Source organism: Nocardia sp. NPDC003726 (assembly GCF_053586955.1).
Window position 1 is genome coordinate 337,533 of the sequence record NZ_JBSFNF010000001.1, and the last position, 197,323, is coordinate 534,855.

The 197,323-nt window shown below is 69.2% G+C and carries 161 protein-coding genes, 1 tRNA gene and 6 pseudogenes; 85 read left to right on the forward strand and 83 right to left on the reverse strand.

Annotated elements, in window-relative coordinates; genetic code table 11:
* Positions 1–42: 42 nt before the first annotated feature.
* The 3 genes from ACWDMM_RS01590 to ACWDMM_RS01600 are packed head-to-tail and all read left to right on the forward strand — an operon-like array spanning position 43 to position 2,927.
* Entirely contained in the window at positions 43–1,014 is a 972-nt protein-coding gene (locus ACWDMM_RS01590; RefSeq protein ID WP_449935464.1) for an SDR family oxidoreductase, read from the forward strand.
* Positions 1,015–1,041: 27 nt separating this feature from the next.
* Positions 1,042–1,977, forward strand: a complete 936-nt coding sequence (locus ACWDMM_RS01595) for a dihydrodipicolinate synthase family protein (protein ID WP_357105318.1) — start codon at positions 1,042–1,044, stop codon at positions 1,975–1,977.
* Positions 1,978–2,021: 44 nt separating this feature from the next.
* Positions 2,022–2,927 (forward strand): LysR family transcriptional regulator, encoded by a 906-nt coding sequence (locus ACWDMM_RS01600; RefSeq protein ID WP_357105321.1) that lies wholly within the window; start codon positions 2,022–2,024, stop codon positions 2,925–2,927.
* Positions 2,928–3,110: 183 nt separating this feature from the next.
* On the opposite strand, the gene ACWDMM_RS01605 is transcribed toward ACWDMM_RS01600, so the two are convergent.
* From ACWDMM_RS01605 to ACWDMM_RS01615, 3 genes are all read right to left on the reverse strand, one after another.
* Complete coding sequence (locus ACWDMM_RS01605) at positions 3,111–3,464, reverse strand: DoxX family protein (RefSeq protein ID WP_357105324.1); 354 nt, start codon at positions 3,462–3,464, stop codon at positions 3,111–3,113.
* Between the two features lie 276 nt (positions 3,465–3,740).
* A complete protein-coding gene (locus ACWDMM_RS01610) occupies positions 3,741–4,394 on the reverse strand; it encodes a polysaccharide deacetylase family protein (RefSeq protein ID WP_195081378.1) in 654 nt (217 codons plus the stop codon).
* A 15-nt stretch (positions 4,395–4,409) separates the two neighbouring features.
* Positions 4,410–5,057, reverse strand: a complete 648-nt coding sequence (locus tag ACWDMM_RS01615) for a TetR/AcrR family transcriptional regulator (RefSeq protein WP_195081379.1) — start codon at positions 5,055–5,057, stop codon at positions 4,410–4,412.
* A 95-nt stretch (positions 5,058–5,152) separates the two neighbouring features.
* Here ACWDMM_RS01615 and ACWDMM_RS01620 point away from each other — a divergent pair, with 95 nt between their 5' ends.
* The 3 genes from ACWDMM_RS01620 (at position 5,153) to ACWDMM_RS01630 (ending at position 7,632) form a co-directional block, all read left to right on the forward strand.
* Positions 5,153–5,995 (forward strand): alpha/beta hydrolase, encoded by an 843-nt coding sequence (locus tag ACWDMM_RS01620; protein WP_449935468.1) that lies wholly within the window; start codon positions 5,153–5,155, stop codon positions 5,993–5,995.
* 5 nt (positions 5,996–6,000) lie between these two features.
* Positions 6,001–6,687, forward strand: coding sequence for a VOC family protein (locus tag ACWDMM_RS01625; protein ID WP_323124242.1), 687 nt, complete (start codon positions 6,001–6,003; stop codon positions 6,685–6,687).
* Between the two features lie 84 nt (positions 6,688–6,771).
* Positions 6,772–7,632: a fumarylacetoacetate hydrolase family protein gene (locus tag ACWDMM_RS01630; RefSeq protein WP_357105332.1), complete on the forward strand. Its 861-nt coding sequence runs from the start codon at positions 6,772–6,774 to the stop codon at positions 7,630–7,632.
* Here ACWDMM_RS01630 and ACWDMM_RS01635 read toward each other — a convergent pair.
* From ACWDMM_RS01635 to ACWDMM_RS01685, 11 genes and pseudogenes are all read right to left on the reverse strand, one after another.
* A complete protein-coding gene (locus ACWDMM_RS01635; RefSeq protein ID WP_449935470.1) occupies positions 7,533–8,228 on the reverse strand; it encodes a DUF3556 domain-containing protein in 696 nt (231 codons plus the stop codon). The two genes, ACWDMM_RS01630 and ACWDMM_RS01635, sit on opposite strands and share 100 nt — an antisense overlap.
* Positions 8,225–8,398, reverse strand: a complete 174-nt coding sequence (locus tag ACWDMM_RS01640; protein WP_323124240.1) for a hypothetical protein — start codon at positions 8,396–8,398, stop codon at positions 8,225–8,227. The genes ACWDMM_RS01635 and ACWDMM_RS01640 overlap by 4 nt, the downstream gene beginning before the upstream one ends.
* Positions 8,399–8,572: 174 nt before the next feature.
* Positions 8,573–9,214 (reverse strand): TetR/AcrR family transcriptional regulator, encoded by a 642-nt coding sequence (locus ACWDMM_RS01645; RefSeq protein WP_195081382.1) that lies wholly within the window; start codon positions 9,212–9,214, stop codon positions 8,573–8,575.
* Between the two features lie 15 nt (positions 9,215–9,229).
* Complete coding sequence (locus ACWDMM_RS01650) at positions 9,230–10,231, reverse strand: NADP-dependent oxidoreductase (RefSeq protein ID WP_323124239.1); 1,002 nt, start codon at positions 10,229–10,231, stop codon at positions 9,230–9,232.
* Between the two features lie 75 nt (positions 10,232–10,306).
* On the reverse strand, positions 10,307–11,059 hold the full coding sequence (locus ACWDMM_RS01655; protein WP_449935474.1) for an acyl-CoA dehydrogenase family protein: 753 nt from the start codon (positions 11,057–11,059) through the stop codon (positions 10,307–10,309).
* A gap of 147 nt (positions 11,060–11,206) precedes the next feature.
* The gene (locus ACWDMM_RS01660) at positions 11,207–11,659 is read right to left on the reverse strand and encodes a MaoC family dehydratase (RefSeq protein ID WP_195044898.1); all 453 of its coding nucleotides are present in this window, start codon (positions 11,657–11,659) and stop codon (positions 11,207–11,209) included.
* Between the two features lie 17 nt (positions 11,660–11,676).
* Positions 11,677–12,438 (reverse strand): 3-oxoacyl-ACP reductase FabG, encoded by a 762-nt coding sequence (gene fabG / locus ACWDMM_RS01665; protein WP_357105350.1) that lies wholly within the window; start codon positions 12,436–12,438, stop codon positions 11,677–11,679.
* A 40-nt stretch (positions 12,439–12,478) separates the two neighbouring features.
* A complete protein-coding gene (locus tag ACWDMM_RS01670) occupies positions 12,479–13,462 on the reverse strand; it encodes an NADPH:quinone oxidoreductase family protein (RefSeq protein ID WP_449935612.1) in 984 nt (327 codons plus the stop codon).
* A 10-nt stretch (positions 13,463–13,472) separates the two neighbouring features.
* On the reverse strand, positions 13,473–14,228 hold the full coding sequence (locus ACWDMM_RS01675; RefSeq protein WP_195081387.1) for an SDR family oxidoreductase: 756 nt from the start codon (positions 14,226–14,228) through the stop codon (positions 13,473–13,475).
* A gap of 24 nt (positions 14,229–14,252) precedes the next feature.
* Positions 14,253–15,470 (reverse strand): acetyl-CoA C-acetyltransferase, encoded by a 1,218-nt coding sequence (locus ACWDMM_RS01680; RefSeq protein ID WP_357105353.1) that lies wholly within the window; start codon positions 15,468–15,470, stop codon positions 14,253–14,255.
* A 458-nt stretch (positions 15,471–15,928) separates the two neighbouring features.
* A pseudogene (locus tag ACWDMM_RS01685) lies at positions 15,929–16,439 on the reverse strand (TetR/AcrR family transcriptional regulator).
* A 121-nt stretch (positions 16,440–16,560) separates the two neighbouring features.
* On the opposite strand from ACWDMM_RS01685, the gene ACWDMM_RS01690 reads away from it, so the two are divergent.
* The 11 genes and pseudogenes from ACWDMM_RS01690 (at position 16,561) to ACWDMM_RS01740 (ending at position 23,857) form a co-directional block, all read left to right on the forward strand.
* Positions 16,561–17,694 carry a VOC family protein gene (locus ACWDMM_RS01690; protein WP_357105355.1) on the forward strand — a complete coding sequence of 378 codons (1,134 nt, stop codon included), beginning with the start codon at positions 16,561–16,563 and terminating at the stop codon, positions 17,692–17,694.
* On the forward strand, positions 17,691–18,629 hold the full coding sequence (locus ACWDMM_RS01695) for a fumarylacetoacetate hydrolase family protein (RefSeq protein ID WP_449935477.1): 939 nt from the start codon (positions 17,691–17,693) through the stop codon (positions 18,627–18,629). The genes ACWDMM_RS01690 and ACWDMM_RS01695 overlap by 4 nt, the downstream gene beginning before the upstream one ends.
* A pseudogene (locus ACWDMM_RS01700) lies at positions 18,626–19,264 on the forward strand (AMP-binding protein); the annotation flags it as partial. The gene ACWDMM_RS01695 and the pseudogene ACWDMM_RS01700, both read left to right, overlap by 4 nt.
* 23 nt (positions 19,265–19,287) lie before the next feature.
* Positions 19,288–19,554: a DoxX family protein gene (locus ACWDMM_RS01705; protein WP_357205929.1), complete on the forward strand. Its 267-nt coding sequence runs from the start codon at positions 19,288–19,290 to the stop codon at positions 19,552–19,554.
* Positions 19,551–21,110: a bifunctional 3-(3-hydroxy-phenyl)propionate/3-hydroxycinnamic acid hydroxylase MhpA gene (gene mhpA / locus ACWDMM_RS01710; RefSeq protein WP_449935480.1), complete on the forward strand. Its 1,560-nt coding sequence runs from the start codon at positions 19,551–19,553 to the stop codon at positions 21,108–21,110. The genes ACWDMM_RS01705 and mhpA overlap by 4 nt, the downstream gene beginning before the upstream one ends.
* 162 nt (positions 21,111–21,272) lie before the next feature.
* Positions 21,273–21,425 (forward strand): hypothetical protein, encoded by a 153-nt coding sequence (locus tag ACWDMM_RS01715; RefSeq protein WP_195081393.1) that lies wholly within the window; start codon positions 21,273–21,275, stop codon positions 21,423–21,425.
* A gap of 76 nt (positions 21,426–21,501) precedes the next feature.
* The gene (locus ACWDMM_RS01720; RefSeq protein WP_357105366.1) at positions 21,502–21,648 is read left to right on the forward strand and encodes a hypothetical protein; all 147 of its coding nucleotides are present in this window, start codon (positions 21,502–21,504) and stop codon (positions 21,646–21,648) included.
* A 387-nt stretch (positions 21,649–22,035) separates the two neighbouring features.
* Positions 22,036–22,584 carry a hypothetical protein gene (locus ACWDMM_RS01725; protein ID WP_195081395.1) on the forward strand — a complete coding sequence of 183 codons (549 nt, stop codon included), beginning with the start codon at positions 22,036–22,038 and terminating at the stop codon, positions 22,582–22,584.
* A gap of 89 nt (positions 22,585–22,673) precedes the next feature.
* Positions 22,674–22,826: a hypothetical protein gene (locus tag ACWDMM_RS01730; RefSeq protein WP_357105371.1), complete on the forward strand. Its 153-nt coding sequence runs from the start codon at positions 22,674–22,676 to the stop codon at positions 22,824–22,826.
* Positions 22,816–23,073 (forward strand): RDD family protein, encoded by a 258-nt coding sequence (locus ACWDMM_RS01735; protein ID WP_449935614.1) that lies wholly within the window; start codon positions 22,816–22,818, stop codon positions 23,071–23,073. The genes ACWDMM_RS01730 and ACWDMM_RS01735 overlap by 11 nt, the downstream gene beginning before the upstream one ends.
* A 292-nt stretch (positions 23,074–23,365) precedes the next feature.
* A complete protein-coding gene (locus ACWDMM_RS01740) occupies positions 23,366–23,857 on the forward strand; it encodes an RDD family protein (RefSeq protein WP_357205918.1) in 492 nt (163 codons plus the stop codon).
* Between the two features lie 318 nt (positions 23,858–24,175).
* Here the strand turns inward: ACWDMM_RS01740 and ACWDMM_RS01745 are convergent, their stop codons facing one another.
* Together ACWDMM_RS01745 and ACWDMM_RS01750 are read right to left on the reverse strand one after the other, a co-directional pair.
* Complete coding sequence (locus tag ACWDMM_RS01745) at positions 24,176–24,547, reverse strand: ArsR/SmtB family transcription factor (RefSeq protein WP_195081397.1); 372 nt, start codon at positions 24,545–24,547, stop codon at positions 24,176–24,178.
* 3 nt (positions 24,548–24,550) lie between these two features.
* Positions 24,551–25,795: an MFS transporter gene (locus tag ACWDMM_RS01750; RefSeq protein WP_449935483.1), complete on the reverse strand. Its 1,245-nt coding sequence runs from the start codon at positions 25,793–25,795 to the stop codon at positions 24,551–24,553.
* Positions 25,796–25,983: 188 nt separating this feature from the next.
* Between ACWDMM_RS01750 and ACWDMM_RS01755 the strand changes: the two genes are divergently transcribed.
* Positions 25,984–26,313: an ArsR/SmtB family transcription factor gene (locus ACWDMM_RS01755; RefSeq protein WP_195081398.1), complete on the forward strand. Its 330-nt coding sequence runs from the start codon at positions 25,984–25,986 to the stop codon at positions 26,311–26,313.
* On the forward strand, positions 26,310–26,789 hold the full coding sequence (locus ACWDMM_RS01760) for an SRPBCC family protein (RefSeq protein WP_449935485.1): 480 nt from the start codon (positions 26,310–26,312) through the stop codon (positions 26,787–26,789). Before ACWDMM_RS01755 ends, ACWDMM_RS01760 begins: the two co-directional genes overlap by 4 nt.
* A 61-nt stretch (positions 26,790–26,850) precedes the next feature.
* On the opposite strand, the gene ACWDMM_RS01765 is transcribed toward ACWDMM_RS01760, so the two are convergent.
* Entirely contained in the window at positions 26,851–27,210 is a 360-nt protein-coding gene (locus tag ACWDMM_RS01765; protein ID WP_323124775.1) for an Rv2640c family ArsR-like transcriptional regulator, read from the reverse strand.
* A gap of 98 nt (positions 27,211–27,308) precedes the next feature.
* On the opposite strand from ACWDMM_RS01765, the gene ACWDMM_RS01770 reads away from it, so the two are divergent.
* The 4 genes and pseudogenes from ACWDMM_RS01770 to ACWDMM_RS01785 all read left to right on the forward strand — a co-directional run.
* Positions 27,309–27,839 (forward strand): ArsI/CadI family heavy metal resistance metalloenzyme, encoded by a 531-nt coding sequence (locus ACWDMM_RS01770; RefSeq protein ID WP_449935487.1) that lies wholly within the window; start codon positions 27,309–27,311, stop codon positions 27,837–27,839.
* Positions 27,840–27,916: 77 nt separating this feature from the next.
* The gene (locus tag ACWDMM_RS01775; protein ID WP_195082966.1) at positions 27,917–28,294 is read left to right on the forward strand and encodes an ArsR/SmtB family transcription factor; all 378 of its coding nucleotides are present in this window, start codon (positions 27,917–27,919) and stop codon (positions 28,292–28,294) included.
* Positions 28,291–29,037: an aquaporin gene (locus tag ACWDMM_RS01780; protein WP_449935489.1), complete on the forward strand. Its 747-nt coding sequence runs from the start codon at positions 28,291–28,293 to the stop codon at positions 29,035–29,037. The genes ACWDMM_RS01775 and ACWDMM_RS01780 overlap by 4 nt, the downstream gene beginning before the upstream one ends.
* Before the next feature lie 15 nt (positions 29,038–29,052).
* Positions 29,053–29,178 (forward strand): annotated as a pseudogene (locus tag ACWDMM_RS01785) (arsenate reductase/protein-tyrosine-phosphatase family protein); the annotation flags it as partial.
* 117 nt (positions 29,179–29,295) lie between these two features.
* Here ACWDMM_RS01785 and ACWDMM_RS01790 read toward each other — a convergent pair.
* From ACWDMM_RS01790 to ACWDMM_RS01800, 3 genes are all read right to left on the reverse strand, one after another.
* Positions 29,296–30,249, reverse strand: coding sequence for an NAD(P)-dependent alcohol dehydrogenase (locus ACWDMM_RS01790; RefSeq protein ID WP_195082963.1), 954 nt, complete (start codon positions 30,247–30,249; stop codon positions 29,296–29,298).
* Positions 30,250–30,494: 245 nt separating this feature from the next.
* Complete coding sequence (locus ACWDMM_RS01795) at positions 30,495–30,971, reverse strand: hypothetical protein (RefSeq protein ID WP_449935491.1); 477 nt, start codon at positions 30,969–30,971, stop codon at positions 30,495–30,497.
* Between the two features lie 89 nt (positions 30,972–31,060).
* Positions 31,061–31,240, reverse strand: coding sequence for a hypothetical protein (locus ACWDMM_RS01800; protein ID WP_449935493.1), 180 nt, complete (start codon positions 31,238–31,240; stop codon positions 31,061–31,063).
* A 370-nt stretch (positions 31,241–31,610) separates the two neighbouring features.
* Here ACWDMM_RS01800 and ACWDMM_RS01805 point away from each other — a divergent pair, with 370 nt between their 5' ends.
* Entirely contained in the window at positions 31,611–32,441 is an 831-nt protein-coding gene (locus ACWDMM_RS01805; protein WP_449935494.1) for a phosphotransferase, read from the forward strand.
* A gap of 65 nt (positions 32,442–32,506) precedes the next feature.
* On the opposite strand, the gene ACWDMM_RS01810 is transcribed toward ACWDMM_RS01805, so the two are convergent.
* Together ACWDMM_RS01810 and ACWDMM_RS01815 are read right to left on the reverse strand one after the other, a co-directional pair.
* The gene (locus ACWDMM_RS01810) at positions 32,507–32,755 is read right to left on the reverse strand and encodes a hypothetical protein (protein WP_195082960.1); all 249 of its coding nucleotides are present in this window, start codon (positions 32,753–32,755) and stop codon (positions 32,507–32,509) included.
* Between the two features lie 519 nt (positions 32,756–33,274).
* On the reverse strand, positions 33,275–33,616 hold the full coding sequence (locus ACWDMM_RS01815; RefSeq protein WP_449935497.1) for a hypothetical protein: 342 nt from the start codon (positions 33,614–33,616) through the stop codon (positions 33,275–33,277).
* 366 nt (positions 33,617–33,982) lie between these two features.
* On the opposite strand from ACWDMM_RS01815, the gene ACWDMM_RS01820 reads away from it, so the two are divergent.
* Positions 33,983–34,237: a hypothetical protein gene (locus ACWDMM_RS01820; protein WP_357105404.1), complete on the forward strand. Its 255-nt coding sequence runs from the start codon at positions 33,983–33,985 to the stop codon at positions 34,235–34,237.
* A 6-nt stretch (positions 34,238–34,243) separates the two neighbouring features.
* On the opposite strand, the gene ACWDMM_RS01825 is transcribed toward ACWDMM_RS01820, so the two are convergent.
* The 4 genes from ACWDMM_RS01825 to ACWDMM_RS01840 are packed head-to-tail and all read right to left on the reverse strand — an operon-like array spanning position 34,244 to position 37,842.
* Positions 34,244–34,582 carry a GNAT family N-acetyltransferase gene (locus ACWDMM_RS01825; RefSeq protein WP_357207885.1) on the reverse strand — a complete coding sequence of 113 codons (339 nt, stop codon included), beginning with the start codon at positions 34,580–34,582 and terminating at the stop codon, positions 34,244–34,246.
* Between the two features lie 5 nt (positions 34,583–34,587).
* Positions 34,588–35,208: a transposase gene (locus tag ACWDMM_RS01830; RefSeq protein ID WP_357105410.1), complete on the reverse strand. Its 621-nt coding sequence runs from the start codon at positions 35,206–35,208 to the stop codon at positions 34,588–34,590.
* Positions 35,209–35,241: 33 nt separating this feature from the next.
* Positions 35,242–36,396 carry a glycosyltransferase gene (locus tag ACWDMM_RS01835; protein WP_449935500.1) on the reverse strand — a complete coding sequence of 385 codons (1,155 nt, stop codon included), beginning with the start codon at positions 36,394–36,396 and terminating at the stop codon, positions 35,242–35,244.
* A 33-nt stretch (positions 36,397–36,429) separates the two neighbouring features.
* Positions 36,430–37,842 carry an FAD-binding oxidoreductase gene (locus ACWDMM_RS01840; RefSeq protein WP_195082956.1) on the reverse strand — a complete coding sequence of 471 codons (1,413 nt, stop codon included), beginning with the start codon at positions 37,840–37,842 and terminating at the stop codon, positions 36,430–36,432.
* Positions 37,843–37,965: 123 nt separating this feature from the next.
* On the opposite strand from ACWDMM_RS01840, the gene ACWDMM_RS01845 reads away from it, so the two are divergent.
* Positions 37,966–38,583, forward strand: coding sequence for a TetR/AcrR family transcriptional regulator (locus ACWDMM_RS01845; protein WP_195082955.1), 618 nt, complete (start codon positions 37,966–37,968; stop codon positions 38,581–38,583).
* A 411-nt stretch (positions 38,584–38,994) separates the two neighbouring features.
* Here the strand turns inward: ACWDMM_RS01845 and ACWDMM_RS01850 are convergent, their stop codons facing one another.
* A complete protein-coding gene (locus ACWDMM_RS01850; RefSeq protein WP_449935503.1) occupies positions 38,995–39,120 on the reverse strand; it encodes a hypothetical protein in 126 nt (41 codons plus the stop codon).
* 17 nt (positions 39,121–39,137) lie between these two features.
* Here ACWDMM_RS01850 and ACWDMM_RS01855 point away from each other — a divergent pair.
* Positions 39,138–39,617: pseudogene (locus ACWDMM_RS01855) on the forward strand (IS701 family transposase); the annotation flags it as partial.
* Positions 39,618–39,841: 224 nt separating this feature from the next.
* Here ACWDMM_RS01855 and ACWDMM_RS01860 read toward each other — a convergent pair.
* The 3 genes and pseudogenes from ACWDMM_RS01860 to ACWDMM_RS01870 all read right to left on the reverse strand — a co-directional run bounded on the left by ACWDMM_RS01860 (position 39,842) and on the right by ACWDMM_RS01870 (position 43,611).
* Positions 39,842–41,032: a DUF3558 family protein gene (locus ACWDMM_RS01860; RefSeq protein ID WP_449935505.1), complete on the reverse strand. Its 1,191-nt coding sequence runs from the start codon at positions 41,030–41,032 to the stop codon at positions 39,842–39,844.
* 364 nt (positions 41,033–41,396) lie between these two features.
* Positions 41,397–42,515 (reverse strand): annotated as a pseudogene (locus ACWDMM_RS01865) (IS701 family transposase); the annotation flags it as partial.
* Between the two features lie 766 nt (positions 42,516–43,281).
* Positions 43,282–43,611 carry a hypothetical protein gene (locus ACWDMM_RS01870; protein WP_357105418.1) on the reverse strand — a complete coding sequence of 110 codons (330 nt, stop codon included), beginning with the start codon at positions 43,609–43,611 and terminating at the stop codon, positions 43,282–43,284.
* 101 nt (positions 43,612–43,712) lie between these two features.
* On the opposite strand from ACWDMM_RS01870, the gene ACWDMM_RS01875 reads away from it, so the two are divergent.
* Positions 43,713–44,030, forward strand: a complete 318-nt coding sequence (locus tag ACWDMM_RS01875) for a hypothetical protein (RefSeq protein WP_357105421.1) — start codon at positions 43,713–43,715, stop codon at positions 44,028–44,030.
* Between the two features lie 64 nt (positions 44,031–44,094).
* On the opposite strand, the gene ACWDMM_RS01880 is transcribed toward ACWDMM_RS01875, so the two are convergent.
* Together ACWDMM_RS01880 and ACWDMM_RS01885 are read right to left on the reverse strand one after the other, a co-directional pair.
* Positions 44,095–44,182, reverse strand: a tRNA-Leu gene (locus ACWDMM_RS01880).
* 133 nt (positions 44,183–44,315) lie between these two features.
* Positions 44,316–45,185: an NAD(P)-dependent oxidoreductase gene (locus ACWDMM_RS01885; protein ID WP_195082951.1), complete on the reverse strand. Its 870-nt coding sequence runs from the start codon at positions 45,183–45,185 to the stop codon at positions 44,316–44,318.
* Positions 45,186–45,329: 144 nt separating this feature from the next.
* On the opposite strand from ACWDMM_RS01885, the gene ACWDMM_RS01890 reads away from it, so the two are divergent.
* The 6 genes from ACWDMM_RS01890 (at position 45,330) to ACWDMM_RS01915 (ending at position 82,672) form a co-directional block, all read left to right on the forward strand.
* Positions 45,330–45,680: a winged helix-turn-helix transcriptional regulator gene (locus ACWDMM_RS01890; RefSeq protein WP_449935507.1), complete on the forward strand. Its 351-nt coding sequence runs from the start codon at positions 45,330–45,332 to the stop codon at positions 45,678–45,680.
* Between the two features lie 177 nt (positions 45,681–45,857).
* The gene (locus tag ACWDMM_RS01895; RefSeq protein ID WP_449935508.1) at positions 45,858–67,622 is read left to right on the forward strand and encodes an SDR family NAD(P)-dependent oxidoreductase; all 21,765 of its coding nucleotides are present in this window, start codon (positions 45,858–45,860) and stop codon (positions 67,620–67,622) included.
* Positions 67,619–79,651, forward strand: a complete 12,033-nt coding sequence (locus tag ACWDMM_RS01900) for an SDR family NAD(P)-dependent oxidoreductase (RefSeq protein WP_449935511.1) — start codon at positions 67,619–67,621, stop codon at positions 79,649–79,651. The genes ACWDMM_RS01895 and ACWDMM_RS01900 overlap by 4 nt, the downstream gene beginning before the upstream one ends.
* A complete protein-coding gene (locus ACWDMM_RS01905; protein WP_449935514.1) occupies positions 79,648–81,393 on the forward strand; it encodes a thioesterase domain-containing protein in 1,746 nt (581 codons plus the stop codon). The genes ACWDMM_RS01900 and ACWDMM_RS01905 overlap by 4 nt, the downstream gene beginning before the upstream one ends.
* Before the next feature lie 15 nt (positions 81,394–81,408).
* On the forward strand, positions 81,409–81,825 hold the full coding sequence (locus ACWDMM_RS01910) for a cupin domain-containing protein (protein ID WP_039798180.1): 417 nt from the start codon (positions 81,409–81,411) through the stop codon (positions 81,823–81,825).
* 121 nt (positions 81,826–81,946) lie between these two features.
* The gene (locus ACWDMM_RS01915; protein ID WP_449935516.1) at positions 81,947–82,672 is read left to right on the forward strand and encodes an NAD-dependent epimerase/dehydratase family protein; all 726 of its coding nucleotides are present in this window, start codon (positions 81,947–81,949) and stop codon (positions 82,670–82,672) included.
* Here the strand turns inward: ACWDMM_RS01915 and ACWDMM_RS01920 are convergent.
* The gene (locus ACWDMM_RS01920) at positions 82,650–83,378 is read right to left on the reverse strand and encodes a polyprenol monophosphomannose synthase (protein ID WP_195082944.1); all 729 of its coding nucleotides are present in this window, start codon (positions 83,376–83,378) and stop codon (positions 82,650–82,652) included. The genes ACWDMM_RS01915 and ACWDMM_RS01920 overlap by 23 nt on opposite strands.
* A gap of 116 nt (positions 83,379–83,494) precedes the next feature.
* Between ACWDMM_RS01920 and gmd the strand changes: the two genes are divergently transcribed.
* Genes gmd through ACWDMM_RS01960 form a run of 8 tightly spaced genes read left to right on the forward strand, consistent with a single transcriptional unit; the run spans position 83,495 to position 93,341 of the window.
* Entirely contained in the window at positions 83,495–84,517 is a 1,023-nt protein-coding gene (gene gmd, locus ACWDMM_RS01925; RefSeq protein ID WP_195082943.1) for a GDP-mannose 4,6-dehydratase, read from the forward strand.
* A complete protein-coding gene (locus ACWDMM_RS01930) occupies positions 84,514–85,767 on the forward strand; it encodes a class I SAM-dependent methyltransferase (RefSeq protein WP_449935518.1) in 1,254 nt (417 codons plus the stop codon). The genes gmd and ACWDMM_RS01930 overlap by 4 nt, the downstream gene beginning before the upstream one ends.
* A 1-nt stretch (position 85,768) precedes the next feature.
* A complete protein-coding gene (locus ACWDMM_RS01935) occupies positions 85,769–86,713 on the forward strand; it encodes a GDP-mannose 4,6-dehydratase (RefSeq protein ID WP_449935521.1) in 945 nt (314 codons plus the stop codon).
* Positions 86,714–86,720: 7 nt separating this feature from the next.
* Positions 86,721–87,899 (forward strand): class I SAM-dependent methyltransferase, encoded by a 1,179-nt coding sequence (locus ACWDMM_RS01940; protein ID WP_449935616.1) that lies wholly within the window; start codon positions 86,721–86,723, stop codon positions 87,897–87,899.
* Positions 87,900–87,903: 4 nt separating this feature from the next.
* Positions 87,904–89,082 carry a nucleotide disphospho-sugar-binding domain-containing protein gene (locus ACWDMM_RS01945; protein ID WP_357207914.1) on the forward strand — a complete coding sequence of 393 codons (1,179 nt, stop codon included), beginning with the start codon at positions 87,904–87,906 and terminating at the stop codon, positions 89,080–89,082.
* A 55-nt stretch (positions 89,083–89,137) separates the two neighbouring features.
* Positions 89,138–90,706, forward strand: a complete 1,569-nt coding sequence (locus tag ACWDMM_RS01950; RefSeq protein WP_449935524.1) for a glycosyltransferase family 87 protein — start codon at positions 89,138–89,140, stop codon at positions 90,704–90,706.
* Entirely contained in the window at positions 90,703–91,980 is a 1,278-nt protein-coding gene (locus tag ACWDMM_RS01955; RefSeq protein ID WP_449935527.1) for a flavin-containing monooxygenase, read from the forward strand. The genes ACWDMM_RS01950 and ACWDMM_RS01955 overlap by 4 nt, the downstream gene beginning before the upstream one ends.
* 11 nt (positions 91,981–91,991) lie before the next feature.
* Complete coding sequence (locus ACWDMM_RS01960; RefSeq protein ID WP_449935528.1) at positions 91,992–93,341, forward strand: cytochrome P450; 1,350 nt, start codon at positions 91,992–91,994, stop codon at positions 93,339–93,341.
* A gap of 89 nt (positions 93,342–93,430) precedes the next feature.
* Here ACWDMM_RS01960 and ACWDMM_RS01965 read toward each other — a convergent pair whose 3' ends face one another.
* Both ACWDMM_RS01965 and ACWDMM_RS01970 read right to left on the reverse strand, forming a co-directional pair.
* Positions 93,431–94,627, reverse strand: coding sequence for a macrolide family glycosyltransferase (locus ACWDMM_RS01965; protein WP_449935529.1), 1,197 nt, complete (start codon positions 94,625–94,627; stop codon positions 93,431–93,433).
* A gap of 41 nt (positions 94,628–94,668) precedes the next feature.
* On the reverse strand, positions 94,669–95,322 hold the full coding sequence (locus tag ACWDMM_RS01970; protein WP_195082936.1) for a CatB-related O-acetyltransferase: 654 nt from the start codon (positions 95,320–95,322) through the stop codon (positions 94,669–94,671).
* 100 nt (positions 95,323–95,422) lie between these two features.
* On the opposite strand from ACWDMM_RS01970, the gene ACWDMM_RS01975 reads away from it, so the two are divergent.
* Positions 95,423–96,049 (forward strand): TetR/AcrR family transcriptional regulator, encoded by a 627-nt coding sequence (locus ACWDMM_RS01975; RefSeq protein ID WP_449935532.1) that lies wholly within the window; start codon positions 95,423–95,425, stop codon positions 96,047–96,049.
* Positions 96,050–96,109: 60 nt separating this feature from the next.
* Here the strand turns inward: ACWDMM_RS01975 and ACWDMM_RS01980 are convergent, their stop codons facing one another.
* Positions 96,110–96,454: a helix-turn-helix domain-containing protein gene (locus ACWDMM_RS01980; RefSeq protein WP_435406591.1), complete on the reverse strand. Its 345-nt coding sequence runs from the start codon at positions 96,452–96,454 to the stop codon at positions 96,110–96,112.
* A gap of 14 nt (positions 96,455–96,468) precedes the next feature.
* Between ACWDMM_RS01980 and ACWDMM_RS01985 the strand changes: the two genes are divergently transcribed.
* A complete protein-coding gene (locus tag ACWDMM_RS01985) occupies positions 96,469–96,837 on the forward strand; it encodes a zinc-binding dehydrogenase (RefSeq protein WP_357107361.1) in 369 nt (122 codons plus the stop codon).
* 13 nt (positions 96,838–96,850) lie between these two features.
* Here the strand turns inward: ACWDMM_RS01985 and ACWDMM_RS01990 are convergent, their stop codons facing one another.
* Positions 96,851–98,305 (reverse strand): serine/threonine-protein kinase, encoded by a 1,455-nt coding sequence (locus tag ACWDMM_RS01990; RefSeq protein ID WP_449935536.1) that lies wholly within the window; start codon positions 98,303–98,305, stop codon positions 96,851–96,853.
* Between the two features lie 211 nt (positions 98,306–98,516).
* The gene (locus ACWDMM_RS01995) at positions 98,517–100,895 is read right to left on the reverse strand and encodes a beta-ketoacyl synthase N-terminal-like domain-containing protein (protein WP_449935538.1); all 2,379 of its coding nucleotides are present in this window, start codon (positions 100,893–100,895) and stop codon (positions 98,517–98,519) included.
* 107 nt (positions 100,896–101,002) lie between these two features.
* Here ACWDMM_RS01995 and ACWDMM_RS02000 point away from each other — a divergent pair, with 107 nt between their 5' ends.
* From ACWDMM_RS02000 to ACWDMM_RS02020, 5 genes are all read left to right on the forward strand, one after another.
* Positions 101,003–101,506 carry a GtrA family protein gene (locus ACWDMM_RS02000; protein ID WP_449935541.1) on the forward strand — a complete coding sequence of 168 codons (504 nt, stop codon included), beginning with the start codon at positions 101,003–101,005 and terminating at the stop codon, positions 101,504–101,506.
* Between the two features lie 123 nt (positions 101,507–101,629).
* On the forward strand, positions 101,630–102,991 hold the full coding sequence (locus ACWDMM_RS02005; protein WP_357207927.1) for a M20/M25/M40 family metallo-hydrolase: 1,362 nt from the start codon (positions 101,630–101,632) through the stop codon (positions 102,989–102,991).
* Between the two features lie 22 nt (positions 102,992–103,013).
* Positions 103,014–103,547, forward strand: coding sequence for a YbhB/YbcL family Raf kinase inhibitor-like protein (locus tag ACWDMM_RS02010; RefSeq protein WP_067805376.1), 534 nt, complete (start codon positions 103,014–103,016; stop codon positions 103,545–103,547).
* A 125-nt stretch (positions 103,548–103,672) separates the two neighbouring features.
* A complete protein-coding gene (locus tag ACWDMM_RS02015; protein ID WP_195082929.1) occupies positions 103,673–104,077 on the forward strand; it encodes a hypothetical protein in 405 nt (134 codons plus the stop codon).
* A 124-nt stretch (positions 104,078–104,201) separates the two neighbouring features.
* Positions 104,202–104,621, forward strand: coding sequence for a hypothetical protein (locus ACWDMM_RS02020; protein ID WP_323124567.1), 420 nt, complete (start codon positions 104,202–104,204; stop codon positions 104,619–104,621).
* A gap of 390 nt (positions 104,622–105,011) precedes the next feature.
* On the opposite strand, the gene ACWDMM_RS02025 is transcribed toward ACWDMM_RS02020, so the two are convergent.
* From ACWDMM_RS02025 to ACWDMM_RS02040, 4 genes are all read right to left on the reverse strand, one after another.
* A complete protein-coding gene (locus tag ACWDMM_RS02025; protein ID WP_195082928.1) occupies positions 105,012–106,139 on the reverse strand; it encodes an FAD-dependent oxidoreductase in 1,128 nt (375 codons plus the stop codon).
* Positions 106,140–106,503: 364 nt separating this feature from the next.
* Entirely contained in the window at positions 106,504–108,336 is a 1,833-nt protein-coding gene (locus ACWDMM_RS02030) for an AMP-dependent synthetase/ligase (protein ID WP_357107379.1), read from the reverse strand.
* A 191-nt stretch (positions 108,337–108,527) separates the two neighbouring features.
* Positions 108,528–109,259 carry a GTP cyclohydrolase II gene (locus tag ACWDMM_RS02035; protein WP_357207933.1) on the reverse strand — a complete coding sequence of 244 codons (732 nt, stop codon included), beginning with the start codon at positions 109,257–109,259 and terminating at the stop codon, positions 108,528–108,530.
* Positions 109,256–110,800, reverse strand: a complete 1,545-nt coding sequence (locus ACWDMM_RS02040; protein ID WP_357107382.1) for a carbohydrate kinase family protein — start codon at positions 110,798–110,800, stop codon at positions 109,256–109,258. Before ACWDMM_RS02040 ends, ACWDMM_RS02035 begins: the two co-directional genes overlap by 4 nt.
* Before the next feature lie 685 nt (positions 110,801–111,485).
* Here ACWDMM_RS02040 and ACWDMM_RS02045 point away from each other — a divergent pair.
* Positions 111,486–111,869, forward strand: coding sequence for a hypothetical protein (locus ACWDMM_RS02045; protein WP_357107385.1), 384 nt, complete (start codon positions 111,486–111,488; stop codon positions 111,867–111,869).
* A gap of 10 nt (positions 111,870–111,879) precedes the next feature.
* Here ACWDMM_RS02045 and ACWDMM_RS02050 read toward each other — a convergent pair whose 3' ends face one another.
* Genes ACWDMM_RS02050 through ACWDMM_RS02060 form a run of 3 tightly spaced genes read right to left on the reverse strand, consistent with a single transcriptional unit; the run spans position 111,880 to position 114,273 of the window.
* Complete coding sequence (locus ACWDMM_RS02050) at positions 111,880–112,956, reverse strand: quinone-dependent dihydroorotate dehydrogenase (RefSeq protein WP_195082923.1); 1,077 nt, start codon at positions 112,954–112,956, stop codon at positions 111,880–111,882.
* 4 nt (positions 112,957–112,960) lie between these two features.
* Positions 112,961–113,260, reverse strand: a complete 300-nt coding sequence (locus tag ACWDMM_RS02055; RefSeq protein WP_323124556.1) for a DUF5703 family protein — start codon at positions 113,258–113,260, stop codon at positions 112,961–112,963.
* Entirely contained in the window at positions 113,260–114,273 is a 1,014-nt protein-coding gene (locus ACWDMM_RS02060) for a YncE family protein (RefSeq protein WP_195082922.1), read from the reverse strand. The genes ACWDMM_RS02055 and ACWDMM_RS02060 overlap by 1 nt, the downstream gene beginning before the upstream one ends.
* 154 nt (positions 114,274–114,427) lie before the next feature.
* Between ACWDMM_RS02060 and ACWDMM_RS02065 the strand changes: the two genes are divergently transcribed.
* The 4 genes from ACWDMM_RS02065 to ACWDMM_RS02080 all read left to right on the forward strand — a co-directional run bounded on the left by ACWDMM_RS02065 (position 114,428) and on the right by ACWDMM_RS02080 (position 120,148).
* Positions 114,428–114,784 (forward strand): hypothetical protein, encoded by a 357-nt coding sequence (locus ACWDMM_RS02065; RefSeq protein ID WP_195082921.1) that lies wholly within the window; start codon positions 114,428–114,430, stop codon positions 114,782–114,784.
* Between the two features lie 6 nt (positions 114,785–114,790).
* Positions 114,791–115,324 (forward strand): hypothetical protein, encoded by a 534-nt coding sequence (locus tag ACWDMM_RS02070; protein WP_195082920.1) that lies wholly within the window; start codon positions 114,791–114,793, stop codon positions 115,322–115,324.
* 11 nt (positions 115,325–115,335) lie between these two features.
* Positions 115,336–117,429, forward strand: a complete 2,094-nt coding sequence (locus tag ACWDMM_RS02075; RefSeq protein WP_397070680.1) for an MMPL family transporter — start codon at positions 115,336–115,338, stop codon at positions 117,427–117,429.
* A gap of 268 nt (positions 117,430–117,697) precedes the next feature.
* Positions 117,698–120,148 carry a serine/threonine-protein kinase gene (locus ACWDMM_RS02080; protein ID WP_195082919.1) on the forward strand — a complete coding sequence of 817 codons (2,451 nt, stop codon included), beginning with the start codon at positions 117,698–117,700 and terminating at the stop codon, positions 120,146–120,148.
* On the opposite strand, the gene ACWDMM_RS02085 is transcribed toward ACWDMM_RS02080, so the two are convergent.
* The 4 genes from ACWDMM_RS02085 to ACWDMM_RS02100 all read right to left on the reverse strand — a co-directional run bounded on the left by ACWDMM_RS02085 (position 120,111) and on the right by ACWDMM_RS02100 (position 124,144).
* Positions 120,111–120,929 (reverse strand): heme ABC transporter ATP-binding protein, encoded by an 819-nt coding sequence (locus tag ACWDMM_RS02085; RefSeq protein ID WP_195082970.1) that lies wholly within the window; start codon positions 120,927–120,929, stop codon positions 120,111–120,113. The genes ACWDMM_RS02080 and ACWDMM_RS02085 overlap by 38 nt on opposite strands.
* Positions 120,930–121,023: 94 nt before the next feature.
* A complete protein-coding gene (locus ACWDMM_RS02090; RefSeq protein WP_195082918.1) occupies positions 121,024–122,109 on the reverse strand; it encodes a FecCD family ABC transporter permease in 1,086 nt (361 codons plus the stop codon).
* Positions 122,106–123,164 carry a heme/hemin ABC transporter substrate-binding protein gene (locus tag ACWDMM_RS02095; RefSeq protein WP_357207946.1) on the reverse strand — a complete coding sequence of 353 codons (1,059 nt, stop codon included), beginning with the start codon at positions 123,162–123,164 and terminating at the stop codon, positions 122,106–122,108. Before ACWDMM_RS02095 ends, ACWDMM_RS02090 begins: the two co-directional genes overlap by 4 nt.
* A 20-nt stretch (positions 123,165–123,184) precedes the next feature.
* On the reverse strand, positions 123,185–124,144 hold the full coding sequence (locus ACWDMM_RS02100; RefSeq protein WP_195082916.1) for an aldo/keto reductase: 960 nt from the start codon (positions 124,142–124,144) through the stop codon (positions 123,185–123,187).
* Positions 124,145–124,425: 281 nt separating this feature from the next.
* Between ACWDMM_RS02100 and ACWDMM_RS02105 the strand changes: the two genes are divergently transcribed.
* From ACWDMM_RS02105 to ACWDMM_RS02130, 6 genes are all read left to right on the forward strand, one after another.
* Positions 124,426–125,355 (forward strand): undecaprenyl-diphosphate phosphatase, encoded by a 930-nt coding sequence (locus ACWDMM_RS02105; protein ID WP_195082915.1) that lies wholly within the window; start codon positions 124,426–124,428, stop codon positions 125,353–125,355.
* Between the two features lie 16 nt (positions 125,356–125,371).
* Positions 125,372–126,130, forward strand: coding sequence for a histidine phosphatase family protein (locus ACWDMM_RS02110; RefSeq protein ID WP_195082914.1), 759 nt, complete (start codon positions 125,372–125,374; stop codon positions 126,128–126,130).
* Positions 126,131–126,200: 70 nt separating this feature from the next.
* On the forward strand, positions 126,201–126,785 hold the full coding sequence (locus ACWDMM_RS02115; RefSeq protein WP_039798216.1) for a DUF3090 domain-containing protein: 585 nt from the start codon (positions 126,201–126,203) through the stop codon (positions 126,783–126,785).
* 4 nt (positions 126,786–126,789) lie between these two features.
* Positions 126,790–127,599, forward strand: a complete 810-nt coding sequence (locus tag ACWDMM_RS02120) for an SCO1664 family protein (protein ID WP_195082913.1) — start codon at positions 126,790–126,792, stop codon at positions 127,597–127,599.
* A gap of 174 nt (positions 127,600–127,773) precedes the next feature.
* Positions 127,774–129,012, forward strand: a complete 1,239-nt coding sequence (gene mshC, locus ACWDMM_RS02125) for a cysteine--1-D-myo-inosityl 2-amino-2-deoxy-alpha-D-glucopyranoside ligase (protein WP_195082912.1) — start codon at positions 127,774–127,776, stop codon at positions 129,010–129,012.
* 43 nt (positions 129,013–129,055) lie between these two features.
* Entirely contained in the window at positions 129,056–130,117 is a 1,062-nt protein-coding gene (locus ACWDMM_RS02130; protein WP_195082911.1) for an MBL fold metallo-hydrolase, read from the forward strand.
* A 351-nt stretch (positions 130,118–130,468) separates the two neighbouring features.
* On the opposite strand, the gene ACWDMM_RS02135 is transcribed toward ACWDMM_RS02130, so the two are convergent.
* Both ACWDMM_RS02135 and ACWDMM_RS02140 read right to left on the reverse strand, forming a co-directional pair.
* Entirely contained in the window at positions 130,469–131,122 is a 654-nt protein-coding gene (locus tag ACWDMM_RS02135; RefSeq protein WP_195082910.1) for an enoyl-CoA hydratase-related protein, read from the reverse strand.
* Between the two features lie 34 nt (positions 131,123–131,156).
* Positions 131,157–131,759 carry a TetR family transcriptional regulator gene (locus ACWDMM_RS02140; RefSeq protein ID WP_195082909.1) on the reverse strand — a complete coding sequence of 201 codons (603 nt, stop codon included), beginning with the start codon at positions 131,757–131,759 and terminating at the stop codon, positions 131,157–131,159.
* Positions 131,760–131,948: 189 nt separating this feature from the next.
* Between ACWDMM_RS02140 and ACWDMM_RS02145 the strand changes: the two genes are divergently transcribed.
* Positions 131,949–132,497: a TetR/AcrR family transcriptional regulator gene (locus ACWDMM_RS02145; protein ID WP_195082908.1), complete on the forward strand. Its 549-nt coding sequence runs from the start codon at positions 131,949–131,951 to the stop codon at positions 132,495–132,497.
* Position 132,498: 1 nt separating this feature from the next.
* Here ACWDMM_RS02145 and ACWDMM_RS02150 read toward each other — a convergent pair whose 3' ends face one another.
* Positions 132,499–134,355, reverse strand: a complete 1,857-nt coding sequence (locus ACWDMM_RS02150) for a Na+/H+ antiporter (protein WP_195082907.1) — start codon at positions 134,353–134,355, stop codon at positions 132,499–132,501.
* A gap of 126 nt (positions 134,356–134,481) precedes the next feature.
* On the opposite strand from ACWDMM_RS02150, the gene ACWDMM_RS02155 reads away from it, so the two are divergent.
* Positions 134,482–135,384 (forward strand): alpha/beta fold hydrolase, encoded by a 903-nt coding sequence (locus tag ACWDMM_RS02155; protein ID WP_449935557.1) that lies wholly within the window; start codon positions 134,482–134,484, stop codon positions 135,382–135,384.
* A gap of 157 nt (positions 135,385–135,541) precedes the next feature.
* Positions 135,542–136,513 (forward strand): enoyl-CoA hydratase/isomerase family protein, encoded by a 972-nt coding sequence (locus ACWDMM_RS02160; protein WP_357107416.1) that lies wholly within the window; start codon positions 135,542–135,544, stop codon positions 136,511–136,513.
* Between the two features lie 33 nt (positions 136,514–136,546).
* Here the strand turns inward: ACWDMM_RS02160 and ACWDMM_RS02165 are convergent, their stop codons facing one another.
* On the reverse strand, positions 136,547–137,683 hold the full coding sequence (locus ACWDMM_RS02165) for an FAD-dependent oxidoreductase (RefSeq protein WP_357107419.1): 1,137 nt from the start codon (positions 137,681–137,683) through the stop codon (positions 136,547–136,549).
* A gap of 138 nt (positions 137,684–137,821) precedes the next feature.
* Here ACWDMM_RS02165 and ACWDMM_RS02170 point away from each other — a divergent pair, with 138 nt between their 5' ends.
* Positions 137,822–138,433, forward strand: coding sequence for a TetR/AcrR family transcriptional regulator (locus tag ACWDMM_RS02170; protein ID WP_323124554.1), 612 nt, complete (start codon positions 137,822–137,824; stop codon positions 138,431–138,433).
* Positions 138,434–138,595: 162 nt separating this feature from the next.
* Here ACWDMM_RS02170 and ACWDMM_RS02175 read toward each other — a convergent pair whose 3' ends face one another.
* The 4 genes from ACWDMM_RS02175 to yczE all read right to left on the reverse strand — a co-directional run bounded on the left by ACWDMM_RS02175 (position 138,596) and on the right by yczE (position 142,612).
* Positions 138,596–140,809 (reverse strand): molybdopterin oxidoreductase family protein, encoded by a 2,214-nt coding sequence (locus tag ACWDMM_RS02175; RefSeq protein WP_357107423.1) that lies wholly within the window; start codon positions 140,807–140,809, stop codon positions 138,596–138,598.
* A gap of 66 nt (positions 140,810–140,875) precedes the next feature.
* A complete protein-coding gene (locus ACWDMM_RS02180) occupies positions 140,876–141,625 on the reverse strand; it encodes a GNAT family N-acetyltransferase (protein ID WP_449935561.1) in 750 nt (249 codons plus the stop codon).
* Between the two features lie 161 nt (positions 141,626–141,786).
* Entirely contained in the window at positions 141,787–141,930 is a 144-nt protein-coding gene (locus ACWDMM_RS02185; protein WP_449935564.1) for a hypothetical protein, read from the reverse strand.
* 94 nt (positions 141,931–142,024) lie between these two features.
* On the reverse strand, positions 142,025–142,612 hold the full coding sequence (gene yczE, locus ACWDMM_RS02190; RefSeq protein WP_449935619.1) for a membrane protein YczE: 588 nt from the start codon (positions 142,610–142,612) through the stop codon (positions 142,025–142,027).
* Between the two features lie 401 nt (positions 142,613–143,013).
* Here yczE and ACWDMM_RS02195 point away from each other — a divergent pair, with 401 nt between their 5' ends.
* Both ACWDMM_RS02195 and ACWDMM_RS02200 read left to right on the forward strand, forming a co-directional pair.
* The gene (locus ACWDMM_RS02195) at positions 143,014–143,979 is read left to right on the forward strand and encodes a DUF4231 domain-containing protein (protein ID WP_449935565.1); all 966 of its coding nucleotides are present in this window, start codon (positions 143,014–143,016) and stop codon (positions 143,977–143,979) included.
* 100 nt (positions 143,980–144,079) lie between these two features.
* Positions 144,080–148,375, forward strand: a complete 4,296-nt coding sequence (locus tag ACWDMM_RS02200) for an nSTAND1 domain-containing NTPase (RefSeq protein WP_357107435.1) — start codon at positions 144,080–144,082, stop codon at positions 148,373–148,375.
* Positions 148,376–148,903: 528 nt separating this feature from the next.
* Here the strand turns inward: ACWDMM_RS02200 and ACWDMM_RS02205 are convergent.
* Positions 148,904–149,944, reverse strand: coding sequence for a hypothetical protein (locus ACWDMM_RS02205; protein ID WP_449935568.1), 1,041 nt, complete (start codon positions 149,942–149,944; stop codon positions 148,904–148,906).
* Between the two features lie 790 nt (positions 149,945–150,734).
* Here ACWDMM_RS02205 and ACWDMM_RS02210 point away from each other — a divergent pair.
* The 3 genes from ACWDMM_RS02210 (at position 150,735) to ACWDMM_RS02220 (ending at position 154,011) form a co-directional block, all read left to right on the forward strand.
* Positions 150,735–151,454: a metal-dependent hydrolase gene (locus tag ACWDMM_RS02210; RefSeq protein ID WP_357207964.1), complete on the forward strand. Its 720-nt coding sequence runs from the start codon at positions 150,735–150,737 to the stop codon at positions 151,452–151,454.
* Between the two features lie 274 nt (positions 151,455–151,728).
* A complete protein-coding gene (locus ACWDMM_RS02215) occupies positions 151,729–152,727 on the forward strand; it encodes an SMP-30/gluconolactonase/LRE family protein (RefSeq protein WP_449935570.1) in 999 nt (332 codons plus the stop codon).
* Between the two features lie 36 nt (positions 152,728–152,763).
* A complete protein-coding gene (locus ACWDMM_RS02220; RefSeq protein WP_449935572.1) occupies positions 152,764–154,011 on the forward strand; it encodes an esterase/lipase family protein in 1,248 nt (415 codons plus the stop codon).
* 46 nt (positions 154,012–154,057) lie between these two features.
* On the opposite strand, the gene ACWDMM_RS02225 is transcribed toward ACWDMM_RS02220, so the two are convergent.
* Positions 154,058–155,149 (reverse strand): hypothetical protein, encoded by a 1,092-nt coding sequence (locus tag ACWDMM_RS02225; protein WP_357107445.1) that lies wholly within the window; start codon positions 155,147–155,149, stop codon positions 154,058–154,060.
* A gap of 325 nt (positions 155,150–155,474) precedes the next feature.
* Here ACWDMM_RS02225 and ACWDMM_RS02230 point away from each other — a divergent pair, with 325 nt between their 5' ends.
* Positions 155,475–156,794, forward strand: coding sequence for a family 1 glycosylhydrolase (locus ACWDMM_RS02230; RefSeq protein ID WP_357107448.1), 1,320 nt, complete (start codon positions 155,475–155,477; stop codon positions 156,792–156,794).
* Between the two features lie 552 nt (positions 156,795–157,346).
* Positions 157,347–158,159, forward strand: a complete 813-nt coding sequence (locus tag ACWDMM_RS02235) for a hypothetical protein (RefSeq protein WP_449935574.1) — start codon at positions 157,347–157,349, stop codon at positions 158,157–158,159.
* Here the strand turns inward: ACWDMM_RS02235 and ACWDMM_RS02240 are convergent.
* On the reverse strand, positions 158,149–158,508 hold the full coding sequence (locus ACWDMM_RS02240) for a VOC family protein (protein ID WP_449935576.1): 360 nt from the start codon (positions 158,506–158,508) through the stop codon (positions 158,149–158,151). The two genes, ACWDMM_RS02235 and ACWDMM_RS02240, sit on opposite strands and share 11 nt — an antisense overlap.
* On the opposite strand from ACWDMM_RS02240, the gene ACWDMM_RS02245 reads away from it, so the two are divergent.
* A complete protein-coding gene (locus tag ACWDMM_RS02245; RefSeq protein WP_449935621.1) occupies positions 158,491–158,553 on the forward strand; it encodes a hypothetical protein in 63 nt (20 codons plus the stop codon). The genes ACWDMM_RS02240 and ACWDMM_RS02245 overlap by 18 nt on opposite strands.
* A 10-nt stretch (positions 158,554–158,563) precedes the next feature.
* On the opposite strand, the gene ACWDMM_RS02250 is transcribed toward ACWDMM_RS02245, so the two are convergent.
* On the reverse strand, positions 158,564–159,862 hold the full coding sequence (locus tag ACWDMM_RS02250) for an NtaA/DmoA family FMN-dependent monooxygenase (RefSeq protein ID WP_449935578.1): 1,299 nt from the start codon (positions 159,860–159,862) through the stop codon (positions 158,564–158,566).
* A 111-nt stretch (positions 159,863–159,973) separates the two neighbouring features.
* Complete coding sequence (locus tag ACWDMM_RS02255; RefSeq protein WP_449935580.1) at positions 159,974–160,153, reverse strand: hypothetical protein; 180 nt, start codon at positions 160,151–160,153, stop codon at positions 159,974–159,976.
* Between the two features lie 238 nt (positions 160,154–160,391).
* On the opposite strand from ACWDMM_RS02255, the gene ACWDMM_RS02260 reads away from it, so the two are divergent.
* A complete protein-coding gene (locus ACWDMM_RS02260; RefSeq protein ID WP_195082888.1) occupies positions 160,392–160,631 on the forward strand; it encodes a hypothetical protein in 240 nt (79 codons plus the stop codon).
* A gap of 12 nt (positions 160,632–160,643) precedes the next feature.
* Here ACWDMM_RS02260 and ACWDMM_RS02265 read toward each other — a convergent pair whose 3' ends face one another.
* Entirely contained in the window at positions 160,644–161,282 is a 639-nt protein-coding gene (locus tag ACWDMM_RS02265; protein ID WP_195082887.1) for a TetR family transcriptional regulator, read from the reverse strand.
* A 141-nt stretch (positions 161,283–161,423) separates the two neighbouring features.
* Here ACWDMM_RS02265 and ACWDMM_RS02270 point away from each other — a divergent pair, with 141 nt between their 5' ends.
* Positions 161,424–161,963, forward strand: a complete 540-nt coding sequence (locus tag ACWDMM_RS02270; RefSeq protein ID WP_323124550.1) for a VOC family protein — start codon at positions 161,424–161,426, stop codon at positions 161,961–161,963.
* A gap of 134 nt (positions 161,964–162,097) precedes the next feature.
* Entirely contained in the window at positions 162,098–162,973 is an 876-nt protein-coding gene (locus ACWDMM_RS02275; protein WP_195082885.1) for a TIGR03619 family F420-dependent LLM class oxidoreductase, read from the forward strand.
* A 9-nt stretch (positions 162,974–162,982) separates the two neighbouring features.
* On the opposite strand, the gene ACWDMM_RS02280 is transcribed toward ACWDMM_RS02275, so the two are convergent.
* From ACWDMM_RS02280 to ACWDMM_RS02290, 3 genes are all read right to left on the reverse strand, one after another.
* Positions 162,983–163,837 (reverse strand): fructosamine kinase family protein, encoded by an 855-nt coding sequence (locus ACWDMM_RS02280; protein ID WP_357107458.1) that lies wholly within the window; start codon positions 163,835–163,837, stop codon positions 162,983–162,985.
* Positions 163,834–164,613 carry a helix-turn-helix domain-containing protein gene (locus tag ACWDMM_RS02285; RefSeq protein ID WP_195082883.1) on the reverse strand — a complete coding sequence of 260 codons (780 nt, stop codon included), beginning with the start codon at positions 164,611–164,613 and terminating at the stop codon, positions 163,834–163,836. Before ACWDMM_RS02285 ends, ACWDMM_RS02280 begins: the two co-directional genes overlap by 4 nt.
* A gap of 75 nt (positions 164,614–164,688) precedes the next feature.
* A complete protein-coding gene (locus tag ACWDMM_RS02290; RefSeq protein ID WP_195082882.1) occupies positions 164,689–165,312 on the reverse strand; it encodes a hypothetical protein in 624 nt (207 codons plus the stop codon).
* A gap of 125 nt (positions 165,313–165,437) precedes the next feature.
* Here ACWDMM_RS02290 and ACWDMM_RS02295 point away from each other — a divergent pair, with 125 nt between their 5' ends.
* From ACWDMM_RS02295 to ACWDMM_RS02305, 3 genes are read left to right on the forward strand one after another with little or no spacing between them, the layout of a single operon-like run.
* Positions 165,438–165,818, forward strand: a complete 381-nt coding sequence (locus tag ACWDMM_RS02295) for an inorganic diphosphatase (protein ID WP_195082881.1) — start codon at positions 165,438–165,440, stop codon at positions 165,816–165,818.
* A 59-nt stretch (positions 165,819–165,877) separates the two neighbouring features.
* Positions 165,878–165,994: an LPXTG cell wall anchor domain-containing protein gene (locus ACWDMM_RS02300; RefSeq protein WP_449935585.1), complete on the forward strand. Its 117-nt coding sequence runs from the start codon at positions 165,878–165,880 to the stop codon at positions 165,992–165,994.
* A 9-nt stretch (positions 165,995–166,003) separates the two neighbouring features.
* Positions 166,004–166,234 carry a DUF6480 family protein gene (locus tag ACWDMM_RS02305; RefSeq protein ID WP_195082880.1) on the forward strand — a complete coding sequence of 77 codons (231 nt, stop codon included), beginning with the start codon at positions 166,004–166,006 and terminating at the stop codon, positions 166,232–166,234.
* A 63-nt stretch (positions 166,235–166,297) separates the two neighbouring features.
* Here ACWDMM_RS02305 and ACWDMM_RS02310 read toward each other — a convergent pair whose 3' ends face one another.
* The 4 genes from ACWDMM_RS02310 to ACWDMM_RS02325 form a co-directional block, all read right to left on the reverse strand.
* Entirely contained in the window at positions 166,298–167,137 is an 840-nt protein-coding gene (locus ACWDMM_RS02310) for an SDR family oxidoreductase (RefSeq protein WP_195082879.1), read from the reverse strand.
* 39 nt (positions 167,138–167,176) lie between these two features.
* Complete coding sequence (locus ACWDMM_RS02315; RefSeq protein ID WP_357107465.1) at positions 167,177–167,737, reverse strand: hemerythrin domain-containing protein; 561 nt, start codon at positions 167,735–167,737, stop codon at positions 167,177–167,179.
* Positions 167,738–167,882: 145 nt separating this feature from the next.
* Entirely contained in the window at positions 167,883–172,484 is a 4,602-nt protein-coding gene (locus ACWDMM_RS02320; protein WP_195082877.1) for a cation-translocating P-type ATPase, read from the reverse strand.
* Positions 172,485–172,575: 91 nt separating this feature from the next.
* A complete protein-coding gene (locus tag ACWDMM_RS02325) occupies positions 172,576–173,766 on the reverse strand; it encodes a zinc-dependent alcohol dehydrogenase (protein WP_195082876.1) in 1,191 nt (396 codons plus the stop codon).
* A 180-nt stretch (positions 173,767–173,946) separates the two neighbouring features.
* On the opposite strand from ACWDMM_RS02325, the gene ACWDMM_RS02330 reads away from it, so the two are divergent.
* Both ACWDMM_RS02330 and ACWDMM_RS02335 read left to right on the forward strand, forming a co-directional pair.
* Positions 173,947–175,410: an aminotransferase class I/II-fold pyridoxal phosphate-dependent enzyme gene (locus ACWDMM_RS02330; protein WP_195082875.1), complete on the forward strand. Its 1,464-nt coding sequence runs from the start codon at positions 173,947–173,949 to the stop codon at positions 175,408–175,410.
* Positions 175,411–175,444: 34 nt separating this feature from the next.
* Entirely contained in the window at positions 175,445–176,056 is a 612-nt protein-coding gene (locus tag ACWDMM_RS02335) for a flavodoxin family protein (RefSeq protein ID WP_449935589.1), read from the forward strand.
* A gap of 52 nt (positions 176,057–176,108) precedes the next feature.
* Here ACWDMM_RS02335 and ACWDMM_RS02340 read toward each other — a convergent pair whose 3' ends face one another.
* Positions 176,109–176,609 (reverse strand): hemerythrin domain-containing protein, encoded by a 501-nt coding sequence (locus ACWDMM_RS02340; RefSeq protein WP_357207990.1) that lies wholly within the window; start codon positions 176,607–176,609, stop codon positions 176,109–176,111.
* Positions 176,610–176,747: 138 nt separating this feature from the next.
* Here ACWDMM_RS02340 and ACWDMM_RS02345 point away from each other — a divergent pair, with 138 nt between their 5' ends.
* Entirely contained in the window at positions 176,748–177,236 is a 489-nt protein-coding gene (locus tag ACWDMM_RS02345; protein ID WP_357207993.1) for a CinA family protein, read from the forward strand.
* Positions 177,237–177,245: 9 nt separating this feature from the next.
* Here ACWDMM_RS02345 and ACWDMM_RS02350 read toward each other — a convergent pair whose 3' ends face one another.
* The 5 genes from ACWDMM_RS02350 to ACWDMM_RS02370 all read right to left on the reverse strand — a co-directional run bounded on the left by ACWDMM_RS02350 (position 177,246) and on the right by ACWDMM_RS02370 (position 181,246).
* Positions 177,246–177,419, reverse strand: a complete 174-nt coding sequence (locus ACWDMM_RS02350) for a CDGSH iron-sulfur domain-containing protein (RefSeq protein WP_195082871.1) — start codon at positions 177,417–177,419, stop codon at positions 177,246–177,248.
* 13 nt (positions 177,420–177,432) lie between these two features.
* Positions 177,433–178,086: a HemK2/MTQ2 family protein methyltransferase gene (locus ACWDMM_RS02355; protein ID WP_195082870.1), complete on the reverse strand. Its 654-nt coding sequence runs from the start codon at positions 178,084–178,086 to the stop codon at positions 177,433–177,435.
* A gap of 31 nt (positions 178,087–178,117) precedes the next feature.
* Positions 178,118–179,134, reverse strand: a complete 1,017-nt coding sequence (locus ACWDMM_RS02360) for an iron-containing redox enzyme family protein (protein ID WP_357107477.1) — start codon at positions 179,132–179,134, stop codon at positions 178,118–178,120.
* Positions 179,135–179,243: 109 nt separating this feature from the next.
* Positions 179,244–179,582, reverse strand: coding sequence for a histone-like nucleoid-structuring protein Lsr2 (locus ACWDMM_RS02365; RefSeq protein WP_195082868.1), 339 nt, complete (start codon positions 179,580–179,582; stop codon positions 179,244–179,246).
* 1,019 nt (positions 179,583–180,601) lie between these two features.
* On the reverse strand, positions 180,602–181,246 hold the full coding sequence (locus ACWDMM_RS02370; protein WP_195082867.1) for a TetR/AcrR family transcriptional regulator: 645 nt from the start codon (positions 181,244–181,246) through the stop codon (positions 180,602–180,604).
* 169 nt (positions 181,247–181,415) lie between these two features.
* Between ACWDMM_RS02370 and ACWDMM_RS02375 the strand changes: the two genes are divergently transcribed.
* Together ACWDMM_RS02375 and ACWDMM_RS02380 are read left to right on the forward strand one after the other, a co-directional pair.
* Positions 181,416–182,828 (forward strand): NAD(P)/FAD-dependent oxidoreductase, encoded by a 1,413-nt coding sequence (locus tag ACWDMM_RS02375; RefSeq protein WP_357207996.1) that lies wholly within the window; start codon positions 181,416–181,418, stop codon positions 182,826–182,828.
* Complete coding sequence (locus ACWDMM_RS02380; RefSeq protein WP_357107481.1) at positions 182,821–184,614, forward strand: hydroxysqualene dehydroxylase; 1,794 nt, start codon at positions 182,821–182,823, stop codon at positions 184,612–184,614. The genes ACWDMM_RS02375 and ACWDMM_RS02380 overlap by 8 nt, the downstream gene beginning before the upstream one ends.
* A 57-nt stretch (positions 184,615–184,671) precedes the next feature.
* Here the strand turns inward: ACWDMM_RS02380 and ACWDMM_RS02385 are convergent, their stop codons facing one another.
* Together ACWDMM_RS02385 and ACWDMM_RS02390 are read right to left on the reverse strand one after the other, a co-directional pair.
* Positions 184,672–185,451, reverse strand: a complete 780-nt coding sequence (locus ACWDMM_RS02385) for an alpha/beta fold hydrolase (protein ID WP_195082864.1) — start codon at positions 185,449–185,451, stop codon at positions 184,672–184,674.
* Positions 185,452–185,997: 546 nt separating this feature from the next.
* On the reverse strand, positions 185,998–186,411 hold the full coding sequence (locus tag ACWDMM_RS02390; protein WP_195082863.1) for a DUF7144 family membrane protein: 414 nt from the start codon (positions 186,409–186,411) through the stop codon (positions 185,998–186,000).
* Between the two features lie 221 nt (positions 186,412–186,632).
* Between ACWDMM_RS02390 and ACWDMM_RS02395 the strand changes: the two genes are divergently transcribed.
* Positions 186,633–189,245 carry a LuxR C-terminal-related transcriptional regulator gene (locus ACWDMM_RS02395; RefSeq protein WP_449935596.1) on the forward strand — a complete coding sequence of 871 codons (2,613 nt, stop codon included), beginning with the start codon at positions 186,633–186,635 and terminating at the stop codon, positions 189,243–189,245.
* A gap of 47 nt (positions 189,246–189,292) precedes the next feature.
* Positions 189,293–190,948: an alkaline phosphatase D family protein gene (locus tag ACWDMM_RS02400; RefSeq protein ID WP_449935598.1), complete on the forward strand. Its 1,656-nt coding sequence runs from the start codon at positions 189,293–189,295 to the stop codon at positions 190,946–190,948.
* Positions 190,949–190,964: 16 nt separating this feature from the next.
* Here the strand turns inward: ACWDMM_RS02400 and ACWDMM_RS02405 are convergent, their stop codons facing one another.
* The 5 genes and pseudogenes from ACWDMM_RS02405 to ACWDMM_RS02425 form a co-directional block, all read right to left on the reverse strand.
* A complete protein-coding gene (locus ACWDMM_RS02405; protein ID WP_195082860.1) occupies positions 190,965–192,104 on the reverse strand; it encodes a metallophosphoesterase in 1,140 nt (379 codons plus the stop codon).
* 76 nt (positions 192,105–192,180) lie between these two features.
* Positions 192,181–193,422: a tryptophan synthase subunit beta gene (gene trpB, locus ACWDMM_RS02410; protein ID WP_357107488.1), complete on the reverse strand. Its 1,242-nt coding sequence runs from the start codon at positions 193,420–193,422 to the stop codon at positions 192,181–192,183.
* A 166-nt stretch (positions 193,423–193,588) separates the two neighbouring features.
* On the reverse strand, positions 193,589–194,812 hold the full coding sequence (locus ACWDMM_RS02415) for a serine hydrolase (protein ID WP_449935601.1): 1,224 nt from the start codon (positions 194,810–194,812) through the stop codon (positions 193,589–193,591).
* Between the two features lie 61 nt (positions 194,813–194,873).
* A complete protein-coding gene (locus tag ACWDMM_RS02420; protein ID WP_449935603.1) occupies positions 194,874–196,100 on the reverse strand; it encodes a hypothetical protein in 1,227 nt (408 codons plus the stop codon).
* A 558-nt stretch (positions 196,101–196,658) separates the two neighbouring features.
* Positions 196,659–197,323: pseudogene (locus ACWDMM_RS02425) on the reverse strand (lytic transglycosylase); the annotation flags it as partial.

Here is a 197,323-nt window from a genome sequence, read left to right on the forward strand (position 1 = left end):
CGTTTTGTGGTCCATCGGGAGGCTATGTGAGCGATTTATTTCGTGTCCAACGGCGCGGCGGCGGTCGTCGTTGGACAACCGTTGCCGATCGTGCCGGATGCTGCACGTATAAGTTTTCCCTATAGGGTGTGGCGGATATTCGTATTGGGCACATTCGGTGGCCTGGTGTTACGGTGCGGAATATCTGGAAATGCCGGAATCATCGGCGTTCGTTCGAGGAGTGGACTTTTGGATCTCGAGATTGCCGGTCGAACCGCACTGGTTCTGGGCGCGGGAGGTGGCCTGGGTGGCGCCATCGCGGAGAAATTGGCGGCCGAGGGCGCCGAGGTGGCTGTGGCCGATATCCATCGCGAAGCCGCCGAATCCCGCTGCGAAAAGATTGTCGCGGCCGGCGGCCGGGCCATAGCGGTGGCATGGGACATCGCCGACCTCGATGCCATCGAAGGCAACGTCACACTGATCGAGCGAACCCTCGGCCCGGTGGACATCCTGGTCAACAACACCGGCGGGCCGCCGCCCGCGCCGATCCTGGGCTGGCCATCCGCGATATGGCTCGAACATTTCCGTTCCATGGTGCTTTCGGTGATCGCCATCAGCGACGAACTCGTCCCGGGTATGCGGACGCGCGGATGGGGCCGCGTCATCACGAGCACCAGTTCGGGGGTCATCGCGCCGATTCCCGGTCTCGGCCTGTCGAACAGTCTCCGTGCCGCATTGCTCGGCTGGTCCAAGACGCTGGCGCGGGAAGTCGCCGCGGACGGTGTCACCTGCAACATCGTCGTGCCGGGCCGGATCGGCACCCGTCGCGTCGAGCGTCTCGACCAGATCAAATCCGAAGCGGAGGGCCGAACCGTCGAACAGGTCGTGGCCGACAGCGTCGCCACCATCCCCGTCGGCCGCTACGGCGACCCGGACGAATACGCGGCGACGGTGGCGTTCCTGGCGAGCGTTCCGGCGTCGTACATCACCGGCACGGTGGTGCGCGTCGACGGCGGTCTCATTCCCAGCCTCTGATACTCACTGCGACAAAGGATCTCAACAATGGCCGTGCTCACCCGTGAGGCGAGGGGCGTCTTCGCCATCGCGCCCACCCCCTTCGACGAGGAAGGAGCGGTGGACTTCGACTCGCTGCACCGGTTGGTCGATTTCTACGAATCGGTCGGCGTCACCGGGATCACTTTGCTCGGCCAGATGGGGGAGGCGCCCAAACTGGCTCATGACGAGGCGACCCGAATCGTGCGGCACGTGCTGCGGACGACTCGACTCCCGGTCGTCGTAGGGGTCTCCGCTCCCGGCTACGCCGCGATGCGCGCACTGACCGGTGAGGTCATGTCGGCGGGCGCGGCAGGCGTCATGGTCGCACCGCCCAACATCTTGCGCACCGACGACCAGATCGTCGGCTATTACGAGGGCGTCGCGGCCGCGCTCGGCGACTCGGTTCCCCTCGTCGTGCAGGACTATCCCTTGTCGTTCTCGGTTGTCATGAGCGCACCGGTCATCGCGCGTATCTCCCGCGCCATACCGAACTGCGTCATGCTCAAGCATGAAGACTGGCCGGGTCTGGAGAAGATCAGCGCACTGCGGCAGTTGGAAGCCGAGGGCGAAATGCCGAGGCTGTCGATCCTGTGCGGCAACGGGGGACTCTTCCTCGATTTCGAGACCGCGCGGGGCGCTGACGGCGCCATGACCGGATACTGCTTCCCCGAGATGCTGGTCGATGTGGTCGGTCATACCGCGGCGGGCCGTTGCGAGGAAAGCCATGACATCTTCGACGCGCATCTGCCGTTGCTGCGATACGAACAGCAGCCGGGTGTGGGCCTGGCGGTGCGTAAATACGTCATGCAACGGCGCGGCCTGCTCGCCTCCGACACTCAGCGCGCGCCCCGCAGCGTGCTCTCGAGCCGGGCGCGGTCGGAAGTCGACCATTTGCTTGCCCGGCTCGCTCGCCGGGACAGTCGGGCGAATCGGGTCGCATGACGCGCTCGTTCCGCGTCTGCGGCCAACGGCGGTAACCTCCTCCGATGCGACTGCGCCAGCTGGAGTACTTTCTCGCCGTCTGGGAAAGCGGATCGTTCAGCGCCGCCGCGGCACGGCTGTATGTCTCACAGCCGTCGCTGTCGCAGCAGATGCGTCTATTGGAGAAGGAACTCGGCGCGCAACTGCTCGAACGGGGCCGCCATGGCCTGGCCCTCACGCCCGCGGGACGGGCCTTCCTGCCGCACGCCGAGCGTGTGTTGCGGGCTGTCGGCGAAGCCGCGGATGCCGTGCGCCAAGTAGTCGAGGGGCGAAGCGGCGACGTGCATGTGCTGACCGTCCGGTCGATCGCCTCCGGCATCCTGCCCCCGAGCGCCGTGCGGTGGCACTCCCTGTTCCCGACGGCAGTCCTTCGGGTGCACGACTTCTCGCACCGCCGCGCTCTCGAGGAGGCGGTTCGCAGCGGGCAAGGCGACATCGCGGTCGGACCGCGGCCCGAACTGTGGGAGGGGCCCGTCGTGTCACTCGGTTATGAGGAGATGGTGCTGGTCGGCCCGGCAGGGCGGCACACGGGTTCCTCGGTGGAACTCGACGAACTGGCCGCAGCCGACTGGATTCTCTACGAGCCCGAGCAAGGCATGAGCGAGATAGTGGACCGGACGGCCACCGCCCTCGGATTCACCCCACGCGCCGTCGCGCGTACCGGACAGGTGGCGGCCGCACTGCTCTTCGCCATGGAGGGCTTGGGAGTCGCGCTGGTGCCCAACAACGCCGTACCCGGCGGCTGGATACAGCACGCCAGAAGAATTGGCAACGGGGTCTACCGGGAGATCGTCGCCTACAGCCGCAACACGCCGACGCAACTCGCGCAGCGGTATCGAGACCTGCTCATCGCCCTCGAGTTGCCACTCACCTCGGCCACGGATCTTCCCGCGGGCGCTTTGCGCTGCTAGTAGCCGGGCCATCGTCGGGGTCGGCGCGTTCCCGGAATTGTGACGAAGAGATGAGTCGCCGAACAGCAGCACCGCCTCCCGCGACGACGGCTGCGGTGGGGCGTGCGGGAACACAGGGCATCCTGCCTGGTGTGGCATCTCAGACGTCGGCGAGGACGCCCGAGCGCCTTCGGTGACCAGCGCTCAGCGGGCGAGTGATGCGACGACGAGGTAGGTCACCGCCAACAGGGCGGTGACGATGGCCGGGATCATGTCGGCGAGCTTGTCCTTGGTCCGGACGTGGGTGATGAGCGCCCCTACCATCAGCAGCACGATTGCGACCCCTGCGAGCCGGCCGATCGGATGCCGGCCGATACCGATCAAAAGCCCTGCCGCACCGACCATTTCCAAGGCTCCGAGGACTCGGTAGCCGGACACGGGGATCCCGGCGTGGGCGGCGCGTTCACGCATGGCCTGCACGGCGAGCACCTTCGGCGCTCCCACGGCGATCATCTCGAGCGCCAGCAAGGCGGGCAGAACAATTGATGCGATCGTCATCGATCGCTCCTTTTCTCTCGGAGGTGTTGTAGGCGTTCGTGCCGAGGATCGACGACGCGCCTTCGTTGACATGTCCCAACACCACCTCAAATGTTGACGGCCATCAATATAATGCAATTTATTGATGGCCGTCAACATATAATGGGCCCACGCATCGGGTGCCCATCGCGGGGCATGGCAGCGTGAGCGAGCAGCGCGCGACCACATCGGGATCGAGTGGACGAAGTCATCGGTGAGTGCGCTGGCGCAGGTCGGTCGTGAATCCTGTCCGGATGCTCAGCTGTCGGGCGCGGTGACCAGGTGATCGAGCGATCCCTGCAGGCGACCCCGCCGGATGGGGACGCAGGATTCGGGGAATTCTTGGACGATCTCGACATCGAGGGCATCGAGCCGTTGCAGAAAACGGGGCAGGTGCCGCATGGCGCCGGTGGGCAGGTCGTGCAGGACGACCAAACTCCATGGCCGCGACCTGATGTCGGCCAGGCATCGCTCGACCCAGTCGTCGGGGCGGTCCCAGTCGTGGGGAATGCAGTTCCACAGCACGCACGTGTAGCCGTGTCGGCACAGGTAGCCCACCGCGTTCGGCGAGAAAAGCCTCCGATCGAGGACACCTCCACCGCCGAAGGGCCGAAACAGCTTGTCGGGGTGGGTAAGCCTCCCGATGACCTCCTGCGCGCCCTCGATTTCCCGGATCGGCAGATCGGGGGCGCCCGCGTCGTCGCCGAACTGGATCGAGTGAGTCATGGTGTGATTGCCGATCCAATGTCCCTCGGCCGCAGCACGTTCGGTTGCTCGCCGCGCGCCCGATCGCGCGAGCTCGGCGCCGACGACGAAGAAGGTCGTGCGGATGCCGTGGTCGGCCAGTGCATCGAGCACGGTGGCGGTGGCCGGGCTGGGTCCATTGTCGAAACTGAGCGTCACCTTCGTCACGGTCGCCCTCGCTGGTCAGGCGCCGCGGGCGCGGAGCCCGGCCACGACCATGCCGGCGACGAATTCGGCGTGCCGGCGAACCGCCGCGGGGTCGAGTGGATCGAGTGGGTTCAGCCTCGCCGCCAGAGGGACCAGACTGAACGGCGCGGTAGCGCCGTGCGCAACCAGGAAATGCACGGTGCGAATGTCTTCCTCGGCCAGCACCCCGCGGTCGACGAGCACCTTCAGCGGCGCGGTGATCCGATGATACAACGGTCCGACGTGCGCGTCGAACAGGTACGTCAGCCGAGGCCCCTCGGTGGCGCCTTCTACCGTGACCAGCCGCAGGATCTGTGGGTGGGTGGCGTGCAGTTGAAGGAATTGCACGATCGTCGCGCGTACCGCTTCGAGTAGGTCGCGCTCGGCCAACTCCGCATCCACGCTCATGTGGTCGGCGATCTCGCCGAAAGCCCAGTCGACCGTGGCGTACCACAGCCTCTCCTTGGAGCCGAACCGCTGATGGACGAGGTTGTGGCTCACTCCGAGCTCGCGATTGAGCGCCGCCACCGAGGTGCCGTCGAATCCGTATTCGGCGAACACTCTCAACGCCGCGGCCAGGATGTCGGTCAACGAGGCTGGTGACTGCTCGGCCGGTGGTCGTCCTTTTCGTGTCTGCGTCGCCATCCGCCCAGTTTAGGACAACATGTTGACGACCATCAACTTGTGTGGTTTATTGATTGTCATCAACTTTTATGACGCGGGACACAGGGAGGTGGCCGATGCGCAGAGAAGAACAGATGGTCGGCAACACATTCGCGTATCGATTCGCTGATCCGGCCGCGGATCATGTGCTGCTGGTTCAGCACGGAATCGGCGGCCATGGCGGCATCTACGACAATTTCGCCGCACACTATGCCCGGTTGGGAGCCGAGGTCTGGTGCATGGATGCTCCCGGCCACGGCCGCTCGTGCGTGGACCGACGCGCCGGCCAGTTCGCCATCGAGGAGTGGATCGAGGCGGCACTGCAGCTGACCGACCACATTCGTGCCGCCACCGGACTGCCGGTATTCATCAAGGGCTCCTCGCTCGGCGCGTCCGCCGCCTACGGCGCCTACGCCGCGTCGCAGGATTTCGCGGGCGCGATTTTGATGGGATTCGCCATCCCGTCCTCACCGCTGATCCCGACCGACAACGCCTTCCGCACACAGGCGTTCGATCAGATGGTCGCCCTGTTCGGTCCGGCGCTGCGCTTCGATATCGACCAGTACATCGATTTCGACACCGACTACGGGTTCCGCGGCGCGGGCAAGCAGAAGCATCAGGATCCGCTCAACACCTGGACTTACGACCTGGCCTCATGGGCGTCGATCCTGCGCTACGACCCCGCCGTGCCGTTGTCGGCCAACACCAAACCGATCCTGTTCGCCGTCGGGGAGAAAGATCCGATCTTCCCTCCCGCCGCGGCCCAGGCCGTCGTCGACGCCACCACCGGCCCCGTCGAACTGCACATTCAACCCGAAGGGGTGCACCAGCTGATGTTGTTCCACACCGCCGACTACGCCGATGTCGTGCGGACCTGGTGCCACAAGCAGTTGCTCGACTCCGCCACCGAAAAGGACTGACCATCATGACCGCCACCCAACCCATCGGCGTGAACCACCTGGCCATCGCCACCCGCGACATCAAATCTCAGATCGCGTTCTTCACCGATGTCCTCGGCCTGCCGCTCAAGGCGCTGTACCGCATGCACGGAGCCGAAGGCGCCTGGCACGGGTTCGTCGAACTCAACCCCACCTCCTACATCGCGTTCGTGTACCACCCCGACAACCCCGACACTCGCGAGCTCGGCGTCACCCATGCCGCCGAACCGACCGGACCGGTCGCGCCCGGTGCCATGCAGCATGTCGCACTGCATGTACGCGATCTCGACGAACTGCTGAGTTTGCGCGACCGCATCCGCAGTCGAGGGATCGTCGTGCTCGGCCCGATCGACCACGGGTTCTGCCGGTCGCTCTACCTCGCGGGCCCGGAAGGTCTGCTGGTCGAACTCACCACCGGCGACGCCATCGACGACCGCGCCTGGATCGACCCGGAAGTGGTCGAGATCAACGGCATCAGCGCCGAGGAACTCGAAACCTACAGGCACCCAGCACCATTCACCCGACCGCTCGAGCCGGTGGCCCAACCGGCCTACGACGAGACCAAACCCCATATGGCCTATCCCGACGAGGTCTACCGGCAGATCATCGCCATGCCTGACGAGCTGGTGTGGCAGATGGCCAGCCAGACCGATCCGCCGGTCCGCCTCGACTGATCCCAGCGACCGATGGCCGACCGTGCACCGCACCGTCCCGGCGGTGCACGGCCCACCCGACCGAAAAGGACATCCGCCCCTCTCATGAAGCTCGCCAATCTCGACGGCCGTGCCACGCTCGTCACCGATACCGGCATCATCGACCTCGCCAACGCCTCCGACGGCGTCCTGCCCAGCGATCCCGATCAGGCCGTGGCGCACATACGGCAGATCCGCGCCTGGTTCAGCGGCAATCGGCCCCATGTGGATGCCCGTGTGACGGGCGCGCAGTTGCTCGCCGATCTGACACGGCTCGGTCCGCCGGTGCGTGCGCCACGCCAGATCTTCGCCGTTGGGCTGAACTACGCCGACCACAGTGACGAAACCGGGCTCGCACTGCCCGAAAACCCGCTGGTCTTCACCAAATTCGCCTCCGCGATCACCGGCCCCGGTGACGCGATCCCGTTGCCTACCGGCACCTGTGACTGGGAGGTGGAACTCGTCGCCGTGATCGGTGTCGGCGGACGTCACATCGCTACCGAGCAGGCCATCGACCACGTCGCCGGATTCTGCATCGGTCAGGACATCTCCGAGCGTCGATCACAAATGGCCGGCACCGCACCGCAATTCAGCCTCGCCAAAAGCTACGAGCGGTTCGCGCCGATCGGCCCGTGGCTGACCACTCTCGACGAACTCGACGACCCCAACGATCTGGCCATCGAAGCCGTCCTCGACGGCGAGACCGTGCAATCGGGCCGCACCAAGCGGATGATTTTCGACGTCGCCGCGCTGGTCTCCCACCTGTCGGGCATCTGCGAGTTGTTCCCCGGCGATCTGATCTTCACCGGCACCCCGGCCGGCGTCGGCTACTCACGCACCCCGGCACGGTTCCTCGCCCCGGGCAACATACTGCGCTCGACGATCGAGGGCCTCGGCGAGCTGCGCAACCCCTGCACAGTCGCATAACGACGCGAAGACCTCGACAGACCGGCAACACGGGAGGTAAATGCGGCGTCAAATCGCGCCGCGAACCTGTGAAGCGTCTCCACCTCTCCGTCGCGGATGGCGTAGTCGTCCTCGTTGTCGATCGCGTGACTGATCAGACCGTTGAGCCCCCGGCCGTGGGTATGCATCGTTCGCCAGCCGAGACCGCTCTGGATGAGGATGTCGGCGATCTCGGGGCCGTACAACTTGGTCGACTGGCTGACCGGCAGCCCGGCGCTCATGGTCACACGCTGCTCGGGTTTCAGCTCGGCGCTCTTCGGCCACCACAGTGCCAGCATGACCAGTTTGAATCCGATCATCATGTCGGCGAAGGGGACGAAGAACATCAGCAGCATCACCAGGTAGTGCTCGGGGCGGGCGGCCAGGAATACCGTCTTGTCCCGCAACCCCAGCGCGCAGAGGGCGACGACCAGAGCGACGACGACCTTGGGATCGAGCAGACCTACGTGACCGCCGTCGACCGGGGAACGCCACGACCGGGCGCGAGCAACGCTTGGATTCCGGAGCCTGCACGACCGCGTACAAAGCCACGTCGACGACTCCGCGTTCGTCCTCACGGGTAAAACGGCACTTTGGCCGCGCGCAGCTGGTCGGCGCGCGCGTCGGACCAGACAACCGTGCCCAAGTGGGTTCGGTCTCGCCGATAGCCCAGCGCACGCTCGCTGTCGATCGGGTCGACGTGCTGTCCGGACAGGATCGAGCGCACCCGAGCGGTGCGGGCGGCCATCTGGTTCTGTAGCCACCGGTCCCGCTCGTCCTGCTAGGCGGTCACGACTTGCTGGGAAACGCGATCGATATAGGCGAACGAACGGTCGGTCATCTCGGCCACCGCGGAGGTGATGAGGGCGACGTCGTCAGTCGCCGCGGTGAGCTCGCCTCCGCGGCGTCGCTGTGCATGGGCTCATCCCCGAGATCTTCCCGACCGGGCGGACTCGGCAGAACTCGGCCTCCGACCGCCTACGATCCGCAGCGCGAGGTCCGCGTAATAGTCGCCGATCTCCTCCGGTGACCAGGAACCGCCCTCGTGGTACCAGCGCGCGATATCTATTCCCAGCGAGAGCAGCGCGGTCGCGGCCATATGGGTATTCGAGTTCTCGAACACCCCCGCGGCAGCCCCTCGCTCGATCAAGCTCCTGACCTCTCCTTCGATCGCACGCCGGATTTCCTTGATCTCTTGTTGATGTTCCGGGCTCAAAGCGGCGAGCTCGTAATTGATGATCCGGGCGACGGTGTGGGCGCGGGCGTGATGGATCGTGAACTCTTTCATCACGGCGAGCAGCTGCCCGGCGGGGTCTTGTGCCGAGGCGATGGCGGCGCGGACCCGCTCCAGGGTGTCCAGGTGACCGGCGCGTGAGATCTGATAGAGCAACTCTTCCTTGGAACGGTGGTACACGTAGATCGTCCCGGTGCTCACTCCGGCGATCGATGTGATGTCGCGGGTCGTGGAGCCGTGGAAGCCGCGTTCGGCGAAGGCGACCACCGCCGCGTCGAGCAGCCGCGCTCGGGTCTGGTCCGCGCGCGATCGGTCCTCTGTATCGGTCACCTGGACAGTATGGCGCTACACGGCGAGCACGAGTTTGCCGGTGTTGGCTCCCGTGAACAGCATGTTCAAGGCTTCACCGAAGCGGGCGACACCGCCGTGCACGACATGCTCCCTGCTCTTGATCCTGCCCTCGGCCAGCCAACCGGAGATCTCCGCGATGGCCTCGCCGTAACGATCCGCATAGTCGAAAACGACGAAGCCCGTCATCGACGCCCGGGAGACCAGCAGCGACATGTATCGCGAAGGCCCCGGAGGGAGCTTCTCCGCGTTGTACGCCGAGATCGCGCCACAGAGGACGATGCGGGCGCCGCGCCGGAGATCGGCGAGCGCGGCATCGAGAATGTCACCGCCGACATTGTCGAAATAGACGTCGATTCCCTCCGGAACGACCTCTCGTAGCCGCAGCAGGACGTTCTCACTCCGATAGTCGATGGCCGCGTCGAAGCCGAGTTCCTCGGTCAGCATCCGGCATTTTTCAGCGCCGCCCGCGATCCCGATCACTCTCGCACCTTTGATCTTCGCGATTTGACCGGCGACGCTGCCGACGGCGCCCGCAGCCGCGGAGACCACCACGGTGTCCCCGGCTCGGAGTTGGCCGACCTCGAGCAGCCCGAAATAGGCTGTCATTCCCGGCATTCCGAGCGTACCCAACCAAGTCGGACCGTCCGCCGAAGTCAGATCGACTTTTTGCACTCCCCGGCCGTCATGGATCGCGTACTCGGTCACGCCGAAAGTTCCGCTGACGGCGTCGCCGACGGCGAAGTCGGGATGCGTCGACTCGACAACGGTGGCGATATCCAGTGCACGCATGACTTCCCCGACACCGACCGGCGGGACATATGATCGGACGTCGTTCAGCCAGCCGCGCATGGCCGGATCGAGGGAGATGAAATCGACCTTTACCAGGATCTGCCCGGGGGAGAGCGCGGGAAGGTCCTCGGTCGTCAGGTTCCACGTGTCCGCGTCGGGCAGCCCCGACGGCCGTTTCGCGAGCCGCACCTGCTGGGTAGTTGTCACGGGATCTCCTTTCGTTCGCCGAACAGATCGGGCCGGACAGCGTCGAGTTCCGAGCTGCCGGCCGGAATCGGTCATTCAGCGTTGTTCCAACGGCAGCCCGACGAGGTCCGCCAGCAAGCTCCTATGGTGGCCGGGACTTCCCAGCCCGATCTGGTCGGCCTTGGCTCGCTTGAGGTAGAGGTGCGCCGGGTGTTCCCAGGTCATGCCGATCCCGCCGTGCAATTGGACGGCTTCCTCGGCGGCCCGCACCGCGACATCGCCGCAGTAGGACGCCGCGACGGCGGCGGCGATCACGCTGTCGCGGTCGTCCGCCGCGAATGTTCCCGCCGCGTACCGCGCGGCGGCCGAGGCCGACTCGACCTCGACGTAGAGATCGGCGAGGCGGTGCTCGAGCGCCTGGAATCCGCCGACCACTCGGCCGAACTGGCATCGCAGCTTCAAGTACTCGACGGTCGTCTCCAGGCACCAGGCGGCGACCCCAGCTTGCTCGGACGCCAGGAGTGCCGCGCCGATCGTCAAGCCGGATTGTATGGCTGACCAGCCGAATTCGGCGGCGACGACCACCCGGCTCGGCACGGAGTCGATGACGACGTCGGCCAGCGGACGGGTCATGTCGAGGGAGACCACCGGCTCGATCGCCGCCGCGGCGGCCGCCAAGGCGTGCACCTCCGTACCGTCCGCTGTCTCGACGGCGGCCAGCAGCACATCGGCGTCGAGCGCACCGGCGACGCTGGTGACGCTGGTGACGCTGGTGACGCTGGTGACGCTGGTGACGCTGGTGACGCTGGTGACGCGACCGGATACCCGGCCATCCGCATCAGCCGTCAAAGCCGGGACTCGCGTCGCGAGCGCCGTGGAGAACGGTGTCAGCAGCGCCGCGCTGCGACTTCCGTCGCCTAGTTGACTCGGTGGCAGCCGGATCATACTCTGCGAGTAGGCTTTCCACCCGGTTGCGCAGATCGTCCCGATCGTCCATCACGGCACCAGCACCGCGACCGTCTCGGCCACACACGCGGGTTTGTCGGACCCCTCGAGCTCGACGGTCACTCGGATCACTGCCTGCGACCCGATGCTGCCCGGCACGAGCGAGACCAGCTCGACACCGGCTCGGACCCGGGATCCGGCCGGGACCGGAGTGGGGAATCGCACCTTGTTCGTGCCGTAGTTGACGCCCATGGACAAGCCCCGCACCGCATACACTTCGCCGGCCAGCATCGGCACCATCGACAGGGTGAGAAACCCGTGTGCGACGGTGGTGCCGAATGGTCCGGCGGCGGCTTTCACCGGATCCACGTGGATCCACTGGTGATCCCCGGTCGCTTCGGCGAAGCGATCGATCTGTTCCTGGGTCACCGTGTGCCAATCGCTGTATCCGAGGTGGGTTCCGACCGCGGACTCCAGCTCGGACAGGCCCTGGAATACCTGCACGACTCTCTCTCCTCCGTTCAGTTCCTCGGGCCGCCGGCCACGTAGATGACCTGGCCCGACACGAAGCCGGCGCCCTCGCTCACCAGGAACGACACGGTGTGCGCGATGTCGGCGGGGGTACCGGTGCGGGCGACCGGAATCTGGGCGGCCATAGCGGTCTTCAGCTCGTCGAAGGGAATGTTCATCCGGGCGGCGGTGGCCGCGGTCATCTCCGTCTCGATGAATCCCGGGGCGACCGCGTTGGCGGTGACACCGAATTTGCCGAGTTCGAGGGCGAGGGTCTTGGTGAATCCTTGCAGCCCGGCCTTGGCTGCCGCGTAGTTGGCCTGGCCGCGGTTGCCGAGTGCCGACGTGCTGGACAAGTTCACGATGCGACCCCACTTCTGCTCGATCATGTGCGCCTGCGCCGCCCTGGCCAGCAGGAACGACCCGCGCAGGTGCACATTCAGCACGGCATCCCAGTCGTCGGCACTCATCTTGAACAGCAGATTGTCGCGCAGGATCCCGGCGTTGTTGACCAGCACCGTCGGTGCGCCGAGTTCGGCGGCCACGCGATCGACCGCCTGGGTGACGGCCGCCTCGTCCGCGACATCGACACCGACCGCGAGCGCGCGGCCGCCGGCCGACTCGATCTCGTCGACGACCGTCTTGCAGGCGGCCTCGTCCAGGTCGAGCACGGCTACTGCCATACCGTCAGCGGCCAGCCGCCCGGCGACGGCGGCGCCGATTCCGCGAGCGGCGCCGGTGACGATCGCAGTTCGTTGTGTCGGATCGGTCATGAATACTCCTCGAAGATGTGATTGCGGTGGAAGGCTGGCCTCAGGGCGTGTAGACCACGCGGCCGACGGTCTGGCCGTCCGCGAGTCGCTGCACGGCGTCGGCAACGTCCGCGAGTGCCAGCCGCGCGCTGACCAGGGGACGGATCGCACCGTCAGCGGCAAGTGCGGTCAGCGCGCGGTGACACTCGGCGACGGCGTCCGGGTCCTGGGCGTTGTACAAACCCCAGTGCAGACCGAGGATCGAATAGTTCTTCACCAGCGCGTGATTCAATGCGGCCCTTTGGATCTCGCCGCCGGCGAACCCGACGATCACGATGCGGCCCTCGAAGGCGACGCATTTCGTGGACCGCTGGTACACCTCGCCGCCGACCGGGTCGTAGATCACATCGGCGCCGCGACCGTCGGTGACCTGCTTGACGACGTCGACGAAGTCCCGTTGATGACGATCGATGACCACGTCGGCGCCCAAGGCCTCGGCGTAGGCGGCCTTTTCGGCTCCACCGACGACGCCGATCACTCGAGCGCCCGCGGCCTTGCCGAGCTGGATCGCGGCGCTGCCCACGCCACCCGCCGCGGCGTGCACAAGGAGGGTCTCGCCCGCTGTCAATCCGGCCCGCCGATGCAATCCGAACCAGCCGGTCTGGTAGCCGATGAACAGGGAGGCCGCCTCCGCGTCATCCAATGACGGCGGCGCGCGGAAGGTCTGGGCGGCTTCCAGCACGGCGAATTCCGCGAAACCGCCGTGGGGCAGCGCCGCGCCACCGAGCACCCGGTCACCGACAGCTGTCCCGGCCACCTCGGTGCCGACCGCCACCACCTCGCCGCACAATTCGACGCCGGGCGTGAACGGCAACGGCGGCCGGACCTGATAGAGGCCGCGGCACATCAGCACATCGGGGAAGTTCGCCGCGGCGCCGCGGACCCGCACGACTACCTGCCTCGGGCCGGGCTCCGGGACTTCCACGTCATCGAGCCGGAGCACAGTGCCCGGTTCGCCCAGCTCGTGGACCCGCCATGCCTTCATCCGCGCCACGTCAGACTCCGCCCGTCAGAGTGACGCCGCCGTCCACGACCAGCAACTGACCCGTCAGCCAGCTCGCGTCGTCGGAGAGCAGGAACGCCACCACGCTGCCGATGTCCTCGGGTACGCCGAGCCGCTTCAGCGGGTATGCCGCGGCCACCTCGTCCTCCCTGCCGTCGTAGAGGGCGGTGGCGAATTTCGTCTTCACCACCGCGGGCGCGACGGCGTTGACCCGCAAGTTCGGACCGAGTTCGACCGCGAGTTCCTGGGTGATGTGGGTGAGCATCGCCTTGCTCGAACCGTAGAAGCCGATGCCGGGCGCCGGCTTGAGACCAGCGACCGACGACACGTTCACGATCGCGCCCCCGAAGTCCTTCATCCAGGCGCGATAGGTCTGCTGAACCCAGGACAGCGCGGCCAGACAATTGACCTCGACGATCTTGCGGGCCACCTCCAACGACAGATCGACCATCGGCCCGTACGCCGGGTTGATGCCGGTGTTGTTGACGAGAAGGTCGGCGCCGCCGAATGTGTCGATCGCGCGCGCGACGGTCTCCGCCTGGTGGTCGACGTCATCGGCGCGGCCCGCGACGGCCAGTGCGCGCTCCGGCCCGCCCAGTGTTTCCACCGCTTCGTCGAGGGCGTCCTTTTTGCGGGCGGTGATCACGACTCTCGCCCCCTCGTCCACCAAGCGCCGCGCGATACCGAGCCCGATGCCTCGGCTCGCGCCGGTGACTATCGCGGTCTTGCCTTCGAATCTGTTCATCAATGAGTCCTTCTGCGGAGTCTGCGGTTACGACAGGCGCTCGAGCACCATCGCCATGCCCTGGCCGCCGCCGACGCACATCGTTTCCAAGCCGATCTGCTTGTCATGGAACTGCAGGGAGTTGATCAGGGTGCTGGTGATGCGGGCGCCGGTCATGCCGAACGGGTGACCCACCGCGATGGAGCCGCCGTTGATGTTGAGCTTGTCGTAGTCGACGCCCAGCTCCCGCGCCGAGGGAATCACCTGGGCCGCGAAGGCCTCGTTGATTTCGACCAGGTCGACGTCATCGATCGTCATACCGGCCCGGGCCAGCGCCTGCTTCGACGCCTCCACCGGTCCCAGGCCCATGATCTCGGGCGACAATGCGCTGACTCCGGTCGCCACGATCCGAGCCAGCGGCGTCAGGCCGAGCTCGGCGGCCTTGACATCCGACATGATCACGACCGCGGCGGCGCCGTCGTTGAGCGGGCAGCAGTTGGCGGCCGTCACCGTCCCGTCGGGCCGGAACACCGGCTTCAGTTCGGCGACCTTCTCCAGCGTGACTCCCGGCCGCGGCCCGTCGTCCTTCGAGACGACAGTGCCGTCGGGCAAGGTGATCGCGGTGATGTCGCGCTCCCAGAACCCGTTGGCGAGGGCGGCCTCGGCGAGGTTCTGGCTGCGGACACCGAAAGCGTCCTGTTCGGCACGGCTCACATCGCACAGTTGCGCCACGTTCTCCGCGGTCTGCCCCATCGCGATATAGACGTCGGGCAGCAGATCATCGGTGCGCGGGTCGGTCCAGATCTCGCCTCCCTCGGCGAATTTCGCGGTCCGGCGCACCGCGTCGGCGAACACCGGGTTCTGGGTGCCGGGCAGGCCGTCGGCGTTGCCCTTGACGTAGCGGCTCACGGTTTCGACTCCGGCGGAGATGAAGACGTCGCCCTCGCCCGCTCGGATGGCGTGCAGCGCCATCCGGGTCGTCTGCAAACTCGATGAGCAGTACCGGTTGACCGTTGTGCCGGGCACCCGGTCCAGACCCGCCAGGATCGCCACCACCCGTGCGAGATTGAAGCCCGACTCACCGGCGGGCTGGCCGCACCCGAGCATCAAATCGTCGATCCTGTTCGGATCGAGGGCCGGCACCTTCGCCAGCGCGGCCCGCACGATCTGCGCTCCCAAGTCGTCCGGCCGGAGATCGCGTAACGAACCCTTGCCGGCGCGACCGATCGGTGACCGGGCGACAGAGACGATGACGGCTTCGGGCATGACTGCGACCTTTCAGACATTACTGAGCGCTTGTTAACCTCCGCCACGATGCTCGACGGATTGGCGGTGGTCAATACGTCACAACGAATCCGCCGTGTGACGCAGGACACATTTCGACACGCGACTCCTCGTGGACAGCACCGGAAAAGGCAGCCCCGCCTATGCGGACGACATCGGTCTCAACTGCCCGCTGCCTGGCAACATGGGACGCCGATCCCCGAACTTCGCAAGTCGGTGGCCGAAACCCAGCTGCACCCTCGAATCCCGTCCAGCTCTGTTCGTATGCGAGGGCATCACGACGCCCCGGTCCATTACTGCGATGCCGGCCAGCTGCATGGTCATGTCGGTGTTTCTCGGGGCCGGCGGCGACGTGGATAACGACGCCACGCTGCGCACACACCCGGAACGCCGTGGCGCAGGCGGAAACCGCAGGCTCCCGCCGCTGACGACCGCTGAGTCTATGGATTCGAGCCGACGCGGCAGGTCAATGGCGGTAGCGGGCGTCGGCAGATCTTCGTGGGCTTCCTCGGAGGAGAGCCCGAACATGCGCAGCAGGTCCTCGGCCACCTGGTCGGCGGCCTCGGCGTCGTCGCGTTCGGGATGGTCGTGCGGCAGGCGTCCGACGCACGGGGCAGCGCCGGCGACGATGGTCATCGACAGCTCCGGGTCGCGAATGTCGAAGCGCCCGGCTTCGGCCGCGGCCTCGATGTCGCGGCGTGCGCGGGGCGCGAGCCCGCGGCGCGAGTTCGCCAAACTGAGGCCGTCATTGAGCAAGACCTTGCTGAGGGTGGGATGCAGGCGGTGCAGAACGATCCCATGCCGACGTCGGCGGCCTGGGTGACCTCGAGGATCGGCACGTTGATCTTGCCCCTCGGCCGGCAGTGATTGCGCCGCGCCGACCAGCGCGGCGCGCGTGCGGGCCTTGCGGCGTTCCAGGCGATTGGACTCCGACCCATTGTGCGTGGTCATCGATGCATATCTCCTACTGGACAGGTTCCGCTCGATTCAATTTTGACGGAATCGTCAGAAATATTGACTGACGCTGCTCTCGTGAGTGACGATATCGTCAGTGCTTGGAAGGGAGTGGTCGATGAGCGGCCATCACGATGTACACAGCGGTCTGCACAGCGAGCAGGGGGCGCACGCGGGTGAGCATCCGGGCCGGGCGCGCAATCCCGTGATCAAGGTGCTGGACTTGGCGTGGCTGGAGTTCGAGAAGCCCGACCTGGACGGAGCGGAGGCTTTCGCCCACGCCTTCGGGTTCGAGACCGCCATGCGGACGGCCGACGAGCTGCAGCTGCGCGGGACCGATCCGGGCGCGCCCTGCGTGCTCATCCGGCGTGGCGTCCGCTCGCGCTTCGTCGGTCCCGCCTTTCGTGCCGCCGATTCCGCCGATCTGTTGCGACTGGCCGCCGCGACCGGTGCGCCAGCCATGCCATTGCCGGAATCTGTGGGCGGACTGACCGTCGACCTGGCCGATCCGAGCCGCTTGCGGGTGCGAGTGGTCGCCGAAACCCACGAACTGGAAGCTTTGCCGACGCAGCAGCCTCACATCTTCAACTTCGGGCACGAGGTGGCCCGGGTGAATGCCACACAGCGACCGCTACGTGCACCGGCACGCGTGCGCAGGCTCGGACACGTGGTGATCCAGTCGACGAGATACCGCGAGACCCTCGACTGGTATCTGCGGAATCTGGGCCTGATCGTCAGCGACTTCCTCTATTACCCGGGCCAGCGGGAGCGCGGTCCGGTCATGAGTTTCATTCGCTGCGACCGGGGTTCGGTACCGGTTGACCACCACACGCTCGCTCTGACGCTGGGGCCGTCGAACCGCTATGTGCACTCCGCGTATCAGGTCGCCGACCTGGACGCGCTCGCTGCCGGCGGTGAGTATCTGCGCGAACAGGGTTATCGCCGATCGTGGGGGATAGGTCGCCATATCCAGGGCAGCCAGATCTTCGACTACTGGCGCGATCCCGACGGGTTCATGGTGGAGCACTTCAGTGACGGGGACATGTTCGATTGCACCCTCCAGCCGGGCTGGGCGCCGATGAGCGCCTCCGGTCTGGCGCAGTGGGGCCCGCCCGTGACCAAGGACTTCCTCGGCATCAAGCCCGGAGCCGAATCGCTGCGCGAACTGCGCTCGATCATCGACGCGCTGCGCGAGGACAACGAATTCGATATCCGCCGCCTGCGCGGCCTGTTGAAAGTGGCCGATTCATGAGCACATCCATCCTCCGCACCGCCGACGCCTGGTGGGTGCAGACCCGCGCCGCTGCTGCCCGTATCAATACCACCGCGACGACCACGCGGGAACTGCTCGCCGATCGTGAGGCGATCGCCGCGGCTGCATCCGGCACGGGAACCGTGACAGTGGAGAGCCTTTCGTTGATTTCCCCGGTGACCGCGCCGTGTCGGGTGGTGGCGCAGATGACGAACTTCGCTTCGCACGTGAAGGATGCGGGGATGGACCCGGAGACGGTGCCGCTGACGTTCTTCCGCAAGGCGTCCGGATCGATCAGTGGACCCCATGACGACGTCATCCGGCCCGCGCATGTGCAGCTGCTCGACTACGAGGTGGAGATCGGCCTCGTGTTCGGTCGCGAGATGCCGGTCGGCTCTGAAGTCTCGGCGGAGAACCTCGCGAACTACGTCGCGGGCCTGGTGGTTACCAATGACATCTCGGCGCGCGACGTGCAGCTGCCGAAAACGCAATTCTACGAGGCGAAGTCGTATCCGACCTTCACTCCGGTCGGCCCGGCGCTGGTGCTGCTCGACGCCGATGAGCTGAAGCGGTTCGGAGATCTGCGGCTGCGGCTGTGGGTCAATGGCGGGCTGCGGCAGGACATGACGGTCGCGGACATGATCTACCGGCCGGTCGAGACGCTGCGCGCGCTGACCCGATTCCAGCGCATGGACGCCGGGGATCTGCTGCTCACCGGGACCCCGATCGGCACCGCGCTCAGTGCCCCGCCCAAGCCGGTGGAGATCATCGGCTCGCTGCTGCCGCCGAAGGTCAAGTGGAAGATGTTCTTCCAGGGCCAGGCCAAGAACCCGAAGTACCTGAAGGACGGGGACGTGGTCGAGGCCGCGATCGGCACCGACGACGGCGCCCTCGACCTGGGCCGCCAGCGCACGGTCGTGAGGTACGCCCGATGACCGACAACACAACCCTCGAGACCTCGACCGAGGACTTGCTCTGGCCCCGGTACACCGGCCCGGAGGACCTGGCCGCCATCGAAGCGGTACCGCTCGAGGCGCGCGGCCTGCCCGAATCGACCTACGCCCTGCGCGTCCGCGCGGCGACGCGATGGCCGGAGCGCACCGCGATCACCGTGCTGCCGGATGCGGCGCGATGGCGAGAGCCATCGCAGCGCACCTACTCCGATCTGCTCGCCGACGTGCACAAGTACGCGAACCTGCGGCACGAGCTGGGCGTGCGCCGCGCCGATGCGGTCGCGCTGATCGCACCCAACTGCGCGGAGCTGATCCGGGCCACCCTCGCCGCACAGCTGGTGGGCATCGTCGCACCGATCAATGGCGGCCTGTCGCACGAGTGCGTCGCGGAGCTGCTGCACCGCTCGGGCGCTCGGGTCTTGATCGCCGCAGGTCCGGAACTCGAGCCTGACATCTGGACCGCCGCACGCGAGCTCGCGGCGCGCGGTCTGTTGGATGCCTTGCTGGTGTTGCGTCCGACGGCAGCTCCGGAGCCGCCGCCGACCCTGCCCGGCATCGGTGGCGTCCGGATCGGCTACCTCGATACCCTCGCCGCCGAGTCCTATACCTCGGGACGGCCGAGGTCGCGGCGGTCGCGTCGATGCGCGGGCGTGCGGCGCATCTCGGATACTCCACCACCGCTTGTCGCGGCATCGGCGCGGCCGAACTCCTCGCGGCCGGTGGGGTGCTGCTGGGACCGGTCCGCCCCGCGATCGGCCGGGCTGCCGGGGCCGGGCTGGTGCTGTTGATGACCGGTGCGGTCGCCGGCCATCTCCGAAACGGCGGCACAGTCGAAATCGCGCCCGCAGCCGATGCGGCTCTGGTCGCCGCGGCCTACGTGGCCACGTCGACCGGTGGATCCCGATGACTTCGCCGACAGTTCCGGTGGTGATCGTCGGAGCGGGCCCGTCCGGGCTCACCGCGGCCACGCTGCTCGCCCAATACGGCATCGAATCGCTGGTGCTCGAGCGGTGGGAGGGCGTCTACCCGCAGCCGCGCGCGGTCCATCTCGACGGTGAGATCCGGCGGATCGTGGAACGTCTGGGCATCGGGCCGGGGTTCGACGCGATCACCCGGCCCGCTTCCGGGTTGCGCCTGGTGGATCGGCGGCATCGGGTGCTGGCGCAATTCGACCGCGATCCGGCCGGGGGCCGCAACGGATTCCCCGAAGCCAACCTGTTCGACCAGCCGGAGCTGGAGGCGCTGTTGCGGGCCAATCTGGCACTGCATCCGGCCGTCTCGCTGCGCGGCGGTGTGGAAGTCACCGGGCTGGCGGTCGAGAAGGACTGTGCCCGAGTTGATTGCGAAGACCGAGCGACCGGCGCGTCCTACTCGGTGCGCGCCCGCTACGTGTTGGGTTGCGACGGCGCGAACAGCCTGGTGCGCGCCGCGATCGGCGCGCGCATGCGGGACTTGCGATTCGAGCAGCGCTGGCTGGTCGTCGACCTCGCGACCACGGTCGATCCTGGGCACTGGGGAGGCGTGCATCAGGTATGCGACCCGCGTCGAGCCGCGACATACATGCGCATCGGCGCGACCCGCCACCGCTGGGAATTCCGTTTGCAGCCAGGCGAATCCGCCGACTACTACCGTGACCTGGCTCGACTGTGGCCCCTGCTGGCCCCATGGCTGGCCGACACCGACCGCGAGGGCTTCGAGCTGGTCCGGGTGGCGGAGTACACCTTCCGCGCGCAACTGGCCGACCGATGGCGTGCCGGACGTGTATTCCTGCTCGGCGATGCCGCCCACCTCACCCCGCCGTTCATCGGGCAGGGCATGGGCGCGGGCGTGCGCGATGCCGCCAACCTCAGCTGGAAGCTGGCCGGGGTGCTGCGCGGCGAGCTGCCGGAGTCGATCCTCGGCACCTACGAAACCGAGCGGAAACCGCACGCGCGCACGATGATCCGGCTGGCCAAGCTCACCGGCATGACCATGACCGAGGGCGGCGAACTGGGCAATCGACTGCGCGACCTGCTCGCTCCGCGACTGCACCGGCTGCCCGGGCTGACCCGGACGATCATCAGCGGAGAGTCACCGCCGCTGCACCGCTCCGCGCTGGTGGCCGCACCGCCGCTGCGGCGAGGTCTGGCCGGACGGCTGGTCCCGAACGAACGGATGGCCGACGGGCGCCGGGTCGACGACCTCATCGCCGGCCGCTACGCCATCATCACGACATCCGCCCCATCACCGATGGAGGCGGTGACCGTCGAACAGCGCGGCGGTGTGGTGTTGCGGGCCGTGCCGGGCACCGCGCTGAACCGCTGGCTGCGCGGCGGGCATGCCGACGCCGTGCTCGTCCGCCCCGACGGCACCGTGCAGACCTGCGGGAGAACGCTGTCGGATCTGTACTCGTCACTGCCGAGTTTCGCGCCGAGTGCACGTCCGGCGCAGACCGGCTCGACAACCCCGAAAGCCGCTGATTGATTCGGACACTACTCATGACGATGTCGTCAGAGTCGGTGTAAAGGTAGCGGAATCATGCGTGACGGCTACCGCTAGACCCGCTCGTCGATGTCTGGGTAGGAGGAATCCCATGTCTCGCTATCTGTTCGCTCTGGGCCGATTCGTGGCCGTCGCCGCTGGTGGATGCTGGCCGTCTGGGTCGTCCTGCTGATCGGCGCGATCACGTTCGCCGCGAGCACCGGCGGCAAGACCAACGACAACTTCACCGTCCCCGGCACCGAATATCGCCGCCGCCATGTGCGCAGGCGCACCGCGCGGAGACCGAGGAACAAGTAGCCGTTCGCCGCGACCGATCACTCGCTCTCGGCGACACTGGGCGAACTCGGCGGTCTCGAGGCGTAATGACACCTCAGTGGGGTTTTCGGCGTTCCCTCCGTCCAGCGAAGAGTTGCGGCTGCGCTGGACTCACCAGTACGCCTCGTCGGCCCCGGCGATGACGGCCTTCGCGTTCGTCGCCGTCGGCGCCTACCCCGCGTTCGCGACGTGCGGGTTCGAGTAGGCCCGCCTGGCGGGCCGTCGGCGTGGGAGGCGGCTGTGTGGCCTGTTGCCGTCACTGCCGTCACGATCCAGGCCCTCTACTGTCGGGTGAGGATGACACCCAACAGCTGATCGGAGTGCGTCGGCACCGGCCACGTCGGTGGATGTCGTAAAACCATCGGATCTCGACATCCCGCGGGTTTCATCCGTAAGGGGTGATCCCTGCCCTGGGATGTGCTCATAACCTGTGGTTGAGCGCCGCGTAGAGGTGGATGCCACTGTGCGGGTCTGCCGTGTGCGCTGACCCGTTCGACCGGCTCAGCGCGACACGGCTCGGGAGTCCCTGGCGATCTGGCCGAGTTGGTGTCGTCGACTTCAAGGCCCAGTGCACGATCTTGTTGGAGGGGCAATGACCAGAACCGATCCACAGGAATTCTCCACTCTGCTCGACACCATCGCCCAGCGCCGCAGCGCCGGCGACGGCACAGTTTCGGCGGAGTCCTCCACGCACATCCCCGAGGTCAGAGCGGCGGATGTTCCGCAGGAGGTCGAAGACGCCCTTCAACCCGCCGAGACCGGCATGCTGGAGCAGTTCGGCCACACCGGCGCCGCCGCGTCCACGGATGCTCGGCGTGTCCTGGCCGGTGACATCTCACGCGAACAGTTCGAGGACCTGATCAGTCAACTGATGGACAGCGCCCAAACCCAGTTCACTCAGCTGCAGGGCTCGACCAAGGCAAAACTCCAAAGCCTCGGTCGCCAGCACCCCGACTGGCAAGCGATGATCCTCTCGGTGTTCGAAGCAGTCAGTGATCTGCAGATCGACTTGCTGACAAAGGAATTCGGATTCCTTCAATCGCTGATGTCGAACACGCCCCAGCAGGCAGGCCAGGTGAACGGATTCTTCAGCGACTTGATGCGGCGTCTCGAGGACGGGTGGAGTCAGATCGTGGGGTGATGCCGGCGGCTCGGCATGGGCTCGAGTGCCTGTGCGGGTTCACGCCACCGCTTCGTTGTGTGACGAACGCCCAATCGAAGGATGAGGCAATGACCAAAGCGGAGCAAGCTCTCGAGGTGAAGCGGGACGTGGTGTCCGAAGCCTCGAACTCGGCGGAACGTACCTCGGTCGGCTGGTACAAGCGGTACAACGATCATCCTTCCGGGTGCCGGATTCGGGTTTCTCTATTTCCTGGCCTGTGAAGTCACTACCGGGTCGACGCTTGGTAAGAAGGCCCTGGGGCTGCACGTCAACGGTCGTGCCGGTGCGTCGAAACCGAGTATCAAGGACTCGGCCCTGCGCAACGCGTACATGCCGCTCAACCTCGTTCCCTGCATCGGCGGAGTGCTGTGGTTCTTCGCCGCACTCGCCGCCACCGTCGGCTCGAGCCCCAGCAAGCAGGGCCGGCACGACAACTTCGCCGACGGCACCCAGGTCGTCGAGGTATGACAGTTAGTAATCCGACGCCAGGTGCTCGCAGACCGGAAGGCGCCGGAATCTCACGAGATTCGTGACACGGGCGAGGTCCTGGTCACCGTGCTGTGACGCTGAGGCCGGCCAGAAGGCGGATCAGGCCACCGGCGACTTCGGCGATGGGGTGTCGCCGGGCTCACAGCGCAGTAGTGAGCGAGTTCGGCGAGGCGGTGCCCCCACGCTCGACGCTGTCGTTTGCACAGTTCCGCACGCGGGCCAACCTCCACATCCCTGGGGAGAGCTGCTGGGCTGCGCCACAATACATCGCGTGAACGCAACACGCCCCGGTCCTCACCAGAGCCGATCACCCGCCCAGTCGCCTGATTCCCGGCGGGTCGGCGTCCCGGATGAGGCGGGAGAGAACCGCTTGGCCCTGGCTGCGGTGACCGACGCCTTCGTTGCGCTGGTCGTGGGTTTCGCGTTGTCGCAACGTGTCTTTCATGCTTTCGACGGGGTCGCGGAGTTCCTGGGCGCGTTCATTCCGTGTGTGCTCGCGGTGTCGTTCGCCAATCACGTCCTCGGCACACTGCTGTTGCGGGGCAGTGTCGCGAAGCTGCTGTTCGGAATGCGGGTCCTCCGATGGAAGGACGGCCGACGCCCCCGGTTGTGGCAGACGGTCGCGCGCTGGCTGTTCGGATTCGTGGTGATCGGACTGCAGTACCTGCTCGAAGGCGCGAGCGTGGGCCAGGCCTGCGGGTTGCGCACAGTGCGTCGACGCGACCAGCACCACCCGGTCGGCCAGTCGGCAGCGAATCGCTGAGCGCCTGGTCTGGCGGAGGTCGATGAGGCATTGACCGCCAGCACCTCGGGAGCTCAGGTGACCGTTGGCCACAGTCGTAGGTCTTGTGGTGCCTCCGATCGCGATGCCAGCCAGCGCGGCGAGGAGAGCAGGAAGCCCGAGACCGAACAGGATGCATGGCCACCACGTCGTGGCGGCGACAACGACCTCAACCCTCTCGCCTCCCTGGTACGGAGAGTCTCAGCTTGCATGATGAGTTCGAGTACGACCTCTCGTGTCCAGCTTGATCGGCGAAGGCCATGGCATGGCGTGGTGGGCTCGGCCGTGTGACCGATCGGGTCAGGCGTGCGGTGGTTCGCCGGTGACGATGTGGTCGGCGAGGTTGAGTCCTTCGCGGACCAGTCGGGTGAGGTGGCCGTCGCGGACGCGGTAGATGATGCGGCGGCCTTCTCTTCGGGTGTCGACCAGGCCGGTGAAGCGGAGTTTGGCGAGGTGTTGGCTGACCGCGGTGCGGGAGGCGCCGACTGCTTCGGTGAGGGCGGTGACGTCGGCTTCGCCGTCGGCGAGGATCCACAGGATGTGCAGCCGGGTGGGGTCCGACAGCATGCGGAAGGCGCCGGTCGCGGCGTCCAGACGCGGTTGGTCGGGGGTGATCGGGTGAAGGAGGCTGGGCACGGGAGGGTCAGCGGCCGGATTCGGAGGCCCTGCCATCGTTCACCGCCTTCCTGCTGGCACCGCCTCCGGTTCGGTCGGCGTGGTCGCGGGCCAGACGCGGGCGGCTGTGGTTGCTGCAAGTGTAGCGATGGCGGCCAGGGTCAGTGCGGCGGTGAGCTGGCCCGCTCCGGCGCCGACCCATCCCGCGACGGGGTAGGTGAGCAGGAAGCAGGCATGGGAGAGGGAGAACTGGGCGGTGAAGACCGCTGTGCGGTTCTCCGGTGTCGATTCCGCGCGTAGCAGACGCGCGGACGGTGTGTTGATCATCGAGGTGCCCGCGCCGAGCGCTGTCCACGCCACGACCAGCAGCAGCCAACCCTGCCCGGGGTAAGGATCAACCGCGGTGATCGCGGCCGCGGATAGCAGCCCCACCGGCAGCGCAGCGCTGCCGGTGAGCATCATGCGGTGGTCGCTGAAGCGTGACAGCAGCCGCGGCATGGTGAGAGCGATGAGCATCGAGCCGCCGCCGTAGCAGGCCAGGGCGAAGGCGACACCGGCGGCGGAGCCGTGCAGCAGGTCCTGAACGTAGATCACGGTGTTGACCACGACCAGCGCGGTGGCCGCGGCGACGGCCAGGTTCATGGCCAGCAGGCCGCGTAGCACGGGCCGATCGACCAGAACTCGGGCGCCGCTGGTGATCCGCTCGATCAGCGGCACGGATCGGTCACCGGGTACCAGGCGCGGCAAGGGGGTCCTCACCACCAGCACGGCGGAGGCGACGAACCCGGCGGCGGTGCCGACGAACAGCAGGTTGTAGTCGATCAGCGTCAGCAACGCGGCGGCCATCATCGGGCTCAGCAATGATTCCAGGTCGTAGGCCAGCCGCGACAGCGACAACCCGCGGGTGTAGTCGTCCTCGTCCACCAGCACCGACGGGATCACTGCCTGAAAGGCGGGCGTGAACGTCGCCGAGGCGGCTTGCAGCACGAAGATCAGCAGATAGATCTGCCACACCTCGGTGACGAAAGGCAGCGTCACGGCGATCACCGCCCGGAACGCGTCCGCGGAGACCAGCAGCACCCGGCGTGGCACTCGATCGGTAACCGCCGCAATCACCGGCGCGACGAAGACGTAGGCGACCATCTTGATCGCCAGCGCGGTACCCAGCACCGCCCCGGCATCGCTACCGGCCAAATCGTAGGCCAGCAGCCCCAATGCCACCGTCAGCAAACCGGTCCCGACCAACGCCACCACCTGCGCGGCGAACAAACGCCGGAACCGGCGATGCCGCAATACCTCGATCACCCCTGACCTCCCCGAACTCTCCGACTAAGGGCGACCTTACGCCAATAGGTGCGCAGATGCGAACCTATTGGCGAGTAGGGCGGCGCGGGCGGTCACGCCTGCGGCTGGTGATCACCGAGCGGAAAACCCCGTAAAAATCCGCCTCGCAACCCTTGCGGAACCGTATCTGAAAGCACACGCTTACGTACGTGGCTGCTTTCAGAGATGCGGATCTGACCATCCTCGGCGACCCCATGCGGCAGGCGATCTTCGAACGACTCGCCCGGCGGCCGTCGTCGGTCGGTGAGCTGGCGGAATCGTTGCCGATCACCCGCCAAGCCGTTTCCCAGCATCTGCGGGTGCTCAAGGACGGGGGACTGGTGGTGGCCACACCGCAGGGCACGCGGCGCATCTACCAGATCAATCCGGACGGACTCGCCGCGATCCAGGCGTACTTCCAGCGGATCTGGGACGACGCGCTGACCAGTTTCCAGAAGGCCGTGGACGCCGCGGCCGACCCCGAACAGGAGAGCTCATGACCACGACCCTTCCCACCCTGCAAGGCAAAGCCAGTGTCGCGATGCCGATCGAGAAGGCATTCGCCTTCTTCACGCAATCCTTCGGCAGCTGGTGGCCGGCCGCCTACCACATCGGACAAACCGAAATGGCCGACGCGATCCTCGAACCCGGCGTCGGCGGCCGCTGGTACGAGCGCGGCGTCGACGGCACCGAATGCGACTGGGGCCGCGTACTCACCTGGGAACCACCCCAGCGCCTCGTGGTGACCTGGCAGATCAACGGCCACTGGCAATACGACCCCGACCCCGATCACGCCAGCGAAATCGAAATCCGCTTCACCGCAGAAGGACCCGACCACACCAACGTCGAACTCGAACACCGCCACCTCGACCGCCTCGTGGAGGGCAAAGCCATCCGCGACACCATCGCCGAACAAGGCGGCGGGTGGGGCACCCTGCTGGAGTTGTTCGCCAAAACCGCCGAAGCGCAAGGCTGACCCGATCAACGGTGCGACCCGCCCCGACGCCTCGCTCACCGTGGCGGGCCGCACTTGTCGTTCAGCGGCAGCAGTTGGGGTCCAGCACCACACACAGCGCCGCCAGAGCATCGCGGCGGGCGCGGTGGAAGGTGTTCATACCGCGCCGTTCGGACTCCACGAGCCCGGCCTTGCGCAACTGGCCGAGGTGATGACTGACCGTCGACTCCGACAGACCCACCGCCGTGGCGAGGTCGCCGCCGTTCTCCTCGCCCGCGGCGCTGGTCAGCAGCAGGGACAGCAGCTTCACCCGCACCGGGTCGGCGATCGCCTTCAACCGCAGCGCCACTGCCAGCGCGGCGGCGTCGTCGACCGGCCCCGCCGCGACCGGCGCGCAGCAGACCGGGGCGGACATATCGATCATGGGCAGCGTCTTGGGCATGCGATCGACTCTACCGACTGCATTGACATATGTCGAAAAGGTGGCAGACTCGGCACCGAACCGGTTCTTCGATATATGTCACACAAGTGGAGGTAGTCATGTCCCGCATCCAACTCGCCCTGAACGTCGACGACATCGACCAGGCCGTGGCGTTCTACTCGACCCTGTTCGCGACGGAGCCCGCCAAACGCAAGCCTGGTTACGCCAACTTCGCCGTCACCGATCCACCGCTGAAACTGGTGCTGATCGAGAACCCCGGCCACGGCGGCAGCGTCAACCACCTCGGCGTCGAGGTCGAAACCTCCGAGAAGGTGCACGCCGAGATCGCCCGCCTCTCCGAAGCCGGGTTGTTCACCGAAGAACAGCTCGCCACGACCTGTTGCTTCGCCACCCAGGACAAGGTCTGGATCACCGCACCGGACAAGGAGCGCTGGGAGGTCTACACCGTCCTGGCCGACAGCGAAACCTTCGGTACGGCGCCCGAACTCACCGGCGCGGCCACGCCGTCGGACGCCGAGGCGGTCCAGGCGTGCTGCGGCACCGCCGAGGAAGCCGCGGCCGAGGGCGCGTGCTGCACCCCGGCGGCGAAGAAGGAAGCGATCGCCTCGGGTGCCACCTGCTGCAGCTGATCCTTGGCGCGGCGGCTGCCGGGGAGTTCACCAGGTGTTCGCTTGCCCACGGTTTCGATATTCATCAATATCGATGTGTGTCGAAACCGAAGTTGCCGCTGATCGGCGTGACCTCATCCTCGTGTGAGGTCACGCCCCTGGTCCGCCAGCCACTGACCGCCGAGGCCGCCACCGAGCTGGCCGGCGTCTTCAAGGCATTGTCGGATCCGGTGCGGTTGCGGCTGCTGTCGGTGATCGCCAGCCACGCCGGGCAGGAAGCCTGCGTCTGCGACATCTCCGCAGGCTTCGACGTCGGCCAACCCACCATCTCCCACCACCTGAAAGTCCTGCGTGAGGCCGGGTTGCTCAGCAGTGAGCGGCGCGGGTCGTGGGTCTACTACCGCATCGAACCCGCCGCTCTACGCGAGCTCGCCCAGCTGCTCGACAGCACCGCCCCCGCGGCGGTCACCCGGTGAACGACCGGGCGCGGCGGTTGCTGGCGGAGTTCGTCGGGACCGCGCTGCTGGTCACCGTCGTAGTCGGCTCGGGCATCGCCGCCCAGCAGCTTTCGCCGGGGGATGTCGGGTTGCAGCTGCTGGAGAACTCCACCGCGACCGTGTTCGGGCTCGCGGTGCTGATCCTGGTCTTCGGACCCGTCTCCGGCGCGCACTTCAACCCCGCCGTCTCCGCCGCCGACTGGCTGCTGGGCCGCCACCATGGCACCGGACTGACCGGCCGCGACCTCGGCGGCTACCTCGCCGCCCAAACCATCGGCGCCGTCTTCGGCGCGGCCCTCGCCCACGCCATGTTCGACCAACCCGCCCTACAGATCTCCACCCATCACCGCATCACCAGCGGCCACCTGCTCGGCGAAGTCGTCGCCACCGCCGGACTCATCGCGGTCGTCTTCGCCCTCGCCCGATCCGGCCGCGCCGCGCTCTCGGCCGCGGCGGTCGCCGCCTACATCGGGGCGGCCTACTGGTTCACCAGCTCCACCTCCTTCGCCAACCCCGCCGTCACCATCGGACGCGTGTTCACCGATACCTTCGCCGGAATCGCCCCCACCTCCGCGCCGGGATTCATCACCGCCCAAATCCTCGGCGCGCTCCTGGGCCTGGCGCTGATCGCCGCCCTCTATCCGACCACCGCGACCGCGGCCGGCGCCGACAACGCCGTCGTCCCCCACGACACCACCACCACGCCGACCGTCGCCGACTGAAGGTCCTCTCCGGCAATGCTCCCCACACCCAGCGTGCTGTTCGTCTGCGTCCACAACGCCGGACGCTCACAAATGGCCCAAGCCTTCCTCACCCACCTCGCCGGCGACGCCGTCGAAGTCCGCTTCGCCGGCTCCGCACCACGACGAACCCGCGTCAGCCTAGCGGCAGGCAGAAGGGAACTCGAGTGCGCGCTCATGCGGAATATCGGGCGCCAACGAATTGATCAAACCGGACATCCCTGAAGCAGCACCCGCAAATCAGCGGATCTGGACCACTACTTTGCCGAGGGCGCGTCCCGTACCTACGTGGGACAGCGCTTTGGCGGTCTCGTCGAGTGGGAAGGTGTGGTCGATGTGGATTCCGATCCGTCCTGCGACACATGCCTCCGCGAGGGGTGTGAAGTGCGCGGGCCCTTCCTTCACCGCGAGGACTCCGAGAGAACGCCCGGTCACCAATCCGGCGAGCACGCCGACCGTCGTCATCCGCAGCAACGCGCTTGTGGTGCCGCCGACGCAGCGGTACCGGCCGCCGCGGGCGACCGACCTGCGGTAGGCGAAGACCGACCGGTGGGCGACCAGGTCGAGTACTCGGTCGTATGGTCCGGTTCGGGTGAAGTTCTCGACGCGATAGTCGATGACCTCGTCTGCGCCGAGCGTGCGCATGAACGCCAGCTTGTCGGCGTTGTCGACCGCGGTCACGTGCGCACCGGCGTTCTTGGCCAACTGGATCGCGAACGCTCCGGATCCGCCGCCCGCTCCGTTGATCAACACCGACATTCCGGCAGCGATATCGGCCGTGCCCTGTAGTGCGATCGCCCCGGCTTGGGGCAGGGTCGATGCTTCGGCGAAGCTCAGCGACGCCGGTTTGTGGGCCAGCGCCGATTCAGGAGCCACGGCATATTCAGCGAATCCGCCCTTGAGCATCAGATTGTCGCCGTAGACCTCGTCACCGGGTGCGAACAGGGTGACCTCGGAGCCGACGGCTTCGACCCGTCCGGCGATATCGGATCCGAGAACCGGGCGACCGGGAGTCCGGAGGCCGCCGATGCGCGAATACAGCGGCGTCCCCCGCAGTGTCTCCCAGTCGGAGAGGTTGATCGACGTCGCGTGCACCTGGACCAGAACCTGTTTCGGCGCCGGAGACGGCATTGGGGTATCCGCGATCGACAGCACCTCGGGGCCGCCGTAGCGGTCGTACACGACGGCCCTCATGCGATACCGGCGCGGAGGATCGAGCGACAGCGTGACACGTGAGAAAGTCTAGTCGGCGGGCCGCCCCGCGACCGGCGAACTGTGCGTCGGCATTCGGCGCGAGCGAGATCTTTGCGACATAACGCATCTCATGTTCTCAGGGAGGGCGGCCCGCGTGTTCTCGAAGCCGGCTTCCCCCGAGGACCGGGGCACGGACGGGTGGTGCTTTCCGGCCGGCGACTGCCGCGTATCCATGGGCTACGGATTCATGATCGGGCCCGGAGGCGAATTCGGAATCGACGCCAACCAATGGACACCTCTGCACACCAGCACGCAGCCGCACGGTCAGTCGTCGTTTGGGGGCACTCGAGCCGGTGTTCTGCGGAGGCGATGAGTGAGTTCAGGTAATTCAATGCGCCGGTGGTGGTCTCGGGCTCGCTGAGCAGCGGGTCGCGTTCGTCACGGTCGAGTCCCAGCCGTGTCGTGCGATAGTCGCGGATCAAGATCGGCGCGCCGCTGGGCCCGATGACGGAAACGAACCGGTAGCCACTGCGCCACCGCGACCGGCCCGCGGGGTGCGGGCGGGCACCGTCGAGCAGCGCGGTCCATCCCCCGACACATCCGACAAGGCTGTGGGCGGTGGACCCGATCCACAGGTTCGGGCAGTGCAGGCTCGGGTGCATGGTGAGCAGATCGCGCACTGCGACGGAGAGGCGCAGGGCGGCGGGAGAAGCGATCGGCACAGGGCCTCCTGAATGATGGATCAGCGAAGAATCTGCGGCTGCGACAGGTGGTTTCGCCGTCACAGCAGCCTCTTGCAGCGACAGCGAGCTCAGCGGCACAGCGCAGTGGGAGACAGAGGGTGTGGATCAGTGCGTGGGGTGGTCGGCGGGTCGATCGCGAGGTCGAGATGGTCGGGGTCGGCCACGTCGAGGAAGCTCAAGACCCGATGGTCGGTGCTGGTGACCAGGACACCACCGTCGGTCGCCAGAATCCGGACGCCGTTGCTCAACTCGATGTCGGTGTCGTGCTCGGCAGAGCGGGCCCGAGGCGGATCGAGGTGACCAGCACCGTGGGGCGACCGGCGCGCACCCACACATCCAGTAGAACGGGGACGGCGTCGACGATCTCGGGCAAAGGCTCGCCGGCCAACTGCACACATGCCGTGGTCAGATCCGGTGGAAGCGGCCAGCGAGAGTTCCCATGGACGGCCTGTTCCGAATCCTCACAGGTGGCCAGCTGGCGCGATCCGGCACACTGCTAGCAACGCTCGGCGATGCCCATTGCAGGCCGTCTTTCGGACCGCTCTCCGCGAAGCCCGGCCGGTCACCTGAAACACAAACCACGCGACATCAGGGGTCACCGCCATGACAATCTCCAGCGTGGAAGAGGTCGAAGTTATCGTCGCCCATCACGAGCGCGCGACCCTGCGCGCCGGCGACGTTTTCCTGAAGATCGACGCCGATCAGACACGCACCGACGCAGAGGTCGAAGCGATGGCCAGGGCGCCGATCCCAACCCCAGAGATCCTGTGGCGTAAACCGCCTGTGCTCGCGCTCGCCGCCCTCCCAGGAAGGGCACTCGGCCGCCTCGGCGAGCCGTCGGCCGCGTCGCCGGCGGCATGGGCCGCCGCGGGTGCCGCCATACGGATGCTGCACGACGCACCGCTGCCACCATGGCCCGGCCACAGCGGCCAGGGTCTCGACGACTTGGCGGCGCAGCTTGACATCGAATGCGCCTGGCTCGTCACCAACGACGTCCTTCCCCCCGACCTGGTCGCACGCAACCGCCGAGCCGCCGAAGCCGCGCTCAGGCCGTGGACCCCGGTGTTCACGCACGGCGATCTGCAAGTCAGCCACGTATTCGCCATCGGTGACGAGATCACCGGCGTGATCGATTGGTCGGAGGCGGGCCAGGGCGATGCCCTCTACGACCTCGCCACTTTGACGCTCGGACACGAGGAGCGCCTTGCCGACGTCGTCGCCGGCTACGGCACCGACGTCGACCTCGATGTGATCCGCGCATGGTGGTCGTTGCGAAGCCTGCTGGGGGTCCGCTGGCTAGTCGAGCACGGCTTCGACCCGACCTCGCCAGGCTGCGAAGTCGACGTGCTGAGAACCCAGGCGATGAGAGATCGACGAGAACGCGACATCCGGTCACGCCGCACTCCGTCATCAGACCGGCGCCGCACGATAGCTTCGGTGGTCAGATAGCTTCCCACCAAGTGGCCGCCAGTGGGGATTCTCGACTGGCCACTGACAACCGCGCGCGAGCGCGGTCACGTCGAGATGGCACCGAAGGTGCCGCAGGTCGATACCGATGCGGGGACGGTACCGGCGGCGATGTGGTCGGTGATCTCACGGTGCATCTGTGCTGTGATCTGCGAGATCGCGGGCGCGACGGCTGGGGAGAGTTCATGGTCGAAGCCGATGGGATGATTGAAAAGGGCAGCGTCCGCCGGGATGGTGCAGTCAGGCGGTAGTGGGATGAGCCCTTCGTGGTCGAGCGCTGTGATGAGTGCGTGCACGGCGCGCTGTCAGCACCGCGAGATGATCACCCCGGTACGTCTGTCCGGTGGTGTCGTAGGAACTGCGGGGTGTGCTGTGGCCGTTGCGGGAAGAGGGCACTGTCGAGGGATCTGTTCCGCGGCGATCTCGGCCAGCGACAGCGTGGTGACGTGCGCGTGGGCAGACCAGTTTTCCGTGCATGCCGGGATGACTCCGCCGCTCATTTGCTGCGCGGGTTTCGCGGGGCCAGTGGTGTGGGGCGTCTGCGTCGCGGGATGGGCTGTGGCGGGTTGCGGGGTTGTCGGCTGTGTCGCGGCGCCGGTCGGTCGGGCGGTTCGATGGCGGCCTGATGGTCGTGGCTGGCGGATGGACGCCGGATGGGGCAGGCCGAGTGCCACTGGCGGACTGGCTATTGGAGCGCACGACGCCCCGATCGGTTGTCGAGCTGAACGCCAGACGAGAGGTTGGTGGAACTTCCATGCACGACCCGACAGTGCCGCAGCGAGGCCGCGCCGTGGGCGGGGGTGTGCAGGTTGCGGTCAGGCGTCGAGACTTACATCCGGCGCGTTCTGCGACACGGCGGCGCCGTAGGTGGTTGATGCGCCTGCGGTGGTCTGGACGCCGGAGCGCGGGCTGTGGGTCAGTCCGGCCGCGTCGATCGCGTCGCCGATGTGCGCGCCTGTTGTCTGCGTGCGGATGTTGTCGAGGATGATGGCGAGGTCACGGTGGTTGGTGGGGTTCAGTACTGCGGGGGCGGTGGGGTCGGCGCGCGGGATTGTGATGCGCCGGAAGACCCCGAGCAGGACACGATGGCCGGTCGGCTTGCGCCCGCCGGTGTCACGTGACCACATGCCCGCCCAGTCGACGAGGCTGTAGTCCAATTACCATTGCGCGGCTGCGCTCACGACTGCCCGCACCTGACCGGTCAGCCGGGTGGTGCGCCGCTGGTACCGATCGACCAAGGCATCGTGCCGTCAGACCATCACCTCGAGCCACTGAAAGCGAGCCAAAGCCGTTGTTTCGACAAGACGGCCGCGACGTGGACGGCCTATCCAGCTTCGCTGGAACGAGATTCGTCGCTGTAGGCACAAGTGCGAGCCCAACTCGCCGTACTGGACGGGGGATCTGACCGGTCGATGAGGAGGGGCCGCGGTCGATGATCGTCGAGTCGCCCCTGGAATCGGCGGGTGTTGCCATGCTGCCTGCGCTGATAGAACGGTGTGAGATCCCGCAACGGAAGGAACCTAATGGGGCGAACGATTCCCGCGACTGCCGCGCCGGTACGCCGCACCCTGGTTGTGGCGCTGATTGCCGCCGCGATCGGGGCGCCGAGCGCGGTGGCGGCGACTGCCGAGGCGCCGCCGACTCAGGATGACGGCTTTTGCATCGATGAGAAGACGCGCGTACGCAACGGGTTGCGCATCAGTGACCCCAGTTGCATTCATGACCACAGCCGCTTCCACAATCACGAGCGCTTCCATATTCCGCCGAATCATTCCTGAACCCGGCTACCTCCCGAAGGTTGAGGCTTCATGACCACAGACGCGCACGCGGTGCAAGGTCAGGTGCCCGTGCGTCGCGGCCACCTCGGCAGTCACTTCGAAGCCGAGCCGCCGGTAGAACCGGAGGTTGCGCTCATCCGAGATTTTTAAAAAGTTAGGGACACCGGCCTGCTCGGCGGCTTTCATGCCGGGCAATACGATGGCTTTACCAAACCCCTGCCTTGCGCCGATAGCCGCAGCCCGTTCCGTGTCGGGATGCGTCCACACCGCCACCGCGTCACCATCGTCGGCGACCCATACCCGACCGTGTTTCAACCCGACGTGTCCCACCAACAGCCGCTGCATCGCGCTCACTCGTTCGGATGCCACCACATGACGTGCCGTTTGAGCATCTCGATGCGGTTGACGTGCCCTTCGACTGTTCCGCTGCTCCAGGACATGGTCAGCCCGGCGGTGACCGCGTCCTGGTCGCGGCGCAAGCCTCGGACGAACGAGTGCAGGGCTGGCTGGTCATCGTTGTCGACGGCGGTCATCCACTGTTCGAGATCTCGCCCGCGCCGCTGGGCCATGATCTCGGCGGAATCGCGGACATGCCCGGTCAACGCGGCAAGTTGCGGGCTGGCGGCCAGGATCGCGTCGAGGCGGGCCCGATGCTCGGGAGCGAGGGCGTCGGGGTTGGTCATGATCCAGCTGGCGACTTTCCGGACGGTCGGTGGCTTGGGTGGCAAGACCGGGATGTGCGCAAGGGCGCGGAAGGGCTGCAGGTAGTTGCGCACCATCTTCTCGCTGCCCCGATAGCCGTGTGTCCTGATCTCCTCGAATAGCCGAGTTGCGTTGGCGCAGCCCTCGTTCCACCGTCGATACAGGTCGGGGTTGTATGCCTCGAGCAGGCTGATGCGGTATCCGGTGCGGTTGTGGACCAGCAGCTCATCGGCCGATTCAGCGCGGGCGAAGCGGCACGCACCGGACACCTGTACGTTGCTCTCGTGTGCGCGCCGTGGTGGTCAGCGGGCGTCGAGCACTGCGGCGAGGACGGCGCGCGGGCCGGGCAGGTCCTCGATCTCGGCGGCGATTTTCCTCGCGGCATTCCGATAGGAGTCGTCTCCCAGCACGGCCGCGAGGGCGGTTGTGATCTCCGCGGGATCTTGCACGGTGCGAGCGACACCGCCGGCGGTGGCCCGGGCGGCGGTGATCGTCTGGTCCGCGCCTTGTGGCCACAAGATCATCGGGAGACCGTGCGTGAGGGCGGACAGTACCGTGCCGGAGCCGCCGGCGCTGATAACGATGTCGGTGTCGGGGAGCAAGTTGGCCAGCGGAGTGAACGGGATGCGGTGCACCGACGTGCCCGCCGCGTCGCCGACCGGCTCGCTGCTGACCTCCCGCGCTGCGCGCGCCGGATCGTGGATCGACAATCCCTCGGTCACCACGACATCCACCTGCTGCGGGCGCACCGCCTCGACGACGGCGTCCAGCAGATGCGGTTCGGAGAAGATGGTCCCGAAGGTGACGAGCACGCGCGGGAGTCCGGCGGGCGGCGGATCGAGCCGTACGGTGGCCTCGCCCGGGCGCCGATGCGCTCGGGGGCGCAGCGGTAGCCGGGGAATCGGAGATGTCCAGCCGGGCTCCTGCAGGACGGACGGGCAGGGGTCGATATAGCCGCGGGCGGCGACCGGTTCCAGCCCGCGGGCGGCATGGCGGGTGGCGGCGGTTCGGGCGATCTCGTCGACGATCACGGTGGGCAGAGCTGGACCGAGACCGACCTGATGCCACGGAATGTCCAAGGTCGCGGCGAGCAGGGGACCCACGGTGTCGAAGGCGTCGGCCAGGATGACGTCGGGGCGCCACCGCCGGGCGGCCGACGTCGCGGCGTCGGCGGTCCGATCCAACCGGGTGCCGCCGAACATCTCGCCGATCGTCGCCGGTGTGGGGTGGAAGACGTCCGCGCCGGTGCGTTCCGCCGTCTCCTCCGCGAACTGCAAGGGCATGGGGCCGGCCGCCAGATGCTGCACGCCGCAGGGCAACTCGGCCGCGATCATGTCGGCCATCCCGGCGCTGGTGAGAAGGGCGACGGTGTGGCCGTCGTCGAGCGCTGCGCCCATCAGGGGAGCGAGCGGCAGGAGATGCCCGTAGGCGGGCACGCCGCTGAAGAGAATACGCATGAGAACCCTTGTCTGTCGGATCAATTCGGGCGGCTAGCCTGCGCACACGCGCGTGGCCGATGCTGTGCTGTCCGGGTCGTCTGCGGGCAGGGGAATGGAGTGGAAGAGGGCGTCTGGGTCGTACCGCCGTTTGGCGGCGAGCAACCGGGTGGTGTTCGGGCCGTAGGCGTGGGCGATCCGGGCGGTGTCGCGGGGGCCGAGGAGATTGGGGTAACCGCCCGGCAGTGCGTCCGGCGTCAGAGCGTCCGCCAGGTTCGCCGCCCACGCGCGATGCGCCGGCTCGGCCGCGTCGCCGGGCTCCCACGCGGCGATCACCTCGACCGTCAGATGTGGGTGGCGGTTACCGAAAGCGGTGTCGGTGACCGGGATTCGAGCGGCGGCGCCGTGCAGCGTGTGCAAGGCGACCGCGGACAGCGGTGAGGTCGCCGCGCCACCACCGGCTTGCAGGACGTCGCGTACCGCGGGGCTCAGTTCCGGGACTGTCCGCGTATCGATCTCGATGTGCCTGCCGGGCGGGAACAGCGCGTCGGTGCCTGCCATCAGGTCGGGGAGGGTGACGGGACCGATGTGGACCAGGAGCGGATCACCGAGGCGGGCGAAACTTTCGACCTCGTGCTCGCCCGTCCGGGCTGCGCCGCACCACGTCGGCGCGACGAACACGGCGGGCGAACCGGTCGGCCCGGTCACAAAGCCGCTCTGGACGGTTAGTGCGTCCGGAGTGCAGGCGGGAAGGTACTCGGCGAGCCCGGCCAGCACGGTGCCCGCCTGCTCGGCGGGGTACATGATCATGCCGGACAACAGCGCAGCGACGGCGTGCAGCCGGATCCGCATCCCGGTGACGACGCCGAAATTGCCGCCCCCGCCCCGGACCGCCCAGAACAGTTCCGGCTCCCGCTCGGCGTCCGTCGTCACCAGCGAGCCGTCGGCGAGCACGACGTCGACCGCGAGCACATTGTCCACCGCGAGGCCGAAACGCCCGCTGAGCGGACCGTATCCACCGCCGAGGGACAGGCCGACCATCCCGACCGAGCCCGCCGTGCCGGTGACCGCGACAAGGCCGTACGCGTGCGCGGCTTCGGCGACCTCGGCGCTGCTCGCGCCACCGGACACCCACGCCACCCGTGCGTCCGGGTCGACCCGCACCTGCCGCATGTCCGACAGGTCCAGGGTCAGGCCACCGTCGGTCAGTGCACGTCCGGCCCAGTCGTGGCCGCCGCCGCGAACCGAGAGCGGCACACCATGGTCGCGGGCCGCGCGGACGCCCGCTTGCACGTCAGCGGGCGTCCGGCAGCGCAGCACGACGGCGGGACGATGCCGCACGGCGCCGTTCCAGACGACGCATCCGGCGTCGTAACCGGCGCCCGAGGTAGCGACCTGCCCGGACGTGACCGTGCGGTGCAACGCCTCGAGAAGTGGATCGAGCGGAAACGGAGACGGTGTGATCACGATTCACCTCGAATCTTGCGATGGCCGATGCAGGCTCCAGAGTAAGGACATATTCATCAGAGTCAAGCTCTGATCAATGAGCTACGGCTCGGTTATCTGGGGATGAGCTATGCTGAGGCGACCATGACCGAACCTGCGAAGTCCCGGCGGGCCGAGTACGCCGAAGCGACTCGAGCCGCGATCATCGATGCCGCCCGCGAGTTGTTCGCCCGGCAGGGCTATTTCGCGACCACGGTCGACGAGATCGCCAAGCAGGCCCGCGTCGCTCCCGCCACCGTCTACGCGGTCGGCGGCGGGAAGCAGGGCCTGTTGCGCACGCTGGTGGATCTGTGGAGTGAAGCGCCGGTCGTCGCCGAGACGCTCGAGCGGCAGGAGACGCTGACCGACCCGGGTGAGATCGTGCGGCACGCGGCAGCCACCGTGCGATCGATGCGGGAGAACTACGGGGACATCATGCGGGTGGTGCTCGCCACCGCGCCGCACAATGCCGAAGCGGGCGACGCGCTGCGGATCGCCACCAAGCGATACCGCGACGCCATCGCCGCGCTGGCGCTCCGGCTGAACGACGTGGGCGGCCTGCCGCCGGACACCACGGTCGAACAGGCCACCGACATTCTGTGGTTCTACTTCGGCTACTCCGGCTATTTCACCCTGGTCGACGACAACGACTGGACCTTCGACCGAGCCGAACGCTGGCTCGCCGAGCAGGCGCTGGCCGCGCTCAGGCGCTCAACGGAGTGAGTTCGGATCGAAAACCCGCGGGCAGCCTGCTGATTCCGGTGGCACAGTTGCGGGTTAGCCGACGACCACGCCGGTCAGCTCGTCGTTTGTGTCTCCAGACGTCGTATATTCATGTGCTCCAGCGGTTTCCGGGCTGGGCAGTTGTATCGCTCGGCCCTGTCGTCGCCGAGCGATCTTCATCCTCAGTGATCCGGCCAGCCATTGGGCTCGCTCGTCGGTCTCGGCGACGATAACCGCCACACTGATCGAGATTCGCGGAGCCGGGTACAGCGATGACGGCTGAAGCGTTCGCAGGTAAGTCTGAGCTGCTGCAACGGATTCAGCGGCTTCAGATGATGGGCGGCAACAAACGGGAGCACCAGTCTCCCAGCGATCCGGGCGGTGTGGTCACCGCTGCCGAGCATCCAGATTTCAGGTCTGTGCCCACTGCGGGCACCGCCGCCACTCGCCCACCCCGTTGTCCGCCTCGAACAGCGCGAGCAGTTCCCGTACCTGATCGTCGAATGGTGGGGCCGTGCGTTCCTGCTCGCCGCGCACGCGGTCAGGCTGGTTAGGTGAGTCCGGACGGGATGCAGCGGGGTGTTGCGGTGGGCGGACTGGGACGTCGATGGAGTACGTGACGACGTGGGCTATGTGGCCGAGCGGCTCGGCGACCGGGATGCGGTGTTGATCGCTGATGACACCGGGTTTCTGAAGAAGGGCATCCGCTCGGCCAGGGTGCAGCGCGAGTACTGCGGCACGGCCGGGCGGACAGAGAACTGCCAGATCGGGTGTTCCTCGGCTATGCCTTTCGCCGCGGACATGCCCTGGTGGATCGGGAGTTGTATCTGTCGGAGTCCTGGACCACCGACCGCGACCGCTGCCGCGCCGCCGGCATTCCCGACGAGGTGGAGTTCGCGACCAAGCCGCGTCTGGTGATGGCCATGCTGGAACGGGTGCTGGCAGCGAGGGTGCCGTTCGGGTGGTTCACCGCGGACGAAGCCTACGGTCAGGTCAAATATTTGCGAGTATGGCTCGAACAACACGACATCGCCCGCAATGACGCCGGATCCTCGGTCTGGCCGTAGTCGATGTGCGGGTTGGATGTACCCCAACATGACGTCCATGAATCGGTATGTCTTGCAGTAATGGGTGGCGGTGTTTTCGGGTCATCGGGTGGCGCAGGTGAAGAGCATGTTGTGATTCTGCGACTGCCTGTTCTGTCACAGCTGGTTGCCGATGTTCAGCCGCTGGACCCACGCGCAGTGCGGTGTCCGGGTCAACGGCCGACGGGGAAGTGCTGGGTCAGAGGGACTGCCAGGCGGGTGAGTTCGGTGCACAGGGTGTCTAGGTTGCCCGAGGTTTCGGTCGATGCGCGCACCTCGACGACGCCGGTCTTGATGCCATCCTGTGTGCCCTGGGGGATGTCGAGCAGGAGGGTGCAGGACGCACCGGGTACCTCGCGGGGCACGGCGAGCAAGGCACGCCGATCGCCCACCATGACCGGCCGGTGTTGGGTGAAAACCTCGTAGGCCCAGTCTGTGAACCGACTGTCCCGGGTGAATACGGCCACATCGTACGATGGGCCGGTCCACCGGCACTGTTTCGCCTCCGGGTACGGGATGTCCGTCTTCTTGGACTGTAGATTCAGGCCCGCTGCTGTGACGTCGGCGTCGGGGATCGTACACGGATCCCAGACCGGGCGGGGCGCAGTGGGTGTCGTGGGGTCCGGGGCCGTGGTCACGGCGGAAGCGGAGGTGGTCGCGGACTCGGGCCGAAACGTCTTGCGCGGCAGGCTCGCCGAAAGATTGTGGATGAGTGCGGCCGCGATGGATTCGGCGCCGGAGGCGAGGTCGTTACGCAATCCCGGTGAGTCGCCGGTGGGCGGAGTACCACTTGACCCGGACCAGTTCAGGCCTCGGGTGTGGACGTTGACGGCGAGGTTTCCGAGCCTGGTCCGCACCGCCACCGCAACCTGGTTCTTCCCCAGGGGCAGGGTCATGATGTCGGCGTGATCGCCGATGCCGCGTATGGGTGTCGGGGCTCCACTTGCCGAGGTGGGTTCGGTCTGGGTGGACGTCGTGGTCTGCCCGACCACGGCTGGGGTTGTCCACACCCAGAGATCGATCTTCGCCGTGCGCGAAAGAGGCTCGGGTGTGGACGCCTTGTCGGGGTGGGGAATCGGATCCTCGTAGGTGACCGTGCAGGTGAGCGTCTGCCCGGCCGCGTTGTCGAGCTTGGACGTGGTGACAGGCTGCGCATCCACCGTCGGCAGAGCGCCCGCGAATTGGTGCAGCGCATCGCCCGCCGCGGTGCCGATCTCAGCGCACGATGTGGGTAGTGCCGAGTATCCGGACGGATCCTGCGGCCCGGTCGTACCGCCACACGAGCAACTTACGGCGACTACGGCCCCTATGACCGCGATGCCTCGCTGTGATCGCGATCCGGCCCTCATCAGCTTCTCGAACATGCTGAACCCGCCTCGATATCGATCGTCACCGTAGGCGTGTCATCCCCGGTATCAGCGCACAGTAGCAGCCCTGTCCGGCAACCGAAAACCGATTCAGGCAAAGGCGGACGTGCAATGAGAACCTTTCATACAGAAACAAAACCAATCGTTCCGATGATAAGCACGGCCTTCTAATACTGTGACGGCAGTCAGGTGAGTGGGTGCCCTCGTCGTCGGTAGTGGGATAAGCGGGCTTGGTGTTGTCGTCGTCGGCGCCAGTTCGACCAGGCCCACACGTGGCGGGCGCAGCGAGCGCTGCCCAGGGCCAGAGCGATGGTCAGGCGTCGGATCTCCGGTAGCGTGAGGCCGATCATGCCTTCTTCGCTGGCAGTGGTTCCCCTTTTGCGGCAACGGCTTTCGCCCCGGTGAGCCAGGCCAGGGCGAGCATGGACAGGGTGATGTGGGCATACCAGGCCCGCCAGCTGCGGACCTGGTAGTGGTCCAGCCCGGCTTCGTTCTCGGCCTGCTGGAAACACTCCTCGATCCGCCACCGCGACCCCGCGATCCACGCCAGATCAGCGATCGTGGACCGGCGTGGCCCGTAGCAGACGTAGTAGGCGATCTGGGCGGGGTCGGTAATGCTGCGCCGCGCCAGCAGCCAGTGCCCGCGCCCGGGGTTCCCAGCCGATACGGATCGGCACCCGCGCCCAGTCGTAGTCGCGGGGTCCGTGCGCACCGGCACCGGCGGAGATCCGCTGCCATGCTCGTGCCGGCAGCGCGGCGACCAGCTCATCAGCGCGGACCTCGGTGAACATGCCCGTGACCAGGGTGTCGTTGCGGCGAGTGGCCAGCACCTGGGCGATGTCGTGTTGTTCGAGCCATACCCGCAGGTATTTGACCTGACCATAGGCTTCATCCGCGGTGAACCACCCGAACGGCACCTTCACCGACAACGCCCGTTCCAGCATGGCCATCACCAGCCGCGGCTTGGTCGCGAACTCGACCTCGTCGGGAATCCCGGCGGCGCGGCAGCGGTCGCGGTCGGTGGTCCAGGACTCCGGCAGATACAACTCCCGATCCACCAAGGTGTGGCCGTGGCGGGAGGCATACGCCAGAACACCCCTATCTGGCAGTTCTCCGTGCGTCCGGCCGTGCCGGAGTATCGGCGCTGCACCCTGGCCGAGCGGATGCCCTTCTTCAGAAAGCCGGTGTCATCAGCGATCAGCACCGCATCCTTCTCACCGATCCGCTCGGCCACACACGAGCGCACGTCGTCACGGACACCGTCGATGTCCCAATCCGCCCACCGCAACAACCGCTGCATACCGTCCGGGCTCACCTCACCAGCTTGCTCGGCCAGCGTCCACCCGTTCTTCCGCTCCCGGCGCGCCACCAACCCCGTCACGTACTCCCGCGCCCGGCCCCGCGGCTCCGACCGGGCGAAACGGCCACCGATCCTCGCGTGCAACGAATCCAACTCCGCTGCAACAACATCCACGACCACCCCAGCAAGCTACCGGACTGACTGCCGTTGCAGTACTAGGCCCGGTGTGCGCATCGGAGTTCAAAGTTACTTGCTCCTACCGAACCCAAGGCAAATCCTGCCAATCCAGTCTCCCGGGTGGCAGTGCGGAGTACAGGTTGGCCGGACCTCGCTGACGTTAACTCGGCTTCGGTGCATGTTGCGTGCAGCGTAAGTCACGACTGACGGGAATCTGTGCGCGAGAGGGGACACCCGCAATGGCTTTCTGACTTCTCTGACTGCTATGGGTGTTCGAGTGCAGAGATTCCTGTATCCGATCGCGCCGCCCGGCGTTAGATAGCCTGAAAGGTGGGAGAATCGCGGACGGGTGGTCAGGAGCCTGACATGCCCACGTTCCGTCACAACAGATCACGCGCATCATGACGCCGATCTGTCATTGCTCATCCGCCAATGCGAATCGCGAGGATGATAGACACGGTCTCGGATTGCGGGTGCCAACAGTTCCGACATTCCGTATACGACTTTGGCTCCGACCATTCATTCGCCACACTGCCCGACTGTGCACTGATGGCCGGTTAGTGCTGGCCACTCGTCCGAGAACCGGTACAGCTATGGCGGTTTCGCCCGCTGTACCAGATGTGTTGCGAGTCTTTCGAGTTGGCTCTGGGCATGCTGGACGCCCAGCAATCTTTTGTCCCGCTGGATGCTTCAAGCGCGGGGGAGCCGATTGTGTGCGCTAGCCCCAGCAACCGATGCGTTAACCACGGCAGCGATGGGCCTGGCATCATCAGAGTTGTTTGCCCCGAAAGCCCGAGCTGACAGATGATGCGGCCGCAGGATCGCGGCAACCGTTCCGGCCTGCCAACCGTCCTTGGCGCGATGCCTCGAAGCAGCAACTCGAGTAGCGCTCTGGGCATCCGACGGATTGAAGCTGCGGATCCTTTCCCTCGACGTGTCCGACCCGTATCCGCTGTGCCAGTGAGGCGATGCGTTCGACGACGACTGCCGGTGCCGCGCTGGCCACGCCCGACATTCCGTGGCGCTCGGGTACCCGGTACCGGTGATAGCCGAGGTCGTCGACCAGCTGTGCCAGTTCGACGCTGTTACGCAGCGCCATGCGCGCGTTCGACCGCTGCGTGATGGGAGCCCGCTCGCCAGCCAGCGGTCGATCGGCCCGACGACGACACCCACCCACCGCATCGTTCGATCGCGGCGCTCGTGGCCGCCCAAGACACCGATGACACCGACGTTCAGCGACGCACGCTTCGACAACGGATCACGGACGCCGAGGCCCGACTCGCGCGTCACCTCGCCGCCATCGAGGCCGGAGTCGATCCGCAAGCCCTCGTCACGGCCATGAACGCGGCACAGGCGGACAAAGCGGCAGCTCAAGCCGAGTTGAAGAGCCTGCCCAAGATCAATCGACTCACTGGTATCGAGATCCGAAAGTTGATCGACTCGCTGGGCGATATCCGCGCGGTGCTCGCTGCGGGGGTCCGGCCGAGAAGACTCGGTTGTACCGAGCCCTGGCCTTAGAAGTGCGCTACCAGCACCAACAGCAACTCGCAATCGTTGATGCCGCCCCCTGTGGGGTTAGCACTGGTGTCCGGAGGGGGACTTGAACCCCCACGCCCGATAAAGGGCACTAGCACCTCAAGCTAGCGCGTCTGCCATTCCGCCACCCGGACCGGTGTGCCCAGCAAGATTATCGGATCAACTCCAGATGAACCAAATCGCGGCCTGACCTCGGAAAACTTGAGCGTTCAGCAGAGGGGAGTGCGCGGGCCGCGCCGGGAGGGAGTGGCGCGGCCCGCGGACGATTCAGAGGATTTCTTCGAATGTGCGTTCGAAACCAAGGGCGCCTCGGCCGTCGGCTACCTGGCGGTCGAGGAGGGTTTTCAGGGGTGCGACGAAGTCCGGGGTGACGTGGGCGGCGCGGCTGGCGCGGGTGATCGCGTCGAGGGCGGCTTTGTGGAAGGCGATGGATTGGATGGGGTCGGTGTAGGTGGCGGTGTCGATGACGGCGCCTTGGTGCGGGAGGGACTGGGCCATCGCGCTGACCCAGGCGGCGGCTCGGCGGCCGAAATCGGCGGCGGGGACGCCGACGGAGCGCATCATGGCGGCGCCGTGCAGGAAGCCGCCGAACATGGCGTACATGGCGGCGAGTAGGGCGAAGTCGTAGGTCGAGGCGAGGCCCGCATCGTCGCCGAAATATTCTGCAGCGGCGATTGATTCGAGGATTTCGCGATGCGAGTCGAAGATCGCGCGGGAGCCGCTGTAGAGGATGGAGGCGCCCGGCTGGCCGATCATGGGCGGCACCGCCATGATGCCGCCGTCGAGGTAGTCGCAGTCGTGTTCGGCGGCCCAGGCGGCGAGTTCGCGGGCCTCGTCGGGGGCGGTGCTGGTCAGGTTGAGCAGCTGCCGTCCGGCCAGGCGGTCGGCTACCGGGTCGAGGGTGGCGTGCACCGAAGCGTGGTCGAGCAGCACTGCGATGATGAGACCCTCGGCGTCGATCGCTTCTGCGATCGTTGTTGTGCTGACGGCCCCTGCGGCCAGCAGTTCGGTGTCCTTGCGGGGAGTGCGGTTCCAGACGGTTGTCGGTACGCCCGCCTTCAGGAAGGCCGTGGCCAACGCCCGGCCCATCGCGCCGAGTCCCAGGATGGTCACCGGGGTCTTCATGGTCTCCGCCATTGCGGGTTCAACTCCTCAGAAAATGGAATGGTCCTGGTCAGCGCGCTGCGCTCCAGACTGCTCGGTGACCGGCGCGGAGGCAAGTACCCACTATTTTGTCCGGTACTTACCAATTGGTTTGTGAACAGGTGGAGAGGCTGAAGGATGGGTGCGAAGCGATCGGGGCCGTACTTCTGCGGGATCGACGCGGCGATGGATGTCGTCGGCGGCAAGTGGAAGGCGCTGATCCTCTGGGAGCTGGAGAACCACGGGGTTCGGCGCTTCGGTGAGCTGCGCAAGGGGTTGCCGGGCATCTCGGAGAAGATGCTCATCCAGCAGCTGCGGGAGCTCGAGGAGGACGGCATCGTCGGCAGAACCGTCTACCGCGAAGTGCCGCCGCGCGTGGAGTACCGATTGACCGAGATCGGCACAGCGCTCAACGCCGCGCTCGAGCCGCTGGGGGCATGGGGGCGCGCTCGGATCGATCGGATCAGGGCGGAGCGGGTGCATCAGTAGCCAAAAGTGAATCCTTCAAAAGTGAATGTTTCACCCGGGCAACACCATTGAGCGGAAGATCAAGCTACTAGTTGGTAACTTTAGTTACTTTTGTGCATCCGTCGTGTAATTGACGCCTAACCGGGGCCGTCGTATGTTCCACGTCACAACTTTTGCAAGATGTGGGTGGCTTTGCGGATGTCGGATGATGGGTATGACCTACGGGTCTTGCTGACGCGGGCACTCCGCCGGATTCAGGAGTTGGAGGCGCGGCCGCAGCGCGAGCCGATCGCCATCGTGGGGATGGGCTGCCGCTTTCCCGGCGGCGCGGAATCCCCGCGGCAGTACTGGGATCTGCTGAGCTCGGGCCGCGACGCCATCGTCGATGCGCCGGAAAGCCGGTGGCCCGTAGCGGATTCCGGGCCTCGTCGGGCGCGGCGGCGAGCCGGGCTGCTGGCCGGTCCGATCGACGCCATGGACGCGGAGTTCTTCGGGATCGCGCCGCGCGAAGCGGCGTCGATGGATCCGCAACAGCGGCTGATCCTCGAAGTCGCCTGGGCGGCGATGGAAGACGCCGCTCTGGCGCCGGGCGGTTCGGCCGCTGCCCGCACCGGGGTGTTCCTCGGGGTCAGCTGGCAGGAGTACCAGCGCACGATCACTCCCGACTGGGTGAGTTCGGTGGACGCGCACACGCTCACCGGAACGATGTCGAGCATTGTGGCCGGACGGGTGTCCTACGTGCTCGGACTGCGCGGGCCCGCGGTGGCGATCGACACGGCGTGCTCGTCGTCGCTGGTAGCCGTGCATCAGGCGTGCCGCAGTCTGCGTTCGGGCGAGTGCGACGTCGCCTTGGCGGGCGGAGTGAACCTGCTGCAATCGGAGCTGACATCGGAGGCGCTGGCTCGCATGGGGGCGCTCTCTCCGGACGGGCGCTGTCGCCCCTTCGACGCGCGCGCGAACGGCTATGTGCGCGGCGAGGGCGCGGGGGTCGTTGTGCTGAAGACGCTTTCGCGGGCGATCGCCGACGGCGACGAGATCAGAGCGCTCGTCCGAGGCTCGAGCGTGAACCACGACGGTCGTTCCATGGGGCTGACCGCGCCGAATCCGACAGCACAGCGCGAATTGCTGCGCGCCGCGCTGACCGACGCCGGGTGCGCCGCCGACCGGATCGGCTACGTCGAGGCGCACGGCACGGGCACGCCGCTGGGTGATCCGATCGAGATCGAGGCGCTGTCGCAGGTGCTCGGCGCGACGCGGGCGGACGGGTCCGCGTGCCTGCTGGGTTCGGTGAAGTCGCAGATCGGGCACCTCGAAGCGGCCGCGGGCATCGCCGGGCTGATCAAGGTGGTGCTGCAACTGCAGCACGAACGAATTCCACGTCAGCACGATTTCGCCACCATGAACCCGAAGATCGAGCTGGACGGCACGTCGCTCGCGGTGCCGACCGACGATCTCGCCTGGCCGCGCACCGCGCAGCCGCGAATGGCAGGGGTGAGTTCGTTCGGTTTCGCAGGCACCAACGCGCACGTCGTGCTGGAGCAAGCACCTGAGCCGACGGCGCGTGTGGATCCGAAGGGTCCTGTGTTACTGGCGCTTTCGGCCCGTACTTCCTCAGCCCTCGACACACTGGCCCGCGACTACGCCGAGCAGTTGGGCAGGCAGGAGATGCCGCTCGCCGATGTGGCCGCCACCGCGGCGCTGGGACGCACGCATTTCGCGCACCGGCGGGCGGTCGTGGCCAGGACAGCCGAGGAGGCGGCGCGCGAACTCGCGGCGTCTCCGGGGCGAACGATCGAACCGGGGCCGGGTAAGCCGCTGGTGGCGATGCTGTTCACCGGCCAAGGCGCGCAGTACGCCGGGATGGGCGCGGCGCTGGACGCCAAGTATCCGGCTTTCCGTGCGGCGCTGGACCGCTGCGACGAGTTGCTGGGGCCGCTTCCCGGCGGATTGCGTCTGCGGTCGGTGCTGTTCGCCGCTGACGACGACTTGCTGGCTCGCACCGAGTACGCGCAGCCGGCCGTTTTCGCGCTGGAATGGGCATGCGCCGCGCTGTGGTCGTCGTTCGGCGTTCGCCCCGATGTCGTGCTGGGGCACAGCCTCGGTGAACTGGTCGCGGCGACCGTCGCGGGAGTGTTCGACCTGGCCACCGGCTTGCGTCTGGCCGCGGAACGGGGCCGGCTGATGCAGGCGGTAGCGCAGCGAGGGGCGATGGCGGCGGTGTTCGCCGCGCCCGTCGAGTTCGACGATCTGCTGGACGAGCTCGCGGCGAGTGTGTCGGTGGCCGCGGTCAACAGTCCCGGCCAATTCGTGGTGTCCGGAGCGGTGGACGGGGTGGGTCGAGTTGTGCGGGCTGCCGAGGAACGGTCGATCCGTGCGGTGCGGCTGCCCGGGACGACGGCCTTCCATTCGCCCCTGCTGGATCCGATGCTGGACGACTTCGAGGCCACGGTCGCGGAGTTGGCGCCCGTCCCACGCGCGGCGACGATTCCGCTGGTGTCCAACGTGACCGGCACGCGGGTCGATGGCCCGATGGATGCCGCGTACTGGCGTGCGCATGCGCGCGGCACGGTTCGTTTCGCCGAGGGCGTGCGCGCGGCCGCCGAGTCCGGCGTGCACGTCTACCTCGAGGTGGGACCGCATCCGGTGCTGCTGGAATTCGGGCGGAACACCGACCCCGACGCCTTGTGGGTGCCGAGCATGCGCCGGACATCCACCGACGACGAGGTGCTGTTGACCGGCGTCGGCGCGTTGTATCGCGCGGGCGCCGACATCGACTGGACCGCGGTGATTCCCGGGGACGCGCGCAGGCGCAACGGCCTGCCCACTTACCCCTTCGAACGAGAGCGGGTGTCCGTGCCGATCGGGAGCGCGTCGTCGAGTACCGGATACCTCGCCGAGCATCGGTTCCGCGACCGAGCGGTGGTGCCCGCGGCGGACCTCGCCTTGCGCGCGTTGCGTGCGGCCGGAGGCGCAGGCCACGAGCTGATCGACTTCGTCGCCGCGCGACCGGTGCCGCTGGCGGAATTGGCCGAGCCGCTGGTGACCGATGCGGGCGATCACACCGAAGTGCGGTTCCACGTCGAGAACGGCGATGTCGCCGCGGTGTCCGCCGCGGTTCGACCCGTCTCGGCTCGGCCGCGCGATGCCGGTGAACTGTCCGCGGCACGACGGGTGATGTCCACCGAGGAAGACGTCGAGGACTTCTACCGTCGCTGCGCGGACGCGGGATTGACCTTCGGCCCGCGATTTCGTTGGATAACGCGGCTGCGGTCCGGCGAGCGCGCCCTGCTCGCGGAACTGCGGCGTCCCGCGGAACTGGCCGACGAACCGGACGCCTGGCTGCCGTGTCTGCTCGACGCCGCGATCCAGACCGGTCTGGCGCTGGTGTCCGGAAACGGCGGCGCGGCTCGACTGCCGGTAGGTATCGGCCGACTGCGCTTGTCCGGCCAGGATGCGGGCGAAACGGCGTGGGCGCTGGCCGAGCGCACCGGCCGGACGGTTCGGCTCACGATCTTCGATACCGCGGGCACGGTCGTCTGCGATATCGACGACGTATGGTTCGCCGAGTCCGGGACTCCCGGACAGTCGCAGGATCGGTATCGCATGTCCGGCCTCACCCACCGTCCGGTCTGGGAGCCCGCCGTGGGGTCGCCCACCGCACGGGCGCACGCCGCCGCGCTGGTGATCGGGGTCGGGCAGCAGGCGGACCAGCTTGCCGCCGCGTTGCGCGCCGCGGGCACCGATGCGGTGGCGGTGGCGCGTACTGCAGATCCGGAAGTGTGGCCCGGCGGCGACCGGGCGGTGATCTACCTCGCCGATGCCGAGGCCGATGACAGCGCCGAAACGGCGCAGGTGGAAACGCGATTCGCCCTCGCCGTGGTGCAGCGCATGGCCCGGACGGTGTCCGACGCACCGCTGTATGTCGTGACGATGGGGGCGACGGCGGCCTTGCCCGGTGAACCCGTGCGCCCGGCCGCCGCGGCCCTGTGGGGACTGGGCGCGGTGGTGCGCACCGAACTGCCCGAATTGCGTTGTCGCCTGATCGATCTGCCCGTGGACGCTCGTTGCGACGACCACCGACTGGTGAACGAAATACGTTCCTCCGCAGATCATTCCGTCATAGCTCTGCGCGGGCGTCACCGCTATACGATGCGGATGCAGCCCTCCGACGAAGTGAGCGCGGTGGCCGAGCTGGACCGTGGTGGTGCGTATCTGGTCACCGGCGGACGCGGCGCGCTGGGACTGACGGCCGCTCGGACGCTGGCCGAGGCCGGTGCGGGAACGGTGGTGCTGGCCGGCCGCAGCGGCCCCACCCCGCGAGACGAGCGGGAAATAGCGCGGATCGCCGCACTGGGGGCGCGAGTCGAGACCGTGGTGGCCGATGTCGGAGACCGGGATGCGGTGGAAGGGCTGCTCGCCCGCTTCGGCGTGGATTTGCCGAGGCTGGCCGGGATCGTGCACTGCGCGGGTGTGCTGGACGACGCCGTGTTGTTCGAACAGACCGCAGGACACATCGACCGGGTGTTCGCGGGGAAGGTCGCGGGCGCGTGGCACCTGCACGAGCTCACCGCGGGACGGCCGCTGGATCTGTTCGTGCTGTTCTCGTCGGTCAGCGCCCGGGTGGGCACCGCCGGACAAGGAAATTACGCCGCGGCGAACGCGTATCTCGACGCCCTCGCCCTCCTGCGCACCGCCCGGGGACTGCCCGCCGTCAGCATCGCGTGGGGGCCGTGGGCGGGCACCGGCATGGCCGAAGGACTCAGCGACGCCGCCCGCCGGGCGTGGGTGCGCCACGGCGTCGGCGAGCTGGATGCCGAGGACGGCGCCCGAGCGCTGCGCTCGCTGCTGTCGGCGGAGGGAACCGTCGCGGTCTTCCCCGCCGTCACGGAAGCCACGGCGGAGCGGGACCCGGTCGAAGTCCAGGAACCGGGCGATCCGGCGGAGCTGCTGGAACTGGTACGCACCCATGCCGCGTCCGCACTCGGCCGCACCGCCGCCGTTCCCGATCGCACGCCGCTGCGGGAACTCGGGCTCGATTCGATGATGGCGGTCGAACTGCGCAACGCCCTCTCCGCGGAGCTGGGGGTGCGACTGCCGGCGACCCTGCTGTTCGATCATCCGACGGTCGCCGCGGTGTCGGAGGAGATCGCCCGGCTCGGCGCCACCGGCCGCACGGCGGCGAAACAGGCCGAAAAGCAATCGACCACGCGCGTCCCCGAGCAGCTCACCTCCCCGGTGTACCCGGCGGAACTTCCGGTTACACCTACTACACCGAACGTGTCGCAGTTCACAACGACCGAAACCGGCGCTGCCGCCGACGAATACGCCGACGCGATCGCGATCGTCGGCATCGGCTGCCGCTACCCCGGCGGGGTCCGCGGGCCCGCCGATCTGTGGCGGGTGCTGGCCACCGAAACCGACGCGGTGACCGAGGTGCCCGCACACCGCTGGGACGTGGACGCCTTCTACGATCCCGACCCGGATGCCGACGGCAAGACCTACACGCGCTGGGGCGGTTTCGTCGATGGTGTCGAGGATTTCGATGCCGGATTCTTCGACATCTCCGTCGGTGAGGCGCGGATGCTGGACCCGCAGCAGCGTCTGCTGCTCGAAACCGCCTGGGAAGCGCTCGAACACGCCGGATACCCGGCGAGCCGGCTGGAGGGCAGCCGGACCGGAGTCTTCGTCGGCGTGATGTCCAACGACTACGCCGAACGGATGGCGCGTGCCGATGTCGCGCCTGATGCCTGGTTCGGCACCGGCAATCTCTCCAGCGTCGCGTCCGGTCGGCTGTCGTATTTCCTCGGTGCGCAGGGCCCGAGCCTCACCATCGACACCGCGTGCTCGTCGTCGCTGGTGACCGTGCACACGGCGGTGCGCAGCCTGCGCAGCGGCGAATGCGATCTGGCGCTGGCCGGTGGCGCCACCGTGGTGCTGACGCCCTCGCTCGACATCTATTTCGCGCGGGCGCGCGGCCTGGCCGCCGACGGCCGCTGCAAGAGTTTCGACGCGCGCGCCGACGGTGTGGTCTGGAGCGACGGCGCGGGAATGCTCGTGCTCAAACGACTGGCGGACGCGCGGCGCGACGGCGATCGGATACTGGGCCTGGTTCGTGGGTCCGCGGTCAACTCCGACGGTCGCAGCCAGGGATTGAGCGCACCCAACGGTCCGGCGCAGGAACGGGTCATCCGCGCGGCGCTGGCGGACGCCGCCCTCGACGCGCAGGACATCGATTACGTCGAGACGCACGGCACCGGCACGGCACTCGGTGATCCCATCGAAGTGAACGCACTGGCCGCGGCACTGGGCAAGGGCCGAACCGAGGCGACGCCGCTGTGGATCGGATCGGTGAAGTCGAATCTCGGGCACACCCAGGCGGCGGCGGGCATCGCGAACATCATCAAGGTGATCGAGTCGATGCGGCACGATCGCATTCCCGCTTCGCTGCATTTCCGTTCGGGCAATCCGCACATCGATTGGGACTCGGTCGCGATCCGCGTGGTCGCCGAGGAGCGGCCGTGGCGGCGTTCGCGGCGGCCCCGGCGGGCGGGGGTGAGCGCGTTCGGGATCAGCGGCACGAACGCGCATGTGGTGATCGAAGAACCGCCGCAGATGTCGGAGGCGGATTCCTCCGACGATGCCGGGCCGCATCTGCTGGTTCTGTCGGCGAAGAACGCCGATGCCCTGCGCGAACTGGCGGCCCGCTACCGCGATCTCTTGGCCGCCCGCCCGGAAACCGCGTTGGTGGATCTGTGCGCGAATGCCGCGGTGGGCCGCACACACTTCGGCGAGCGCGTGGCGATCTGCTTCGACACCGCCGCGCAGTTGCGCGCCGCGCTGGAGAACGTCGCCTCCGGGGGCGTCGTGGGCAAGTCGGTTGTCGAGATGTCGAGCGGACTGGTCGATCCGGCTCGGCGGTATGTCGATGGCGGTGACATCGATTGGGATGCGGTCTATGCCGACCGCCGGTGGCGCCATGTCGATTTGCCGACCTATCCGTTCCAGCGCAAACGGCACTGGCTGGAGCTCACACCGCCATCGCGGGAGTCACAGTCGTCGCGTACCTTGCCGCTCACCCCGGAGATGTTCGCCGGCCATCGGTTACGTGGTGTGCCGACGGTGCCCGCGGCGTGGCTGTGCGTTCAGCTGCACGAGATCGCCACGCGACTGCCCGGATCATGGGACGTCGCGGGGCTGCGGCTGATCACGCCGCTGGAGGTCACCGGAGCCGCGGTGCGGGCCGTGGCCGAACCCTCACAGGACGGCCACACAGTGCGCTTCATTCGCTCCGGCGATGGCCAGGCGACATACGCCGAGGCGAAACTTACGCCGTCACAAGCTGATTCGGTGGAATCGCTCGCGGCTGTGACCGGTGATTCCGAGGCGCACGTGTGGCCCGCCTACTACGACGCTCTCGCTCGGCTCGGCCTGGATCTGGGTCCCGATTACCGCTGTGCCCTCGAGTTCCGGCGGATCAGCGACACCGAGGCCGAGACAGTGTTCCGGTCGGCCGGTGGCGGCACCGCGCTCGACGCGGTCCTGCTCGATGCCTGTCTGCACAGCATCGTGGTGACGGCGACCGGGGGCGGGGAGTTGTTCCTGCCCTCGGCGATAGATCGTGTCCGATTCTTCGGCAACCCTGCGATCGAGGATGCGACGGTCCGGTGCCGAGTGCGGGTGACCGAGCGAGGAAAGCGGGTCATCGTCGGTGACGCCACGCTGTACTCGGCGTCCGGGCGCCCGCTCGCGAGTGTGCAAGGCGTGAGCCTCCTGGCTGCGAACGTCGATGCCGCGCCGGAATCCGACTCGACCAGGCTCGCGGATCTGCTGCACCATCTGGAATGGGTTCCGGTCGAGGCCGGTCTGCGCGAGGGACCGGCGGGACGCTGGCTGATCTTCGGTGACGGTCCGGTCGGTGACGCTGTCGCCGCCGGATTGAGCGCGCGCGGCGCGGACATCGTGGTCGTTCCCCCTGAGGACGCGACCGATCCGTTCTCGTTTTCCGACGCCGCGCGTCCGTTTCGCGGCATCGTCTTCGCTTGGACGGCGACGTCCGCCCGGACGCGCGTCGAAGCAGCTCTGCGGTTGACGCGCGCACTGGACTCGGCGGCGCATGGACCGGACGCGTTGTGGTTGGTGACCGTGAACGCCCAGCGCGTCATCCCCACCGACCGCCCCGACCCCGAGCAAGCTCTGCTGTGGGGTTTCGGACGGACGCTGGCCACCGAGCATCCCGAGTTCGGCTGCCGGTTGCTGGACTTGCCCGCGGAATCCGTCGTGGACGGCGCGCTGGTCGCCGAGGAGCTGCTCAGCGGTCGCGCCGCAGGGGAATTCGCCGTGCGCGACGGCGGTTGGCTCACCGCGCGCATTGCCGACGGCCTCGCATCCGCCGACGATTACCGGTTGGTCGCGCACCGTTCCGGCGATTTCGAGCGGATGCGGTTGGAGCCCGGTATCCGGCGCGCGCCGGCGGCAGGGGAGGTCGAGATCGTCGTCGCCGCCACCGGCCTGAACGCCCACGACCTGTGGGTGGCTTCTGGTATTCATCCGGACGGTGCGGAATCGCTGGGTCTGGAATGCACGGGCCGGATCGTCGCGGTCGGCTCCGGAGTGGAGCGGTTCGAGGTCGGTGATCGGGTGGTCGCCTTGGCGGGTGACAGTTTCTCCCGCCACGTGACGGTGGACCAGGACTTGGTGACTCGGCTGCCGGATCATCTGTCCTTCACCGACGGCGCGACCGTGCCGTACGCCTTCACCGCCGCCTGGTACGCGCTGTTCGACCTCGGTGATCTGCGCGCCGGAGACCGGGTGCTCGTCCACGGCTCCGCCGACGGCATCGGCATGGCCGCGATCCAGCTCGCCGCGCAGGCGGGAGCGCAGGTGTACGCGACCGCCGCACTGTGCCGTTGGGCCCGCAACGCCGGGCTGCCGGTCACGCAGATCCAGACCTGGCGTAGCCACGAATTGGGCGAACGGGTCCGAGCGGTGACCGCGGGGCACGGAGTGGACGTCGTGGTGCACGCCTCGGGCGTCGACGTCACCGCGCAGGCCGCCGAAATATTGCGGCCGGGAGGCCGATTCGTCGAGGTCGTGGATTCGGTGCAGACCCGCGTGGCGCGGCGTAGCGCGGATGTCGACCATCGGGCCTTCGATCCGGCCACTGTCGACGCAGGCAGGACGGGCGCGATCCTGCGGGACGTGATGGCGCTGTTCGAGCAGCATGCCTTGACCGCGCCGCCGCACGCGGCATACGGCATCAATCGCGCCGCCGAGGCATTCCGCGCGATGGCCGAACGTGATCATCCGGGCCGGGTCGTCCTGGTCGGCGCAGAGGTCCCGCTCGCCGCGCGCGGTGACCGGTTGCCCGATGGCACCTACCTGGTGACGGGAGGTTTCGGCGGACTCGGCGCCGAGGCCGCACGCTGGCTGGCCCGCCGCGGAGCCCGGCATCTGGTGCTGGTGGGCAGGCGCGCGCCGGATCCGGCGGGGGAGCGGTTGCTGGCATCGCTGCGCGCCGCCGGCGCCCAGGCGACGGCGCGGCAGGCGGATGTCGGTGACCGGGCCGCCGTTGCCGCACTGTTGCGAGGCATTGCGGAATCCGGCTTTCCGCCACTGCGCGGCGTGGTGCACTGCGCGGGAGTTCTCGACGACGGCCTGGTCGGCGAGCAGACCTGGGCGCGGTTCGAGACCGTGCTCGGCCCGAAATATCTCGCGGCCCGGCACCTGGACGAGCTCACCCGCGACCAGCCGCTGGAACTGTTCGTCACCTACTCCTCCGTTGCGGGCGTGCTCGGCACCCCCGGCCAGGCGAATTACGCCGCGGCCAACGCGGCGTTGGACGCGCTGGCCTGGCGGCGGCGTGCGGAGGGACTGCCCGCGCTGAGCATCGGGTGGGGGCCGTTCGCCGATGTGGGCATGGCCGCCGACCGGCCCGAGGTCACCGCACGACTCGTGCGGCGCGGACTGCCTCCGCTGCGCACGGGCGACGCGGTGGCGGCGCTGGATCACCTTGTTCAGCACGACTGCGCGGCGCCGGGCGTCTTCGAATTCGTGCCGGAGCGGTGGTACGCGCAGCGCACGCGGCAGGTCACGACGGCCGCCCCTCCGCCGACCCAACCGAGCACCACCGGTGCGGCGCGAGCGCGGCAGGCGTCCGACGATCTCGCAGGCTGGGAGGCGCTCGTCCAGCGCGTGGCGATGCGGGTGCTCGATCGCGCCGGAGAACTCGATCCGGAACTGCCGTTGCACGACACGGGAGTCGACTCCCTGACGGGTATGGAGCTGCGGGCCGCGCTCGCCGCCGAAGCCGGAATGCCGCTGCCCGCCGGGCTCGTCTTCGACTATCCGACCGTGCGTGAGATGGCGCGGTTCCTGCAACGCAAAGGCGCATCCGCTCCCACTGGAGGCGTGGGCGACATCGCCGAAGGCGTGCGCACCCTCGTGGCGGACGCGGCCCCCCTGGTCGCTGACACAACCCCGCTGGCAGCTGACGTTCACACCTTCGGCCCCGATGCGACCCCGCTGACGGCTGACGTGCCATCGGCTGCGATCGACATGCCTCCAGTCGCCGCAGACGTGTCGTTGGTCGCGACCGACGTGTCCACTGTCGCGCACACACCGCGGTATCCGGTATCGGAGTCGACGGAACAGCCTGCGCAACAGCCCCTTTTGACCGGTACCGACTTCCGGAGCGACCAGCCCGACGACGACCCGATCGTCATCGTCGGCATGAGTTGCCGTTTCCCCGGCGGGGTGCGCACACCGGAGGACTTCTGGGACCTGCTGTGGCAGGGACGCGACGCGATCACCGAGGTGCCGCCGCAGCGCTGGGACATCGACGCCTACTACGACCACGACCCGGCAGCGCTCGGCGCGATGTACACCCGCTGGGGCGGCTTCGTCGACGGCGCAGACGAGTTCGACCCCGCGTTCTTCGGTATCGGCGCGGCGGAGGCACGCGCGATGGACCCGCAGCAACGCCTGTTGTTGGAAACCAGCTGGGAGGCGTTGGAACGCTCGGGGCGCGCGCCCGGCACGCTGGCGGGCAGTCGCACCGGTGTGTTCGTCGGATTGTGCTTCAGCGAGTATCCGGCGACGCCGACGCGAGCCGCCGATCCGACCGCGATCGGCGCCTACTCGGTGATCGGTTCGGCGCCGAGCGTCGCGGCCGGGCGCTTGGCCTATGTGCTCGGGCTGCAAGGCCCGGCGATGACACTGGACACGGCCTGCTCCTCGTCACTGGTGGCGCTGCAGGCGGCCGCGGACGGGTTGCGCGCGGGCCGTTGCGATCTGGCGCTGGTGGGCGGGGTGAACTTGCAGCTGGCTCCGGAGACGACGATCGGTTTCTGCCGTCTGGCCTCGCTGTCGCCCGACGGACGCTCGCGGGCGTTCGACGCCGACGCCAACGGCTACGTCCGTGCCGACGGCTGCGGCGTGCTGGTGCTGACCCGGCTGTCGCGGGCCCGGCGCAACGGCGATCAGGTGCTGGCGATCGTGCGCGGCGTCGCGGTGAATCACGACGGACGATCCAACGGCCTGACCGCGCCCAACGGCCCGGCCCAACAGCGCGTCATCGCCGACGCGCTGGAGCGGGCGGGCTTGCGGCCGGACGCGGTGGACTACGTCGAGACACACGGCACCGGCACCCCGCTCGGCGATCCGATCGAGGCCACCGCGCTGGCCGAGGTGTACGGCGCGGGCCGCACGCAGCCGCTGCTCATCGGGTCGGTCAAAACCAACATCGGGCACACCGAGGCCGCCGCGGGTGCCGCCGGGGTCATCAAAGCCGTGCTCATGTTGCGGCACCGCCGGATCCCGCCGAGCCTGCATTTCCACACGCCGAATCCGCTGATCGACTGGGCCGCGATGCCGGTGGAAGTCGTGGGCGAGGCCCGGGAATGGCCACGCACCGGGCACGAACCGGCCATCGGGATCAGCTCCTTCGGGATGAGCGGCACCAACGCGCACGTCATCCTGACGCCAGGCGATCCGGCGCCCGCACCACGACCGGAAGCACCGGCCGCGCAGGTACTCGTCCTGTCCGCGCGCGACGAGACCGCCCTCGCCGACTTGGCGGGGCGCTGGGCGGACGAAATGGACGCGGGACAGCGGTCTTTGGGCGACCTGGCTTACACGGCCGCGACCGCACGCACCCATTTCGAACAACGACTCGCGGTGGTCGCCGACACCCGCGCCGCCGCGGCGCGAGAGCTGCGTGCGCCGAACCAGATCCGGGGCCGGGTGGAGCGCGCGGCGCGCCCGAAGGTGGCGCTGCTGTTCACCGGGCAGGGGTCGCAGTACCCGGGCATGGCACGGGAATTGTTCGACTCCGAGCCGGTCTTCCGTGACGCGCTGCGGCGCTGCGACGCGGTGCTGGGGCCGATCGCGGACGGGATCGGGCTGGTCGAGGCCGTGTACGGCGATCACGGGCCACAGTTGCTGCGTCGCACGGTGTTCACCCAGCCGGTGTTGTTCGCCGTCGAGTGGGCGCTGTGGGAGTTGTGGCGGTCGTGGGGGATCGCCCCGGCGGCGGTGCTCGGCCACAGCGTCGGGGAATTCGTCGCGGCCTGCGCCGCGGGCGCGATGAGCATGGAGGACGCCCTGCGGCTGGTGGCCGTGCGCGGCCGCCTGATGCAGCGCCTCCCGGACGGTGGCGGGATGATGGCGGTCGACGCTGCCGCCGAGCGGGTCTCCCCGCTGGTCGCACGGTTCGAGCCCGCGGTGTCGATCGCCGGATACAACGGACCGGCGCAGGTGGTGGTCGCCGGACCGCGTGCGGCACTGGATCTGCTGCGCGAGCAGTTGTCGGCCGACGGCATACGGTCGGCTGATCTGACCGTCTCGCATGCGTTCCACTCCGCGGCGATGGACCCGATTCTCGACGACCTCGCCGCGGCGTCGTCCAAGGCGACGATGACCGATCCCACGATTCCGCTGATCTCGAATCTCACCGGTGCCGTGCTGCGCCCGGGAGAACTCGACCCCCGGTACTGGGCCCGCCACGCACGTCAGCCGGTGCGGTTCGCGCAGGGCCTGCGGGCCATGGCCGAGCTCGGCATCGACCGATTCCTCGAGATCGGCCCGCATCCGACGTTGTCCGCCCTCGGCGGCCGAGTGCTGGGCGACTTGGCGCGGTTCGTCGCGTCGCTGCGTCGCGGCCGCGGTGATCGCGAGACGATGATGACGGCACTCGGTCACCTGTATGTCGCCGGCGTGCCGGTGGACTGGGAGCAGGTGCATCGGCCGCACAAACGTCGGCATGTGCTGGCCCCGACCTATCCTTTCCAGCGACAACGGTATTGGGTCGCCTCGCAATCGGAACCCGCTCTTGCGGTTTCGAGCGGCACTGCCGCCCGGTACCCCGATTTCCCGAGACGCTCCAACGGCGCCTTCGAGTCCCGCGCCGCATCGATGCCCGGCGCCGCCTTCGCACCAGCGGCCGTCAGCCCAGCCCTTCCACAGCCTCAGGACGACGCCACGCACTCGTCCGTGTCGATGCCTTCGGGTGACCCGCCAGCGAATCTCGGTGCGCTGCCTGCGCCGGCCGACGTGGAAACCGCAACCTACCCGGCTCTTCCTGCGCAAGGCGGAAATGGAACGGCGCACCGTCCCGCAACGCGCGATTCCGGATATCTACCGGGAGCGTCGGGGGAGTGGTCGCCCGCTACGGGTGACGGCCAGGCGGCGGAACGGCCGCTGAATCCGGTATCACGCGACGGCAAGAGCTGTTTCGACTTGACGCTCGAACCCGATTCGCCGCGCTATCTGGCTGATCATGTCGTGAACGGGGCTGTCGTCGTGCCGGGCGCATGGTTCGTCGCCACGATCGCCGACCTCGCGCGCGGACTGGTCGCCGGTGACGTCGTCGCGATCGATGACCTCGTGATCACCAACGGTCTGCCACTGAACGGCCCGCAGCCGGTGCGAATCGGCTTCGAGCCGGCCACGGACGGGCTGGCGGTTCAGGTCGAGACGGAAACCATGGGCCTGCACGCGCGAGCTCATGTCCGTAGCGGTAGGCGCCAGGTCCCGGACGGGTCCGGCCTGGCGGAGATCCTGGGCCGCTGCCCGGAACACCTCGCCGCAGTGGAGTTCTACCAACGGCTGGCCGGCGCCGGTCTGCCGTACGGACCGGCGTTCCGCCGTGTCGTCGGCCTGCGCCTGGGGCGGCACGAGGCCTTGGCCACGCTGTCGGATCCCGAGACCGATGCCGCCGGGGTGCATCCGGTGCTGCTGGACGCGGCATTTCAAGCCACCTATGCGGCGATGTCGTCAGAGGGGGACGAGCAGACGTGGGTGCCGTTCGCGGTGGACCAGGTGCTCGTTTCGGCTGCGGCGGCCACCGTTCGATTCGGCCATGTGCGCGTGCTCGAGCAGACGCCGCAGTTGTGTGTCGCGGATGTTCGTCTGCTCGATGAGGAGGGTTCTCCGGTGCTGGTCGCGAACGGATTGCGAGTGATACCCGCGCCGATGCCGCAGTCGGCGGGCCAGTCGTCCGCCTCGCAGGCGGTCGCGGATACCTACCGTGTGGACTGGCGGGAGGCCGGACCGGTGGCGCCGGTCTCGGCGACCGGCCGCTGGCTGATCATCGGCGCGCGCGGAAGCCTCGCCGACGAGCTCGCGGGCGAATTGCGGGCGCGCGGCGGGGAATGTGTACTGGCCAGGCCCGGAGCCGGTTTCAGCTTCCGCGCCGAAGACGAGTTCGAGATCGATCTCGGTGTGCCCGCGGCGGTGCGCGCACTGCTCGGCGCGGTGGACGACGGTCGCGCACCGCTGCGCGGGATCGTCTCCGCGATCGCGCTGTCGGACGAGGACGTACCCGCGCCTGTGGCGGCGGAACGCCTGGTGGTGGGTGCGCTGCATCTCGTGCAGGCCGCGGCACTGGCCGGGGAACCGGCGGTGTGGCTGCTCACCCGTCACGGTCAGCGGGTCGAACCTTCCGACCGGGTGGCGCCGCAGCAGGCGGCGCTGTGGGGCTTCGCCCGCGGCGCGCAACTGGAGTACCGCGAAATAGGCTGTCGGGTCATTGATCTCGATCAGTTCACCGGTGCCGGTGTCGTGGTCGACACGCTCGTGACGCCCTCGGCGCCGCGGCAACTCGCACTGCGCGGTGGAGCTCGCCGGGTACCGCGGCTGGTGCCGTTGACGAGCGTGCCCAGCGATCCGACGGCCGCGTCCGGAGCTGCTGGAACGGTGTTGATCACCGGCGGCCTCGGTGGGGTCGGCTTGCGGCTGGCTGGCTGGTTCGTCGAGCGTGGTTGGCGGGACGTGGTGCTCGCCGGGAGATCCGCACCCGATGCGCGAGCGGAGTCCGTCATCGCCGAATTGCGCGGGCGCGGCGCACGGATCGAGGTCCGGCCGCTCGACGTCGCCGACCGGACGGCCGTGGCGGCGACGCTGGATTGGATCGACCGGGAGCTTGCGCCGCTGGCTGGAGTGGCGCACCTGGCCGGGGTGCTCGATGACGGCGTGATCGCCGAGCAGACGGCCGCCCGGGTCGGGCGGGTGTTGGCGCCGAAAACGTTCGGAGCATGGCATCTGCACGAGCTCACGGCGGGCCGGTCCTTGCGCTTCTTCCTGCTGTTCTCCTCGGCCGCGGCGGTGGTCGGCCTGCCCGGTCAGACCGGCTACGCCGCCGCCAACGCCTTCCTCGACGGTGTGGCCGAGTCGCGCGACGCGTCGGGCTCGCCCGCGCTGTCGATCGCGTGGGGCCCGTGGGCGGACACCGGAATGGTCGAGCGGCTCAGTAGCGACGCGGTGCGACGGCTGACCCGCCGCGGCTACGGTCTGCTGCGCCCCGAAGATGCTTTCGACACGCTGGACCGCCTGATCGGAACCGCCACCGCTGCGGTCACCACGATGCCGTTGACCGGGGTGCCGGACGCCGACGTGCCGGATGTGCTGCTGGATTCGGTTGCGCACGCAGTCGAAAAGGTCTCCACGACAGACGATTCCGGCGATCTGGCCGCGCGGATGGAGGCGCTGGTGCGCCGCTGCCTCGGGTTGGCGCCCGACGCTGATCTCGATCGTCCGCTGCACGAACTCGGGCTGGACTCGGTCGCGGCCCTGGAGATCCGCGACGAGCTGTCGCGCTCCAGCGGTCACCGCCTGCCGGCCACTCTGGCGTTCGAGTACCCCACCCCGCGCGCGGTGGTCGGCCTGCTGGTGCGGCTGAGCTCCGTGGCAACGCCGTCCGTGCCGCCGTCGATCGACAACGATGGCGATTCCTCCGATCCGACGGCGGCACGGACACCCGCTCCCACGCGGAACGCCGAAAATGCCACGGGCGTCACCATGCCCACGTCGAACGGTGCAGCGCCCGTGAGGCCGCAGGGAATGGACAGCGCGCCCACCGCCGGCGCCCGGTGGACCGGCGCCAACGGCGCGGCGGCCTCAGCCGACCGGTCGGCCGCGCACGACCGGCAGCCGGTGACTTCATCCGAATCTGCGGACCCGTCCGCGACGTCGACCGTGCCCAGCGCCCGTCACCAGCGCACGCCCGCCGTGCACACCCACAGCACGGGCACGAACGGCGCGGCGGCCTCGGCCGACCGGCAGCCGGTGACTCCGCACGAATCGGCAGACCCAGGCGCGACGACGACCGTGCCCAGCGCCTCTCAGCAGGTGGCTCGGGGGGCGGCGGCCGACCTCGAGACGCCGATCGCCTTCTCCAATGCCGATCGCCACACCGACACGGCGGGTGACATCGCGATCGTGGGTGTGAGCGGACGCTATCCGGGCGCGGACGGGCTGGACGAGTACTGGCGTGTCCTGGTCGAGGGACGTGACTGCGTCACCGAGATCCCCCGCCACCGGTGGGACCACAGCCGCTATTTCGTCCCCGACCGCCACAACCCTTTCACCGCCTACACCAAGTGGGGCGGCTTCCTCGACGACGTCGACTGCTTCGATCCGCTGTTCTTCGCCATCTCCCCGCGCGAGGCGGAGATCCTCGACCCGCAGGAGCGGCTGTTCCTGCAAACCGCCTGGGCCGCACTGGAAGACTCCGGCCATTCCCGGGCCGACCTGGCCCGCGGCGGTCTGCGACCCGAGCAGGCCGGTGTGTTCGTCGGCGTCATGTGGGGCACCTACCAGATGTTCGGGGCCGAGGAATCCCGGCTCGGGCGCGGCACGCTGCCCGGCTCGACGTTCTGGAGCATCCCGAATCGGGTCTCGCACGCCTTGGACTTCCAAGGGCCGAGCATGGCGGTGGACACCGCGTGTTCGTCCTCGCTGACCGCGCTGCACCTGGCCTGCCGGAGCATTCGGACCGGCGAATGCAGGCTGGCGGTGGTCGGCGGCGTCAATCTGTCGCTGCACCCGTACAAATTCGTCGCACTGAGCCAGGGGCAATTCGCCTCCACCGACGGCCGCTGCCGTTCCTTCGGCGCGGGGGGCGACGGGTATGTGGCCGGTGAGGGCGTCGGGGCGCTGGTGCTGCGGCCGCTGGCCGACGCCGAAGCCGACGGCGACACCATCTACGGCGTCATCAAAGGCACCGCGATCAATCACGGCGGCCGGGTCAACGGTTTCACGGTCCCCAATCCCGACGTGCAGGCCGCGGTGATCCGCTCGGCGCTGCGCGCCGGTGACGTGGACCCGGCGTCGGTGTCCTATATCGAGGCGCACGGCACCGGCACCGCGCTGGGTGATCCGATCGAGATCGCCGGTTTGGCGAAGGTATTCGGCCGCTCCGGCGGCACCGAGCTGCCGATCGGTTCGGTGAAGTCGAATGTCGGCCACCTCGAGGCGGCGGCCGGCGTCGCGGCGCTGACGAAAGTGCTGCTGCAACTGCGCCACGGCACCATCGTGCCGTCGCTGCACGCCACGCCACCCAATCCGAACATCGACTTCGCGGCCACACCGTTCCACATCCCGGCCCGGCCGCTGCCGTGGCCCGGCGGAGATCCGGCGCGCCCGCGCCGGGCGGCCGTGAGTTCGTTCGGCGCGGGTGGGGCCAACGCCAATGTGGTGATCGAGGAGTATGTCGACCGCAGGCCGGAGACGCGGTTCAGCGGCGGCCAGGTCGTCCCGGTTTCCGCTCGCGACGGTGAGCGGCTCGCGGAGTATGTCGCCGCGCTGGATCGTTTCCTCGCCGGGCAGCAGCCGAACCTCGCCGATCTGGCCTTCACGATGCAGGTGGGCCGGCAGGCGGGCAGCACGCGGGCAGCGTTCGTCGCGCGCGACATCGGCCAGTTGCGCGCCTCCGTCCGCGCTTGGGTCGACGACGTGCCCGGCGCGCGGTCGTGCCGGGAGGCGGCGGAGGACTCGCGGATCGCGCGCTGGCTCGGCGGTGCGGACATCGATTGGTCCACCGTTCGCGATCCCGGGCCTCGACGCCGTATTCCCGCGCCGACCTATCCGTTCGCCCGGGAGCGGTACTGGATCCCGGACGTCACGCCGGGCGCGCAACCCGTTGCCGGGCCGGGACAGCCGTCCGCATCGAGTTCGCAGGTTGCCTCGCTCACACAGCCTCCGACGACGCCAGCACCCAGCCCGGCCGCGCAACCTGCTCTGAATGGAAGCGCAACGCGAACAGGGGAATCCGGGTCGGAATCGGCATCCGCGCAGTGGCCGACGCCCGATTCGCGGCTCTCGGCGGGGGGCATCGAAACGGAGGCCGGGTCGCTGGAGTCCGCCGAGGCCATGGATCCCACTCCCGCCACGACCCGCCGACTCGCAGCACCGCAACGGCTGCTGGTCCCGCTCTGGCGAGAAGCTCCGTTGCCCGGCGGCGACCTGCGTTCCCGCCGCGCTCTGCTGGTGTACGACACGCGGACCCCGCGGCACCTGGCGGAGGCGCTCGAAGTCGCCGCCGGTGATCCGGGTCGTCTGGTGCGGCTGTCGCAAGCGCCGGGCGATCTGCACCGCGACGACTTCGAAACGGGCGCGGCGCTCGGCCGGGCGATCGCGGCCCGCTACCCGGATACCGAGTGCGTCATCGATCTGTGCGATCTCGTGCCCGCCCCGGCAGGCAGACCGACCGGCGATCTCGGCCGGATGGGCTTCTACCAGGGTGTGATCGAGGGGCGCGCCGGTTCGCTCACGCTGTTGCACGTCGCCGCAGGACACCCCGGCGCGGACGGCCCGGAGTCCGCGCCGCTGGGTGGTCTGGTCGCCGCGCTCGCCGAGGAGATCCGCGATGTGCGCACCCGCAGCGTCCACGTGGCCGACGAGCGCGCACTGGTGTGCGCCGATCCCGGGCGAGTGTTGACGATTCTCGGCGCGGAGTGCGCGGCAACCGAGGACAGCGCGCCGCGGGTGCGGTATCGCGGTGGAATCCGCGAAGCCGTCGAACTGACCGACACGACGGCACGCGACGGCCTGGTGGTGGACCCGTCTCGCACCTACGTGGTGACCGGCGGCACGCGCGGGCTCGGCGCGGCGTTCGCGGCGGCGCTGGTCGAGCGCGGCGCGCGGCGCTTGGCCGTCCTCGGGCGCGAACCGCTGCCGCCGCAATCGGAGTGGGACCGGGTGGCCGCCGGGTCCGGCCCTGAGGCGCAGAAGGTTCGGCGACTGGTGCGGTTGCGCGATCGCGGCGTCGCGGTGCGAACCTACTTCGGCAGCCTCACCGACGAGGGCGCCTTGTCCGGCTTCTTCGGCCAGGTACGCAGCGAGCTGGGCCCGATCGGCGGTGTGCTGCATTGCGCGGGCAGTGTGTCCGGTGAGAGCCCGGCGTTCGTGCGCAAGACCGGCGCGGCCATCGCCACCGTGCTCGCGCCCAAGCTGGCGGGCACCGCCGTCCTCGCCGACGTGCTGGCCGCCGACCGTCCGGACTTCTTCGTGTTGTTCTCGTCGGTGTCGGCCGTGCTGCCCGGCTTGTCGGTGGGCTTGTCGGACTACGCGATGGCCAACGCGCACCTGGACCGCTTCGCCGAGGCCCAGCACGCCCAGGGACGGCCGTGGTTCCGGTCGATCAATTGGCCGTCCTTCCGCGACACCGGTTTCGGTGAGGTGACCAGCGCGGCCTACCGCGCCACCGGCCTGCCGACCCTGAGCGCCGCGGAAGGATTCGAACTGCTCGACGCGGCGCTGGGGACGCCCGCGCCGGTGGTGTTGCCCTACCACGGTGCGGCACTGAGCCTTTCGACGCGCAAGAGCCGACCGGCGGAGGCGGCCACCGCGCCGAGCGCGCAGCCCACCACGGCGAACGGGTCCGCGGCGGCGTATCAGGAATTGCTGCGGATCTTCTCCGACGAACTCAAACTCGCCCCGGCGCGGTTCGAGGGCGACAAACGGTTCGAGGAATACGGCGCGGACTCGGTGCTGATCGCCTCGGCGGTACGCCGGATCGAACAGGTCGTCGAAGCGCCGTTCGATCCGGCGCTGGTGCTGGAGTTCCCGACCCTCGACGCCTTGGCCGGTCTGTTGACCGAGCAGTTCCCGGAACGTTTCGCCCCCGAAGCGCCGCCGGAGCCATCGGCCGACCCGCAACCGGCGCAGGCTGATCGACCGCGCACACCGGAGACCGGAGCGGCCAGACCCGGCGCGGTGACCTGGGCAGCCGACGCCCGCGGCGGACGAGCAGCCGAGCCCATCGCCGTAGTCGGCATCGGTTGCCGCCTGCCCGGCGGCGACACCCCGGACGCGTTCTGGCGCCTGCTGGCCACGGGCGCATCCGGCATCAGAGAAGTCGACCCGGCTCGCTGGGATCCCGCCCGGTTCTACCGCCCTGGCGGCGGCCCCGGTCTGACCAACAGCAAATGGGGCGGTTTCATCGACGGCGTCGATCTGTTCGACCCGGAGTATTTCGGGGTCACCGACGAGCTGGCCTGGCAGATGGACCCGTTGCAGCGACTGCTGCTGGAGACGTCGGTGCTGGCCACCTCCGACGCCGGTTACCGGCGCGAGGAGCTGGCGGGCAAGCGAGTCGGCGTGTACGCGGGCAGCCGGGCGGCGAACTATTTCAACCGGATCCCGGTCGCCGACCGGCACACCATCATCGGCATCGGGCAGAACTTCATCGCCGCGCGCATCTCCGACTACTTCGACTGGCACGCGGGCAATGTCGTGCTCGACAGCGCGTGCTCGTCGTCGCTGCTGTCGGTGCATCTGGCGTGTCAGGCGTTGCGGGCCGGCGAGGTCGACGCCGCGCTGGCCGGTGGCGTGGAAGTGCTGCTGGACGAGATGCTGTTCGTCACGTTGTCGGCGGCGGGTGTGCTGTCGCCGAACGGACGGTGCGCGACGTTCTCCGAGGACGCCGACGGTTTCGTGCCCGGAGAGGGCGCGGCGCTGCTGCTGCTCAAGCGGCTCGACGACGCGCTCGCCGACGGCGACCGGGTCTACGCGGTGCTGCGCGGATCCGCGATCGGCAACGACGGGCACACCATGGGCATCACCACACCGAACATGCGCGCGCAGATCGAAGTGGTCACCGCGGCGCTGGAAGTGGCGGGCATGTCCCCGGACGCGCTGTCGTACCTGGAGGCGCACGGCACCGGCACCATGATCGGCGACCCCATCGAACTGAAGGGGCTGGCCACCGTGCTCGGCGACCGCTCGCGCGCCCAGGAGCCGTGCGCGGTCGGCAGCGTGAAAACCAATATCGGGCATCTGCTCTCGGCGGCGGGCATCGCCGGGGCGGTCAAGACGATCCTGGCCGTGCACCACGCGGCGCTGCCACCGTCGCTGCACTGCGACAACCTCAACCCGCGTTTCAAGTTCGCCGGTTCGCCGCTGCAGGTCAACCGGGAACTGCGCCCGTGGCGGCCGGCCGACGGCAGGCCACGCGCCGCGGGCATCAGCTCGTTCGGCTTCGGCGGGACCAATGCCCATCTCGTCGTCGAACAGGCGCCCGACGGGTACCGGCCGACGCGCCACCCCCTGGATCCACCCGCCTTCCGCAAGAGGAGCTTCATGCTGCCGAAAACGGTTCCCAGCCCATCGACGGAGCCCGCGCCGCGGATCGTGGTACCGATCAGCACGCCCGCACCGTCGTTCCTCCGCGTGGAGCCGCTGCGATGAGCGGGATCGAACTGGACAGCTTCGCCACCACCCTGCGGGCCGAGGACCCGGTGGTGCGCGATCACCGCGTACACGGTGTGCGAATCCTGCCGGGTGTGGTGTATCTCGACATGATCCTGCGCGCGGCGATGTCGGCGGGGTACCGGCCCGGCGAGCTGACGATCCGCGAGGCGTTGTTCCAGCGCCCGGTCGCCCTCGCCGACGACGGTGCGGTGCGCATCGCGTTCCGCGTCGATCGCCCTACCGGCCGGGTCGCCATCGACGTGCAGGGTTTGGACGCGGCGGGCATGCCGGTGGGACCGATCGATCCGGTCGCGGAATGCGTTGTGGTTCGGTCGGATTCGTTGGACGAGCCGGTGCGCATCGATGTGGCGGAGTTCCGGGATGCGGCGCGTGCGCGCGGTATGGCCGAGCTGTACGCCCAGACCGGAAGCCGCGGTATCGACCATCGCGGGTTCATGCGCGCCACCGGTCATTTCGCCCGTCGCGACGACGTGGTCACCGCGACGCTGGGGCTCGGCGCCGAAGCGGCGGCGCACCTGCCCGGTTTCCTGCTGCATCCCACGTTCCTGGATGCCTCCACGATCGTGCCGTTCATCGATCCGCACCGGCTCGGCGTGGACGACGACAGCGCGTTCATCCCGATCTACTTCGGTGACGTGCGCGCCTGGCGGGCCACCCCCGAAGAGGTGTTCGTGCGGGCCGCCGTCCGCGGCGGCGGGCACGGCGGAGACCTGCTCGAAGCCGAGGTCGCGCTCTACGACCGGGACGGGGCGCCGGTGGCGCGGTACCGGCTGACGTCCAAGCGTGTGCGTGGCAGCGCGGATATCCAGCGACTGCTGACGCGGCCGGAGGCGCCATCCCCTCGACAGGCCACGCCACGCTCGTCCGCCCACACGACCGTTCCTTCCGGTGATCCGCGTGCGGTGATCACCGCCGATGTGGCCGCTCTGGTCGCCGGTGAACTCGGCGCCGACGCCGCGGGCATCGCGACCGACGTCGGGTTCTACGAACTCGGTCTGGATTCCGGTCGCCTGCTGCGGCTGACGGCGGAACTGGAAGCCAGGGTCGGGGAACCGCTGTATCCGACGCTGCTGTTCGAGTACCAGACCATCGACGCACTCGCCGGACATCTCGCCGACACCGTCGGCGCGAGCTACCGCCCCGCCGACTTCGCCCAGGCCGATCCCACCGAATCCGCCGTGATCGCGCCACCGCCGGCAACGGCCCCGGTCGAGGCGCCGCCGGTAGCCAACCCGACTGCTACCCCAGAAGCGGCGCACGAACTCGTCGTTTTCGGATTCGACTGGGAGCCCGACACCAGCGTTCATCCGCGTCGGGAACCCAGCAGCCTGCTCGTCTTCGACAGTGTCGAGCACCCTTACCCGCAGGCCGGCACGATCGTCCGCGTCCGGCCCGGTAGCGAATTCCACTCCGGCGCCGATGCCTTCGTGGTCGACCCGGCGGACGCGCGGCATATGGACCTGCTGGTCGCCGAGCTGACGGCCCGGCGGTCACGTTTCGACGCCGCGGTGTACCTGTGGCCCGAAGCGGCGACCGGCAACGACCCGCAGGCGTTGCTCGAGCGGGTGTACCTGCCGGTGCGTGATCTGGTGCGCGCGCTCGGGGGGACAGCCGAGCCGCCGGTGCGCCTGGTGCTGGCTCTCACGCCCGCCACACCGGCGGGTGCGGCGAGCTGCGCCCTACTCGGCGGTGCGGCCCGCACACTGCGGCTCGAGCAGCCGCACCCGGTGCTGCGGGCCGTCCAGCGCGACACCGTACGGCCGCTCGATGACATCGTGGCCACCGAACTGGGCATCGACGAACGCGACTCCGCCACCGAGATCCGCTACCACGGCACGACACGCCAGATCCGCCGGACGCGCACGCTCACCACCGCCGGCGCGGATGCCGGCGGCGCGGTGCTGCGGCAGGGTGCGGTGGTCGTGGTCACCGGAGCGTTCGGCGGGATCGGCCGTCATCTGGCCCGCCGCCTCGCCGCCGGCTACCGCGCCCGGCTGGTGCTGGTATCGCGCCGTCCGCTCGACGCGTCGGCCGCGGGACTGCTTGCCGAACTCGGCGAACTGGGCGCGGAAGCCGTGCACGTGCGCGCCGACGTCTCGGTGGCCGCGGACGCCGAACGCGTCGCCGCGATCGCCCACGCCACCTTCGGGCCGGTCGACGTGCTCTACCACGGGGCGGGACAGTTGCGCGACGGACTGCTGTCCGGCAGCAGCCGCGACGACGCGAGAAATGTTCTGGCACCGAAGATCAACGGTGTCGAGCATATGACGCGTGCGCTGCCGGAGACCCGCCTGACGGTGTTGTTCTCGTCGGTTTCCGCGGTGCTGGGCAATCCCGGGCAGGCCGACTACGCGGCCGCCAACCGCTATCTGGACATCGTGGCCGAACAGCGCGACCGGGCCGGAAGCAGGATCATCAGCATCGGCTGGCCGCTGTGGGCCGAGGGCGGCATGCGTCCGCCTGCCGAACAGATCGAAGCGCTGCGGCGGGCCGGTGTGGGACTGCTGCCCACCGCGACCGGACTGGACCTGCTGCTGTCCTGCGCGAGCCTCGACCGCGCGCAACTGGCAGCGGTATGGGGCGACCCCGACACTCTGCGAGCACGACTACAACCGGCGGCCCCGCAGCCCGACGTCCCGGCCGCCGCACCCGTGCCGGTCCATGAGTCGCGCGCGGCCGTCGAGGAGCCCATCGCGATCGTCGGAATCAGCGGCCGTTACCCCGACGCGGAGAACATCGAGGAGTTCTGGCGCAATCTGCGCGACGGGCACGACGCGGTCGGCCCGGTCCCCGCCGAACGCTGGTGGCTCACCGCCGCCGCAGGCACTCCCGGCGCACCCCCGATGATCGGCGGATTCCTGCGTGACGTCGGCGGTTTCGACCCGCAGTTCTTCCGCATCCCGCCGGTGCAAGCGCCCCTGCTGGACCCGCAGGAGCGGTTGTTCCTCCAGCAGGCGTACGCGGCGCTGGAACACGCCGGCTACCACCACACCGACCCGGCCGTGCGGGATCGCCGCGTGGGTGTGTTCGTCGGCGCCACCTGGAGCGACTACCGGCTGCTCGGCGTCGCGGCCAGCCGGGACGGCGATCCGGTCGCGGTGGCCTCGATCCCGTCGTCCATCGCCAACCGCACCTCCTACACCCTCGGCCTGCGCGGGCCCAGCCTCACCGTGGACACCGCGTGTTCGGCGTCGCTGACCGCGCTGCATCTGGCGCGGCGCAGCCTGCTCGACGGCGAATGCGAGGCGGCCATCGTCGGCGGGGTGAACCTCCTTTTGCACGAGGACAAATTCCTGCTGCTGCACAGCCTGGGCATGATGTCCGAGACCGGCCGGTGCCGCCCCTTCGCCGCGGGCGCCGACGGCTACGTGCCCGGCGAAGGCGTCGGCGCGCTGTATCTGAAGCCGCTGTCGGCCGCCCGCGCCGACGGCGACACCATCCACGGCCTGATCCTCGGCAGCGCGGTGAATCACGGTGGGCAGACCTCCGGATACAGCGTGCCGCATCCCGGGGCGCAAGCCGAGGTGATCGGCGAAGCCCTGCGCTCGGCCGGGGTCGATCCCGCCATGATCGACTACCTCGAAGCGCACGGCACCGGCACACCGCTCGGTGATCCGATCGAAATCTCCGGACTGGCCGCCGCTTTCGGCAGCTCCGGCCGCTCCCACGCACTGGGGTCGACGAAGTCGAACATCGGCCACCTGGAGGCGGCCGCGGGCATCGCGGGCCTGACCCGGGTGCTGTTGCAGCTGCGGCACGGCCGGATCGCACCCACTTTGCATGCGGCGGAGACCAATCCGGCCATCACGTTCGACTCGGTGCCGTTGCGCCTGCCGCGTGAACTGGAGGATTGGCCCCGCCGCACCGTCGACGGCGTCGCGGTGGCACGGCACGCGGGCATCAGCGCCTTCGGGGCCGGCGGCGCGAACGCCCATGTGGTGCTCGCCGAGTTCATCGACGACCGGGTGCCGCCGGCCGCGACCGGTGAACCCGAGGTCTTCGTGCTGTCGGCGCGCACGCCGGAGCGGTTGCGCCGCTACGCGGAACTCATGGCGCGGCACTTCCGTGCCCTCGATCCCGCGGATTTCCGAGACGCGGTGCGCACCTTGCAGGTGGGCAGGCCCGCGCTGGCACACCGTCTCGCGGTGGTCGCGTCCTCGCCGCTCGAGGTGGCCGACGCACTGGATCGGTTCGGCGCTCACGAGCCCGGCCCTGTGGTCACCGGCACGGTCGAGGCGCACACCCGGCCACCGCTGGTCACCCCTGCGGCGGATGACCGAGAACTGGCCCGGCAGTGGGTAGCGGGCGCCGATGTCGACTGGCGTGGGCGCGGCGGCCCGCGGCGGCGAATCCCGTTGCCCGGTTATCCGTTCGAGCGCACCGACTTCTGGATCATCGCACCGCCGCGCTCGGGGTTCGACACCGCCGTGGAGCGGTTCGAAGCGTCCGTCCGGCCCGCGGGCACGGTGGAGCCGGGTAAGGCCGAACTGGGCCGCTACGCGGCGATGCTGTTGCTGGCGACCCTGGCCGGAATGGGGCTCACGCCGGGGGAGTGGACCGCGCAGTCGCTGGACGCGCGCCTGGGTGTGCGTCCGGAATTCGACCGGCTGCGCACCAGCTGCCTGGACATCCTGCGCCGACACGGACTGGTGCGCCGGCACGGCGACCGGATCGAGGTTCCCGGCCCGCCGCCGGGTACCAGCGGGATGCGCGCCGATCTGCTGGCCCGGTTCCCCGAAACGGAGCCGTACGTGGCCTTGCTCGATGCCTGCCTGGCCGCGTACCCGCGCGTCCTGCGCGGGGAGCTGTCCGCGACCGAGGTGCTGTTCCCCGGCGGCGATCTGGACCTGGTCGGCGCGATCTATCGCGGCAACGCCGCCTACGACTTCACCAACGGCCTGCTCGCCGGATTGGTGTCGGCGGTCGCGCAGCGAGAGGGCGCGGGCCGGCCGGTGCGGATCGTGGAAATCGGCGCGGGCACCGGCGGTTCCACGCACGCGGTGCTCGACGCGCTCGCCGAGCGCGGGATCGCGTTCGACTACCACTACACCGACGTCTCGCACAGTTTCGTCGCGCACGGGCGACGCACCTTCGGGGCGCGTGCGCACGTGCGGTTCGGTGTATTGGACATCGAGACGGATCCGGTCGCGCAAGGGTTCCCCGCGCACGAGGCCGATCTGGTGATCTGCGCCAACGTCCTGCACGCGACACGATCGATCGACGTGACGCTGCGCAACATCCGGCGGCTGCTCACGCCCGGCGGGGTGCTCGCCTGCACCGAGGCGACCACCGACCTCGAGGTTCTCGCGCTGACGTTCGGGCTGCTGGAGGGCTGGCACGCCTACCGCGATCCCGGGGCGCGGATCCCGCACTCGCCGTTGCTGTCGGAAGCGCAGTGGCTGGAGGCCATGACCGCCGCGGGTTTCTCCGGCGTCCGCGCGTGGGGTCCCGGCTTGTCGACCGACCCGGAGCCCAGTTTCCGGCTGCTGGCCGCGGTCAGCGCCACCACACCGCCCGAACTCGCGCAACCACCGGCCGACGAGCGGCACCGGCCCGCTGAGCCTTCCTCTACCGGGCAACTCGGCCGCGCGAACACCCGGACACCGGTCCCCGAGGTGGGGCCGGACGCGGAACCGGCCACCGTGGTCGGCGCGGCAGCCTTGGAAGCCGAGCTCGTCGCCCTCGTCGCCGACGGCCTGGGGGTCGGGCGCGGCGAGGTGCGAGCGGAGCTGCCGCTGTCGGACTATGGCGTCGACTCCATTCTCGCGGTCAAGATCATCGACCGGGTCAACGCCCGCTACGGCTTGACGCTGCGGCCAACGGTGGTGTTCGACCATCCGTCGGTGCGGCTGCTCAGCAGGCACATGGCCGAACAAGGTGCCACCGCGAACGGCGGCGCGACCGCCGTCTCCGGCACGCCCGCTCCCAGTCCTCGAACCGCCACAGCGCCCGCACGACCCAGCGAAAGGTCAGCATCGATGGACATCGCCATCATCGGCATGTCCGGGCAGTTCCCGGGCGCGGCGAACCTCCACGAGTTCTGGCGCGATCTCGCCGCGGGACGAGACGCGGTGACCGAGGTTCCCGCCGCGCGCTGGCCGATCGCCGAGCATTTCCAGCCGGGACCGGCGACGCCGGGCACGACCTACTCCAAGTGGGGCGGCTTCCTCGACGGCGTGGACCAGTTCGATCCGGCGTTCTTCGACATGGTGCCCGCCGAAGCCGACTACATGGACCCGCAGCAGCGGCTGTTCCTGGAGCACAGCCGGCTGGCGCTGGACGACGCCGCCATCGATCCGAAGTCGCTGCGACGCAGCAAATGCGGCGTGTTCGCGGGATCGCCGGGGTCGGACTACGCCACCCTGCTGCGCAACCGCGGAACGGTCGGCTCCCATCACCTGTTCACCGGCAACAGTCCGGCCATCCTGCCCGCTCGCGTGGCCTATCACCTGGATCTCACCGGCCCGTGCCTCGGGCTGGACACCGCGTGTTCCTCGGCGCTGGTCGCGTTGCACCAGGCCTGCCGCAGCCTCGCCGCGGGGGAGTCGGACCTGGCGCTGGCCGGAGGCGTCGCGGTGTTCGTGACACCCGAATACCACCTGCTCGCCTCGTCGATGGGCATGCTTTCCCCGCGCGGCCGGTGCGCCAGTTTCGACGCCGACGCCGACGGTTTCGTGATCGCAGAGGGCGTCGGTGTGGTGGCGCTCAAGCCGTTGTCCGCCGCCGAACGCGACGGCGACCCGATCCACGGGGTGATCCGCGGGATCGGCATCAACCACGACGGCCGCACCAACGGCATCACCGCGCCCAGCGTCCGCTCGCAGACCGAACTGGAACTGGCGGTGTATCGCGAGGCCGGGATCGATCCTTCCACCATCGGCTACGTCGAAACCCACGGCACCGGGACGCGATTGGGCGATCCGATCGAGATCGAGGCGCTCACCGCCGCCTTCCGCCGCTACACCGACGCGGTCGGCGTCATCCCGGTGGGATCGGTGAAATCGAACATCGGGCACGCCTCGCATGCCGCGGGGATGGCGAGCCTGTTCAAGGTGCTGCTGGCCATGCGCGCCGGACAGCTGCCGCCGTCGCTGCACGTCGCCGCGGTGAATCCGTTGCTGGGACTGGAGCAGTCGCCGTTCTTCGTCAACACCGAACTGCGCGCGTGGGAGGGCGCGCCACGGCGAGCCGCGATCAGTTCCTTCGGGTTCAGCGGCACGAATGCGCACATGGTGGTCGACGGCGCACCGGTCGTGGCAGCGCGGCGCGCGCCGTCCTGGCAGCCGCAGGTGATCGTGCTCTCGGCGCGCACCGCGACGAGCCTGACCAGAATGGCCCGCACGCTGCGCAGGCATCTGACCGCGCATCCGGACCTGTCGCTCGCCGACGTCGCCCGCACGCTCGCGGTGGGGCGCAGCGGATTCGAACATCGGCTCGCGGTGGTCGGGGATTCGGTGGACGCGGTCGCGGCCCGGCTTGCCGCTTTCGCCGACGGTGACCGGCCCGCCGGGGTCCACACCGGCACGATCGATGTCCCCGACGTGGAGCGCGGCGCGGCCACCGTGCTGGACGATCCGGTGGCGGTGGCACGGCAGTGGGTCGATGGCGGGCACGTCTCGTACGCGGGCTGGGCCGATCCTGCTGCCCGTCGTATTCATCTGCCGGGCTACGAGTTCGACCGGGAACGGTGCTGGGCGCCGGACCTGAGCGCCCCCGCGTCCGAGCACACGGCGCGTCCGCCGCAACGCGACCTCGATCCGGCCGCCGTCGGCGAAGCCCAGGACCTCGCAACACCGCGCGCCGCGACATCATCGACAGACGGGGCGCCACGAGAGATGCGCGCACCTGGCACGGCGGCACAGCTGGCGTCCGTCACACCGCAGGCCGAGCCGAGACCCGACTCCTCTCCGGCTTACCCGCAGCGTTCCGAAGCATCGCCGGTCTCCACGGCCCGGATGGCGACCGTGCCCCGGACCGACAGCGCACTCCGGAACGCTGCGGACGATGGACACGCTGGTCCTGATACCCCGCTTGCGTGGCCGGACTCCGCGCAGCGACGACAGTCCGCCGAGACCTACCTCAAAGGCCTGCTCGCCGAATATTGCCGACTGGACCCGCAGCGGATCCGCACTCGAATCCCCCTGCAGGACTACGGCATCGACTCGGTGCTGATCAGCAAGATGAACGACCGGCTGGAAACCGATTTCGGCCCGCTGCCCAGCACGCTGTTGTTCGAGTACCAGACCGTGCGCGACCTGGCGGGCTATCTCGCCGACGAGCACGGGGCGCGCCTGGCCGACGTCACCGCGGACTCGGCAACCGCACCCGGCGACGCGGCGATTGCACAAGGCGCTCCGACGACCGCACCAGGCGATCCGGCGACGTCACCAACCGGCGCGCCCGCGACGGCGCGCCCGGCCGACGTGGCGCCCGCACCCGTTCCCGCCGAACCTTCCGGCGACGCGCACGATGCCGACGACATCGCCGTCATCGGCATGGCGGGCAAGTTCCCGATGGCGGGGGACATCGAGGAGTTCTGGGCCAACCTGGTCGCAGGCCGAGACTGCATCGTGGAAGTTCCGCCGCAACGCTGGGACCACCGCGAATACCTGTCCGACGACCCCGACGAGCCGGGCACCACCTACGCGCGCTGGGGCGGATTCATCGATGACGTGGACAAGTTCGACGCCCGCTTCTTCGGCATCACCCCCAAAGACGCCGAGGAGATGGATCCGCAGCAGCGGCTGTTCCTGGAAACCTCATGGGCGGCCCTGGAAGACGCGGGCTACTCACCCGATCGGGTGCGCCGCAGCGCCGCGGCCCGCGGTCTGCCCGACGCCGGCGTCTTCGCCGGAGTCGGCTACGCCGAGTACCAGGCGTTCGTCGGCGTCCCGATCTCAGGATATTTCGCGGTGCCGAACCGGGTCTCCTACCACTTCGGCTTCACCGGCCCCTCGCTCGCGGTCGACACCGCCTGCTCTGCGTCGCTGACCGCGCTGCATCTGGCCTGCGAGAGCCTGCGCCGCGGCGAAGCGGCCTACGCGCTGGCCGGCGGGGTGAACGTGTCGATCCACCCCGGCAAGTATCTGCTGCTCGGCTACGGCCGCTGGGCCTCCACCGACGGCCGCTGCCGGTCGTTCGGCGCGGGCGGCGACGGCTACGTGCCGGGCGAAGGCGTGGTCACCCTGGTGCTCAAACCACTGCGGCACGCGCGCGCCGACGGTGACCGCGTCTACGGCGTGATCCGGGGCAGCACGGTCAACCACGGCGGACGCACCAACGGATTCACCGTCCCCAACCCTGCCGCCCAAGCCGACCTCATCGGCCGGGCCCTCACCGCGGCGCGCGTCGACGCGGCCGACATCGGCTATGTGGAAGCCCACGGCACCGGTACCGCGCTGGGCGATCCGATCGAGATCGCGGCGCTCACCAAGGCCTATCGGCGCTCGACGTCCGAGCGTGGCTACTGCGGCATCGGCTCGGCGAAATCCAGTGTCGGCCATCTGGAAGCGGCGGCGGGCGCGGCGGGCGTGGTGAAGGCGCTGCTGCAACTGCGTCACGACACGATCGCGCCGAACCTGCACAGCGATCCGCCGAACCCGGGAATCGATTTCGCGACGACACCGTTCCACGTCGTCGACCGGCCCACTGCATGGCCGCGACCCGATGACGGCACACCGCGCGTCACCGCCGTGAGTTCGTTCGGCGCGGGAGGCTCGAACGCGCACATGATCCTCACCGACGCCGAGGCCGTCGAGGCGACGCCGGAAGACGGGCGGCCGAGGATCGTGGTGTTGTCGGCCCGCGACGCCGACCGGCTGGCGGAGCTGGCCGCCCGCACCGCCGACCACCTGCGCGATCATCCGCTGTCGCTGCCCGATGTCGCGTGGACGCTGGCCGTGGGCCGGGCCGCGTTCGAGCATCGCCTTGCCGTGGTGGCCACCTCGACGGCCGAACTGGTCGAACTGCTCGACAGCGCGGCCGATGCCGGCGCACCCGCGCCGGCCGAGGGGCTGCTGGTCTTCCGCGGCGTGGCTCGCACCCACCGCGATCTCGACGAGTTGCCCGGCGAGTCGGACGTCGACCGCGCCGAAGTGCGCGCGTTGCTGCGGTCGGGCAATCTGCCGCGCGTCGCCGAACTGTGGGCGGGCGGGTGGACCGTGGACTGGGAGCAGGGCTACGAACGCCCGTTCGGGCGGATCGTCGGCCTGCCCGGTTATCCGTTCGCCCGGCGCAGGTACTGGATCGTGCCGGAGGACTACCGCAGACGCGCCCACGTGGTCGCGAAAACCGTGGTCGCGCTGGAGAACGAGCCACCGCGATCAGAGCAGCGCAACGGGCACTCGCCGAACGGCTCAGCGCATCAGACCGTTCCGACCTCATCGGAACCGGCCCAAGCGCACACCGCCGACGTCGCCGGACCGGCCGCCATCACCAGCGACGCCACCACACCGGCCACCATCGCGCCCGCCGACGGAGAATTCGACAGCGAGCTGTGCGACCGGCTCGCCGAGCACATCCGCGACATCTTCGCCGATCTGACCAAGTCCGACCCGGCCGAGCTCGATCTCGACGCGGAGTTCGCCGATTTCGGGTTCGACTCGGTGGCCACGGTGCGGATGCTCAACCGGCTGATGAAGCACTACGACGTGAAGATTCCGGCGGAATCGACCGAACTGCATCCGACGATCGCGTCCCTGTCGCGCTACCTGGTGGCCGAAGGCATCATCAGCGGTGCGGCGCACGATGCCCCGCGCCCCACCGCGGTCGCCGCGGCCTCGACGACCCAGCAGGACATACCCGTGGTGACGATGGACGCCCCGATTCCGGTGCGGTCGGTCTTCATCACCGGCGTGACCGGCGTGCTGGGCGGCAAACTGCTGCACGATCTGCTCACCAAGAGCGACGTGCGGGTGACCTGCCTGGTGCGCGGCAAGACCGTGGCCGCGGCCGAACGCAGGATCAAGCACTTCCTGAGCACCTACGACCCGGAGGCGACCCTCGATGAGGCGTTCGCCGAGCGCGTCAGCACGGTGCTCGGCGACGTCTCGGTCGACCGTTTCGGCTTGGACGAGGTCACCTGGCGGCGGCTCGCCGACGATGTGGACCTGACCATCCATGCCGCGGGCCGGACCACGCTGGTCACCTTCTACGACGCGCTGGCCCCGATCAACGTCGAAGGCACCCGGCGCGCGGTGGAATTCGCGCTGCGCTCCCGCGGCAAGTACCTGGTGTACGTGTCGAGTTTCAGCGCGCTGGGCGATCGGCTGAACTTCAACAATCCGCCGTTCACCGAGCGCGATCTCGAGCTGGGCCAGGGCTATGACCATCTGCCCTACCAGCAGACGAAATACGAGTCCGAGAAGCTGATCCGGGCGGCGAGCGAACGCGGACTGCTGTGGGACATCGTGCGCCCCGGCAACATCATGGGCGACAGCCGCACCGGCCGGTACCCGTTCTCCGAGGTCAGCGTCAAAGGCGCGTACTACGACATCCTCAAGACGATGATCGAGACCGGCGAGACGATGCTGACGCCGGTGCACTGGGACATCAGCCCGGTGGACTACGTCAGCGCCGGGATCGTGCACATCGCCCTGCGCCGGGCCACCTACCGGGAGACCTACCACCTGACCAACCCGGACATCCGGCGTTACTACGACGTGGTCCGCTACGTGCAGCGCGCCGGGTACGAGGTGGCGCTGGTGCCGCTGGAGGAATTCCACCGCAGGGCCACCGAGCGGCAGATCTACCGGCTCGGCACCGACGAGGTCTACGACAGCCAGACCCTGGAGATGTTCAAGTACGGCATCGAGCTGTTCGGCACGATCCACTACGAGGAGAGTTCCTACGCCGATTGCGCCTACACCCGGCGGGTGCTCGGCGCGGCGGGCATCGACTGTCCGCCGACGGAGGAACTGGTGCGGGTGTATCTGGCGCACTGCGCCGAGGTGGGCTACATCCCCGCACCGCGCGGGGCGGAACCGGCCGCGGAGGTGCTGCGGTGAGGTGCACGATCGTCTTCCCAGGACAGGGTGCGCAGCGCACCGGGATGGGGGCGGACTTCTGCGACGAATTCCCCCTCGCCCGCGACACTTTCGCCGAGGCGAGCGACGCGGTGGGCGAGGACCTGCTGCGGATCTGCGTCGAGCGGGACCCGCGGCTGCATCGCACGGAGTACACCCAGCCCTGCGTGCTGACGATGGAGATCGCCGTCTACCGGGTGCTGGTGCGCGAACTGGGTTGGCAACCGGTGGCTTTCGGCGGCCACAGTCTCGGCGAGTACGCCGCGCTGGTGGCGGCGGGCGTCTTCGACCTCGCCGACGGGGTGCGGCTGGTGCGTACGCGCGGCGCGCTGATGCAGCGCGCGGTGCCCGAAGGTGCGGGCGCGATGGCCGCGCTGATCCTGCCCGGCATCGCCGAGGCGGGGGTGGCCGAACTGGTGGCCGAGGCGGGCGCCGAGGTGGCCAACGACAATTCGACCGACCAGCTGGTCATCAGCGGCCACAGCGATGCCGTCGCGGCGGCACGGGTGGCGCTCGGCGAGCGTTTTCCGGAGCTGCGGTTCGTCCCGTTACGGGTGAGCGCGCCGTTCCACTCCCGGTGGATGCGCGGCATCGAGGCCGAGTTCGCCGGACATCTGGCCGAATGCGCCCCACGCATGCGGGCCGAGCGCGCGGCCGCGGTGACCTCGAATTACACCGGTGAGTTCCATCGGCCCGACACCCTCGCCGAGCATCTGGTCCGCCAGATCTCCGCCCCGGTGCGCTGGACGGCGAACATGCGCGCGTTGCTCCGCTCGGGCACACCGCGCTACGAGGTGGGCCCGTCGGCTCCGCTGTCGAAGTTCTTCGCGACGCTGGATGCCCCGGTGACGCGGATCGCGACGGTAGCCGATCTGCGCGCGCTGCCCGCTCCGGAAGACATACCGGCACCCGCTACGACTGTTCCGGTCGCGGTGACATCCTCGACAGCCGCACCGGCAGACCCGGGCCGCGAGCCGGAGCGCCTGACCATCCACCGCAAGAGCGCGGGCACACCGAGACTGCGGTTGTTCTGTTACCCCTTCGCCGGCGGCAAAGCGGCGGCCTACACGCCGTGGCGCGCCCAGCTGCCCGAGTGGGTGGAGCTGTGCGTGCTGGAACTGCCTGCCCGGCAGCGGCATCTGGCGCAGACACCGATCCGCCGTTTCCCCCACCTGGTGGAGGCCGCGCTGGCGCAGGTGCTGCCGCTGACCGATCTTCCGTTCGCGTTCTTCGGCCACAGTCTCGGCGCGCTGGCCGCCTATGAGGTCGCCCGCCGCCTGCCCGAGACGAACGCGCCGCGGGCGTTGTTCCTCTGCGGCGCGGTGGCGCCGCATCTGCCCAGACCGGGACGGTTGTCCGAGCTGCCGGATGACGAGTTCGTCGCGGCGGTGGGACATTACGGCGGCATCCCGCCGGAGGTGCGCGAGACCCCGGAGGTGATGGCGCTGTTCCTGCCCGCGTTGCGCAGCGACTTCGAGATCTTCGACGACTACCGGTTCACCCCCGCCGCCGCGCCGGCGTGCCCGGCCTACCTGTTCGGCGGTCTGGACGACCGGCAGGTCGCGGCCACGCAGCTGGAGGCATGGCGTGACCTGCTGCCGGGCCTGCGCTCCACCGAGCTGCTGCCCGGCGGCCACTTCTTCCTCGTCGAGCAGCGGACGGCGTTGCTCGGCTCACTCGCGGACAAGCTCGCCGCTGTCCGCCCCGACGCGGTACCCGCCTGATGAAGGGATGCAGTAATGAAGGTCGAAGTCCTCACTCCGTCGTGCAACCTCGATACCGTCCGCGACGGGCGCGGCGGCATTTTCACCTGGGTCCCGCCGGAACCCCTGCTCGAGTTCAACCTGATCTACATGCACCCCGGGAAGGTGCGCGGCCTGCACTACCACCCGCATTTCGTCGAGTACCTGCTGTTCGTGGAGGGCAACGGTGTGCTGGTGACCAAGGACGACCACGAGGATCCGGACTGCCCGGAGGAGTTCATCCATGTGGGCAAGGGCATCTGCACGCGCACGCCGATCGGGGTGATGCACACGGTGTACTCGATCACTCCGCTGACGTTCGTCGCCATGCTGACCAAGCCGTGGGACGAGTGCGATCCGCCGATCGTGCAGGTGGCGCCGCTGCCGCACACGTTGGAAGGAAACGGCGCGTGAGCGATGCGACCGGAAGGCCCGGATACCGCCGCGCCGGGTGCCGGGCAACAGCCCACGATGCGTGGGGGTCTGCGCGGAGCCGGGAATCCACCGAGGACGCGTGCGTCGGAAAGGGCGCGCGATGAGCCGATCACGTGTGGCCGTAGTCGGCGCCACCGGATACGTCGGCGCCGCGCTGACCGAAGCGCTCGAGAAGAGCGGACGGTGGGATGTGGTGCCGGTAGGGCGGGCCGATCACGAAACCCACCGCACCGCAGGTCGTTACGACGTGCTGATCAACGCCGCCTGCCCGTCGAAGCGGTTCTGGGCCGAGCAGCATCCCGGCGACGACCGGCGCGAGACGGTGGACAAGACGCGCATGCTGCGCGAGCACTGGCGCTGGGACCGGTTCGTGCAGATCAGTAGCATCTCCGCGCGAACCCAGCTGGACACCGTCTACGGCCGCCATCGCGCGGAGGCCGAGCGGATGTGTTCGGGAGCAAACACGTTCGTCGTCCGGCTCGGCCCGATGTACGGCGGCGACTACCGCAAGGGCGTGCTGGCGGACATGGCCGCCGACCGTCCGGTGTACGCCAGCGGCCGTTCCCGGCAGAGCTTCGCCCCGGTGGACTGGTGCGCCGATTGGATCGCCACCCACCTCGAGGAGACCGGCCTGCGCGAGGTCGGCGCACGCACCACCGTGACACTGGCCGAGGTGCGTGACGCGGTGGGTTCGGCCTCGCAGTTCGCCAAAGACCTTGTCGACGACCAGTTCCCGATCACCGCCACCGCGCCGGACTGGCCGGAGGCGGCGGCGGTGATCGACTGGCTGGCCGAGCGGAGGGTCACCGGTGCGCGGGCGAGCTGATCCGGTGCCTGCGCGGGCGCAGGTACTTCTCCGCGCACAGCACCAGCAGGAAACGCACGCTGGTCGCCACGTCGCGGGTGCGCATCTTGGATGCGCCCGCCGTGCGGTTGAGGACGTGGATCGGCACCTGCTCGATCCGGAAACCATTGGCCGCGAGGATGTAGAGACTTTCGAAGAAGAAGGAGTAACCGGTCGAACGGACGCGATCGAAAGCCGCCACCGGAACCGTGCCCAACCGGTAGTATCGGAACGCGCCGGTGGCATCGTAGGGCATCCGCAGCAATGTCACGGTGAGAAAATGCCCGACCCGGGTGAGGACCTTGCGGAAGGGAGTCCAGTCGGCGAGGCTGTCCTCTTTCAGATAGCGCGATCCGACCACGATGTCGAAACCGTCGGAAGCGGCGCGCAACGCCGGAAGATACGACGGCGGATGCGCGAAATCGGAATCCATCGTGATGAGGTGGGCATATCCCTGCTCGTACGCCCAGCGGATACCGGCCTGGTGCGCGGAGCCGACGCCTTGGCGCCCGGCCCTGTGCAGCACATGGATGCGGGGGGAATGCTGTCGTGCCAGCTCATCGAGCAGATCTCCGGTTCCGTCCGGGGAATTGTCGTCGACGAACAGGACATCGAAATCGGAGCCCTGTTCCAGGATCTGAGCGAGCAACGGGCCCACGTTGCGACGCTCGTTGTACGTCGGAATCATTACCAGAGTTTTTTCGGAGGCCGCGCTCATGCAATCGAATTCTAATACCGGCGGCGACCGAAAGATAGGTATTGCCCGCCATTTGGTGACCCGTTAGTCTCGGGGTTGGAGGTTTGATGAGAAAGGCGCTGATAACCGGCATCACCGGCCAGGACGGGTCTTATCTGACAGAATTCCTGTTGCAGCAAGGATATGAGGTGCACGGGATTGTCAGGCGTGCGTCGAATTTCAATACCGACCGCATAGACCACCTGTATTCCGATACCCATTCCCAACGCCGGCTGTTCCTACACTACGGGGATCTGATGGATTCCAGCAGTCTCAACCGGATCCTGGAGGACGTGCGCCCCGCGGAGATCTACAACCTGGGCGCGCAGTCGCACGTGCACATCTCGTTCCAGATCCCGGAGTTCACCGCGGAGACCAACGCCATCGGCACGCTGCGCATCCTGGACGCCATCCGCAAGACCGGCATCGCGACCCGGTTCTACCAGGCGTCGTCCTCGGAGCTCTACGGCGGCCTGCACGATGTGGCGCTCAGCGAGCGCACACCGTTCCATCCGCGCTCGCCGTACGCGGTGGCGAAGCTCTACGCGTACTGGATCACGGTGAACCACCGCGAGGCCTACGGGATGTACACCGTCAACGGCACCCTGTTCAACCACGAATCACCTAGGCGAGGGGAGGTTTTCGTCACCAGGAAGGTGACCCGCGCCGCGGTGCGCATCGCGCAGGGCAAACAGGACAAGCTGTTCATCGGCAATCTGGACGCCCGCCGCGACTGGGGATACGCCAAGGAGTACGTCGAGGCGATGTGGCTCATGCTGCAACAGCCCGAACCCGACGACTACGTGATCGCCACCGGCGAGACCCACAGCGTGCGCGAGTTGTGCGAGAAGGCCTTCTCGGCCACGGGCGTGGAGTTGGTCTGGGAAGGAAGCGGGTTGGACGAGAAGGGCATCGACCGGCGGACCTCGCGGGTCCTGGTCGAGGTCGATCCGACCTACTTCCGGCCCGCCGAGGTGCATCATCTCACCGGTGACCCGAGCAAGGCGCGCGAGAAGCTCGGGTGGCAGCCGCGCACGAGTTTCACAGAACTCGTCGAGTTGATGGTCGCCCACGATATGGAGAACGCGTGACACAAGCACTTGCGGTGCAAGGCTGCCGGGTGTGCGGGAACACCCGGCTGGAAACGGTCGTCGACCTCGGCACGATGGCGCTGACGGGAGTGTTCCCGGCCACCGACCCGACCGAGGTGCCCCGCTACCCCTTGGAGTTGGTGCGCTGCGTACCCGAAAGCAGCGAGGAGTGCGGGCTGGTGCAGTTGCGCCACACCGCGGACTTCGGCGAAATGTATTCGCCCGGCTACGGATACCGCTCCGGGCTCAACCGATCGATGATCGAGCACCTCGCCCACCGGGTGGCGAGGATCCGGCAACGGGTGGCGCTGTCGCCGGATGACGTGGTGATCGACATCGGCAGCAACGACGCGACGTTGCTGCGCGCCTATCCCGAAGGGTCGGCGACGATCGTGGGCATCGACCCGCTGGGCGAGAAGTTCCGCCGGTTCTACCCGCCGCACGTGCGGCTGGTCACCGGCTACTTCGACCCCGAACTGGCCGAAACGGTGCTCGAAGGGCGGCGAGCGAAGGTGATCACCTCGATCGCCATGTTCTACGACGTCCCACGGCCACTGGAGTTCATGCGCGCGGTGTACGACAGCCTCACCGACGACGGCATCTGGGTGCTCGAACAGAGCTATCTGCCCGCGATGCTGGCCACCACCTCCTACGACACGATCTGTCACGAGCACCTCGAGTACTACACCCTCGACCAGATCGAATGGATGGCGCGGCGGTGCGGGTTCGTGGTGCTCGAGGTGGAACGCAACGCCGTCAACGGCGGTAGCTTCGCGCTCACGCTGGGCAAGCAAGGGGCGGCCTCGCCTGCCGATGCCGCCGCCCTGGATCGGATGCGTCAGGAGGAGTCCGCACTCGGGCTGCACACCCCGCAGCCGTACGCGGATTTCGCCAAACGCGTCGATCAGCACCGCGAGCAGGTGCGGGAGTTCTTCGACCGCTCCCGCAAGTCCGGTTTGCGCACGCTCGGGTACGGGGCCTCCACCAAGGGCAACGTGGTGTTGCAGCACTGCGGGATCGGGCCGGAGGATCTGCCCTGCATCGCGGAGGTCAACGACGACAAGTTCGGCAAGTTCACTCCCGGCAGCGCGATCCCGATCGTGTCCGAGGAGCAGGCGCGCGCGCTGGCGCCCGACCAGTTCTTCGTGCTGCCCTGGCATTTCCGCACCATGATGCTGGAACGGGAGAGCGCCTTCCGCGCGGCGGGCGGGCGGCTGGTGTTCCCGCTGCCGGAACTGGACGTGGTGTGAGATGACCGTCGTCGTCACGGGCGCGGCCGGGCAGGACGGCACGCTGCTGTCGGACCTGCTGGCCGCGCGCGGTGAGCGTGTGCTGCGCGTCGGCCGTGACGGCCCGGTCGACATCACCGACGCCGCCGCGGTCGAGGAACTCGTCGCCGCCGAACGCCCCGAGCAGGTCTACCTGCTGGCGGCGGTGCAGCATTCCTCCCAAGACGACCACGGCGACCCGCACGAGCTCGCGCGCGCCTCGCACCGGGTGAACACGCTGCCGGTGCAGCATTTCGCGGAGGCGATCGACCGCCACCGCACCGGCACCCGCCTGTTCTACGCGGCCTCGTCGCATGTCTTCGGCTCCGGCGCCGCGCTGTGCGACGAGCACAGCGGGCTGCGACCGGACTCGATCTACGCGGTGACCAAAGCGGCGGGCCTGCTGGCCTGCCGCGCCTACCGGGCTCGCGGCGTCTTCGCGGCGGCGGGAATCCTGTTCAACCACGAATCCCCGCTGCGCGCCGAGAAGTTCGTCACCCGCAAGATCGTGCGGGCGGTCGCCCGCATCCAGCGCGGTGAGACCGCCACGGTGGAGGTGGGCAGGCTGGAGGCGGGCGCCGACTGGGGATACGCGCCGGACTACGTCGAGGCGATGACGCGCATCCTGGCTCTCGACGAACCGGACGAATTCGTCATCGCCACCGGCGAACACCACACGGTCGCGCAGTTGTGCGCGGCGGCGTTCGGCATGGCCGGACTGGACTGGCAAGACCATGTCCGCGAACGGTCCTCGGTGCTCACCCGCGGCGGGCGACCGCCGAGCGGTGACGCGAGGAAGTTGCGGGAGCGGACCGGGTGGCGCCCTTCGGTGGATTTCCACGGCATGGTGCGGGCCATGCTCGTGGCCGAGGGCGTGCGCCTGGTGGAGCAATCGAAGCCGGTGCGCACCGGCGGAACGGATGGATGACGTGACCATGAACGACGAGAATGTCCTCGCCGCCCACTTGATCTCCGTCGCCGACGGCGTCGCCGAGGAGACCGCCGCCAGGATCGGCGAGATCGGCACCGAGACCGTCGCCGACGCGGTGCTGAAGGAGATCGCCTGGCGCGCGGGCTACGGCGCCGCGCCCCGACAACCGGTGACCGCGGTGTTCGAGCTGACCCATGACGGCAAACAGCTCGACTACCTGGTCACCTTCGGCGCCGACGACCCAGTGATCGCGCCGGGCACCCTCGAGGACCCGTGGCTGGTGGTGCGCCAGGATCTGGTGGAACTGCTGCGCGCGGTCTACGGCCCGCCCGACGCCGCCCTCGGCACCCGCGCCATCACGATCAAGGACGAGCCGGGGCCGGGCAGTTTCGCACCGGACGACCCGTGGCGGCTGGCCCGCGACGCCGCCGCCGTGGCCGCCGACCGCATCGTCACCGCCTGCCGCCCGCACCACTACGACCTCAACGCGCTGTCGCTGCATTTCGGTTCGGACAAGTGGGGCGGGCACTGGTACACCCAGCACTACGAGCGGCACTTCGCGCCGCTGCGCGACAGCCGCGTCCGCGTCCTCGAACTGGGCATCGGCGGATACACCGCCCCGGACGTCGGCGGCGCGTCGCTGCGGATGTGGAAGCAGTACTTCCGCCGCGGGCTGGTGTTCGGGCTGGACTACTTCGACAAGTCCGGCATCGCCGAGCCGCGCCTGCAACCGTTGCGCGGCGATCAGGGCGATCCGGCGTTCCTCGACGAGCTCGGCGGCTCGCTGGGCCCGTTCGACATCATCATCGACGACGGCAGCCACATCAGCGGCGACGTGATCGCCTCGTTCCGCGCGCTGTTCGCCCACCTACGGCCCGGCGGGCTGTACGTGGTGGAGGACACCCAGACCTCCTACTGGTCGGGCTGGGGCGGAAGCAGCACAGCCACCGACGATCCGGCCACCACCATCGGCTACCTGAAAACTTTGGTGGACGCCCTGCATCACCAGGAATTCGAGAAGGATTCCGGCCGCGCGGCAGGCGATTTCGACGACTGGATCGGGGCGCTGCACTTCTACCACAACATCGTGGTGATCGAAAAACGCCGCAATGCCGAGCAATCGGCTCCATCATGGGTGCCTCGGCACACCAATCCGATGGAGTGGATGAAGCCGAAGGAGTGATCGGATGAAGTTTCTTGTCGTGCCGGTGCCCTCGTCGGGACACCTGCTGGCGATGGTGCCGTTCTGCTGGGCGCTGCGGCTGGCCGGCCACGAAGTGCTGGTCGCCTCGCGCGACGACGTGACGGCGACGGCGCTGCGCGCGGGGCTCAACGCCGTCGAGATGACCGCGCTGAACGTGCCGATGGACCAGCTGCGCACGCAGGTGAACCCGGGCATGTTCCCGCTGCCGCTGTTCGCCGACCGCGATCAGTCCAGCGGCCAGGGCCTGTGGCAGATCGCCGCGCAGAACTGGCACAACCACGCCCGCCAATATCTCGAGCCGTTCGCGCGGGTGGCGACCGACTGGGGCGCGGAAGTGATCCTCACCGATCCGCTGGCCACCATCGGCCGTGCGCTCGGCGCGGAACTGGGTCTGCCGGTGCTGGTGCACCGCTGGGGAATCGACCCCACCGGCGGCCCCTTCACCGAACGCACCGCGGCACTCGCCGACGAGGCCGGCACCCGGCTGGCCGATCCGGTCGCGGTGCTCGACATCTGCCCGCCGCGGTTGCAAGCGCCCGACGCCCCGCCCGGCACCCGGCTGGGCTACGTCCCGTTCAACGGCACCGGCATGCTGCCGCCGTGGCACCGCAACGAAGACGGCCGTAAGCGGATCGCGGTCTGCATGGGCGGCAGCACGCTCGGCCTGACCGGTCCGCGGCCGTTGGCGTCGGTGCTCACGGCGCTGGCCGCCATCGACGACGCCGAGGTCGTCGTCGCGCTGTCGGCGCACGACCGGGCCACCGTCGGCGAGCTGCCCGAGCATGTCCGGGTGGTGGAGGAGGTTCCGTTGAACCTGTTCCTGCCCGGCTGCGATCTGCTGGTGCACCACGGCGGCTCGACCACCGGGCTCACCGCGGGCTGGTTCGGGCTGCCGCAACTGGTGCTGCCGCAGATGTTCGACCAGTTCGACTACGCCAGGGGACTGGTGCGCAGCGGGGCCGGGCTGGCCGCGCAGACCCCTGCCGAGCAAGGCGACGTCGACGCGCTGACCACCTCGGTCCGCACGCTGCTGCGCGAACCGCGTTTCCGCGCCGCCGCCGAACAGATCGGCGCCGACCTGCGCGCCGCGCCCGCACCGGGCGACGTGGTGTCCCAGGTTGTTCCGCTGCTGACCGAGCACGCCGCAGCAGCGACCAGATAGACCGTCCGCGCGGCCCGAACCGGGCGACGCGGGAACCGAAAGCCGTAGGTTGCAGATGATATCCAGGACATGGACCAGGTTCCGTGGTTCGCTCGACTACTACGCCGCGATGTACGCGGTGTTCGTCGTCGGCATTCTCGTCCCCGTCGTCATGATCGCGCTCGCGCTCACCGGCCTGCCGGGTCCGGTGACCGCCGTGCTCGGCGTCGTGTGCGCGGCGGTGTTGTTCGTGCTGTTCGTGCCGAGGGTGCCCGACGAGTGGCGGGAGGTGGTGCGCGGCAAGCCGATCGTGGTGCGGGTGCTGTGGAGTCTGGTCATCGTGCTCGTGGTCGCGGTCCTGGCCCGGTTGACGCAGTTCATCCTCGACGCCGACAACGTCGACGCCTCGCTGTCGGCCGACGACGACTTCCTGGTGAAGAAAACGCACCTGTCGGGCTACATCAGCGGGGCGCTCATGGCCGAACACGACCCGGCCAGCCTCTACGACCGCCACCGCTACGAGTCGCCGCAAGCGGATTCGATCCTGCCCGCGGTGACTCCGCAGGATCGCGACGCCTACCTCTACCCGCCGCCGTTCCTGCTGCTGCCGCGTTTGCTGCTGCTGTTCAGCCATGATTTCGCCACGCTGCGCGCGTTGTACTACTCGCTGTACGTGGCGATCGTGCTGGTGGCGATGTTCGCCATCGCCCGCTGGATCGGCGGCAGGCAGGGCGGGGTGCTGGCGGCGCTGACCCCGGTGGTGTGGATCAGCCTGCCCACGCTGGCCACCTTGCAGATCGGCAACATCCACGTGCTGGTGCTGTATGTCGGTGGCGCGGGCGCCATGGTCTTGTTCCATCTGCGGCGCAACATCCTCGGCGGCGCGGCGCTGGCGTTCGCGATCATCGCCAAGGTGTCCCCGGCGATCCTGCTGGTCTATCTGCTGGTCCAGCGGCGCTGGCGGCCCGCGGTGTGGACCGCGGTGTTCGGTGGCCTGTATTCACTGGCGACGCTGGCGATCTTCGGCTGGGAGCCGTGGCGGCAGTTCCTGTCCGACGGCACCTGGCAGCGGCTGGCCAGCGGGGAGTTCCACCGGTTCGTGCTCGTCGAACGGGCCAATCAGCTGGTCAACTATTCGCCGTTCGGGCTGCCGTACAAGGCGAACATCATGGGCTGGGACATCGGCGATCCGGTCGGGCCCGCCCGCGTGATCACCAACATCTACACCCTGCTGCTGCTGATCCTGGTCGGGGTCACCGCGGTGCGTATCCACCGGCGGTTGTCCGCGGGCGCCGAAGGGCCGCGGGTGCGTGCCGAGCAGCTGGCCATCTGGCTGGCGGTGCTGACGCTGGCGTCCTTCCGCGCGCCGTTCGGGCCGTGGGTCTACATCGCCGTCGGCGCGGTGTGGATGCTGGCGGTGTACGCCGGGCTGATGCGCGGCGGCAAACGCACCGTCGCCCTGCTGACCGTGGCCTGGCTGGTCATCGCGGTTTACAACGAGAACGTCTACTTCACGCTGGTGGCGCAGACGGTCATTTATGTCGCCTGCTTCGTCGTGGCCTGGCGGGCGAGCGCGGGCACCGAGGCGGAACCGACGCCGCCGCAGGAGGACTCCCCGCAGACCGAACGGGTCGGCGCGGCATGAGCACCTATTGTGTGATCGGCGCGGGCGCGGCCGGTCTGGCGACCGCGCGGGAGTTCGCGGCGCACGGTATCGATTTCGAGGTGCTCGAAGCGGCCGACGGTATCGGCGGGATCTGGGATGCCCGCCGCCCGGACTCACCGGTCAGCCGCAACACCCATGTGATCGCTTCGAAAGGGGTGCAGGCGTTTTCGGGTTTCCCGATGCCCGAGGACTACCCCGACTATCCCGGACACGAGCTCGTGCTGCGATATTTGCATTCCTACGCCGACGCCTTCGACCTGTGGCCGCGCATCCGGTTGAACACCGCCGTGCAGCGCGTCGAACCCCGCGATGACGGCTGGTCGGTGACGCTGGCCGACGGGTCGCAGCGACGCTACGCGGGGGTCGTCATCGCCACCGGCCACGACCGCACCCCCCGCCGCATCGATATCCCCGGCTCGGGCACGGTGCCCGTGCTGCATTCGAGCGAGTACCGCGACCCACAGCAGGTGCTCGGCAAGCGGGTGCTGGTGATCGGGGCCGGGCAGTCGGCTGCCGACATCCTGTCCGATTGCGCGGTCAACGCCGCGCTGACCCTGCACAGCAGCAGGCGCGGGTTCTATTGCATGCCCAAATACATGCTGGGCCGCCCGACCGACAGCATGTTGCAGGGCCGGATGTGGCGGCCGCTGCGCAAGCGCGCCTTCGAGCGGTTGTTCTCGTATCTGCGTGGCCGCTCCCGCTCGTTCGGGCTGCCGGTGCCGGATTTCACCGAGGGCATCGTCATCCCGATGCTCGGTGATCAGCTGCACCACTACTACACCCACGGCGACATCACGCCCAAGCCGGACGTCAGCTCGATCGACGACGACCGGGTGACCTTCGCCGACGGCACCGAGGAGAAGGTCGACCTGGTGGTGCTGGCCACCGGGTTCGTGCCGAACTACCCCGTCGTCGACCGATCTCTTCTGAACTGGTCGGAAGGGCATCTGCGACCGGGCTTGTATCTCAACATCTTTCCGCCGCACACCCGCGCTCTGTTCGTGGTCGGGATGGTGCGGCCGATCGGCTCGCACTGGGACGTCTACGAGAAGCAGGCCGAGCTGATCGCCGAATACCTGCGCGCCAAGGCGGCCGATCCTCGGCGGGTGGAGCGTTTCGAGCGCGCCACCCAGGGCCGCCAGCCCGACCTGTACGCCGGGCTGCGGCTCTACCACGCCGACCAGTACCCGCTGGTCGTGGAGAAACAGGACTACGTGAACCAGCTGCGCAAGCACGCCAAGCTGTTGAAGTGAAAGGTCGGACCATGAAAGCACCCGGGCCCGGTCTGGTGGAAACCGGACGCATGCTGCCGAAACTGGCGAAGAACCCGCTGACGACGGTGGGCGCGCTGCTGGAGGGCTACGGCGACGTCGTGCGGGTCAAGGCGGGCCCGATGCTGGTCTACCTCGTCGCGGATCCGGCGATGACCGAGTACGTGCTCAAGGACAACTACACCAACTATCGCAAGAGCCCGATCTACGACGAGTTCAGCATCCTGCTCGGCGACGGCCAGCTGACAACCAACAACCTGGAGTACTGGCGGAAACAGCGCAAACTCATCTCCCCGGCGTTCTCCCACTCGCACGTCAAGGGTTTCGCCGACGACATCACCGACAGCGCGGCCGCGATGCTCGACCAATGGGACAGCGCGGCCGGGCAGTTCCGCGACATCTACGACGACTACGTGAAACTGCTGCTCGCGGTGACCGGCCGCATCCTGTTCAGCATCGACCTGTCCACCGACACCTCCCAGGTGACCGACGCGATGCGCGCGGCGTTCGCGCTCATCATGAAGCGGGTGAACGCGCCGGTGAAGCTGCCGCAGTCGTTCCCGACGCCGGAGGCCCGCCGGGTCGCGCGCAAGGTCGGCGAGCTCGACGACGTGGTGCGACATCTCATCGACGAACGCCGCCGCGGCGGCGACACCAGCGACGTGCTCACCGCGCTGGTGCGCGCCCGCGACGAGGGCGGGCAGGGCATGCGGGAGGAGGACCTGCTCAACGAGATCAAGACGCTGCTGGTGGCCGGGCACGAGTCCCCGGCCAACGCCCTGTCGTGGGCGTGCTACCTGCTGGCCACCCATCCCGGGATCCAAGAGCGACTGGCCGAGGAGGTGCGCGCCGTCATCGGCGACCGCACGCCCAGCTTCGCCGACCTGGGACAGCTCGGCTACTGCCGCATGGTGATCGAGGAGACGATGCGGCTGTATCCGCCCGCCTGGATCGTCGAACGCACGCCGATCGCCGATGACGAGATCGGCGGCTACCACGTGCCCGCCGGCGCGCGGGTCACGTTGTGCATGTACTACATTCACCGCGACAAGCGGCTGTGGGAGGACCCGGAGCAGTTCCGTCCGGAGCGTTTCGCCGACGCCGCGGTGGCCGAACGGCACAAGTTCGCGTTCTTCCCGTTCTCCGGCGGCCCGCGCATCTGCCTGGGCAAGGACATGTCGATGACGGAGATGGTGCTGATCCTGGCCATGACGGTGCAGCGTTTCCGCCTCGAGCTCGACGACACCCATCCGGTGGTGCCGCTGGCGTCGGTGAACCTGCGCCCGGAGTTCGGCATCCGCATCCGCCCGGTCCGCCGCGTCACCGAACCCGTGACGACCTGACGGTGCCGCTGGACGGGGTTCCCGCGCTTGTCCCGCAGCTACCGATCTCGAAGGAGGTCGGCGCCAGCCGGGGAGGGAAGCCGCAGCGCTCACAGCGCGCGACGGTCGGCGGCGGACAGGATGTCCTCGATGAGGTCAGCGGCGCGCGGCGTGCCGCCCTCGGCGCGGACCGCGGCCTGCAACTGCTTGGATCGGCCGATCCGTTCGGGATCCGTGACCAGGTCGTTCAGCGCCGCGCGGAGGGTATCGGCGGTGGCGTCGGCGGTGTCGACGCGGCGGGCGACGCCGAGTTCCACGAGCCGGTCGGCGTTCATGAACTGCTCGGCACCCTGCGGCACGGCGATCATGGGGACGCCGGCGTGCAGCCCTTCGCCGCAGCCGCCCATACCGGCATGGGTGACGAAGGCGTCGGCCTGTTCCAGGATCGCCCGCTGCGGGACCCAGGAGTGCACCTCGACGTTGGGCGGAATGGCGCCGAGTTCCTCAGGGTCGGTGTACTTGCCGATCTGGAGTACGACATGCCAGCCGGGCAGGTCCCCGAAGGCGGCGATGCACTGGCGGTACAACGCCGGCCGGCGTGTGTACGCCGAACCGAGCGAGATCAGCAGCACATGGTCCGCGGCCGCCGGACGGGTCCAGCCGCCGGTGTCGGCTCGGCTGTCGAAGCAGGGGCCGACGAAGGTCACCGTGCCGGTGTCGACTCGATCGGCGTGCGGCTGCATCGCGCGCGGGATGAGGGCGAGGGCGCGGGCGGGCAGGCCGGAGAACGTGTCCACGTCCGTGGTGGCCGCCCCGCAGTCGGCGAGCCACCGCGCGAACCTGTCCCGGTATGTGTCGGCGCCCGGCAGCTTCCACAGATGCGCCGCGACTTCCTCCTGGTAGCCGTCCCAGCCGACGAACGTCGGGGACAGCTGCACGAGGGGACGGCCCTGCGCTTCAGCGAGGGCGCGCGCGGCGTAGGCGCCGATGTCGTAGAGGTACAGGTCGGCCGGATCGTCGTCGTAGGCGGCGCGCAGTTGCGGCAGCGCCTGGACGGCGTCGTCGAGGAAGAGGGCCGCCGCCGCGATGGGATCGGTGGGCCAGTCGTTGTCCGCGACGGGCAGCGTGCAGGTGTAGGCGACCAGTTCCGCGCCGGTGGACTCGATCCGGTCGGCCACGAACGGGTCGTTGGCGTAGGTGACCCGGTGCCCGCGCGCGACCAGCTCGCGGATGAGTGGGAGGCTGGGCAGGACATGGCTGACGATGGGGATGCCGACCATCGCGATATGGGCGCGGCGAGGGGACATGGGTGACACTCGTTTCTGGCGGGACGGGTGCGGGCTCGTTGTCAGGGCCGGTCGATCTCAGCGGCGGCGGCCTCCATGTCGGCGACGGTTCCCGACATGATCGTCCGTATGTGCTTGGTGATGTGCTGCACAGGCCAGTCCCACCACGCCACGGCGACGAGCCGGGCGATGTCCGCGGCGTCGTAGCGGGTGCGGATGAGCCGGGCGGGGTTGCCCGCGACGATGCCGTAGTCGGGGACGTCGCCGGTGACCACGGCGCCGGCGGCGACGATCGCGCCGTGCCCGATGCGCACACCGGGCATGACCGTGACGCCGTGGCCGAACCACACGTCGTTGCCGACGACCGTGTCCCCCCGGCCGGGCAGGTCGGTGATCAGATCGAAGTGCTCTGCCCAGGAGCCACCCATGGTGGGGAACGGAAAGGTGGAAGGGCCGTCCATGCGGTGGTTGGCGCCGTTCATGATGAACCGGGTGCCCGTCCCCAGCGCGCAGTATCTGCCGATGACGAGCCGCTCGGGACCGTAGTGGTACAGGACGTTGCGCGTCTCGAACGCGGTCGGGTCGTCGGGATCATCGTAGTAGGAGAAGTCGCCGACCTCGATCAGCGGCGACTTCACCAACGGCCGGAGCAGGACCACGCGCGGGTGCTCGGGCATCGGGTGCAGCACGGTGGGGTCGGCGGGAACGGGCGGCATCGCGAAGGCGGTTCCTCTCCACTGGATCCTAGAGCGACATCTGTCGCATTAAGATGCTGGCACAGCCATGCCGCCTTGATCAACCGGATACTGATTGCCGATGACAGACTCATGGGACACGACGACCGACCGCCGTCCGGGCGGTCGCACCGCCCGCGTCCGCGCCCAGGTTCTCGATGCGGTGCGCGCCGAACTCGCCGAAGGCGGTCACGAACGACTCACGATGGAGGGTGTCGCGACGCGGGCCGGAGTGCACCGCGCCACGGTCTACCGGCGTTGGCGCGATGTCGGCGGACTGCTCGTGGACGTCATCGACGCCGCCGGCGAAATCGACTGGCAGCCGCCGGACACCGGCTCGCTGCGTGGCGATCTGACGGCCCTCAACCAGGAGATCCTGGATTCCCTCGTCGTACAGCCGTCGCTGGCTGTCGCCTTGATGGCCGCCTCGTTCCATTCCGAACAGGCCGCGCGGGCCCAGACGCGGTTGTGGACCGACCGGTACGCCCAGTGCGAGATCCTCGTCGAGCGCGCCATCGAGCGCGGCGAACTCCCCGCACAGCACACGGACGCGCGGAGCCTGCTGATCGCCGCCACGGCGCCGCTGTACCACGAGATCGTGCTTCTGCGTACCGATCCGGACCCGCAACTCCCGGAACGGGCCGCGCAGGCGGCGGTCCTGGCGGCTGCCGCAGGTGCCTTCTGCGTCCGCCGGGAAGGGAGTGTGTGACGACGCGCCATGTTCGTTCGCCGTCGCTCTACGAGAACAGGGCCCAGATGCGCCGGCCGCTCACGGGGCGGCGCGGCGGTGACCGGTGCGGTAGCGGCCCGGGGTGGTGCCGATGAGCTGGGTGAACGCTGCGATGAAGCTGCTGGGGTTGGCCCAGCCGCAGGCGTGCGCGACATGGGTCGTGTCGTGGCCGTCGGCGAGCAATACCAGTGCGTGGTAGATGCGTAGCTGGGTGCGCCACTCGTAGAAGGTCATGCCGAGCTCGTGGTGGAACAGGCGGCTGAGGGTGCGGGCGCTGGCTCCGATCGCGCGCCCGATGTCGGCCAGCGGCGTGTTGTCGGCGGGGTTGTCGTAGAGCATCCGCGCGACGGCTCGCAGTCGGTCGTCGCGGGGTTGCGGCAGCACGAGTGGCGGCGAGCGTGCACGCGGTCTGGCCCGAGGGGCCGGACTACGTGCTGGATCTCCTCGGAGCTCGCACGGCGACGGACTCGTTGCGCCTGGTCCGCCGCGGCGGGACGGTGTGCGTGGCCGGTTCGCTGAGTGGGTGGCTGATCTCGGACTTCGAACCGATAGCGATGATCCCGTCCGGGACGAAGCTCACGGCCTTCCACAGCGACACCATCAAGGGCAGCGCGGGCGCCACCGTGCTGCAGCGGGTGATCCACGCGGTCGAGGCCGGTGTCTATCGACCCAACCTCGACCGCGTTTTCGCTTTGGACGACATCGTCGCCGCCCACCGGTACATGGAAGACAACCGAGCCACCGGAAAGGTCGTCGTGGCGCCCTGAGCACTCGCCGGGCTCAGGGCCGGTTTCCGGCAGATCTGTCGGCGAGCCAGCGCCTGGTCGCGGGGGACATGGTGCACAGCAACCCCGTGCAGGAGAACAGCAGGACTGTGCCGACGAAGATCAAGTCGCTGGCGCGGTTGTCGCCGGTCAGGCTCGCGCCCAAGCCGACAAGGCAGACGAGCGTGATGATGCCGGTGCCGAGCGCCACGGCGACGCGGCCCGCTCGCCTACGCCGGAACAGTCCGATCGAGCCGCCCATCAGCAACAGCGCCATCGTGGTGGCGAGGGCGATGGGGGGCAGAAGTTCGAGCGCGGTCTCCCGTAGCGTCTGGCGGTGACCGTATTCGATGCGCGGGGTCATCAGCTCATGCACTCCGTTGGCGAGGATCAGGCAGAAGACCAACCCGAACGCGAACGCGATGACGGCGCCGATCCGGGGCACCACGCCGGAGGGCCGGACGGGCTCTCGGATGGGCGTGAGCGGTTGCAGCGGCGGGAGCTGCTCGGCGCGCCACCGGGGCTCCGAAGGCTGGTTCAGCACGGTCGGGGCCGAACGCGGCCACGGGTCGATCGCCGTGGCCGGGTGGGCCGAGCGCTGGTTGACGAAAGTCGGCGCGGGTGCCGGGGCGGCAACCTCACCGCGCAGGGCCGCCGCCGCGGCCGCCGCGAAATCGCCGCAGCCGGCGAAGCGTTCGTCGCGGTGTTTGGCCATCGAGCGGGCGATCACCTCGTCGAGCCGTCGTGGCAGCTCCGGCCGGATGTCGCTGAGTCGCGGCACCGGCTTGGCGATGTGTCCGGCGACGATTTGACCGGGATTGGTCGAGGGGAACGGCGGTTGCCCCGCCAGCATCGTGTAGAGGGTGCAGCCGAGGGAGTATTGATCGGCGCGGTGATCGACCGGCTCACCGGACAGTTGCTCCGGTGAGGCGTAGGCGAGGGTGGCGGTGAACGTTCCGGTGGCCGTCAGTTTGGTGTCGGCGTCCAGCAGTCGCGCGATACCGAAATCGGTGAGTACAGCGCGTGTTTCGCGACCGGCTTCCGGCTCGGCGATCAGGATGTTGGCCGGTTTGATGTCGCGGTGCAGCACGCCTCGGCTGTGGGCGTAGTCCAGCGCCTTCGCCGTGTCGGCGACGATCTGCACGACCTGTTCCGGGCGGGTGGCGCGGGGATCCAGGCGGGCGGCGTCGGTGCCGCGGACGTACTGCATGGAGATCCACAGGTGCCCGTCCTGGGTGCCGCGATCATAGACACCGACGATGCCCGGATGCTCCAGTCGGGCAACGACATTGGCTTCCTGCTCGAATCGTCTGCGCAGCTCCTCGTCCTCGGACACCTCGCGGTTGAGCAGTTTGAGCGCTACCAGCCGCGGCAGACGCGGGTGCCGGGCCAGATAGACGGTGCCCATGCCGCCCTGCCCGAGCACGCCTTCGATCACGTAGCCGGCGAACGACTCGTGCTGCCTCAACACCTCTGGCCCCCTTCTGAACCCGGCCACCCGGACCGCAGGCAGCATAACCCCCGTTCCCGGCCCGAAGAACCACGGCGCTGACCCTGTCTCTCGTGCGACCGGTTCGTCCTGCGTCGAACTTCTCGGCACGCCGACCCGGTCGGCGTTCCTGGCGCGACGAGCCTGGACGACAGAGCCGATCAACCGCTTCCAGCGCCCGCGCGGTTGCGGCTCAGCCGAGCAATTCCCGGCTCAACGCCAGCAATTCAGCGGTCGACAGAACTTCCTCCTCCGCCGGCGGTCGCGGGGCCTCCACCGGCGCCGGGGACTCCGTCGCCGGGCTCGCGGGAGTGAGGCGGACGTCGAGTTCGGCCGCCAGCAGCTCGACGGTGGGGCAGCCCCAGATGATGGCGGCCGGGACGTCGATGCCGAGCCGTGCGCCGAGGCGGGCCGACAGTTCCACGGCGTGCACCGAGCCGATCCCGAGCTGTTCGAAGTTCTGCCGCACGGCCACCCGATCCGGCGCGATGCCGACGACTTCGGCGAGTTCGGCGGTGACCAGCGCGGCGAGCTCGGCGACACCGGGCGCAGAGCTGCTTCGGTGCTCACCGGACCCGGAAGGCGACGCGACCACTGCCGGCCGCTGTCGCGAGGCCGCGACCGTCGCGCCGTGGTCGCCGTCTTCCGCCACGGTCACCGACGCCGCAACCGGCTCCGCCCGGGACCCTGGACCCGATACGTCCTGCGAAACGATCTCGACGAGCGAGGTATCCCATGCGAGCGTCGCGGGTCGGTCGACGCCGATACCGTCCCGGGGCTGCGCGTCCGCCCAGTGCCGTTCGCGTTGGAACGGGTAGGTGGGTAGGGAGATCGGGCGGGCGGGCGGGTTCAGCGCCGCCCAGTCGGGTTCGACGCCGCGCTCGAACAGCGCTCCCGCCGCGCGCAGTAGGTCGCGCTTGGCCACGGCGCCCGGACGCAGCGCCGCGGACAGCACCGCACCCAATACCTCGTTCTCGTCAGCGCCGGTGTCCTTCGCAGTCCCCTCGAGATAGGTGTCGAGGAATTCCACGACTTGGTTCACGTCGTCGGCGACGATCGAAATCCTCTGCTGGAAAACCGTCCTCGTGGCGAGGGTGTGCGCGAGGTCGGCCAGGCGAATATGCGGATCGCGTACGAGACGCGCGCGCAGCCGACGCGCGTGTTCCCGCAGCGCGGCCTCGGTTCGGGCCGACAGCACCACCAGTCGCGCCGAGTCGTCGCTGTCGCCGACCGGATCGGACTCGGGTGTCGCTTCGGCGATGACGTGGGCGTTGGACCCACCGAAACCGAACGCGCTCACCGCGGCGCGCGCGGGGCCGTCGTGTCGCGGCCACGCCATATCCGTGTCGGCCACCCGCACACCCGTCGCGGCGGGATCGAATTCCGGGGGCGCATGATCGAAGTGGAGGCTGCGCGGGATGCGGCGCTGCGACAGAGCGAGCGCGACTTTCACCAATCCGGCCATGCCCGCGGCCGCTTCGGTGTGCCCGATGTTGGTCTTGACCGAGCCGACGATCAGCGGTGCGCCGGGAGCTCTTCCGGCGCCGTAAACGTCGGCCAGGGCGGACAATTCGGCGCGGTCGCCGACGGCGGTGCCGGTACCGTGCGCCTCGACATAGTCGATCGTCGACGGATCCACCCCCGCTCGCGCGCAAGCCCTCCGCAGCAGCTGCCGCTGACCGTCGGCGCTGCTGGCGGGCATGGAGCGGTGCCTGCCGTTGTTGTTGGTGGCGCTGCCCAGCAGGGTGCAGTAGACGCGGTCGCCGTCGCGCAGCGCTTGCCGCAGCGGCTTGAGCACCACGACCGCCCCGCCTTCGCCGCGCACGTAGCCGTCGGCGGAAGCGTCGAAGGTGTGCGAGCGGCCGCGGGCGGACAGCACACCCAGCGCGGACAATCCGATCGTGGTCTCCGGGATCAGGTTCAGTTGCACGCCACCGGCGACGGCCAGTGCGGCGTCACCGGTGCGCAGCGCCTGACAGGCCAGGTGCACCGCGACCAGCGATCCGGCGCAGGAGGCGTTGACGGTCATACTGGGCCCGTCGAAACCCAGGAAGTACGACACCCGGTTGGCGATCACACCCTCGACGTCCCCGGTGCTGGTGAACGGTGTGATGGCGGCGGCGCCCCTGGCGAGTTTGACGGCCCGGTAGTCGTTGAATTTGTTGGCGAAATACACGCCGGTGTGCGGAACCCGCTCGGGCCGGATCGCCGCGTCTTCGAATGCCTCCCAGGCCAATTCCAGCGCCAGGCGTTGCTGCGGATCCATGTCGGCGGCCTCACGCGGCGTGATCCCGAAGAATTCGGCGTCGAAACCGGCGACGTCGGCCACATACCCGCCCGCGACCGAAACCGTCTTGCCCGCCGCGGAGCGATCGCGGGCGCGGTGGTCGCCGGACCAGCGGCCGGGCGGCGGCTCGTCGGCGACGGCGTCGATCTCCTCGATCAGCAACCGCCACAACGCGTCCGGGGAATCGGCACCGCCGGCGAAACGACAGCTCATGCCGATCACGGCGATCGGTTCCGCGCCGTCGCGGTCCGGCTGAGCGCGGGCGTGCCGCTTGGTCTTCTTCACGCTACTCACCTGCCCGCGATCCACCGACCGTGCACTCGCGCAACAGGCGGTGCGGTGAATCTGCCGATCTTGTTGTGGGGTCGGGACATGTGCCGGAGACTTTACCTGTGCTGTTTTCCGAACGCCCCGTTTTCGCTCGGGTGACGTCCGCGCTGGGGGGCGAGGCACGGTGTCGAGAACTCTTCCGTTTCGCTTCTGTCGGTATCGCGGCGTTCACGCTGGACACCGCCATATTCCTGACCTTGAAAAGCACGGTGCTCGAGCCGCACCCGGTCACCGCGAAAGTGGTCGCGGTGCTGGCGGCGATCACGCTGTCGTATGTGCTCAACAAGCAGTGGTCCTTCGACGGGCGCGGCGGTCGGCGCGGCCATCACGAGGCCGCGCTGTTCTACCTGGTCAGTTTCCTGGCCGTCGCGATCAACACCGCGCCGCTGTGGGTGTCGCGGTATGTGCTGCATCTCGAGGTGCCCGAGGTCTCCCGCTTCACCCAGAACGTGGCCGACTTCGTGGCCGCCCAGCTGATCGGCACCGCGCTGGGCATGGTGTTCCGGTTCTGGGCCTTCGTGCGGGTGGTGTTCCCCGACCAGGTCCGGCCGCCCGGCCCGGCGTGAGAGTTCCGCTCACCTTGATGACAACCCTGTCGCGGGTGATCGCGCACCGTGCGGGCCGCATCGCCTCGCCGCGGCACCCTGTCGGGACGTTTGCCTCGCCGCGCGGGTGGTAGGAAAGGGAGCGTGTCCGCAACAGGCGAAGGATTCGACCCGAACAGAAACTCCCGCGCGGTGTCGGAAGTGGTGGAGCTGGTCAGCACGCTGATCCGCTTCGACACCTCCAACACCGGCGACCTGGCCACCACCAAAGGCGAGCGCGAGTGTGCGCAGTGGGTGGCCGACCAACTGCATCAAGCGGGATATGTCACCGAGTACGTCGAGTCCGGCGCGGACGGGCGCGGCAACGTCTTCGCGCGGCTGGAGGGCGCCGACCCCAGCCGCGGCGCGCTGATGATCCACGGCCATCTGGACGTGGTGCCCGCCGAGGCCGCCGACTGGAGCGTGCACCCGTTCTCCGGCGCAGTGCGCGACGGCTACGTGTGGGGTCGCGGCGCGATCGACATGAAGGACATGGTCGGGATGACGCTGGCGGTGGCCCGCCAGTTCAAGCTCGAGGGCACGGTGCCGCCGCGCGACCTGGTGTTCGCCTTCCTCGCCGACGAGGAGAACGGCGGCAAGTGGGGCTCGCAGTGGCTGGTGGACAACCGCCCCGACCTGTTCGACGGCGTCACCGAGGCGGTGGGGGAGGTCGGCGGGTTCTCGCTGACCGTGCCGCGGCCCGACGGCACCGAACGCAGGCTGTATCTGGTGGAGACCGCCGAGAAGGGCCTGGGATGGATGCGTCTGCGCGCCAAGGCGCGCGCGGGCCACGGCTCGTTCCTGCACGAGGACAACGCGGTCACCATCCTCGCCGACGCGGTGGCCCGTCTGGGCAAACACACCTTCCCGCTGGTGCTGTCGGATTCGGTGGCGGCGTTCCTCGCCGCCGTCGCCGAGGAGACGGGTCTGCAGTTCGATCCGGCCGGCCCCGACATCGAGGGCCAGCTGGCGAAGCTGGGCACCATCTCCCGCATCATCGGGGCCACCCTGCGCGACACCGCCAATCCCACCATGCTGCAGGCCGGTTACAAGGCCAACGTGATCCCGCAGACCGCCGAAGCGGTGGTGGACTGCCGTGTGGTGCCCGGACGGCAGGCAGCCTTCGAGCGGGAGGTGGACGAGCTGATCGGCCCCGAGGTCGAACGCGAGTGGATCACCAAGCTCGACTCCTACGAGACGACCTTCGACGGCGATCTGGTCGAGGCGATGAACAACGCCGTGCTGGCCCATGATCCGCGCGGCCGTACCGTGCCCTACATGCTCTCCGGTGGCACCGACGCGAAAGCGTTCGCCCGCTTGGGTATCCGCTGCTTCGGTTTCGCGCCGTTGCAGTTGCCGCCGGAGCTGGACTTCACCGCCCTGTTCCACGGCGTCGACGAGCGGGTTCCGGTGGAGGCCCTCGAATTCGGCACCCGCGTGCTGGAACACTTCCTGTTGCACAGCTGATCCGATCCGGAAGAGAGGTTTCATGACCTACAACCCCTACGACGCGCTTCCGCAGGTGCCGTCGTTCACACTCACCTCCGATGACGTCACCGACGGGCAGCCGTTCAAGAACGAGCAGGTCAGCGGCATTTTCGGGGCGGGAGGCCAGGACATCTCCCCGCAGCTGTCGTGGTCGGGTTTCCCTGCGGAGACCAAGAGCTTCGCGGTGACGGTGTACGACCCCGACGCGCCCACCGCCTCCGGCTTCTGGCACTGGGTCGTCGCCGACATCCCCGTCAGCGCGACCTCCCTGCCCGCGGGCGCGGGAAGCGGCGAAGAGGGCGGCGCGATGCCGACCGGTTCGATCACCCTGCGCAACGACGGCGGCTTCCACGGCTTCGTCGGCGCCGCCCCGCCGCCCGGTCACGGCCCGCACCGCTACTTCATCGTGGTGCACGCCGTCGACGTCGAAAGCCTGGGCATCGACGAGAACGCCAGCCCCGCCTACCTGGGCTTCAACCTGTTCTCCCACACGCTGGCTCGCGCGACCCTGGTCGCCACCTACGAACAGAAGTAGGAATCGCCGCACATCGTGGCCCCGGGCGAAATGCTCGGGGCCACGGTGCTTTCCGCGCAACGCCGCACCTTCGTGGGGCGAGAATTAACAGGCGCTGATCGCCGCGCGGCGTCCACAATCACCTCATGGATTTCTCCGAAGCGGTGCGAGGCGCGCGTCTGCTCGCCGCCGACATAGAAAGGTCCCTCGGCTTCCCGGCGGATGTCGGCACCGAATACCCCGAAGGGTGGCGCCGCTTCCACGAGCTGTCCGGGCGTCCGGCCCCGAAGGCGTGGGTGAGCATTTCGGTGCCGGAGGTCGGCACGACCATCGCCCTCGATCCGAGTGAGCCGGGCAGCGAGACCGCGGAAGGGTTCGCGATGGAGCTGGTGCAGGTCTTGCAGGACGACATCCAGATTCACCTGCGCGAGTCGTGGCCGAAGGATCCCGCCGCGCGCGGCCGCGCCCTGGCGGCGACCGAGCGGGGCTGGCAGAGCACGGTTGATCGCGCCCGTCTGGTTCCGTACGGCGAACTCGGACCCGCGACTTGATCCGACCAGTCGGATTCCCAGCGCTGACTTGTTCTCGGCGCGCCCCGGCCGGTCACGGGCGCTACGCTCGCGCTGAACAACCGCCCAAGTAGGGCGCGCGACCGATGAGGGTAAGAACGTGATCATTCGCACGGAAACGGCCTGGGTACTGTTCTTCGCCGGGCTCATCTTCCTGTGGGCGCTGGTGCTCGGCGTATGGAAGTGGCAGGCGATGACCACCTCGCCGAACGGTCTGGCCCACCCCTATGTCGACATCGCCCACCGAGCCGCACTGCTGTATTCCTTCGCGACCGGGTTGATCGCCTGGTTCGTCGAACTGTCCGGCTGGCCGACCGCGGTCGACGCCATCGCGGCGGGGGCGATCATCCTGCTGTTCGTGGTGACGATCGCCAACTACATCCGGCTCGGACTGCAACGCGAGACCGACAACCAGATGCGCAACCCGCCGCCGTCGATGCGTTTCGTCCTCGCGGCTTTGATCATCGGCGAGATCGGCGGATTCGCCGTGCTGTTGGCCGGATTCGCCGTCGAGCGGCTGGGGTAGGCGGTCCCACCACGCGTTCCGGTGGCGCTGGGCGATCGTTCGCAGCACCTGGGACCAGCGGTGCGGTCATGCCGCGAGCAACGTCCGGGTCCGTTCACCGAAGTCCGCGACCAGAGGATGCGGGCCGAAGGCGACCATCCGCCGGTGTACGTCGCGCACGGCCTCCACGGAACGGGACGACTTGACCTTGCGAGCGAGCTCGAGCGTCCGTACGCCCGCGGCGTGGGCGGCTTCGAGGTCGCGTTGTTGTTGCCGTCGCTCGGTGGATTCCTGCCGTCGGCGGGGGCGCGCGTCGACAGGCTCGGCCGTCCTACCGATCCGGGGCACATCCGCAAGGCCCCCCACGCGCGCCCCGCGACAGGCGCGGACACCCGGCGCAGTGGCTAGGGATCAGCGGATGCGCTGGGGTGCGGTGAACGCGGCGACCAGGCTCTCGGCCGTGCCGTCGTACCGGTCGCCGAACAACTCGGCGGTCTCGGTGGCTACCTTGGTGCTGCGGGCGAACATGTCCTGCTCGTATTCGCTGAGGGCGGTTTCGATATCGCCGGGGTGCGCGGCGAGGGCGTTGCCGAGTTCGGCGCCGTCGAGCAGGGCGAGGTTGGCGCCTTCGCCGTTCGTGGGCATGAGGTGGGCGGCGTCGCCGAGCAGGGTCACCCCCGGTACCCGATCCCACCGGTGCCCGACCGGCAGGGTGTAATGCGGGCGCCAGACCGGCGGGGTGTCGGTCTCGGTGATCAGCGCGGTGAGTTCCGGTGCCCAGCCGCGGAATTCTTGCGCGACCCGTGCGGTGGCCGCGGCGGCGTCGGTGAAGTCGATGGCGGCGAACCAGTCGTGTGGCCTGGCGAGCACGACGTAGGCGTGCAGGGTGTCGCCCTTTTCGCGGTGTGCGTGGATCTCGCGGCCCGGCGAGGGCGCCGACATCGACCCGCCGCCGACCGCTGCCGCGGCGGCGGGGTGGTGGGTGTCGGCGTCGTAGAGGTAGGTCTCGACGAACGACTCGCCGGTGTAGTCGGGTGTCGCGGTGGACAGCAGCGGCCGGACCCGCGACCACGCTCCGTCTGCCCCGACCAGCAGGCTCGTGACGACCGTGCCGCCATCGGCGAAGGTCAGCTCGTGGCGGCCGGAACCGAGTGCGCGAACCGAATCGAGCTTGCGGCCCCACTGGACGGTGCCGGCCGGGAGCGAGTCGAGCAGCAGTTGTCGCAGCTCGCCGCGCTGCACCTCGGGGCGTCCACCGGTGCCGTCGTCGGGTTCGTCGAGCAGAACGGTTCCGTTCGGGTCGAGGATCCGCATCGCCTGGCGGCCTTCCAGGACGAGGCCGCGGAATTCCTCCATCAGTCCGGCCGCCGCGAGGGCGAGTTGGCCGTTGTAGTCGTGGATGTCGAGCATGCCGCCCTGCGAGCGCGCCGTCGGGGCCGGTTCGGCCTCGTACACCGTGGCCGGGATGCCGTGGACGTGCAGGACGCGGGCCAGAGCGAGTCCGCCGAGTCCGGCGCCGATGATCGTTACTGGAGTCATGGTGACGAGGGTGCCGGGCAGGGGTTGCACCGCCCTTGCGCCCGGCTTGCGCCCCTCTTGTGATTGCGGCGAGGCGCCAGGCCTGCATGCCGCCGCCCACGGCGGAGTCGAGCAGTCGACGGAACCGGGCCGGTCGACCTGCCCTCTCGCCACGACCCGGCCACCCTGGCCGCACTCGTGCACACGATCTCCGACGGCATCGCCGTCCAGGCCGCGGCCGGGCGCAGCCGCGAGGAGCTTCGGCGGATCGGCGCCTCGGCGCTGCGCACCCTCATGGACGAAGACCCGTAGACCACGCCGTGCGAGCGCAAAAGCGCCGTGAACCCAGGCCGATCACCTGGGCCACAGCGCTTTTCGCGAGGGCTTACTTGACGCTGATCACCCGGTCGGAAGGTTCCTTGGCATACAGCGCCTCGATCTCGGCCTGGTACTTGGCCGCGATGGGGGCGCGTTTGAGCGACATCTTCGGAGTCAGTTCGTCGCCGCCGGGCTCCCAGACCGCGCCGAGGATGGTGAAGCGTTTGATCTGCTCCACGCGGGAGAGTTTGGCGTTGCCCGCCTGGACCGCGGCGAGTACCTCCTCCACGATCTGCGCGCGGGTGGCCAGGGTGGCGATGTCCTCGCCGGTGGCGTCGAGTTCCTTGGCGCGCAGCGCCGCGACGTCGGGGTCGAGCACGATCAGGGCGGCGATGTAGGGCTTGGCGTCACCGAGGGCGACGACTTGGCCGATCAGCGAGGAAGCCGCCTTCACCGAGTTCTCGATGTTGCTGGGGGCGATGTTCTTGCCCGCTTCGTTGATGATCAGTTCCTTCTTGCGGTCCACGATCCGCAGGTAGCCGTCGGCGTCGAGGGTGCCGATGTCACCGGTGTGCAGCCAGCCGTCGGAGTCGATGGCCTCGGCGGTCTTGTCGGGCATGTTGCGGTAGCCGCGGGTGACGATCGCGCCGCGGATCAGCACCTCGCCGTCGGCGTCCAGTCGCAGCTCGACCCCGTCGACCGGACGCCCGACCGAACCGGGCCGCGGCTTGTCCAGTTCGGTGTAGGTGCCCACGCCGGTGGTCTCCGACATGCCCCACACCTCGCTGACGGTGAAGCCGAGGCCGAGGAAGTATTCCAGGGTCTCCGGCGGGATGGGGGCGGCGCCGGAGGAGGCGACTTTCAGTTGATCCAGGCCCAAAGCGTGGCGCAACTTCGACAGCACCAGCGTCTCGGCGATCTTGTGCTGCGCGCCGAGCAGGGGGCCGCGGCCTTTGCCGGACAGATCGGCGCGCGCGGCGGCGATCCCGGTGCTGATGGCCCAGTTGGCCAGCGCCTTCTTCACCGGGCTCGGTTCTTCGGCGAGTTTGCCCTCGACACCGGCCTTGATCTTCTGCCACACGCGCGGGACGCCGAAGAAGATGGTCGGGCGCGCGTCGGGCAGGGCGGCGGCGACTTCGCGCGGGTCGGGGACGGTGGTGATCTGGATGCCGGTGAGCAGGTTGATCGCGTGCCCGGAGATACGGTCGGCGACGTGCGCGGCGGGCAGGTAGGACACCGCGCGGTCGTCCAGCCCGACCCGCAGCGGGCCGTTGACCAGGGCGATGATCTGGGCGAGCACGTTGCGGTGGGTGATCTCCACGCCCTTGGACGGCCCGGTGGTGCCGGAGGTGTAGATCAGGGTGGCCAGGTCGTCGGGGCCGACGGCCTGCCAGGCGGCGTCGAAATCGAAATCGGCGGCGGGCGCGGCCTCGACCTGTTCGACGGTGACGGTGCCCTCGGCGGGGCCGTCGACCAGGATGATGTGCTCGACCGGCACCCCGGCCGAGGTGATCCGGTCGAGGAAGACCTGCTCGGTGACGACGACTTTGTTGCCCGCGTTGGTGAACAGATGGGCGATCTGCTCGGGGGAGCTGGTGTTGTAGATGGAGAACGGGGTGGCGCCCAGGTGCAGGGCGGCGGTGTCGACGAGATTGAACTCGGGACGGTTGGTCAGCATGATGCCGACGGTGTCGCCGTGGCCGACGCCGAGCCCGGCCAGGCCCGCGGCGATCGAGCGCACCCGTTCGGCGTACTCGCGCCAGGTGTACTGCTGGGTGCCGCCCACCTTGCGCAAGGCGATCTGGTCGGGGCGCAGCCGCGCGGTCTCCTGGAATGCGGCGGGAACGGTGTACACCGTTTTGCCCGACTGATGCGCGTATCCGATTTCTGTTGTCGTCATATCCCTGTTCCCGATAGCGCTGGCGTGAACCGGGCGCGACCTGCGCCGACGCCCGATCCGGGACTCGCATCCCCTGACATGACGCGACGAGCGCGCTGTCAGTCTCTCACGAGCCGGCGCGCCACATGTGGCGCGGCTCACTCATGGTAGCCACATGTGGGAAGCCGGGTGGGGCAAACTTCAACAATCCTTCAGGCACCGATCAGATCCGGCGCGGGGCCGGGACGGGGACGGACGTTGTCACCGGGGGCGAGCCCGACCGCGTCCACCGCGTACGGCCGGCCCCCGTGATCTTCGTTGTGCTCGTCGGACGCCCACGGTGGGGAGTCGGTCGGGATCCAGTGCTTGCGCCGGGTGCGCTTGGCCTCGAGGTAGTCGCGGGCGCGTTCGCTCAGCGCCCGCGTGCGCAACGGCACGGGGGTGACCAGCAGACCTGCCTGCCGCAGGGCCTCGACCTTGGCGGGATTGTTGGTCAACAGCTGCACCGAACGCAGTCCGAGGCCGGCCAGCGCACGGGCGGTGGCCACGTAGGTGCGTCCGTCGGCGGGATAGCCGAGGGCTTCGTAGCTGGTGAAGGTGTCCGCGCCGGAGCGCTCGCTTTCCCGGTAGCCCAGCGCTTTGGCGATCAGGCCCGCGCCGCGGCCCTCCTGTTCCAGATAGACCAGCACCCCGGAACCGGCGGCCTGGATCAGATCCAGCGCCTTGTCCAGTTCCGGTCCGCAGTCGCAGTCCTGCGACCGCAGCGCCTCCCCGTACAGGCAGCGCGAGTGCACCCGCACCAGGCAGCCGTCGGCCACCGCACCGAACAGCAGCAGATGGCCCCGCTCGCCGTCGGCGTCCAACTCCGCTACCCGAACTCGCAGATCTTGCCCGTTGCGACGGAACCGATGCTCGGTGTCGGCAGGATCCACAACGTTGGTCAATGCTCCTCCGTAGCGAGTTTGTAGATTCGCTCGACCTCACTCACCAGTGGCATCGCCGCGGGGACATCCCCGATCGATTGCGTCGCCACCATCGCGGCGGTCGCCCAGACGTAGTCGGTGCGTTCGGCGGGGCGGCGCGTCGAAACGAGACGATATACCAGGGCGGCGGAGAAGGCAGCGTGAGCGCCCACCGAGTCCTGCAACGCCGTCGGGAACGGCTGGAATCTCGCGCTGACCTGGTCGGACCACACTTCGCACCGGAAATCCTGGATCGCGCACACCGCCCCCGCCCCCAGGGCGCGCAGCCGCGTCGCGGTCTGGTGCCCATCCGCGCCCTCGCCCGCCATCGCCAGCGCTCGCAGGTCGCTGTCGCCGCCGACGAGGTAGTCCACCGCCCCCAGATGCTGATACAGGTACTGCGGACGGTCCAGCCGCGGCGCGGGATGCAGCACCACCAGCGGTCGCCGCGGCAGCGCGCGCAACTGTCCCATGATCTGCTCGATGACGCCGGTGGGTTGCTCGAAGGTCAGCAGCACCGCATCCGAGGCCGCGATCGCCGCACGGATGGCCTCGCTGCGCAATTCCTGCGCGCTCAGCCGGATTCGCTCGTCCTTGCAGCCGATCGTGGCGGCCGCGCCGGTGCGGGCCACGATCACCGCGGTCACCGGCGTCGGGGCGTAGGGCACCACTTTGACCAGTTCGGTGTCGACGCGTTCGCTGCGCAGGTAGTCCAGGATGTGATCGCCCGCGTCGTCGTCGCCGACCGCCGAAATCAGCCGCGCCCGCAGCCCCAGCCTGGCCGCCGCGACGGCGCGGGTGAGGCCCTTGCCGCCGGGATGCTCCCGATAGCTGCCGCGCGCGGTGGCCCCGGAGCCGGGGATGCCGTCGACCACATACATGTGGTCGACGACCGCGTCTCCGATCACCGTGACCACACCGCGGTCGTCCACCGGAACCGGTTCCGCCGCAGCATGTTCGGAGGTGTTGCCGAAGTCGACGACATGCGCGCCGTCGAACACCGACGCCGTGGTCAGCTGCGCGGCCAGCTCGGTGAACGCCCGCCGCTCGGGAGCCCCGCGCAGCGAGCGCACCGTCAGCGCGCCGGGAACCGGTTGCGCGCCAAGGGCTTCGTGCAGCCGCGCCCACCGCTCGGCGAGGTATTCGCGCCGCTCACCCAGATCCTGGGCGTAGAGCCGAGCGGGATCCACTCCGGCGGGCGGGTTTTCGCGCAGCAGCCCCAACGAAAGTTCCGCGTCGACGACCAGCCGGTGGGTGGGCTCCAAGCGCAGCGCCAGATCGCGCACCAGCGGCAGCACCGCCTCCTCCTGGTCGATGCCCGCTCGCCGCGCGTACTGACGCACCGCCAGCAGATCCAACAGCGGCAGTACGTCGATTTCGGTGCTGCGCAAGCGATCCGGGCTCAGGCCGGAACGTTTGCACAAGCGGGTGAGGATATTGCGAACGGCAACCATTCCCGAATCCTGCGGGACCATGGCGATGCCACCCTCCTCTATCGGCGCGACACCGGTGGTCGTGCGCATGTTGGCCACGCGAATCGGGTTTAGCCAGCGGGCGAATTGTCAATTACCAAATTACAACGGCAATTGCGCGGGGGGAACGGCAAATGCCACACTGGATGTGGCGATCCCCATCGCACCACCAGGCACATCGGGAGGGCTGGTGATGAAAGTGATTCTGCAGATACGGCAGCCGCGACGGCGGCGGCGACACCGCCCCGCCGGATCCGACACCGACATGGTGCCCGAGCCGGTGAGGGACTGAACGAGCCGCCGAACACTTCCCGCGGCACCACACCGGCCGGCATCCGCCTCGCGGCGGCACACCGGTAGACCCACCACAGGCCGTAGCGGACCCGGCCTCTCGGCGCCCCGGCCGCTACCGACTCCGTCGCCCGGACCCCACAGCCGTGGCACCCACCACCGCGCCGATGCCCCGCACGCCGCGATCGGCGCGCGACGCCGACCGGCTCGCCCGAAGCCGCGGTCACCCCGGCCGTACACCAGCGAGCCGCCCCCTGGACCACCCGGCCCGGCAGCGGACGCCTCCGGCCCAGGGCACCCACCACGCCCGCCGCAGCGGCGGATCACCCACCATGCGGCGCGGCCACCGCGGCGCACCAGCGGATGCACGACAGGAGGCATTCGTGCTCATCGACCTCAGCACCCTGGAGCCGGCCTCACTCCACCCGTCGCACCGGAGACCGCGATGACCATCCACACCACCGAATGGACGATGACCAGTGACATAACCCCCGAATCGGCCTACCGCGACACCGACGCGACCGACAGCTGGCGGCTGAGCTGGCTACCGGACCGGCGGCTGACCCGCGGCCAGGCCATGGCCGGGATGTCCCTGGACGAACTGCTCAGCGACCCACACGCCGTGCACGACCGCGCGACCCAAGCCCGGGCCGAGGCCTACGCCGACGAACTGGGCATCTTGCGCGACCACGCGGTGATCCTGCTCGCCAAGCGCATGGCCGCCCGCCTCGAGCAGGAACTGCGGCCGAAAGGAGATCCGGCGCCGCCGGGGCACACTCCACGGCCCCGGCGCCCCCGCATCCCTGAACCGCCGTTCGTGCACGGCTGACCCGTCTGCTTCAGGCGTGCGCTTTGTGCTCGGCCCCGACGGCCTCACCGAGACTGCGGTAGCCCCCGGCGCGCAACCGCTGCGCCAACCCGCGATGGATTCTGCGCATCCAGAACGGGCCGCCGTAGATGAAACCGGTGTAGCCCTGCAACAGCGTCGCCCCCGCCAGGACACGTTCCCACGCCTGGTCGACGGTTTCGATGCCACCGACCGAGATCAGCACCAGCCGATCACCCACCCGCCGGTACAGCCGCCGCAACACCTCGAGCGAACGGTCGGCGACCGGCGGACCGGACAACCCACCCGCCCCCATGGCCTCCACCTGTGCGGCATCGGTGCGCAGACCGTCACGGCGGATGGTGGTGTTGGTGGCCACGATGCCGGCCAAGCCGAGCTCCACGGCCAGATCGGCGACCGCGTCGATGTCCTCGTCGGACAGATCCGGCGCGATCTTCACCAGCACCGGCACCCGCACACTGTCCAGCACCGCCCGCAGCAGCGGCCGCAGCGACTCCACCGCCTGCAGATCCCGCAGCCCCGGGGTGTTGGGGGAGCTGACGTTGACCACGACGAAATCGGCCAGCGGCCCCAGCAGCGCGGCGCTGGCGGCGTAGTCCGCCGCCGCGGCCTCGGGCGCCACGATCTTGGTCTTGCCGATGTTCGCCCCGATCGGCACCCCGCCGCGGCGCGCCCGCAGCCGTTCGGCGGCCGCGGCGGCGCCGTGGTTGTTGAAACCCATCCGGTTGATCAGAGCGCGGTCGGCGGGCAACCGGAACAGCCGCGGCGCGGGATTGCCCGGCTGCGGCTGCGCGGTCACGGTGCCGATCTCGGCGAAACCGAACCCCAGCGGCGCCCAGGCATCGACACCGTCGGCGTTCTTGTCGAAACCGGCGGCCAGCCCCAGCGGCGCGGTGAACTCGACCCCGAACGCCTCGGTGCGCAGGATCGGATCGCGGGTGACGAGGATCTTGCCCATCGCCCAGCGCAGCGGCGCGCACCAGGCCGCGAACCGCATCGCGGCGAAGACGAGGTGATGGATGCGTTCCGGCGCGACCAGGAACATCAGTCGGAGTAGCAGGGCGTACATCGGCTCACATTCCGGGTTCGGGCTGGGGTAGTAGTGCGGATTTTCGCCGCCGCAGCAGCACCCGCCTGCTGCCGTCGGTGTAGGCGCGCACCCGCGACAGCTCCCAGCCGCCGAACTCCGCCTGGATCGCCAGCCGCATGGACGCGGTCACCCGCGTCACATCCGGCGGCAGCCGCAACGGCACGTACTCGTAGTCGTCGCTGGTGGTCTCCCAGCCCGCGGGCAGCGCGCGCCCGCGCCCGCGATGTGCTGCCGGTTCGGTAGCTGCCGCGGAATCCTCGTCCGCGCGTGGTGTCCGAGCCATCAGTGCCCTCTCTTCCGATCGTCCGCACCGATCCGTTGCAGACCGTCGCCGGTCGCGGACCCCACGAACAGATCACCGGTGCGTTGCTCGACAGCCACCGAGTTCGGTTGCCGGACGGTGGCGTAGCGGCCCACTTCCTTCGGTATACCAGTCGACAGGTCGAATCCGACGACCTCGTTGCGCTGCGTGCACGTCACCCACACGGTGTCCGACCGCTGGTCGTAGGCAAGTGCGTAAGGCGAAGATCCTACCGGGAAACGCTGCCGCAGCACGAGCGGTCCCGCGGTGTAGACCAGCAGTTCACCGCCCGCGGTGTCGGTCACCACGAACCGGCCGCGGGTGTCACCGATCAGCTGCGTGGCCCCGTCCCCGGCGCGCAACGCCAATCCCGGCCGCTGCCTGCCCGCCTCCAGCTCGAAGATCGCCGTCTGCCGCCGGTCCAGGACGGTCAGCTTCCCGTCGGCTTCGGCCAGCACGTCGGCCGACACCAGGCCGGACACCGTGCGGGTCACCGCACCGTCGCCCGCCAGCTCCAGCACCCTGCCGTCGGCGGTACCGACCAGCAACCCGCCGTCGGAGCGTGCGCGCACCGCCCGCACGTCACCGTCCACGGCCACCACGGCCACCGCCCCGGAGGCGAGGTCCACCCGCAGCACCCGGCCCGGCGCGGCCGCCAGCATCTCACCCGGCCTGCCCGGCGCCAGACCGCCGGCACGCTGCGGCAACGTCACGGTGCGCACCACCGGCTCGGCGGCGTCCGGATCGAACACCGTCAGCACCGAACCGTCCAGACCGGCCAGCAACCTGCCGCCGGCATCGGCTTGCAGCTCCGCCAGCGGACCGGCCGCCAGCACCCGCCCCGCCGGCGGCACCGCAGGCGCGGGCGCGACCGCGGGGGTGGCAGGCTCCCTGGTGGGCAGCTCGGAACCGCCGGAGCCGGAGGAGCATCCGGCCAGCAGCACCAGCACCGCCACACCCGCGAACACCGAGACGAGCGAGCCGCGAGGGCGCATCCACCGAACTCCTTACTACCGACGAATCTTCCGCAACCTCACCATCTGACCATGATGCGACACCCGGCCGGCCGACCGGGGTGGCGGCTCGAGCAGAATGTCGGCGGCGGGCGCTACGGTGGAGACCACACAGTCCGATACAGGGAGATCCGGGTTGAAAGCCGACCATACGTCGGGATTCGTCATCGATGACCTCACCGTCGGCCCGTACGCGCACGGCTTCGGGACCACCGCCGACGGCCACCCCTTCGCGTTCCGCACCGTCCGCGCCACCCTGACACTCGAGATCTACCGCCGCGATCTCGGCGACGCCGTCCCCGGCCCGGAGGACGTGCTCGCCAGCGCCCAAGCCACGGTCACCGACATCGACCTCGACGACGAACGCAGTGTCGCCGCCTTCGTGCGGGATATGATCCCCGACACCGCGACGATCGAGGCCGCCGCGGAACGGGACGTCACGACCGTGCGTGCCCTGCTGGGACGGATCAGCTCCGTCATCGAAGGTATGTAGGAAGTGATGACCCACACACGATTCACCCGCGCCGCGCTCACCGCGGCCGGCCTGCTGCTGGCCGCGGCCGCCGCCGCGTGCGACACCGCGACCGACGAGGCCGCCGTCGACGCCGCCCGCTCCTCGGCGAATGCCTCGCTGTCGTCCTCGATCGCCGCGTCCTCCAGCGCCGCCCACCCGCCGCTGCCCACAGCCGCCGACCTCGACGCCCAGATCAAGCGGGCCCTCGACCCAGCGCTGCCCGACAGCGAACGCACCGCCCTCATCGAGGACGGAGACTCCTTCCGCCAGGCCATCCCCGACATGTACAAGGCGCTGCAGGACAACCCGCGCGCCGTCTACGGCGTCACCGACCCGGTGTTCGACAACCACGACGGCACCCTCACCGCCACCATGCGGCTGGACAAGGACGGCACCGGCGCCGCGGTCCGCACCACCGTCGTGCACTTCGTGCTCATCGACGGCAAGTGGAAGATCTCGCGCACCGACCTGTGCGGCATCCTGCGCTCGGCCGACTACCGCACCCCGGCCTGCGGCTGACCCGCGACGCGATGCGCAGTTGCGGATCACTGCGGTGGGGGCGGTGGGTGCACCGCAACCGCTACCTCGTCCTCGCCTTCTTCGTGCTGTTCGTGCTGCTGTCCGGCTGGTACGGCCGCGACCTGGCCGGGCGGCTGACCCAGGAAGGCTGGTTCGACGAGAGCAGCGAATCGGTCGCCGCCGCCGAACTGGCCGACCGCACCTTCGGCCGCGACACCGACAGCGATCTGATCCTGCTCTACACCGCACCCGAGGGCGCCACCGTCGACGACCCGGCCGTCCGCGGCCCGGTCACCCAGCAGCTGGCCGGACTGCTGGCCGCCTACCCCGACCGCATCCAGAAGATCGACAGCTACTGGGACAGCCCGTTCTCCGCCCAGGCCACCGACGCCACCCACACCCACGCCTTCGCCAGCGTCGGCCTGCGCGGTTCGGGCACCGCGACGGTCGAGAACTACGCCGCGATCAAAGACCATCTCGGCGCCGGACGCCCAGGCGGCGGCCCCGGCGGCACCACCGTGCAGCTGGCCGGGTTGCAGCCGATCGTCGAAGGCATCAACACCGGCATGCAACGCGACATCAGGCGCGCGGAGATGATCGCCCTGCCGCTGGTGGCGATCCTGCTGTATTTCGTGTTCGGCGGCGTGATCGGCGCGCTGCTGCCGGTGCTCATCGGCGGCATGACCATCCTCGGCACCCAGGGCGCGCTGCGGGCGCTGACCGACCACCTCGACGTCAACGTCTTCGCCAGCGCCGTGATGACCCTGGTCAGCCTCGGCTTGGCGATCGACTACGGCCTGTTCACCGTCACCCGCTTCCGCGAAGAACTCGCCGCGAGCCACACCGTCGAAGAAGCCACCGCCCGCACCGTCGCCACCGCCGGGCGCACCGTGCTGTTCTCCGCGGCGATCATCGCCCTCAGCCTCGGCGCACTGTTCATCTTCCCCAACGGGGTGCTGCGCTCGGTGCCGCTGGGCGGCATCAGCTCGGTGCTGCTGGCGGCGCTGCTGTCGGTGACCGCCCTGCCCGCGGCGTTGAGCATCGCCGGACGCCGCATCGACTTCCTGGGATGGAAACGCTTCTCCCGCAGCAAAACCGAAGCCCAGATCGACGCGGGTTTCTTTTCGCGGCTGGCGCTGTGGGCGATGCGCCGCCCCGTTGCGGTGGCCGTGCCGATCGTGCTGGCCCTGCTCGCGTTGAGCATCCCCATGCGCCATATCGAATTCGGCGGCCTGAGCGAACGCTATCTGTCCGACGACAACCCGGCCCGGGTCGCGCAGGAACGTTTCGACGCCCTGTTTCCCAGCTTCCGCACCGAACCGCTGAAACTGGTGGTGGTCGGCGCCGACCCGAGGCAACTGAGCGACATCCGCTACGCCGCGAATCAGATCCCCGGCCTCACCGGCCGCTTCGAACCCGCCGCACCCACCAAGGACGGCGTCAACGTGCTCGCGGCCGGGCTGACCGACAAACGCGACGCCGACGCGGTGATCGCCGCGCTGCGCGCCATCCCAGAACCACCCGGCGTTCGGGTGATGGTCGCCGGCGTGCCCGCCCTGGAGCGCGACAGCATCAACGGCCTGCTCGACGGCCTGCCGATGCTGCTGGCCATCCTGGTCGCCGCCGCGCTGGCGCTGATGTACGCGGCGTTCCGCTCGGTGGTGCTCGCGCTGAAAGCCGTGGTGATGAGCGCACTGAGCCTCGTATCCACCCTGGGCATGCTGACCTGGATGTTCGTCGAGGGGCACGGCGCGGGAGTCTTCCACTTCACACCGGGACCGCTGATGTTCGCGGTGCTGGCGCTGATCGTGACGGTGGTGTTCGGACTGTCCACCGACTACGAGGTGTTCCTGCTGTCGCGGGTCTCCGAAGCGCGCGCCGCGGGCGCGGACGCGCCCGAGGCCATCCGCTACGGCATCGCCCACACCGGCGGGGTGATCACCTCCGCCGCCGCGATCCTCATCGTGGTCACCGGCGCGTTCGGCTTCTCGGATCTGGTGCTGATGAAATACATCGCCTACGGCATGATCGCGGCCTTGATCCTGGACGCGACGGTCATCCGCATGCTGCTGACACCCGCGGTGCTCAAACTCATCTGGCGGTGAGCCGGTCTGGCGCGCCGCAACAACAACGGACGCCCCGACGCCTCGGTTGCGGCGGGGCCGGGGCACCGGGCCGCAGGCCACCACCTCGCCATGAGTGTTCCAGCAGGTACGGGCGGGACTCGCCCTGAAGCGTCCGCGGATGTGACACCGGATCCTCCACCGCCGGATAATGGGGTTTGCCGACCAGAACTGAACCGGTGAACGGGCCGACAGATTGTCAGTGCCTTACCACGACGAGCCAGTGTGCGGCGGCTCGACAGGTGCGGATATGAGCGACAGCTCCGACTTCGGGAACGGATTCCGGCGACCGACAGGAACCGCCCCCAACGCCGTGGCCGCTTTCGCCGCGGCGTGGGAAGCCGACGCTCAACCACCTGCCATTGCCGATTACCTGCCCGCCGCACAGCTGGGCGCGCTGCTGGAACTGATCCGGATCGATCTGCGGCACCGGTGGCTACGCCGACCGGCCGGTACCGGCGAACCCACCATCGCGCCCCGCCCCAAGCGACTGCGCGAATACTTCGTCGAGTTCCCCGAACTCACACCGGAGAAGATTCCCGCCGCTCTGGTGTACGAGGAGTTCCTGATCCGCCGCCACAGCGGCGAACCGGTCGATCCGCGCGCATGCCTGCGGGAATATCCCGAACAGGCGGCACAACTGCGCGTGCTGCTCGCCGCGGACGACAACGGTGACCACACCACAGGACCCGGTCCGGAACCTAAGGTCACGCCCTCCTCGATGACCTCCTCGTGGACTACGACCCGACCTGCCACCGGCCTGCTGACATCGCCGGGCACCCCCACCACGGGGGCCACCGGTCTGGACCGCATCGCGGTCGGCGATCGAATCGATGATTTCGACTTGCTCACCGAGCTGGGCAGCGGAGCGTTCGCGCGGGTGTTCCTGGCCCGGCAACGATCGCTGCAACGGCTGGTGGCGGTGAAGATCTCCGCCGACCGCGGCGACGAACCGCAGACACTGGCCCAGCTCGACCACGACTACATCGTGCGCATCTTCGATCAGTGCGTGCTGGACGGGCCGGGTCCCGGCAGCGAGCCGGGCGAACACCGGCTACGGCTGCTGTACATGCAGTTCCTGCCTGGCGGCACCCTGATGAACGTGTTGCGCTGGGTGCGGGCCACCCCACCGGGGCAGCGCGGCGGAGCTCTGCTGCTGGAGGCGGTCGACACCGCGATGGCGGATAAGGGTGAGATCCGGCCGACCGATTCCAGCGTGCGCGCGCAGATCGCGGCACTGTCGTGGCCGGAGACCGTCGCGTGGCTCGGGCGCAGGCTCGCCGAGGCGCTGGCCTACGCGGACGCGCACGGCGTGCTGCACCGCGACGTCAAACCGGCCAATGTGCTGCTCACCGCCGAGGCCGTGCCGAAGCTCGCCGATTTCAACATCAGTTTCAACCGTGATCTCGCCGACGCCGACCCGCTCGCCTATTTCGGCGGTTCGCTGTCGTACATGTCGCCCGAACAGCTCGAGGCCTGCCTGCCTCGCGGTGAGGGCCGCGCCGAGGAGCTCGACACCCGCGCAGACATCTATTCGCTCGGCGTTCTGCTGTGGGAGCTGCTCACCGGCGCCAAGCCCTTCGACGACACCGCCGCGGACGAATCTCTCGCTGGCACGCTCACGGCGATGGTGCGGCGCCGCCGCGCCGGGGTGGACCCGCGCGCGCTCGAGCGGATTCCCGCCGACTGCCCGGCCGCACTGCGCCGGGTCTTGCTGACCTGTCTGCGAGCAGAGCGCGAGCAGCGGTGGGCCGGTGGCGCGGAACTGGCCCAGCAGCTGGAGGTGTGCCTGGACGAGCGGGCCCGCGACCTGGTCGATCCGCCGCCGTCCAGTTGGCGGCTGCGGCTGCGGCCGTGGCTGGTGCCGCTGTTGGCCTTGGCCGTGGTCATCCCGAACGCGGTCGCATCGGCGTACAACATCCAGCACGGGCGAACCCTGATCATCGAACGTCTGAGCGTGTCCTCGCAGCACGTGTGGTGGATCGCCGTAACCGTGGTGAACGGAGTGTCCTTCCCGCTGGGGCTCGGATTGGTGTTGTATCTGTCGCGGTGTGTGCTCATCGTCTCGCGCGGCCTGCGCCGGGGCCGGATCTACGACCCACGGATGCTGGCGCTGGCTCGATCGGATGCTCTTCGGTTCGGTGAACGTACTGTGCTGGTGGCGTTTTCGCTCTGGAGCCTGGCGGCGATCACCTTTCCGATCGCGATCCACTTCACCACCGCGGAATTCACCGGGGAGTTGTTCCTGCATTTCCTGGGCGGAGTGCTGGTCTTCGGCGCGATGGCGGTGGCCTACCCGTTCTTCTTGGTGACGTTCTACCTGGTGCGCTGCATCTATCCGATGTTCCTGCGCCACGGCGACATCGGCTCGGACGAAGCGCTGCGCCTGCGCGGCCTGGCTCGCCGATGCACCGTGTACCTCACGGTGGCAGCGTCGGTACCCCTACTGGCGATCGTCGGGGTGACGTTGCTGCCGCCAGCCGACATTCCGTTGCTGCTCGCGGCCATGCGTGTGTTGTGCGTGGGCGCGATCATCGCCTTCATCGTCGTCTATGTGCTCTTCCGGGCGCTCGAGGCCGATCTACGGGCGCTGGAACGTGTGGTGGCCCCTGTGGGCAGACCGGGACAGCCGAATGCCGCCGGTCGGTCGGGGTGGCTCGGGCTCAGCGGCGCACCGGCAGGACCAGCTGGGCGCCGGTGACCGGGTGGTCGAGCACTTCGACCGGGTGCTGGTAGACACGCGTGAGCAGTTCGGTGGTGAGCACCTCGCGGGGTGGGCCGTCCGCGGCGATGCGACCGGCGTCCAGTACCGCGACGCGGTCGGCGTAGGCGGCCGCGACACCGAGGTCGTGCAGCACGACGACCACCGCCGCGCCGTCGGCGGCACGCTCGGCGGCCAGGCGCAGCACCGCCTCCTGGTGGCCGAGGTCCAAGGCGGCGGTCGGCTCGTCCAGCAGCAGGGTGGCGGTGTCCTGTGCCAGCACCCGCGCCAACGCGACGCGGGCGCGTTCACCGCCGGACAGGGTCGGGAACGAGCGGGTGGCCAGATGCGCGACGTCGGTGGCGGCCATCGCGGCGGCGATCTGTTCCTCGTCGTGTTCGCGGCGTTCGGTGCGCACCCACGGCGCGCGGCCCATCGCCACCACCTCCCGCGCGGTGAACGGGAAGCCGACGGTGTGGGTCTGCGGCAGCACGGCCCGCCGCCGGGCCATGTCCAACGTCGTCCACTGCGCCAACGGTCGCCCGTCCAGTTCCACCGTCCCCGCGCTCGGCGCCAACTCCCCGGCCAGTGCCGCCAGCAGCGTCGACTTACCGGCCCCGTTGGGCCCGACCAGAGCGACGACCTGCCCGGCCACCGCCTGGAAATCCACCTCGTCGAGCACAAGCCGCGCCTGCCCACCCCCGCGCCGCGCCACACTCAACCCCGACGCGCGCACCGTCACATCCCCCTGCCGCGGCCACCCCGGCACCTCGTGCGCCATCCGCACCTTCACCTCACACCTCGCGTCGAGTGGCACACCATCGAGAACTGTTCTCGGCGTTTCCCGCAGCCATGCACCACTGGTGCACACCCGCTCATGCCCAGCCTCCGGCGCGGGCGCGGGTGCGGCGCAGCAGGTAGAAGAAGACGGGCCCGCCGAGCAAAGAGGTGAGCATGCCGAGGGGCAGGTCGGCGTTGTCGACCAGGGAGCGGGCGGTGACGTCGGCGGCCAGCAGCACCACCGCACCGACGACGGCGCTGAGCGGGATCAGGATCCGGTGGGCGGGGCCGACCAGCATCCGCACCAGATGCGGGACGATCAGCCCGACGAACAGGATGATGCCGGTGAAAGCGACACCGGCGGTGGCCAGGATCGCCACCACGACGATCACGTTGCGCCGCAGCCGCTCCACGTCGACGCCCAGATGACGGGCCGCCGACTCCCCGAGCGCCAGCAGATCCAGCCGCGGCGCCAGCAGCACCGCCGCCGCGACACCCACCGCGGTCAGCGGCGCCACCACCCCCACCGACTCCCAGGTGGCGCCGTTGAGCGACCCCAACTGCCAGAACACGATCTGATCCCGCGCCGCGGGGGAGGCCACGAACAGCAGCAGCGCGATCAACCCGCCCGCGAACGCGTTGATCGCGACACCGGTCAGCACCAGCGTGACGACCTCCGTGCGGCCACCCGAGCGCGCCAGCAGATACACCAGCAACGTCGTCGCCAATCCCGCCACGAACGCCGCCGCGGCCACCGACCACGCCGCCACGAACGCCCCACCCACCACGATCACCGTGCCCGCACCGACCGCCGCGCCCGCCGACACCCCGATCACGCCGGGCTCGGCCAGCGGGTTGGCGAACACACCCTGCAACAACGCACCCGCTGTCGCCAGCGCCGCACCGACCAGCATCGCCAGCACCACCCGAGGGAACCGCACCTGCCACAGCGTCACCTCACCGGAGGGATGCGCCGGCATCGGCCCGACCGTCAGCCCGATGCGGTGCAGCACACTGCCGGCGACCTCGGCGGCCGTCGTGGGCACCTGACCGATCGCCGCCGACGCCACCGCCAGCGCCACCAGCCCCGCCACCGCGACCACGAACACCACCAGCACCCGCGACCGTGCGCGCGACTTCGGCAACGGCGGCACCGCCGTTTCCGTCTCCGAAACGCTCATGCGTGCCCGGCGCCGTACACCGCCGCGCTCAACGCCGCGATCACCCGCCCGGTGTTGGGCCCGAAACTCAACAGCACCGCATCCGACATGTCCACCACCCGCCGGTCACGCCCCGCGGGGGTCTGCGCGATCCCCGGCACCTTCTGCAGCCCCTCCACACCGCCGACGGACTTCAACCCGTCCGACATCACCAGCAGCACATCCGGCGCCGCACCGATCATGGCCTCACTGGTGATCGCGGTGAACGGCTCCTTCACCCCGGCCACCGCGCCCGCGTCGCGCGCGTGCAGCGCCGCGATCAACGCGTCCGCACCCGACCCGGGCCCGGCGAGCATCGTGATCGCGGTGGAACGCAGATACAGGAACGCGATGGTCAGCGGCGGATCGGCGGCGGGCACCGCGGCGCTCGCGGCGGCGATCTCGTCGCGGGTGCGCTGCGCCAGCGCCTGCCCCTGCTGCGGCACACCCAGCGCGGCCGCGACCGCCTCGATCTGCGGCACCACCCCGTCCATCGTGCGTTCCGGATCGAAGTAGACGACCGTGACCCCGCCCGCGCGCAACTGCTCACGCACCGCGGGCGCGGCGCTGGTGGTGTCGGTCAGGAACACCGACGGCCGCATCGCCAGCACCGACTCCACGTTCAGCGACCCGTTGCCTCCCGCCACGTTCGGCACGTCCCGCACCGCCGGAAACGACGCCGAGGTGCTGCGGCCCACCAGCTTGGGCCCCAGCCCCAGCGCGTACACGATCTGGGCGAGGGTCCCGTAGCGGTCGACGGCGATGATGCGGGAAGCGTCGGTGACGGTGACCTGCGCGCCGTCGAACGACCGCACCGTCACCGGCAGCGCGGGCGCCGGCTCCGGCCCGATGGGCACCGGATCCAGATCGCTCAGCGTCGCCGTCGCGGGCCCGTGCCCGCCGTGTGAGGACCCGGCATCGCCACCACATCCGGCGACCCCCGCCAGCAAGCTCACCGCGAACAACACCGGCAGGACACGCCGCCATCGGGCTCGGACTCGGTTCCCACGCCCACCCCCGGTCGCTGCAGTGCTCATGCGGGCAAGGCTAATCTGTGTCACTCCGCGCGTGCACTGACGTCGTCCAGGGCCGCGGCGATCGCCCGCGGCAACTCCAGGGTCTCGGCGGCCAGCACGCCGGTGAGCTGCCCGATGTCGCGGGCGCCGACGATCATGCTCGCCACGCCGGGCCGGTCCCGGATCCAGGCCAGCGCCACCGCCAGCGGCGAGGTGCCCAGCCCGTCCGCCGCGGTCACCAGCGCATCCACCACCCGCGTCGCGCGGTCGTCGAGACCATTGCGGATCTCCGCCGCGGTCGCCTCGTCGGCGCCGCGCGAATCGGCCGGAACGCCGTCGCGATACTTGCCGGTCAGGATGCCGCCGGCCAACGGCGCCGAGGCGATCACCCCGACCCCGTGGAACCGCGCCGCGGGCACGACATCGCTCTCCGCACCCCGCGCCAGCAGCGAATACGGTGTCTGCGCCGCGGTCACCGGTGCCACCGCGGCCAAGCTGGCCAGCTGCCAGGCCCCGAACCCGCGCACCCCCGCGTACCGGACCCGCCCCGACCGCACCACCTGCTCCACCGTCGAGGCCACCTCCTCCAGCGGCGTCCGCGGATCCCACACCGCGACATTCCAGATGTCGAGATGATCGGTGCCCAACTCCAGCAGCGTGCGATCCAGCTGCCGCAGCAGCGCCCGCCGCGAGGTGTCCACCGTGACCTGCGCCGCCTCCGGCACACCCGCCGCGGCGAACCCCCACGGCGCGACCCCCGCGCACCCACTGAGCACCAGTTCGTCCCGGGAGACCAGATCACCGAGCAACTCGGCCAGGATCCGCTGCGCCGCCCCGCCCGCGTAGGCGGGGGAGGTGTCCACCAGCGTGCCGCCCGCCTCGACGAACGCCACCAGCTGCCCCGCCGCGTCCTCGGCGTCGGTGTGCGCACCCCAGGTATGGGTCGCCAGGCCCATCCGCGACACCCGCAGGCCGCTGCGGCCCACCGTCCGCTGTTCCATCACCGTGTCCGCGCATTCGTCACGGCGCCAAGCCTAGAGTGTGGATACGCGACTGGGCGGCCACCAGCGCAGTGGGTCGCGCTCGGGTGCGCGGGCAGACCCGCGACCCGCGCGGCGGCAGCGGCCCGGCAGCCGGGCACGCCGCCGCGGCCTCGACACTGTACTGTCGCTGCGTAATTGGGGCCGGTTTCGGGCCGGATGCCACCGGCCACCGCGCCAATGCCCAGGTGAGGACGCGTATTTCACGCGGAAGTGGAGGATGGTTCGTGGTAGGCGAGTCGATGACCTGGGTGCAGGCCTTGGTGCTGGGACTGGTGCAGGGATTGACGGAATTCCTGCCGATCTCCTCCTCGGCGCACCTGCGCATCGTGTCGTCGGTCTTCTTCGGCGACGACGCGGGCGCCTCGTTCACCGCCGTCACCCAGCTGGGCACCGAGGCCGCGGTACTGGTGTACTTCGCCAAGGACATCTGGCGCATCGTGCTGGCCTGGTTCGCCGGGCTGCGCGAGCAGATCGGCGCGCGCGGTCGCCAGCAGCTGCCGCTGCACGATCAGCCCACCACCAGACTCCCGGTCCTCACCGCCGACCACACCCGCGTTTTCGACCAGCAGGCCCAGCGCGAACTCGACTACCGGATCGGCTGGTATGTGATCATCGCCACCATCCCGATCGGCGTGCTGGGGTTCGTGTTCAAAGACGAGATCCGCACCGGCGCGCGCAACCTGTGGCTGGTGTCGTTCATGCTGATCTTCTTCGCCCTGGTCATCGCCGCCGGTGAGCACTTCGGCCGCAAGGAACGCCCGATCGAGCAACTGACCACCCGCGACGGTCTGGCGATGGGTTTCGCACAGTGCCTGGCGCTGATCCCCGGCGTCTCCCGCTCCGGAGCCACCTCCACCGCGGGCCTGTTCCTGGGCTTGGAGCGCGAAGCGGCCGTGCGGTTTTCGTTCCTGCTGGCCATCCCCGCCGTGACCGCATCGGGCCTGTTCAGCCTGCCGGACGCGTTCGAACCCGCCGGTGAGGGCCTCAACGCCAGTGGGCCGCAACTGCTGGTTGCCACCGTGCTGGCGTTCGCGGTCGGCTACGCGTCGGTGGCGTGGCTGCTGCGTTTCGTGGCACGGCATTCGCTGTACTGGTTCGTCGGCTACCGCATCGCGCTCGGGGTGATCCTGCTGGGTCTGCTGGCGGGCGGGGTGATCTCGGCGACATGATCGCTAGGCTGACCGCATGACGGTGATCCTGTTGCGGCACGGTGTGTCGACGTCGAACACCGCCCGCACTCTGGCCGGTCGCAGCACCGGCGTCGAGCTCACCGAGCGCGGCGAGGAGCAGGCGAGGGCCGTGGCCGAACGACTGGCCGGGCTGCCGATCGAACGCATCGTGCACTCCCCGCTGCTGCGCTGTCAGCGCACGGTCGCGCCGCTGGCGGAAAAGTTCGGGCTGGAACCGGTATTCGACGACCGGCTGCTCGAGGTCGACTACGGCGAGTGGACCGGCCGCCCCATCGCCGAACTGCTGGAGGAACCGCTGTGGAAGGTCGTGCAGCGGCACGCCTCCGGCGCGGTGTTCCCCGGCGGGGAAGGGCTGGCGCAGGTGCAGGCGCGCGCGGTCGCCGCCATCCGCGAACACGACCGCGCCCTGGCCGAGCACCACGGCCGCGACGCGCTGTGGGTGGCGTGCACCCACGGTGACGTGATCAAGTCCGTGCTCGCCGACGCCCTCGGTATCCACCTCGACGGCTTCCAGCGCATCGTCGTCGAACCGGCCTCGCTCAGCGTCGTGCGCTACACCGCGACCGCCCCCTACGTGTGGCGGCTCAACGACACCGGCGCCGACCTGTCGGCCCTCGCGGGCGCCGGCGGGCAACGGCAGGCAGCGGCCGGGCCCACGCCGGGAGGCGAGGTCTCCGGACCAGTCCCCGGTGGCGAACTCGGCAACAACGCGAGTGCGGATAATGGGAATGCGGAGCGTCGAGATTCCTTGTAGACAACCCAGCGGTCGTCGTATGGATCCCCGCGCCGCGGGTAGTCGATCAGGGTCATATCAGGAGGTGCATGTGTCACGCGCAATCCATGTATTCCGCACCCCCGATCGTTTCGTCGCCGGGACCGTCGGTGAGCCGGGCGATCGCGCGTTCTACCTGCAGGCCGTGCAGGAACCCCGCGTGGTCAGCGTGCTGCTGGAAAAGCAGCAGGTCAAAGTACTCGCCGACCGGATGGGTCTGCTGCTGGACGAGGTCGCGCGCCGCTTCGGCGCCGAAGTGCCCCCGCAGGCCGAGGACGTCAGCGACAACGCGCCGCTGGTCACCCCGATCGACGCCGAATTCCGGGTCGGCACCATGGGCCTGGGCTGGGACGCCGACGCGGGCGCGGTTGTGGTCGAGCTGCTGGCGATCACCGAGACCGAGGTCGACGAATCGGTGGTGCTCGACGACACCGAGGAGGGCCCCGACGCGGTGCGGGTGTTCCTCACCCCCATCCAGGCCCGCGAATTCGCGCTGCGCTCCACCCGGGTGATCGCCGCGGGCCGCCCGCCGTGCCCGCTGTGCGGTGAGCCGCTGTCGGCGCGCGGGCACATGTGCGTGCGCACCAACGGCTACAAACGCGGTGACATCTTCGGCGCGGCCGAACTAGAGGAGTGATTCGGTGGCCGAGGCCGGGGACGGATTCCACAGCGGCGAACTGACCGTGATCGGGCGGGTGAACACCGCCAGCAACGTCACCCTGGTCTGCGAGGTGAACGACACCGCCACCGGCGCCACACCGTTGCGGGTGGTCTACAAACCCATCCGCGGCGAACGACCGCTGTGGGACTTCCCCGACGGCACCCTCGCCGGACGCGAGGTGGCCTCCTACCTGATCTCCGAGGCGATCGGCTGGGGCGTGATCCCCGAAACCATTCTGCGCGACGGCCCTTTCGGCCCCGGCATGGTGCAGCGCTGGGTGGAAGGCGCCGACAACCACACCGACCGCGGCGACCGCCTCGACCTGATCGATCTGTGCCCGGCCGGCGCGGTGCCCGACGGCTTCCGCGAGGTGCTGCGCGCGCAGGACGACCTGGGCAACGAAGTGTCGCTGATCCACGCCGACGACCCACGGCTGCACCGGGTGGCGGTGCTGGACGTCCTGCTCAACAACGCCGACCGCAAAGGCGGGCACGCGCTGGAAGGGGTGGACGGGCAGGTCTACGGCGTCGATCACGGCATCTGCCTGCACACCGACCACAAACTGCGCACCGTGCTGTGGGGCTGGGCCGGGCAGCCCATCGACGACGGGTTGGTCGCCGACATCACCGCGTTCGCCAAGCAACTGCCGGGCGCGTTCGCCGACACCATCGGCGAGCACATCACCGACGCCGAGATCGACGCGTTGATCGAACGCACCCACCGGCTGCTCGACGACCCGGTGATGCCGCTGCCGCGCACCTCCCGCCCCATTCCGTGGCCCGCCTTCTGACCGTGCGCGACACCGTCCCGGCCCCGCCCGCGGCTGATTCAGCGAAACCGAAATTATTGACATCCGACGATTCGCTGAAAGACGCAGGTCGCGGCGGGCGAGCGCGGCGGGCGGGCGGCATGGGCCACCGGCCCGGGGAACGATGAGCTCCACCACACCTTTACCCTCGTAAGCATGCAGTCCTGGTCCGATACCGCCCTCCCCACCGTCCCCGGAGCAGGACCGCCGTTGCGGTTGTACGACACCGCCGACCGTCTGGTGCGCCCGGTCGCGGCCGGCCCCACCGCCACCATGTACGTCTGCGGCATCACCCCCTACGACGCCACCCACCTCGGGCACGCCGCGACCTACCTGACCTTCGACCTGGTCAACCGGCTGTGGCGCGACGCAGGCCACGACGTGCACTACGTGCAGAACGTCACCGACGTCGACGACCCGCTGTTCGAACGCGCCGCCCGCGACGGCGTGGACTGGCGCGAGCTCGGCGCCGCGGAGACCGACCTGTTCCGCGAGGACATGGCCGCGCTGCGGATCGTGCCGCCCCGCGACTACATCGGCGCCGTCGAATCCGTCGACGAGGTCGTCGAATTCGTGCAGAAACTGCTGGCCTCCGGCGCCGCCTACATCGTCGACGACGCCGAATTTCCCGACATCTACTTCCGCGCCGACGCCACCGAGCAGTTCGGCTACGAATCCGGCTACGACCGCGCCACCATGGAGCGGCTGTTCGCCGAACGCGGCGGCGACCCCGGCCGTCCCGGCAAACGCGACACCATCGACGCTCTGCTGTGGCGCTCGGCGCGTCCGGGCGAGCCGTCCTGGCCCGCCCCGTTCGGCCCTGGACGGCCCGGCTGGCACATCGAGTGTTCGGCGATCGCGTTGAACCGCATCGGCCCGGAATTCGACATCCAGGGCGGCGGCAGTGACCTGATCTACCCCCATCACGAGTACTCCGCCGCGCACGCCGAGTCGCTCATCGCCGGGCGCCGCTTCGCCCGCCACTACGTGCACGCCGGCCTGATCGGGCTGGACGGGGAGAAGATGTCGAAGTCGCGCGGCAACCTCGTGCTGGTGTCCACGCTGCGCCGCGGCGGCGTCGATCCGGCCGCCATCCGTCTCGGCCTGCTGGCCGGCCACTACCGCCAGGACCGGATGTGGACCGACGCGCTGCTCGAGCAGGCGCAGCGGCGCCTGCGACTGTGGCGCGAGGCCGCGGCGTTGCCCGCGGGCCCCGCGGCCACCGATACCGTCGCCCGGCTGCGCCAGCATCTGGCCGACGACCTGGACACCCCCAAGGCACTCGACGCGATCGACAACTGGGCACGTCAGGCGTTGGACTACGGCGGCAAGGACGCCGAAGCGCCCGCGCTGATCGCCACCGCCGTCGACGCACTGCTCGGCATCCGCCTCTAGCCGATCCCTTGCCCGCATTCCCCGCCCGTGATGGGGTAGGGGGGTGTGCAACCTTCCCGGCCTCGGCCTGCTGACCTCCCTGCGCGCCGGCCGGTTGCGGCCGGCGACCGGACCCGCCGATCCGCGGACGATCGCCGCGCGCGCCCGCTTCTTCGGCGCCGACACCGTCGACCCGCGCACGGGCGCCTTGCGCACGGACCGGGTGGTGCTGTCCTGGGTCGGCTGCAGCACCTACGCCCTGGCCATGGGCGGTTCGGTGTTGCTGCTCGACGCGTGGGTGCCGCGGCTGACCAGCACCGGCTACGTTCCGGCCACTCCGCAGGATCTGGTGGACCTGGCCCCGGCGGCGATCTTCATCGGCCACGGTCACTTCGACCACGCCGCCGACGCGGGCCGCATCGCCCGAGCCGGCGGCGCGGTCGTGCACGGCACCGCCGAGCACTGCGCGACCGTCGCCGCACAAGTCGGCGACCCGGCATTTCCCACCGCCACGCACGGTGACGCGGACACCGCGATCGGCACCCGCGAGGACTGCACCGTGGGCACGGTGCAGGTGAGCGTGGTGCGCCACCTGCACTCCGCACGCACCCCGCCCGACCCCGTCGAGGGATCACCCCGATTCTTTCCCCGCCCCGAACCGGGCATCGTGCTCAGCCACCCGCCGACACCCCGCGGCCTGCTGGACGGCCTGCCGCGGCTGCGCGACCCCGAAGGCGGGGTGCTGCTGTACCAGTTCCGGGTGCCCGGCTTCTCCCTGGTGTGGCACGACTCGTCCGGACCGCTCACCGAACGCGCCCCGCAGGTGTTCGACACCCTCGCCGCGCTACCGGCCACCGATGTGCAGATCGGCGCGGTGCAGGGCTACAACCAGATCAGCAACGGCCTGCGCGATCCGCGCACCTACATCCAGGCTCTGCGCCCCGGGCTGTTCGTGCCGAGCCATCACGACAACTGGCTGCCCGGCCTCACCGCCAGCGCGGCGACCTACGACGCACCGCTGCGCGCGGAACTCGAACGCATCCCCGCGCCACGGCGACCGCAACTGCGTGTCATGCACGACCCGGCCGACTACGTGCACCCGCAGCGGCTCACCTTCCGGTTGTGAGACAGCGTCTGTCGGGCGCTGGGTTCGTGCACGCTCGCGGCGCAGCACGTGATCTACTCGGCCGCGAGCGGATCATCGTCCGCCAGTGCCCCGGAAGCCCGGCAGCGCGGTGAACAGCTCGACAGCAACCCGCACGATTGCCGGCTACCCGTCCGGGCCGAGCCTCCGCGTCCGCGTCGGGGTCGGGGTCGATACTTCCGCGCTCACCCTGCCTCGTCTCGCCGGTCGACCGTATCGTGCAGTCGCGACGAGGTCCGCCACCGCAAGCCTCCCCGGATTCCGTCACGACCGGTCGCGGAAACCCTTGCGATACCGCAATTTCCGAGCATCCACCGGACGTGACGATGCCGATCACCCGGCGGTCAGTGCCGCGACGGCGGTGGCGTACATCGTGTTCTTGATGGCGCCGAGGGTGGCGGGGTCCTTGCCGGCGAGCGGGGTCAGCAGCGCCACGGCGGAGTCGGTGACGGCGCCTTCGGCGGCGGTGGCGTCGACGATGTCGTAGGCCTCGGCGTCCGGACCGCCGAAGCGGCGGCCGGTGGTCATCGAGGCGACGGCGCTTTTCGGCGTGAGCTTGGCCTGGATCAACGCGGCCATGCCGGGGGTGAAGGGGATGCGGATGTCGACTTCGGGGAAGCAGAAGTAGCCGCGGTCGGCGCGCATCACCCGGTAGTCGTGCGCGATGGCCAGCATCGCGCCCGCGCCGAAGGCGTGGCCGGGCAGCGCGGCGGCGGTGGGCACGGGAAAGGTGAGCATCCGCGCCAGCAGCGCCTGCACCCGCGCGACATACCACTCGGCGCGATCGGCGTTGGCGGCCAGCCAGTCCAGGTCGAGTCCGTTGGAGTAGAACTTGCCGCCGGCGATGGTGACCAGGCCCTGGGCGCCGTCGGCGAGAGCGGTGTCGAGGTGGGCGCCGATCCGGTCGAGAAAGTCGGGGGAGAAACGATTCTCACCGTCACCGAGATCCAGGACGGCGATCTTGTCGTGGTAGTCGAGGGTGGGCATGGCGGGTCCTTCCGGTAGGGGAGCAGTGCACGGATCAGCGCGGTGGCGGGCCGACGGCCAGCACGGCGCGCACGGCGCTGCGCAGGTAGTCGCGCGCACGGGGGTCGGCCAGCCGGTCGCGGCGCAGCAGCACGGCGGTGGGCAGATCGACCAGGCACAGCGTCATGACGTCGACGGCGTGGCGGTCGCCGCGTCGCCACAGCTGCCGCGACAGCCGCACCAGCAACTCGACCAGCACCGCGTCGGTGGCCGCCAGTTCGGCGGCGAGGGCTTCGGGCATCTCGCCCAGCAGTTCCTCGCGCCGCACGGCCAGCAGCAGCCGTGAGGAGTCGGGATGGCGCTCGGCGAAGATCGCGGGCGCCTCCGCGGCCGCGACCACCGCCTCGACCGCGCTGCGGCCGTCGAGCGCCGTCTCGACCAGCGCGGTCTGCAGGTCCAGGAACCGGCGCGCGGCGCGCAACCAGGTGCGGCCCAGCAGCTCCGCGCGCGATCCGAAGGTGTGGTAGATCGCGCCGTTGGACACGCCGGTGGCGGCGGCGACCGCGCGCGTCGTGACCGCGGCGGGGCCGTGGCGAACGGCCAGCGATTCCGCGGCGTCGAGCACGGTGCCGGGGTCGTGCGTGCGGGGGCGTGGCATGCCGCCACTATAACAGAGCAGTTGCTCTGTTACGTCGCCCCGGCCGGGGCTAGGTATTTCCGCAGGTAACAGGTACCGGAGCGTCTTCTCGGCGTACGCAGCGGTACTTCCCGTGCTCCCTCCAGGCGACCCTACGATGGGGTACTGTTCGGTCCCTCCCCCTGACCGAACGAACAGAACGGCGCCCGCATGTCACGAGTGGTCACCAAGGAGCAGTACTTCGACACCGGCCTGGAAGTGCTCGCCGAACTCGGCTTCAAAGGCCTCAACATCGGCGTCCTGTGCCGCCGCCTCGGCGTCACCAGCGGCTCGTTCTACCACCACTTCGGCAGCTGGCAAGGATTCGTCGACGCCCTGCTCGAGCACTGGGAGAACCGCCAGGTGCGCATCCTGGGCACCATGCCGTTCAACCAGGGCAACCCCGACGACGACATCCGCGCGATGTCCGACCTCGCCGCCGGACTGCACCACGCCGCCGAAGCCGCCATCCGCGCCTGGGCGGCCAACGACGAATCGGTCAACCTCGCACTCAAGCGCGTCGACGAATCCCGCAGGCGCACCGTGCACAAAGCGGTCAAAGGAGTCGTCGGCGACGACGCCACCGCCGCCGTGGTCACCTCACTGGGCATGGCGATGCTCGTCGGCTACCAGCAGATCGCCGCGGGCGGGGAAAACCTCTCCCTGGACCAGCTGCTGGCCGAATACGCGCGCCTGATCTACTCCCACGCCCAACGCTGAGCTACCCCAGCAGCTCGTCCACATAGCACCAGCGCCACGCCTCACCCGGCTCCACACTGCGCATCACCGGATGCCCGCTGCCGGCGTAGTGCTTGCTCGCGTGATTGCCCGGAGAAGAATCGCAGCAGGCCACGTGCCCACAGGCCAGACACATCCGCAGATGCACCCACGCCAGCCCCTCGGCGAGGCATTCGGCGCATTCGTCCGGCCCGCCGTGCGCGCGCACCAGCGGCGCGTCGCGCAGATGCGCGCACGCGTCGTCGGTCCCCGCCGCGGCCAGCGGCTCGACCCGCTCCTCCTCGGTCTCGTCGAAGCGATCGATGATCGACTCCTCCAGATCCAACTGCGCCAGCACATGCTGCAGGATCTCGTAGTCGACCGTGCCGGAATCCCGCACCTCCAACACGGTCGCGCGTTCGGCCTGCAGCATCGCCAACCGCAGCCGCCGGTACTCCGCGGTGGGAGTCACCAACTCCGACTCCGCCCGCCCCAACCGCTCCCAAGCGGCGTTGCTCTTCCACAGCACCCGATCACGCAACGTCTGCACCACTCCCTGCGGCGTGTCCGGCGTGACCTCCCGATCCAGCGCGGCCAGACCGGCCGCGGTGGCCTGCTGCAACACATTGGCCTTCTGCAACGCGTCCTCCGCGCGGCTGGGCGCACGCAACCGCAGCCACCGCACCAGCCACGGTAACGACGTGCCCTGCACCAGCAACGTCCCCGCCACCACCACCAGCGCCAGCAGGCGCAGCACCGCGAGCAACGGCGTGTCCTGCGGCAGCAGCAACACCGCCGCCAACGTCACCACCCCGCGCATCCCCGCCCACGACACCACCACCAGATGACGCACCGGCACCGCCTCGCCGCCACCGAGACTGCGCGACAGCAACGCCGACCCGAACACCCACACCGGACGCGCCAGCATCGTCGCCGCCAGTACCGCCACCGCCGACCACAGCAGCGTCGCGTGGTCGAGCTCGCTGTGCCAGGCGCCTTCCACGATGCCGCGCACCTGCAGCCCGATCAGCACGAACACCGCGCTCTCCAGAATGAACTGGATCGTGCGCCAATTGATGCGCTCGGCGATCCGCGACGCGGCGCTCTGCCACACCGGCGCGTTGTGCCCGAGGATCATCCCGCACACGACCACCGCGATCACCCCCGAGGCGTGAATGCTCTCGGCGGGAAGATACGCCGCGAACGGCGCCAGGAACGACAACGTCGTGTCCATCACCGGATCGGTGATCCGCCGCCGCAGCATCGCCAGCAGATAGGCCACCACCACCCCCACCGCGGCGCCGCCACCGGCCGCCAGCGCGAAATCGGCCCCGGCCGCCCACACCGACACCGTGCCCGCCATCGCCGCCAGCGCCGTCCGCAACGCCACCAGCGCGGTCGCGTCGTTGAACAGCGACTCGTCCTCCAGGATCGTCACGATCCGCCGCGGCATCCCGATCCGCCGCGCCACCGCCGTCGCGGCCACCGCGTCCGGCGGAGCCACCACCGCACCCAACGCCACCGCGACCGCGAACGGCACCGGCAGCAGCCACCACACCACCACCGCCACCGCGAACGTCGTGAACAACACCAAACCGACCGACAACAACCCGATCGTGCGCACATTCGCCCGGAAATCCACCAACGACGTGCGGATCGCGGCGGTATACAGCAAAGGAGGCAGAAAACCGAGCAGAATGATCTCCGGCTCCAAATGGATCTCCGGCAGGAACGGCAGATACGACGCCGCCACCCCGCCCACCGTCAACACCAGCGGTTCGGAGATCCCGAACCGACGCGCCAGCGCCGCCAACGCGGCCGCCGACGCGACGAGAACAACCAGGCCGATCGCGACATGCACGGTGGAATTCTTCCAGAGCGCACGATCGGCTAACGGCCCGCACAGTAGATGACACGTGCACGGCCGACCGAACTACTGTGCCCGGCGCGCACACGCGCCATGCTTGTCGACGACAAGGAGGTAGACATGGAGGAGTTCGCGTCCTGGCGGGCGAACGGACGACGCCACACACATCGCGGCCACCAGATCTTCTGGCGCGACGCAGGCGCAGGCCCCGACGGGACGCTGGTGTGCATCCACGGATTCCCCACCGCGTCCTGGGACTGGCACCGCATCTGGCCCGGCCTGTGCGAACGCTTCGCCCGCGTCATCGCTCCCGACATGATCGGCTTCGGCTGGTCGGCCAAACCCCGCCACTACGACTACCGCATCACCGACCAAGCCGACATCCACGAAAACCTGCTGCGCGAACAAGGCATCAGCCGATTCCACATCCTCGCCCACGACTACGGCGACAGCGTCGCCCAAGAACTGCTGGCCCGTGACGTCGAACGCCGCGCCGCCGGCGACGAATCCCTCACGATCGAATCGGTGTTCCTGCTCAACGGCGGCCTGTTCCCCGAAGCCCACCGCCCCCGCCCGGTGCAGCGGCTGCTGGCCGGTCCGCTGGGCCCGCTCGTGGGCGTGCTCGGCAGCGAACGCACCTTCCACCGCAGCCTGACCGCGGTGTTCGGACCCGACACCAAACCCACCGACGTCGAACTGCACCAGTTCTGGCTGCTGTGGTGCAGCAAACACGGAAAACGCAACGGCCACAAGCTGATCCGCTACATGGCCGAACGACGCAGGCAACGGCAGCGCTGGGTGGGCGCGCTGCGGCAGGCCCGCGTCCCGATCCGGCTGCTCGACGGCCTCACCGACCCGGTCTCCGGCGGCCACATGGTGCGCCGCTACCGCGAACTGATCACCGACCCCGACGTCGTCGAACTGCCGCGCATCGGCCACTACCCGCAACTGGAAGCACCCGAGCAGACCCTCGCGGCACTGCTGGAATTCCACGACACCCGCGTCCACAAGCCCACCGCCTGACCCGCGTTCCGGACCGGCGGGGCAGCCGGTCCGGAACATCGGGACGCTCCCGCGGCACTAGGGTGGAGACCACGCCACGCCAGCGGGCCGCACCGCCGAAACACCGTCGCGCGGAGCCACTCTCACAGCCCGACAACGCGCACCCCAGGAGCCGCCGATGCCCGCCGCAGACCTCTCCCTCGAGACCATCGACCTGAACCAGACCGGGCGCGTACTCACCGCGCGGGTCGTCGCACCCCCGTGGAACTTCGTCACCACCGCGGTCGTCCGCGACCTCGACACCCTCACCGCCGCGGCCGACGCCGACGACAGCGTCGGCGCGGTCGTGCTCACCGGGGGACTACCCGGCCGCTTCCTCACCCACGCCGACCCCGCCGCCCTCGGCGGCATGATCGACAAACCGCGCCCCTTCGTCCCCGCCCGCGCCGCGGCACCCTTCCTGCGCGCCGCCGCGGCCGCCCTGCACGTGCCCGGCGCGACCGACCTGCTCGAACGCCACGGCGGAGGACTCGGCGCTGGCCTGGTCTGGGGCTACCGCTGGAAACGCACCACTCTGCGGATGAACCGCTCCGGCGTCGCCTACCTCGCCGCCATCAACGGACCCGCACTCGGCGGCGGCCACGAAATCGCCCTCGCCTGCGACCTGCGCTACGCCGCCGACGCCGAGCACGTGCGCCTGGGCCAGATCGAGACACTGGCCAACCTCATCCCCGGCGGCGGCGCCACCCAACGCCTCACCCGCCTGCTCGGCGCCGCCAAAGCGATCGAGATCACCCTCGAAGGCACACCCTTCACCGCCCAGGAAGCTCTGCGCCTAGGCTTGCTGCACCGGGTGATCCCCACCCAAGACCTGCTCGCCGAAACCCAGGCCACCGCCGCACGACTGGCCGCACGCAACCCGCTCGTCGTCGCCGAACTCAAACGCGCCGTCTACTTCGGCTCCGACAAATCCCTCTCCCGAGCCCTGGACGCCGAACAAGCCGCATTCGTCTCCGTCGGCACCACGGCCGCCGCCGCACGCACCACGAAAGCGTTCTTCGAAGACCTCGCCCGTCTCGACGACACCCCGTTCCTCGCCGATCCCCAGCCCTGGCTCGACGGCACCCGCGTCGACCAAGTCAGCGGATAGCACGGCCCGAGCCCGCAGCACAGCGTTCAGAAGTCAGCCGCTGGCGACCTCCTCCGAACCGGGTTGGAAGAACGCCAAAATCCTGCGGCTGGCGTCCGGCGCCATCAACATCTCCTGGATGGACGCGCACTCCCGGGCGACAGCGCTGGTGCGTTCGAACATCTCCCGCTCGTATTCCGCGACGGCAGAAGGGAAGTCCTCCGGGCGCGCGGCCAGCGCCAGGCCGAGCAGCGCGCCGTCCAGCAGCGCCATGTTGGCGCCCTCGCCCACCGGCGGCATCAGGTGCGCGGCATCGCCGAGCAGCGTGACCCCCGGCGTCGACGGCCAGGTCAGCCCGACCGGCAAAGTGGTGATCGACCGCGGCACGACCGCGTCGTCGCAGGCCGCGATCAGCGCGAGGAAACGTTCGTCCCAACCGGAGAGCAGATCCATCAGCCGCGCCCGCGCGGCGGCGGGGTCGTCGAACGGGATCCCGCTGGTGGACCACCAGTCCTCGCCGGTGTTGTAGAAACTGAGGCCGATGCGGACGCGGCCGTCACCGTTGCGCTGCGCCGCCAGCGACAGCCCGTCGCCCAGCACCCAGTAGTTGCCGCGCCCGACCATCGCCGCGAGATCGGGGTGGCTGCGGTCGATGTCGGGAATGCCGAGTTCGACGACGTTCTGGCCGATATGCGCCGGGCGGGCGTCGGTGAGCAGCGCGCGAACCCGCGACTGCGCGCCGTCCGCGCCGACCAGCAGCTCACAGGTCGCAGTGCTGCCATCGGCGAAGCGCAGCACACCGTTGTCGGCGGATTCGAACGCCCGCCCCCAGCGCACCACGCCCTCGGGAAGGGAATCCAGCAGCAGGCCGCGCAGATCGGCGCGATCGACCTCGGGTCGCTCGAGCGGGGCGTCGTCGGGGGTGTCCTCCTGCAGCAGCAAGGTGCCGTCCGGCTCCAGAAGGCGCATGTCCTGACCTTCGCCGCGGGCGATCGCGTGGAACCGCTCGATCAGGCCCGCCTCGCGCAGCGCTCGCTGCCCGGTCCCGGAATGGATGTCGAGCATGCCGCCCTGGCCGCGGGCCTCGCGCGAGGGCTCGCGTTCGTACACCACGGCGTCGATGCCGTTGACGTGCAGCACGCGGGCCAGCGCCAGGCCGCCGAGGCCGGCTCCGATGATGGCGATGGACATGATTGCCTCTCTGATACACCGTACTGTTCCGATACAGTGTATCGGGACGGGCGTTGTAGTGTCAGCGGCATGTTGGTGTGGGAAAGACCCGAACCACCGAATCGACCCGTACCGGCTCCCCTGAGCCGGGAACGGATCGTGCGAGCGGCGATCCGGCTGGCCGACGCCGACGGCCTGGAAGCAGTGTCGCTGCGCAAGGTCGCCGCCGCCCTGGATGTCGGGCCGATGCGCCTCTACGGCTACATCGCCACCAAAGACGAGCTGCTCGACCTGATGGTCGACGCCGTCTACGCCGAGATCCGCCCCACCGGAAACAGTCGCCGCGAGGTGCTGCGCTCCGTCGCCGAAACCACCCGGCACGCCGTCCACCAGCACGAATGGCTCGCCGACCTGCTCGGTGGACGGCCCCAGCTAGGACCGCACGCGCTCGCCAGGGGAGAAGCGGTCATCGCCGCACTCGACGGCGTCGACGTGGACCTCGTCATGCCGGTGGTCACCGCGGTGGACGCCTACGTCATCGGCGCGGTGCGCCGCGAGATCGCCGAACGACGCGCCGAGCGGGCCACCGGAATGGACGAAAAGCAGTGGCAAGCCGCCTACGGACCCTATCTGCAGCGCGCCTTCGCCACCGGCCGATACCCCGCCTTGGCCACGGTCATCCGCGACGCCGCCCACCTCGACGCCGACCAAACCTTCCACACCGGCCTCGAGTTCCTCCTCGACGGCATCGAAGCCCGCATCCCGAGCTGACGCACCACCGACACCGGCCGCCCGCGGCCCGGTCGACACGATCCGGCCCCGCAGCCCGATGACATCCGCACCGACGCGCACTACCTCAGCGCCCGTGCGGTCACTCGGCAACACTGCGGCACCCGGACCGCCTTCGCCTCGCGACAGGACTGTTCGCCCTCGTCAAGCCGTCGGCGCGGGCTCACGCTCGCCGGCACCGGCACGTTCCCCGGCCTCGACCGACGCCCGCGTCACCGTCACCCAGGTGTTGTTCACCGCCGCCGTCCCCGAGAACGTGTCCGTCAACGCCGGATCGTGCAGCAGATTCACGTTCGCGCCCGGCAGCGACGCCGCCACCGTCCACCCCACACCCGGCTCCTGATGCCCCCACCCGTGCGGAATCGCCACCGTCCCGGCCCGGATGTCATCGCTCACCTCCAACGGCACCACGATCGACCCGACCCGCGAACGCACCGTCACCGGCTCACCGTCACACAACCCCCGCGCGGCCGCATCCTCCGGATGCATCAACGCGGTGCAACGATCCCGCCCCTTCACCATCGACGGCACATTGTGCAACCACGAGTTGTTGCTGCGCAGATGACGACGACCGATCAACTTCAAGTCGTAGCCGTCCGACGGCGCGGTCACCGCCCTACCCGCTCGCGCGTCCGCCAGCACCTGCCGCGCAGCCGCCACGAAATCCTCCGGCGCCAAATGCACCTTCCGATCCTTCGTCCCCAGCAACGACCGCAACCGCGGCCGCAACGGCCCCAGATCGACACCACCCGCAGCCGCACGCACCTTACCCACCGTCAAACCCTTACGGCCACGCCGCAACACCCCGTACGGACCAGCCGCCACACCCAGCGACGCGATCCGCAGCGGGCTCACCCGATCGAACAACGCGTTCAACGCCCGCGCGGTGAACCGGCGCGCGGGCAACGGCAGCACCTCGGTCACCAACCGCGCCATGATCTGCCAATCCTCCAACCCATCGGCGGGCGGCTCGAACACCCGCGCGTCGAAACGCAGATTGTTGCGCACACTGAACACCGGGAACAGGATGTTGACATCCTCCCGCTCCAACGGCGAAATCGGCGGCAAGATGATGTCGGCATGCCGCGTGGTCTCCGTGACGTACATGTCCACCGCCACATAGAAATCCAGCGAATCCAGCGCCGCCCCCAACCGGCCCCGCTGCGGCGTCGACAACACCGGATTGCCCGCATACGTGATCATCGCGCGAATCCGGCCCGGCCCCTCGGTCAGCATCTCCTCCGCCAGCGCCGCCACCGGCAACTCCGAACGGAACGACTTGTAGGTCCCGGAGCTGTCGGTCCACGCCCCGTACCCCACCGGCAGATACTTCCCGTACCGCACCGCATCGATCGGCGGCGTCGCGAACATCTGACCGCCCGCCCGATCCACATTGCCGGTCACCGCGTTGATCGTGTTCACCAGCCAATGCGTCAACGTGCCCGTCACCTGCTGACACACCCCGATCCGCGCGTACAGCACCGCAGAGGACGCCGCCGCGTGCTCGCGAGCCAGCCCGCGAATCGTCTCCGCGTCCACACCCGCGTACTGCGCCATCGCCTCCGGAGACGCCTCGGCCACCAGCGACCGCAACAGCTCCCAGCCCGTGCTGGACGCCCGAATCGCCTTCTCGTCACACAAATCCTCGGCCACCAGCACGTGCAGCATCGCCAGCAGCAGATACACATCCCCGCCCGGAGCCACCGCCACATGCTGATCGGCCAGCCGCGCCGTCTCCGTCCGCCGCGGGTCGATCACCACGACCTTCCCCCCGCGCCGCCGCACGTCCCGGATCCGCTGCTTCGCATTCGGCATGGTCGTCACCGACCCGTTCGACACCGCCGGATTCGCCCCCAGGATCACCAGGCGATCGGTCCGATCGATATCGGTCACCGGCATCAGCACATTCGAGCCGAACATCCGCCACGCCACGAATTCCTGCGGGAACTGATCGATCGACGACGCCGAGAAGAAATTCCGCGTCAACAACACCGACCGCAGCAACACCGCGTACAGCACCGACGAACTGTGCGCGGCCGGATTCCCCAGATACATGCCCACAGCACTGTTCCCGTGCTCGCGACGCACCTTCCGCAGCCGCCGCCCGATCTCGGCGAACGCCTCGTCCCAGCCGATCGGCTCGAACGACGAACCCACCCGCCGCACCGGCGTCCGCAACCGGTCCGGGTCGTGATGCAACCCGCCCATCGCCGTCGCCTTCGGGCAGATGTAGCCCTTCGACAACACGTCCTGCGGATTGCCCTCGATCCGCGTCACCTGATCACCCTCGACCGTGACGAGAATCCCGCAGTGCGCCTCACACAACGTGCACTGGCGGGCAATGGTGGTAGCACTCATGAAATTTCACCTTCTGCCGGATCGCTTCCCACAGGCTATCTGGGACAGCTCGTTCCGTACAGCTCTCTATGTCGGACCGATGCGGACATGCACGTGCATGTCGTGCCAGCCATCCGCGTGCAACCCCGCGCTGCGCTTCACGCCTTCCGGCGCGAACCCCGCCTTCACCGCCGCCCGGCACGACGGCAGATTACGCACCGAATGCGACACCTCCAGCCGATGAAAACCCACCCCGAACGCCCACCCGGTCACCGTCTCCACCGCGGCGGGCGTCACCCCGCGACCCCGCCACCCCGGAGCCGTCCAGTACGCGATCCCCGCCACCCCGTCCGCCGGCGCCATATGCCGCAACCCGACCCGTGCCGCCACCACATCGCCGACCACGACCGCCCACTGCGGGCCGTCACCACCACGCCAACCCGCCCGCCAGCGCGCGATCAACTCCCGCGCCTCGGCCTCGGAAACAACATCACGAACATGCCAGCGTTGAATATCCGGATCCTGATAGACGGCCCGGATCACCGCCGCATCGTCATTCGTCCACGGCCGCAACAACACACCCTCACCCCGCAGGCTCGGCTGGGATTCGGCGGCGAACACTTCGGCGGCGACCACATCGGGCATCAGAGCGGACACACCCGGATTGTCACCCGACCCACCACCCGCCGCCACGGAATTCGTCGTCGAAGTGCCCGATGACGCCTCGCCGCAAGCGGTTTCGCACGCAACCCGCACCGCCGGCGGTGAGCGCGGAGACGCCATCGGGCGCGGTTCGAGGACCTCGCGCTGCGCATACCGCGAATAGGCCGCGAACATCTCGGTGCCGAATCACCTCGCCGAACAGCCGCCCATTCCCACACGCGCGGCCGCCGACGGGGGACCGGCTTACCGAACACCCCTGTCCGGCCGTGGCCACAGGGCACCCCACGCCACCAACGAGACGGACGTGCTGTCAACCGTCTCAGACCGTGCGGCAGCTACACCGTGCTCGGTTCGACGCGGGCGCTCGGCACCGGCACACCGGAGTCGACCAGAATCGACACCAGCAGCCGACGGGAGCGGGCCGGATCCGAGGCGAGCGCGTCCATCCGGTCGATCTCCGACTTCAGGATCGCCACCACCTCGGCACACGGTTCCAGCCCCGGGAGACCATCGCGGGTGCACGGCAGCAACCGGCCGATGACATCGGTGCTCAGTCCCGCCGCCAGAAGAGCCCTACGCGGCCGGGACTCCCACCGCCGCACCGCCGACGGCAGCCACCGGCTTCGGCGCCGAGAACCCCGGCAGGAACCGGTTCACCGCGGGGATCATCAGATGGATCAGCGGGCCGATCCCGAAGGCGTACACCAGCGTTCCGACGCCGACACTGCCACCGAGGACGAACCCCGTCGTCAACACCGTCAACTCGATCGCCGTGCGCACCACCCACACCGAGCGACCGGTCCGACGAACCAGCCCAGTCATCAGTCCATCCCGCGGACCCGGACCCATGCCCGCCCCGATATACAGCACACTGGCCACAGCGTTCAGCACAACCGCGGCCGCCATGGCGCCCACCCGCACGCCGAGCGCATCCCACGACGGCAACCACGCCAACCCGGCGTCGACCGACACCGCGATCACCACGACATTGCTCACCGTGCCCAGCCCGGGAAACTGCCGCAGCGGAATCCAGACCAACAACACGGCAACACCGGTGAGCGCCGTGACGGCACCGAAACTGATCGGCACATGCCGCGCCACACCCTGATGAAACACATCCCACGGATCCAACCCGAGCCCGGCCCGCACCATCACCGCCATCGAGAACCCGTACAACCACAATCCGACATACAACGCGACCAACCGACGAACCAGCACCACCCCAGCGTGCCCGCAACTGGACACCACAACCAGAGCCAATCACCGATCACTGGACCGTACAACGAAAGCCACGAAACGCGGCAGCGTGAGGACGTCGCACCGTAGTCCCTCATCCAGACGACGCAACAGGATGGGCCGCTAGGCCAGGGGAGTGCGATCTAGAAAAAATCCAAGACTTACCGAATCCCCGCCAGCCGAGTACGCGCCAGGCGCTCGGTTGCGAGGCGATGACGAAGGACGGGCACACGGACCGCGGCGGCTTCCGTCTCAGCCGCGCCGTTCCCTGGAGACGCCGTCCGAGGAGGTGACAATGCGTGGATACCGAGCCGAGGAGAAACCTGGTGACCTACGAAGACGATGCGGTCGCGTCACTGTGGGCGAGGAGGGCTCGCTGGGCCCGCGCCGCCGATGCCGGGAAACGGCGCGCGGACCGCGCTCGCACCGCCGTACTGAATCTCGGCGGCGCCGGGGCCATCGCCGCAGCGATGACCGCGACCATCTTGCGGACCTCCGGCCTGCCACAACTCGTGGTCACCACCATCGGCGCCATCTGCCTTGCCGTGGCGACCTTCCTCACAGCTCACTTCCTCACACCCGCCGAGTTCCGCCGCTGGTCTCGCGCCCGCGCGGTGGCAGAGAGCATCAAGCAAGTGATCTACCGGTTCCGCGCACGAGCGCACCCCTTCCTCGGGGACAGCGCCTTGCCCAACCTGTACCGGGCAATCGCCGAGATCGAGGAGAAAGCCGAGGACCTCCTGCCCTACATGACCGAAAACGCTCCCGACTCCACATCCAGAGGCGACACCCAACGCCCGGATACCCCGGCACCCCCTCCGCTGACCCCCGAAGACTACGTGCACCTCCGAGTGCAGCACCAGATCACGCACTACTACCAGCACAGGGCGCAAAATTACGCCCGACGAGCACGGCGCCTGCGGAGGTGGACCCTCATGCTCGGCCTGGCCGCCACCGTCCTCGCCTCCGTCGCCGCGGTCCTGGCCGGCACCGCGACCGTCTCGACCCCCACCTCCCCGGCCTCCGCACTGACGCCATGGGTAGCGGCGCTCACCACGCTCAGCGCGGGAGTCGCCGGTCATCTGACCGGCCGCCGATACGAGTTCTTGGTGATGACATATTCCGCGACGGCACGTCGCCTGCAACAACTCCTCCAGGAGTGGAGGGCACAGGGATCACCCACCGACGACCAGCGGTGGACAGCCTTCGTCGACAACTGCGAGAACATAATCGCCGCCGAGAACCAGACGTGGGTCGCGAAATGGGCCGAAGAACCACCTGACCACAGATGAAGCGCCGGTCCCGTGCACAGCGGCAGGCCATCTTCGACACCGCAGAACGAGTAGTCCACTACTCGCGCCACCTGTCGCAAACCGCGACAGCATTTCCCTTATGTATCGGGTATTCGTGAGCCATTCCAGCCGCGACAAAACGGCCGCGGTAGCCGTCACCCGATGGCTGACCGAGAACGAACCGAGCCTGAGCGGGGAAATCTTCCTCGATGTCGACCCCCGAACCGGCATCGCACCAGGAACCCGCTGGAAGTCCGAACTCGTCCGGGCAGTCGACCGCTGCGAAGCGGTCATCTGCTTGATTTCCTCCGATTGGGAACGTTCAGCCGAGTGCCTAGCCGAATTCCGTCACGCGGAATCTCTCAACAAACGAATCTTCTGCGCTCGCATCGACCCCGCGGCTCGCGGACAGAAAACCCGCGAGTGGCAATTCTGTGACCTCTTCCCCGACGGGCACAGCCCGGTCACCACCATCACATCGGAAGACGGCGGCGCCCCGACCGTTCTCGCCAGCGACGGCCTCCACAGGATGCTCCGCGGTCTACGCGAAGCCGGAATCGGCGCCGAACACTTTCCGTGGCCACCACCGGGCGACTGCAAGCGTGCCCCCTACCGTGGCTGGCAATCGATGGAGGACGTCGACGCGGCCATCTTCTTCGGCCGTGACCCACAAATCCTGCGCGGCCTCGACGTCCTTCGCGGCATGCGCTCCACGGCTGTCGAGGGCCTGTTCGTCGTACTCGGCCCGTCCGGCGTCGGGAAGTCGTCATTCCTGCGCGCCGGACTTCTTCCCAGGCTGCGCCGCGACCGCGACAACTTCCTGCTCTGCGACATCGTCCGCCCCGAACGCGCCGCGGTAACCGGCGATCAAGGCCTCGCGAACGCCATCCTGCAACTCAGATCCCGCGCCGGCCTGACCCGTCCGGCGCTCGGCGACATCAAAGCCGCCTGCCTGGCAGGCGACACCGGCCAGCTGACGAACTGGCTACGCGAGGCACGGCGTGATCCGCTCGACCCGAGCGCGGCGCCGACGCTGATCCTGCCGATCGATCAAGCCGAGGAATTGTTCACCACCGAGGCCGGGCCGGAGGCAGCCACATGCCTCGGGTTGCTCGGCAAGCTGCTGCACTCCGACGCGATCGCCGAACTGCCCATGATCGCCGTCGTCACCATTCGAGCCGACCGATATGAGGCCCTACAGACAGCGCCGGAACTACTCGGCGTGCACACCAGGGAATTCAGCGACTTGAAACCGATGCCGGTGAGCGAATTCAAAGAAGTGATCACCGGACCGGCCGCTCGCGCCACCACCGCGGGCCTGCGCCTGAGCCTCGCCCCCGCGCTCGTCGCCCAGCTGGTCACCGACGCCACCGGCGGCGCGGACAGCCTGCCGCTGCTCGCGCTGACGCTCTCACGCCTCTACCTCGATTACGGCAGCACCGGCGAACTAACCCTCGCCAACTATCAATCGATGGGCGGCATGCAACATATCGTCCACGCCGAAATCGATACGCTGCTCGCCACCGATCCCGACCTCCGGTCACAGCAACTCGACGTGCTGCACGCGGCGTTCATTCCGTGGCTGGCCACCATCGATCCGAATACCGACCAGCCCTCACGCCGAGTCGCGCGCTGGAGCGAGCTGCCGCCGGCCAGCCACGACCTGATCAATGCCATGGTCGCCCGGCGACTGCTCGTCAAGAACGAGCGCGGCGGCGAGACAGTCATCGAGGTCGCGCTGGAAAGCCTCCTCCGGCAATGGCGCCCACTGACCCGGTGGCTCCAGGAGCAGGCCAAGGACCTCAAGGAGGCTGACAACCTCGATCGCGCGGCTGCGGACTGGAACCGCAACGCACGCAGCCCGGAGTGGCTGATCGAAGGCGCACGACTCGCCACGGCGATGCAGTTGGCGAACTCCCCGATGTTCACCGACCGGGTTCGGCACGCGGCCGAGTTCCTCGAAGCTTCCAAGAAACGCGAAGATGCCGAGGCTGAGGCCGAGCGGCAACGCCGAGAAACAGAATTGCGCAACGCGCAACAACGCCGAGACGAGGCTCAAGCGCACGCGGCCGTGCTGCACAAACGCACGAAGGTCCTGCGTGCGGTGCTCGCCCTGACACTGGCGGTGGCCCTGATCGCGGTGACCGGCTTCGTACTGGCAGTCGCCGCCCGCAACGACGCCAACACGAAACGCCGGGAAGCCGACGACCGCAGCCGTGAGGCACTCGCCGAACGACTGACCTCGCAAGCACAGGCGATGCTCGCAGGAGGCCAACCCGGCAGCGAACTACAGGCAATAACAAAATTGCTGGCCGCGCAGCGTATCTCCGCGAACCCGAACATCGGTGCACTGGTCACCGCGTTGAGCAAAAAGCCCGAACTGCAGAAGATCGTCGACCCCTCCGGTGGCGGTCCCGGGACTCCCGCGCTCAGCGCTGACGGTCAGCGGATCGCAGCGTACACCCCCTCAGGAATTCGACTGTTCGACACCGAGACCGGGCAGCCGATTGGAAAGCCGTTCGCAGACTCCAAGACCACCAGCATCATAAAGCCGAGTTCCGACGGCAGATTCGTCGCGATATACAGCAAGGACAAAAGGATCCGGGTATGGGACTCAGCCGTCCCACAGCCCATCGGTCAGCCGATGACCGGCACTGTGAACAACGCCGGTTTCGTAGCGGTCAGTCCCGACGGGCACCGAGTCGCCGCAGTAGACCTCGTCAGTGCCGGCACCGCGGACACTTTGCGGTTGTGGGACTCGGAGACCGGGCAGCAACTCGGGGGTCCGCTGACAGGACACGTCGGCCGAATCTCCGCTCTGGCGTTCAGCCCAGACGGTCGGCACCTGGCTTCAGCCGGCTGGGACAATACCGTTCGCCTATGGGACGCAAATAACGGGTCGGCCCTTGGTGACCCGTTGCGTGGCGGCAGCGACCCTTACATGGACGACAACGACGCGACCTTGAGCTTGGCATTCAGCCCGGACGGGCATGCCCTGGCCGCAGGCGGCTACACCGTGGGCGTCGGAACATTGCTCAGCGCCGGTTCGCCTCTACGGTTGTGGAACGCCGATACCGGCGAGGCAATCGGCGCATCGGTCTCCGGAAATTACGGAGCAATTCAGTCTGTGGCATTCAGCCCGGACAGCGGCCGGATCGCCACCGGAAGCACCGACAAGACCGTACGACTGTGGGACGCACGCACCGGTCAGCCGATCGGCGATCCGCTCGAGTTCCAGGCGTCGGTGACGGATGTCGCCTTCACCCGGCAAGGAAATCGGATAGTTTCGGTATCCAGCGACACCGTTCAGGTGTCGAACGCCGATACCGACACGACACTCACCACGAAAATGGGTGGCAGCATTGCGGCCATGGAGGCCGAGGGAGGCTACGGGCTGGACAGTACAGCCGATCGCCCGCGCATCCACAACTTCCACGACGACACCTTCCGAAGCTTCGACGCCGATACCGGCGAACCGGTCGGTCCCACCATTGTCACGGAGGCCCTTCGCGGAACTCGAACGTTCGACCTCAGCCGGGACCACCGCTGGCTCGCAGTCGCAACCGGAAAAGAAGTCCATATCGTGGACACCTCCAACGGACAGCCACACGGCGAGCCCATCAGAGGACACGACGACTACGTGAACCATGTGGACTTCGACCCCAGCGGGCAGACAATCGCCACCGCAAGTGACGACAAAACAGTCCGACTCTGGGACTGGCGAAACGGCCGACAGATCGGCAAGCCTATGACCGGACACGAATATGCCGTCCGATATGTCGCCTTCAGCGACGACGGCCACCGCCTGTATTCCCGCAGCAAGGATTCGATTCGGCTCTGGGACACCGCGAGCGGACGAGCGATCGGCCAGCCGATCGCCAGCCCCAGCGCTTTGGGTTTCGCCGATATGACGGTCAGCCCCGACGGTCGGCGCATCGCCGGGGCAAGCGGGGAGACAATCCAGCAATGGGACGCCGAGAGCGGCGAGGCGGTCGGTCCGCCGATGAAAGCCTCCGACCGGCAGGTATACGACATCGCCTACAGTCCCGATGGCCGCCACCTGGTCTCGATCTGCGCGGACAGCACACTGCGATTCTGGGATACCACCACAGGAAGGCAGGTCGGCGAGGCCGTCGACACGACGGCGGTCGGCAAAGCCGACTACGTCAAATTCAGCCACGACGGCCGCCGCATCTTCATCAGCGCCGCGCAAATCTCCCTCGACGGCAAACCGCCATTCGTCGGCGGCGGTATCTGGCAACTGCCGGCGCCCACCGCATGGGTAGAGGCGCTCTGCGACAAGCTGGCCACGAATCCGAGCCATGAGCAGTGGAAAGACTGGATCTCGCCCGACGTGCCTTATCGAGAGCTTTGCCCCGGCAAGCCCAGTCCTTGATGCCACCGTGCTCATCAGCTGGTCGCCGCGGTCCGGCAGTGCCGTCAGATAAGCGCCAACTCGAGCTGCGCTACGTCACTGTGACGAAACCATGCGGAGCGGGGATGAGAGGCGGAAGGACGTGGCAGTCAGACGTCACAGCGGCCAGGCAACGCATGCATAAATATGCATGCGTTGGCGCGTCATTCGACTACACGGAACAGCCATAACCGAAGCCCGGCACGAGCCCGGCAGCTCTTGAGCCTCACCGGATGAACCTGTCCGCACGCCAGATCGAACAGCACGCCACACGTACTCAACCACCCCCACCGACCAGCCCGAAACTTTGCCGATAATCGACATTATGTCAACTAGAGGTTGCGCCCGACTCCCCTCGAGTCGGGCGCCGTCATCCCCTCGACAGCAAGCAGCTCGGCGTCAGCCCTCCACAGCTGTGAGACGTGTCAGTCGCGCTGAGAATCGTGCGGCAACGCCCTGAGCCACTCGCTTGATACCGGACCCGACCCCAAATGACCCGGCGCCGAGGCTTCACAGCCGAGCCAGCATGTCCGCCAGTTCCGCGTGCAGGTCGAACAGTGCGGGAATCTGGTCCGACGGGCGCCGGCCCATCCCGCACTCGGTGGCGATGCCGAATTCGGCGACCGCCGTGCGGGCAGCCTCGATGCGTTCGATCGCGCCGGCGCGGCCGTCGGTGGCGTGCACCAAACCGAGGTACAGGTCCGTCTCCGGCGGCAGAGCGAGATCGGCGAGGGGCTTGAAATAGTCGGCGTCCGCGCGAGAACGCGGCACCGGCAGATGAATCCAGTCGACCGGCCGGCCCAGACCGGCCAGGATGCGGCCCGCGACCGCCGCCAGCTTACTGGTATCGACGGGCTCCGCGAAGTGGCGATGTCCGAAATCCCCGTAACAAAGGTGATAGCCGAGCTCCACCGTTTCGGGCACCGCGGCACCCAGCCGAATCAGTCGTTCCCCCACACCTTCCAGCTGCGCCGGATAGTCGGCACCGAACCAGGACGGGAAGATGCCCTCGAAAATGGCGAACTCGACAGCGGCATCCCATTGCACCGCAAGGTCTTCGGCCGGTATCCCGGCGAGGATGACGGCGAGTTCGTCCAGCAGCCGCGCCTCGTACCTGCGTTCCAACTCCCCCTGCGGGCCCGCGACGAATGCTCCGATCACCGCGATGGGCGTCGGCAAGCTCACCTGGAACCGGGTACCCGCGGGTATGGTGCCGCCTTCGCGCAACTGCCGGAAGACCTGCCAGGATTCCAGAGCCGCCTCCGCGTAACCCAGAGCGCCGAAGTCGATCGACGCCGCCGCCACGCCGGGTTTGGGCTGCACCCGTTCGCTCGGCCCGTATTCCGGACTGGGCGGCGGAACAGTTTCCAGGTCCGGATGTGCCTGCATCTTCGGCAGCTGCCACACCACCCAGTTGTCCCGCTCACCCGTCTCTCCGTCCGGTATGCGCTTCAAGTGCTTCCCGATCCGCCGCGACGCCTCGGAGAAGACCGTCCGCGCATCCGCCAACGGAACACTGCCGCACAGATGGACCCCACGCCATTCACCCACCGCAACCTCCTTCAGGCCGCCCACCGCTGCCAGATATTTGCCGCACATCCAGACAGAAGTCCGACGTGACAGAAAGCAATCGATCAGTTCACGCTATGCGGTGCAGCGTAGGCACAGGTGGCGAACTAAGTTCACCACCCCTGGGAAACTGTCAGCGATCGGTTCACCAGCGGACCGCCTCAACCGGCGGCCTTGCCGGTCCGCCGAAGATCGGTGCGGTTGGCGCATGCCGGGTGAACGCTCGCGCCGCCTGTACCAGGACAACACGCACCTCGCCCATGGCGGTCTGACCGAACCGCACTCTCCCCCTCCGGTCATTCACCGTCGACACCACCGATCCGATCGACCGATCAGACCTACCACGGTGCGGCCGTGGCGATGGTTGCTGTCGGCGACGCCCTCGCCTTCTGGCAACACCTGCGTTTTGACGGAGAGGCCCCCGCGGTGTCTGTGCTGTTGTGTGTTTCGGTTTGGTTGGTGCGTGATTCTGTTTGGGTTGCGATCTATGCATATATACGCACAGGAACGTATCGCAATTTTTAATCGAGTTGTCACACAGTTACGCCGCCGGACCAGCTGCCGACGCCAGAGCTCTGGGCAAGGCAACGCGCACGTGTTCGACGCCGAATCGGACAATCACTGTTCTGCGCAACGTCTTCCGGCCCGTCCCGACTTCCGTCAGCACTCCCCTACCCCATCTCGCAAAACCGGTCGACGAGACGTACTCCTCCCTTGCTCCCGCTCGCGCAGCGGCATTCGCGATCCGATACGAAGCTGAACTAACGTTCGAATGGTGCTTGGACATTCACATGCGACCAGTGGCGCGCTGGCCTGGTCGGCGGCAGCGGCGACGCTGCCGGTCACGATCTTGACGTTTCCGGCTCTGCAGGACGCGACGGGACATCTCGGTACCGTCGATCTGCTGCTGGGGGTCTTCCTCACCGCCGGCGCCGCACTGCTGCCCGATGCGGACCATCCCGACGGAACCATCTCGCATGCCTTGGGCCCGATCACGCACACCGCATGCAAGCTCATCTCGTGGGTTTCCGGAGGTCACCGCGGCGCCACCCACTCTTTGGCGTTCGTCGCGGCCGTGGCCTACGGCACGTGGGCCGGCGAGCACTGGCTCGGCCGCTGGTTCACCCTCGGGCTGGTCTTCTTCCTGCTGGCCCTGGCCGTGCGCGCTCTGCATCTGTGCCCGTCCGGCAACAACTTCAAGGCGTGGGGACCGATCGTCGTACTCGCCTCCGCGGGCACCTTCGCGATGGAACATTGGATCGCCGACAAGCCGGTCTGGCTGCCGTTCGCGGTCGGGCTCGGCGCGCTGGCCCATCTGATCGGCGATTGCCTCACCGAGCGCGGCTGCCGCTTGTTCTGGCCTTTCGATGTTCGAGTCAGTTTTCCCGTCATCGAGCGCACCGGCAACAAGGTCGAAACCTTTCTCGTGGCACCACTGTTCACGGTCGGTACGCTGGCCATCCTCTGGTACACCATCACGCACCAGCCCTGACGTCACCGCTCCGCTCCCCTGGCTTCCGACACCCGGCGAGATGGCGCCCTGATCGGAGGCCTGGGCAGCGGCAGGCGACCACTGATTTCGCATAAACGCTGCCTTCTTGTCCTCTGCGCTTTCTTTGGTTTGTTCGTTTTTGTGTGAGGTAGGTGGAACCAGAGGGAGATACATCGTTTAATGCGCATATCTAAGTATCGACATCTTGTTTTGCAGGCTGCCAACCCGGCACCGTTTTCCAGGAGCTCCGCACTTCCCGGGCTACCCTGATGCGATGCTCGCCTCCGCCATGAAGCCGCAGCGCTGGACTCCGCCGCCCTCCCCAGCCCGAGCACGGCAAACCCGCAGTACCCCGCCTCTTCCCGCGGTGCGGCGTATCGAGCTGCCCGGCGCGGGCCCGGAGGATGTCGTCCTCTCCCCCGACGGCAGGATCATCGCGGGCGTCGAGGGTGGCGCCGTTCTCAGCATCGATCCGGCGACCGGCGAGGTCCGCGAACTCGCGAACACCGGGGGCCGTCCGCTCGGCCTGCACGCCGACGCCGACGGGCGCGTGTTGATCTGCGATTTCGAGCGCGGCTTGCTGGAGCTCGATACCGAGGGCGCGTTGACCGTTCTGGTGGACGAGATCGATGGGGAGCGACTCCGGTTCGCCAGCAACGTGGTGCGCGATACCGACGGCACGATCTACTTCTCCGCCTCGTCGCGCCGATACTCGCTGGATGAGTACATGGGTGACATCCTGGAGCATTCCGGCACCGGTCGCCTGTTCCGCCGGGACCCCGCAGGCGAGGTCGAGACGCTGATCGATGATCTGCAATTCGCCAACGGCGTCGTCCTGGCGCCGGATCGCTCCGGTGTGGTCGTCGCGGAAACCGGCGGTTACCGCCTCACGCGTTATTGGCTGACCGGCCCGAAGGCCGGCACGCAGGAGCGGTTGATCGAGAACCTCCCTGGATTCCCGGACAACCTCGGTCTCGGCAGTGACGGCCTGATCTGGATCACGCTTCCTTCCCCGCGCAATCCGTTGCTGGACCGGCTGCTTCCCCTGCCGGGCGTGCTGCGGCGGATCGTGTGGACACTGCCGACATGGGTGCAGCCGAAGCCGGCGCGGACGGTGTGGGTATTGGCGGTCGATTTCGACGGCAATGTCGTGCACGACCTTCAGGTCGAAGGCACCGACTATTCGATGGTGACCGGCGTGGTGGAGCAGGACGGCGTGTTGTATCTGGGCAGTCTCACCGAGCGGGCCGTGGCTGTGTCGAGGGTGCCGTAGGGTTCACTTTTCAGTGCACACTTGTACACTCGAATGGTGACGAATGGTGTGCCCCAGCGGCAAGCGGAGGTCAGGGCGCTGGCTCGGCTGGCCGGTGACGAGCTCGGCGGCGCGGTCGATGGGATCGCGGCCGTGCACCGGGCGATCGCCCGCCGTGTGTTCGGTGCGGTGCGGTGGGGCGTGGGGCCCGCGGCGGCTCCGGTGCAGCTGATGCACGACGCGATCGCCGAGAGCGTCTACCGCGTGGTCAGCGGTTCCGCGGTGGCGGTGGGTATGGTCGCGGAACGGGCGGCGGATCTGCCCGGTGTCGCGCCGTCGCGCACGGTGTACGGCTCGGGGTTGCTGGCCGCGTTGCAGGGTTTGATCGGTGACGATCTCGAGCGGACGCGGCCGATTCTGGCCGGTCCGATGACGTTTCGCATCGACGGCGCTCCCGTGCCCGCAGAGCTGGTGGGTGCGCGAGTGCGGCGGCCCGGTGGGCATGTCGTGGTGTTCCTGCACGGCTTGGTGGAAACCGAGCACGCGTGGCGTTGGGGCGGCGGGCCGACCTATGGCGAGCGGCTGGAGGCCGATCTGGGATGCACGTCGCTGCAGGTTCGGTACAACTCGGGGCTGCACATTTCGGAGAACGCGGCGCAGTTCAGCGAATTGATGCAGGGACTGATCGACGGGTGGCCGGTGCCGATCGAGCGGGTGTCGCTGGTGGGGCATTCGATGGGCGGGTTGGTCGCCCGTGGCGCGTGTTTCGTGGCGAGTGAAGCCGGGTTGCCGTGGGTGCGGCGGGTGCGTCAGGTGGTGTGCCTGGGTTCGCCGCATCTGGGCGCGCCGCTGGAGCAGGTGGTGCATTACGCGTCGGCGGCGCTGGTGCGGTTGCCGGAGACTCGTCCGTTCGGGCGGCTGTTGCGGCGCCGTAGCGGGGGTATCCGGGATCTTCGGGACGGCTCGCTGGTGGATGAGGATTGGCGTGATCTGGACGCCGACGCACTGCGTCGCCGGGTGGTCCGCGAGGTTCCGTTGTTGCGGGATGTGGACCACTATTTCGTCACCGCGACCGTGACGCGCAGTGCACGGCATCCGCTGGGGCGTGTGATCGGTGACGGGTTGGTGCTGACGCCGAGCGGTTCGGGTCGTGCGCGGGCCCGGCGCATCGGGTTCGATGTCGACAAGGGGATGCATCTGGCGTCGGCGCATCACTTCACGCTGCTCAATCATGCGGCGGTCTATCGCGCGCTGCGTGCCTGGTTGGCCTCGGAAGCGGTGGTGTCGGGCGGAGTTTCGCCGTGAATTCCCTGCGGGCGGGGCAGGGGGTGGCCGTGCCCCGCCGCGGCGTTCAGAGGAGGTCTTCGGGGTCGGCGTCGGCTTCGAGGCGTACGTCTTCGGCGAAGTGGGTTTCGGGGTCGTCGTGCTCGGTGTGGGCGGCGTAGAGCAGCAGGCAGCCGCGGATGCCGTCGAGGAGGTCTTCCAGGAGGTCGAGGGCGGGGCGGGCGGGGTCGAGGCGGCTGATGCGGAAGCCGGTGAGCATTGCTTCGCGGGTGTCGGCGTCGACGCCGAACCGGTGGGCTTGGGCTTCGATCTCGGCGACGCGGGCGACGAGGCTCCATGGGGCCGGGACGCGGCCTTCGTGGACGGCCACCGCTTCGGCGATCAGGTCGAGGACGACTTCGGTGGGGGTGTCGCCCTGGGCGAGTCGTTCGAGGACGAGGGTGGGGGTTTCGACTTGGAGTGCTTCGATGTCGTCGGCTTCGGCGACGACGTCGGTGGTCGGTACGTTCGCGGCCTCGCCCGCGACTTCGGCGGCGGCGTAGAGCCAGTGTGCGGCGGCGACGGAGGCGGAGGCTGGGTCGAGTTCGGTGAACAGTTCGATGCTGCCGAGCGGGTCGGCGCGCAGGAGTGCGTCGGCGGCGTGCACCTGCGCCGGGGAGACGTCGGGGCGGGACAGTTCGACGGCTTGGCGGGCGCGGCCGGAGAGGTCGCCGCGTTCGGCGGATTCGATGGCTTCCTGCTCGATGCGTACTTCGGCGGCGACGGTTTCGAGTAGGGCGGCGTCGTCGATGTCGTGGAGGGTGCGGCCGATGCGGTGGGCGGATTCGACGACGCCGCTGTAGGAGACGAGCAGTCCTTCGTCGGTGGGCAGGTTGGGGCTGCGCAGGCCTGCTTCGACTTCTTTGAAGTTGCGGCGTTCTTCGGCGCGGCGCCATGCTTCGCTGTTGGGGACGTCGGGGTCGCCCGCGGCGCTGGCGGGGTGGGTGTAGGTGCGCCATTGGAACCGCGAGAGGGTGGTGAGGTTCGACGCCAGATCGGTTGCCTGGTCCCTGGTCACCTGCGGGGGCAGGGTGGCCACCGTTTGGGCGAGGTCGCCTCGTCCGGTCGCCCAAGTGGCGACGAGGGCGGCGCGGTCGGCATCGAATGCGTATCTGGTCACCTGGGCAAGTCTGGTCGATCAGCGGCGGATGTGCTCGGTCAATTGATTCACTTGTGTGGTGTGGTGCGGCGTTTCCTGGGACGCGCTGGGCGACTGCGGAGGCCTCCGAGGCCGGTTGTGGGCGTGCCGGCCACTCTGGGTTGGATCCGCGGGTGGTGGGGTCGCGTGGTGTGGCGCGGATCGGGGTGGCTGCGATCGGTGAGTTGGGGGCGGCGATGGTGGCATTGGCTCGGTGGTCCCGGCCGGGGTGATCGTGACCATTGCGGGATCCGCGACACGCTGGTGCGTACCGAAACCTCAGCAATCCTCCAGTTACGCTTCGGCGATGCGTACACGCACTCACCGGCGCGGGTTCGCCGCGTTGTCGGCCGCTGCGGCGATGCTGATGGCCTCGGGGGTTTCGGCTGCTCAACCGGGCCGGGAGTTGCCTGTGTTCGATCGGGACTTCTTGTGGGGTGTGGCGTCGTCGGGATTTCAGTCCGAAGGTCATGCGCCGGACAGCAACTGGTCGCGTTTCATCGAGTCGGGTGGGACCGAGCACCCGTATCTGGATTCGGTGGACTTCGCCCGCCACTATCGCACCGATATCGATCTGGCGGCGCGCCTGGGTGTGCGGGTCTACCGGGTCGGGCTGGAGTGGGCGCGGCTGCAACCGGCGCCGCACGCTTGGGACGAGGCGGCGTTCGGGTTCTACGACGATGTGATCGCCAGGATCGTCGCGGCGGGGATGCGGCCGATGCTGACGTTGGATCATTGGGTGTATCCGGGGTGGGCGGTGGATCGGGGCGGGTGGCGCAACCCTGGCATGGTGGAGGATTGGCTGGCGAATATGCGGGAGGTGGTGCGCCGGTACGCCTCGCAGGATCCGCTGTGGGTGACGTTCAACGAGCCCGTGGCGTATGTCGGTACGGAGTTGCGTACGGGTGGGATCGGTGTCGACGAGGCGCCGGTGATGCTGGATCGGATCGCGCAGGCGCACAACGAGATCTACGACGTCATCCACGGTTATCGGCCGGATGCTCAGGTGACCAGCAATCTGGGGTATGTGGCGGGCGCGGAGACGGAGGTGAATCAGCCGATCGTGGACCGGATTTCGGCGAAGCTGGACTTCATCGGGCTGGATTACTACTTCGCTCCGCTGCCGCAGACCGGGGAGGCGGCGCAGGGCGGTGCGGAGGGCGGGCCGCCGATGTGGGAGCTGCCGGTGCATCCGGAGGGCATCTACTACGCGTTGCGGCATTACGCGCGCCAGTTTCCGGGTCGCCCCCTGTATGTGGTGGAGAACGGGCTTCCGACGGACAACGGGCAGGTGCGACCGGATGGGTATACCCGCGCCGATCATCTGCGCGATACGGTGTATTGGTTGCAGCGGGCGAAGGCCGATGGCATGAATGTGATCGGCTACAACTATTGGAGTCTGACGGACAACTACGAGTGGGGGTCCTACGCGCCGCGGTTCGGGCTCTACACGGTCGATGTGCTGACCGATCCGACGTTGGCGCGCCGTCCGACCGATGGGGTGGATGCGTATGCCCGGTTGATCCGCGCGGGTGGTGTCGCGCCTGCGTATCGGCCGACGCGGGCTCCGGTGCCCTGCGTGCACATCGATGCGGCGGAGACCTGCGTCGGGGAGGATCCGGCCTAGCGCGGTTGTCGCGGACGGTGGCGGGGTTGCGCGAAGCCGTCGGCGTAGGCGCGGATTTCCGGACGTGCCGAGTTCTGACGCCGAGTTTGTGACCGAGGTCCCAGTGCCGACTTGTTAAGCGTGTCACAGCAATCGGGTGTGAAACGCTTCGGCGGCGATGCGGTGAAACTGTGTATGTCGAGTTCAAAGAGGTGCGCGAAAAGTTACTCGCCGGTTGGGTCACTCTGGGCTGATCGGTTCGAGAGCTGCGGTGATGTGTGGGACATCGATCACGCTTGCCTGCTGTGGCGCAGGTGCTTACGGTTATTTCGTCGATGGCCGATGGCGCCCGATCGAATTACATCTCATTGATATGCCGCGATATTCCACCTTCCGGGGCAATTCCGCTGTTATTGCTCTGGAGGGCTGCATTATTCGCGCGGCACCGGCGAAACTGGAGCGATGGTACAACCAACCCCTTGGCAGGTAAGCGAAGCGCGAGACCGTCGGAGCCGCGGCTCCGGGGGTACCGGACGCGGGGCGAGGCCGCCACGGGGTGTGGATTGGGGTTTCTTGTTCGCCGCGGTCGTGAGCGCGGTGGGGTTCGCCTTGTTGTTCCAGCCGTGGCTTTCGGCGTCGGGTGCGGGGGGCGAGGCCCGCTCCGACGCGTTCGGCCGGGTCACCGGCGTCACCAATGGTTTCGACGAGTGGTCGGTGTCGAAGTTCCGTGATGTGAACATCAGCGGCGCGTGGGGTCTGCTGGCCGCGGCGGCGATGCTCGTCACCGTGTTCGCCGCGCTGGCGCAGATCCGGTTGCGCACTCGCGCGCTCGCCGCGCTGGTGATCGGTTCCAGCGTGACCGCGGCGGTCGTGGTGTTGATCACCTTGATGTATCTGGATGCCAGGGGGCCGGAGCTGCGGATCCTGATCGATCCGGGTGAAGGTCTGGGCGCGGGATTGGTGCATCGGTTCCTCGGCGAATTCGGCAGTGCTTCCGGTGCGGGTGAGCGGCGCATGGCCAGCGCTGGGCTGACCGGGATGGCTTCGGCCGCAGGGGTGCTGAGCTGTGCCGCGGCGGTGGCCGCGATCGCGCAGGGCACTCGTCGCTACGGCCTGAGCCCGATGCGGGCACTGTCGTGGCTGGTGACGCCGCTGCCCGCCGAGCAGGCGCAGGAGGGCGAGCCCGCGCGGCCCGCGGCCGCCGCCGAGGCGCCGCGTCCGGTGGTGCAGCCGGCGGCGGAGGCCGCCGAGCGGTTGCTGTGGGACGAACTGGTCTTCGACGACGACTTGGTCGCCAATGTGACGTGGGTGCGGAATACGAATCTCCCGCGAGGCGAATCCGGCGGGCATCGGTCGAAGACCTCGACGCCGGTCCTCACGCGTTAGCGGCGGACGGCCGGTCCGGTCCCAGGACGAGCGCTCGTGTCTCGGGCGACCACTGCACGTATTCCAGTTGGGCTCCGTCGGCGTGCCGGACGTACACGGATGTGCCGGTGGCGCTGGTGAACGGTCCTGCGATCAGCTGCGCCCCGTGTTCGGTCACCGTTCGTAGCAGGGCGTCGAGGTCCTCGACTATCACCGGGCCCACCGTGGTGCGGTACCGCTCGATGTCGTCGGGGCTGCCCGCGATGAGCAGGAAGTCGCCGACGGCGGCGAGTTCGGCGCGTTCGAAGCCAATCCGAGGGTGGAGTATTCGCTGACCGCCGCCGGGGGCGAGCTGTTGCGACTGGTGCACGGCATGTGCGCGTGGTCGCGCGCCTATCTCGCGGAGCTGATGTGACGGCGGCGGGTCAGTCCGGCAGCGGGGGCAGTTCGAGGTTGTCGCGGAAAGTCGCCCCGACGTAGTCGGCGCCGACGATGCCGCGGCCGCGTAGTTCGGGCAGCAGCCCGTTGACGACGAAGTCGCGGGTGCGTTCGTCGGCGAGCCCGCCGAGGGAGATCACGTCGAGCACGCCCGCGTTGTAGCGTTCTTCGATCGCGTCGGCGAGTTGTTCGGGGGTTCCCGCGGCGGCCCAGTGGCCGGTGTCCTTGGCGGCGATGATCAGCTCTCGCAGTGTCTTTCCCGAGCGTGCGAAGTTGTTGAAGATCTCCACGCGGCCGCGTCTGCGGTGCACGGATGCGACGTCGGGCAGCAGGCTTTCCGGCAGTGGCTTGTCCAGTGGCAGGCCGGACAGGTCGACGCCGCCGCCGAGCATGTCGGCGAGGGCGGCGCGGCCTGCCTCGAAGTCGGTCGCTTCGGCCTGTTCGCGCACGATGCGCTCGGTTTCGGCTTCGGTGGCGCCGTAGGTGGCGTGGAAGGAGCTCATGATCAGCGGCAGGCCATCGGCGCGGCCGAGTTCGCTCGCGCGGGCGCGGATGCGTTTGGTGTAGGTGACGGCGTCTTCGAGGGTGGGCAGGGAGGTGAACACGACCTCGGCGAACCGCGCGCCGAGTTCGATGCCGCCCGCGGATTGCCCGGCCTGGAATTGCACGGGTCTGCGTTGTGGCAGGGGCGGTATGTTCAGCGGCCCTCGGACGGTGAAGTACCGGCCCGCGTGGTCGATGGGCCGCACGCGGGTGGCGTCCAGGATCGCGCCGCCGTGCCCGTCGGAGGTCAGGGCGCCGGGCTGCCAGCTGTCGAACAGGGCGTTGACCACTTCGAGGGATTCGGTGGCGCGGGCATACCGGTCTTCGGGGCTGGGCAGTTCCTGGTCGCCGTAGTTCTCCTCCCCCACCGATGAGGTCACCGCGTTCCATGCCGCGCGGCCGTTGCTGATGTGGTCGAGGGTGCCGAAGAGCCGGGCGAGGTTGTAGGGGTGGTGGAAGGTGGTGGTCACCGTCGCGATGAGTCCGACGTGCGAGGTGACGGCACTCAACGCGGACAGGAAGATCAGCGGTTCCTGCGCGCCGATCGCGCCTTGGGCGCCGAAACTGAGCAGGTCGGCGGCGAACAGGGCGTCGAATTTGTGTTGTTCGGCGATTTTCGCGACGTCGATCGATGACGCGATCGTGGTGGCGGACGGATCGATGGCCGCCGCGTAGACGCTGACCGCGCCGCTGACTCCGGTGACGGTCTTCAGCGGCCGTCGTCGCCCACCAGCATTGCCCATTGCGGTGACGCTACCGGCGCGCACCGCCGCGGTAACGGGTTGCGATCAGCGAGATGTTTTCCGGCCGAGCGGGTTTTGGGCTGCCGAGGGTGGGGCCGCGGTGAGGCGTCGCTAGGCGGGTTCCGGACCGTCGGTGCGGTCTTGGGTGCCGGCGCGGCCGATGCGCGACAGTCGTACGACTCCGGTGTCGAGATCGATGTCGAACCGTGGCGTGTGGGTCTGCCCGTCGCTGTCCTCGCTGCCCTCATGGGTCAGCTTCTTGCCCGGAAGCAGCTCCCCGATGACGCCCATGCGATCACCATACGCGTCGACGGCCTCCGCCGGCCCGGGGCGGCGCTTCGGTCCGGGCGGTGTTGGGTCGACGAGCGGGACGGCCGGTCGCCACGTGGTAGCCGGTAGCCGGTTTCATTTCGGCACCCGAGTGAGCGGGGCTCGGTTAGCATCGTGTTCGCTCCGATCGGCTGAGGACCGCGGTACGGGGAGCACTGGGCGACCGACATCGGAATCGAACGACAGATCGGCCCATCGCATGGAACAAGACGCCGACCTCGCCCAGGCCCGGGTCTTCGTGGAGTTGTTGACCCGGCGTGCCCGGATGCTGGTGCGGGACATCGAATCCGCGCAGCGCCGCGATCCCGCCGCGCGGCACGAACTGTTCAGCGAATTGTGTGTGGTGCGCGGCTATATCGACCGGCTGCATCGCAGGTTCCCGCAACTCGCGCATCCGCAGCCGGCCTCGGTGCCCGTGGCCCGGCGGACGCCGGGTTGAGTGGGCGCCGGTTCAGCGTCCCGGCGCGGCGGGGGTGTGCTCGGGGACGGGCACGGTGAGCATGGCGACGATCATGTCGACGATCTCCGCCGCGTCCCCGGGGCGGGCGGTGCGCACGCCCGCTTCCAGGGTGCGCTCGTAGTCGGCGATCAACGCGAACATGACGGTGGCCATGGTTTCCAGGCGTTGTCTGCGCAGGCGCCGTGGCAGGCCGGTGAGGGCGGCGTCGAGGCGGGTGGTGATGATGCGGACCGCGGCGCGGTCGGCCCCGGCGAGGCGGTGCGCGTCCGCGACGACGGGATGGGTGCGCACCACTTCCAGGAACCGGCCCAGATGGGTGACCCGGTCGTGGCCGAGCAGTTCGAGGATGGGTGTGGCGAGCATGGCGACGAGGGCGTGCACGTCGTTGGCGCGGCCGTCGGCTTCGTGGGCGGCGAGCAGTTGCATGCGCCGCTGTTCGAGCCAGTTCATCCGCCGTTCGACGATGGCTTCGATCAGGCCGATGCGCGAGTCGAAGTAGTAGTGCACGGCGGAGTTGTTGCGCTGGCCCGCCGCGGCGGCGATGTCGCGCAGCGGCACGTCGGCGCCGCGTTCGGCGATGAGGCGTTCGGCGGCGTCGAGCAGGGCGGTGCGCGAATCGTCGCTCGGCATAGCAGCACTGTACTGAACATGAGTATTGACGATGTTAAACACAGATGCTTAATTGAACGGCGTGGATGATGTGGCGGAGGTCACCGGCGCCGGACCGTGCCGCCCGCCTGCCGGGCGGGCCGTCGCGCTGGGTTTCTGCCGGTGGTGGCACGGCGGGAGCAGGCCCGGGGGCCGCCGATGATCACCAGCGGTCCGATCTTCCAGCTGTGCTGGGTGGTGGATGATCTGGCGTCGGCCTGCGAGGTCTTCACCAGCCGGTACGGGGTCGGCGAGTGGTTCACCATCCCGGAGGTTCACTTCGGGCCCGATGCCGCGCAGCTGCGCGGCGCACCCGCCGACTACACGATCGGTGTGGCGCTCGGTTATGCGGGCGGCCAGCAGTTGGAGCTGATCGAGCCGCGCGGCGGAGCGAGCTTGTACGCCGAGCATCTGGACCGCGCGGGCGCCGGACTGCATCATGCCGCCTGGGTGCCCGAGGACTACGACGCCGCGCTCGCCGAGGCCGCCGCGGCGGGCATCGAGATCACCGCGCGCGGCCGGTTCGACGGCGTGGGGATGGAGTTCGCCTATCTCGACGGCGGGCCGATCGGTTCGCACATCGAACTGCTGCGGTTGTCCCCGCAGATGAAGGCGTTGTTCGACCATTTGATTCCGGAAGGCTTCACCAACCCATGGCGGTAGGCGGTGAACGCTACGTCGTCCTCGGCGCCGTCGAGGGCGGTTCTGCGCCGTCTGCGGCAGTTCCCATCACGTCACGGCCCTGACCGGCGCCGGGACCCCTGTGGCGCGCTCGGCGCGCCAGGAAGGCGAGCACCATGCGTTTCACCTACGCGGAGACGATGACCGATCCGTCGTACTACCTCGCTCTGGCCAAGGCCGCCGAGGAGGCGGGCTACACCTCCATGGCGGTGGCCGACAGCGTGGCGTATCCGAAGGAATCCGACGCGAAGTACCCCTACACCCCCGACGGCAGCCGGGAGTTCCTGGAGGACAAGCCGTTCGTCGAGGCGTTCGTGCTCAGCGCGGCGATGGCGGCGGTGACCACCACGCTGCGTTTCACGCCGTTCGTGCTGAAGCTGCCGATCCGGCCGCCCGTGCTGGTGGCCAAGCAGGCCGCGTCGGTGGCCGCGCTCAGCGGCAACCGGTTCGGGCTCGGTGTCGGCATCAGCCCGTGGCCGGACGACTTCGAGATCATGGGCGTGCCGTTCGACAAGCGCGGCGCGCGGATGGACGAATGCATCGACATCGTGCGCGGGCTCTCGGCCGGTGGGTACTTCGAATACCACGGGCAGTTCTACGACATCCCGCCGATCAAGATCAGCCCGGTGCCGACCGAACCGGTGCCGATCCTCGTCGGCGGGCACAGCAGGCCCGCGTTGCGCCGGGCCGCGCAGCGCGGCGACGGGTGGATGCACGCCGGTGGCGACGGCGCCGAACTGGACCGGCTGCTGGGCGAGTTGGCCGCGTTGCGCGCGGAGTACGGCACCCGGGAGGGCTTCGAGGTGCACGTCATCTCGCTGGATGGATTCACCGTCGACGGGATCAAACGCCTCGAGGACAAAGGGGTCACCGATGTGATCGTCGGCTTCCGGCTGCCCTACACCACCGAGCAGGACACCGAGCCGCTGGAGACCAAGATCGCCAGCCTGTCCCGCTTCGCGGAGAAGGTCATCGCCAAGGTCGATAGGTGAAGCCGGACGTCAGGATCGCAGTGCGGCGGTGGCCGCGGCGAGGGTCTGCGCGCGGTAGCCCGCGCCGAACAGCGCGACGTGCACCAGCAGTGGATGCAGCTGGTGCAGCGGCGTGCGGGTGCGCCAACCGTCGGCGAGCGGATGGGTTTCGTGGTAGGCGGCGCGGATTCGGTCCAGGTGCGGTGCGCCGAAGAGGGCGAGCATGGCCAGATCGGTTTCGCGGTGGCCCGCGTGCGCGGCGGGGTCGACGAGCATCGCCCGCTCCCGCGTCCACACGATGTTGCCCGACCACAGGTCGCCGTGGAGGCGGGCCGGTGGTTCGGCGGGGCCTGCCAGCTCGTCGATGCGGTCGATGACCCGCTCGATCAGGCCGACGCCGTCGGCGCCGAGCGTGCCGGCCGCCCGGGCGAGGTAGGGCGCGAGGCGCTGTTCGGCGTACCACCGCGACCACGATCCGTCGGTGGGGGCGTTGGGCAGCGGCAGACTCGCGATCCAGCCCTCCCATGGTGCGCCGAACGACTCGGCGCGCGCGGCGTGCAGCGCGGCCAGTTCACGGCCGAAGCGCTCGGCGGCCGCGGGGCCGGGAGCGGTCTCCTCCAGCCAGGGCAGCACCAGTGTGCGGTCGTCGGCGGCCACGACCTCCGGTAGCAGGCACTCGGCCGGGCCGGGCGCGGCACGCAGCCAGCACAGGCCCGCCGCCTCGGCCGCGAATACCGGTGCGGGATCGGCCGAGGCCTTCACGAAAAATGTTCGGCCGTCGGCGGTTTCGGCGCGGTGCAGGGTCCATGCGTGGCTGGCGCCGAGATCGGTCACGGCGCGGACGGGCGCCTCCAGCAGCGCCGACAGCTGGGCCGCGCGGCTCACCCGGTGCCCGCGGTGAGCCGTTTCATGGTGTCCTCGTCGGCAGGGAAGAACGATTCGATGGCCAGTTCGGCGACGGTGACGTTCATCGGGGTGCCGAACACCGTGGTGACGCTGAGGAACGACAACTCGGCGCCGTCGTGGTCGATCCGCAGCGGGACCACCGCCTGGTCGGGTTCGGGGACGGTGAGTTCGACTTCACCGCCGGGGTAGGACCGCAGTTCCTCGAGCAGGTCGGCCAGGTCCCTGGAGCCGGTGACCTCGGCTTGACGGGCCAGGCGGGCGAAGATGTGGCCGCGCCATTCGGGTAGGTTGCGGATGCGCCCCGCCATGCCGTCGGGGTGCAGGCTCAGCCGCAGCGCGTTCACCGGCGGTGTCGTCAGTGCCGGATCGATGCCGGCGATGAGCACGGCGACTCCGCTGTTGGCGTCGATCATCGTCCAGTTCTGGTCGATGGCCAGCGCGGGGTAGGGCTCGTGGCCTGCGAGGATCTGGCGCATGGCGCCGCGCACGGCGTCCATGGCCGGAGTGTCCAGACCGGGTTGCGCATAGGCGGGGGCGTAGCCCGCGGCGAGCAGGACGCGGTTGCGTTCGCGCAACGGGATCTCCAGGTGTTCGGACAAGTGCACGATCATGGTGCGGCTCGGGGTGGCGCGCCCGGTTTCGATGAAGCTCAGGTGCCGCGCCGAGGTGTCGGCCCGTCCGGCCAGCTCCAGCTGGCTCAGCCTGCGTTCCAAGCGCCAATGTCGCAGCAGGTCACCTGCCGTTGGGGTAGTCACGCCCCGATATTACGAACGGCCGAGCGGGACGGCCATTACCTCTCGGGTAATGGCCGCCGATACCCCGCTGCGATGTCAGGCCATTTCGGGAACGCGCAGATGCGCGAACGCCAGGTCGAACTCCCCTACCTCGAGCACGTTGGCGCCCACCCGCTGGGTCGCCGCGCTCCTGATCCGATTGCTGTGCTCGCGGGTGGCGTCCATCGCCTCGCGACTCGACCAGACCATCGCGCCCACCCCGCGGCCGCTGTCCCGGTCGACGAACAGGCTGGCGCTGCAGAATCCGTCGAGCGTCTCGATCTGTGGCAGCACTTCCATCCGGAAGGTGTCGATCAGGCGCTCGACCTGCCCGGGATCGACCTGCACCCAGCTGCACCTGGCACACGCGGTGTCGTCGGCCGGATGGTCCCGGTGCATCACCGCGATGTCCCATTCCTCGACGCGCTCCACCACGCCGCCGAGCTGCCTGGCCAAGCCGTCGCGCAGTTGCTGCGCGCGTCCTCTGCTGGCGTGCAACGCCTGCTGCGACTCCCACGAGGTCGAAGCGATGCAGCGTCCCGTCGACCGGTTCACCAGCAACGACAGTCCGACCCATCCTTCGAGCTGCGGCAGATTCGGCATCACTTCATCGCGCAGGTATGCGATCCCGTCGTCCATCGATGACGGCTGGGCCGCGATTGTGCTGGAACGTGCGTACACGGGCCACCTCCCGCCCTACTCTGGGTGGCGCCCCGGTGGCGCCACCGGACATACTCACCTTCCTCCGGCCTCCGCCCGCACGCAATGCCTCGGTCGCCGCCACCGAACGGCCGTAGCCTGAGACCGTGACCGACCTGGTGAAGCTGGAGGATTCCGCGTCGCTGCGCTTGGCGCGCCTATTCCTCGGCGCTACAGTGGATCTCGTCATCGACCGCCCGTACGGCAGCAGGCACCCGCGCTGCGGCTTCCGCTATCTGCTCAACTACGGCTACGTGCCGCTCACCCGCGCTCCCGACGGCCAGGAACTGGACGGGTACTTCCTCGGCCCCCCCGAACCGTTGGACTTCGCCCGCGGACGATGCGCCGGGATCATTCACCGGTGGTACGACGACGACGACAAACTGCTCGTCGTCCCGAGCGGCGACCCGGCGCCGACCGCCTCGGCGATCGCCGAGGCGGTCGAGTTCCAGGAGACCGCCGGTCACTACGTGATCATCGGCGGATGACCGGCGCGCGCATCGGGCCCGGCTCGATTGGGCGGGCCGATACCGGGTAGGTCCCTGCCATGGAACTGTTGGTGATTCTCGGACTCGCGGTGCTCGTCGGCGCGGTGATCCTGTATCGCAAGAGGTCCGGTAAACGGCCCGGCGCACCCGAGGTCCCCGGAAACGACGGCAAGTAGGGAGCGGCTATGAGCGCGATGGATCCCGATCCCGCGAAAACCCCTGACCTGGAACCCGGCGGCGGCGTCGCCCCCGGCTCCACGCCACCGGACACCCCGCAGACGTCCGGGCTGTCCGCGCCGGAGCCGAGCACCCGGCACCACTTCCCGGTCACCGGCGTGGTGGCGATGCTCATCGGCGCACTGGTGGTCCTGCTGTTCGTGGCCGTCGCGGTCGGGCTCGTGGTGTCGATGCTGTGACCCGCCGCTACCGACGGTCGGCCGATCCAGCAGATCGGCCGACCGTGGGTCATCGCGCGCCGGTCACAGAATCGGCCTGCCGCCGGTGACGGCGATGCGAGCGCCGGAGACGTAGCTGCCGTCGTCGGAGGCCAGCATGACGTAGGTGGGCGCCAGTTCGGCCGGCTGGCCCGCGCGGCCGAGCGGGGTGTCGTCGCCGAACTGGGTGACCTTCTCGACCGGCATGGTGGAGGGGATCAGCGGAGTCCAGATCGGTCCGGGCGCGACGCTGTTGACCCGGATCCCGCGCTCGCCCAGCAGCTGCGCGAGGCTGGCGGAGAAGTTCGCGATGGCGGCTTTGGTCGCCGCGTACGGCGCCAGCGTGGGTGAGGGCATGTCGGAGTTCACCGAGGAGCTGCCGATGATCGACGACCCCGGCGGCATGTGCGGCAGCGCCGCCTTCACCAGGTAGAAGTAGGCGTTGATGTTCAGCTTGACGGTGTGTTCGAACTCCTCGTCGCTGATCTCCTCCAGAGTCTCGTGCGTCATCTGGAAGGCGGCGTTGCTGACCAGGACGTCGATCTTGCCGAATTCCCGCACCGCCCGATCGATGACGGCGCGGCAGTGCGCGGCCTCGGACAGGTCGCCGGGCACGAGCACGGCTTTGCGTCCGGCCTGGGTCACCAGGTCGGCGACTTCCTTCGCGTCCTCGTCCTCGTCGAGGTAGGAGATCAGCACGTCGGCGCCTTCGCGGGCGTAGGCGATCGCCACCGCCCGCCCGATGCCGCTGTCGGCGCCGGTGATGACGGCGGCCTTGCCGGTCAGTTTGCCGGAGCCGCGGTAGCTGTCCTCACCGCAGTCCGGTACCGGATTCATCCTGGCCTGGATGCCGGGGACTTTCTGCTGCTGTTCGGGAAACCCCATGTCGGTCCTCTCCTTCTCCGTGTCGGGGCTGCGGATGGTTCAGGTGTCCTGCCGCAGGCGCCAGTCGCGCACCGCGTCGCGGGCACGGTCGAACAGCGCCAACGGCGGGCCCGCCACCAGATTCGCCAGCGCGGACTCCCCCGCGCGCGGATGCGGCCGGGTGGGCGCCACGGCCTCGGCGGCGCGCAGGGAACCGGCCATCCGCCGCAGCTGGCCGGTGGAGAACTGCGCGCGCAGCAGGGCGAACTCCTCGGCCTCCTCGTGGGCGGCGTGTTCCTGCACGGCGTCGGCGAAGCGGGCGAGCCGTGCGTCGAAGTCGGGATGGTCCACTCCGAGGTCGTAGAGGTCGGCCAACGCGCGCTTGGCCGCGTTCTCCTCCTCGAGCCGCGGCTGCACGATATCGGCGTCGGCGCCGAAACGGGCGCGTCCGGCGACCGGATGCACGACCTCCTCCTCGGCGCTCTCGTGCACCGCCAGCAAGCGCACCAGATCGGTGAACAGCTCCTGTTTCCCGTCGTGCCCGGCCTTCAGTCGCGCCAGCAGGGTGCGAATCTCCTCGTGCTGGGCGGTGAGCAGGTCGACGACATCCTGGTCGGTCATCGCAACACTCGTTTCTGTCGCTGTGAAATGCCTTGCCCGGCTTGATCATTCGTGCGCGAGGCAACCGGCTCCACGTCTCGGGGTCGCCGGGCCCCGCTGGCGGGCGGGTACCCCGGCGGCCGGGCGCCAATCAGCGTGCCCGTCCCTACTCGGCTTCCTGCGGGGGCAGCAGCCGCGGAAGCAGCGCCGCGGCGGCGGTGGCGGTGGTCGCGCAGGTGGTCGCGATCCCCCAGCCGACCGGATCCAGCGGGCGGCAACCGAAGTATCCGCACAGTCCCGGCGTCATCACGATCGCGCCGAGCACCGCGCCGCTGGCGGCCGTGGTCAGCCACACCAGTGGGCTGCGGTAGCCGGAGACCAGCGTCTGGCCCAGCTGCGTGCCGATGAGCGCGACCAGGCCGATGGTGGCGGCGCGCCGCTGCGTGCCGGTCATCCGGCCCAGGGTCCAGGCCACCGAGGCGCTGGTGGCCGTGGCGACACCGCGGACACCGAGCGTGCGCAGCAGATCGGGACCCAGCCGCGCGGGCGGGAGTTCGGCCAGCCGCTCGGCGGCCCGCTGCGCCTGGGCCTGCGGATCGTCGGCGTCGTCCGGATCGACCGCGTCCCCTTCGCGCGAGAGGGCAAGCGCCATCGCGGGGAACATGTCGGTGAGCATGTTCACCAGCAGGAATTGCCGGGTGCCCAGCGGCGCCTGGCCGCTGACGGCGGTGCCGTAGAGCGTGAAGGCCACCTCCCCGGCATTGCCGCCGACCAGCACCCCGACGGCGTCGCCGACGCGCTGCCACATGCCGCGGCCTTCGACGAGGGCGTGCAACAGCACCAGCGGGTCGGGGCGGGTGAGCACCATGTCGGCGGCGTTGCGGGCGGCGACCGAACCCTGTGCGGCCAAACCGATTCCGACGTCGGCGGTGCGGATGGCGGCGGCGTCGTTGCTGCCGTCGCCGGTCATGCCGACCACGTGACCCGCGCGGCGCAGCGCCGCCACGATGCGCACCTTCTGCTCCGGGCTGACGCGGGCGAAGACGGTGCTCTGCTCGATCAGTTCCGCGCGCGCGGTCTCGTCGAGGCGGTCGAGGTCGGCGCCGGTGACCACCTGCCCCGCCTCGATGCCGAGCTGGCGGGCCACCGCCGCCGCGGTCACCGGATGGTCGCCGGTGATCATGCGGACGCTGATGTCGTTGCGCTGCAGCGCGGTCACCAGCGGCACCGTCTGCGGGCGCGGGGCGTCGGCGAGGCCGATGAAGCCGAGCAGGCTGAGTTCGGCGACCGCCGCCTCGACGTCGTCGGGTGCGGCGGACAGGTCGCGGCGCGCCACCACCAGCACCCGCAGGCCCTGCTCGGCGAGATCGCGGACCACCTGCTCGGCGCGCTCGCGCATGCGGCCGTCGAAGGGGAGGTCGGTGTCGTCCATCCGCACGCCGGTGCAGCGCGACAGCACCACTTCGGGCGCGCCCTTGACGATCAGCCGCAGTTTGCGTGCGGTGTGGCCGAGGGTGGCGGCGTAGCCGCGGTTGGATTCGAACGGGATCTCCTCGATCGCATCCCAGTGGCGGGGGTCCTCGCCGAGCGCCTCGGCCGCGGCCTCGACCACCGCGCGGTCGGTGGCGTGCGCGGGTGGGCCCTCGGCGGGATCGGGGCAGGCGCGGGCCGCGGCGCGCAGCAGTCGGCGGGCTTGCTCGCAGTCGGCGTCCGGAGCCCACTGCTCGTCGAGATCGGCGAGGGTGGTCAGGCGCAGCCGCCCTTCGGTGAGGGTGCCGGTCTTGTCGAAGCACAGAGTGTCCACCCGGCCCAGCGCCTCCACGGTGCGGCTGGCGCGCACCAGCACGCCGTGCCGCGACAGCCTGCGGGCGGCCGCGAGCTGCGCGACCGTGGCCACCAGCGGCAGCCCTTCGGGGACCGCGGCGACCGCGACCGCGACGCCGTCGGCGATCGCGGTGCGCAGCGGCCTGCCCCGCAGCATGCCCAGTCCGGTCACGATGCCGCCGCCGCTCAGGGTCAGCGGCAGGGCGCGGTCGGTCAGGCGGCGCAATTGCGCTTGCACACCGGCCTTCTCCGGCGGGATGGCTCCGGCGGCGGCGCGGCCGGCCTGGGTGTCGTCGCCGACCGCCACGACGATCGCTCGCCCGGTGCCGTTGACCACGGTGCTGCCTTCGAAGACCATGCAGGCGCGGTCGGCCAGCGCCCGGCCAGGGGTGGCCGCGACCTGTTTCTCGACGGTGATCGATTCGCCGGTGAGACCGGATTCGTCCATTTCGAGGTCGTCGGCGCGCAGCAGCCTGGCGTCGGCGGGGACGACCTCCCCTGCGCGCAGCACGATCACGTCGCCGAGCGCGAGGACGTCCGCGGGCACATGGTGTTCGCGCGGCTCGGCGGTGTCGAGTTCGGCGCGATCGATCACGCGTGCGCTGAGTTGTTCACCCTCGAACAGGCGGTGCAGCGCGTTCTCCGCGCGCTGGCGCTGCCAGGCGGAGACCAGTGCGTTGACACCGAGCACCGACGACAGCAGCACCGCGTCCGAGGGCGCGCCGAGCACGGCGGTGGCGACCGCGCCGACCCCCAGAATGGGCGTGAGCGGATCGGCGAGTTCGCGGCGCAGCTGGCCGGCGAACGACGCCGCCGACGCGACGACGCGCACGCCGGGGATGCGGGTGACCGCGCCGGGCCGAGCGCGTTCGGTCACCGGGAGCGGGCGCGGCAACCGGCTGAGCACCTCGTCGGGTTCGAGGGCATGCCAGGGCAGCAGCGGGGCGAGCGTGGCGGGCGGGACGGTGCGTCCGCAACGCCATCCGGTGTAGGCGCCGGAGAGCAGGCCGGTGTAGTGGGCGGCGGTCATGGGCGAGGAGCGGCCCGCGCTGTGCGGGGCGATCGCCAGCAGCAGCCCGCCCAGCGCCGCTCCCGACAAGGCCAGCGAACGGCCGCGTTCGCTGACCTGACGAGCCGGAGCGATGGCGGCCAGGACGCGATCGGCCTGCGCGAGGTCGCGGCAGACCGCGTCGGCGGTCCACGGCATCCGCAGCGCCTTGCCTTCCCGCACCGCCAGGCCGATCGCGACATCGGCGTGGGCCAGCGCCTTGTGCGCGCGGGGGCTGAGCACGGCTACGACGTGACCGTCCTTCTGCAGCGCGCGCACCAGCCCGCTCATCGACGTGGACGGGGAGACGAATTCGTCGGCCATGGACCGCAACTCGGCGGCGTCGGCGCCACCGGCGAGAGTCACGCGCAGGCCCGCGCTGCGGGCGCGGCCGAGCAGGGCGTGCGCCCTGCGGTCGAGTTCGCGGCCGATCAGCACGCGTCCGACCGGTGTTCCGTTGTCGTGCAGCTCGCGCCACACCGGGCGCAGCGTCACACCGTCATCGGGTTTTCCGGTCGCGGGGTGCACCAGCCGGCGGTGGCCTCCGGCCGACAAGTAGCGTCCGGTGCCGTCCGGTTGCGCGTCGTCGCCGTCGGCGGTCTCGTGTTCCCACAGCAAGCGCTGGCCTGCGCTCCATACCTGCGCGACCGACCATCTCGGGTCGGTCGCTTCGGCGTCGAGCACCAGACGCCGGGCGGTCAGCAGCGACTCTCCGTCGATGACCAGCGCCGACAAACGGTCCAGCCGCCGCCACACCCGCGGGTGCAACGTCAGCACACCCGCCCGGCCCAGCATCGTGGAGACCAGCGCCCCGTAGGCCTCGCGACTGGCCCGCGCCGCCTTGGGCGCGCCGAGCTCCAGCGCGTCGGCCGCGCCGAACAGGCCGCGTCCGCCCAGGACGGAGGTCACCGCGCCCGCGAGCGCGCCGGCGGCCGTTTCGTCGGCGACCCGTTCGATCGGTCCCTGCGGCATCTCGACCACGCGGTCGGGCGGCGACAGCGGATCGCAGACTTCCGCCGGACGCCGGTCGATCTCGACTTCCCAGTCCTGCCATTGCACATAGCGGGTCAGCGATTCGGTCAGCGTGAAGCCGCGGTGCACCGCATCGATCACCAGATTCGCCGTGCCGGCCGCCGCCGTGTTGCCCAGGGCGTTGCCGATCGCGTTCGCCGTGGTGAGCACCAGGTCGGTCCGGGTGCGGCCGAGCTGCTCCTCCAGCCGTTTGCGCAGGCGCGGCTGGGTGTCGACGAAGGCGGCGGCCGCGCGCAGCACGCGGGCGGGCCCGCGCAACGGCAGCACCGCGCTCACGGCGGACAATCCGATCGCGCACACGTCGCCCGCGACCTGGATTCCGGCCGCCAGCAACGGTTCGCGGTCGCCCGGGTGCTCGCAGCCGCGACTCCAGTCCAGGTCGCCGACCGCGGTGTCGGCCTCGACGGATTCGATGGCCGACACCAGCGCGGGCAGGTCGGCCGCACCGTGTTCCAGGGCGGCCACCACGCGGCCGGTCACCGCGTTCACCCGCCACCAGCGCACATCGCGGCGGCGATCCAGCCTCCGGTGCAGCGCCTCGGTGACGTCCGAGCTCTTGCCTGAGTCCAGTCCGCGCACCTCTACGGTGGCCCGGTCCTCGTACAGCGCCACCCGGCGGCGCGACCGCAGCGCGTGCGGGTCGATCAACGCCGCCAATTCGTCGCGCAGTTCCTCGTCACGGCTGAGGTTCAGCAGCGACGCGCTCGCCCGCGCGCCCGCCGCCACCGCCTGCGCCGGCGCCTGCACGGCTCTGGTTCCCAGATCGACGGCCTTCTCCACGCTCGCGCGGGCCATCTCCGCCGCCACCGACGTCGGCGCCTCGAGCCACCACGGTGAGACGACTCCGCGTAGTAAGAAGCTCATACACGGCAGCTACCCAGGCAAGGACAGAGCAAACCGTCGCGGCCGCGGCGCGTGCGCCGTGGCCGGGCCCTTCGCGGGCCCGCCGCGCCGGTCAGTTCGCGGTCGGGTCCAGCACGATCTTCACCGCGCCGTCGGTCTTCTGCTGGAAGGTGGCGTAGGCCTGCGGCGCATCGGTCAGCGGGAGGCGATGGGTGGCGAAGGTGTCCACGCCCAGCGGGTCGCCGTCGCGCAGCAGCGGCATGATGTCCTCGACCCACCGTTTGACGTTGGCCTGGCCCATCCGCAGCTGGATCTGCTTGTCGAACAGCACCCGCATCGGCATGGGGTCGAGCATGCCGCCGTAGACGCCGATCACCGAGATCGTGCCGCCGCGGCGGACGATGTCGATGGCCGAGCGCAGGGCCGCGAGCCGATCGACGCCCGCGGTGTCCATCACCTTCTTGGCCACCGGATCCGGCAGGAACGCCGCCGAGCGCTGGGCCGCCGAAGCCAGCGGCGAGCCGTGGGCCTCCATGCCCACCGCGTCGATCACCGAGTCGGTGCCCCTGCCGTCGGTCCAGCCGCGGATGATGTCGCCGAGCGGCTCGTCGACGGCGTCCAGGTCGATCACCTCCACGCCGCGTTCGGCCACCCGCGCCAGCCGCTCGGGCACCCGGTCGACGCCGATGACGCGGTAGCCGCGATGCGCGGCGACCCGGCAGGCCATGTCACCGATCGGGCCGAGACCCAGCACGGTCACCGATCCGCCGTCGGGCACCGCGGCGTATTCCACCGCCTGCCACGCGGTGGGCAGCACGTCCGACAGGTACAGGAAGCGGTCGTCGGACGGGCCGTCGGGCACTGTGATGTGGGTGGCGTCCGCGTGCGGCACCCGCAGATACTCCGCTTGGCCGCCCGGCACCTGCCCGTACAGCTTCGAATAGCCGAACAGGGCCGCGCCGCAGCCGTATTCGCGCACCTGCGTCGTCTCGCACTGGGTGGGCAGGCCGGCGCGGCACATGTAGCAGGCGCCGCAGCTGATCTGGAACGGGATGACGACGCGATCGCCGGGCCGCAGCCCGGTGACGGCCGAGCCGGTCTCCACCACCCGTCCGATGGGTTCGTGGCCGAGGACGTCGCCGTTGCTCATGTAGGCGCCGAGCACTTCGTACAGGTGCAGGTCGGATCCGCAGATACCGGTGGAGGTGACCTCGATGATCGCGTCCGTCGGGGCCTCGATCCGAGGATCGGGCACCGTCTCCACAGCGACTTTGCGTCGTCCTTGCCAGGTCACTGCCTTCATCCGCGCGGCTCCTCGGTCGGGGTTCGATACCTGTCCCGGTCCTACCCGGACACTTCGGCCCGAAACGACCGCACCGGGTCGGCCGCCGGCGGCGGCCGGGCAAGACCGCAGGTCACCGGGCGGCGGCGCGGCCCGATACGCCGCAGGTGTGCCGCCGCCCATTCCGGGTAGGCGGTAGCCGTGGACCATTCACGAGCTCCTCTCCTGGAAGCGCTTGCCGACTATCACCGGCTGGGCCGCTACGGCTTCACGCCGCCGGGACACCGGCAAGGCCGCGGTACCGACGAACGCGTCCTGGAGGTGATCGGCCGCGACGCCTTCGCCTCCGATGTCCTGGCCACCGCGGGGCTGGACGACCGGCTCTCCCGCGGCGGCTATCTGTCGCGCGCGGAGGCGCTGATGGCCGACGCGGTGCGGGCGGAATCGGCGTTCTTCTCCACCTGCGGCAGTTCGCTGTCGGTCAAGGCCGCCATGATGACGGTGGCGGGCGGGCAGGACGGCGGCCTGCTCGTGGCCCGCGACAGCCACAAATCGGTGGTCGCCGGGCTGATCTTCTCCGGTGTCCAGCCGCACTGGATCACCCCGCGCTGGGACGCCGAGATGCATTTCGCGCACCCGCCCTCACCGTGGCAGGTGGCCGAGGCATGGGACGCGCACCCCGACGCCGCGGGCGCGTTGATCGTGAGCCCGAGTCCCTACGGCACCTGCGCGGACATCGCGGGCATCGCCGAGGTCTGCCACGAGCGGGGCAAGCCGCTCATCGTCGACGAGGCGTGGGGCGCGCATCTGCCGTTCCACGACGACCTGCCGACCTGGGCGATGGACGCCGGCGCCGACCTGTGCGTGGTCAGCGTGCACAAGATGGGCGCCGGATTCGAACAGGGCTCGGTGTTCCACCTGCAAGGCGACCTGGTGGATCCGATCCGGCTCAGCGAATGCGCCGACCTGCTGATGACCACCAGCCCGAACGTGCTGGTCTACGCCGCGCTCGACGGCTGGCGCAGGCAGATGGTCGAGCGCGGGCAGGAACTGCTCGGTGCGGCGCTGCGCACGGCCGAACAGGCGCGCCGACAGCTGACCGAGATCCCGGGCATCACGGTGCTCGAAGACGAACTGCTCGGCGCCGAGGCCTCGCACGACCTCGACCGTTTACAGGTCCTCATGGACGTCTCCGGCACCGGAGCCAGCGGCTATCAGGCCGCCGACTGGCTGCGCGAGCATCGCCGCCTCGATCTGGGATTGAGCGATCACCGCAGGCTGCTGGCCACGCTGTCGCTGGCCGACGACAAGGACACCATCGACACCCTGATCGACGGCGTCGCCGCCTGGCGCGATCAACTGACCGATCCGCAGCCACCGCGCATCCAGCTGCCCTCGCCCGAGGATCTGCAGCTGGAGTCGGTGATGCTGCCGCGCGACGCGTTCTTCGGCCCGGTGGAGACGGTGGACGCGCGCGACGCCGTCGGCCGGATCGCCGCCGAGCAGCTCACCCCCTACCCGCCGGGCATTCCGGTGGTGGTGCCCGGTGAGCGCATCGACGCCGCCGTCGTCGACTACCTGCGCACCGGGCTCGACGCGGGCATGAACGTACCCGACGCCGCCGACGCCCGGCTGCGCACGATCCGGGTCGTCGCCCGCGAGTGAACCGAAAGACCTTATTTCTCAGGAGGTTTCGAACATGGCCGGACCGACCGCGCTCGCCTTGGTGTGCACGCTGAAGAAGTCGCCCGCCGAATCCAGCAGCGACCTCATCGCCCGCCAGGTGCTCGACGAACTGGCCGGGCACGACGTGCAGGGCACGGCGCTGCGGGTGGTCGACTACGACGTGCTGCCCGGCGTGACCGCCGACGAGGGCCCCGGCGACCAGTGGCCGTCGATCCGCGAGCGGATCGCCGCGGCCGACATCCTGCTGGTCGCGACCCCCACCTGGGTCGGGCACATGTCCTCGGTGGCGCAGCGGGTGCTGGAGCGATTGGACGCCGAGCTGTCGGAGACCGACGACGCGGGCCGCCCCGCGATGGTCGGCAAGGTGGCGACGGTCGCGGTGGTCGGCAACGAGGACGGCGCGCACAAGATCGTCGCCGATCTGTACCAGGGCCTCAACGACATCGGCTTCACCATCCCGGCCCAGGGGTGCACGTACTGGAACGACCAAGCCATGGGCGGCACCGACTACCAGGATCTCGACTCGGTGCCCAAGGCGGTGGCTTCGGCGACCGCCGCGCTCGCACGCAACGCCGCGCATCTGACGCGCGTGCTGCGCGCCCAGCAGTACCCGCCCGCCGCATGAGGTGCGGATGATCGCGCCGGCGCCTTCGCCAGCGCCGGCGCGATCGCCTCGCTCAGGCCAGCACCGCGTCCACGGTCTTCTTCAGCGCCGACGGCTGCGCGGGCGAGGTCGGAGCCTTCTTCCTGAGTTCCTGCATGCGCGCGCCGATCTCCTGAAGCTGTTTGCGCCCCAAGGCTTCCCGTACCTTCGGGAACCACTCGTTCTCCTCCTCGTCGATATGGTGGTCGACGTTCTCGATGAGCACGGTGGTCTTGGCGGTGAAGTGCTCGTCGTCGGGCTTCATCGCCGCCAGCTCGGTGACCAGCACGTCGGCGACGTGGTGCTCCTCGTAGGACTCCAGGATGTCGTCCTCGAGGTCGGGCACGAGTTTGCGCACCTCGGGGTACATGCACTCGTTTTCCAGATAGGTGTGCACGGTGAGCGCCTCGATGATCTTGTTCACCACGTCGGCTTTGGCGCGGGTGGCGTCCTCGCCCGCTTTCTCGAACTCGCGGAACAGCTTCCGGATCGCCTTGTGGTCGTCGCGAAGCAGCACGATCGCGTCGGTGGTCATCGCTTTCTCCTTGCGTCGGGGCCGGTCTGTGCCGGGCATTCCCGGCGCCGCGCCGCCGAAACCGTGGCCTGCGCCCTACAGCCGGATCCCGCGCCGGCCGTATGGTGGTGAGCCGCACCCAGCACAGGAAGGTTCCAGATGCCCCACGCGGACGACTACGCACACGAGGTGGCCGAACTGGCCGGGCAGGCGGAGATCACCGTCGCGGTCGCCGAATCGCTCACCGCGGGCCGGCTGTGCGCCACGCTGGGCGCGGCACCCGACTCCTCCGCCTGGTTCCGCGGGGGCCTCGTCGCCTACAGCACCGAGGTCAAGCGCACCGTTCTCGGCGTGCCCGACGTGCCGGTGGTATCGCGCTCCGCCGCCGAAGCGATGGCGACCGGCGTCCGCGAGTTGCTGAAGGCCGTTGTCGCCGTGTCGGTCACCGGTGCGGGCGGTCCCGACCCGCAGGACGGGCAACCGCCGGGCTCGGTGTGGTTCGCGATCGCCACCGAGAACGACGTGCGTGCCTGGCATCATCAGTTCGACGGGGAACCGAAGGACGTGCTCGACCAGACCGTCGCCTGCGCGTCCGAGGCGCTGTTGGACACCGTGCGCGCCTTGCACGCGCGGCGGTCGCCGAGCTGACCCGCGCGGTCAGGACGAGCGGCGATGCCTGCGGTGGCTGGTGTCGCAGAACGGGTAGTTCTTCGAGCGCTTGCACAGGCACAGCGCCACCATGAACCGGTCGCAGCGCAGCGTCCGGCCGTCCGCGGTGACGAACTCCACCGGCCCCTCGATCAACGCGGGGCCGTCCGCGGTGAGTGTCACTCGCCGCCAGTGCTCATTGCCGGATTCGGTCGGCACGGATCACCACCAGATCTTCCATTCGCTGGCCGGGGCTGATCAGCCCGGCCGCTTCCAGCCAGTCCGCGCGGCGGCGCAGCACCGGCCCGAACGGCACCGTCGCCCGCGCCACCACCGCGGCCTTCAGGCCCCGCTCGCGCAGCTGGTCGAGGGTCGTATCGGGATCCGACAGCGCCGAGTGCACGATCAGCGCGATCCCGCGTGGTTTCAGCAGCGTCGGCAGCGCCGCGCACAACTGATCGAGAATCGCCCTGCCCTGCGTTCCCGCGTCCCACGCGCGGGCGATGCCGCGGCTGTCGGTGCCCGCGGGAGCAGGGACATACGGCGGGTTGGCCAGCACCAGATCGAAACTGCGCCCACCGAGCACGGCGGCGAAATCACCGCGCAGCACCTCGGCTTCGATGCCGCGCAGCCGGCAGTTCAACCAGGCCGACGCGACCGCGGCCCTCGACACGTCCACGGCGGTCACCCGCGCGGCGCCGGTATAGGCGGCGGCGACGGCCAGCGCGCCGGTGCCGGTGCACACATCCACCGCGTGCCCGCCGCGCGGAATGCCCGCCTCGGACAGGGCACGCACGAGCAACCAAGTGTCCAACTGCGGCGGATAGACGCCGGGGGGTCGAATCAACATCACTCTGGCCGGATAGCCAGCTCAGCGCCGCTCAATCAGCCGCGCCCGGCGCGCCCCCGGTCTCCCGCAACGAACTGCGGCCCGCGCGCCAGGCGTCGAGCACATGATCGGCGAATCGGTCCTCGAGCAGATTCGTCACCTGGATGCCGAAGGCCACCGACTCGGTCAGCTCCGGTTCCCGCCGCAGCAGGTCACCGATCACGCCGGTGCGCATGATCTGCTCGTGCACCGCGTCGGCTTCGACGTGCTCGCGGAAGAACAGCACGCACGCCGGGTCGGCGTCCAGCCGTTCCAACGCCTCCACCAGACGCTGCGCACCGGGCGGCGAGGTGATCTCCACCGTGGCGAAATGCCCCACCAGCGCGCCACGCAACGACCGGTGCAGCCCGAACAGCGACATCATGTTCACCAGCGCGAGCATCGGCGCGGGCACCACGTCCAGGTAGTGCAGATAGTCCGGATCCAGCCCCGCGCCCGCCAGCAGATCGGCGTACAGCTGCGCGTGCACGCGCTCGCCGCGCCCACCCCCGAACTCGTCGAACTCCACCGCCACCAGCGACGCCTTCGCTTGGCCGCGCAGCCGCGGAATCACCCAGGCGTACGGGTCGGCCTCTTTGTGGTGGTAGATCGAGCGGTGCACGAAGTACTCGCGCATCTGCCACCACTCGCCCTCGTCGCGCAGGAAACGGCTCAGACCCTCCGGGTCGGCGGGGGTCACCAGCAACCGGTCGAGTTCGGCGTCCAGATCGGCTCCGCCGGGCACGTCCTCGCGCAGCGCCCGCAGGAACCGCTGTTCCAGCGCGGCGCGCAGACCCAGCAGGCCCGGATCCCATTCCCAGCCCGCGTCGACCGTCGTGAAACCGTGATAGTGCAGCTCGTAGCAGGTGTGCAACGCCAGATGCAGGTCCTCGCCGTACGGGTCCGCCGGACCCGGCTCCGGTACCGGATCGCGCCCGGGCGCACCGCGCAACAGCTCCACCACCGCCTCCGACAGCTCGCCGCGTGGGCGCGGCAGATCCTGTTTCGGGGCGCCTATCATCACCGTCATACCGGGCGCTTACCCCGGCCGGGCGCCCTTATCGCGGCGCCGCGCGGAAAGAATGCGGTGGCCGTCCCCACAGTGTGGGGACGGCCACCGACGAGACGGACCTGCGGAGCTACCCGTTCGCCTTCTTGTACGCCTCGACGACCTCCGCGGAGATCCGTCCCCGCGCCGAGACGTCGATGCCGTTCTTGCGCGCCCACTCCCGGATCACCGTGGCCTGTTCCCGATCGGTCGCCGACCGCAGGGCACCGCCGCGGCCGCCGCGGCGCGCGCGACCGATCTTGCGGGCATACGGAACCCATTGTTCGAAGAATCCGCGCAACTGACCGGCATTCTCCGCCGACAAGTCCATCTCGTAGGCCACGCCGTCAACGGCGAAAGACACGGTTTCCTCGGCCTGAGACTTGCCGTCGTAGTCATCGACCAGTGTGACGACGACCTTGCGTGCCATAGAGATAATCCCTTCACGGTTACCGAGCGCGTGCAGTCGAAAAAACAATCGTAGCCAGTAGATAACAGATCGGTTCCACCCCCGGAACACCGGGGTCCCCTGCCGGCGCGCGGGACGCGACGCAGCGGACGATTCGCCGCGGGCGGCCGCTGCGCCATCACATAGTGCACGCGCACGCGGCCGAACGGCAAACGCCGCATCGACCGCGGCACGGCCTACCGCCTGCCGCTGCATCTGGCGAAGCAGGCAGGCGCGCGGCCACTTCCCCACTCCGCACCGGCACGAGACGATCACCGCACGGGCGGGAACAAGGTCTGCGGCGGCCCGCCGCGGGGCGCAACTTTCACTGAATGAACGATTCCGCGAGTCCGACTTCGTGGTTCCCGTCCTGGCCGTTGCGCACACTTCACAGGGGACCGCGGGTGCGGTCGGTGTGCGCGGAGCAGAAAAAAGCGGTGCATGAGCATTCGGTGTTCGATCCGCGGCCGCTCGACGCATCGAAGGCGGACCCGAATCGCGATCAGCTGTTGTCGCCGACGTGATTCGCCGCGCACTCCGCAATTTCTCGTCCCGGCGTCCGGGTTCGCGCGCACCGCACCGGGTCACTCGATCCGGCGTAGCCTTCGCCTGCCCGGAATCGGCGCCATTCGCGCGCCCGGGTTTCTTTTCCGCCGGGCGGCATCACCGTCGCGGGTCGATGCCGCCGGTCGGTCCTCTCGTTCGACGAAATATCGGAGTACCCCTTCCATGAGTATTCCTCGGCCGCTGGGCATGCCGGCCCAGCCCGTGCGCGTCCCCCTCGCCGGAACTGCTAGCTGCGTCCGACCGTCCCGCTGGAACCGCACCACCGGCTACACCGCCGCCGTGCCGTATCGCGCTCCCGCCGGGCTCGAGCCTCCCAGTTTTCGCACGCCGGGGCCGGGCATCGCCCGATGGCACGGCCCGCCCGTCGCGCGGATCGGGCGGATGCGGAGCGACGCCGTGACCACAGGGATCCGCCTGTGGCGCCGGATGATTCGTCAGGACGACGGTGCGTCACCGTACACGGTCAACCAGATGGCCCGCCCCAGCGCCTCCGCGAGTGCGTCGTCGGTGACCCCCGACCCGGAAGAGAAGCTCGCCGCGATCGCCCGCTCCACCATCGAGGTGAGCACGATGGCGGTGGCCTGCGGGTCGATCGCCGGACTGATCCTGCCCTCGGCCCGGTCGGTCTCCAGCCGCGATCGCACCACCCGCACGAACGAGGCGACCCGGCCACGCCAGTACGCGCCGACGTCGCGGTCGTAGGCGGCCACCTCGCTCAGCGCCAGCAGCAGGGATCGGTGCTCGCGGAAGCCGGCGATCATGGTTCGCACGGCCGCGACCACACCGGCCTGCCGCCCGGTGTGCTCGGTGACCCACCAGCGCTCGGCGGCCTCGAACAGATCCGCCGTGGCCAATTCGGCCATCCGGATCAGCAGCCGGCTCTTGTCCGGGAAGTACCGGTAGAACGTCGATCGCGCCGACTGCGAGGCGGCGGCGATCCGGTGCACGGCGATCTCGGTGTAGGGCGTGCCGTCGGCGAGCAGTTCCTCCACCGCGGCCAGGACACGCCGCTCGAACTCCGCGCGCCGGTCGTCGACCGGTTTCCGCGCGTTCCTGGGGACTCGGGTCAGCGAGGGCATCCGGTTCCTCTCCGCGGCGCGACGGCCGTCTCGGTCGGCTGTGCCGGTCGGTTGCGTCCCACCATGGCGTCCATTCTGCCGACACGGCACCGATATTGACATTCGGAGGCGCACCGCTCACCATCGATCGGACACAGTGTCCGAGACTATGTGACCGAGGTGTTCGGGCATGCGCGGATCCCCTTCTCCGGCAATCGAGTACACCGATGTGGTGGTCGTCGGCGCGCGCTGCGCGGGCTCCGCGGCCGCCATCGCGTTCGCCCGCGCGGGCCGGGACGTCGTCGCGCTGGACTCGGCGCGTTTTCCCTCCGACACCCTCTCGACCCATCTGCTGTGGCCCGCAGGCCTGGCCGAACTGCGCCGCGCCGGAGCGCTCGAGCGCGTCCTTCGGCTCGGCGCGCCCGCACTGACCACGGCCTTCGCCGACGGCGACGGCGTCGCGGTCCGCTCGTCGTTCGCGCCGGTGGACGGCATCGACCACGCGATGTGCGTGCGGCGGACCGGACTGGACGCCGCGCTCGTGGCCACCGCGGTCGAGGCCGGAGCGCGGATCCGGGAGGGCGTGCGGGTCACCGATCTGCTGTGGTCCGGCGGGCGCTGCGCCGGTGTCCGCTACAGCGCGGGCGGCGGCGAGCACGAGCTGCGCGCCCGCCTGGTCGTCGGGGCCGACGGCCGCCGCAGCACGGTGGCCAGGCTCGTCGGCGCCACCCGGCCCCGGTTGTCCGCGCCGAGCGGGCGCGACTGCTACTTCGCGTACTGGCACGACGGCGCGGCCGACCAGCGGCACATCGCCGCGCAGTGGCGCCGCGGTCCCGATCTGGGCACCGCGTTCCCCTGCGACGACGGCTTGCTGCTGAGCCTGGTTCAACCACCCGCGCAGCCCGGCGGACCGGGCGCGGGACGCGCCGAACTCCGATACCAGGAAGCCATCGAGCGGCTACCGGGACTGCGGCTGCGGCTGCGCGACTGCCGCAGAGTCGGGCGGGTGCGCGCGGCCACCGGCCTGTCCTCCTACTTCCGGCGCTCGACCGGGCCGGGCTGGGCGCTGGCGGGTGACGCGGGCCATTTCAAGGACCCGGTGACCGCGCAGGGCATCCGCGACGCCTTGCGTTACGGCCGGTTGCTCGGTGAACTCGCCGCGCCGGCCCTCGACGACACCGAGCATCTCGACACCGTCCTGACCGCATGGCAACAGCTGCGCGATCGCGAGTGCCTCGGCGTCTACCAGTGGACCAATCGCCTGGCCAGGGGCACGGCGATGCGCCCGCTGGAAATCGAGCTCTACCGCAGGGCCGCGGGCGACCCGGCATTGGCCGACCGGGTCACCGAAGTCTTCTCCCGCACCGTGGAACCGAAGGACGTCTTCACTCCCGCCCGCGCCGCCCTGTTCGCCGCGGGAGCGCTGCGCGAGTCCTGGCGGGCGCCGTGGCCCGTCCTCGCCGACCTGGCCGGCGAATGCCGCGACGCGGTCTCCGAACTAAGGGAAGCCCGCGCCTTCACGCGCACCGGTTCCGCCGAAGCCATCCCGTCCCGCCCGCCGCGGGACACTCTCGCGGCATCTTCAGGAGATCGACATGCATGACCCGCGTCCCCGGCCGACCATCGACCTCACCCGCCGCGACCTGCTGCGCGGCGCGCTCGCGGCCGGCGTATCCGTCGCCGCCGCCGCGCAGGCACACGCCGCGCCACCGGAAGCCCGCCGAACGCCCGGATTGCGCACCGGCGGGAAGTCGGTCGCGATCCTCGGCGGCGGAGTCGCCGGGCTGTCGGCCGCCCACGAATTGATCGAACGCGGATACGAGGTCACCGTCTACGAACCGGCGTTCCTCGGCGGCAAGGCGCGCAGCATGGGCGTGCCTGGCACCGGCACCGACGGCCGCGCGGACCTGCCAGGGGAGCACGGCTTCCGATTCTTCCCCGGCTGCTACCAGAATCTGCCGGACACCATGCGCCGAATTCCGTTCCCCGGCAATCCCGATGGCGTGGCGGGCAACCTGGTTCGCGTCGAGGGCACGGTCGCGGGTTTCCGCGGCAGGCCGCCGCTGTTCGCGCCGGTCGAATTCGGCGGCCTCGATCAGCTGACACCGCAGCGCATCCAGAACACGCTGATCGGCGCGTTCGGGTTCATCCCCGAGCTGCCCCCGGCCGAACTGGCGTTCTTCGCCAAGCAGATGACCGTGTGGTTCACCTCGTGTACCGAACGGCGGTTCGGGCAGTGGGAATACGTGACGTGGGAGCAGATCCTGCGTGCCGAGGGCAAATCGGCGGCCTATCGCGAATACCTGGTCAGCGCCCTCACCCGGATCACCGTCGCGGCCAAACCCCAGTTGAGTTCGGCCCGCACGATCGGCACCATCGGTGAGGCCCTCGTGCTGGCCGGCACCGGGGCGATCCCGCAATATTCGGCCGGTATCGACCGTATCCTCAACCGCCCCACCAACGAGGCCTGGATCGATCCCTGGGTGACGTATCTGCGGTCGCGGGGCGTGCGATTCGCTCTGGGACAGCGGGCGACGCGGCTGGAGTTGCGGGACGGCCGGATCGCCTCGGCCACAGTGACCGGCACCGACGGCCGCTCCACCGCGGTCACCGCGGACTGGTATCTGTGCGCCATGCCCGTGGACAAGGCGGTCGGGCTGCTGAGCGACGAGATCATCGACGCGGACCCGCATCTGGCGGGAATGCGCGAACTCAGGACCGACTGGATGGTCGGCATCCAGTACTACCTCGCCCGCCCGACCGAACTGCCGGAAGGCCACATCGCCGCGCTGGGCTCGCCCTGGGCGCTCACCGCCCTGCGGCAGGCGCCGATGTGGGTCGGCGACTTCGCCGCGCGATACGGCGACGGCACGGTGCGCGAATGCCTTTCGGTGGACATCTCCGACTGGGACTCCCCCGGCATCCGATTCCACCGGCCCGCCAAGCAGTGCACCGCCGACGAGATCGCCGAAGAGGTCTGGGCCCAGCTGAGCGAATGGCTCAACACCGGCACGGGCTGGCTGCGCCCCGAGGACATCCGCTCCTGGCATCTGGACCCGGGGATCACGTGGACCGCGAGCGGCATCCACAACGAAACCCCGCTGCTGGTCAATACCGTCGGCTCCTACGACCACCGCCCTGAGGCCCGCTGCGCCGTCGCCAACCTGTTCTTCGGCGGCGACCACGTGCGCAACAACATCGACCTCGCCACCATGGAGGGCGCCAACGAGTCCGGGCGCGCCGCCACCAACGCGATCCTCGATGCCGCCGACGACCCCGCGCCCCGCGTCCCGGTCTTCCCCCTGGTATCCCTGCCGGTCTTCGACCCGTTGAAACGCATCGACGCCGACCGCTACCGCGCCGGACTGCCGCATCTGCTCGACGTGTGACCAGGCGGGCGGAGCCGGCCGGATGACCGAGCCGACGCGGCGCGGGAGGCAGCCGGATCAGGACGCCTCGGCGGCGGTCGTGCTCGTGGTGGTCAGAATCGTGTGTGCGACGAGCCGGGGGTCGTCGATCATCGGCACGTGTCCGGTGTCCGGCAGAACGGAGAACGCGGCCTCGGGCAGCCGGGTCCGCGCGATCGGCAAGTGAGTCTGTGCGGGCAGCACACGATCGTGCTCCGACCAGGCCACCGTGACCGGGCACGGCAGCGGGTCCAGCGCGGCGATCTGCTCGTCGGTGCCGAGCAGATCGGCCGTGACGGTGCAGCCGAGCAGGTCACGCAGGAAGGTCATGGCCTGCGCCGCGTCGGCGCGGTCTCCGTGGACGGCGATGTTGCGCAACGCCGCTCGCCGCACCGCCGCGCTGCGCAGGCCCACCGGGGCGAGGAAACCCAGCAGCCGCCCCGTGATCACCTCGCGGGCGATGCGGCGGGTGGCGGCCGTACGGCTTCGGTCTCCGGCTTCCCAGAAACCCGCGGGCGAGAGCGCGCACACGGTCTCGGCTCGGCCGCGCCGGGCCAATTCGATCGCCATCCAGCCGCCCAGCGAATTGCCCGCGACGTGTACCCGCCGCAATCCCAGCGCGTCCAACCGGCGCTCGATGTCGTCCACCAGGTGCTCGACCCGCGCCGGCCGCCGCAGGGCGGGCGGACCACCGCGATGCCCGACCGCGGTCGGGGTGATCACCTCGTGGCGCGCGGCGAGCAAGGGTGTGACGTGATCCCACACCCGTTCGGACATCGTGACTCCGTGCAGCAGAACGAGCGGGGGCTTGCTGGGCATTGGCGTCCCTTCGAATTCGTGGTGCGGTCTCGAAGGTGGATACCACAATCTCGCCTATGGTTGCAGCGGAAACCCCTACTTCACCGCGCGATTGCCGGGGTTTGCTCCCCGGAATGCTGCTTCGCTCCGACGGTGTCGCCACCGCCCCGGTATCCCCCGCACCGACACACCATGAATTCCGCGTGCCGGAGTTGTGAAGCACCACAATGTCTCCGGCGCGCGGAAGCATCGGGCCCGGAGATGTCCCCCACCGAATCCGGCCCGGCCGAGCATGTTCAAGCCCGGTGAACGGATCGTCCGGCAGCGCGGGATGTCCGCCTACCGAGGCGCGCTTCCCGGTCCGGGATACCGACAGCAACCGGGCGCGGTGCCGCGGATCGCAGCACGTGGTTCGCGTCGGCTACCGCGAAGCACGACCCGCGGGGAATGGCGAGACGCTCGAGCACCCGGAGGCCGCCGCGCCGCCGGACAACGGGACGCGGCGCCGCCGGGGTGCTCGAACTGCTCGCGCGCCGCCCCGACCCGGGCGCGAAGTGTCCGCCCGGGTCAGACCGCTTCCGGACGCCAGGTGGCGATCGCCCAGATCACGACGATGTTCAGCGCGATGACCAGGATCGACCATGCCGGGTAGTACGGCAGCCACATGAAGTTCGCCAGGATCGACAGGGCCGCCAGGCAGATCGCCACCACCCGCGCCCAGGTCGCGCCGGTCATCAGGCCCAGCGCCGCGATGACCAGCAGGATGCCGAGCACGATGTGGATCCAACCCCACGTCGTGGTGTCGAACTTGTAGACGTAGTCGGCGCCGACGACGATGAGCTCGTCCTCGGCGACGGCCGAGATCCCCTCGAAGATCGACAGCACCCCCACGGTCAGCAACAGGATCGCGGCCGCGATGGACGTGCCCGCCGCGATGCCACGGCGGACGGGGTGTGACTCCGGTTCGGTCATGTGCGTCATCGGTCGCCCCCTTTCTCGGGAAGTAATAGACGCCTTCCGAATCTCCACCAGTCGCCCCGTCCGGCACTTCACCCGTTTCGGGTGACTCCCATATTCCGCGATCGCGCGAAATGAAAATTCCATAACGACGACACACGATCTGATCGAGCGGAGTTCGTACCGGGTAAGTTCCGCTACCGAGGCGCGGTAGTGATCTGTCAGCACACGGCCCGGGAGGCACGGTGACCACATCGCACGTCCCCGCTCTACGCCGCATCCCGGCCGCGGCGGGATACGCTGCCGAGATACCGGCGTTGCCGTTCACTCCGATACCCCGGCCCGATCTGTACGCCGCCGCCGACAACATGACGGGCACCGGGCACGTGCTGCTGATCCACGCTCCCGCCGGGACCGGGAAATCCGTACTGGCGGCCGCCTGGGCAGCCCGGCAGGCCGCGCGCGGATCCGAGGTCGCCTGGTTGACCGTCACCGAGCAGCTCGACGAGGTGACGTCGCTGTGGGCGGTCCTGCACGCCCGGTTCGACATCGCGGCGATCACCGAGCCCGGCTCACCGACCACGTACGCCGCGGCGCTCGCCGAGACGCTGGCCGCGCGGACGACGCCGACGGTCCTGGTGGTCGACGACGCGCATCTGCTCACCGATCCGGCCGCGCTGGCCGTCGTCGAGAACTTCCTGCTCCACGCGCCGCCCACCGTCACGACGGTGCTGTGCGCCCGCTTCGCCCCGCCGATACGCTGGCACGCCCTCGAACTCCACGCCCGGCTGACCCGCTGGGGGGCAGGCGAACTGGCCTTCACCGCGGACGGGATCGACGCGCTGTGCCGCGACCACGGGTGCCGACTCACCGCCGCTGAGCTCGACGCGCTCGACACCATGACGCGGGGCTGGGCCGCGCTCGTGCGCATCGCCGCGAGCCATATGGCCGCCGCGACCGGCGATCGCACCGCTGCGCTCGCCGCGCTCGCTCGCCCGGCGCGCGCGGTCGCCGATTTCCTGCACGGGGAACTGATCGAGGCACTGCCGCCTGCGCTGCGCCGGTTCCTCACCGACACCAGCGTTCCGATCGCGTTCACCGAGCAGCTCGCCGACGAACTCGTGGGCGGCGGTGCGGGGCAGGCACTGCAGGAACTGGACCGGGCCGGCTTCCCGATCGACGCGGTCGTGCGCGACGGCGACGTGTGGTTCTCCTGTCCTCCGCTGCTGCGCGCGTATTTCCTGGCCGAAGCCCGGCGCCTCGGACCGGATGTCTGCGCGCAACTGCACCGCCGGGCGGCCCGATGGCTGCGGTCCGCGGGGCTGCCCGAGACCGCCCTGCCGCATCAGCTCGCGGGCGCCGACCACGACCAGCTGTGCGAATTCTTGTCGGCGTCTGCGCTGCGCATGGTTCTCGACGGCACGGGCCCGACGCTGTTCGATCAGCTGGCCCGCTCGGCGCCCGCGTTGCTCGACGACCCGTTCCTGTGGTTGGTGCGCGTCGTCGACGCGGTCGTCGCGGGCAGCGCCGCCGCAGCGGTGGCGTGCCTGGACACCGCGGCGGCGCGGCGCGCGGCCAAGGTCTCCTTCGCCGCGCCCGAGCGGCTGGACGCGCTGACCCTCGCCGCGACCATCGACGTCGCGGCGACCACCGGCGCGGTCTTCCCGGAGTTTCCGGAGGACCTCGCGCCGACCGGCGACCCCGATCTCGACGCCTACACCGAGATCCAGATCGCCACCGCCTTCGTCGCGGGCGGCGCCGTCACGCGGGGGGAACAGCTGCTGCATTCCGGACTGGCGCTGGCCGAGCACGCGGGGCGGCCCCGCCTGGTGCTGCGTGCGCTGACCCGGCTGGCGTTCGCCGCCGACGCCGTCGACGCCGCCACCGCGATGCGGGCGCGTGCGGCACGCGCGCTGGCGGTTGCGGAGGAACACGGGCTGCTGGAGAGCACCGACGCCGTCCAGGCGACCGCCGTGGCCGCCTACGGCGCCTACCTGCAAGGTGAGACGCCCGGTGCGGCGCAGGTCGCGTCCGTGCTCACCGAGCGGGTCGATCACGACGGATCCCACGGTCCGGTCGCGGGCCGGCGCGGCCACGTCATCGGCCGCCTGCTCGACCTGGAACAGGCGGAGGAGCAGTCGGCCGCGGTCGACGCGCTGCGCCGCAGCCTGCTGGCCCTGCTGGAGCACACGGCGGTGCCCGCCACCACCGGCAGCCTGATCCTGCCGGTGGTGTGGGCGCTGCTGCGCGTGCACGATGCCAGGACGGCCCAACTGCTGGTCGAACGCGCCCGCGGCATCGTCGGCGAACTGCCCGAGGTGCGGCTGGCCGACGCGGCATTGCACGCGGCCGCCGATCGTCGCAAGGCGACCTGCGCGGTGCTCGAACCACTGCTGGACCGCGCGGGCGATCTGCGCCCGGTCAGCGCGGTCACCGGGTGGCTGCTCTACTCCGCGGCGCAACACGAGTCACGGGCTCCGGCCAGGGCCCTCAACGCGTTGGAGAACGCGTTGGGTTCCGCGACGCCGCACCGGCTGCTGCGGCCGTTTCTCGACGTGCCGGCCGCGATGCCTTTGCTGGACAGCTACGCGGGCCGTCTCGGCCGGGCGGAGAGCTTCGCGGAGGCGATCCGGCGTCATCCCGCGGCGCGCCGCAGACCCGCCTACCCCGCCTTGACCCACACCGAGATGACCGTGCTCAAGCAGTTGCCCTCCGGCCGCACCGCCCAGCAGATCGCCGAGGACCTCGGGGTCTCGGTCAACACCGTGAAGACGCACCTGCGCGGCATCTACGGCAAGCTCGGCACCAATTCCCGGGTCGACGCGCTGCACCACGCGCGCCGCGGCGGCCTGCTCTGACGTCGCGACCGGACTTCCCGCCGCCGGGCGCGGCTCTACGCTGAGGTATGGCCCTCTCACGCCGGGAACTGTTGCGCGTCGGCACCGCCGGGTCGGCCGCGGTCCTGGCCGGCGCCGCGGCGGCGAGCAGCGCCCGTTTTCCCGCCCCGCGCCGGCTCGGCGATCCGTTCTCGCTCGGCGTCGCGTCCGGCGATCCGGCTCCCGACGGTGTGGTGCTGTGGACGCGGCTGGCCCCGGACCCGCTGGCGCCGGACGGCCTCGGCGGCATGCCGGTGGACCCGGTGACGGTCGACTACGAGGTCGCCGAGGACGAGTACTTCCGCCGAGTCGTGGCGCGCGGATCGGCGGTGGCCACCCGCGCGCTCGGCCACAGCGTGCATCCGGAGGTGCACGGACTCGCGCCGGATCGCTGGTATCACTACCGGTTCCGGGCGGGTTCGGCCGTCTCGCCGATCGGGCGCACCCGCACCGCCCCCGCGCCCGGTCGAGCCTTGGCGCGGTTGCGCTTCGCCTTCGCCTCCTGCCAGTCCTGGAGTTCGGGCTACTACACCGCCTACGAGCACATGAGCCGCGAAGACCTGGATCTGGTGGTGCATCTGGGCGACTACATCTACGAGCGAGCCTGGTCACGCGGGCGGGCCGGCGTGGCGATGGGTCCGCATTTCCGCGACGAAGCCGTCGATCTGCCCGGCTACCGGCTGCGCTACGCGCTCTACAAAGCGGAGCCGCCGCTGCGCGCCGCGCACGCCGCGTTTCCGTGGCTGGTCACCATGGACGACCACGAGATCGACAACAACTGGGCCGGCGAGGAGCCCGGCATCGGTCTGGACATCTGGCGGGTGCCCGCGCTGTTCCGAAGGCGCCGCGCCGCCGCCTTCCAGGCCATGTACGAGCACCAGCCGCTGCGCTTGGCGCAGTTGCCGTCCGCGGCGGGCATCCGCCTGCACCGCCGTTTCCGGTTCGGCGACCTCGCGGAGATCACGATGCTCGACACCCGCCAGTACCGCACGCCGCAGGCCTGCGGCGGCGCCGTGGTCAGCGGCTGCGCCGAGCGGTTCTCCCCCGGCCGCACGATTCTCGGTGCGGCACAGCGCGATTGGCTGATCGACGGCCTGACCCGGTCGCCGGCGCGCTGGCAGGTTCTCGGCAATCAGGTGGGCATGAGCCAGAACGACTCCGATCCGGGTCCCGGGGTCAGCGTCTCCACCGACGCCTGGGACGGCTACGTCGCCGACCGCAACGCCGTGCTGGGCGCCGCCGCGGCCCGCGGGGCGGGAAACCTGGTGGTGATCACCGGCGACCGGCACGAGAACCAGGCCGCCGACCTGCGGCGTGACTACTCCGATCCCGGATCACCGGTGGTGGCCGCGGAATTCACCGGGACCTCGATCACCAGCAACGGCGACGGAACCGATCTGAGCGACAAAGGCCGCCGTCTGCTCGCGGCCGATCCGGACGTCAAATTCTTCAACGCCCAGCGCGGGTACGTCCGGGTGGAACTCGACCATCGAGTATGGCGCAACGATTTCCGCGTGGTGCCCTATGTGCGCCATCGCGGCGCGCCGATCCACACCCGCGCCAGTTACGTGGTCCAGGACGGCGTTGCGGGTGTCACCGAGGCGTGGACTCCCGGCCACACCCCCGCCCCGCCGTCGGCGCCCGATGCGGTGAGCCGCGCCGACGCCGAGCACGGCCCGCGCTGACTTCACCCGCCCCGCTTCACCCCGCCGACTCCGCGCGCAAGACCAGCACGGTGATCTCACTCGGCGCGAACACGCGCAACTGCGGCCCCCAGAATCCCGTGCCCCGGCTGGTGTAGAGCTGGGTGCGCTCGCCGTGGCGGCTCAGCCCGGCGACGACGGGCTGCTCGAGGCGGACCAGATAGTGGAACGGCCAGATCTGGCCACCGTGGGTGTGGCCGGAGATCTGCAGCGCCACACCGGCGGCCACCGCCTGCGCGATCTGTCTGGGCTGATGGGCGAGCAACACGACCGGTACGTCCGGGTCCGCGCCCGCGAGCGCTGCGGGCAGGTCGGGGCCGTGCCCGGTCAAGCCGACACCGGTGGGGTCGTCGATGCCTGCGATCACCAGCCGATCGCCGCCGCGGCGCACCACCTCGTGCTGGTTGTGCAACGGCTGCCAGCCGAGCGAGGTCATGTGCTGGATCCAGCCTTCGGCATCGCCGAAATACTCGTGATTGCCGGTGATGTAGAACCGGCCGAGTTCGGCCTCCACCTTGCCGAGCGGGTCGACCTGCGCGCGCCGCTTCGCCACCGATCCGTCGGCGAGGTCGCCGGCGTGACAGGCGATGTCGGGTCGTTGCGCGTTGACCACCTCCACCACGCGTTCCGACCAGCGCAGCCGGTCCAGCGCGGCGTAGTGGGTGTCGGTCACGACGACCATGCGCAGTCCGTCGAGCGCGGAGCCGAGACCGGGAATCGACACCTCCACCGTGCGCACCCTCGGCACCCGGCGCGCCTCGATCACACCCCACACCACCAGCACCGTCGCGACCGCGAGCACGCCGACGGCCACGATCCGGGAGCGAGCCGGGTCGCCGACGCCGGCGACGGTCAATCCCGCGCGCGCCAGATTGCCCAGCACCGACCAGCTGAACAGCACCCACATCACACCGAGCACAGTGTCGCCGACGATCGAGGCCGCGTCCGACTGCGCGGGCCCGTGACCCAGATACATCGCCGCGGGCAGGCCCGCGAACCCGAGCAGGAACAGCGCCGAACCAAGCCAGAACAGCGGACCGGATTCATCGGTGGTCGCGGCCACCAGCGTCCACCAGGGCAGCAGGAACAAGACAGCGGGAATCGCCAGGAACAAGATCAGGCGGGGCACATACTTCAAGAGGGCTCGTCCTCGTGCGCGGGTGTAGCGCGCGGTCCCTCTCCGGCGCCATGGGCGCTTCCGACCATAGCAGCGGTCATGCCACGCCGAGCCGCTCGGCGGCGACGGCGAGATCCTTGTCCCCTCGGCCGGACAGGCACAGCACGATCAGCGAGCCCGCGGGGATCTCACCACGGTCGGCCATCTCCATCAGGTGGCCGACGGCGTGGGCGGATTCCAATGCGGCGAGGATGCCTTCGGTGTGGCTGAGCGCCTGCATGCCCCGCAGGGCGACCGCGTCCGTCGCGGCTCGATAGGTCACCCGGCCGCTGTGCTTCAGATGGCTGAGCTCCGGCCCGACCCCCGGATAGTCCAGTCCCGCCGCGATACTGTGCGTCCGCGCGATCTGGCCGTCCTCGTCCTGCAGCAGATAGCTGTAGGAGCCGTCGATCTCGCCGGGGCTGCCCATGCACAGGGTCGCCGCGTGCTCTCCGGTGTCCACCCCCAATCCGGCCGCTTCGACGCCGATCAGCCGGACCTGCGGGTCGTCGGCGAAGGGATGGAAGACCCCGATCGCGTTGCTGCCGCCGCCCACACAGGCCAGGACGTAATCGGGCAGTCTGCCTTCGACTCGCGCGATCTGGGCCCTGGTCTCGGTGCCGATCACCGTCTGGAAGTCCCGCACGATCCGCGGATACGGCGCGGGCCCGGCCGCGGTCCCGAACAGGTAGTAGGTGGTGTCCACGCTGGCCACCCAGTCGCGCACCGACTCGCTGATCGCCTCCTTCAGCCGTCGCGAGCCGATGTCGACCGGCCGCACCTCGGCGCCGAGCAGCTTCATCCGCATCACGTTCGACGACTGACGGCGCATGTCCTCGGTTCCCATGTACACCACACAGGTCAATCCGAGCATCGCCGCCACCGTCGCCACCGCGACGCCGTGCTGTCCCGCGCCGGTCTCGGCGACGATCCGCTTCTTGCCCATCCGCCGGGCCAGCAACGCCTGCCCGATGGCATTGTTGATCTTGTGGGCGCCGGTGTGGGCCATGTCTTCGCGCTTGAGATACACCCGGACGCCCGGCACGCCCAGCAACCGTCCGAAGCGCCGTACCTGATGCAGCAGCGTCGGCCGACCCACCCGGTCCCGCAACAGCTCTCGGTACTCGGTGACGAAGCCGGGGTCCTCCCGCGCCAGGCGATAGGCGTCCTCCAGGTCCAGCAGGGCGGCCATCAGGCCCTCGGGAACGAATCTGCCTCCGAACACGCCGAACCGGCCACGCTCGTCGGGAAACATCTCGTGCCGGGATGCGCTCACCGCCACGTCAAGGTCAATCCTCATCAACACCAACGCTTTCACCGCCAAAGAGCCGACGGGTCAGTCTGTTCCGCTAGCGCTAGCACAACCCGACAGGTTGGCAACGACCGAGTTAACAGACTAAATCGGTCGGATGGCTAAGGTCTTCTCACTGGTGGAGGCCCTCGGCGCGGGATGCCCTGGCGCGTGGCTACCGGTCGGCAGGCACCGTGGCGGAGATCTGGGCGACCAGCTGCCACGGACGCTTGGTGTCGGTGGTGGCCTTGCCGCTGGTGAGGATGGCCCCGGACAGCCCGCGAGCCGGGTCGGCCCAGCCGTACTGGGTGGTCAATCCGCTACGCCCGAAGTGCGATCCGGTGTCGCGGCCGAATTTCGACCTGCGCCCGCCGAGTTCGAATCCGGCTCGGCTGACGCGTCCGGCGACGCCGGGTATCCAGCGCGCCGGGCGCACCGCCTCGGCCAACGTCTCCGGCCGGATGATGCGCCTGCCGTCCGGTGCGCCGCGGGTGAGGATCTCGTAGAACCGCGACAACTCCGCCGCGGTGGTGACCAGATTGCCCGACGGCAGTTCGGCGGTGAGGAAGGCGTCGGTCGCCGAGCGCGATGCCCGGTCCATTCGCCCGCCGATGGCCTTGCGCGCCAGGTAACTCGCCGTGCGCGACGGCGCCGGACCGGTCTTCACGCTCGGCACGACTTCGCCCACATCCTCCGGATGCACACCGAAATTGGTCCAGCGGAAACCGAACGGCTCCAGCACCTGCTCGGCGAGGTGCTCGCGCAGCCGCTTGCCGGTGGCCCGCTGCACCAGCAGCCGCAGGATCAACCCGATGGTCAGCGCGTGGTACACGCGGAACCGTCCCGGCTTCCAGCTCGGGACCAGATCGGCCAGCCCGCGCACGGCCAATTCCTCGTCGAGCACCAGATCGACGCCTCGGTACGGCGGTGTGACGAACGGGATCCCGGCCGAGTGCGAAAGCACGTCACCGATCGTGATGGCGGCCTTGCCGTTGGCGGCGAACTCCGGGATGTACACGGACACCGGCTCGTCGAGGGCGAACGCGCCCTGTTCGACGAGCATGAACATCAGCGCCGCGGCCACGCCCTTCGCGGTCGAGAAGCCGCAGAACGGCGTCTCCGGAGTGGCCTGCACCTTGACCGCGTCGGGTCCGTCCTCCGGCGCGTTGCCCCAGCCGTGACCGATGGTGCGGTTGAGCACGATCTTCCCGTCACGGCGCAGGCAGACCTGGATCGCCGGGGTGGTGCCGAGGCGGTACCACGCCTGCACCGACGCCCACAGCGATTCCACGTCGGCGCGGCCGATCCCGGTCGCGGTGGGTTCGTCTTCGTGACCTCGGGTCGTCACGGCCTCCAGGTCGTCGACGATCGCCACCGATCCGGCGGTTGGTGCGCTCACCCGGCCAGCTTATCGGCCGGCCGAGGATGTCGCCGCCGCGCGGGCGGGGCGGTCGATGTCATCAGCGGCCGCTCAGCCAGCTCTCCTTCAGCTTCGCGTGGTGGTCCCACCAGGCCTGGACGACGGCAGGGTCGGCATTCCAGGGTGGCGGCGGCGACTCGCCCGGGAACAGGAAGGTGTCGTCGGGGACGGCGGCGGTTGTCGGTTCCGGGTACTCCGTCGAGGTGCGCGGGTGCGGCGGCGGCTGCTGCTCGGCGGGCGGCGGTCCGGGGGGCATTGGTATCGGCGGGGCGGGCAATTGAGCATGCGCGTTCGCGGGAGGCGGCGGCGGCACCGGCGGTTCGGGATACGGCTCGGGAGTGGCGGCCGCCTCCGGCACCACGGAGATGGGCGCCTGCTCGACCGCAGGAGCGGGGGCCGCCTGCGCCGGATTCGGGTCGACCGGCTGGGTGGCGGTGGCGGCCGCCGGTCCACCGATCTCGGCGTCGGCCGGACGGTCGTCCCGTGCCTGCGCGACCGCGATCGCGGCGCCGCCGAGCAGCGCGGCGACGGCGGCCCCGGCCAGGATCACCCGGCCGCCGTGCTTGCGATCGGCCGCTGCCGGTTCCGCCGCCGCGCCCCGGAACGGAGCCGCGACGACCAAGGCCGCACCGTAAGCGGCGGCGTTGGCATGGTCGGGCGCCGTGACGACCGGCGCGTCGAGCCCGGCTCGCAATGCGGAGACGACCTCCGGATCTCCCGCCGACGAGCCGCACAGCACCACGGCGTCGGGCAGTACCCCGGCTGCTTCCAGAGCGGGCCTGATCCGGTCGGCCGCCGAACCCGCGGTCTCCGCGTCGACGACACCGGACGACCAGGATCCGGACAGCAGGATTTCCTCTCGATTCGGCGCGGCCACGAGATACGACGTGTGGTAGCCGACGACCTCCATCACCAGCAGGGTGTCGTCCTCGGCCAGTCCGGGCAGGTCAGCGAGCAGCGCGAGCAGCGCCGTCTTGGTCGACACGAGCGACGACGAACGCCATGAGGCCGACGAGAGTTGCGAGACGATTGCCCGCCGTTCGGCCACAGTGCGGTAGGCGACCGCGACGTCATCGATTCGAGCGCCGGAGCCCGCGGCGGCGGTCAACGCGTCGAGCGCGGCGGCCACCGATGCGGCGGTGGAGTGCTCGACCGGCTGTTCGATCTCCCCCAGCACGGCGGGACGGGTGCCTCGCCGCGCCGTCGACGCGATCATCACCCCACGTACCACCGCCTGCTCCGCTGATATTCCGACTGTGGCCCTCATGAGATCACCTCTGCTCGACCGGTCCCGGTAAAGGTTCGTCACCGCGGTCGCCGGCGACCGGCCCCGGTCGGTGCACCGGGCCACCCATCCGCCGAGCGCCCACCGCACGAAATGGCGTCTTCGAAGACCACTGACAGTGACTGGCCTCTTGGGCGCCGCTGGTAGATGCCACGCGATAGCTAACGACCACAATACGTCGGTTGACGCGGTCCGGATACGCCTTTGCGGCAGGCGTCGCGCGCTCGGGGGCACGGTCGTGGCCGCATCCATCGGCGCCACTCCGGCGGCGGTGTTCGAACCGATCCGATGGCGTGCGGAAGCGGCTGGTATCGCATGGCGATCGGCGGAGAAACACGGTCGGGGCCAGTGCTCGAAGACCTCTTCGAGCGCTTCGGCGGCTCGCCTGCACGCGGGTCGAGTCACGTCCGCGCCGCCCTCAGGCCGACAGACCCGAACGCAACCGGGGCCGACGTCGACGACGCCGCATTCACCCCGGGTTCCCCTCAGGGCTGGGGCGGGCCGTCGCCGGATGCGAGCCGGCTCGGGTGACAGCCGATGTCAGCCCGCCGGTGGCGGCGGGGGTGGCCCTGGCAGCGGGATGACGATGCCGAAGGGCAGGGTGATAGCGGGCGGCGGCGGGGGTGCCGGCTCCACGCCGCGTTCCGGTTCCGGTTCGGGTTCCGGCGCGGGCGGGGTGGTGGTGGCAGGTTCGGGGTGGCGTGGTGTGACGTCCCGCTGTGGGGCGTCCGGCGCGGGTACGGGGACGGTGGCCGCTTCCGGCTGCGCGCAGTCGACCGTTCCGGCGTCGGCGCTTCGCGGTTCGGCGTCGGCACCGTCGACGTCCGGGTTGCGCAGGTGTCCGGGGGCCGCACCGTATGTTTGCCCGGGCGCGAGGGGGATGCGGCCGGATTCCGGCTGTCCCGGTTGCGGCATCGGAGCGGGAATCGGTTGCACCAGGCAGGGATGCACCGGCTGGGGAGGCGGGCAGAAGATCCCGCACGGAATCGGCGGCAGACCGGGCAGCGTGATCATCACCTGTGTCTGTGTCTGCGTCTGCGGCCGTGGCGACGGCGGCGGCGTCGCCACCTCGGGCGCGGGCACCGTCGCGGTGACCGCGGTCATGTCGGTGCCAGGCCCCACCGGCGGCAACGACCCCGGCGCCACCAGATCCGGCGACACCCGCACCGGCGTCGGCGAACCACCCGTCCGATACGCCCGCGCCC

Coding starts and splice junctions, on each gene's coding strand:
- ACWDMM_RS01595 (WP_357105318.1), top strand. CDS start 1,042: ATGGCCGTGCTCACCCGTGAGGCGAGGGGCGTCTTCGCCATCGCGCCC.
- ACWDMM_RS01600 (WP_357105321.1), top strand. CDS start 2,022: ATGCGACTGCGCCAGCTGGAGTACTTTCTCGCCGTCTGGGAAAGCGGA.
- ACWDMM_RS01605 (WP_357105324.1), bottom strand. CDS start 3,464: ATGACGATCGCATCAATTGTTCTGCCCGCCTTGCTGGCGCTCGAGATG.
- ACWDMM_RS01615 (WP_195081379.1), bottom strand. CDS start 5,057: ATGGCGACGCAGACACGAAAAGGACGACCACCGGCCGAGCAGTCACCA.
- ACWDMM_RS01620 (WP_449935468.1), top strand. CDS start 5,153: ATGCGCAGAGAAGAACAGATGGTCGGCAACACATTCGCGTATCGATTC.
- ACWDMM_RS01625 (WP_323124242.1), top strand. CDS start 6,001: ATGACCGCCACCCAACCCATCGGCGTGAACCACCTGGCCATCGCCACC.
- ACWDMM_RS01630 (WP_357105332.1), top strand. CDS start 6,772: ATGAAGCTCGCCAATCTCGACGGCCGTGCCACGCTCGTCACCGATACC.
- ACWDMM_RS01640 (WP_323124240.1), bottom strand. CDS start 8,398: ATGGCCGCCCGCACCGCTCGGGTGCGCTCGATCCTGTCCGGACAGCAC.
- fabG (WP_357105350.1), bottom strand. CDS start 12,438: ATGACCGATCCGACACAACGAACTGCGATCGTCACCGGCGCCGCTCGC.
- ACWDMM_RS01670 (WP_449935612.1), bottom strand. CDS start 13,462: ATGAAGGCATGGCGGGTCCACGAGCTGGGCGAACCGGGCACTGTGCTC.
- ACWDMM_RS01680 (WP_357105353.1), bottom strand. CDS start 15,470: ATGCCCGAAGCCGTCATCGTCTCTGTCGCCCGGTCACCGATCGGTCGC.
- ACWDMM_RS01690 (WP_357105355.1), top strand. CDS start 16,561: ATGAGCGGCCATCACGATGTACACAGCGGTCTGCACAGCGAGCAGGGG.
- ACWDMM_RS01695 (WP_449935477.1), top strand. CDS start 17,691: ATGAGCACATCCATCCTCCGCACCGCCGACGCCTGGTGGGTGCAGACC.
- ACWDMM_RS01705 (WP_357205929.1), top strand. CDS start 19,288: ATGCGCGGGCGTGCGGCGCATCTCGGATACTCCACCACCGCTTGTCGC.
- mhpA (WP_449935480.1), top strand. CDS start 19,551: ATGACTTCGCCGACAGTTCCGGTGGTGATCGTCGGAGCGGGCCCGTCC.
- ACWDMM_RS01715 (WP_195081393.1), top strand. CDS start 21,273: ATGCTGGCCGTCTGGGTCGTCCTGCTGATCGGCGCGATCACGTTCGCC.
- ACWDMM_RS01725 (WP_195081395.1), top strand. CDS start 22,036: ATGACCAGAACCGATCCACAGGAATTCTCCACTCTGCTCGACACCATC.
- ACWDMM_RS01730 (WP_357105371.1), top strand. CDS start 22,674: ATGACCAAAGCGGAGCAAGCTCTCGAGGTGAAGCGGGACGTGGTGTCC.
- ACWDMM_RS01745 (WP_195081397.1), bottom strand. CDS start 24,547: ATGGCAGGGCCTCCGAATCCGGCCGCTGACCCTCCCGTGCCCAGCCTC.
- ACWDMM_RS01760 (WP_449935485.1), top strand. CDS start 26,310: ATGACCACGACCCTTCCCACCCTGCAAGGCAAAGCCAGTGTCGCGATG.
- ACWDMM_RS01765 (WP_323124775.1), bottom strand. CDS start 27,210: ATGCCCAAGACGCTGCCCATGATCGATATGTCCGCCCCGGTCTGCTGC.
- ACWDMM_RS01770 (WP_449935487.1), top strand. CDS start 27,309: ATGTCCCGCATCCAACTCGCCCTGAACGTCGACGACATCGACCAGGCC.
- ACWDMM_RS01790 (WP_195082963.1), bottom strand. CDS start 30,249: ATGAGGGCCGTCGTGTACGACCGCTACGGCGGCCCCGAGGTGCTGTCG.
- ACWDMM_RS01820 (WP_357105404.1), top strand. CDS start 33,983: ATGGGGCGAACGATTCCCGCGACTGCCGCGCCGGTACGCCGCACCCTG.
- ACWDMM_RS01825 (WP_357207885.1), bottom strand. CDS start 34,582: ATGCAGCGGCTGTTGGTGGGACACGTCGGGTTGAAACACGGTCGGGTA.
- ACWDMM_RS01835 (WP_449935500.1), bottom strand. CDS start 36,396: ATGCGTATTCTCTTCAGCGGCGTGCCCGCCTACGGGCATCTCCTGCCG.
- ACWDMM_RS01845 (WP_195082955.1), top strand. CDS start 37,966: ATGACCGAACCTGCGAAGTCCCGGCGGGCCGAGTACGCCGAAGCGACT.
- ACWDMM_RS01860 (WP_449935505.1), bottom strand. CDS start 41,032: ATGTTCGAGAAGCTGATGAGGGCCGGATCGCGATCACAGCGAGGCATC.
- ACWDMM_RS01870 (WP_357105418.1), bottom strand. CDS start 43,611: ATGGCGCTGCGTAACAGCGTCGAACTGGCACAGCTGGTCGACGACCTC.
- ACWDMM_RS01885 (WP_195082951.1), bottom strand. CDS start 45,185: ATGGCGGAGACCATGAAGACCCCGGTGACCATCCTGGGACTCGGCGCG.
- ACWDMM_RS01890 (WP_449935507.1), top strand. CDS start 45,330: ATGGGTGCGAAGCGATCGGGGCCGTACTTCTGCGGGATCGACGCGGCG.
- ACWDMM_RS01895 (WP_449935508.1), top strand. CDS start 45,858: ATGTCGGATGATGGGTATGACCTACGGGTCTTGCTGACGCGGGCACTC.
- ACWDMM_RS01900 (WP_449935511.1), top strand. CDS start 67,619: ATGAGCGGGATCGAACTGGACAGCTTCGCCACCACCCTGCGGGCCGAG.
- ACWDMM_RS01910 (WP_039798180.1), top strand. CDS start 81,409: ATGAAGGTCGAAGTCCTCACTCCGTCGTGCAACCTCGATACCGTCCGC.
- ACWDMM_RS01915 (WP_449935516.1), top strand. CDS start 81,947: ATGAGCCGATCACGTGTGGCCGTAGTCGGCGCCACCGGATACGTCGGC.
- ACWDMM_RS01920 (WP_195082944.1), bottom strand. CDS start 83,378: ATGATTCCGACGTACAACGAGCGTCGCAACGTGGGCCCGTTGCTCGCT.
- gmd (WP_195082943.1), top strand. CDS start 83,495: ATGAGAAAGGCGCTGATAACCGGCATCACCGGCCAGGACGGGTCTTAT.
- ACWDMM_RS01935 (WP_449935521.1), top strand. CDS start 85,769: ATGACCGTCGTCGTCACGGGCGCGGCCGGGCAGGACGGCACGCTGCTG.
- ACWDMM_RS01940 (WP_449935616.1), top strand. CDS start 86,721: ATGAACGACGAGAATGTCCTCGCCGCCCACTTGATCTCCGTCGCCGAC.
- ACWDMM_RS01945 (WP_357207914.1), top strand. CDS start 87,904: ATGAAGTTTCTTGTCGTGCCGGTGCCCTCGTCGGGACACCTGCTGGCG.
- ACWDMM_RS01950 (WP_449935524.1), top strand. CDS start 89,138: ATGATATCCAGGACATGGACCAGGTTCCGTGGTTCGCTCGACTACTAC.
- ACWDMM_RS01955 (WP_449935527.1), top strand. CDS start 90,703: ATGAGCACCTATTGTGTGATCGGCGCGGGCGCGGCCGGTCTGGCGACC.
- ACWDMM_RS01960 (WP_449935528.1), top strand. CDS start 91,992: ATGAAAGCACCCGGGCCCGGTCTGGTGGAAACCGGACGCATGCTGCCG.
- ACWDMM_RS01965 (WP_449935529.1), bottom strand. CDS start 94,627: ATGTCCCCTCGCCGCGCCCATATCGCGATGGTCGGCATCCCCATCGTC.
- ACWDMM_RS01970 (WP_195082936.1), bottom strand. CDS start 95,322: ATGCCGCCCGTTCCCGCCGACCCCACCGTGCTGCACCCGATGCCCGAG.
- ACWDMM_RS01975 (WP_449935532.1), top strand. CDS start 95,423: ATGACAGACTCATGGGACACGACGACCGACCGCCGTCCGGGCGGTCGC.
- ACWDMM_RS02010 (WP_067805376.1), top strand. CDS start 103,014: ATGACCTACAACCCCTACGACGCGCTTCCGCAGGTGCCGTCGTTCACA.
- ACWDMM_RS02015 (WP_195082929.1), top strand. CDS start 103,673: ATGGATTTCTCCGAAGCGGTGCGAGGCGCGCGTCTGCTCGCCGCCGAC.
- ACWDMM_RS02025 (WP_195082928.1), bottom strand. CDS start 106,139: ATGACTCCAGTAACGATCATCGGCGCCGGACTCGGCGGACTCGCTCTG.
- ACWDMM_RS02030 (WP_357107379.1), bottom strand. CDS start 108,336: ATGACGACAACAGAAATCGGATACGCGCATCAGTCGGGCAAAACGGTG.
- ACWDMM_RS02040 (WP_357107382.1), bottom strand. CDS start 110,800: ATGCGCACGACCACCGGTGTCGCGCCGATAGAGGAGGGTGGCATCGCC.
- ACWDMM_RS02045 (WP_357107385.1), top strand. CDS start 111,486: ATGACCATCCACACCACCGAATGGACGATGACCAGTGACATAACCCCC.
- ACWDMM_RS02050 (WP_195082923.1), bottom strand. CDS start 112,956: ATGTACGCCCTGCTACTCCGACTGATGTTCCTGGTCGCGCCGGAACGC.
- ACWDMM_RS02055 (WP_323124556.1), bottom strand. CDS start 113,260: ATGGCTCGGACACCACGCGCGGACGAGGATTCCGCGGCAGCTACCGAA.
- ACWDMM_RS02060 (WP_195082922.1), bottom strand. CDS start 114,273: ATGCGCCCTCGCGGCTCGCTCGTCTCGGTGTTCGCGGGTGTGGCGGTG.
- ACWDMM_RS02070 (WP_195082920.1), top strand. CDS start 114,791: ATGACCCACACACGATTCACCCGCGCCGCGCTCACCGCGGCCGGCCTG.
- ACWDMM_RS02075 (WP_397070680.1), top strand. CDS start 115,336: ATGCGCAGTTGCGGATCACTGCGGTGGGGGCGGTGGGTGCACCGCAAC.
- ACWDMM_RS02080 (WP_195082919.1), top strand. CDS start 117,698: ATGAGCGACAGCTCCGACTTCGGGAACGGATTCCGGCGACCGACAGGA.
- ACWDMM_RS02085 (WP_195082970.1), bottom strand. CDS start 120,929: ATGGCGCACGAGGTGCCGGGGTGGCCGCGGCAGGGGGATGTGACGGTG.
- ACWDMM_RS02090 (WP_195082918.1), bottom strand. CDS start 122,109: ATGAGCGTTTCGGAGACGGAAACGGCGGTGCCGCCGTTGCCGAAGTCG.
- ACWDMM_RS02095 (WP_357207946.1), bottom strand. CDS start 123,164: ATGAGCACTGCAGCGACCGGGGGTGGGCGTGGGAACCGAGTCCGAGCC.
- ACWDMM_RS02100 (WP_195082916.1), bottom strand. CDS start 124,144: ATGGAACAGCGGACGGTGGGCCGCAGCGGCCTGCGGGTGTCGCGGATG.
- ACWDMM_RS02105 (WP_195082915.1), top strand. CDS start 124,426: ATGACCTGGGTGCAGGCCTTGGTGCTGGGACTGGTGCAGGGATTGACG.
- ACWDMM_RS02110 (WP_195082914.1), top strand. CDS start 125,372: ATGACGGTGATCCTGTTGCGGCACGGTGTGTCGACGTCGAACACCGCC.
- mshC (WP_195082912.1), top strand. CDS start 127,774: ATGCAGTCCTGGTCCGATACCGCCCTCCCCACCGTCCCCGGAGCAGGA.
- ACWDMM_RS02135 (WP_195082910.1), bottom strand. CDS start 131,122: ATGCCCACCCTCGACTACCACGACAAGATCGCCGTCCTGGATCTCGGT.
- ACWDMM_RS02140 (WP_195082909.1), bottom strand. CDS start 131,759: ATGCCACGCCCCCGCACGCACGACCCCGGCACCGTGCTCGACGCCGCG.
- ACWDMM_RS02145 (WP_195082908.1), top strand. CDS start 131,949: ATGTCACGAGTGGTCACCAAGGAGCAGTACTTCGACACCGGCCTGGAA.
- ACWDMM_RS02155 (WP_449935557.1), top strand. CDS start 134,482: ATGGAGGAGTTCGCGTCCTGGCGGGCGAACGGACGACGCCACACACAT.
- ACWDMM_RS02160 (WP_357107416.1), top strand. CDS start 135,542: ATGCCCGCCGCAGACCTCTCCCTCGAGACCATCGACCTGAACCAGACC.
- ACWDMM_RS02165 (WP_357107419.1), bottom strand. CDS start 137,683: ATGTCCATCGCCATCATCGGAGCCGGCCTCGGCGGCCTGGCGCTGGCC.
- ACWDMM_RS02175 (WP_357107423.1), bottom strand. CDS start 140,809: ATGAGTGCTACCACCATTGCCCGCCAGTGCACGTTGTGTGAGGCGCAC.
- ACWDMM_RS02180 (WP_449935561.1), bottom strand. CDS start 141,625: ATGTTCGCGGCCTATTCGCGGTATGCGCAGCGCGAGGTCCTCGAACCG.
- yczE (WP_449935619.1), bottom strand. CDS start 142,612: ATGGCGGTGATGGTGCGGGCCGGGCTCGGGTTGGATCCGTGGGATGTG.
- ACWDMM_RS02200 (WP_357107435.1), top strand. CDS start 144,080: ATGTATCGGGTATTCGTGAGCCATTCCAGCCGCGACAAAACGGCCGCG.
- ACWDMM_RS02210 (WP_357207964.1), top strand. CDS start 150,735: ATGGTGCTTGGACATTCACATGCGACCAGTGGCGCGCTGGCCTGGTCG.
- ACWDMM_RS02215 (WP_449935570.1), top strand. CDS start 151,729: ATGCTCGCCTCCGCCATGAAGCCGCAGCGCTGGACTCCGCCGCCCTCC.
- ACWDMM_RS02230 (WP_357107448.1), top strand. CDS start 155,475: ATGCGTACACGCACTCACCGGCGCGGGTTCGCCGCGTTGTCGGCCGCT.
- ACWDMM_RS02250 (WP_449935578.1), bottom strand. CDS start 159,862: ATGGGCAATGCTGGTGGGCGACGACGGCCGCTGAAGACCGTCACCGGA.
- ACWDMM_RS02255 (WP_449935580.1), bottom strand. CDS start 160,153: ATGGGCGTCATCGGGGAGCTGCTTCCGGGCAAGAAGCTGACCCATGAG.
- ACWDMM_RS02260 (WP_195082888.1), top strand. CDS start 160,392: ATGGAACAAGACGCCGACCTCGCCCAGGCCCGGGTCTTCGTGGAGTTG.
- ACWDMM_RS02265 (WP_195082887.1), bottom strand. CDS start 161,282: ATGCCGAGCGACGATTCGCGCACCGCCCTGCTCGACGCCGCCGAACGC.
- ACWDMM_RS02275 (WP_195082885.1), top strand. CDS start 162,098: ATGCGTTTCACCTACGCGGAGACGATGACCGATCCGTCGTACTACCTC.
- ACWDMM_RS02300 (WP_449935585.1), top strand. CDS start 165,878: ATGGAACTGTTGGTGATTCTCGGACTCGCGGTGCTCGTCGGCGCGGTG.
- ACWDMM_RS02305 (WP_195082880.1), top strand. CDS start 166,004: ATGAGCGCGATGGATCCCGATCCCGCGAAAACCCCTGACCTGGAACCC.
- ACWDMM_RS02310 (WP_195082879.1), bottom strand. CDS start 167,137: ATGGGGTTTCCCGAACAGCAGCAGAAAGTCCCCGGCATCCAGGCCAGG.
- ACWDMM_RS02315 (WP_357107465.1), bottom strand. CDS start 167,737: ATGACCGACCAGGATGTCGTCGACCTGCTCACCGCCCAGCACGAGGAG.
- ACWDMM_RS02320 (WP_195082877.1), bottom strand. CDS start 172,484: ATGAGCTTCTTACTACGCGGAGTCGTCTCACCGTGGTGGCTCGAGGCG.
- ACWDMM_RS02325 (WP_195082876.1), bottom strand. CDS start 173,766: ATGAAGGCAGTGACCTGGCAAGGACGACGCAAAGTCGCTGTGGAGACG.
- ACWDMM_RS02335 (WP_449935589.1), top strand. CDS start 175,445: ATGGCCGGACCGACCGCGCTCGCCTTGGTGTGCACGCTGAAGAAGTCG.
- ACWDMM_RS02340 (WP_357207990.1), bottom strand. CDS start 176,609: ATGACCACCGACGCGATCGTGCTGCTTCGCGACGACCACAAGGCGATC.
- ACWDMM_RS02345 (WP_357207993.1), top strand. CDS start 176,748: ATGCCCCACGCGGACGACTACGCACACGAGGTGGCCGAACTGGCCGGG.
- ACWDMM_RS02355 (WP_195082870.1), bottom strand. CDS start 178,086: ATGTTGATTCGACCCCCCGGCGTCTATCCGCCGCAGTTGGACACTTGG.
- ACWDMM_RS02360 (WP_357107477.1), bottom strand. CDS start 179,134: ATGACGGTGATGATAGGCGCCCCGAAACAGGATCTGCCGCGCCCACGC.
- ACWDMM_RS02365 (WP_195082868.1), bottom strand. CDS start 179,582: ATGGCACGCAAGGTCGTCGTCACACTGGTCGATGACTACGACGGCAAG.
- ACWDMM_RS02370 (WP_195082867.1), bottom strand. CDS start 181,246: ATGCCCTCGCTGACCCGAGTCCCCAGGAACGCGCGGAAACCGGTCGAC.
- ACWDMM_RS02375 (WP_357207996.1), top strand. CDS start 181,416: ATGCGCGGATCCCCTTCTCCGGCAATCGAGTACACCGATGTGGTGGTC.
- ACWDMM_RS02380 (WP_357107481.1), top strand. CDS start 182,821: ATGCATGACCCGCGTCCCCGGCCGACCATCGACCTCACCCGCCGCGAC.
- ACWDMM_RS02385 (WP_195082864.1), bottom strand. CDS start 185,451: ATGCCCAGCAAGCCCCCGCTCGTTCTGCTGCACGGAGTCACGATGTCC.
- ACWDMM_RS02390 (WP_195082863.1), bottom strand. CDS start 186,411: ATGACGCACATGACCGAACCGGAGTCACACCCCGTCCGCCGTGGCATC.
- ACWDMM_RS02400 (WP_449935598.1), top strand. CDS start 189,293: ATGGCCCTCTCACGCCGGGAACTGTTGCGCGTCGGCACCGCCGGGTCG.
- trpB (WP_357107488.1), bottom strand. CDS start 193,422: ATGAGGATTGACCTTGACGTGGCGGTGAGCGCATCCCGGCACGAGATG.
- ACWDMM_RS02420 (WP_449935603.1), bottom strand. CDS start 196,100: ATGAGGGCCACAGTCGGAATATCAGCGGAGCAGGCGGTGGTACGTGGG.